Source organism: Ktedonobacter sp. SOSP1-85 (genome assembly GCF_016587415.1).
GTDB lineage: Bacteria > Chloroflexota > Ktedonobacteria > Ktedonobacterales > Ktedonobacteraceae > Ktedonobacter.
Window position 1 is genome coordinate 1,038,090 of the sequence record NZ_BNJI01000002.1, and the last position, 230,686, is coordinate 1,268,775.

At 53.3% G+C, this 230,686-nt stretch carries 208 protein-coding genes and 12 pseudogenes (1 of these 220 running past the window's edge); 118 read left to right on the plus strand and 102 right to left on the minus strand.

All coding sequences use genetic code 11. From position 1 onward, the window contains the following. On the minus strand, positions 1–1,463 hold the 5' portion of the coding sequence (locus tag KTE_RS32725) for an FAD-binding oxidoreductase (protein WP_307812048.1). Its footprint begins 16 nt before the window's first position; 1,463 of the gene's 1,479 nt are visible here — the first part of the coding sequence; it begins with the start codon at positions 1,461–1,463; its stop codon lies off the left edge, out of view. 143 nt (positions 1,464–1,606) lie between these two features. Continuing rightward, the gene (gene iscB, locus KTE_RS32730) at positions 1,607–2,968 is read right to left on the minus strand and encodes an RNA-guided endonuclease IscB (protein ID WP_236600762.1); all 1,362 of its coding nucleotides are present in this window, start codon (positions 2,966–2,968) and stop codon (positions 1,607–1,609) included. A gap of 492 nt (positions 2,969–3,460) precedes the next feature. Between iscB (KTE_RS32730) and KTE_RS32735 the strand changes: the two genes are divergently transcribed. The 5 genes and pseudogenes from KTE_RS32735 to KTE_RS32755 form a co-directional block, all read left to right on the plus strand. Then, positions 3,461–3,700 carry a hypothetical protein gene (locus KTE_RS32735; protein WP_201389045.1) on the plus strand — a complete coding sequence of 80 codons (240 nt, stop codon included), beginning with the start codon at positions 3,461–3,463 and terminating at the stop codon, positions 3,698–3,700. A 69-nt stretch (positions 3,701–3,769) separates the two neighbouring features. Further along, positions 3,770–4,717: a DUF6220 domain-containing protein gene (locus KTE_RS32740; protein ID WP_201389046.1), complete on the plus strand. Its 948-nt coding sequence runs from the start codon at positions 3,770–3,772 to the stop codon at positions 4,715–4,717. Positions 4,718–5,187: 470 nt separating this feature from the next. Beyond that, positions 5,188–5,547, plus strand: a complete 360-nt coding sequence (locus KTE_RS32745) for a hypothetical protein (RefSeq protein ID WP_201389047.1) — start codon at positions 5,188–5,190, stop codon at positions 5,545–5,547. A gap of 128 nt (positions 5,548–5,675) precedes the next feature. Further along, positions 5,676–7,364, plus strand: a complete 1,689-nt coding sequence (locus KTE_RS32750) for a serine hydrolase (RefSeq protein ID WP_201389048.1) — start codon at positions 5,676–5,678, stop codon at positions 7,362–7,364. A 155-nt stretch (positions 7,365–7,519) separates the two neighbouring features. Beyond that, positions 7,520–7,987, plus strand: a pseudogene (locus tag KTE_RS32755) (hypothetical protein); the annotation flags it as partial. Positions 7,988–8,409: 422 nt separating this feature from the next. On the opposite strand, the gene KTE_RS32760 reads toward KTE_RS32755, so the two are convergent. Beyond that, positions 8,410–9,270 (minus strand): hypothetical protein, encoded by an 861-nt coding sequence (locus KTE_RS32760; protein WP_201389049.1) that lies wholly within the window; start codon positions 9,268–9,270, stop codon positions 8,410–8,412. A 703-nt stretch (positions 9,271–9,973) separates the two neighbouring features. Between KTE_RS32760 and KTE_RS49920 the strand changes: the two are divergent. Further along, a pseudogene (locus KTE_RS49920) lies at positions 9,974–10,066 on the plus strand (IS5/IS1182 family transposase); the annotation flags it as partial. A 3-nt stretch (positions 10,067–10,069) separates the two neighbouring features. Here the strand turns inward: KTE_RS49920 and KTE_RS32765 are convergent. From KTE_RS32765 to KTE_RS32780, 4 genes and pseudogenes are all read right to left on the minus strand, one after another. Continuing rightward, positions 10,070–10,642: pseudogene (locus tag KTE_RS32765) on the minus strand (Type 1 glutamine amidotransferase-like domain-containing protein); the annotation flags it as partial. A 151-nt stretch (positions 10,643–10,793) separates the two neighbouring features. Further along, the gene (locus KTE_RS32770; protein WP_201389051.1) at positions 10,794–11,369 is read right to left on the minus strand and encodes a DinB family protein; all 576 of its coding nucleotides are present in this window, start codon (positions 11,367–11,369) and stop codon (positions 10,794–10,796) included. 694 nt (positions 11,370–12,063) lie between these two features. Continuing rightward, positions 12,064–12,645, minus strand: coding sequence for a WD40 repeat domain-containing protein (locus tag KTE_RS32775; RefSeq protein WP_236600764.1), 582 nt, complete (start codon positions 12,643–12,645; stop codon positions 12,064–12,066). Continuing rightward, positions 12,533–13,714, minus strand: a complete 1,182-nt coding sequence (locus KTE_RS32780; protein WP_201389053.1) for a serine/threonine-protein kinase — start codon at positions 13,712–13,714, stop codon at positions 12,533–12,535. The genes KTE_RS32775 and KTE_RS32780 overlap by 113 nt, the downstream gene beginning before the upstream one ends. A gap of 284 nt (positions 13,715–13,998) precedes the next feature. On the opposite strand from KTE_RS32780, the gene KTE_RS32785 reads away from it, so the two are divergent. The 4 genes from KTE_RS32785 to KTE_RS32800 all read left to right on the plus strand — a co-directional run bounded on the left by KTE_RS32785 (position 13,999) and on the right by KTE_RS32800 (position 18,949). After that, positions 13,999–14,787, plus strand: coding sequence for an IS5 family transposase (locus KTE_RS32785; RefSeq protein ID WP_201389054.1), 789 nt, complete (start codon positions 13,999–14,001; stop codon positions 14,785–14,787). 117 nt (positions 14,788–14,904) lie between these two features. Further along, positions 14,905–16,248, plus strand: a complete 1,344-nt coding sequence (locus KTE_RS32790) for a transposase (protein ID WP_201389055.1) — start codon at positions 14,905–14,907, stop codon at positions 16,246–16,248. Positions 16,249–16,671: 423 nt separating this feature from the next. Then, complete coding sequence (locus tag KTE_RS32795) at positions 16,672–17,067, plus strand: DUF6262 family protein (protein WP_201389056.1); 396 nt, start codon at positions 16,672–16,674, stop codon at positions 17,065–17,067. A 151-nt stretch (positions 17,068–17,218) separates the two neighbouring features. Further along, complete coding sequence (locus tag KTE_RS32800; protein ID WP_201389057.1) at positions 17,219–18,949, plus strand: CocE/NonD family hydrolase; 1,731 nt, start codon at positions 17,219–17,221, stop codon at positions 18,947–18,949. Between the two features lie 108 nt (positions 18,950–19,057). On the opposite strand, the gene KTE_RS32805 is transcribed toward KTE_RS32800, so the two are convergent. Then, the gene (locus tag KTE_RS32805; RefSeq protein ID WP_236600765.1) at positions 19,058–19,471 is read right to left on the minus strand and encodes a hypothetical protein; all 414 of its coding nucleotides are present in this window, start codon (positions 19,469–19,471) and stop codon (positions 19,058–19,060) included. 32 nt (positions 19,472–19,503) lie between these two features. On the opposite strand from KTE_RS32805, the gene KTE_RS32810 reads away from it, so the two are divergent. From KTE_RS32810 to KTE_RS32835, 6 genes are all read left to right on the plus strand, one after another. Next, complete coding sequence (locus KTE_RS32810) at positions 19,504–19,659, plus strand: hypothetical protein (protein ID WP_201389058.1); 156 nt, start codon at positions 19,504–19,506, stop codon at positions 19,657–19,659. A 49-nt stretch (positions 19,660–19,708) separates the two neighbouring features. Further along, positions 19,709–20,284, plus strand: coding sequence for a helix-turn-helix domain-containing protein (locus tag KTE_RS32815; protein WP_201389059.1), 576 nt, complete (start codon positions 19,709–19,711; stop codon positions 20,282–20,284). After that, positions 20,281–21,048, plus strand: coding sequence for a transposase (locus tag KTE_RS32820; RefSeq protein WP_236600766.1), 768 nt, complete (start codon positions 20,281–20,283; stop codon positions 21,046–21,048). Before KTE_RS32815 ends, KTE_RS32820 begins: the two co-directional genes overlap by 4 nt. 55 nt (positions 21,049–21,103) lie before the next feature. After that, entirely contained in the window at positions 21,104–21,622 is a 519-nt protein-coding gene (locus KTE_RS32825; RefSeq protein ID WP_201377570.1) for a helix-turn-helix domain-containing protein, read from the plus strand. After that, complete coding sequence (locus tag KTE_RS32830; protein ID WP_201386915.1) at positions 21,622–22,236, plus strand: transposase; 615 nt, start codon at positions 21,622–21,624, stop codon at positions 22,234–22,236. The genes KTE_RS32825 and KTE_RS32830 overlap by 1 nt, the downstream gene beginning before the upstream one ends. A 251-nt stretch (positions 22,237–22,487) precedes the next feature. Continuing rightward, positions 22,488–22,775: a hypothetical protein gene (locus tag KTE_RS32835; RefSeq protein WP_236600767.1), complete on the plus strand. Its 288-nt coding sequence runs from the start codon at positions 22,488–22,490 to the stop codon at positions 22,773–22,775. Between the two features lie 55 nt (positions 22,776–22,830). Here the strand turns inward: KTE_RS32835 and KTE_RS32840 are convergent, their stop codons facing one another. After that, positions 22,831–23,163 carry a hypothetical protein gene (locus KTE_RS32840; RefSeq protein ID WP_201378590.1) on the minus strand — a complete coding sequence of 111 codons (333 nt, stop codon included), beginning with the start codon at positions 23,161–23,163 and terminating at the stop codon, positions 22,831–22,833. Positions 23,164–23,505: 342 nt separating this feature from the next. Further along, positions 23,506–25,434: a serine/threonine-protein kinase gene (locus KTE_RS32845; protein ID WP_201389060.1), complete on the minus strand. Its 1,929-nt coding sequence runs from the start codon at positions 25,432–25,434 to the stop codon at positions 23,506–23,508. 133 nt (positions 25,435–25,567) lie between these two features. On the opposite strand from KTE_RS32845, the gene KTE_RS32850 reads away from it, so the two are divergent. Further along, positions 25,568–25,984: a hypothetical protein gene (locus KTE_RS32850; protein ID WP_201389061.1), complete on the plus strand. Its 417-nt coding sequence runs from the start codon at positions 25,568–25,570 to the stop codon at positions 25,982–25,984. An 80-nt stretch (positions 25,985–26,064) separates the two neighbouring features. Here KTE_RS32850 and KTE_RS32855 read toward each other — a convergent pair whose 3' ends face one another. The 3 genes from KTE_RS32855 to KTE_RS32865 all read right to left on the minus strand — a co-directional run bounded on the left by KTE_RS32855 (position 26,065) and on the right by KTE_RS32865 (position 29,558). After that, positions 26,065–27,627, minus strand: coding sequence for an MDR family MFS transporter (locus KTE_RS32855; RefSeq protein WP_201389062.1), 1,563 nt, complete (start codon positions 27,625–27,627; stop codon positions 26,065–26,067). 276 nt (positions 27,628–27,903) lie between these two features. Continuing rightward, a complete protein-coding gene (locus KTE_RS32860; RefSeq protein WP_201389063.1) occupies positions 27,904–29,043 on the minus strand; it encodes an epoxide hydrolase family protein in 1,140 nt (379 codons plus the stop codon). A 305-nt stretch (positions 29,044–29,348) separates the two neighbouring features. Continuing rightward, the gene (locus KTE_RS32865; protein ID WP_201389064.1) at positions 29,349–29,558 is read right to left on the minus strand and encodes a response regulator transcription factor; all 210 of its coding nucleotides are present in this window, start codon (positions 29,556–29,558) and stop codon (positions 29,349–29,351) included. A 46-nt stretch (positions 29,559–29,604) separates the two neighbouring features. On the opposite strand from KTE_RS32865, the gene KTE_RS32870 reads away from it, so the two are divergent. Further along, on the plus strand, positions 29,605–30,243 hold the full coding sequence (locus KTE_RS32870) for an NAD(P)-dependent oxidoreductase (RefSeq protein WP_201389065.1): 639 nt from the start codon (positions 29,605–29,607) through the stop codon (positions 30,241–30,243). Positions 30,244–30,330: 87 nt separating this feature from the next. Here the strand turns inward: KTE_RS32870 and KTE_RS32875 are convergent, their stop codons facing one another. From KTE_RS32875 to KTE_RS32885, 3 genes are all read right to left on the minus strand, one after another. Next, on the minus strand, positions 30,331–31,581 hold the full coding sequence (locus tag KTE_RS32875) for a PQQ-binding-like beta-propeller repeat protein (protein ID WP_201389067.1): 1,251 nt from the start codon (positions 31,579–31,581) through the stop codon (positions 30,331–30,333). A 431-nt stretch (positions 31,582–32,012) separates the two neighbouring features. Continuing rightward, complete coding sequence (locus KTE_RS32880) at positions 32,013–32,963, minus strand: GNAT family N-acetyltransferase (protein ID WP_201389069.1); 951 nt, start codon at positions 32,961–32,963, stop codon at positions 32,013–32,015. Between the two features lie 416 nt (positions 32,964–33,379). Beyond that, complete coding sequence (locus KTE_RS32885; RefSeq protein ID WP_201389071.1) at positions 33,380–34,312, minus strand: aminoglycoside phosphotransferase family protein; 933 nt, start codon at positions 34,310–34,312, stop codon at positions 33,380–33,382. A gap of 327 nt (positions 34,313–34,639) precedes the next feature. Between KTE_RS32885 and KTE_RS32890 the strand changes: the two genes are divergently transcribed. The 6 genes from KTE_RS32890 to KTE_RS32915 all read left to right on the plus strand — a co-directional run bounded on the left by KTE_RS32890 (position 34,640) and on the right by KTE_RS32915 (position 39,924). Next, positions 34,640–35,257 carry a TetR family transcriptional regulator gene (locus KTE_RS32890; RefSeq protein WP_236600768.1) on the plus strand — a complete coding sequence of 206 codons (618 nt, stop codon included), beginning with the start codon at positions 34,640–34,642 and terminating at the stop codon, positions 35,255–35,257. Between the two features lie 113 nt (positions 35,258–35,370). Beyond that, positions 35,371–35,997: a TetR/AcrR family transcriptional regulator gene (locus tag KTE_RS32895; RefSeq protein WP_201389074.1), complete on the plus strand. Its 627-nt coding sequence runs from the start codon at positions 35,371–35,373 to the stop codon at positions 35,995–35,997. Between the two features lie 35 nt (positions 35,998–36,032). Further along, positions 36,033–36,455: a nitroreductase family deazaflavin-dependent oxidoreductase gene (locus KTE_RS32900; protein WP_201389083.1), complete on the plus strand. Its 423-nt coding sequence runs from the start codon at positions 36,033–36,035 to the stop codon at positions 36,453–36,455. A gap of 83 nt (positions 36,456–36,538) precedes the next feature. Beyond that, positions 36,539–38,107: an NAD(P)/FAD-dependent oxidoreductase gene (locus tag KTE_RS32905; protein ID WP_201389085.1), complete on the plus strand. Its 1,569-nt coding sequence runs from the start codon at positions 36,539–36,541 to the stop codon at positions 38,105–38,107. Between the two features lie 357 nt (positions 38,108–38,464). Continuing rightward, positions 38,465–38,959, plus strand: coding sequence for a DinB family protein (locus KTE_RS32910; RefSeq protein ID WP_201389087.1), 495 nt, complete (start codon positions 38,465–38,467; stop codon positions 38,957–38,959). Between the two features lie 158 nt (positions 38,960–39,117). Then, positions 39,118–39,924 carry a MerR family transcriptional regulator gene (locus tag KTE_RS32915; RefSeq protein ID WP_201389089.1) on the plus strand — a complete coding sequence of 269 codons (807 nt, stop codon included), beginning with the start codon at positions 39,118–39,120 and terminating at the stop codon, positions 39,922–39,924. Between the two features lie 68 nt (positions 39,925–39,992). On the opposite strand, the gene KTE_RS32920 is transcribed toward KTE_RS32915, so the two are convergent. The 3 genes from KTE_RS32920 to KTE_RS32930 all read right to left on the minus strand — a co-directional run bounded on the left by KTE_RS32920 (position 39,993) and on the right by KTE_RS32930 (position 43,212). Next, positions 39,993–40,775: a hypothetical protein gene (locus KTE_RS32920; protein ID WP_201389091.1), complete on the minus strand. Its 783-nt coding sequence runs from the start codon at positions 40,773–40,775 to the stop codon at positions 39,993–39,995. Between the two features lie 165 nt (positions 40,776–40,940). Next, positions 40,941–42,092 (minus strand): epoxide hydrolase family protein, encoded by a 1,152-nt coding sequence (locus tag KTE_RS32925; RefSeq protein WP_201389093.1) that lies wholly within the window; start codon positions 42,090–42,092, stop codon positions 40,941–40,943. 232 nt (positions 42,093–42,324) lie between these two features. After that, positions 42,325–43,212 (minus strand): cyclase family protein, encoded by an 888-nt coding sequence (locus KTE_RS32930; RefSeq protein ID WP_201389095.1) that lies wholly within the window; start codon positions 43,210–43,212, stop codon positions 42,325–42,327. Positions 43,213–43,612: 400 nt separating this feature from the next. Here KTE_RS32930 and KTE_RS49925 point away from each other — a divergent pair, with 400 nt between their 5' ends. The 4 genes from KTE_RS49925 to KTE_RS32950 all read left to right on the plus strand — a co-directional run bounded on the left by KTE_RS49925 (position 43,613) and on the right by KTE_RS32950 (position 46,521). Beyond that, positions 43,613–44,059 carry a DUF3592 domain-containing protein gene (locus KTE_RS49925; RefSeq protein ID WP_201389097.1) on the plus strand — a complete coding sequence of 149 codons (447 nt, stop codon included), beginning with the start codon at positions 43,613–43,615 and terminating at the stop codon, positions 44,057–44,059. Positions 44,060–44,133: 74 nt separating this feature from the next. Further along, complete coding sequence (locus KTE_RS32940; protein ID WP_201389099.1) at positions 44,134–44,742, plus strand: GrpB family protein; 609 nt, start codon at positions 44,134–44,136, stop codon at positions 44,740–44,742. A 162-nt stretch (positions 44,743–44,904) separates the two neighbouring features. Continuing rightward, on the plus strand, positions 44,905–45,516 hold the full coding sequence (locus KTE_RS32945; RefSeq protein WP_201389101.1) for a TetR/AcrR family transcriptional regulator: 612 nt from the start codon (positions 44,905–44,907) through the stop codon (positions 45,514–45,516). Positions 45,517–45,546: 30 nt separating this feature from the next. Beyond that, positions 45,547–46,521 carry a phosphotransferase enzyme family protein gene (locus KTE_RS32950; protein ID WP_201389103.1) on the plus strand — a complete coding sequence of 325 codons (975 nt, stop codon included), beginning with the start codon at positions 45,547–45,549 and terminating at the stop codon, positions 46,519–46,521. Here KTE_RS32950 and KTE_RS32955 read toward each other — a convergent pair. The 3 genes from KTE_RS32955 to KTE_RS32965 form a co-directional block, all read right to left on the minus strand. After that, complete coding sequence (locus KTE_RS32955) at positions 46,495–47,742, minus strand: cytochrome P450 (RefSeq protein ID WP_201389105.1); 1,248 nt, start codon at positions 47,740–47,742, stop codon at positions 46,495–46,497. The two genes, KTE_RS32950 and KTE_RS32955, sit on opposite strands and share 27 nt — an antisense overlap. Further along, the gene (locus tag KTE_RS32960; protein ID WP_201389107.1) at positions 47,739–48,353 is read right to left on the minus strand and encodes a TetR/AcrR family transcriptional regulator; all 615 of its coding nucleotides are present in this window, start codon (positions 48,351–48,353) and stop codon (positions 47,739–47,741) included. Before KTE_RS32960 ends, KTE_RS32955 begins: the two co-directional genes overlap by 4 nt. 123 nt (positions 48,354–48,476) lie before the next feature. Beyond that, positions 48,477–48,944, minus strand: coding sequence for a MarR family winged helix-turn-helix transcriptional regulator (locus KTE_RS32965; RefSeq protein WP_201389109.1), 468 nt, complete (start codon positions 48,942–48,944; stop codon positions 48,477–48,479). A gap of 155 nt (positions 48,945–49,099) precedes the next feature. Between KTE_RS32965 and KTE_RS32970 the strand changes: the two genes are divergently transcribed. Beyond that, the gene (locus KTE_RS32970; protein WP_201389111.1) at positions 49,100–49,504 is read left to right on the plus strand and encodes an ester cyclase; all 405 of its coding nucleotides are present in this window, start codon (positions 49,100–49,102) and stop codon (positions 49,502–49,504) included. A gap of 58 nt (positions 49,505–49,562) precedes the next feature. On the opposite strand, the gene KTE_RS32975 is transcribed toward KTE_RS32970, so the two are convergent. Further along, complete coding sequence (locus KTE_RS32975; protein WP_201389113.1) at positions 49,563–51,371, minus strand: tetratricopeptide repeat protein; 1,809 nt, start codon at positions 51,369–51,371, stop codon at positions 49,563–49,565. A gap of 242 nt (positions 51,372–51,613) precedes the next feature. Here KTE_RS32975 and KTE_RS32980 point away from each other — a divergent pair, with 242 nt between their 5' ends. The 3 genes and pseudogenes from KTE_RS32980 to KTE_RS49930 all read left to right on the plus strand — a co-directional run. Then, positions 51,614–52,144: a DUF3592 domain-containing protein gene (locus KTE_RS32980; RefSeq protein ID WP_201389115.1), complete on the plus strand. Its 531-nt coding sequence runs from the start codon at positions 51,614–51,616 to the stop codon at positions 52,142–52,144. 230 nt (positions 52,145–52,374) lie between these two features. Continuing rightward, positions 52,375–53,256 (plus strand): R2-like ligand-binding oxidase, encoded by an 882-nt coding sequence (locus tag KTE_RS32985; protein ID WP_201389117.1) that lies wholly within the window; start codon positions 52,375–52,377, stop codon positions 53,254–53,256. A 237-nt stretch (positions 53,257–53,493) separates the two neighbouring features. After that, positions 53,494–53,979 (plus strand): annotated as a pseudogene (locus KTE_RS49930) (G1 family glutamic endopeptidase); the annotation flags it as partial. Here KTE_RS49930 and KTE_RS32990 read toward each other — a convergent pair. Next, complete coding sequence (locus tag KTE_RS32990) at positions 53,921–54,283, minus strand: helix-turn-helix domain-containing protein (protein ID WP_201389119.1); 363 nt, start codon at positions 54,281–54,283, stop codon at positions 53,921–53,923. The pseudogene KTE_RS49930 and the gene KTE_RS32990 sit on opposite strands and share 59 nt — an antisense overlap. Positions 54,284–54,582: 299 nt before the next feature. On the opposite strand from KTE_RS32990, the gene KTE_RS32995 reads away from it, so the two are divergent. The 4 genes from KTE_RS32995 (at position 54,583) to KTE_RS49330 (ending at position 59,069) form a co-directional block, all read left to right on the plus strand. Beyond that, positions 54,583–56,046, plus strand: a complete 1,464-nt coding sequence (locus KTE_RS32995) for a cytosine permease (protein ID WP_201389121.1) — start codon at positions 54,583–54,585, stop codon at positions 56,044–56,046. Between the two features lie 114 nt (positions 56,047–56,160). After that, positions 56,161–57,003: an SGNH/GDSL hydrolase family protein gene (locus KTE_RS33000; protein ID WP_201389123.1), complete on the plus strand. Its 843-nt coding sequence runs from the start codon at positions 56,161–56,163 to the stop codon at positions 57,001–57,003. Positions 57,004–57,321: 318 nt separating this feature from the next. Beyond that, positions 57,322–58,833 carry an ABC transporter substrate-binding protein gene (locus KTE_RS33005; protein WP_307812022.1) on the plus strand — a complete coding sequence of 504 codons (1,512 nt, stop codon included), beginning with the start codon at positions 57,322–57,324 and terminating at the stop codon, positions 58,831–58,833. 44 nt (positions 58,834–58,877) lie between these two features. After that, the gene (locus tag KTE_RS49330) at positions 58,878–59,069 is read left to right on the plus strand and encodes a hypothetical protein (RefSeq protein ID WP_307812023.1); all 192 of its coding nucleotides are present in this window, start codon (positions 58,878–58,880) and stop codon (positions 59,067–59,069) included. A gap of 66 nt (positions 59,070–59,135) precedes the next feature. Here KTE_RS49330 and KTE_RS33010 read toward each other — a convergent pair whose 3' ends face one another. From KTE_RS33010 to KTE_RS33020, 3 genes are all read right to left on the minus strand, one after another. Next, entirely contained in the window at positions 59,136–60,065 is a 930-nt protein-coding gene (locus tag KTE_RS33010; RefSeq protein ID WP_236600769.1) for a 3-oxoacyl-[acyl-carrier-protein] synthase III C-terminal domain-containing protein, read from the minus strand. A gap of 312 nt (positions 60,066–60,377) precedes the next feature. Next, positions 60,378–62,114 carry a thiamine pyrophosphate-binding protein gene (locus KTE_RS33015; RefSeq protein WP_201389127.1) on the minus strand — a complete coding sequence of 579 codons (1,737 nt, stop codon included), beginning with the start codon at positions 62,112–62,114 and terminating at the stop codon, positions 60,378–60,380. A gap of 80 nt (positions 62,115–62,194) precedes the next feature. Continuing rightward, a complete protein-coding gene (locus KTE_RS33020; RefSeq protein WP_201389129.1) occupies positions 62,195–63,313 on the minus strand; it encodes a hypothetical protein in 1,119 nt (372 codons plus the stop codon). A gap of 509 nt (positions 63,314–63,822) precedes the next feature. On the opposite strand from KTE_RS33020, the gene KTE_RS33025 reads away from it, so the two are divergent. Continuing rightward, the gene (locus KTE_RS33025) at positions 63,823–64,656 is read left to right on the plus strand and encodes an LLM class flavin-dependent oxidoreductase (protein ID WP_201389131.1); all 834 of its coding nucleotides are present in this window, start codon (positions 63,823–63,825) and stop codon (positions 64,654–64,656) included. A gap of 48 nt (positions 64,657–64,704) precedes the next feature. Here the strand turns inward: KTE_RS33025 and KTE_RS33030 are convergent, their stop codons facing one another. After that, on the minus strand, positions 64,705–65,691 hold the full coding sequence (locus KTE_RS33030) for a phosphotransferase enzyme family protein (protein WP_201389133.1): 987 nt from the start codon (positions 65,689–65,691) through the stop codon (positions 64,705–64,707). Between the two features lie 248 nt (positions 65,692–65,939). Between KTE_RS33030 and KTE_RS33035 the strand changes: the two genes are divergently transcribed. From KTE_RS33035 to KTE_RS33045, 3 genes and pseudogenes are all read left to right on the plus strand, one after another. Beyond that, positions 65,940–66,383, plus strand: a complete 444-nt coding sequence (locus KTE_RS33035) for a YafY family protein (protein ID WP_201389135.1) — start codon at positions 65,940–65,942, stop codon at positions 66,381–66,383. A gap of 12 nt (positions 66,384–66,395) precedes the next feature. Continuing rightward, positions 66,396–66,872 (plus strand): annotated as a pseudogene (locus KTE_RS33040) (WYL domain-containing protein); the annotation flags it as partial. 197 nt (positions 66,873–67,069) lie between these two features. After that, entirely contained in the window at positions 67,070–67,432 is a 363-nt protein-coding gene (locus KTE_RS33045; protein WP_201389139.1) for a VOC family protein, read from the plus strand. Positions 67,433–67,498: 66 nt separating this feature from the next. Here the strand turns inward: KTE_RS33045 and KTE_RS33050 are convergent, their stop codons facing one another. After that, entirely contained in the window at positions 67,499–68,260 is a 762-nt protein-coding gene (locus KTE_RS33050; RefSeq protein WP_201389141.1) for an SDR family oxidoreductase, read from the minus strand. Positions 68,261–68,406: 146 nt separating this feature from the next. Here KTE_RS33050 and KTE_RS33055 point away from each other — a divergent pair, with 146 nt between their 5' ends. Next, positions 68,407–69,246, plus strand: coding sequence for an arsinothricin resistance N-acetyltransferase ArsN1 family A (locus tag KTE_RS33055; RefSeq protein ID WP_201389150.1), 840 nt, complete (start codon positions 68,407–68,409; stop codon positions 69,244–69,246). Positions 69,247–69,362: 116 nt separating this feature from the next. Here the strand turns inward: KTE_RS33055 and KTE_RS33060 are convergent, their stop codons facing one another. From KTE_RS33060 to KTE_RS33075, 4 genes are all read right to left on the minus strand, one after another. After that, positions 69,363–70,307 (minus strand): hypothetical protein, encoded by a 945-nt coding sequence (locus KTE_RS33060; RefSeq protein WP_201389152.1) that lies wholly within the window; start codon positions 70,305–70,307, stop codon positions 69,363–69,365. Positions 70,308–70,331: 24 nt separating this feature from the next. Continuing rightward, on the minus strand, positions 70,332–70,658 hold the full coding sequence (locus KTE_RS33065) for a PadR family transcriptional regulator (RefSeq protein WP_201378513.1): 327 nt from the start codon (positions 70,656–70,658) through the stop codon (positions 70,332–70,334). 186 nt (positions 70,659–70,844) lie between these two features. Beyond that, on the minus strand, positions 70,845–72,155 hold the full coding sequence (gene iscB / locus KTE_RS33070; protein ID WP_201389154.1) for an RNA-guided endonuclease IscB: 1,311 nt from the start codon (positions 72,153–72,155) through the stop codon (positions 70,845–70,847). 299 nt (positions 72,156–72,454) lie between these two features. After that, the gene (locus KTE_RS33075; protein ID WP_201389156.1) at positions 72,455–73,066 is read right to left on the minus strand and encodes a DinB family protein; all 612 of its coding nucleotides are present in this window, start codon (positions 73,064–73,066) and stop codon (positions 72,455–72,457) included. A 118-nt stretch (positions 73,067–73,184) separates the two neighbouring features. Between KTE_RS33075 and KTE_RS33080 the strand changes: the two genes are divergently transcribed. The 5 genes from KTE_RS33080 (at position 73,185) to KTE_RS33100 (ending at position 78,606) form a co-directional block, all read left to right on the plus strand. Next, complete coding sequence (locus tag KTE_RS33080) at positions 73,185–73,742, plus strand: RNA polymerase sigma factor (protein WP_236600770.1); 558 nt, start codon at positions 73,185–73,187, stop codon at positions 73,740–73,742. A gap of 2 nt (positions 73,743–73,744) precedes the next feature. Further along, entirely contained in the window at positions 73,745–74,920 is a 1,176-nt protein-coding gene (locus tag KTE_RS33085) for a D-alanyl-D-alanine carboxypeptidase family protein (RefSeq protein WP_201389158.1), read from the plus strand. Between the two features lie 79 nt (positions 74,921–74,999). After that, positions 75,000–76,385, plus strand: coding sequence for a transglycosylase domain-containing protein (locus tag KTE_RS33090; RefSeq protein ID WP_201389160.1), 1,386 nt, complete (start codon positions 75,000–75,002; stop codon positions 76,383–76,385). 288 nt (positions 76,386–76,673) lie between these two features. Beyond that, positions 76,674–78,011, plus strand: a complete 1,338-nt coding sequence (locus tag KTE_RS33095; protein WP_201389168.1) for a glycosyltransferase 87 family protein — start codon at positions 76,674–76,676, stop codon at positions 78,009–78,011. A gap of 34 nt (positions 78,012–78,045) precedes the next feature. Further along, on the plus strand, positions 78,046–78,606 hold the full coding sequence (locus KTE_RS33100; RefSeq protein ID WP_201389170.1) for an AAA family ATPase: 561 nt from the start codon (positions 78,046–78,048) through the stop codon (positions 78,604–78,606). 85 nt (positions 78,607–78,691) lie between these two features. Here KTE_RS33100 and KTE_RS33105 read toward each other — a convergent pair whose 3' ends face one another. Together KTE_RS33105 and KTE_RS33110 are read right to left on the minus strand one after the other, a co-directional pair. Next, positions 78,692–79,492 carry an ABC transporter permease gene (locus KTE_RS33105; RefSeq protein WP_201389172.1) on the minus strand — a complete coding sequence of 267 codons (801 nt, stop codon included), beginning with the start codon at positions 79,490–79,492 and terminating at the stop codon, positions 78,692–78,694. Positions 79,493–79,499: 7 nt separating this feature from the next. Continuing rightward, positions 79,500–80,450 carry an ABC transporter ATP-binding protein gene (locus tag KTE_RS33110; protein WP_201389174.1) on the minus strand — a complete coding sequence of 317 codons (951 nt, stop codon included), beginning with the start codon at positions 80,448–80,450 and terminating at the stop codon, positions 79,500–79,502. Between the two features lie 14 nt (positions 80,451–80,464). On the opposite strand from KTE_RS33110, the gene KTE_RS33115 reads away from it, so the two are divergent. From KTE_RS33115 to KTE_RS33135, 5 genes are all read left to right on the plus strand, one after another. Beyond that, on the plus strand, positions 80,465–80,665 hold the full coding sequence (locus tag KTE_RS33115) for a hypothetical protein (protein WP_201389176.1): 201 nt from the start codon (positions 80,465–80,467) through the stop codon (positions 80,663–80,665). 69 nt (positions 80,666–80,734) lie between these two features. Next, positions 80,735–81,265, plus strand: a complete 531-nt coding sequence (locus tag KTE_RS33120; protein ID WP_201389178.1) for a GNAT family N-acetyltransferase — start codon at positions 80,735–80,737, stop codon at positions 81,263–81,265. 176 nt (positions 81,266–81,441) lie between these two features. Then, positions 81,442–82,176, plus strand: a complete 735-nt coding sequence (locus KTE_RS33125; protein ID WP_201389180.1) for a TetR/AcrR family transcriptional regulator — start codon at positions 81,442–81,444, stop codon at positions 82,174–82,176. A 2-nt stretch (positions 82,177–82,178) separates the two neighbouring features. Further along, positions 82,179–83,111 (plus strand): ABC transporter ATP-binding protein, encoded by a 933-nt coding sequence (locus KTE_RS33130; protein ID WP_201389182.1) that lies wholly within the window; start codon positions 82,179–82,181, stop codon positions 83,109–83,111. Next, positions 83,108–84,700 carry an ABC transporter permease gene (locus KTE_RS33135; protein ID WP_201389183.1) on the plus strand — a complete coding sequence of 531 codons (1,593 nt, stop codon included), beginning with the start codon at positions 83,108–83,110 and terminating at the stop codon, positions 84,698–84,700. The genes KTE_RS33130 and KTE_RS33135 overlap by 4 nt, the downstream gene beginning before the upstream one ends. Positions 84,701–84,735: 35 nt before the next feature. On the opposite strand, the gene KTE_RS33140 is transcribed toward KTE_RS33135, so the two are convergent. Beyond that, positions 84,736–85,782 (minus strand): quinone-dependent dihydroorotate dehydrogenase, encoded by a 1,047-nt coding sequence (locus KTE_RS33140; protein WP_201389185.1) that lies wholly within the window; start codon positions 85,780–85,782, stop codon positions 84,736–84,738. Between the two features lie 165 nt (positions 85,783–85,947). Between KTE_RS33140 and KTE_RS33145 the strand changes: the two genes are divergently transcribed. Together KTE_RS33145 and KTE_RS33150 are read left to right on the plus strand one after the other, a co-directional pair. Continuing rightward, the gene (locus KTE_RS33145; protein WP_201389187.1) at positions 85,948–87,246 is read left to right on the plus strand and encodes a dihydroorotase family protein; all 1,299 of its coding nucleotides are present in this window, start codon (positions 85,948–85,950) and stop codon (positions 87,244–87,246) included. Between the two features lie 239 nt (positions 87,247–87,485). Further along, positions 87,486–87,962, plus strand: coding sequence for a hypothetical protein (locus tag KTE_RS33150; RefSeq protein ID WP_201389189.1), 477 nt, complete (start codon positions 87,486–87,488; stop codon positions 87,960–87,962). Positions 87,963–88,038: 76 nt separating this feature from the next. Here the strand turns inward: KTE_RS33150 and eis are convergent, their stop codons facing one another. The 4 genes from eis to KTE_RS33170 form a co-directional block, all read right to left on the minus strand. Continuing rightward, complete coding sequence (gene eis, locus KTE_RS33155) at positions 88,039–89,205, minus strand: enhanced intracellular survival protein Eis (protein WP_201389191.1); 1,167 nt, start codon at positions 89,203–89,205, stop codon at positions 88,039–88,041. 473 nt (positions 89,206–89,678) lie between these two features. After that, a complete protein-coding gene (locus tag KTE_RS33160) occupies positions 89,679–90,284 on the minus strand; it encodes a response regulator transcription factor (protein ID WP_201389193.1) in 606 nt (201 codons plus the stop codon). A gap of 34 nt (positions 90,285–90,318) precedes the next feature. Continuing rightward, on the minus strand, positions 90,319–91,503 hold the full coding sequence (locus KTE_RS33165; protein ID WP_201389195.1) for a sensor histidine kinase: 1,185 nt from the start codon (positions 91,501–91,503) through the stop codon (positions 90,319–90,321). Positions 91,504–91,538: 35 nt separating this feature from the next. After that, positions 91,539–92,231 (minus strand): hypothetical protein, encoded by a 693-nt coding sequence (locus KTE_RS33170; RefSeq protein WP_201389196.1) that lies wholly within the window; start codon positions 92,229–92,231, stop codon positions 91,539–91,541. 375 nt (positions 92,232–92,606) lie between these two features. Between KTE_RS33170 and KTE_RS33175 the strand changes: the two genes are divergently transcribed. The 4 genes from KTE_RS33175 (at position 92,607) to KTE_RS33190 (ending at position 97,750) form a co-directional block, all read left to right on the plus strand. Beyond that, positions 92,607–94,034, plus strand: coding sequence for an APC family permease (locus KTE_RS33175; RefSeq protein WP_201389198.1), 1,428 nt, complete (start codon positions 92,607–92,609; stop codon positions 94,032–94,034). Positions 94,035–94,052: 18 nt separating this feature from the next. Then, a complete protein-coding gene (locus KTE_RS33180) occupies positions 94,053–95,012 on the plus strand; it encodes an acetamidase/formamidase family protein (protein WP_201389200.1) in 960 nt (319 codons plus the stop codon). Positions 95,013–95,152: 140 nt separating this feature from the next. Then, on the plus strand, positions 95,153–96,037 hold the full coding sequence (locus KTE_RS33185) for a DinB family protein (RefSeq protein WP_201389202.1): 885 nt from the start codon (positions 95,153–95,155) through the stop codon (positions 96,035–96,037). A gap of 225 nt (positions 96,038–96,262) precedes the next feature. Further along, positions 96,263–97,750: a carboxylesterase/lipase family protein gene (locus KTE_RS33190; RefSeq protein WP_201389204.1), complete on the plus strand. Its 1,488-nt coding sequence runs from the start codon at positions 96,263–96,265 to the stop codon at positions 97,748–97,750. A 73-nt stretch (positions 97,751–97,823) separates the two neighbouring features. Here KTE_RS33190 and KTE_RS33195 read toward each other — a convergent pair whose 3' ends face one another. From KTE_RS33195 to KTE_RS33210, 4 genes are all read right to left on the minus strand, one after another. Next, positions 97,824–98,405, minus strand: a complete 582-nt coding sequence (locus tag KTE_RS33195) for a YdeI family protein (protein WP_201389206.1) — start codon at positions 98,403–98,405, stop codon at positions 97,824–97,826. 4 nt (positions 98,406–98,409) lie between these two features. Beyond that, complete coding sequence (locus tag KTE_RS33200) at positions 98,410–98,859, minus strand: SRPBCC domain-containing protein (RefSeq protein ID WP_201389208.1); 450 nt, start codon at positions 98,857–98,859, stop codon at positions 98,410–98,412. Positions 98,860–98,982: 123 nt separating this feature from the next. Beyond that, complete coding sequence (locus tag KTE_RS33205) at positions 98,983–99,390, minus strand: VOC family protein (protein ID WP_201389210.1); 408 nt, start codon at positions 99,388–99,390, stop codon at positions 98,983–98,985. A gap of 116 nt (positions 99,391–99,506) precedes the next feature. Then, positions 99,507–101,771 carry a PAS domain S-box protein gene (locus KTE_RS33210; protein WP_201389212.1) on the minus strand — a complete coding sequence of 755 codons (2,265 nt, stop codon included), beginning with the start codon at positions 101,769–101,771 and terminating at the stop codon, positions 99,507–99,509. A gap of 297 nt (positions 101,772–102,068) precedes the next feature. Between KTE_RS33210 and KTE_RS33215 the strand changes: the two genes are divergently transcribed. After that, positions 102,069–103,031 carry a YafY family protein gene (locus KTE_RS33215; protein ID WP_201389214.1) on the plus strand — a complete coding sequence of 321 codons (963 nt, stop codon included), beginning with the start codon at positions 102,069–102,071 and terminating at the stop codon, positions 103,029–103,031. 45 nt (positions 103,032–103,076) lie between these two features. Here KTE_RS33215 and KTE_RS33220 read toward each other — a convergent pair whose 3' ends face one another. Further along, positions 103,077–104,333 (minus strand): MFS transporter, encoded by a 1,257-nt coding sequence (locus KTE_RS33220; protein WP_201389216.1) that lies wholly within the window; start codon positions 104,331–104,333, stop codon positions 103,077–103,079. Positions 104,334–104,605: 272 nt separating this feature from the next. Beyond that, entirely contained in the window at positions 104,606–105,007 is a 402-nt protein-coding gene (locus KTE_RS33225) for a hypothetical protein (protein WP_201389218.1), read from the minus strand. 113 nt (positions 105,008–105,120) lie between these two features. Here KTE_RS33225 and fxsT point away from each other — a divergent pair, with 113 nt between their 5' ends. Then, complete coding sequence (gene fxsT, locus KTE_RS33230; RefSeq protein ID WP_201389220.1) at positions 105,121–107,220, plus strand: FxSxx-COOH system tetratricopeptide repeat protein; 2,100 nt, start codon at positions 105,121–105,123, stop codon at positions 107,218–107,220. A gap of 17 nt (positions 107,221–107,237) precedes the next feature. Here the strand turns inward: fxsT and KTE_RS33235 are convergent, their stop codons facing one another. The 4 genes from KTE_RS33235 to KTE_RS33250 form a co-directional block, all read right to left on the minus strand. Continuing rightward, on the minus strand, positions 107,238–107,942 hold the full coding sequence (locus tag KTE_RS33235; protein ID WP_201389222.1) for a TMEM175 family protein: 705 nt from the start codon (positions 107,940–107,942) through the stop codon (positions 107,238–107,240). A gap of 172 nt (positions 107,943–108,114) precedes the next feature. Beyond that, positions 108,115–111,261 carry a LuxR C-terminal-related transcriptional regulator gene (locus KTE_RS33240; protein ID WP_201389224.1) on the minus strand — a complete coding sequence of 1,049 codons (3,147 nt, stop codon included), beginning with the start codon at positions 111,259–111,261 and terminating at the stop codon, positions 108,115–108,117. A gap of 109 nt (positions 111,262–111,370) precedes the next feature. Continuing rightward, positions 111,371–113,137, minus strand: a complete 1,767-nt coding sequence (locus KTE_RS33245; RefSeq protein ID WP_201389226.1) for an ABC transporter ATP-binding protein — start codon at positions 113,135–113,137, stop codon at positions 111,371–111,373. Then, positions 113,134–114,930 carry an ABC transporter ATP-binding protein gene (locus tag KTE_RS33250; RefSeq protein WP_201389227.1) on the minus strand — a complete coding sequence of 599 codons (1,797 nt, stop codon included), beginning with the start codon at positions 114,928–114,930 and terminating at the stop codon, positions 113,134–113,136. Before KTE_RS33250 ends, KTE_RS33245 begins: the two co-directional genes overlap by 4 nt. Before the next feature lie 504 nt (positions 114,931–115,434). On the opposite strand from KTE_RS33250, the pseudogene KTE_RS49935 reads away from it, so the two are divergent. Next, positions 115,435–115,617, plus strand: a pseudogene (locus KTE_RS49935) (hypothetical protein); the annotation flags it as partial. On the opposite strand, the pseudogene KTE_RS33255 reads toward KTE_RS49935, so the two are convergent. The 3 genes and pseudogenes from KTE_RS33255 to KTE_RS33265 all read right to left on the minus strand — a co-directional run. Next, positions 115,582–117,429: pseudogene (locus KTE_RS33255) on the minus strand (glycoside hydrolase family 127 protein); the annotation flags it as partial. The pseudogenes KTE_RS49935 and KTE_RS33255 sit on opposite strands and share 36 nt — an antisense overlap. A gap of 138 nt (positions 117,430–117,567) precedes the next feature. Beyond that, positions 117,568–118,026 (minus strand): hypothetical protein, encoded by a 459-nt coding sequence (locus KTE_RS33260; protein WP_201389231.1) that lies wholly within the window; start codon positions 118,024–118,026, stop codon positions 117,568–117,570. A 207-nt stretch (positions 118,027–118,233) separates the two neighbouring features. After that, positions 118,234–119,031: a hypothetical protein gene (locus KTE_RS33265; protein WP_201389233.1), complete on the minus strand. Its 798-nt coding sequence runs from the start codon at positions 119,029–119,031 to the stop codon at positions 118,234–118,236. A 616-nt stretch (positions 119,032–119,647) separates the two neighbouring features. Between KTE_RS33265 and KTE_RS33270 the strand changes: the two genes are divergently transcribed. From KTE_RS33270 to KTE_RS33290, 5 genes are all read left to right on the plus strand, one after another. Continuing rightward, positions 119,648–120,403, plus strand: coding sequence for a hypothetical protein (locus tag KTE_RS33270; protein ID WP_201389235.1), 756 nt, complete (start codon positions 119,648–119,650; stop codon positions 120,401–120,403). A 171-nt stretch (positions 120,404–120,574) separates the two neighbouring features. Next, positions 120,575–120,919, plus strand: coding sequence for an HIT family protein (locus KTE_RS33275; RefSeq protein WP_201389237.1), 345 nt, complete (start codon positions 120,575–120,577; stop codon positions 120,917–120,919). 45 nt (positions 120,920–120,964) lie between these two features. Then, positions 120,965–122,128, plus strand: coding sequence for an RNA-guided endonuclease TnpB family protein (locus KTE_RS33280; RefSeq protein ID WP_201389239.1), 1,164 nt, complete (start codon positions 120,965–120,967; stop codon positions 122,126–122,128). 113 nt (positions 122,129–122,241) lie between these two features. Then, entirely contained in the window at positions 122,242–122,439 is a 198-nt protein-coding gene (locus KTE_RS33285) for a hypothetical protein (RefSeq protein WP_201389241.1), read from the plus strand. A 187-nt stretch (positions 122,440–122,626) separates the two neighbouring features. After that, complete coding sequence (locus KTE_RS33290; RefSeq protein WP_201389243.1) at positions 122,627–123,442, plus strand: hypothetical protein; 816 nt, start codon at positions 122,627–122,629, stop codon at positions 123,440–123,442. A gap of 98 nt (positions 123,443–123,540) precedes the next feature. Here the strand turns inward: KTE_RS33290 and KTE_RS33295 are convergent, their stop codons facing one another. From KTE_RS33295 to KTE_RS33305, 3 genes and pseudogenes are all read right to left on the minus strand, one after another. Next, the gene (locus tag KTE_RS33295) at positions 123,541–124,677 is read right to left on the minus strand and encodes an AZOBR_p60025 family cell surface glycopolymer formation protein (protein ID WP_201389245.1); all 1,137 of its coding nucleotides are present in this window, start codon (positions 124,675–124,677) and stop codon (positions 123,541–123,543) included. A gap of 216 nt (positions 124,678–124,893) precedes the next feature. Then, a pseudogene (locus tag KTE_RS33300) lies at positions 124,894–126,058 on the minus strand (RNA-guided endonuclease InsQ/TnpB family protein). Between the two features lie 143 nt (positions 126,059–126,201). Beyond that, a complete protein-coding gene (locus KTE_RS33305) occupies positions 126,202–127,176 on the minus strand; it encodes a YafY family protein (RefSeq protein ID WP_201389247.1) in 975 nt (324 codons plus the stop codon). A 225-nt stretch (positions 127,177–127,401) separates the two neighbouring features. Here KTE_RS33305 and KTE_RS33310 point away from each other — a divergent pair, with 225 nt between their 5' ends. Next, on the plus strand, positions 127,402–128,511 hold the full coding sequence (locus KTE_RS33310) for a winged helix DNA-binding domain-containing protein (protein WP_201389249.1): 1,110 nt from the start codon (positions 127,402–127,404) through the stop codon (positions 128,509–128,511). 60 nt (positions 128,512–128,571) lie between these two features. On the opposite strand, the gene selD is transcribed toward KTE_RS33310, so the two are convergent. Beyond that, a complete protein-coding gene (gene selD / locus KTE_RS33315) occupies positions 128,572–129,627 on the minus strand; it encodes a selenide, water dikinase SelD (protein ID WP_201389251.1) in 1,056 nt (351 codons plus the stop codon). A 259-nt stretch (positions 129,628–129,886) separates the two neighbouring features. Between selD and KTE_RS33320 the strand changes: the two genes are divergently transcribed. After that, complete coding sequence (locus tag KTE_RS33320; RefSeq protein WP_201389253.1) at positions 129,887–130,576, plus strand: hypothetical protein; 690 nt, start codon at positions 129,887–129,889, stop codon at positions 130,574–130,576. A gap of 46 nt (positions 130,577–130,622) precedes the next feature. Here the strand turns inward: KTE_RS33320 and KTE_RS33325 are convergent, their stop codons facing one another. The 7 genes from KTE_RS33325 to KTE_RS33355 form a co-directional block, all read right to left on the minus strand. Beyond that, positions 130,623–131,063 carry a hypothetical protein gene (locus tag KTE_RS33325; RefSeq protein ID WP_201389255.1) on the minus strand — a complete coding sequence of 147 codons (441 nt, stop codon included), beginning with the start codon at positions 131,061–131,063 and terminating at the stop codon, positions 130,623–130,625. A gap of 69 nt (positions 131,064–131,132) precedes the next feature. Beyond that, positions 131,133–131,672, minus strand: coding sequence for a DUF6036 family nucleotidyltransferase (locus tag KTE_RS33330; protein WP_201378457.1), 540 nt, complete (start codon positions 131,670–131,672; stop codon positions 131,133–131,135). Positions 131,673–131,702: 30 nt separating this feature from the next. Further along, complete coding sequence (gene iscB / locus KTE_RS33335) at positions 131,703–132,983, minus strand: RNA-guided endonuclease IscB (RefSeq protein WP_201389257.1); 1,281 nt, start codon at positions 132,981–132,983, stop codon at positions 131,703–131,705. 375 nt (positions 132,984–133,358) lie between these two features. Further along, positions 133,359–134,051 (minus strand): hypothetical protein, encoded by a 693-nt coding sequence (locus KTE_RS33340; RefSeq protein WP_201389259.1) that lies wholly within the window; start codon positions 134,049–134,051, stop codon positions 133,359–133,361. Positions 134,052–134,200: 149 nt separating this feature from the next. Continuing rightward, complete coding sequence (locus KTE_RS33345; RefSeq protein WP_201389261.1) at positions 134,201–136,273, minus strand: HEAT repeat domain-containing protein; 2,073 nt, start codon at positions 136,271–136,273, stop codon at positions 134,201–134,203. Positions 136,274–136,728: 455 nt separating this feature from the next. Then, positions 136,729–138,228 (minus strand): hypothetical protein, encoded by a 1,500-nt coding sequence (locus KTE_RS33350; RefSeq protein WP_201389263.1) that lies wholly within the window; start codon positions 138,226–138,228, stop codon positions 136,729–136,731. Between the two features lie 135 nt (positions 138,229–138,363). Next, positions 138,364–139,098: a hypothetical protein gene (locus tag KTE_RS33355; protein WP_201389264.1), complete on the minus strand. Its 735-nt coding sequence runs from the start codon at positions 139,096–139,098 to the stop codon at positions 138,364–138,366. A 361-nt stretch (positions 139,099–139,459) separates the two neighbouring features. Between KTE_RS33355 and KTE_RS33360 the strand changes: the two genes are divergently transcribed. The 3 genes from KTE_RS33360 to KTE_RS33370 all read left to right on the plus strand — a co-directional run bounded on the left by KTE_RS33360 (position 139,460) and on the right by KTE_RS33370 (position 142,994). Next, the gene (locus tag KTE_RS33360; RefSeq protein ID WP_201389265.1) at positions 139,460–140,074 is read left to right on the plus strand and encodes an RNA polymerase sigma factor; all 615 of its coding nucleotides are present in this window, start codon (positions 139,460–139,462) and stop codon (positions 140,072–140,074) included. Beyond that, complete coding sequence (locus KTE_RS33365; RefSeq protein ID WP_201389266.1) at positions 140,067–141,623, plus strand: PQQ-binding-like beta-propeller repeat protein; 1,557 nt, start codon at positions 140,067–140,069, stop codon at positions 141,621–141,623. The genes KTE_RS33360 and KTE_RS33365 overlap by 8 nt, the downstream gene beginning before the upstream one ends. Before the next feature lie 150 nt (positions 141,624–141,773). After that, complete coding sequence (locus tag KTE_RS33370) at positions 141,774–142,994, plus strand: sialate O-acetylesterase (RefSeq protein WP_201389268.1); 1,221 nt, start codon at positions 141,774–141,776, stop codon at positions 142,992–142,994. Positions 142,995–143,175: 181 nt separating this feature from the next. Here the strand turns inward: KTE_RS33370 and KTE_RS33375 are convergent, their stop codons facing one another. Then, positions 143,176–143,856, minus strand: coding sequence for a hypothetical protein (locus KTE_RS33375; RefSeq protein WP_201389270.1), 681 nt, complete (start codon positions 143,854–143,856; stop codon positions 143,176–143,178). A gap of 38 nt (positions 143,857–143,894) precedes the next feature. Between KTE_RS33375 and KTE_RS33380 the strand changes: the two genes are divergently transcribed. After that, positions 143,895–144,128 (plus strand): beta-ketoacyl synthase N-terminal-like domain-containing protein, encoded by a 234-nt coding sequence (locus KTE_RS33380; protein ID WP_236600771.1) that lies wholly within the window; start codon positions 143,895–143,897, stop codon positions 144,126–144,128. A gap of 124 nt (positions 144,129–144,252) precedes the next feature. Here the strand turns inward: KTE_RS33380 and KTE_RS33385 are convergent, their stop codons facing one another. Beyond that, positions 144,253–144,828, minus strand: a complete 576-nt coding sequence (locus tag KTE_RS33385; protein ID WP_201389272.1) for a YbhB/YbcL family Raf kinase inhibitor-like protein — start codon at positions 144,826–144,828, stop codon at positions 144,253–144,255. Between the two features lie 246 nt (positions 144,829–145,074). Here KTE_RS33385 and galE point away from each other — a divergent pair, with 246 nt between their 5' ends. Beyond that, on the plus strand, positions 145,075–146,052 hold the full coding sequence (galE, locus tag KTE_RS33390) for a UDP-glucose 4-epimerase GalE (protein WP_201389274.1): 978 nt from the start codon (positions 145,075–145,077) through the stop codon (positions 146,050–146,052). Between the two features lie 204 nt (positions 146,053–146,256). Continuing rightward, positions 146,257–147,489 carry an MFS transporter gene (locus KTE_RS33395; protein ID WP_201389275.1) on the plus strand — a complete coding sequence of 411 codons (1,233 nt, stop codon included), beginning with the start codon at positions 146,257–146,259 and terminating at the stop codon, positions 147,487–147,489. 59 nt (positions 147,490–147,548) lie between these two features. Here KTE_RS33395 and KTE_RS33400 read toward each other — a convergent pair whose 3' ends face one another. The 6 genes from KTE_RS33400 to KTE_RS33425 all read right to left on the minus strand — a co-directional run bounded on the left by KTE_RS33400 (position 147,549) and on the right by KTE_RS33425 (position 152,930). Then, positions 147,549–148,535, minus strand: coding sequence for a sodium:calcium antiporter (locus tag KTE_RS33400; RefSeq protein ID WP_201389277.1), 987 nt, complete (start codon positions 148,533–148,535; stop codon positions 147,549–147,551). Then, positions 148,529–148,924 (minus strand): hypothetical protein, encoded by a 396-nt coding sequence (locus tag KTE_RS33405; protein ID WP_201389279.1) that lies wholly within the window; start codon positions 148,922–148,924, stop codon positions 148,529–148,531. The genes KTE_RS33400 and KTE_RS33405 overlap by 7 nt, the downstream gene beginning before the upstream one ends. Positions 148,925–149,106: 182 nt before the next feature. Beyond that, positions 149,107–150,402: an RNA-guided endonuclease TnpB family protein gene (locus tag KTE_RS33410; RefSeq protein ID WP_201389280.1), complete on the minus strand. Its 1,296-nt coding sequence runs from the start codon at positions 150,400–150,402 to the stop codon at positions 149,107–149,109. A 16-nt stretch (positions 150,403–150,418) separates the two neighbouring features. Beyond that, positions 150,419–150,991: an IS607 family transposase gene (locus tag KTE_RS33415; RefSeq protein ID WP_201389282.1), complete on the minus strand. Its 573-nt coding sequence runs from the start codon at positions 150,989–150,991 to the stop codon at positions 150,419–150,421. A gap of 135 nt (positions 150,992–151,126) precedes the next feature. Continuing rightward, complete coding sequence (locus tag KTE_RS33420; RefSeq protein ID WP_201389284.1) at positions 151,127–151,765, minus strand: hypothetical protein; 639 nt, start codon at positions 151,763–151,765, stop codon at positions 151,127–151,129. A gap of 241 nt (positions 151,766–152,006) precedes the next feature. Then, on the minus strand, positions 152,007–152,930 hold the full coding sequence (locus tag KTE_RS33425; protein WP_201389286.1) for a GNAT family N-acetyltransferase: 924 nt from the start codon (positions 152,928–152,930) through the stop codon (positions 152,007–152,009). A gap of 186 nt (positions 152,931–153,116) precedes the next feature. Between KTE_RS33425 and KTE_RS33430 the strand changes: the two genes are divergently transcribed. The 3 genes from KTE_RS33430 to KTE_RS33440 are packed head-to-tail and all read left to right on the plus strand — an operon-like array spanning position 153,117 to position 154,535. Further along, positions 153,117–153,674 (plus strand): hypothetical protein, encoded by a 558-nt coding sequence (locus tag KTE_RS33430; protein ID WP_201389287.1) that lies wholly within the window; start codon positions 153,117–153,119, stop codon positions 153,672–153,674. A 38-nt stretch (positions 153,675–153,712) separates the two neighbouring features. After that, positions 153,713–154,204 carry a DUF3291 domain-containing protein gene (locus KTE_RS33435; protein ID WP_201389289.1) on the plus strand — a complete coding sequence of 164 codons (492 nt, stop codon included), beginning with the start codon at positions 153,713–153,715 and terminating at the stop codon, positions 154,202–154,204. Continuing rightward, positions 154,197–154,535, plus strand: coding sequence for a GIY-YIG nuclease family protein (locus KTE_RS33440; protein WP_201373849.1), 339 nt, complete (start codon positions 154,197–154,199; stop codon positions 154,533–154,535). Before KTE_RS33435 ends, KTE_RS33440 begins: the two co-directional genes overlap by 8 nt. A 62-nt stretch (positions 154,536–154,597) precedes the next feature. Here the strand turns inward: KTE_RS33440 and KTE_RS33445 are convergent, their stop codons facing one another. The 4 genes from KTE_RS33445 to KTE_RS33460 all read right to left on the minus strand — a co-directional run bounded on the left by KTE_RS33445 (position 154,598) and on the right by KTE_RS33460 (position 157,275). Further along, positions 154,598–155,101 (minus strand): pentapeptide repeat-containing protein, encoded by a 504-nt coding sequence (locus KTE_RS33445; protein WP_201389291.1) that lies wholly within the window; start codon positions 155,099–155,101, stop codon positions 154,598–154,600. 162 nt (positions 155,102–155,263) lie between these two features. Then, a complete protein-coding gene (locus KTE_RS33450; RefSeq protein ID WP_201389293.1) occupies positions 155,264–155,989 on the minus strand; it encodes an SDR family oxidoreductase in 726 nt (241 codons plus the stop codon). A 90-nt stretch (positions 155,990–156,079) separates the two neighbouring features. After that, positions 156,080–156,661 (minus strand): TetR/AcrR family transcriptional regulator, encoded by a 582-nt coding sequence (locus KTE_RS33455; RefSeq protein ID WP_201389295.1) that lies wholly within the window; start codon positions 156,659–156,661, stop codon positions 156,080–156,082. A gap of 155 nt (positions 156,662–156,816) precedes the next feature. Then, the gene (locus KTE_RS33460) at positions 156,817–157,275 is read right to left on the minus strand and encodes an Rrf2 family transcriptional regulator (RefSeq protein WP_201389297.1); all 459 of its coding nucleotides are present in this window, start codon (positions 157,273–157,275) and stop codon (positions 156,817–156,819) included. Between the two features lie 147 nt (positions 157,276–157,422). On the opposite strand from KTE_RS33460, the gene hmpA reads away from it, so the two are divergent. Both hmpA and KTE_RS33470 read left to right on the plus strand, forming a co-directional pair. Beyond that, positions 157,423–158,664: an NO-inducible flavohemoprotein gene (hmpA, locus tag KTE_RS33465; protein ID WP_255553045.1), complete on the plus strand. Its 1,242-nt coding sequence runs from the start codon at positions 157,423–157,425 to the stop codon at positions 158,662–158,664. A gap of 163 nt (positions 158,665–158,827) precedes the next feature. Further along, positions 158,828–159,388, plus strand: coding sequence for a GNAT family N-acetyltransferase (locus KTE_RS33470; protein WP_201389302.1), 561 nt, complete (start codon positions 158,828–158,830; stop codon positions 159,386–159,388). Positions 159,389–159,766: 378 nt separating this feature from the next. Here KTE_RS33470 and KTE_RS33475 read toward each other — a convergent pair whose 3' ends face one another. The 5 genes and pseudogenes from KTE_RS33475 to ltrA (KTE_RS33495) form a co-directional block, all read right to left on the minus strand. Next, a complete protein-coding gene (locus KTE_RS33475) occupies positions 159,767–160,798 on the minus strand; it encodes a group II intron maturase-specific domain-containing protein (RefSeq protein WP_236600772.1) in 1,032 nt (343 codons plus the stop codon). Further along, positions 160,776–162,440, minus strand: a complete 1,665-nt coding sequence (locus tag KTE_RS33480) for a recombinase family protein (protein ID WP_201389304.1) — start codon at positions 162,438–162,440, stop codon at positions 160,776–160,778. The genes KTE_RS33475 and KTE_RS33480 overlap by 23 nt, the downstream gene beginning before the upstream one ends. Continuing rightward, the gene (locus tag KTE_RS33485) at positions 162,433–162,636 is read right to left on the minus strand and encodes a hypothetical protein (protein ID WP_201387584.1); all 204 of its coding nucleotides are present in this window, start codon (positions 162,634–162,636) and stop codon (positions 162,433–162,435) included. The genes KTE_RS33480 and KTE_RS33485 overlap by 8 nt, the downstream gene beginning before the upstream one ends. Before the next feature lie 159 nt (positions 162,637–162,795). After that, positions 162,796–163,506 (minus strand): annotated as a pseudogene (locus tag KTE_RS33490) (reverse transcriptase N-terminal domain-containing protein); the annotation flags it as partial. 631 nt (positions 163,507–164,137) lie between these two features. After that, a complete protein-coding gene (ltrA, locus tag KTE_RS33495) occupies positions 164,138–165,937 on the minus strand; it encodes a group II intron reverse transcriptase/maturase (protein WP_201389306.1) in 1,800 nt (599 codons plus the stop codon). Here ltrA (KTE_RS33495) and KTE_RS33500 point away from each other — a divergent pair. Further along, complete coding sequence (locus tag KTE_RS33500; RefSeq protein WP_201389308.1) at positions 165,931–166,131, plus strand: hypothetical protein; 201 nt, start codon at positions 165,931–165,933, stop codon at positions 166,129–166,131. The genes ltrA (KTE_RS33495) and KTE_RS33500 overlap by 7 nt on opposite strands. A gap of 436 nt (positions 166,132–166,567) precedes the next feature. Here the strand turns inward: KTE_RS33500 and KTE_RS33505 are convergent, their stop codons facing one another. The 3 genes and pseudogenes from KTE_RS33505 to KTE_RS33515 form a co-directional block, all read right to left on the minus strand. Beyond that, entirely contained in the window at positions 166,568–167,515 is a 948-nt protein-coding gene (locus KTE_RS33505; protein ID WP_201389310.1) for an LLM class F420-dependent oxidoreductase, read from the minus strand. Positions 167,516–167,691: 176 nt separating this feature from the next. Then, a pseudogene (locus KTE_RS33510) lies at positions 167,692–167,829 on the minus strand (DUF4158 domain-containing protein); the annotation flags it as partial. Then, positions 167,807–168,316, minus strand: coding sequence for an Lrp/AsnC family transcriptional regulator (locus tag KTE_RS33515; protein ID WP_201389312.1), 510 nt, complete (start codon positions 168,314–168,316; stop codon positions 167,807–167,809). The gene KTE_RS33515 and the pseudogene KTE_RS33510, both read right to left, overlap by 23 nt. An 85-nt stretch (positions 168,317–168,401) precedes the next feature. Here KTE_RS33515 and KTE_RS33520 point away from each other — a divergent pair, with 85 nt between their 5' ends. The 8 genes and pseudogenes from KTE_RS33520 to KTE_RS33555 all read left to right on the plus strand — a co-directional run bounded on the left by KTE_RS33520 (position 168,402) and on the right by KTE_RS33555 (position 175,211). Next, positions 168,402–169,295 carry a DMT family transporter gene (locus KTE_RS33520; protein WP_201389314.1) on the plus strand — a complete coding sequence of 298 codons (894 nt, stop codon included), beginning with the start codon at positions 168,402–168,404 and terminating at the stop codon, positions 169,293–169,295. A 240-nt stretch (positions 169,296–169,535) separates the two neighbouring features. Further along, positions 169,536–170,114: a TetR/AcrR family transcriptional regulator gene (locus KTE_RS33525; RefSeq protein WP_201389316.1), complete on the plus strand. Its 579-nt coding sequence runs from the start codon at positions 169,536–169,538 to the stop codon at positions 170,112–170,114. Between the two features lie 42 nt (positions 170,115–170,156). Further along, positions 170,157–170,498: a YrdB family protein gene (locus KTE_RS33530; RefSeq protein WP_201389317.1), complete on the plus strand. Its 342-nt coding sequence runs from the start codon at positions 170,157–170,159 to the stop codon at positions 170,496–170,498. A gap of 19 nt (positions 170,499–170,517) precedes the next feature. Further along, entirely contained in the window at positions 170,518–170,943 is a 426-nt protein-coding gene (locus KTE_RS33535; protein ID WP_201389318.1) for a DUF4260 domain-containing protein, read from the plus strand. A 62-nt stretch (positions 170,944–171,005) separates the two neighbouring features. Beyond that, the gene (locus KTE_RS33540; RefSeq protein ID WP_201389319.1) at positions 171,006–171,635 is read left to right on the plus strand and encodes an IS607 family transposase; all 630 of its coding nucleotides are present in this window, start codon (positions 171,006–171,008) and stop codon (positions 171,633–171,635) included. Beyond that, complete coding sequence (locus KTE_RS33545; RefSeq protein WP_201389320.1) at positions 171,595–172,890, plus strand: RNA-guided endonuclease TnpB family protein; 1,296 nt, start codon at positions 171,595–171,597, stop codon at positions 172,888–172,890. Before KTE_RS33540 ends, KTE_RS33545 begins: the two co-directional genes overlap by 41 nt. A 187-nt stretch (positions 172,891–173,077) precedes the next feature. After that, positions 173,078–173,566 (plus strand): annotated as a pseudogene (locus tag KTE_RS49940) (class I SAM-dependent methyltransferase); the annotation flags it as partial. An 883-nt stretch (positions 173,567–174,449) separates the two neighbouring features. Beyond that, on the plus strand, positions 174,450–175,211 hold the full coding sequence (locus KTE_RS33555; protein WP_201389322.1) for a class I SAM-dependent methyltransferase: 762 nt from the start codon (positions 174,450–174,452) through the stop codon (positions 175,209–175,211). A gap of 412 nt (positions 175,212–175,623) precedes the next feature. Here KTE_RS33555 and KTE_RS33560 read toward each other — a convergent pair whose 3' ends face one another. After that, positions 175,624–176,430, minus strand: coding sequence for an AraC family transcriptional regulator (locus KTE_RS33560; RefSeq protein WP_201389323.1), 807 nt, complete (start codon positions 176,428–176,430; stop codon positions 175,624–175,626). Positions 176,431–176,540: 110 nt separating this feature from the next. On the opposite strand from KTE_RS33560, the gene KTE_RS33565 reads away from it, so the two are divergent. Further along, a complete protein-coding gene (locus KTE_RS33565) occupies positions 176,541–177,332 on the plus strand; it encodes a phytanoyl-CoA dioxygenase family protein (RefSeq protein WP_201389324.1) in 792 nt (263 codons plus the stop codon). A gap of 101 nt (positions 177,333–177,433) precedes the next feature. After that, positions 177,434–177,916: a hypothetical protein gene (locus tag KTE_RS33570; RefSeq protein ID WP_201389326.1), complete on the plus strand. Its 483-nt coding sequence runs from the start codon at positions 177,434–177,436 to the stop codon at positions 177,914–177,916. Positions 177,917–178,056: 140 nt separating this feature from the next. Here the strand turns inward: KTE_RS33570 and KTE_RS33575 are convergent, their stop codons facing one another. After that, positions 178,057–178,611, minus strand: a complete 555-nt coding sequence (locus KTE_RS33575) for a GNAT family N-acetyltransferase (RefSeq protein WP_201389328.1) — start codon at positions 178,609–178,611, stop codon at positions 178,057–178,059. A 552-nt stretch (positions 178,612–179,163) separates the two neighbouring features. Continuing rightward, positions 179,164–179,424 (minus strand): hypothetical protein, encoded by a 261-nt coding sequence (locus tag KTE_RS33580; protein ID WP_201389330.1) that lies wholly within the window; start codon positions 179,422–179,424, stop codon positions 179,164–179,166. 568 nt (positions 179,425–179,992) lie between these two features. Between KTE_RS33580 and ppsA the strand changes: the two genes are divergently transcribed. Beyond that, positions 179,993–182,608 (plus strand): phosphoenolpyruvate synthase, encoded by a 2,616-nt coding sequence (gene ppsA, locus KTE_RS33585; protein WP_201389332.1) that lies wholly within the window; start codon positions 179,993–179,995, stop codon positions 182,606–182,608. Between the two features lie 184 nt (positions 182,609–182,792). Here ppsA and KTE_RS33590 read toward each other — a convergent pair whose 3' ends face one another. From KTE_RS33590 to KTE_RS33605, 4 genes are all read right to left on the minus strand, one after another. Continuing rightward, positions 182,793–183,770, minus strand: a complete 978-nt coding sequence (locus tag KTE_RS33590) for an alpha/beta hydrolase (RefSeq protein WP_201389335.1) — start codon at positions 183,768–183,770, stop codon at positions 182,793–182,795. 192 nt (positions 183,771–183,962) lie between these two features. After that, positions 183,963–185,129: an oxalate decarboxylase family bicupin gene (locus KTE_RS33595; RefSeq protein WP_201389337.1), complete on the minus strand. Its 1,167-nt coding sequence runs from the start codon at positions 185,127–185,129 to the stop codon at positions 183,963–183,965. Between the two features lie 453 nt (positions 185,130–185,582). Next, the gene (locus KTE_RS33600; RefSeq protein ID WP_201389339.1) at positions 185,583–186,788 is read right to left on the minus strand and encodes an aromatic acid exporter family protein; all 1,206 of its coding nucleotides are present in this window, start codon (positions 186,786–186,788) and stop codon (positions 185,583–185,585) included. A 158-nt stretch (positions 186,789–186,946) separates the two neighbouring features. Beyond that, positions 186,947–187,516 carry a GNAT family N-acetyltransferase gene (locus KTE_RS33605; RefSeq protein WP_201389341.1) on the minus strand — a complete coding sequence of 190 codons (570 nt, stop codon included), beginning with the start codon at positions 187,514–187,516 and terminating at the stop codon, positions 186,947–186,949. Between the two features lie 87 nt (positions 187,517–187,603). On the opposite strand from KTE_RS33605, the gene KTE_RS33610 reads away from it, so the two are divergent. The 4 genes from KTE_RS33610 (at position 187,604) to KTE_RS33625 (ending at position 192,545) form a co-directional block, all read left to right on the plus strand. Beyond that, positions 187,604–188,341 (plus strand): GNAT family N-acetyltransferase, encoded by a 738-nt coding sequence (locus KTE_RS33610; RefSeq protein ID WP_201389343.1) that lies wholly within the window; start codon positions 187,604–187,606, stop codon positions 188,339–188,341. Positions 188,342–189,030: 689 nt separating this feature from the next. Continuing rightward, positions 189,031–190,161 carry a peptidase S8 gene (locus KTE_RS33615; RefSeq protein ID WP_374226852.1) on the plus strand — a complete coding sequence of 377 codons (1,131 nt, stop codon included), beginning with the start codon at positions 189,031–189,033 and terminating at the stop codon, positions 190,159–190,161. Positions 190,162–190,736: 575 nt separating this feature from the next. After that, positions 190,737–191,972, plus strand: coding sequence for a hypothetical protein (locus tag KTE_RS33620; protein WP_201389347.1), 1,236 nt, complete (start codon positions 190,737–190,739; stop codon positions 191,970–191,972). A gap of 324 nt (positions 191,973–192,296) precedes the next feature. Beyond that, positions 192,297–192,545: a Clp protease N-terminal domain-containing protein gene (locus KTE_RS33625; protein ID WP_201389349.1), complete on the plus strand. Its 249-nt coding sequence runs from the start codon at positions 192,297–192,299 to the stop codon at positions 192,543–192,545. 130 nt (positions 192,546–192,675) lie between these two features. On the opposite strand, the gene KTE_RS33630 is transcribed toward KTE_RS33625, so the two are convergent. After that, a complete protein-coding gene (locus tag KTE_RS33630) occupies positions 192,676–193,554 on the minus strand; it encodes a sigma-70 family RNA polymerase sigma factor (protein WP_201391054.1) in 879 nt (292 codons plus the stop codon). A 276-nt stretch (positions 193,555–193,830) separates the two neighbouring features. Between KTE_RS33630 and KTE_RS33635 the strand changes: the two genes are divergently transcribed. The 4 genes from KTE_RS33635 to KTE_RS33650 all read left to right on the plus strand — a co-directional run bounded on the left by KTE_RS33635 (position 193,831) and on the right by KTE_RS33650 (position 197,315). Continuing rightward, on the plus strand, positions 193,831–194,460 hold the full coding sequence (locus KTE_RS33635) for an IS607 family transposase (protein ID WP_201389319.1): 630 nt from the start codon (positions 193,831–193,833) through the stop codon (positions 194,458–194,460). After that, positions 194,420–195,715: an RNA-guided endonuclease TnpB family protein gene (locus KTE_RS33640; RefSeq protein ID WP_201389351.1), complete on the plus strand. Its 1,296-nt coding sequence runs from the start codon at positions 194,420–194,422 to the stop codon at positions 195,713–195,715. The genes KTE_RS33635 and KTE_RS33640 overlap by 41 nt, the downstream gene beginning before the upstream one ends. 186 nt (positions 195,716–195,901) lie before the next feature. After that, the gene (gene tsaA / locus KTE_RS33645; protein WP_201389361.1) at positions 195,902–196,318 is read left to right on the plus strand and encodes a tRNA (N6-threonylcarbamoyladenosine(37)-N6)-methyltransferase TrmO; all 417 of its coding nucleotides are present in this window, start codon (positions 195,902–195,904) and stop codon (positions 196,316–196,318) included. 157 nt (positions 196,319–196,475) lie between these two features. Then, positions 196,476–197,315: a phytanoyl-CoA dioxygenase family protein gene (locus KTE_RS33650; RefSeq protein WP_201389364.1), complete on the plus strand. Its 840-nt coding sequence runs from the start codon at positions 196,476–196,478 to the stop codon at positions 197,313–197,315. Between the two features lie 130 nt (positions 197,316–197,445). Here KTE_RS33650 and KTE_RS33655 read toward each other — a convergent pair whose 3' ends face one another. Then, on the minus strand, positions 197,446–198,210 hold the full coding sequence (locus KTE_RS33655) for a DeoR/GlpR family DNA-binding transcription regulator (RefSeq protein WP_201389365.1): 765 nt from the start codon (positions 198,208–198,210) through the stop codon (positions 197,446–197,448). A gap of 280 nt (positions 198,211–198,490) precedes the next feature. Here KTE_RS33655 and KTE_RS33660 point away from each other — a divergent pair, with 280 nt between their 5' ends. From KTE_RS33660 to KTE_RS33695, 8 genes are all read left to right on the plus strand, one after another. Continuing rightward, positions 198,491–199,741 (plus strand): Gfo/Idh/MocA family protein, encoded by a 1,251-nt coding sequence (locus KTE_RS33660; RefSeq protein WP_201389367.1) that lies wholly within the window; start codon positions 198,491–198,493, stop codon positions 199,739–199,741. A gap of 24 nt (positions 199,742–199,765) precedes the next feature. Further along, on the plus strand, positions 199,766–200,773 hold the full coding sequence (locus KTE_RS33665) for an ROK family protein (RefSeq protein ID WP_201389369.1): 1,008 nt from the start codon (positions 199,766–199,768) through the stop codon (positions 200,771–200,773). After that, positions 200,770–201,852 carry an SIS domain-containing protein gene (locus KTE_RS33670; protein WP_201389376.1) on the plus strand — a complete coding sequence of 361 codons (1,083 nt, stop codon included), beginning with the start codon at positions 200,770–200,772 and terminating at the stop codon, positions 201,850–201,852. Before KTE_RS33665 ends, KTE_RS33670 begins: the two co-directional genes overlap by 4 nt. A 3-nt stretch (positions 201,853–201,855) precedes the next feature. After that, positions 201,856–202,797: a 1-phosphofructokinase family hexose kinase gene (locus KTE_RS33675; protein ID WP_201389378.1), complete on the plus strand. Its 942-nt coding sequence runs from the start codon at positions 201,856–201,858 to the stop codon at positions 202,795–202,797. A 37-nt stretch (positions 202,798–202,834) separates the two neighbouring features. Continuing rightward, the gene (locus KTE_RS33680) at positions 202,835–203,860 is read left to right on the plus strand and encodes a tagatose 1,6-diphosphate aldolase (protein WP_236600775.1); all 1,026 of its coding nucleotides are present in this window, start codon (positions 202,835–202,837) and stop codon (positions 203,858–203,860) included. A 152-nt stretch (positions 203,861–204,012) separates the two neighbouring features. Then, positions 204,013–205,452 carry a transposase gene (locus KTE_RS33685; protein ID WP_201389380.1) on the plus strand — a complete coding sequence of 480 codons (1,440 nt, stop codon included), beginning with the start codon at positions 204,013–204,015 and terminating at the stop codon, positions 205,450–205,452. Between the two features lie 549 nt (positions 205,453–206,001). Next, positions 206,002–206,415, plus strand: a complete 414-nt coding sequence (locus KTE_RS33690; RefSeq protein WP_201389391.1) for a MarR family winged helix-turn-helix transcriptional regulator — start codon at positions 206,002–206,004, stop codon at positions 206,413–206,415. 81 nt (positions 206,416–206,496) lie between these two features. Next, positions 206,497–207,468, plus strand: a complete 972-nt coding sequence (locus tag KTE_RS33695; protein WP_201389393.1) for a ring-cleaving dioxygenase — start codon at positions 206,497–206,499, stop codon at positions 207,466–207,468. 627 nt (positions 207,469–208,095) lie between these two features. Here KTE_RS33695 and KTE_RS33700 read toward each other — a convergent pair. The 3 genes from KTE_RS33700 to KTE_RS33710 form a co-directional block, all read right to left on the minus strand. After that, positions 208,096–208,716 (minus strand): GNAT family N-acetyltransferase, encoded by a 621-nt coding sequence (locus KTE_RS33700; protein ID WP_236600776.1) that lies wholly within the window; start codon positions 208,714–208,716, stop codon positions 208,096–208,098. Between the two features lie 150 nt (positions 208,717–208,866). Next, positions 208,867–209,064, minus strand: coding sequence for an IS3 family transposase (locus KTE_RS49945; protein ID WP_374226833.1), 198 nt, complete (start codon positions 209,062–209,064; stop codon positions 208,867–208,869). 92 nt (positions 209,065–209,156) lie between these two features. Next, positions 209,157–210,221, minus strand: coding sequence for a LacI family DNA-binding transcriptional regulator (locus KTE_RS33710; protein ID WP_201389395.1), 1,065 nt, complete (start codon positions 210,219–210,221; stop codon positions 209,157–209,159). Between the two features lie 429 nt (positions 210,222–210,650). On the opposite strand from KTE_RS33710, the gene KTE_RS33715 reads away from it, so the two are divergent. From KTE_RS33715 to KTE_RS33745, 8 genes and pseudogenes are all read left to right on the plus strand, one after another. Next, complete coding sequence (locus KTE_RS33715) at positions 210,651–212,114, plus strand: sugar ABC transporter substrate-binding protein (RefSeq protein WP_201389397.1); 1,464 nt, start codon at positions 210,651–210,653, stop codon at positions 212,112–212,114. Between the two features lie 85 nt (positions 212,115–212,199). After that, complete coding sequence (locus KTE_RS33720) at positions 212,200–213,147, plus strand: carbohydrate ABC transporter permease (RefSeq protein WP_201389399.1); 948 nt, start codon at positions 212,200–212,202, stop codon at positions 213,145–213,147. Between the two features lie 7 nt (positions 213,148–213,154). Beyond that, the gene (locus tag KTE_RS33725) at positions 213,155–214,057 is read left to right on the plus strand and encodes a carbohydrate ABC transporter permease (protein WP_201389401.1); all 903 of its coding nucleotides are present in this window, start codon (positions 213,155–213,157) and stop codon (positions 214,055–214,057) included. A gap of 23 nt (positions 214,058–214,080) precedes the next feature. Beyond that, complete coding sequence (locus tag KTE_RS33730; protein WP_201389403.1) at positions 214,081–214,404, plus strand: L-rhamnose mutarotase; 324 nt, start codon at positions 214,081–214,083, stop codon at positions 214,402–214,404. Between the two features lie 19 nt (positions 214,405–214,423). Next, on the plus strand, positions 214,424–215,863 hold the full coding sequence (locus KTE_RS33735; protein ID WP_201389405.1) for an alpha-L-fucosidase: 1,440 nt from the start codon (positions 214,424–214,426) through the stop codon (positions 215,861–215,863). 149 nt (positions 215,864–216,012) lie between these two features. Next, a complete protein-coding gene (locus KTE_RS33740) occupies positions 216,013–217,050 on the plus strand; it encodes a zinc-binding alcohol dehydrogenase family protein (RefSeq protein ID WP_201389407.1) in 1,038 nt (345 codons plus the stop codon). Then, positions 217,047–217,181, plus strand: a complete 135-nt coding sequence (locus KTE_RS49065; RefSeq protein ID WP_255553020.1) for a hypothetical protein — start codon at positions 217,047–217,049, stop codon at positions 217,179–217,181. Before KTE_RS33740 ends, KTE_RS49065 begins: the two co-directional genes overlap by 4 nt. A gap of 359 nt (positions 217,182–217,540) precedes the next feature. After that, a pseudogene (locus tag KTE_RS33745) lies at positions 217,541–218,473 on the plus strand (ISAs1 family transposase); the annotation flags it as partial. Here KTE_RS33745 and KTE_RS33750 read toward each other — a convergent pair. Both KTE_RS33750 and ltrA (KTE_RS33755) read right to left on the minus strand, forming a co-directional pair. Next, positions 218,366–220,129, minus strand: coding sequence for a recombinase family protein (locus KTE_RS33750; protein WP_236600777.1), 1,764 nt, complete (start codon positions 220,127–220,129; stop codon positions 218,366–218,368). The pseudogene KTE_RS33745 and the gene KTE_RS33750 overlap by 108 nt on opposite strands. Positions 220,130–220,482: 353 nt before the next feature. Further along, positions 220,483–222,261 carry a group II intron reverse transcriptase/maturase gene (ltrA, locus tag KTE_RS33755; RefSeq protein WP_201389410.1) on the minus strand — a complete coding sequence of 593 codons (1,779 nt, stop codon included), beginning with the start codon at positions 222,259–222,261 and terminating at the stop codon, positions 220,483–220,485. 897 nt (positions 222,262–223,158) lie between these two features. Here ltrA (KTE_RS33755) and KTE_RS33760 point away from each other — a divergent pair. The 3 genes from KTE_RS33760 to KTE_RS33765 are packed head-to-tail and all read left to right on the plus strand — an operon-like array spanning position 223,159 to position 225,152. Next, positions 223,159–223,770, plus strand: a complete 612-nt coding sequence (locus KTE_RS33760) for an IS607 family transposase (protein ID WP_201389412.1) — start codon at positions 223,159–223,161, stop codon at positions 223,768–223,770. Beyond that, a complete protein-coding gene (locus tag KTE_RS48040) occupies positions 223,736–224,059 on the plus strand; it encodes a hypothetical protein (protein WP_236600778.1) in 324 nt (107 codons plus the stop codon). Before KTE_RS33760 ends, KTE_RS48040 begins: the two co-directional genes overlap by 35 nt. Then, complete coding sequence (locus KTE_RS33765) at positions 224,052–225,152, plus strand: transposase (protein WP_236600779.1); 1,101 nt, start codon at positions 224,052–224,054, stop codon at positions 225,150–225,152. The genes KTE_RS48040 and KTE_RS33765 overlap by 8 nt, the downstream gene beginning before the upstream one ends. Positions 225,153–225,230: 78 nt before the next feature. On the opposite strand, the gene KTE_RS33770 is transcribed toward KTE_RS33765, so the two are convergent. Both KTE_RS33770 and KTE_RS33775 read right to left on the minus strand, forming a co-directional pair. Then, positions 225,231–225,923, minus strand: a complete 693-nt coding sequence (locus KTE_RS33770; protein ID WP_201389414.1) for a response regulator transcription factor — start codon at positions 225,921–225,923, stop codon at positions 225,231–225,233. Then, a complete protein-coding gene (locus tag KTE_RS33775) occupies positions 225,923–227,299 on the minus strand; it encodes a sensor histidine kinase (protein ID WP_201389416.1) in 1,377 nt (458 codons plus the stop codon). The genes KTE_RS33770 and KTE_RS33775 overlap by 1 nt, the downstream gene beginning before the upstream one ends. Before the next feature lie 307 nt (positions 227,300–227,606). Here KTE_RS33775 and KTE_RS33780 point away from each other — a divergent pair, with 307 nt between their 5' ends. Then, positions 227,607–228,869, plus strand: coding sequence for a serine hydrolase (locus KTE_RS33780; protein WP_201389418.1), 1,263 nt, complete (start codon positions 227,607–227,609; stop codon positions 228,867–228,869). Positions 228,870–229,153: 284 nt separating this feature from the next. Here KTE_RS33780 and KTE_RS33785 read toward each other — a convergent pair whose 3' ends face one another. Together KTE_RS33785 and KTE_RS33790 are read right to left on the minus strand one after the other, a co-directional pair. Next, positions 229,154–229,729, minus strand: a complete 576-nt coding sequence (locus KTE_RS33785) for a hypothetical protein (protein WP_201389420.1) — start codon at positions 229,727–229,729, stop codon at positions 229,154–229,156. A gap of 177 nt (positions 229,730–229,906) precedes the next feature. Continuing rightward, positions 229,907–230,545 (minus strand): PadR family transcriptional regulator, encoded by a 639-nt coding sequence (locus tag KTE_RS33790; protein ID WP_201389422.1) that lies wholly within the window; start codon positions 230,543–230,545, stop codon positions 229,907–229,909. Positions 230,546–230,686: the final 141 nt, after the last annotated feature.

Sequence of the window (230,686 nt, forward strand, 5' to 3'; positions counted from 1 at the left end):
TGGAACACGCGATGAAACAGATCTGATTGGAACAGCATTTCAGGATCGTACATCTGCTTGAGATGGAGAAATGTTTCAACGGCGGTATCTCCAACGCTCCTCCGATAGGGAATATCGGTGAGCAGAGAATCTTTTGCAAGATAGAATCTTCCTCCAGCTGCGATCACGAGATCCATCAATTCCAGCAACATCTTACGTAACTTTTGCGCTGTCCGAGGATCAACCTGATAATTGACCTCCAGAGAGAAGCCATCAACCTGATAGCTCAGGAGGAAGGGGTCCTGGCGATGCCGCTTTATGATGCACCAGAGTGGGATAAAGTTGTTCTCCTGCGAACGTCGTATAATTTCATTGAAAAGACGCTCTGCCAGAGCAGACGGGACAAATGCCTGAAATGTCTCCGTACCTTGAGGAAGAAGAGCCCGATAGGTTGTAAACACAGCAGGTGGATAATAAGTAGAGCGAAACAGCGATCTTTGTCGAATTACTTTTCTTCCCCAGCATTTACTCCATTTATACATTACGCCGTTCGCAGTGCGCACACTGCCCTTCACAGCTGGCCTATATATTGTGCTGATCCAGCGGGCCAATCTCCCCTTGAATTGTTCTGGTAGATGAGGCCCTGGAATCTGCAAACTGGCGTCATCATACACAGCACTATATGTGGCAGAAGTGACGATTCCCTGGCCTAGACAGCAGCCACTGGCAAAGCCATTCACCCAGGCTTCCAGGTAATCCGCCGCCTGCTCTTCCTGGAATATCCTCAAGATCTCGCCTAATGAGGCAGCTGGTTGTACACATATATCGACATATCCAGAAGGAATACGTTGCAATTGTAGCGTAACACTGGTAATGATACCTAATAAACCGGCGCTCCCTACAAAAGCGCGGAAAAGTTCAGGATGGCTAATGGGCGAAAGCGTGAGCGTCTGTCCGCTTGCCAGCAATACCGTAAGAGATAGCAAATGCTCCCCGAAAGAACCATATTTCCAGGCATTTTTTCCATGTACATTCATAGCAACACAGCCACCAATAGTAGCATCGGCCGTAGATGGAGTAACAGGCGGCCACCAGCAATCTGGCATGGCAACACGAACGATGTCGCGCAAGGTCACCCCTGGCTCAACCTGCATGATCCCTTGCTCAGGGTCCCAGGAAAGGATGCGTCGCATATCTGTTACATCGATGATCACCCCATCTGTATTCAGAGCCGCATCTGTATAGCTATGTCCTGCGCCATGTGTAATTACTGAGAGGCCATACATGCGTGCAATAGTGAGCGCTTGCATGATTTCAGCGACATCCCTCACCTTGCAGACATAACAAGGGGACCGTTTCGTCATACTCCAGCTCACGAAGGAAGCTTGCTTCCACACCAGAGCCGTATCATTAGCTTCATTTTTTGCATCTATTGTATTCATTTGCGTTGTTTCCAAAAATGCCTGTTGCCTGGCATTCAACATTATAAAGGGCAGGCCGATCCCGTCAGAGATCGACGAGGTTGGATCAGAACAACAGGGAATGGGATAGAAAGGCCCTCTGAACCTAATAGCGAGGTTGGGCTGAACTTTCCAGAAGCTCACTCTTCTGATACCTTTTTCTCTATTCACCAACCACCGCCTGCGGATGCCCCTCTTTTCAAAGATGAGGAGGAAGCAGGCGTTCCTTGTTGGGGGTTGGGGCAAGGGGCCTGTCCGTAGGCATAGCCATCGGCCCGTTGCAGCACAACACAATATTTGGCATTGATACCGTCGCGCTTTCCCACACGGAAGGAGCCTGACGCTCGCACGGCGACCCGCCCCACATGCGTGCCTTCGGTTTTGAGTGGCTTGGGCAGCTGGGGCACCTCAGCCCGCACCAGATCCCCTGTCGCAAAACCTCGGATGCGCTTGTCTCGTGTGAAATAACTCACGGGAAAGCCTGAGCCATTCACATTGGTGCGCTGGTAGCTGCCACGCCCCTGCGCCTGGATGAGCAGCATCTGGCTTCGCTCTCGCGTCACTCCCACCAGGTCGCCAACACACAGCGCATCCAGACAGTGCTCCTTCTCGACACCAAAGCGATCTCGGTTCCATCTCGTGCGCCCACCGCTCCAGGTCCCAACAGGCAACCCCAATGCTCGTAAGGCTTCCACCAGCGCGAAACGCGTCGCATTGACCGCCGCGGCGTCTTTGAGAGGGACCCTGGCTTGCTTCTGCACCTCCGCATGCCCAAACTCGACGGCGGTCTGATTGCCTTTGGCTTGATTGCAGGCATGGCAACTGAGCACCAGATTGGACACGCGATGCGATCCCCCACGAGAGCGAGGTAGCACATGATCGATCTCAAAGGGCACGTTCTGCTTGCCGCAGTACACACAGCGCCGGGCGAACTTTTCGAGCAGATAGGCCCGGATCTCCCAGCCAACAAGCTCGCCTCGTTGATAGGCAATCCCGCTGACTTCGGGATGCTGCATCAGGAGCATGTCAAACTTGACGCGCTCGACCTCGATGCGCGTCAGAGGGGTCCACGTCTGCAAACGGGTGGCCCAGGTGAGGACATTGCCAATGCGAGAGCGCAGACTGGGCGGCAACCACCCTGCTGGTCGCCTGCGGTTGGCAAAGCGCGCGGCACGATACCGCAGGTTGGCCGTTCGGCGTCGCCTGCGGTAGCCTCGCCGCTGCATGAGCGCCTGATGCACCTGCTCGCCTCGATGGGACAGGTTAGCAAGATGAAGCGCATGATGGACGTCACCTTCCTCTCGCTGCTCAACTCGCACCAGCGCCATCCCGCTGGTTTTGGACCCAGGGTCCAGTTTGAGCGCGACGGGCTGAACCTCGCTCTGCTCGCGCGTTCGATCAGTGAGACGAATGACAAAGGGAACGTGTCGATGCACCACTGCTCGCTTGCGCGCCAGCAAGAGCCGTGCCCGTTTCTCCGAGCATGGCATCAGCGGTTGATGGTGCCGATCCACGACAAACACGGACATACGAATGGATCCTTTCTGCCTCCGAAGAGGCCCCCGTAAGGGGCTGGTGACGCACCTGAGCCAGGCGTGCCCAGATGACCCCTCTCGCCACGGTTACAGAAGACTTGTTTGTTGGCGCACCGCCCGACACCCCGACGGGCTTTTAACCACCAACGGCAGAGCCTGGGACTGAGGTGGCGTCCCTGGGTGCCATGATCTTCCGAACGTAGATGCGTCCTCTCCCGGCCTGCGGGATCAGCATCTCAGGCTGGACAACGGGACCAACGTCAACCACGGGAGCAAGCCCCCGCGTTCTACGCGTGGGGTCGTTGACTCGTAATCTGCGGGAATAAACACAGTATAGAGACAAAAGATGACCAGATCATGAATTCTGCCACCCTGTTTTGTCATAGATTTGTCATAAATGCCTCATCTTATCTTCCGCTTTAGAGACCATAAGAGTTTTCGCTTGCGCTACTGTAGACTTCCAGAAGCAAGCAAGATGACAGAACGATGACAAAAAAAGGAGAGCATGTTCATCTTCCCGTCACTTCCAGGCACTATACTACGGTTGGTCATGGAGAAAGCAACATAGAACAGAACGTTCAACAACTCCTCGGCCAACTACTGAGTGCCAGCAGAGCGCTGCTCGCGCTACCACAGGCATTGGAACAGATCCTTACGAAGCTCGAAACAGGGCAGCTCGAAGTGAAACTTGTAGTGTATTTGCCACCTGACTCTTCATTTCCGTGAAGAGATTATGAAATACGACAATGCATAAAAATTGGGATATTTTCGCTTTATCAGGTAAAGGAGATTGTTATGCAAGTATCGCACAAAAAAACGCCTGTGACACACTCCCGAATGCTCCTTTTCTATCTGACACTGGCTGGACTGATCTTACTGGGTATCTTGATAGAAGGCTTTCTCATTGGAACTTCGATATTTGCGGGCATGGCCTGGGGACGAGCAACACACGGTGGACTGGGACTGCTGCTGTTGCTGCTAACGCTGCTGTTACCACTAGCGGCATTGCTGGCGCGATTGCCTGGCAAAATGACCATCTGGAGTGCGGTGCTTTTCGTGCTGACGCTGCTCCAGGTGACGCTGGCAGGTTTCGCCAGAAGCGTTCCGTTTCTGGCCGCACTGCATCCGTCTAACGCCATGCTGCTGTTTGGTCTGAACGTGATCCTGATCGTTCAAGGATGGCAAATGATAGGGAAGAAGAGTCCTGAAATGGAACAAGCACAGACAGCAAAAGCGCTTCCTGATGACGTACTCCCCCGTCATCAGGTGCCGCTGGAGATCAATCTGGCGACCGGAGGCTACCTCCTGTACACTCTTATCAGCGTGGGTGTCCTCACACTCTTTCTCCTCAATCGCAATGATGTCGTCAACGCTGTCAAAGCGCTGAACCCTGGTTTTTCGCAGGGTGAGATCGACGGGTCAGTGTTCTCGATCCAGGTGATCGTCGTAGGAGCACACCTCTTCTTTGGCACCTGCACTGCCTGCCTTGCCTTCCTGATTCGCACAGGAAAGAACTGGGTACGCATAGCAAGCAGCGTTGTAGTTGGCCTTGTGGTTCTGGAAATATGCTACGAATGGCTCTCGCCGACGGATGTCCCGGCGGTCCTGGCTCCCAATCAACGGATCTACGCTGTTTTTGTCCAGATTCTCATGATCCTGATGATTCTGTCCTGCGCCACGTTGCAATGGGTCCCTCAGGTGTCACGCGACTTCTTCTCAGCGGAGAAACGACAGGTTTCCTGATCTCGCCAAAGCGAAAAGGCTGGTATGGGCCGTGCTTTATGCCTGCCCGCTGCCCATACCAGCCTAATAGGCCTAACTGTATGGTTGAGGGCGGATAATAGCTCAATCGACTGGGTGGCGGTCTATAATAGCATCCGCTAGCCCGCTACTGGCGTACGCGTCTACTGGGGCTGCGTCCTGGCGTACGCGGCTACTCTCTTGTTAAGCGGGATGTGTTCGTGTACACTGGCAAGTAGGCGTAGGAGAAGTTTATTTGCCAGGAAAAACTGAATATGCAGACAACGAATTGGTATGCTTACCTGCTGGGCGAAGCCAGGATGTACCGTGATCCTAATATTCGAAAGCAATTTATGTATAGTTTACCTATTGGTTTGGGGATATCAGTGCTCGGGGGTTCAATCTTGTCTTTAATTTATCACGATATATTCAGGCTAGTAACATGTATTTTGACGTGCCTTCCAGTAGCCCAAGTGAACCCTTTAGTAAAATTACTACAATCTCCCTACTATGTTGTTGGGCATAAGGGACTGATTTATTTCTCGGGGCAGTATATTCTCTATACTCCCTGGGAGAATATCGACAGGGTTGAGGGGCAACATGATAAGACTCCTCCTTCTATCTGGCTTAAACAGGTGCTTATGACTATGACAGTTGAGGAGGCGGTGTACAAGCAGCAGGCCGCCATTGTGGGTGCTCCCTCTCCAAACAAACCTATCGAGATTACCGATCCCAAAGATACGCGCATGCAGATAGCTCTACCTCTCTCTCCTTCCTGGCAGAAGACAGCGCTTGGACAGGATATCCTGCGCCATGCCTCTCACCTGGCATAATGTACGCTATTTACGAATGGTCACGCTCCTACAGTAGCCGCGTACGCCAGTAGCGGGCTCTTGACAGCTTGCTACGCATTGAAGACAATAAGGGCCTGATTTGATTTAGAGATCCGGGAATGAAGGTTATGATGATATTAGAGCAGCAGGTCGAGGAGAAGATTGATGCCCTGTTTCAGACATACAATCAGGAGGATACTCCGGGTTGCGCAGTTGGCGTTCTGTGCGATGGAGAGCTGATCTTTAAGCGGGGGTATGGAGTGGCGAACCTGGAGCATGATGTGCCGATTACGCCGCGTACCGTTTTCTGCCTGGCCTCGCTGGCGAAACAGTTTACAGGGATGTGCATCGCCCTGTTGGAAGAGGCCGGGCTCCTCTCGCTTGAGGATGATATTCGCACATACTTGCCAGAGTTCCCCGATTATGGTCCGCGTATTACGCTGGCTCATCTGCTGCACCAGTATAGCGGCATTCGCGACTACTATGTGCTCGCGCTCTTCCTGGCGGGCGTCAAATTTCACGACTACTTGAGCCGGGACGAGGCGCTAGAGATTCTTCTGGCACAGCGCGAGCTGATTTTTCAGCCTGGCGAGCGCTTTCACTACTCGAATTCTAATTACTTCCTACTCTCGCTGGTGATTGAGCGTATTACGGGTCAGACCCTGGGCCAGTTTAGCCAGAAGCATATTTTTGCGCCCCTGGGCATGCAGAGTACCTGTTTCCGCGAGAATCACTCTCTACCTATCAAGCATCGCGCGACTGGCTATGGTCGCTTTCCCCTGCGCAATGAAGAGCCAGGAAGCGACCAGTTTGATATGGGTGAAGCAACCCATTTTACCTGTACCAACGAGTTAGAGCTGACTGGTGATGATGGCGTGTGGAGTTGTATCGAGGACCTGGTACTCTGGTATCAGAATCTCTCAGCTAACCGCCTGGGACAGGGCAGACCAGAGCTTATAGAACGCTATCTGACTCCTGGTAGCTTGTTTGATGGGACAAGCACGGGCTATGCCTATGGGCTATGTGTGGGGACCAGGAATGGCGCGCCTTTCATTGATCATCGGGGGTGGACCTGTGGCTATGTCGCGGTTTGTGAGTACTATGTCGAAGAGCGCCTCTCCCTTTTCATCCTCTCCAACACCTCGCGCCTGCTGCCCTGGGAGTATACCGGGCGCCTGCGGGCTATCCTGCGCGGCGAGCCTGAGCAACCATCCACACCTGTCGCAAGCGTATCGTCATATGTACTGAGCAAGACGGAGCGTGCGTGTGTGACAGGTTCCTATCATTGTCCTGAGAATGCCTATGTCTGGCAAATAGCGGATGTAGATGGCCGCCTGCGTGTTACCGTCAATGGCCTTGATGAGGTCGAGCTGTTGCCGCGTGAAAAGTACACCTTTGAGATCTCTGATGGAAGCTACCAGGTCAAAGCCATTCCCGGGAAAAGTGGTGCGCATGCTCACCTGGAGGTCTCTCGTGGCGAGCGTACCTGGACCTTTCTTCCTTTCCGCTCTTCGCCCCTGAGCGAGCCTGAGGCGCAGGCCTACGCGGGAATCTATCGTTGTGAGGAACTTGCCACTACCTATGATGTGCGCATCGAGGATGGACACGTCTGCCTGCGCAATCGCAATCGCCACCGTTGCGGCCTGGACCTCGCTTTCGAGCCTACCGTAGGTGATCTCTGCTACAAATATGATCCCTGGGTTGATGATGTAGTGATCGAGTTTCAGCGGAATCCCGAAGGTACTATTCGCGCCTTCGTCTTTCGCAGCCATAGGGGGGATGCCTGTGAGCGTCTGCGCTTTGAACGCGTAGGGTAATTACATAATAATTACTAATAATGTCAATGAGTAAATATTGTATGTATTGTCGTTCGTAGGAGAATGAGCATTTGAGTAAAACCATACCACCACAGCAGCCAGATACAAATTCCGCATTCCCCAACCCTTCCCTTTCGCCCACTAATTATCCACCTTTGCAGGGTAATGCTGTCCAGCCCGGGCAACTCGCTTTACAAGCCCTGAAAAAGGTTCCTGAAATAACGGTTTATTTCTGGATCATTAAATTGTTGACTACTGCCATGGGCGAGGTGACCTCAGACTTTCTTGTGAATCACCTGGCTCCGGAAATCGCAGTTGGCCTCGGGTTCATTGGATTTGTAGTGGCGTTGGTATTGCAGTTCGTGGTGCGCCGCTATGTACCCTGGATCTACTGGCTGGCCGCTGCCATGGTCGCCGTATTTGGCACGATGGCTGCCGATGTACTACACGTCGGGCTTGGTGTTCCGTATATCGTATCAAGCGTCCTATTTCTGGTCTCACTGGTCGTCATTTTTGCCGTCTGGTATCTAAGCGAGAAGACGCTATCCATCCATAGCATCTACACGCGCCGCCGTGAGCTATTCTACTGGGCCACGGTCATGGCGACGTTCGCGCTTGGCACTGAATGATCTAGTTGTCATATCACAGCGACAGATAAAAGAAACAATTATTGCTCTACGAAAGCTCAACAAGAATAACCCATCGAAGAGAGTTACAGGCAGAGGAACACATGCTAGCTGAAAGAGAACTTCTAGAGGCAACCTATCAGGCGATGCTTGCAGAGGGGCAAAGAAATATCAGTGGGCGCACTGGCGAAGGCTGCTCATGTGAACCGCGATTTTGCTAATGTATGGTTGAAGGATAAAGCGAAGGCCGAGTCCAGGGCCACCGATCAAGGCCACTAGGACACCGAAACCGTGGTGGACTCAGAGCCAGAGAGGAATGTTTCTTAGATCAAGATCGATTCATTAAAAGAGCACTGGTCGCCTCTCAAAATATGGTTCATCTCCACTGCTCTTCGGCAGGAGAGATGAACCATTGCATCTTACGCGCTCTTGACATCCTTGCGCGTAACGGTCACATACGCCACAAAGGTGATGATCAGGATGGTCAGAGCCAGGCTGACCCAGCCCGTACCCAGGCCAGCGCCGCCAGCGCTCGGCTCCTTGCCTGCCCAGTCGGCAAATGAGGCCCCAAGCGGCCTGGTCAGGATATAGGCCAGCCAGAAGGCCGCAATCTCATTCAGACCAAGCCGCCAGTACGCCAGGGCTGGCAGGGCGATCAAGACGACGAACAGCACACCAGAGGCGAAATAGCCTAGATGAACGGTCATCGCGGCGAGATCGCCCACAGCAGTGCCAAGCGCAAAAGTCACGACGACCGTGGCCCAGTAGAAGAGCTCGCGCCGACGTGTGTAAATGCTATGAATGGAGAGCGTCTTCTCGCTCCGATACCAGACGGCAAAAATGACGACCAGCGCGACCAGGAAGAGCGTGCTGGATACCGTATATGGAACCCCTAGCCCGACGTGCAGCACGTCAGCGGCCATCGTCCCAAAGACGGCCACCATGGCGGCGGCCAGCCAGTAGATCCAGGGTACATAGCGGCGCACCACGAACTGCAATACCAGCGCCACCACAAAGCCAATAAAGCCAAGGCCGACCGCGATCTCTGGCGCCAGGTGATTCACAAGAAAATCTGAAGTGACCTCACCCATGGCCGTGGTCAACAGCTTGATAATCCAGAAATAGACCGTGACCTCAGGAACCTTTTTCAGAAATTGTAAGGCGCGCTGCCCGGGCTGGACGGCATTGCTCTGTATGGACTGATAACCTGTGGGTGCAAGGGAGGGATTGGGGAATGCGGAATCCGTCTCCGGCTCACGTGGTGGTATAGTTTTACTCAAATGCTCATTCTCCTATTAATGATAATAGTGCTATATATATGTATTGATCATTTTTAGCATGTCATCATCTACGGTCATCATTTGGTGAGCAAAGCTATGCAGATAACCGCATCGGCAAATCAAAGGCCAGGTAAGAACCATTGAACGCTGGCAGTGATCTATCGGGGCCAGTGTAGCTTCTATTCTAACATACAGGCAGTTAAAACAGAAAATGAGCGGCGCGAGATAGGACCTGGTGGAGCTCGCTACTGGCACACTCGGCTAAACGGTGGATACATCTTTATCCGAATTGACTCACTAAAGATCTTACTTTGACAAGGTGTTTGCCTCACGAGTAATGTAACCCAAAGCGATGTCATTCTACAGAGCGGAGGGTCAGAAGTGAGGTCACACTTGAGTCATTAAAGCAAACGAGAATTGTGATGGCAAATAGCCTTCCTTACAGGTCAATATCCTTCGTCAGCTCTATGCATCCCTGCCAGATGCTCAATTCCATAGTATTCCTCACGTAGGACATAGCGCCCCTGTCGAGAATCCATCGCTGGTCAATACACTCTTAATCCGTTTCTGACAAGCGCATACTGTTTAATGTACATGCAGACAAAAAAGCTTTTGTGGTAGAGGAGCAAAAACAATGTGTTCGAATCTGACTTGACGGGCAGCGGTAGAGGCAGCATTAAACAATCCGAAACTGCCCCGGAACTTAGGGCATAAACCGTTTCCAATGGCCCTCGGAGACGACTTCGACGGTGCCGTCGATCACTTTGATGGCGGTCTGATCGTCGATCGCATACGCCGGTACTGGTATCCCGGCGGCCCATCTTTCTGCGTTGGCCATGGAATTGTCCGGCAAATACTCGGCATCCAGGTGCGGAAGCAACGTAAAGTCAACTAGCCCCAGCATTCTGTCGCTGCGGCTCTCCGTCAATTTAGGGTCGTCGTAGACTCCGATGGGGGGGGTGACCACCATACTCCCACCGCTCAGCCCCACATAGACTGCCTCGCGCCGCAGCGTTGGCAAGAGGTCCGCCAATCCCGATTGCCACATCCAATAGCACAGATAAAACACCTCACCTCCTCCAACCAGCAGGGCGTCAACCTCTTGGACCAGAGGAACCCAATTCTCTTTCTTGATACTGGGGAGAGCGGTGAGCTCCAGTACTCCCAACGACTTCCACCCCAATTCGCAAAAGGGGCTCTTGGCCACTCCGTGGATCAACTGGTAGACTCCAGCAAGACCGCCGGGGTAAGCGTACCACGCAGTGGGAATGACGAGGGCGCTGGACTCGGCAATCGGTTTGCCTAGGAGGTCGACCAGCGCGTCACGAATACTGGTGTTGGAGATGCCGCTAGAGGTGAGCAGAAATTTCATGATGCCTCCCCTTGCCGATTGAATGGGAGCCTTTCGGCTCCTCCAGTCCCTCTCTTTGACACTGAAAACGAGAGAGTGCCCAAATACGTACCCCAGGTCTTGAGTAAGTATGCTATCTTTTGGCTCATATTTTGATTCCTGTAATCAAGTGTCACACGCCCTGACGAAATCCTTCCTCAATCCAGGTAATGTGCGTGGCGGCATGGCCCGCTCTCCCGGCAAACAAGTCGCCAGCGGTCTGGTCACCAATGACAGTAGGCACCGGAGTGGCCAGCTGATCATCGGTGAACTGTTGCAGGAGGTCCAATGTTTCCTGCCGCGCCGCCAGATAATCCGCTGCCACCATCTCCAAACTGTCGTCATGGTGCTCGTTCACGTAGGTTTGATTAACGCTGGCGACAGCCATCCCCAGCCGCTCCTCCTCCTCCGGAGTCAGCGCGCTCAGATCGCCCAGGATGACCGGCATTTCCATTCCCGCCGGGTATTGAGAGCGTAATAGAACGTCTCGAGTGTCGCCAGCGAGTGTACGTCGCAGCAATCGCTGGATGTTGCGCTCGCTTTTCACCAGGTGAGCAAAATGATCCTTGGCGCGCCACGGAGCTCCTCTGGGAACTTCACTCGCCGTTGCCGGGCGCTCCAGGTCTTGCTGGCTCAGCCCTTGAAAAAACGCCATCACCTGCGTCTGCGATGCCGCAAGTGTGTCCAAAATCTCTGCGCGAGTTGGCATGATTACTCTCCTAGAAATCAGTGACTCAAGCACAGGGTTTTACGCGGCTCTTGATAACCGCTTTCCGCCCTGCTCCTTCTGCTTCATCGGATCTCGTGCTTCCCACTCGCCGCATCAGGGGGGTTCTGGTTATCTGGTTGGCTTAGCGCGTCGAGCAGCACCTCCTCGGAAGGATAACATGCGAACCCCAAAAAAACTTCTTCTTTCTTGCTCTTTTGGCCATGCAAGGCTGCCGCAGAGCATGACAAAACACGCGTCTCACAGGCAGCGTTGAGTGTGTATTTCCAGTATTCCATATCGTTTCTCTCGATGGAGAGCGGTTTCTCCAGGACGAGAGCCGATCCATTCGGCTCTGAGTTAAGGAAAGATCTCCATAGCCGCAACGTAGATACCTGCGGTACAGTTTGTAAGCAGATACCACTGAACTGGATCGATAACTGATCTTATCGGCGCAGTTTTCCATTTCCATGTCGAGTTATCGGCAGAGTTGGCACTGTTATCCCGCCAAAAACTGTGCCGATAATCCAACTGGACCGAGAAGAAAGCCATTTTTCAGGCTCATCTGCAAAACTATCCACGTTGCGGCTACGAAGCCGCTATCTTAACTCAGAGCCTACAAGAAGAGGCGCACCAATCACCCGTCTTACCAGAGCAGCGATCTTGGGTCCGCCTGGATGGAGGTCTTCCTCACCCTCTACACCATCTGCCACACCTGCACTGTCTTGTCAGCAGAGCCGGATGCTATCCGCTTCTTATCCGGGGACCACGCCACTGCATCCACAGCGTTAGAGTGCCCTTGGTACGTAAAAGCAAGGCTTCCATCGCTCGTGTTCCACACTTGCACTGTCTTGTCAGCAGAACCGGATGCTATCCACTTCCCATCCGGGGACCACGCTACTGCATCCACACTAAAAGAGTGTCCCTTGTAGGTAAAGGCATGGCTCCCATCGCTCGCATTCCACACCTGCACGGTGTCGTCAGCAGAGCCGGATGCTATCCACTTCCCATCCGGCGACCATGCCACTGCATTCACAGAGCCAAAGTGTCCCTTGTAGGTGAACACATTCCCCCCATTACTGCCATTCCACACCTGCACGGTGTTGTCCCAAGAGCCAGATGCTATCCACTTCCCATCCGGGGACCACGCTACTGCATACACTATGTCAGTGTGACCTTGGTAGGTAAAAAGCTGGCCCAGATGTTCGCGCCAAAACAGGAATCCGCCGGTCCCACCCCCAACAAGCGTCCCTGCACCTAAGATCCCGATGAGAAGCATGCTGCGGCGCGATAGAGTGGGCTTGTTTGTCATCTTTCCTGGCGTTGGAACAGCAGGCGATCTCGGTAGCACAGGTGCGGGTGGAGGAAGTGAAGCGATCAGGCTGTGTTGTGTTCGTCATGGAAGATTCCACCGGTTGTTGTGATCGAGGGACCGATCCTGTCGCTGTGAAAGGTGGGGGCAGAGTTGTACGTGTGGGCGGTGGTGGAGTCTCTACCTGTGATGAGGACTCGAACGGTCGTGGGCGTTCGGTTGGCAGCAGATCCTGACTGGCCTGCTCCAGTGCTGTAGCGAAGGCGCTGACCGAGGCAAAACGCTCCTCTGGTTGTTTCGCCAGAGCGGTCAAGACCATGTGGTCGATATCGGGCGAGAGGAGGGGAACCTTTTCCCGTAAGGACAGTGGGGGAACCGTCAAATGCTGGCCCACCAGTTCTGGAAATGATCCATGAAAGGGGCGATCTCCACTGAGCCACTCATAGACGACGATCCCTAACGCATACTGGTCACTGGCTGCACGCGGCTTCCCCTGGATCTGTTCCGGAGCCGAATAGGCCATCGTTCCCGCCATCTCCTTCGTGCTCTGGTAGCGCGAACTCTGCGCAATCAAGGCGATGCCAAAATCGCTCAGGAGAAGGTTACCATGCTCATCCAGCAGCATATTTTCCGGCTTGATATCCCGGTGAATGACTTTGCGATCATGAGCATACTGCAATGCCTCTGTCACCTGCTTCACATAGCTGACCACCATCCTTACGGGCAACTGGGTTCCTCGGGGATGACGAGTGCGCAGCGCGCCATGGTGGGCATAATCCATTACCAGATAAGGAGTCCGTCCCTCAATACCAAAATCGAGGACACGGATAATATGGGGGTGTTTGAGGCTTGCCAGCAGGCGTGCCTCCTGCTGGAATTGCATCACGTCTTCCTGCCCCACTTGGGTGTGCAACACTTTGATCGCAACAGTCGTCCCCAGGAGGGTATGTTCTCCCAAATAGACCTCCGCGAATCCACCCTCACCAAGCAAACGGGTGAGACGATAATTCCCCAGGTGCTGCCCAATTCGATCCATCCTAGATCTCCTATGCGTATTTTTTAGAGAAGAAGAGCATGAGAGAGAGAGGGGTATCTATTCTTTTGTGAAGGAGTATAGCACAACGAGGCAGTGTGCGCAGGCAGATGGGACCAGCGGAGTGTCCGTCATTTTTTTGCAGAGAGGCGAGATGGCCCTTTAGGCCCGTCAGTGGAATGTACAAGGCTAAGATTATCGCCGCAGGGAGAGCTGGTGTCGCTCATCAAAATCGCTTAGAGCTAGTTTGAAAAGGGGCAACCAGTCAGGTGAGATAGACTTGGAATATGAAAGCAAAACAAACCTATCCCACAGATCTGACGGATGCCCAATGGTATTGTATCAAAGAGTTGATTCCATCGGCGAAGCCGGGAGGGCGACCCAGAAGCTTGCAGATGCGAGCCGTGATCAACGCCATCCTCTACGTGGTCGTGACCGGATGCCAATGGCGCATGCTCCCCAAAGAGTATCCCGCCTGGCAAAGTGTGTATACCTACTTTCGTGCATTTCGTCGTGATGGAACATGGTACTGCATTCACGAGACGTTGCGTGCTCGGGTTCGTCGACGCCTTGGTCGTCACAAGCATCCAACAGCAGGATCCCTGGACAGCCAAAGCGTGAAAACGACCCAAGGGCCTGGTATCCGTGGCTATGACGCTGGCAAACACATCAACGGTCGCAAGCGCCATATCCTCGTCGATACGTTGGGCCTACTCATGGCCGTTGTGGTCACAGCGGCTTCGGTTTCCGACGCAGCGGGAGCTAAACTGCTGCTCACTCGCTTGAGTGGAGCCTGCAAAAAGCTCCGGCGCATCTGGGTCGATGGTGGCTATCGCGCTCACCTGCTCGAATGGGTGATCGTGCATTTTCACTTTCTTCTCCAGCCTGTGCTGCGCTGTGATGATCAGAAAGGATTTGTCGTTCTGCCCAGGCGCTGGGTGGTCGAACGAACCTTTGCCTGGATCACTCAGTGTCGTCGATTGAGTAAGGACTATGAAACCTTGACCCAGAGTAGCGAAGCCATGATCTACATTGCCATGACTCGCTTGATGATCCGACGCTTGGCGAAAAGGTGACCTTTTCAAACAGGCTCTTAGCTTGACTTTGTACATTTTGGGGAAAGAACGAGGCATGAAAACCTCTTGAGATAAGATAGAAGCTGACCAAAGCATCATCTTGTCAGGAGAATATTCATGCCTCTTCCCGACCCCATTATAGAAGTTTTAGCCGTCTTTCGGCCACTGTTTACGGCTCCCACTTGGAGGAAACTGATGACGTTGCTCACCGGGACCTTGTTGGCTCATGGGCGCCGAACAGTCACGGCAGCTCTGCGTGCCAGCGGCAACGACATGGCTGCCAACTGGAGCACCTTCCATCACGTGCTCAATCGAGCCCGCTGGTCTCCTCTGGCTGTGAGCCGTCAACTTCTCCTCCTCATCGTCGAAACCTTCGTGCCAGCCGGAGCTGACGTGGACCTGGTCATTGATGAAACGCTCGAACGACGCTGGGGCTGCAAGATCAGGAAACGAGGCCATTACCGCGATAGCGCGCTTTCCAGTCGAGAACGCTCGGTGAGTAGTCCTGGCTTGCGCTGGATTGTGATGGCAGTGGCCGTCACGCTGCCTTGGACGAAGCAGCGCTGGGCTCTGCCTTTTCTCTGCGTGCTGGCGACGACCCCGGAAGTGAGTGAACGACTAGGCAAGCGACACAAGACTATCGGGATGTGGGCACATCAAATGATCAGTCTGGTCCGCCACTGGCTTCCCGGCCGCTCTATCAAGCTCATGGGCGATACCGCCTACACGGTGTTGGAGTTGGGATTGCATGCACGTGCCCAACGGGTGACCCTGGTCACAACTGGCCGCTTGGATGCCGTGTTCCATGAACCGCCTCCCAAACGCACCCAGCACACCATTGGCCGTCCGAGAGTGGTAGGCCAGCGTCTTCCTTCCCTGGAGCAGGTGTTACAGAGCCCGGAGGCCGTCTGGCAGGAACTCACCCTGGACTGGTACGGCGAAGGGAAGCGCACGCTGGAGCTCTGTACCGGCACGGCTCTGTGGTATCGCTTTGGATACGATCCGCTGCCGATCCGTTGGGTCCTGACGCGTGATCCCTCGGGCAAACGCCCTCCGAAAGCCATCTTTTCCACCGACCCCAACCAGACAGCAGAGCAAATCGTGAGCGACTTTATGAAGCGCTGGAGCCTAGAAGTGACCTTTGAGGAGGGGCGCGCCCATTTGGGAATCGAGACCCAACGCCAATGGTCAGATCGAGCGATCGAGCGCTCGACTCCTTTGCTCTTTGCCCTTTACAGTCTCGCCACGCTTTTTGGGCAGGCGTTGCATCCCGATGGGCATGTCCCTGTTGCTCAAGCGGCCTGGTATCGCAAGCCAGCCGCTACCTTTCGTGACGTGCTAGCGACTGTTCGGCGATATCTGTGGGGCCATGGAACTTTTCCCACATCACCCACTGATCCTGGGGTGGTTTTAGTGCCCTGCTCTACCCTTGAGCGATTGTCGTGGGCCGCCTGTTTTTGATTGGAAATGTACAAAGTCAAGCTTAGACCTATCGCACCTTTTCCAAAAACTGTGCCGCACTTATCTCCTTTGCGGCTACGAGGCTTCTTCCTTAACATAGGGCCCATTCCTGGGTTTCACGCTGATGCGCCTGAGTTTCACCCAAATTTTCGCGGCAGTTCCTCCGAAAATAGGCTTCTAATGCTGAGATAAAGCTCGGATGCAGCTCATTTTCATTCGCTTTCATGTCGCTCCGCGACATCACGCTTTAGCCCAATTTACTAAAAAGACCCCGAAATTTGTGGGCAGTTTTTCGGGGTCTGGCTGGATTTTATCGTAGCGGTAAAAGGGTCAGTGGCAGGGTCTTATCTTGCCAAAAACAGTCCATCCGGGGGCGAACAAAACGGCTCATCTCAATGTGGATGGACCAATGGAGTGCGATGAATGACACAGGAAACGAAGCGGTGGGAACGCAATATTCAAGGATTGGAGATGAGTGCTCAGAACAAAGCAGCGGCCACTCGACAACGCGCAGAGGATGCAATTGCCTTTCTCCAGAAACAACAGCAACCAATCAACTTCAAGGCTGTTGCCGAGACAGCGGGGATTTCGACGGCCTGGCTTTATGCTCATGAAGATATCAAGGATCGTATCATCTCCTTGCGTGCCCAAAATGCTCCGAAACTTCAGATGAAGCTTCCAGTTCGCGAACGGGCTTCCGACGCTTCCAAGGACGCTATGATTGCAGCACTCCAGAAGCGGGTTTGTGAGCAATCGGAGAAAATCAAAGAACTCGAAAAGCAACTAGAAGTAGCCTACAGCTCTCTCTATCAACGCTAAGTGACAATTCCACAAGGCTCTCCATCCTCATGGAGTTGTTTGTGCGACCTTGTCAACTTTCTCTTTCTAACATACACTTTGTCGAGATTGATGAGTCAGAAGTATGTTCGTCGGGCTATGCTCTATAGAGATGAAGGAAGCACAAAAAACGATGCAGTCTCAGAATCTCTCTTCCTCTCAATATGAGGTTCATGTTGAACGCCAGGTTCCCATCCCCATGACAGATGGAACCATTCTGCGTGCTGATGTCTATCGGCCCAGCAGCCCTGGGCGCTATCCTGTTCTGATCGAACGAGTTGCTTACGAGTTAGCAGAGCGATGCCGATATGCTGGCGAATATTACGCCAGCCGTGGATATGTGGTTGTTGGACAAAATGTCCGAGGACGCTTTGCATCTGAGGGGGAGTTTATCCCGTTTCGGGATGATGGATGGAGTGACCATCGAGACGGATATGACACCATCCTCTGGGCAGGAAAACAACCCTGGTCAAATGGAGTAGTGGGTATGCTAGATGGCTCCTACTCTGGTGGGACGCAATATTTACTCACCCCGACACAACCTGACTTCCTCAAGGCACTGTTTGTGCGCGAGGGCATGTCAGATATTTACCACGACTTTGTTTTCCGAGGGGGGGCTTACCAATTAGCATTGCACAGAGGATGGGCCATCAATGCAACGCTTGCGCACTTGCGGCAAAACGTTCTTCCTGAGACGGCATTAGCACTCGCCTCATTGGAACTGGCTGCAAAAAACGTGGATGACTGGCATCGCCATCTTCCTCTTACCGCCTGTCCTCCTTTGGAAGAGCTTGTCGACTGGTATTTTGCCGATCTCGCCCACCCGGAGGATGGGCCATATTGGTGGCCGACCAGCCTCTCCCAACACTTTCACGAGGTAAATGTGCCGATCCTGCACCTGGGAGGCTGGTTTGATGTGTTTCTGGGGAGTACGCTTCGTTGCTTCCAGGGTATCCGAGCACAGGGCAAAACAGAGGAGTGCCGGTCGAATCAGCGACTTATCATTGGCCCCTGGATTCATGGTCCGAATCAAATTGGAGAGCCTGTTATCGGCGAACTCGACTTCGGACCGCAGGCCGCTTTCGATCTCTTTGACTATCGTCTTCATTGGTATGATTACTGGCTCAAACAGGTGCCGAACGGGATCATGGATGGCCCAGCAGTGCGTGTGTTCCTGATGGGCTCCAATCGATGGGTGGAAGCCGAGTCCTGGCCGCTGCCAGATACGACCTACCAGCCGATGTATCTCCAGGCTGGCCCTGGGCAAACGACTGCTTCTCTCAACAACGGACATCTTGCTTTCACTCGCCCAGCTTCGGATGAGCAAGCAGAGAGCTTCCTCTACGACCCAACGACTCCCATCGAGAGTCTGCTGACCTATCCCTTTCTCGGTCCAAAGGATCATCAGCATATCGAGGGACGCATGCTCACCTACACGTCACAACTCCTTGAGCAGGATCTGGCAGTGATTGGACCAGTGAAAGCAGTCCTCTACGGCACATCTTCAGCTCCAGATACCGATTGGGTAGTACGCCTCTGCGATGCCTGGCCAGATGGACGCTCCATGTCTGTCTGTGATGGGATTTTGCGGGCACGCTATCGGGATTCCTTGACGGAACCTACACCGATGCATCCAGGGCAAATGTATCGCTTTGAGATCGACCTCCAGGCAACTGCGCAAGTCTTTCAAGCAGGTCACCGACTCCGAGTCGAGGTAACCAGTAGTGACTTTCCCCGCTATGATCGGAATCTGAACACAGGGGAAGCGCTTGACACGGGATACCATGGGCAAATTGCCAACAACACAGTGTTCTCTGGTGGGTCAAGAGCGTCTCACATCCTCTTACCCATTTGTTCGCTGTAGCGGAAATGCTTGCCTTACCTCTCCAAAATGGGGAGGTAAGGCAGTATCGTTGTGAGTATATGAACAATGTGCGTAGTAGCATTTCAGGCGGACTTAACCAAAAGCGATCTAGATTTGAGCTGTAAAGTGGGTTGGAATGCGCGGATCAACCTCGTGGCCCACAATATGGTCTACCTGGGTCGTTCGTGGATAGCCATACTGAACATCGTCAATGAGCGTACTACTCCAAGTGACCACCATAGACCCGGCGAAGGCAAGCAACAGGGCGCACAACATCCCTAGCCCAAGAGGAAGGAGCCAGGTGCTCCCTCTTGAGGATGGTGATCGCGCTGGAGCTGACGGTCGCGAGAATTCCGGCACTTCCTCGGTTGTGGTGGTGCGCTGCGCTCGCGGTTTGGCGAACTGAGAAGCACGCGTGGTCTGGACGGCTGGCACTTTCCCTGGCGAGGACAACGGACGGTGACGCACAACAAGGCTGCGCGGGGCGAGACGATGCTCCTCTCCCTCAATGGTTACAGGCATGGTGATTCCCTCCTTATAAAAGCAGGCACAATATGGTCACAGCAGAAATAGAGGGTCCTGGATTGATGAAGGAGAGGGAGGGAGGTAACAAGGAATGGAGGGATGAAGAAAAAAAGATTATAAGAGATCATTATCTCTCTATGCCTAGTGGGTCACTTGCCAAGTACTGTGGGAATGTGAAAGAATGAAACACGAAGAAACATACAACCCAGAAAGGAGTCGTCAAAAACGATCGCCATGTCTCGTCCTGTTGCCCAACCCCTGCGTCTTTTCACCGAACGCGAACGCCAAGAACTCCAACGAGTGAGCCGCGCTCCGAGTGAAACCGTGATCCGCCATCAGCGAGCGATTGCCTTGCTGGCGGTTGCTGATGGAAGGTCCTTGACGGAAGCCGCCAAAGAGGCGGGATGGAAAGTCCATGATACCGTCACCCGTTTGATCCGCCGCTTCAATGAGCGCGGACTCGCTGCCCTGGATGATTTACCTCGGAGCGGTCATCCCCGCAGCTATGGCTCGAGAGAGCGCGCACGCATCGAGCAAGAACTACGACGGAGTCCATTGCTCAAGGAAGATGGAACAGCCACCTGGTCGCTCACCATGCTGCAACGCTCCCTGCGTGAGGCTCCTGATGGGTTGCCACAGGTAAGCACCTTCACCATTTTGCATACCATCCATGAAGCAGGCTACACCTGGCAGCAGAATCGGACCTGGTGCAAGACCGGCACCACGCTTCACAAGGGAAAGGATGGCGTGGAAGAGCGCCACGATCCCTACACACAGGAAAAAAAACGGTCATTGAGCGAGCCTATGTGACCGCCGAGCGGCTCGGACTGCAATTGTGGTGTGAAGATGAAGGTGGTCCCTACCAAAGTATCCCCTACCCTGGCTCGTCCTGGCAACCTGAAGGTCAGCCTGCATGTCGGCCCCATGAGTATCTGCGGGGCGAGACAGCCAAACTGCTCACCTTGTTTCGGCCCGCGACTGGCGAAGTCCGTGCTGAGGCAGTGGAGCACAGCACGAATGCGGTGCTGCATCCCTGGCTCAAACGCGAGCTGCAAGCCATCCTCAAACAGTGTCCTGCGGCCCCAGAGGTGGTACCACAAGGCAGGCGCTGGCAGGACTGGGATATCTATCCAGCGGCCGAGCAGCTGGATCGCTTTTTCCCACCCGTGCAGGTGTTGCTCATTTTAGACAACCTGGCAGGGCACAAGAGTTTCAGTCTGGTGCAATGGTGTGCTGAGCACGGCATCCTCTTGCTCTGGACCCCGACGGCTGGTTCCTGGCTCAATATGGCCGAGTCACTGCAACGCATCCTCCAGCGGCGGGCGCTTTCCGGTCAGCACCCTGCAGACGTCCAGACGCTCAAGCGCTGGCTCACCGAGGCAGTTGATGGCTGGAATCGACATCCCACACCGTTCATCTGGGGCGGCAAACGCCATGCCCGTCGCGACCGGGCCTATGCTCGGCGGCACCGCTTGGCTGGGTCAGGGGCGACGACGACGTATGCTGTCCCTCGGCGTATCCGTTCGGTTCGCTACTACAAGAGGGTGGCTAATACCGCAGGAGTTGGCAAGTGACCCACTAGTGCAGTAGAACGAAAGAAAGTAGGAAAGTGAACCGATATGAATAGGTATGAAAGCACCCATCTTCATCCGGCCACTCACCGAAAACGAACAAAACGAGATCCAGGCAAGATTACGTTCCTCCTCAGCCTTTGTGTTGCGTCGCTGCCAGATTCTCTTGGCAAGTGCTCGTCACGAACATGCCAGAGCCATAGCCAAGCAACTGGGTTGCGACGACCAGACCGTTCGCAATGTCATCAAAGGCTTCAACGAGCGCGGACTCGCCGTGCTCAAGCGCGAGTCCTGCCGCCCACATCACCTTCGCACAAGCATTCCCGACGACGCGTTAGAGGCGTTGCAAGACCTCTTGCACCGCAGCCCTCGCGACTTTGGGCTCAACCGCAGCCTGTGGAGCTTGCCTCTGGTTGCCAAGATCAGCTTCGAACAAGGAATCATTCCGACTGCGACCAGCGTCACGAGCGTGTGCCGTGCGCTCAAACGCTTGGGAACCAGTTGGAAACGCGCCAAGCACTGGATTACTAGTCCCGACCCACAATACCAAGTAAAAAAAACGCTCGGCAACGGTTGATTGCCTACGCGAGCCTTCAGTCCGACTGGGCCATTGGCTTCCTTGACGAGGTCTGGTGGAGTCGCTTTGCTCTTCCTCGCCTCCACGCCTGGCAAGACGCAGAGCACCCCGTCCGTCTGGTTGAGCAATCCTGGCTAAAGGATGATCCTGACCCCAAAGCACTGGCTTGTTATGGCGTCCTCTGGCAACAAGGGAGCCATGATGATCCTCTACGAGAGGAGATGTGGCTCCGTTTTGTCACGGGACGCCCAGTCAGCGATATCACCATTCAGTTTCTGGATTGGTGTTGCCAGCACTTGGCAGCACAAGGCAAACGGCATTGGCTCCTCATTTGGGACAATGCCTCCTGGCATGTGAGCAAGATGGTACGTACCTGGATCCGGGAACACAACCTCACCGTTAAGCAATCCCATCAAGGCGTTCGGATTTTGCCTTTTCAACTGCCCACCAAAAGCCCCTGGCTCAATCCGATTGAACCAAAGTGGGTCCATGGCAAGCGCAATGTGGTCGAACTTGATGGCTTGCTTTCGGCCCATCAATTAGCCAGCCGGGTCTGCGCTTACTATGGGTGCTCGTATGAACCACATTTAACTCTTTCCGAAATGGTTTCGTAATCTTGCACTAGGATGGAACTTATGGCATTGCTACCAAATAAAACCTGGGATAGCATCCTTCAGATGGCAAGACGTATCTTCAGGAATGAAGGTGAGAAGAATGAACACCGGAAGAAAGAGACTTTTCCGCGTTGGATGGTAAACTGTTCTCACTCTGACCTCGTATTTATGCGAGAGCATAATATAGAGAGAAAACTGTCATATACCAACTGGGAACCTCTGTCGGCACGGCCGTAGGTGATCTGACCGCGATGACCGCCCACTTGGGTTATTTCGCCTCGGGTGTGCTGTTTATCGTATTGATCGCTTTGCCAGCCCTGGCTTACTGGTTGCTTGGCTTGAATGAGATTGTTGCCTTCTGGCTCGCCTATATCTTGACCAGGCCGCTTGGTGCCTCATTTGCGGACTGGGCGGGCAAGGAGCCGAGCGCCGGGGGAGCTGGCCTGGGTACGGGCTGGGTCAGCCTTGCTCTGACAATCTTGATTATCGCCTTTGTCGCTTATGTGACGGTCACGCGCAAGGATGTCAGGAATAATTAATGTAATGTATGTTGTATTGCGAGCTCAGCTCGCAATACAACATACATTACATTAATTATTCCTGGTAGCGGTGCTGGCTCCAGTAGATGAAGAGCAGGGGGGCCGGGAGGGTTGAGAGGAGTAGCGCCAGGAAGATGCCAAAACTAAAGGTAATGCGTCCCAGCGAGCCGGAATAGGCATAGAGCATGCCCCAGAGCAAGATGCCCGCGGCAAGAATGCAGGTAATCAGGGGGAGAATCCAGTCGTAGAGCAGCCTTGAGAGGTCGTGTAGGCGGCGGGGAAAGACAAAGCGAATAAAGCCCATGAGCAGGAGGAAGTCCACCAGGGGGAGCGCTCCAACACTCAGGCCCAGCAGAAAAGCCACAAATTGATGAAAATCCCTCATCATAGATGTAACCGTTTTTATGCTCTATTTTATCCACGTTTTTCTTAAAAAGAAGTATACCACCTTTTGCATAGATATAAAAGAATGCTGCAAGTTACTGTCTTGACTTCTCGCGCCTGCGGCGCTCGCCTTCAGAGTAAGGAGTGTGTTGTGGGCTGGCGGAGCCAGCCCACAACACACTCCTTACTACCTCGAAAAGGGGGGGTATAAATGGGCAACTGCTCAATGCAAATTACGACACGCCCCTTACCTCGAAAAAAGGGGTGAGCGTATGGCATGGGCCAATACTCGTGCCACACGCTCATCCCTTTTACCCTTGAGGAACGCAGGTGCGAGGGACCAGCATTAATGGCAGCCCTCTGAGGGGGCGGCGCTCTTTGTCACGACGTTTGGGCTGGTGGTGGTGACGATGCCGGTGTGTTCAACGTCGAGCTTTATAAGATTGAGCAGGTTGAGCGAGATGGTTAGCTGGCGACTAAAGCTAAAGCTCTGGCTGGTTTCACCCGTGGCGAAAGTGAGCGTGGTTGTGTTATAGCTTGCTCCGTTATCTGATGAGTATTTGACGTCGACCTCGCCGCCAGGGCTGTTGTCGCTGACAGTAATCGTCGCGATATAGGTGACGGTGGCGATGCCGCCACAGGAGGTCGAGATGGTAGGGGGATCGAATGCGATATCGATTCCCTGTACCTGGAAGGGATTGGTCGTGGTTGTTCCAGTTGGGGTGGGTGTGAGCGATGCGACTGTACTGGTCGCCCTGGCTTTTGAGACGGGAGTGGGCACTCCTACTACTCCAGCACTTGTTGGACTTGGTCGAACGCCTCCAGGCGTATTGCTAGTAGCCGGACTGACTGTCGTGATTGGTGTCTGAGTACCTGGAGAACCACCAGTCACAAGGGTTGAGGTATGGTCATTGAGGACTGTGTTTAGCACGAAGGTACCCAGAAGGGCAAGCAGGATCAGAAGAATGATTACAGCCAGGAGAAACCGCCTGCGTCTCCCTTTCCGCCCTTTATTCTTATCATCGCCTGTGTTCCAGGTGGGGAGAGGGGGGTCTTGCCCATCATCATCTATATTGGCTGGTTTGAATATAGAGGCTGACCCGGATTGTTCGAGTTTGCTAGATATCTGCTTCAGTTGAATCTCGCCTGGTAGGGGTAAGGGAGCTTCCGGTGCGTCGCCGGAGCCAGTAGGTTCGCTTGTATGGAGTGAGGGTTCTGGCCAATCAACTCCTGTGATGGGTGATGATGGGGTGCCATACTCGCTTGAGGGAGTCTGGGGACTGCTTGCGATTTGGAATGAGGCGTTCTGTGAAGCGGAGTGAAACTGGGTGCGGAAAAGCTGGCTGGGTAATTCAACACTAAATTCTGAGGTAGAGTGCTCAAGCACCAGTTCGTTTGACTCAGTCGGACCATCGATGGCCTGCTGAAAGGCCTGAGCGAAGGCGACAATGTTCGGATAGCGCTCCTTGGGCTTCTTCGCCAGGCCGCGCTGAATAACAGCGCTTGCCCCGGGAGAGACCTGTGAATTAAGCTGGCTGGCATCGGGCGGTGCGGCCTGGATATGCTGGTAAAGAATGCTAACGGCATCACCTTGAAAGGGATATTGTCCCGTGAGCAGCTTATAGGTCATAATTGCCAGGGAATATTGATCACTGGCGGGGACGGCCTCCCCTCGCCACTGTTCGGGGGCCATGTAATTTGGTGTGCCACGTGCATGCTTACTTGAATTGGAGTTGCCCAGGCGCAGGCGAGCCAGGCCAAAGTCCGAGAGCAGGAGGTGAGGGACGTCAGGTTGCACATGACTATTACTGACCAGGAAGTTCGATGACTTCACGTCCTGGTGGATGACATGATGGTCATGGGCATACTGAAGAGCGTCCGCGGCCTGGCGCACGATCTGTGCAACCATCTGAGGGGGCAACAGCATCGCGCGGCGGCGCTTGCGCAGCCAGATATCGAGTGAGCCTTCGGCATGATACGGCATTACGAGATAGGTTAGCTGGGCGGTGTTCAGCGTGGTCTCTCCATAATCAAAGAGGGGTAAAATATGAGGATGATCAAGCATCGAAATAGTTCGCGCCTCACGCTGAAAGAGGCGCAACGCCTTGCTGCTTGTCTCGCTACCCTCATCCTCATCTTCTTCTGTATGAACGACCTTGACCGCGACCTGGCGCGCGAGGCGTATGTCGTCCGCGAGATAGATCTCTCCCATGCCCCCACTTCCCACCAGTCGAAGCAAACGGTAATTATGTATCTGTAATCCGTCGAGTGGCATCTCTTATCCCTGGCGGCCCTTAAAATAAATATAACTATCCAAATACCCTCTTTTTACTTTACCAAATAACAGGTATTTACGCAACGGTTAAAAGGTAAAAAAGTGAAAATAGGTAGTAATAAAGAAGGAAGACATGATGCTCGAAAAAATTAATCATGCTCAGAGTCAGGTACTGAATGGGGACCGAGAAGGTGCGCAGAGACTTTATCTTGAGATGTGGAATGAGGCGTTGCGTACTGAGGATCAGTACCAGGCATGCGTTGTTGCTCACTTTATGGCCCATGCCTGCACTGAACCAGGAGAGCAGTTGCTATGGCACCAGCGCGCCCTGAAGGCTGCCGAGGCCGTAGGAGACGAAAGCGTGCAGGGATTTTTTCCCTCACTTTACGCGAACCTGGGAGAGATTTGCCTGCGTCTCGGTGATCGTGAGCAAGCGCGCGTGTATGCAACCAGGGCACAGGGAGTCGCGCACCTCTTACAGGATGATGGATATGGGCGCATGATAGCTTCGCTGATTGAACGCGTGTTGCAAGCTACCGCGGAGAAGTGAGAGGGCACGACGCTACTAAAGTACGCGTCTACATATACCCGTAATATGTAGACGCGTACTTTAGTAGCGTCGTGCCAGGCTTATGCACTGGCCTCAGTGGTTTCCTCGGATTGCTCCGTTGCCTGATCTGGCGAGCCGGTAACGAAGGGCACATCTTTGAGGAAGAAGGTCACGAGCAGCGCGATGATCGTGAAGGTTAGCACTGCTACGAAGCCGTGTTGGAGGGCGGTGGCAAGGGAGAGCTTACCGGCCTCGGTACTCGGCAGGCTGCGCATCACATCGCTGGAGGCGGAGCTATTGACTACGGTTCCCACAATGGCGATGCCCAGCGTCGCGCCCAGTTGTCCCAGGTATCTGTTTGCCGCCGTGCCAACGCCCAGGCTACTGGCTGGCAGAACGTTCTGCGCGACCGCTGTGAGGGAGAAGAACGTCCCCGTGCCAATACCCGCCAGGATCATGAATCCGATGGCCTGCCATAGGCTGGTTGAGGGCGTCATCAGCGTGAAGAAGAAGGTACCAATTCCCATCAGCAGTGCGCCGATGATGATAACAAGCTGGTAACGCTTGAGCGCGCCGATGATGGGACCTGCCAGCATCGCGCCAACCACCATGCTTATAGAGAGGGGCGTCATCACCAGCCCACTGATGGTGGGCGAGACGGAGAGCACGCCCTGCAAGTAGAGGGGTAGGTAGAGTGAGAGGCCCATCAACACCATCATCTGGAGCATGGTCAGAAGCGCGGCGCAGCTCCAGACCTGGTTGCGGAACAGTTCCAGGGGTAGGATGGGTTCGGCGGTCTTGCGTTCAACCAGGGCAAACAGGAGAAAGAGGACTACGCCAATTCCCATTAAGCCAAGGACCTGAGGTGAGTTCCAGGCATACATTTGTGAACTGCCCCAGGTCAGTCCCAGCATCAGGCAGATGGTCGCGACTGTAGAGAGAACCGCGCCCAGGAAATCGATATGCCGTATCGCCGCCAGGCCCGTTTTCTCACTGGTGCGGACCGAGAGATGGGCTGGCAAGAAGAAGAGCAGCGCTATGACTGCGATTAAGCCCACAGGCAGGTTGATATAGAAAACCCAGCGCCAGCGGCTGCTTGTCGTCACAAAGTTTCCCATGAGTGGTCCGTGCTCAGTAAGCCAGCCGCCAAGCGTTGGACCAAAGAGATTGGAGACACCATACACGATGCCAAAGAGACTCGACCATTTGGCCCGCTCGGCTGGAGGAAAGAGATCGCCAACCACGGTCGCGACCAGGGCCATGCCAATGCCCGCGCCCAGCCCTTGGAGCGCGCGGAAGAAGATCAATTGATTCATCGTCTGTGAGGCCCCAGCCAGGAGTGAGCCTATGAGAAAGAGGACGGTCCCACCAAGCAGAAACCACTTGCGGCCAAACTGGTCGGAGAGCTTGCCTACAATTGGTACCATGCTCATCGTGGTCAGAACATAGGCGGTCACAACCCAGGTGTAGCGATCTAACCCATGCAGCTCGGCGATGATACGCGGCATGGCGGTCCCCACAACCGTCTGGTCCAGAGCCTCCAGGAAGAGAGAGAGCATCAGCGCGATCAGCACGCTAGCCAGCGCGAAACCTCGTAGGCGGACCTGGCTGGATGTCGTGTCAGTCATGGATGCAGTACTCATCGAATATTTTCTCTTTCATACTATGTCAATGTTATTGTTTATCTATTACCTAAAGTATATTCTAAAAAGAAGCCCTAATCACGTGATTTGTCAGGCTGAGGGGTCAGCGTTTTGAAGATTTCTCTGAACGCAATCCAACAAATTGTAATTGTAGGGTCCAGGCTAGCCTGGGCCCTCTCGCCAAGGGATCAATCGATCCTGGGAGGGAGAGTCCATGCCAGCACGGCCCCTACAAACGGTACATCTAACAATGTATAGGGTCCAGGCTAGCCTGGACTATTTCAAGATCTGGCGCACAAAACTCTGAAGGTCCGCGACGTAGAGTTCAGGCTCTTCCCAGGCCATGAAGTGACCGCCGCGAGGAAAATCGGTAAAGTGGGCCAGGTTGACCTGGCGCGCCGCCCACTCGCGAGGCAGTGGCGGATCATAGGGGCAATGAGCCACTGCGGCTGGAACTACTGCACTCTTACCGAGATTGCCTCCACTGGCGACGTGTGCATTGGCATAATAGGCTCCTGCCGCCGTGTTGATGGTCTCGGTGACCCAGTAGATTGTGACATTGGTTAGCAGTTCATCGGCGCTAAAGCGTGTTTTGAACTCCTCCTTGCCTTTCTCGCCACTACTGCCATAGCCGATCAGCCAGGCGGCCAGGCCGAGAGGTGAGTCGTTGAGGCCGTAAGCCAGCGTTTGTGGCTTGGTGGCCATGATCATGTTGACGCCGATGCCCTCTTCCATAAACCACTTCTGGACCCATTGAGCCATCTCCATTTCGGCAGGCGTAAGGGTTGAGAAATCGGTATTCTGATCAGGGTAGCCCACATCGGTCAGGTGAATACCGATGAGCAACTCGGGATACTTGCGCGCCAGGGCCTGGGTGATGATGGCTCCGTGATCGCCGCCAGCCGAGACGAATTTTTCATAGCCGAGCACCTGGGTCATCAGCTTCGCGAAGAGATCGGCATTGGTATCGTCGTCCACCGTAACGCGATCCGAAAAGCCTGTGCCTGGAATGGATGGCACGATCACATCAAAGGAGGCGTTGGGATCGCCGCCGAACTTTGCGGGATCGGTCAGCCGCTCAATGACCTTGTGATAGCGATAGAATGAGTCGGGAAAGCCATGGAGCAGTAGGAGCGGCGTCGGATTTGGCCCCTTGCCGCGCTCGTGGATGAAGTGGATGCCCACGCCATCAACATCGGTTTTAAATTGCGCAAAGCTATTCAGGGCCGCCTCGTGCTTGCGCCAGTCGTATTCATGCAGCCAGTGGTTGGCGAGTTCTTTCATATATTCAAGGCTGATGCCATAGGCCCAGTCGGCTTCTGTGGCAGTACTGAGCCAGCGTGTGCGGGCTAAGCGCTCGCGTAGGTCATCAAGAGTAGCCTGGGGAATGGCGATTTTGAATGGTTGCATGCTCATGCGTTCTTCGCTCCTTTTTGAATGCCTCTTGCTTCATCTCTGCTTACAAAGAGAGTATAACCTCGAAGGAGGACACAATCGACCCTCGTTTCTGGCATTTTTGTCCTACGATTGGCTTTTACACAGATCTGTACGTGCATACGCGTTTCTCCTTTGCTGGGAGTGTGATGCGTTGCTTGAAACAAATTATAGAGGTTTGCAAGCGGGGGAACATCACCCAGATGTATGATTGCGTAGGGTGATTGGCGCTGGCAGATGGGGATATCCAGTATCTCCCCAAAGACGCTGGCAGGATGGGGAGAGCTTTAGAGCAAGAGCAGCCGCCGTGCCAACGTGATGGCCTCGGTGCGGCGGTTCACACCAGGCTTGCGATAAATGTTGCTGACCTGAGTTGTGATTGTGTTGCGGGAGACAATCAATGCCTGCGCTATTTCGTTATACTTCTGTCCAGCAACTAGCAGGCACAGTACGCGTTGCTCCTGTCCCTGTACTCTTATACTGATTTGGCTACACATACAATGAAATTGTAAGCTTTTTGCAATTTCAGAAAGGTAGTATGCAATGAAAATCGCTCTATTTGGGGCTAATGGTATGATTGGCCAGCGTATCGCCCGTGAGGCGACGGAGCGCGGGCACCAGGTTACAGCTATCGTGCGCAATCCATCGAGCTTCGCTGAGTGTCTACAAAATCTATCGGTTGCTCAGGGGGACGCCAGCGATCCTGAGAGTGTCGCGAAGGTAGCGGCGGATCATGATGTCGTAGTCAGCGCGCTGGGTCCCGCGCATGGCGTGCCGCCCGAGTCCTTTATCGAGATGACGCGGACACTGATCGATGGCGTCAAGCGTGCGGGTGTGCATCGCCTGATCGCTGTAGGTGGCGCGGGCAGCCTGGAGGTCGCACCTGGCGTGCAATTGATGGATACGCCCGAGTTTCCCTCCGCCTTGCAAGGGATTGCGCGTGCGCATCGCGATGCGCTCGATATCTACCTTGGCGAGAAAGACCTGGACTGGACGAACATCAGCCCGGCAGCCCTCATCGAACCTGGACAGCGCACCGGGAAGTACCGCACTGGCAAAGATCAGCTTGTGACCAATGACAAAGGCGAGAGCCGTATCTCTGCCGAGGACTTCGCCATTGCCGTCATCGACGAAGTCGAGAAGCCGCGTTTCAGCCGCCAACGCTTCACCGTTGCGTATTAAACGCAGGGTCCATGCTTGCAAGGATTGAAATAGCCGCGGACGCCAGTAGCGAGGCCACTACTGGCGTCCGCGGCTATTTCAGGAGGCTTAGACTAAACGATTTGTGTTCTGGTTGGAACCAACGGTGCAAAGGGTCAGGGTGACCAGCGATGGGGCGCTGCTCTGCCAGGGGTGATGCCAGAGAATCTTTCCATCACGCTTGTTTATGGCGTAGAGGTTCTGTTGAAGGGAGAGGGGTGAGGGCTGCAGCGTCTCTACGACGATAAGCATGTCTTTATTGGCACTCAGGCTAAACAGGCTGGGCTGTAAGCTGTCAATGCACCAGCGATCCTTGCCTGTGGCGGTGTCAAGGGCGCAGAGCGTCTTTTTAGTCGTGCTGCCATCCCCTCGATAGCCTTTGTAGGCATATAACTCTTGCTCTGAGAGAAAGGTAAATTGCTCATAGTTGTGTTCGCGTTGCCAGCGTAGCTTACCCGTGTGTGCATCGAGCGCCATCAAGAGCATGTCCTGGTGTGGCTCTGAGGCGGGGTGAGCTTTGGGATTGTAAAGTTGATTCTGCCCATTGAGATACAGCGTATCACCAAGCGCCGTGACGGATGACGGTTGGTTGAACATTGACATGGGAAGCGTCCAGATGCTTTTCCCGGTCTCGGGCTGCAAGGCCTGCACGCTGGTGATAGGACTGCTCGTGGAGGGGTCGGAAGCAACCTGATTGATAGCCAGAACGGCCTCTCTGGTGACTATGAGCTTGAAGGTATTGCTATCGTTCGCGGTCGTATAGGCTTTCCGCCAGAGGACCTTGCCTTGAGCGGTATCAAGCGCTGTGGCGAACCTGCGCTGGCCATTCTGGCTCTGCGCGTTTATTTCTGTTTCGACAATGTATACTGCCGTGCTCGTCGTGACAAGCCCGGAGAGAAAAGCAGGACTCTTATAGCTCCAGCGTACCTGTCCATTGCTTATTTGCAGGGCCTGAACGGTAGTTTCTGTATTCTGATAGATCGTTCCCTTGCAGAACTGCATAGTATTGAAGCCTGTTTCCTCGGTTTCGCGCTGCCAGAGCAAATGGCCGTCCCGGATATCGAGTGCCAGGAGGAGGGCACTGTGCTGGCTGCTGCTAGTGATGTAGAGTACTCCATCCACAATTCTTTGCTCGCTCGATTGATACATATCTTTCACTTTGAGTGGTTCGCGTTGCCAGCGTATATGCCCGGTGCTGGTGTCAAAGGCGGTGACATGGAGCCTGGATAGGCCCTGGTTGTTATCCGCCTCTTGTGGATTCGCATCCCAGCTCACAGCGTACTGAATAGTCCCCGGTTGGGAAGAGGGCGGATGTGACATGGTACAATCTCCTGATGTTTTGTCTGGTATCTTCTGATTGGATGTTTGCTCCTGTAATGTTGGTTTCGAGCCACAGCCCGCGAAGAAGAAACAAAGAACCAGTAACAACAAGCTGCTGAGAACAATTGGATGCCTGTTTGTTTTAGAAGATATGAACGTATGACAGGACATAATGATGTCACTCCTGCAAGTAAGAAAAGTTTTATACAAGTTGTCTGTCCTTAGTGTAGTAGGAAAGTGATAAAGATAGATGGGGCATATGACCTATTTGTTCTCAATATATAGCCAACTCAATAAGTAGATTGTTGGCTTGATCCCACGGGCCCGTGGTGCTCGCCTGGGTATGAGGTGTGGTGCTCATTGGCAGCCACTGGCTGCCAATGAGCACCACACCTCATACCCCTGAGAAAATGTAGGAATGCAACCTTGTTCTATATGCTCTTTGTCATGAAATCGACCTGGGAGCGAACGTGCATACCGGCGCGATGGTAGAGGTTCCAGGCTCCCGTCTGGTTGGTGGAGTCCATGTCGAGCAGGACCTCGCGGACACCGCGACGATAGTACTCATTAAAGGCTGTAGAGAGCAGGGCGAGGGCAATGCCTCGTTTGCGCCAGGGACGGCGCACTCCGACCTGCGAGACATGTCCATTATGTTCCTGGGGATAGATGCGGCAGAGCGTGACGCCAACCACTTCTCCATCGGAGATAGCGACATAGAACATAGAAGGGTCGGCGCTAGAGTTCTTCTCAAACATACCCTCGTACCAGTCTGCATAGGGGCGATATGGCTCGCCATCGATATCGGGAAAGGTCTCAGCAACGACATTATAAATGGCTCGCTCCTCCTGGCCTGGAATAAAGGGGCGAATGATAACACCCTCGATAGGACGGGGGGCCGTAGGCGGCTCTTCAAAGAGGATACGCATACGGTAATCGCTGGATTCGACCTTGAGGCCCGCTTGCGTGAGTAGGTGAGACATATCGCGGGTAAAGCTCCACGTGTAGAAGGTGCGAGGCGTCTCCGGGTAAGCGTCGAGCAGGGTGTGTGCGCGCTCCTCAGCGAATTGTAGTAGATAGGCGCCGATAGGCTGCTGCTGATAGGAGAGGCGTATGGCTGTATTTGCGTCGAGCATAATGCCGCGTCTCGTTCGGGCCACACTGGTATAACCAATGAAGTCGCCTGTGGGCGCCGTCACCGCCAGCGTGTCGCTCTCTAAGTTGACATCACGGTCCTGCCAGAACTCCAGCACATCAATAGCTGCGCTCTCGCTAACGCCCAGCATGGCGAGTTCGATTTCAACGTTGATGGCCGCGATAGCCTCGGCATCCTGAAGTGTTGCCGGGCGCGTCACAAAGCCTGGGGGAAGGAGGATACTGGACATAAAGAAACTCCATTCTATATGCTTGCTACTCTAGAGTAGCTTTGAGGGCGTGTCTTCACCCGGCGCGAGCAGGCTTTGTCGTGAGAGGTAAGAGTCGATCTGGCGGATAACAAAAAGCCGCGAGCGTGTAGTGGAGAGGGACGCCCACGGACAAAATTAGTCAACTATGTAAATCAGGAGATGACCAACCTGAAAAAGGACATAGTGAGGCCCTGGGCGACTATGCAAGCGTTGGATGCATAGTGGTGGTGATCTTTCGCCTTAGCCATGTCTATCAATGCCCTTTGCTATCAAAAAGTTTTCAGGCCTCTATGTGCTCTGAGAAATCGAAGCACATAGAGGAATAATACCATACTATGATTGGAAATAAAACCCCGGCACGAGCACGCGAAGCGCGGACAAGACGGTGCCGAGCATCAAACTTTGAGACGAGAAAGGATTTCCGCGCATCTGAGTATTCCACGCGGCGGGTTCATGCTCAACCGATCATTCACTACTACGCCCCACCACGCGTTGAGCACGCATTGTGCCAGTCCCCAGCCACGTATGCGCGCCCGTTCCATGCCCAATTCCTCGCTCAGTTGAGCGACGCGCCGGGCCAGCATCCGCTCCAGGTCGGGCACCTCAAGGATGCGAGGCATAGGGTTATAGAACGAGGCTCCCACTTCATACCCAGGATCACCAACCACGCCCTTGGGATCGATAGCCAGCCATGCATCACCCGAACGCAAGATATTGTGGTGCTGGAGATCGCCGTGTAGCAACATGGTCTGGGGAGCCGAAGCACTTAACGTCACGAAAAGATCCATCGCCTCATCAACCAGGCGCGGCGGAAACGGACCATATCTACCAGCATAGCGTGCGCGGAGCTGCGTCAATCCTTGCCCCAATTGCTCAACCGTCGGAAAGGTATGCTCTGTGGGTGCCGGTCGCCAGAGTTGACGCATGACCCCGGCTAGAATGGATGTGGCTTGCTCATCCTGCTCCGGCACCAGTGACGCAAGCATGGTTCCCGGTTGCAAACGCTCCAGCACCATCACCTTTTGTTCCTCATCAAACTCCAGGAGACGAGCGATGCCTCGCCCATTGAAGAGACGCAACGCGGCCAGCCCATGTTCAAACTCATCGGAAAACTCGCACGTCTTCAGGATAACTGGTGTGCCATCCGCACGTACAGCCGGTGCCACGTAGTGAAAAGAGAGGTTCTCAAATGGAGGCAAGAGCTTCAGTTGCCAGCGCTCCGCGCATTCCTCTAAAAAAGATGGGAGGCGTTGAAACCAGGCGTTGGCCGCCTCTGTGCCGTACACATCGCGCATAAACTGGAGAAAATCTTCAGGCAGGGCAAACATCAAAAGGACTCCTTGTATCTAGTACATCGCATGCATCCGGCTGAGAAGAGCAGGGGCTTTTTTGTCGGAGAGAACCATGTGGAAGCGAGGTGTGCCTACGTCATATGAACCATAAAGCATATCAGGAGGACAAAATCACTGGCAAATCACACATACTGAGGTTCGCTTTGAGCTTCTCAAAAAAACTGAAGCCCCATCCTTCAAAAATCGTCATTTCAAGAAACCAACACAACGTGTATACTGTCTCCAGTTGTCATATGTGTCTATTTTGAATTGTAATGTCACTGAACAGCAAAAGTCAATAAGAGAAAAATGGAAATGAATGGCATGGCATCCTCACTACATGACGAATCACAGCAGATGAGCTTGCGTGAACGCAAGAAACGTCTGGCTCAGGCCACTATTGAGGAGGCGGCGCTCCGACTCTTTCAGCAACAGGGGTATGAGCACACCTCCGTCCAGGACATTGCTGAGGTGGTGATGATGTCACCGCGCACCTTTTTTCGCTATTTTGCGTCTAAAGAGGAGGTGCTCTTTGGGCCAATGCACGCGGCCCTGAGCGATGGTCTCCGCTTTCTGCAGCATGCTGCGCCAACAGAGTCACCGCACGCAGCACTCAGGGCGACCTTTGAATGCCTGGCCAGCCAGTATCAGCAGCAGCGTGCCAGTTTTCTGCTCCGCTATCAGGTGGCCGTGCAGACTCCCTCGATCGCTTCTGTCTATCTCTATGCCCTGATGGAAACAGAGCCAGCCATCTGTGAGGCGCTTTGCTCCCGCCTGGAATCTGTCCCAAACCGTCATGAGATTCGCTTCCTGGTGGCCATCTACATGACAGCGTTGCGTGTGGCTCTTGAGGTGTGGCTGGAGCAAGAAGCGCAGGGAGATCTGGTTTCCTTGCTTCGTGAGTACCTGGACGACTTCTCGTCGCTTTCCCACCATGCCTAGACGAAAAGATCACTCGTATCGCTCCTAATAATATAGGCCTTGGCCCTTGACTTCCACATTCTTTTGTGGCATAATCGTAACGTACCGTACGTTACGATTGCAAGGGAGCGATAATGGAGCAGAGACAGAATACACGTATTCAGAAGACACAGGAGCGGCTACGCGCCGCCGCGCACCAACTCTTTCTTCAGCAGGGCTACCAGGGAACAAGTATTGAAGGCATCCTGGCAGAGGCGGGAATCTCCTCAAAGGAGACCTTCTATCGCCACTATGCCAACAAGGAGGCGCTTTTTGTGGATGTTCTGCGTCACCTGACGATGGAGATGCCGCGTTTCTCTGAGAAGCTTGAGACTCTCCCACCTCCTCATGATCTCGCATCGCTGCGCCAGGTTCTGGCGACGCTGGCTTACGAGATACTGGCTATTATCAGCCAGCCCGGCTATCTCCCCCTGATACGCATGATTATTACGGAGATGCCGCGTTTCCCCCAGCTTGGCACGCTGTTTTTCTCGACAGTTACCCAACGAGGTATCAGTATTATTACCGCGCAACTACGAGCTGCCAAAGCGCAAGAAATTATCGCGGATGTCGATGTAGATGCCGTGGCGTACACGTTACTTGGTGGCCTGCTGACTTATGTCGTAATGCACCGTTTGCTTGCGGGTGAGGAGGCGCAGAACTCGTCATCCGACCACGCTAACGCCGTCATCGAGGTTATTATGCGTTCATTAAGGCCGTAAAAGTTAGTTATGATACTTTTCTCAAGGAGGATACCATGTTTCCTGACCGGATACGCGTGTTTAACAAATATGTCACGAATCGCGTCCTGCGTGGGCTTGCGATCCTTCCCTTTGGCCCTTTCGCGCTTCTTAGGCATGTTGGGCGTCGAAGCGGAAAGTCTTATGAGATAGTGATTATGGTCTGGCCGCTGAATGAGGGGTTCGTGATTGCCTTAACCTATGGTCCAAAGGTAGATTGGTACCGCAATGTGCAGGCCGCGGGAGGCTGTACTGTGTTCTGGCATAGAAAGCACTACACGCTTGAGAACCCGGAGACGCTTGATACCGAAACCGCCCTGACAGCCTTCCCTGGTTTTTTCAAAATGGTTTTACGCCGGGCTGGCCAGCAACATTTTATCTATATGAAGTCGGTTGCCTCTATGCCTGGTACTTCAAATGCTCCTGTTGTAAAATCATAAAGTAATACATAATCAGTAATATGATATACTCTTCTTCAAGATGTATCTGACGAGCAGTCAAATGATGCTTGGAGGCAGCGAGTATGTTCCAGGTTTTCGCGGGCAGTGGTGCTCGCAAGAAGTATGCTGACGATGAGCAGCAGCGTACAGACGTCCCGGACCAGTTGGCAGACGGCGAGGTCCGGCATGTGCATATCTGTATTCTTGGCACGGGCTTCTCCGGACTGGGCATGGCCATCCGGTTGAAGCAGAGCGGGTACAAAGATTTTGTTGTGTTGGAGAAAGCGGAGGATATTGGGGGGACGTGGCGCGACAATACCTATCCAGGCTGTGCCTGCGATATCCCTTCGCACCTATATTCCTTCTCCTTTGCTCTCAACCCAAATTGGAGCCATATGTACTCGCCCCAGCGCGAGATTCAGGCGTATTTGTGCGACTGCGCGCAGCGTTTTGGCATTCTGCCACATATCTGGTGGAACAACGAGCTTCGCGATGCCTCGTGGAGCGATGATGAGCAGCGCTGGCATATCACGACCTCGCAGCGCGAGTTTACTACCGATATCCTCATTCTCGGCAATGGTCCACTCAGCGAGCCTGCCCTCCCACATATCTCTGGCATTGAGAACTTCGAGGGTGAGATCTTCCACTCAGCAAAGTGGCGCCACGACCTGGATCTTACAGGCAAGCGCGTGGCTGTAATTGGCACTGGGGCCTCGGCCATTCAGTTTGTACCCCAGATTCAGCCGAAGGTCGCGCACCTGGTCCTCTTTCAGCGCACACCGCCCTGGATCGTTCCGCGCCTGGATCATCCCATCTCGGAGGAGAAGAAGCGTCTGTATCGCCTCCTTCCCTTCACGCAGCGCTTTGTACGCACGCGCATCTATCTGCGCCAGGAATTGACTGCCCTGGGTATGGTCTATAATCAGAAGGCGATGGAGAAGGGGATGCAGTTTGCCCGCGAGCATCTGGCGCGGCAGGTAGCCGACCCAGAACTGCGGGCGAAGCTCACGCCTCACTACGCCATGGGTTGCAAGCGTATCCTGGTCTCCGACGACTTCTATCCAGCGGTCACCCAGCCCAATGTTGAGGTTGTCACCGAGCATATCCGCGAGGTCCGAAGCCGAAGCGTGGTCACTGAGGATGGCCAGGAGCACGAGGTCGATGTCATCATCTGCGGCACCGGCTTCCATGTCACTGATGCACGTTTGCCTCAATGTGTGCGTGGGCGCGGTGGTCAGACGCTGGCTGACGCCTGGAACGAGAGTATACATGCCTATATGGGTACGGCTGTTCCTGGTTTCCCCAACCTCTTCTTGCTGATTGGCCCCAACACAGGCCTGGGCCATAACTCCATGGTCTACATGATCGAGTCACAGCTCAGCTACCTGCTCGACTGTTTCAAAACAATGGAGCGCAAGCAGGCGCAGGTCGTTGAGATCCGGCCCGAGGTCGAGTCTGCTTACAACGACGAGGTGCAGCAGCGGATGCAGAAGACGGTCTGGGCCTCCGGCTGTGTAAGCTGGTACCTGGATGCTAAAGGGCGCAACACCACGCTCTGGCCCGGCTTCACCTTTGAGTTCCGCCGCCGTACGCGCCGCTTCGACCGCCAAAACTACGACCTGCTGCCACAATATATTCCGCTTGCAACCTGAAAGATTGGGTAAATGATATGCATGGGCAACGGATCTGCGGCCCGTTGCCCATGCATATCATTTATTCTCTGAGCGCCGCAGGCGCGAAGACTCCCTCGCGCGGCTTGAAACTGAGAGGGAAACTATGCTATCCTATTAGCACGAAACGTCGTTCTTCAAATAGGAAAGGAGGGGAATTGTATGAACACCATTCACATCTCGTGGAGGTTGTACACCTTGCCTTTCATTCTGGTCATCAAACCTATTGTCTGAATGCCCCAGGTGTACCATCCTCCATTTTCACAACAAGCAGTCCACAATTGTACATGCTAATTGTGCGTAACAAACTACGCTATGAAAATGTGAGGAGAATCATAGATGATCGAGCACCCTTCTACGCTCGCACCTTTCTACCAGGGCTGGGATGTCTACCAGCAACACCTTATCAAAGCCATCGCCCCGCTCACCTCTGAGCAGCTTGCCCTGCGTGTCGCGCCTCACCTGCGTGATATAGACACGCTTGTGCGCCACATTATTGGCGCTCGTGCCCGCTGGTCCTACTATGTGTTACAAATAGGTGATGAGCAGCTTCGCACCATTGGAGAGTGGGATCGTCCCACTCAACCTGTAAGGTCTGCTGCCGAACTGGTGAGGGGTCTGGAGATAACCTGGCAGGCGCTTCAAGATGCGCTCGAACACTGGACGCCCGCCGACCTGCAAGAGATTTTGCGCGATGTTGACGAGGACACTCAAGATGAGGAAACCTTTACGCGACAGTGGGTCATCTGGCACCTGATCGAGCATGACATGCATCATGGAGGCGAAATCTCCTTCGCACTAGGCGTACATCAGATCCCCGCAATCGATCTTTAGCCTCGAAGAAAGAGACTAACCAACAAAGAAAGAGGGGGTGTTCGGGCATACTCGAACACCCCCTCTTTCTTTGTATCCATTTCCTCTTGACTCTCACCTTACTTGAGAGTGTATGCTCTGGCTGGAGGTTCTCAATAAGAAGAATGATAGCAAGGAGTATGCTCAAAATCGGCGAGTTCGCTCGCGTAGGCCAGGTGTCCATCGCGACGCTGCGCCACTACGACCAGCTTGGTCTGCTCAAGCCCTCGGCGCTGGACCTCGAGTCCAGCTATCGCTACTACTCACTGGACCAGCTTCCACGCTTAAACCGTATCCTTGCCCTCAAAGACCTGGGCTTTCCTCTGGAACAGATCGCGCAACTGCTAGAGGAGTCACTTCCCCTGGAGGTGCTATATGGCATGTTCAGGCTCAAGCAGGCCCAGACGCAGCAGATTATTGATACCGAGCAGGCCCGCCTGGCACGTATCGCCGCCCGCTTGCGCCAGATTGAACAGGAGGAGAATATGCCAGACTATGAAGTACGTTTAAAACAGGTCGATTCGCTACTTGTGGCCTCTACCCGAGGCCTCGTAGCACTTGGAAGTAACTTTGTGGAGCCACGGGCGCGCCTTCAGTCCTACCTGGAGCAGCAAGAGATAGCACATTCTGGTCCAGATATGCTGCTCTGGTACTCGCGCCATGAAGCGCGTGAGGACGGGCTATATGCGGATGTAGAGTTTTCCACGCCTTTGCGCAAGCTCCTTCCCGGCAATGAGCACATTACCGTCCACACGCTGCCCGAGCATTTGATGGCCTGCACCGTCTTCACAGGTGATGTTCTTGCCAGTGGTCAGGCCTTTGCCGTCCTTCATCGCTGGCTGGATGATAACAGCTACCGGCTCGTAGGGCCGCCGCGCCAAATCTACCTACAAGGCCTGCACCAGGATGCATCTGTCGTCGAGGTTCAATTTCCGGTTGGGAGATAGGATGAGGTGAGTGCTATGTATGTACGTGCCTCCACTGACACGGAGGCACGTACATACATAGCACCGGGCTAGCTCTCCTGGGGAGGCACCTCATCGAGTGAAGATCTGGCTGATGGGGTGGTATTATAGGAATCCTTAGTGGTGTGTGCCTCTTCCTGGGGAGCGGGTTCGGTAGGGTGTTCCTCAACAGGTGGCATGGTATAGTTGGGGGATGGCTCTACATACTGTTCCTGGGGAGGAGTCTCATCATAATAAGGTGCCGCCGCTGCCGCGGGCACGACATAGTCACGTGGCTGGCGCACAAAGATCTTGCCAATGGCCCCTCCGATAACTCCCAGCACTGCACCGATGCCCAGCCAGAGCAAAACGAGAATCACGTCGGCGATGACCAGGCCTGTGAGACCAACCTGGCGCATAGCGTTGGCCTGGATGCTCTGCATAGAGACCTGGACTCCCTGCTGGGCCAGGGCGTCCTGTGCCTGCCTGGCTGATTCTGGTGAGACCTGGGTGGGCGCGTTGGTAAGGTAGAGAATAATGATATAGATCGCCAGGCAGAGGCCAACCAGAAAGCCGCTCCATAGGCCTGAGAGTGTGCCTGTGCCCAGATGTCCTGAGCGTAGAGTACCCACGAGTCCAGCCAGCAGGGGGGGGCCAAACAGGGCGAAGAGGATTAACCAGGTCGCGACCTGCCCAAACTCGCTGGTGCCAGAGATGTTATGGAACCCGCTGATGATGCCGATGCCAAAGATAATGATGGCGCCAAGAATGGCTAACGATAAGCCGCTTGTAGGAGCGATGCCGCGTTTCCTACGCACTGGCATAAAGGATGAGGGAGCATTTGTCTGTTGCATATATGGCCCTTTCCGTGATGATATATATGTTGCCGCCTGTTTATAATCACGGATGAGCCGCACTCTTGATATACAAGCCCTCCCCACTACATGACTCCCCTGAAGTCAGTGTATACAATAGAGGGCTGGATTCGCCAGCCCTCTATTGTATACACTGACTTCATCTTATGCTTCGCGGAAGGGACGGAAGGATGCGCGTAAGTCTTCCGCCAGCAATTCTGGCTCTTCTAGCGCTGCAAAGTGACCGCCTCGTGGCATCTGTGTCCAGTGTTGAATGCGCAGGTGGCGTTCGGCGAGTTCGCGGGGAGGATTCACTCCGGGAATATCCCTGGGGAAGCGGGCGAAGGCTGCTGGCACCTCAATATGCTGTCCCGGTTGTAGCGCTGGTGTGTTCATATCTCTGTAGTAGGCAAACGAGGAATTGATGGTTTGCGTTACCCAGTAGATCATAATATTGGTGAGCAGCTCGTCTTTGCTGAAGCTGTGTTCGACATTTCCATCACAATCGCTCCACGCGCGGAACTTCTCTACAATCCAGCCTGCTAAACCTACTGGGGAATCATTTAAGCCATAGGCCAGGGTCTGGGGCTTCGTGCCCTGGATCATGCCGTACGCGCCCTCGCGGAAGAACCATCCCTGTTGAGCACCCAGATATTGCTTCTCAGCCGGGGTAAGTTCTTGCTGATCTGTATGCAGGTTGTAGAAACCGAGATCAGTAACATGGATGCCAGCGACAGCCTCCGGATGGGCGAGCGCCAGTGTCTGTGTGATCCCACTGCCAAAATCTCCACCAGCGGCCATATATTGATTATAGCCAAGAACGCTTTTCATTAAGCTAGCCCACAGCTCAGCGGTTTGAGCTTTGGTCATCCCTGACTTGCGCGGACGGTCGGAGAAGCCAAATCCTGGCAGCGAAGGAACAATCACGTCGAAAGCATCGGCGGGATCGCCCCCATGGCTTGCGGGATCGGTCAGCAGAGGAATGATCTTATGGAAGCGATAAAAGGAATCGGGCCAGCCATGCGTCAGAAGCAAGGGGATCGGGTTGGGTCCCTTGCCACGCTCATGAATGAAGTGGATGCCCAACCCATCTATTTCCGTCCGAAACTGCGCGAAGCTATTGAGTTTTGCCTCATGTGCTCGCCAATCGTATTCGTTCCGCCAGTAGTCTACCAGTTCCTTGAGATAAGCCAGATTTGTGCCATAGTCCCAGCCAGCCCCCTCCACTTCATCCGGCCAGCGCGTGCGCGCCAGGCGCTCCTGAAGGTCGTCGAGAACAGCCTGGGGGATGGCAATCTTAAATGTCTGGATGCTCATATAGGTAGTGCTCCTTCTATGCAATCACTTCTGCTTTCACATTTGCTGCTTACAAAGAGAGTATACCGCTGAACGAGGACAGAATCGACCCTTGTTTCTGCAATTTTCCCAAATGATGCTTGGTAGGGTCCATGCTGGCATGGACTCCGAGGTCCGCAGGCCGACACCCTGGAGTGGGAGAAGTCGCTTCGCTCGGGATCCAAGCTAGCTCGGATCCTACAACTGCTATTGGTTAACGTAGCCTGGCCAGTGCTCTTACTGGGAAGGTTCCGGCCCCTTTGAATTTTGGCGGAAGGGCGCTAAAGGTAAAGCCTTCATCCGGCAGCTGCTGGAGATTGCACAGGTGCTCAACGATCAGGACCTCGGCCCCCAGGAGCTGGGTATGCACGGGCCGCTCGCCGCCCCTGGTATCATCGATATTTACGGAGTCGATGCCAACCAGCTTGACCCCACACTCGATGAGATACAGCGCGGCATCTTCCGTCAGGTGGGGATGATGCTCAAAATACTGTTCTGTATTCCAGTAGTTGTCCCAGCCGGTATGCACCAGCACGGCTCGCTCTCGGAGTTCTTTGCCGCGAAAGAAGTCGGCATTGATGGCAAATGTCTCTCTATGATCGACGCGGATAACAATACCTTCCAGGTCCGCGAGCCTCTCTACACCGACTTCCGAGAGGTCCTTTCCATGCTCATAGCGGTGAAAAGGGCAATCCAGATAGGTGCCGGTGTTGGTCACCATTTCGATCTTACCAATCTGAAACTGAGTCCCGCTGGCATACTGCTTTTGGGATTCCTCGCGGCTCAAATAATCGCAGATAATGGGAGCAGGCAGACCTTTATAGGTGACCAGGCCATGTTCAATAGTATGACTTAGGTCAACCAGCCTCTCTGTCCCGGTCTGGATATTGATGGGAGTGCGTTTGTGCTGTTCTATGAGAATGGTTTTATTAAGAATCTTGACCTTTCCCGCCATGAGTAGGCGCATATCGCTAACAAGGTAGTCAGCGAGTTCCTGGTCGCTTATATCATCGCCCGCGATATCTAGGCGGAAGTCCTGTCCCTGGATGCCGCCGCCATTGGTAAACTCGATTTCGAAATCAAATTGAACACGTTTATCCATAAAGCTCTTTCCTTGCCAGGTATCTTCTACTCAGAACTACTCACCACTTCGTGGTTCGCCTGCTTTAAGGGATAATGGGAACCTAGCTGGCGAAGCCAACCGGTTCCCATTATCCCTTAACCGCTTATGAAGTTTCGTCCATGAGAGAGCCTGTGTCCTTTTTTACGAAGAGAAATATAACCATAGTTTAAGAGAGGTATGTGAGCCTGTCAATGAAAAGTTATTGATGAAAAATATCGAAAAAGATGATAACATGAACTTAAATGTTTTGTATTAAATTGTATGTCTTGTCGCCTTGCTATTGGGTGATTGTTCTGCGTGAATGATTGCGTGAGTATAGGGAGGCGGTAATAAAAAGCATGCGGCCTCCAAATTGAGCGATAGTAAGGCGGTACAAGCTATGTCTTATCCACCTGACGTTCTAACTTTCTTATCGCAGAATTGTTTATACACTATACCTCCCCTTTTTATCCTGACTGGTCTTATAATGGCGGTGAAACAGATGTGGTTTGGTAGGCACTCTGCCGCGACAGAAGGAGAGGTCATTGACTTGCGTTGGAGAATGGGTGGAAAGGGTGGAGGGGTTTATTATCCAGTCGTACGTTTTCAGTATGTAGATATGGAACAAGGTGAGGAAGAGATCATTTTTGTATCGCGCTACGGCTCCAGGCCACCATCTCACAAGGTCGGCGATCACGTACCTGTGCTTTATGATCCCATGCATCCAACGAATGCGTATATCAATACCTTTGGGGCACGCTGGCTTCTGCCATGTATCTGTGTATTTTTTGGAGGCGTGGCCGCGCTTGTGGTATGGACTCCAATGTTCTCTCTATTTTCTCGCTAGTGTTGTTCTCTGCATCTCATCGAAGAAAGAAGAAGATCTGATGCAATATACATTTGGCAGTGAAAGGGGATACTATGTCTGAAATTGATAATACATATGCTAAAGCTCCAGAGGCAGTTGGTAGAATAACTACTGAGGAACAATTGCAAGCAGTAACTGTGGGAGAAAGCAAGCCTCTGAATGGATCTGTGACAATTGCAGACTATGATCCAGCATGGCCTGAACTCTTTGAGCGCGAGGCTGAGAAGATCAGGGCTGCGCTTGGCGAGCGAATTGTGCTGCTGGAGCATGCCGGCTCGACCTCGGTGCCAGGACTGGCCGCCAAGCCAATCTTAGATATCTTGCTGGTAGTGCCGAACTCGGCGGATGAAGCCGCCTATGTTTCGGCCCTGGAGGGCGCGGGCTATGTGTTACGGATTCGCGAGCCAGAATGGCACGAGCACCGTATGCTTAAAGGGGATAATCCAGCCGTTAACCTCCATGTCTTCTCACCTGGCTGCCCAGAGGTTGAGCGTATGCTCCTCTTCCGTGATTGGATCCGTCGCAATGAGGCTGACCGACTGCTATATGAGCATACCAAGCGCGAGCTTGCGCGTAAGACCTGGAAGTATACGCAGAACTACGCCGACGCCAAAACATTGGTCGTCGAGGAAATTCTCGCCCGCGCTGTTAAAGAGGCATAGGATCTGGCAGCTAACATGTAGGTCCTTTTTACACTAAACAGGCCACTTTACACTAAACAGGCCACAAACTTTTGCGCTAAAAACTTGACTCCCTTCTCTCTTCTGTATATAATAATGACTGACTTAGTCAGTCATTATTGGAAAGAGGGAGGAGGCACTCTTATGCCTCGATCAGAGGAAGCCAAACAACGTCTGCGTGATGAGCAACGGACCCATATTCTGGAGGCTGCCAGGCGCGTCTTTGCGCGCAAGGGGCCGGCTGCAACTATGGACGATATCGCCACAGAGGCCTCGGTCAGCCATGGACTGGCCTATCGTTACTTCACGAGCAAGGATATAATTCTGCACACAATAGCTGAGCAAGCCTTTCAAGCCAACCCCTTAACGATAGTGCAGGAGCTGGATAAGACGAAGACGCCAGGAGAGCGTTTGAGGGTGTTGTTGACAGGGCTTATAGAAAGCAGGCGCCACCCCGAGTACCACCAGCTCTTAGATCGTATGCGCAACTCTGAGGCCACGCCGGAGGAGCTACGGGAGCTCGCGCATAAGCGCGCGCATGCCTTACGTGGCGTGATCAGGCAGGGCATCGTCGAGGGGCAGGCGAGCGGTGAGATCGTGGCAGGCGATCCAGATCAATTACTGAGAGCTATCTACGCGTGTCTTGATGGCCTTACCCACTGGGCTGAGTATTATCCAGAAGAATACATCGAGCACTTCCCCGCTGCGGAGATCTTCTGGCGTATGCTCAAGCCCGAGAACCCTGTAAAAGAATGACTCTCACTAGATAGAAGGGATGCGAGATATATGAGTAAGGAGCCAGGTCTTTCAGATGAGAGCCTACACCACTGTTTAGAGGAGCAGTATGCTCTCAATGCCGCCACATTTGAGCTGCTGTCGCAGGGGCTCGATGTGAACGCCAGGGTGTATCGCGTGGTGAGTGAGCAGGGAGGTGCCTATCTGCTGAAAGCCAGGCAGGGACAGTTCTACGAGCCAGCGTGCCGTGTCCCGCGTTATCTCAGGGACCAGGGAGTCACATCCGTGGTCGCTCCCCTGCCTACGAGAGAACAGGCCTTGTGGGTCACGGTCGACAAGTGGACGCTTGTGCTCTATCCCTTTATCGATGGTGATAGCAGCTGGAATCCTAGTATGGATGATACGTACTGGCGTAGCCTGGGAGCTGCATTTAAGCAAATTCACCATGTCAAGCCGCCAGCCGAGAGCTTCCAGGGGTTACGTAAAGAGGCCTTCGACCCGGTGGCGTACCGTCGTGGTATGCAGACAATTGAGGCCAGGCTAGCACAATTCGTGGGTGATAGAGCGTTTGAGCAATCTCTTTATAGGAATTTGATGGCGTATCAAGCCACGATTCATGCCGTGATGGACTCCATGGAAACGCTGGCGGACCACCTGCGGCAACAGGCCGGACCACTGGTTATCTGTCACGCGGACCTGCATACCGCCAATATTATACGCACTTCAGACGGAGAAGTATTTATCATCGATTGGGATGATATCATGCTGGCTCCCAGAGAGCGCGATTTTATTTTTGTGGGTGAAGCCCAGGCAGCCGATCCGCCCGCGCCCTTTTTTCAGGGCTATGGCGAAGTAGCGCTTGATTGGCGCGCGCTCAAGTACTATCGCCTTGAGCGCGTTATTCAGGACCTGATTGAGTGCGCGTCGCAGGTGCTTTTCAGAGCTGACCTCGACGACGAGACGAAGATCGGTGCCGCCCGGTTATTTGAGGCTATCTTGTTAGAACGAGACTGGGAGCGCCTCTAATCCGCGCAGTACAAAGCTGCCGCGCCAGCGGACCTGCTCAGGTGCGATGCTGAGCCGGAGATCAGGCATGCGCTGGATCAGGGTACTGATAGCAATTTGCCCTTCAAGCCGGGATAGGGGAGCACCGAGGCAGTAATGCACACCCTGGCCAAAGGCCAGGTGCTTATTGTTCTCGCGGGTGATGTCCAGTGTGTCGGGATCATCAAAGTAGTCTGCGTCCCGGTTGGCTGAGCCAATCGCCGCCAGGACCAGCTCCCCACGTGGAATGGTGACACCCTCAATCGTGATGTCTTCGCTGGCATAGCGCTCGGTAGCTGTTTCAACCGGACAGACAAAGCGTAGCAGCTCCTCAATGGCAGGCTTGATGAGTGTTGGCTCGTTCCGTAATTTCGCCAGCTGATCGGGATGCTCCAGTAGGGCGAGTGTTCCGCTGCCAATCAGGTTGACGGTGGTCTCATGGCCCGCGATGAGCAGGAGGATGATCATGGCTAGAACTTCATCTTCACTGAGTTGATCGCTGCCCTCCTTGGCCTGCACGAGCGCCGTGATGAGATCATCTTGAGGACGGGTACGTCGCTCTTTGATGAGCTTCTTTAAGTACGCCATAAAGCCCATGATGCTAGGAATGAGCACGAAAAGGTTGCGGTTGGTGCCTCCTGAAATGAGGGTTTTGGTCCAGCGATGGAACTTATGGTTATCTTGAACTGGCACCCCGAGGATACGCCCGATGACCGTGAGTGGCAGTGGCAGCGCGAAATCGGCGATCAAGTCCATACTGCCCTTTGGCTCTACTTTGTCCAGCAATTCATTGGCCAGGACCTGCACCTGCTCACGCATCTGTTCAACCAGGCGTGGTGTAAAGGCTTTGTGTACGAGGGCACGCAGCCTGGTATGGTCCGGGCTGTCGAGGTCGAGCATGTTGCGCTCAAGTGGCTTGAACATGGGTGGAACCCAGGGAGCCTTTTTTAGTTGCTCAGGTGTCATCGCATTGCGGCGGTCCTTGGCGAAGCGCTTATCCTTCAAGACACTGAGCACATCGTCATAGCGCGTCACCAGCCAGGCGCGCTGTTTCGTAGGGAGGGTTACCGGGAAAACTGGTGCCTCGGCGCGAAGTTGGGCATAAAAGGAAAAGGGATTGGCCTTGAATTTGGCGCTGGTAATGTCGACGGGTGCGATAGAAGTTGTGGACGCGGTTGCTGGTAGCGTTTGTTTCTTCGTCATGGCTTCTCGCTCCTTAATCCATCCATGATCATATCAGTGAGCACGTCTGGTAGCTCATCCCAGGCTGTTTCCAGGGTCGTGTCTCCCATAAGATATTCTATGATCAGGCCAAGCACCATGCCCGATATGGCGCGCATGGCGAGACGCATATTGGTTGACTTGACTATGTGTTGTTCTGCCCACTGCTGAAAGTACGTTTCGGCCATAGTAAATGTTGGCTCAATAATCTTCCGATAGTAAAGCTCTCTTAGCTCCTGATTGACCAGAATCTCCGAAATGACAACCCTGAAGATCTCGAAGTTATCTGCTTTGAGTGCTGTGAGCCTGTGGCGGAAGTAGGCCTTCGTGAAGCTGCGAAAGTCGCCCTCAGTAAATTTCGCGAAGTCTTCATTCCTCCGGTCAGATTCATTCAGCCGATCCAGGATGCCTAGCATCAGCGCGGTTTTATTCTCAAAGTAGTTATAGATGGTGCCGTCCGCGATACCAGCCTCGCGAGCGATATCCCGGATCGTTGTGGGGTGAAACCCCTTTCGGGCAAATACCTTTGTGGCCGCGTCAAGGATCTGGTTGCGACGCGCGACAATGAGCTGCTCCTGAATGGAGTCCTTCATACAATTTACCTTTGGTGAATGGATGCTCAGAGTAATGAATGAGCACTCATTCAGAGGATGCCATAAATTTCACTATCCTGTCAAGGCTTTTTGCCGCCAATATTGCGTATTACAGTTATTCCTTTACCATACCGGGCGGAACTTATGTGGCAAGATGCCTCCATTGGCTGCCATGATAAGCTGGCGCAGGTCAGCACGTAGCTCTGCCATGCGCCTGGGGCCAATAATCTCTGCCCACTGCGCCTCCAGGCGTGTGAGAAAGGCCTCTGTCTCACGGATGCAGCCCCAGCCCCGTTCTGTGAGAGTTACGATCTTGCCGCGTTTATCGGCTGGATTGGGCTGGCGCGTAACGTAGCCCCGCTTCTCCAGGTAATCGATCATTTCGCTGGCCGCCTGTTTGGTGATATCCAGAAACTCGGCCAACTCGTTACCTGTTGCGCCATACGGTGCGAGCCGCTGGAATGCAAAGCCGTGGGCAGGTCGCACATCGTCATAGCCAAGCGCGGCCATATGTCTATGTAAGTCGTCAATTACCGTCCGAGAGCCAAGCATCAGTAGAGGCGTCAGTTCGTAATTGGGTGCAAATTCCATCGTCGTCAATTCCCTTTTTATTAATCAAATATAGTCAAGCAGCTTGACTATATTTGATTGGTGTTGTATACTGCGCAAGTAGTCAAACTACTTGACTATTATACGGCAGTTTCTCTTTTCTGAGAACATTTTTACTGATAACTACAGGGGGTAAGATGTCTAATAGCACTAATAAGGATGTCATTAAACGTTTCGTCACCGAAGTCTGGAACGAAAATAAGCCTGGTGTGCTCGATGAGATCCTTGATCCAACCTATTACGATTATTCATCTGAGCCACGCAACCGTGAGGGACTTGAGCGTTTATTGGCAATTGTAAATGAGGCGTTTCCTGATCATAAGACTATTATTGAAGAAATTGTTGACGAAGGCGATACTGTCGCGGTTTGTGAGACGTTCTGCGGAACACATTCTGGACCATTTCGCGGTATACCAGCGTCAGGCAAAAAGTTTGAAGTTGGCCGTTACCGCTTCTTCAAAGTCGTCAATGGTAAGATCGTTTCGCACCGGGGCTTGCTAGACCTACCGGCGCTGTTCCGCCAGATCGGCGCAGATAAATAACATATTTTCCTGGTGAAGCACATGCGCTTCACCAGGAAAATATGCATGTTTTATTGTTCTACACTGTGTGAACGTTGGTGACATTCCCCATGTTCACGGGACAGAGGGGACCGACTTCCGCTACATAGGTTGGTTCCTGTGATACCTGGTGATAGATGAATTCGACATATTCATAGGAGCCATTGTTGGCGTACCATATCAGGTCGTAGCTACCCTGGGAAATGCCATGAAAGGCAAAGTTTCCATTGTCCTGGATATTTGTTTTCTTTGAGCCATCCCATTTGGCGAAGAGCTCGTCCTTTCCCATTCCACCCTTCAGACCTGTCGTCAGCCCGATCTGATTAAAGGGGACGTCGGTTTCGATATTGGTAAAGTGTCCCGTGATGTCCTGGGGCGCGTTCAAATCCTTTTGCGCTGACTTGCCCTCGTTGGTATCACCATATTCCTTGGCCAGGCGTTGATAGGTTGGGATAGCGCTGGAGCAGGATGAGGAGCGTTCCTGTTTTCCCATTCCCAGCAGAGCCTTTGCCATGTCGCCATGTAACTGCCCGGCTTCAGGGGCACTGGAGAATTTAGTGAGTACCTTATCGAAGGCGTTGACCGCTGACTCATAATCTTGCGTCTGTAGCTTCCCTTCTCCAATATTGTAGTAGGCTGTGGCATCGAGGGTGCTGGCCTGGGTCTGGCAGGTGTTATCGCAGTAAGGAAGCCCCAGAACTGTATCGAGACTCTTCGTTGCTCCATCGTAATCTTTGGCGTCCAGGCTCTGGCGACTCAGGCCGAGGCGCGCCGCAATATCTCCCACCTGGGCGCGATGCACTTCACCCTGGGCCGAGCTAGCGGTAAACTGTTTGATGACCGTAGCAAATTTGGTCAACGCCTCGTTATAGTGTTGTGATGTATTTAGAGCCAGGCCCCAGGAGGTATAGGTCCGGGCCAGGTCAGCACCATCAGGAGCCTGCTCGCCTCCCTGGGTATACTCATCGATAGCAGGCTGCCACTGCTGCTGATTCTCCAGGCTATGGGCCTGCGCGATGTGCAGAGAGGGCTGAATGCTGAAGGCCACGCCCGAGTAGATGAAGAGTACAACGATGATAATGGCAGAAGTTATGGCCTGGCGCACACGTGTCTTGTTGAGGATGGAACCCATCCCATCCCCCATACGAATGGCGAGGGCGATCAGCAGTAGAAGGCCCAGTAGCAGCGCCGCGCCACTGGCATGGGCTGATCCCGCGGCCCAATCGCTTCCCGTGAGGTGCAGAACCACGAAGAGGACGATTAGCAAGCCCAGGCCTCCCAGAACCCCCCAGAGTGGCAGAGGGCGAGCCAGCTTTCCTGGCTGTTTGGGTGGCTTAGGGGTTGGTGCGGGCGCAACTGGAGGATAGTTCATGCCAGAAGTGGCCGCGTAGTTTACGCCTGAGCTAACGCCTGGCTGGTTGGCATATGGGTTGTATGGATTTGTTGGGACCGTGTTTGCTTGTGAAGGATAATTTGGCCAGGAAGGCTGGCTATTGTAGGGATCATACGGCCCTGGAACGGGCTGAACCTGGGGTGTCTGTGGCGGTGGCGCTGGTTGGGGTGTTGGCCCGTAGGGCGCCTCCTGCCACGCGACCTGTGTACTTTCTCCATCGGACTCTGCGGCTGCAGGCGTTGATGATCCATATTCTTGAAAGGTTGGATGGTCTTCTATAGGGCGTTTGGGCCTGGGAGCGGTATCCTCGTCCTGATTGATTGGAAATAACGCTTCCTGCTGTTCAGGGAGAACAACGTCTTTATCGGGTGTATCGGCCTGTTTGTCGCCCGCCAGATTCTGCTCGTCTTGATGTTGCGGCTGGGGTTGCTGTTCCTCATTGTGAATGGGATCCATGCGAATTTTGCCCTCCATGCATAGCGCTTTACTTGCGCCATCAATTGAAATACCAAGAGAAATGCCAGGTGCTTGAATCTACTAAAAGAATAACATATAAGCACATCTTTTTTACAGACTTTGTGTTATGATAATAGATATGCCTTTTATTTAGCTTATGCGCAAGCAGTTATACATGTGTTTATCTCATAGGACTACCTTTAGTCGAAGATATTCGCATTGCTCCTGGAGGGAACCTGGATATGAGGCGTGCTGCCACTTTTGCCTTCGGCCTGGTCGGAGGCATCTTTCTGCTCGTTGGTTTACCATTCGCGATAATCGCGTTTTTCTTCTATACATCATCAGTGGATTTTATGCAAGGCGCTGTGACGACACAGGGCTCGATTATTGCCTGTAACATGCAATATGACTCACAGATAAATGCACAGCTTATGTCATCAACCTGTGAGCCAGTCGTGCGCTTTCGTACGCAGCAGGGAGAGGTGATACAGTTTACCTCTAATTTCTCAAGTAGTTCCATGAATGAAGGCGACGAGGTTCCTGTCAGCTATCATCCCGCGCATCCACATGATGCGCGCATCAGTTCTTTCATTGCACTCTGGCTTCTCCCGCTCATCTTTGGCGCCATCGGTGGAGTCATGGTGCTGGTGGCTATCATTCTTTTTGTGATAGCCATCGTTGTTGCTCTACGTCGACGTCGGCAGGTTGCGTACTATAACTCGCCCTATACTCCTCCTTATCCTCCTTACTCAGGAGGCGAAGCACGCTACTAACGTAGCCCACGGGCATGACTGATCCACGCAAAACCGCGCCCGAAAAGATGCGAACGGTTCTCAGGCAGCCAGTCCAGGCAACTTTAAAATAGCGCGCGTCTTGAGCCTACTTGATTTTTGTTTAGCTGAAAACTACACTTGCTATAGTGATTGATGAACCCATATGCGAAACAGTCTGAAACAGTCTGTTTTTAGCAAGAAGCAAGAAGCAAGAGAAGGAGTTGGCTCCTATGGCAACGATGCCCCGTCGAACCTATACTACGCTAAGCAGCCGTGGTTTGCGGCATGACATTCTTCCCATGCGGCTCTACCACAAGGCCAAAAAGCTGGGAACCTGGGATCCTCGCGATATTGATCTAAGCCAGGACTGCCTGGACTGGCAGCAGTTGGCGGAGGATCCCAGGACACGGCTGCGCAACTTGATTCTTAGTTTTCAGGCAGGCGAGGAGGCTGTAACCCTGGATCTCCTGCCTCTGATCATGACTGTGGCGCGCGAGGGGCGCCTGGAAGAGGAACTCTTTCTCACGACCTTTCTCTGGGAGGAGGGGAAGCACACTGAGTTCTTTCGCCGCATCCTCGACGAGGTCATGCAGGCCGAGGGTGATTTGCATGGTGTGCGCACTGCAAACAATACCCGCGACCTCTTCTCCGACGACCTGCCACGCGAGATGAACCTGTTGCTCACCGATCCCTCGCCAGTGAACCAGGCACGCGCCTCAGTGCTCTACAACATGATTGTTGAGGGTGTGCTTGCCGAGACAGGTTATTTCAGCTTCTTCCGCCTGCTTACTCAGAACAATATCATGCCTGGCTTGCAACAGGGTATCCAGTATATCAAGCGCGATGAGTCGCGGCACATCGCCTACGGGGTCTTTCTGATCTCGCGCCTGGTGGCCCAGGACAAGTCCCTCTGGCCCGTCGTCGAGGATCGCATGAACGAACTCTTTAGCGCCATCCAGAGCGATCAGCAGCAGAATGGCACTCCCGAAGCCGTGCGTGACTACGCGCGCCAACAGTTTGAGAAGCGCCTGGCTCGCATTGCTCGCGCCCGCAACCAGACCCTTGAGCAGGTCTATCAGTCCTCTGATATTGAGGAGACGCCGGTTTCCTGAGTCCGCTACTGGCGTACGCGGCTACTTGTATCCTCCTTTGTTGAGTTGTCAGGAGTGGAGGCGCAATGAACACGTTCATTGCGCCTCCACTCCTCTTCCATACCCTCTTCCCAAGCAGCCACCAGCCATAGTCTCTGTGTCTTCCCTCTTTCTCGAAAATGTCACAAAAAGGCTGCCAGTACGACTATGTAAATAGGCGGATGGAGGTGAGCGCTCACAGGTCAATTTAATCAATCCTGGTGGGAGGTTGCGCCCCGTAATGCTGAACAAGATCTGCCACTTTCACGTTTGAACACCGGCGATGAAATATATGTGTATATCTCGTCGAACGACAGTAATGATGGCTACGACTATTTCTATATAGAAAATGAGACAGTTGGTAGCTATAACTCTTACACTACATATAACAGCAGCTACTTCTCTGATAGCGCGACTGGGGAATGCATTGGTGAGCGCCCGACAGTGAATGGCAATTTTGCTGTACTGGCCAACTTTGGCACGGAAAAACTCCCTAGCTGCTATATCGGTACAAGCAGCACTATAAAAGGTATCCAGAGCTGGTCCCATGACTACTATGAAATGGAGAACACGAGTGGCAACCTTTTAGCAACAGTGGGGTCTATCACGAACACGACGGATTACCCTATCCCGAACAAGGACTTCATTACCACGATTCTCCTTCCATCCCTTCTTGCTGTGAGCGTTCGCGTTCAGCCCAGCTGAGCGCCCAATCATTGAGAGGAACAAGAAACTGCAAAAGTGTGGTACCCTCTCGCGTCAACATATAATTGGAAGCCTCATTCTGCTGAACAATCCCTGCTTCCTGTAATTCCATGAGCCGTTGGCTCAGCACACTGGGAGACATGGAGTCACAACGGCCTTGAAGCGCTCGGAAACCAAAGCTTTCTTCCCGCAATTCCCACAGAATACGAAGAGTCCACCGTCGACCAAGCAAGTCAAGCAGGGCCATGATGGGGCGACCGGTTTGCGATCCACGAACGGGTTTTCCCGGTTTTGGTGTAGCCATTCCTCATGCTCCTTGCGCTTCAATTTCCGAAGTGATATATTTTGAGTGCTACGAATTTCGTAGCACTCAAAATATATCATGTTTTTGAATAGAATAAAATGCCTCTCTGCTTGCACTTTGGGAAAGGTCGCCATCATCGCTGTTTGCGCGAGTGGTTTCATGGCCAGCCTCTTTCCAACATCACATCTCCGATGCTATTTGGGCTCATTGCTGCGTGATGCGACTCAGCTCAAAAGTGGAAAGCGAGTTCTCTTGTTTCTCAGTGAGACTATTGGCTCATAAAGAGTGAAAGGTGTTGTATGAGTAACACAGTACAGCAGCCTGAGAGCGATCAGGTCTGGTCGATTGAGGTGAATGGCATCAACCCCATTGATCAGGAGCAGCGTCATGGGAAACCCTCTGAGTTATTCTGGATCTGGTGTGCCAGTAACATTAGTATCCTAGGGATTGTCTACGGAGCAGGGTATCTGACCGGTAATGGTCTGAACCTCTGGCAAAGCCTTATCGTGGGGTTGATCGCTACGGCTGTTTCGTTTCTCTTCGTTGGTATCTTGAGTATTTCTGGTGTCCTGGGTGGAGCCCCGATGCTCACCCTTTCGCGAGCTACCTTTGGGACACGGGGCAACATCGGTCCAACGCTGGTGAGCTGGATCAGCCTGGTCGGATGGGAAACGCTCCTGGTCATTGCTTCCGCAGGAGCGCTCACGGAGTTGCTGACCATTTTTGGTATCTCCGTAAATCCTGTATGGACTGTTGTGAGCATTATCGTCCTCTCAGCCGCTGTTGTGGCCTGTGGCTACTGGGGACACGCGACCCTCGTCTGGATGCAGCGCGCCGCAACCTGGATTTTTGGCATCCTGACCATCATTATCATCGCGTTTATTGTGCCTCAGACGAATTGGGGCAGGCTGCTGAGTCAGCCTCCCGGACCATGGGATACGGGGGTGGTTACTGCTTTTGTGATTGTTATGGCTGCTACGGGCATTGGCTGGATTAACTCTGGTGCAGACTACGCACGCTACCTGCCACGTAAGAGCTCCGGGAGTGCTATCACTCTCTGGACAATGCTTGGTGGTACGTTGCCGCTCTATATACTCATGGTTGTTGGTGTACTCCTGGCCTCGTTCAAAACCGAGGCATCGACCTCTGCGGGTTCTCTAGAAACAATTCGTGAGACACTGCCAGTCTGGCTAGCTGTTCCTTACCTGTTGACAGCCGTCGGCGGCCTCCTGGCAGGAGCTGCGCTCGATATCTATTCGTCTGGTCTGAATTTGCTTGCTATGGGTATCCGTGTGAAACGCCAGTATGCTGTGCTGATCGATGGCGTTGTAATGATTGCTGGTTCCATCGCTGTAACCTTCTTTAGTACCTTTTCGAATGCGCTCTACAGCTTCCTGCTCCTGCTAGCGGCTGGTTTGACAACCTGGGCGGCGATCTTCCTGATCGATATGATCTGGCGACGTAGCTATGATCTAAAGAGCCTAAGCGATACAAGTCGTGAGAGCGCTTATTACTACACTTTCGGCTTCAATATCCCTGCTTGTGTTGCCTGGCTGATCGGTGTGGTGATAGGCCTGCTCTTTACCGCCTCGTCTTTCTTTACAGGTCCTCTGGCAAAAGGTATTTTTGCCAGCACCAGCCTGGGCTATCTGTTTGGCGCGTCAGTGAGCGCGATCCTCTATCTCGTGCTCAGGCCACTCTTCGTAGCACAAAAGATGGCTGGTGAAAACGTGCAAGAGGAACCTACTGGGATTTCTTCGTAGAATGTGTCCAGTGGAAGATAGGTCAACGACAAGCCTAGACGGCTTATGTGTCACTACCCAGGACAAAATCACTGTCAAATCACAGATTGAAGTAAATAAAGGGAGCAATTTCGTATGACCAATTCTATTTCTCAGCGCCAGATGCTTGAATATTGGATTCAACTGACTCATCCAGAGAAGGTTCTAGCTCAATTCCCTGGCATAAATGATGCCATGGTTGCCAGCATGTTTGGGATCGATGTCGCGACATATAACGAGATCCGCCAGGGTTTCCAGGCTCGTGTGCGCCAGGCGGCCGAGGAGTTACTGGCTGACGCGGACTTTGCCGCGCTTGTGGACCAGCTTCCCTTTGCTCCTGGTGCTAAGGTGGTTGGCTTTGGCTCCAGTACAACCGATGATCTGCAATCCTGGCTCGAAATCCTGCGCGCCGTCTTCGCCCTTCGACGCCCCCAGGATGGTGTTCGCTTTGTCAACGCGGGTGTCAGCGGGGATACAAGCACGCATGAGATTGCCCGTTTTAGCGCCGTGGTCAATGAACGGCCCGATTGGATTATCTGCCACATCAGCTCCAACGATGGGCGCAGACATGGTGTCTCTCCAACTAAGCCCCTGGTAAGTCCTGAAGAGACGGAGAAGAACCTGGTCATGCTGCGTCACTTCGCCGCCAGCCAGACAAGCGCGAAGTGGATCTGGATGACGCCTACCTCGCTGATCGAGGAGAAGATTGCCGCCTTCCCCTTCTTTCAGCTTGGTCAGATCATGTTCTACAACGAAGATTCCGCGCGTGTAGCCGAAGCCGTGCTCAAGCAGCCTGATCCTGCCGTCAATCTCTGGGAGCTTTTTGGCCAGCCTGCCGATTCTGAACTGGTCTCCTGGGACGGCTTGCATCCAAGTCTGAAAGGGAATAAGCGCATCCTCCGAGCTCTTGTGACTGACCTGGTCAAGCACTTCGCGTAAGTATAAGGGTGATTTCTTCCATGTTGCTCGGCATGGGAGAAATCTCTTCTATTAGAGAAAAAAAAGCCTATGCTGAACCCGGCTCATTTTACAAGGTCAGGTTCCTGGATGATTACAAATAGTTGTGCTTATAAATAATATATAGCTTACGCTTCTATGAAAATGTAATGATATATACTTCTAATGTCGTTATATTCTATGTTTTTTTGTCGCATCTACAGATTGCGAGTTTTCTTGCTTTCAGATTACAATAAAAAACATTACCCCCTGTAAAGATCCCTACAAAGGAACCTATCACCTTCGAAGGAGATGAGATACATGCACGTGAACACAGCAAACATGCGTCGTTTCCTCCCTCTTATTTTTTGTTTGCTTGCTTTGTGCCTGGCAGCCTGTGGTGGAGATTCGAACGCCACCAATACTACCACGAAGGCGGACGCAGGCAAGCAAGTATTTCACCATGCCATCAGCGGTATCAGTGATATTGCGACTTTTGATCCCGCGCTGGCTGGAGATGGACCTTCTACGTCAGCTATTAATATGACCTTTAGCGGCTTAGTTCAGCTTGACGACCGGCTCCAGGTCTATGGTCAGCTAGCTCAATCATGGGAACAATCCCCTGATGGTTTGACCTGGACATTTAAGTTGAAGCCTAACCTGACTTTTAGTGATGGTTCTCCCCTGACCTCAGAGGACGTTGTGTGGAGCATTGACCGCGCCTTTGATCCCGCCCTTAAATCCACGACGGCTCCCTTTTATCTTGGGCTTATCAAGGATGGGATTAAACGGAGCAATGGGAAGGTCGCAACATTAATTAATGATAGCTTGTTTGCTCCCGATCCGACGACGGTGAAGATTGTTATCACGCAGAAGGCTCCATATTTTCTCCAGGCCTTGACCTACACCAGCTCGTGGGTTGTTGAGAAGAAACTTATAGAGAAATATGGTAATCAAAAATTCATGAATCACCTGAATGAAGGAGGCGGAGCGGGTCCCTGGATCGTGGCCAGTTATATTCATGGCACGCAAATTACCTTCGTGCCGAATCCCCATTATGCTGGAAAGAAACCCCAGCTTGGTAAAGTCATTTTCTATTTCTATAAGGATGCTCCTACAACTTTTAAAGCTTATCAGGTAGGGCAGACGGATGATGCTCCGGTGCCAACAGCTAATATCGAGTCGGCCAAATCGTTGCCGCAAAAACAGCTCCACATCACGCCTGCGCTCACCATTTCCTACTATGCGATGAACTACCTGATCAAGCCTTTCAACAATATCAAGGTTCGCCAGGCTTTTGCCCTGTCCATCGATAAAGAGAAAATTGCGCATAATATTCGCAAAGATACTGTCTTTGCTACCAACCATATAATTCCGCAAGGGCAGCTTGGATATAACACGCAGTTGCTTGGTCCAGACGGAGTCACAAGTACCCGCGGCGATGCTCAAAAAGCCAAACAGCTTTTTGCGGAAGGGCTCAAAGAAGAGAACATGACGCCTTCATCTCTGCCAAAGCTCTCGTTTACTGTAGCCACCAATGGTTCGCCCGATGCCAAGAATGAGTTTCAAGCGGTGCAGCAGATGTGGAAAGCTGTACTAGGCGTTGATGTGACACTTAATGATCTTGACTTTAACCAGCGCAACCAGGTTATCGGCGCAGCACAGGATAATTCCAACGGTCCCATAATGTGGCAGAGTGGTTGGGGGCAGACTATCCTGATCCCCAGGACTGGCTTGATTTGTTCCTGGATAATCAGAACGGTGGCAATCAATTTAACTATGCTCATAACAAGTCTGCGAATGTATCATCGCAACAACAGACACAGGAACTGATCAAGCAGGCAGATACGACGCTTGACCAGCAGCAGCGTGTACAGTTGTACAATAAGGCAGAGCAACAACTAGTCAACGATGTTGCCTGGCTGCCCATAAGCCAGAGCAATACTCTGGTTGTGCGTAAGCCTTGCGTCATGGGTATCGTCGATAATGCTCAAGGTATTACACCTCCCGAAGACTGGGGCAATATCTATATCTCGACGAACCCACTTTGCGCCAAGGCTAATGGGTAATTAACCAGTAGCAAATGGCTTTTGCGTCATCAATTGACCAATTGATGACGCAAAAGCCATTCATGTTCACGAGCCCGTCCTTTTCAATAATAGCGCTGTTTGGTGATAACCGACGCCTAAGGCGGCTAACACAAGATACTTAGAAGAGATAGTGAGATAATGATAGGCCAGCGTAACAGGATAGGATGCCAGTGTTAGATTGCCAAATAGTTCTAGCGTGTCCGGGTATTCTCGTGGTTGAAGGCTTTCTTGCCAGTGATCCATAAGGACACGGGAGGCCTGATGTGTTATTAACGCGATATCTTGGCCCGTTAGCTTATTCCTGGATAGTAGATGTTGCACCATCTTCGGTATTCCTTCCATTGCCGAAACCTGGAAGGAATAAATGCCAACATCTTCGGTTATTTTGTATGTCGCGCGGGGTGAGTCACGAGCTTGCATTGTCATCGCGCCATATTGGTCACTGAGTGTTTGCGTCTCATAGTCAATGATCTCAAAGTCTGCCTCTGGTCCAATAACCGCGGCTCCTGCCCCATCGCCGATACTAAGTGAGTGTCCCTGCGTGTAATCCATATATTGTGTCCAATTTGAACCGCAGCAGACCAATGCATGATCGCTCCAACCCGCTGTAATCGCATTGTAGGCTTCTAGCACACCCAGCAGGAAGGTGCTAAATTCAGTATTATGCGGCACAACTAACGTTTGCTCGGGAAGTTGTAGGCCGTTGTGCACAACATAGAGGCTATTTGGCGTGTAGTATTCCGGGACTGAGGTGTATCCATAGAGCCGGTCAATCGCTTCTGGGGCGATATTGGCTTGTTTAAGCGCCAGACGAGACGCTTCAATCATGAGTGGCTCAATCCGTTCATCTTTATCCAGGTACCGCCTTTCCTTCATGCCGACGAAAAGGTCCTTCTCGGTAATTCCCTGTGCATTGGCCTGAGTAGTGATCTGTTGAAAAATGGGATCATCATTACCGCGTATGTGTGGTGGCATGCAGTAGCTGCATCCTTTGATACCTATCCGTTTCTTGCGCTTTTTTGATCTAACGTGTGGCTTTCCCTTTGCTCCCAAATCATGTCTCATAGAGAGCGTACTTTTAAGATTCTCAATAATGTTCATCTGCAACTCATTCCGGTTTATGGCATTGGCCCACTGGGGTAAGGGGTGTGGGTGGAAAACGGCATTGCTATTTTCCACCCACACCCCTTACCCCGAGACTCGCGTTGCGAGCCGAGGCAAGAACTGGAAATTCCTGATGAAACTGGCGGCTAGCATTGTCAAAGGCCTGAGACGAGAGGCCTTTAATTACACGAGCGCGCGCTCTTTTTGTTTTCCAAAGAAAGCTGTTAAGGTATCGGCGCGTTGTTGCAGGGAACGCGGCACCTCTTCAAGGTCTACCATTGCCTCAATAACGCAGGGGACTCTCGCGTCAATCGCCTGGCGGAGGCTATCTTCGAACTTGTCAAGGCTGGTGATTCTCACCGCGGAGACCCCGGCAGCATTTGCAATGCCACTCACATTTAGCGGCTTGTCGAAGATGGTCAGGTAGGATGTGCCGTTGAGCAACTTCTCCCCATTATACACCATTCCGTGCCCACCGTTATTGAGGACCACCCAGATTATCGGAATGTTGTAATCCGCTGCTGTGTGTACCTCTATCCCATGCATGCCGAAGGCCCCGTCGCCAAGCAATGCCACAACAGGCTTATCGGGCGCGGCAATTTTGCCGCCGATGGAGGCAGCCACAGCATACCCCATGGAAGCTGTATTCGTCGCAAAAAACACTGTTCCAGGCCGCCTGGCCTCGTAAAACTGTCCCGCCCAGCTCAGGCAGTTCCCGTTGTCCACGAATAGCAGTGTATTATCTGGCAGTACTTCGTTCATTTTTGCCACAAGGGCCTGGGGCTTGAGGAGGGAGGCATCACCCTGAAGCGCCTTCGCATTATAGTAGCGCGGGACCGTCTTCCGTAGCCGATCCAGAGCACTCACTGAGTCTCGGCTAGCTGGAACGAGTCCAGTAAGCGTCGCAGCAAGTACTTTGAGCACGGCTTTGGCATCGCCGACAATGCCGTGGTTAACAGGATAGATATTGCCAATAGCCAGCGGATCGAGGTCGATTTGGATGATTGTACGATGGGAGGGGGCCAGGCGCGGGTCCCAGCCATTGGTTTGAAACTCACCCAGGCTGGTGCCAATGATCAGCAGCACATCAACATCTTCCGCATAGAGGTAGGTCTCTGCCAGGGGATGCCCGCCAAAGCCGAATACCCCTAAAGAGAGCGGATGCCGTTCTGGAAAGGTGCTCTTCCCTTTGAGCGTCGTCGCTACGGGAATTTGTAGGGTTTCGGCGACTCGTTGTAGTTGAGACCACGCGCGCGAAACGCTGATACCATGTCCGGCAAATATGGCTGGTCTCTTCGCGTCCCTTAAAATTCTAGCAACCTTCTGAATAGCTGCAAGATCTCCGGTAGAGGTACTGCGCGTAAAAAAATGGGTTGTTGGCAGTCCATCATCGGATGCAGGCTGTTTGACGATATCAGCCGGAAGATTTAAATGTACTGCCCCTGGACGCCCGGTAAGTGCCGTTCGTATCATGCGGCGGGCCATATGTTGCATTTGTTGGCTGTTCTGAAGCATGAGCGATAATTTTGTTGCCGAACGGTATATATCGACAACGTCCGCAGTCCGATTGCCACTACTACTGTCTTGCAAGCCTCCTTTGCCAAAGACGCTGGTGGCTACCTGTGCGGTAAGTGCTAACACTGGGATGGAATCGCTATTGGCGCTGGCAATGCCGGTGAGGGCGTTTGTTGCCCCTGGTCCACTTGTGCCACAACAGACGCCTAGCCCGCCCCGCACGCGCGCATAGCCCTCGGCCATAAAGGCTGCGCCCTCCTCATGTTTGGCCAAAACAGGTTGGATATGTTGTCGTTCGGCGAGAGCTTCAAACAGGGGGACGAGTGGTCCCCCTGGAACACCGAAAATGTGCTTCACACCGATTTCTTCTAACGCCTGTAGCAAGACGTGGATGGCTGACGGCATCGAAGAGATCTCCTTTCACCTACAATAAACTATGAGTCCATATCTGGCATACCGCCGCGCTAGCTCATGATGCCCTTCCTCTAGGGCCTGAGTTGCGGCCAGGCGCCATGGTTACTTTGAGGTGGCGCAATCCGGCTAGCTGGCTGGTTTGGATACGCTGAAGCCTTACCAAGAGTACGCCCCTGAAGAACCGCGATCATACGATCCAGTGATGTTCGTGTGGGTTGGAGAACGGGCGTTTGCTTGTCAACGTCCGCTTGTTGGATATTATTTACGGAAAAACTTATTGCTTCTTCCAACCGTTTTAATTCTCTCTCTGCTTGCACGGCCCTCTGAAAGCGGATGAGCAAATTATTCAATGCCTGTGCAATCTGCCAGAGCACATTATCCTGCGTAAGGGGGGCACGTGCGTTGAAATTCCCATTGGCTACATAGACATGCGTTTGCAAGATTTGTTGGATGCCTGCTTCGAGGTCGCGCTTCTGGTCAGCCATTTCGTGCTCAAGTTTGGCGATCATCTCTGCCTGATTGGCGCGTGCAATGGCTTTCGTCGCACTTGTCACCCACAGGTAGGTCACGCCTGCCACAAGGAACTGAACGGCAACAGGCCTTATCCAGATAGGCGCGAACTGTGTCTGCAAAACAGCTATTAGATGAGGGTCCTTTGGGGCTTGAAACACTAAGCTCCATGAGATAAAGCCAACATTAAAGAGGCCAACTGCAAAAACGCTAGTAGGTGTGATTAAGGAGACCGCCAACAACTCACCGAAAACAAACAGCTCATACTGTTGCAGGCTTGGTTCGTCAAACGGTGTTGATGTTAATATCACGAGCATAAGTGCAAGCTCAAAAGCCACGGTCAGCAATACGCCAGCCAGAGTTGGCTTCTGGGTTTTGTTGAGTATCAAAGCAATAATGCAGAAAGGCATCATTCCCAGATCCGCAACAATGACATAGTGGTTTGGGAGTGCTAAACAGCCTGGGATAAAAGCGGTGAAACTGATCAGAAGGCAGGCAACGATGACACTGATTAAGCGCGATTTGCGTATTGCCTCTCGCTGAACGACACTTGCGGTAGCAGAGGCATCAGGAAGCGCAGTCAGGCTGTACCACCACTGAAACAAGCCCTTTGAAGGCGCATCCTGTTGTGTTTCTATAAGCTCGCCGGGAGACCATGGGTGATTTGATATCGTATTCATTTTCTCCTCCTTGTCTTGATGGGACGGTGACGGTATTAACTCGTTGACTTTTCCTGTGCTCGCGCTTGAACGCTTTGTGCCTTGGATTGCTTACCGCCTGTTACGGCAGGCTCTAGTTAAAACTTTTGCGTAAGAAGGTAATAGATAAGAATAGAGTAGAGCTTTTTTGCCCTACCTACTCAGTAGAAATAAATGTATCATATTTACATGTATTAGTCTATTTTTAATGTGAAAGATTTATTAAAAGAGTGAATAGGGGAAGAGGATAAATGAAATAGCTTTAACTTGATAAACAATGCTTAATCGTACTTTGTTTATGCTTTATGGTTGAGTTTCATGCACAAATATTACCTTTTTGTAATGGATATCTCAGTTTATTTATAGCCTATTTGGGTATTAGTGGTATTTCCTTGTTTAGAGAGGCAAAAAAGCGGAAATGTAGACAGGGGATGTCAGGAATACAGAGTATACTTCTCTCGGTATATACAAAAGTGAGAGGAGAAGCAGAAATGCATTTTGCTATCAATACACCTAATTTTGGCTTGTATGGCGATGCCAGGCTGCTGGCCGAACTGGCCTATGAGGCCGAGGAGGCTGGCTGGGATGCCTTCTTTATCTGGGACCATATAGGGGCAAGCTGGGAGGTGCCGATGGCCGATCCCTGGATCGCTTTGACGGCGATGGCTATGCGCACCCAGCGCATTAAGTTGGGGCCCATCGTGACTCCCTTGCCGCGTCGCAGGCCGTGGAAGGTGGCGCGGGAGGCGGTAACGCTCGACCAACTCTCAGGCGGGCGCTTGATCCTGGGTGTGGGCATTGGCAGCGATTTTGGCCGGGAGTTTAGCTGCTTTGGCGAGTCGAGTGAAGACCGCCTGCATGGAGAGATGCTGGACGAGAGCCTGGAGGTGCTTACAAAGCTGTGGAGCGGCGAGGCCTTTAGTTACGTGGGGAAGCATTACCAGCTTACAGAGGCACGTTTCCTGCCCCTGCCTGTGCAGCAGCCCCGCATCCCCATCTGGGTAGCAGGCGTCTGGCCCAATAAGAAACCCTTCCGCCGCGCCGCGCGCTGGGATGGTGTCAGCCCCATTGCTGAGGGACGAGAACTGACACCCGAGGATTACCAGGAGCTAACGGCTTATCTCAAAACACAGCGTCAGAGTAATGAACCCTTCGACGTGATCGCCGCTGGCCACACCACAGGCAGTGATAAAGTGCAGGATCAAGCAACCTTACAACCCTTTGCCGAGGCTGGTGTGACCTGGTGGCAGGAGGCTTTTGATTGGAACTACTCACTTGAGCAGGTCCGCACCCGTATCCGCCTGGGACCACCTACAATTGCTTGAGCATCTTCGCCGGATTCCCGCCAACAACGACGTTGGGGGAATGTTCTATTAAAAATACATTCTCGCTTTTTCTGCAATCTCTTCCGCTGAGGCATAGCGCCTCCACCACTGCTGCGAAAACGCTGTATTTTCATGCCGCTTGATAGCCTGGACGAAAGAGCCAGTGCCAAAGACCAGGGAACGAAAACGGATCGCATCTGGTAGAAAGTCGAGATCGACTGGTGTCAGGCAGTGATGAAGGCAGTAGCCTTCGATAGCGGCGCGAATAAGTGCATCTTCTGCCTGGGAAGATGTGCTCGTGATGGGGTCCCAGGGGACCTTCCCATCACAGTTTGTCAGCAAGAAACCCACATCTATACTGGGGGGTCCCATGCCGGCGCCCTCCCAATCTAGCAGCGTCGCCTGCCCAGGCGAGCTTAAAAGAACATTCGCGGGATGGCAATCGTTGTGAATCAGCGTTACGGGAAGATCGCTGCCGTAGGTGATGGATGCGAGGGCTGTGTCGAGCCATTGGTATTGTGTAAGGGCATCGTGCGGCACAGCATGCTCTATTGAGGTCAATTGCTGACGGGCGAAGGCCAGTTCGCCCGCAGGAAGCATGCCTGCTTTGGGTGGGGTATAGGTAAGCGCTGGCTTGAGAGCATGCAGCCGTCCCAGGGCCGTCCCTAGCAGCGCAAAGGACGTGGGTGAATAGTCCAGCGGCGTGCCTGTGAGATACGTTGTCATACAGAGCGTGCGATCCCCTACTGTAATGAACATCACCCCTTCAGTAGTTGGGATGACGCGCTCCGCGGGATAGCTTACCTCTTCAAAGAAGCGTAGGAGTTGCCCCAGTTCGCCAAGCATAGCCTGGTCATGTGCAGGCGCCAGGCGAAGTATCCAGCCTGTTCCGTCTGTTAGCCCTACCTGGTAGATCAATTTGCCAGTGGCGCTTGATAGTTGCTGGAGTGTGTCGACCTGAACCCGGTAATACTGGTTGACAAGCTCAAGCAGTATGGCCTGATCAAAGTTTTGCTGGCTATGTCTGTCAATCATGTGAATTAACTTTCTAGCCCTTTACCAACTTTCAAGTTCTCTGGCAAGCGTGCTTTTTCCGGCAAAAGGGAAGCCACATAGTATGTATAAATAAGGTTTTGGCATATCTCGCTCTTTCTATATTTATTAGAACACAAAGCGATTCTACCAGCAAGCGCATGATAATACACTGTCCATTTGAACGATGTGCCTAGCTTGACACCTTTTGTATACTATTGAGCACGGTGCTAAAAGGGAGACATGGAAAAATGAATCGTGTAGATCGATTAACCGCTATGCTTTTGTATTTGCAGGGAGGCAAACGGAAGGCTGGAGAGATTGCCCGGCGTTTTGAGGTATCCAGGCGTACAATCTTACGCGATATCGACGCCCTGGGTGAGATGGGCATCCCGATTGTGGCTGAAGTAGGCTCTGCTGGCGGCTACTCCCTACCGCCTGATTACTCTCTGCCCCCACTGGCCCTGACCCTGCACGAGGCTCTTCTCTTGCGCCTGGCCCTGAGCAGCCTCTCGCAGTTAGGTGATGTGCCTTTTAAGGGAGAACGTGAGTCGCTGCTGCTCAAGATCCAGACTCTGCTTCCTCGGCATGAGCGCGTAAACCTTGAGCAGTTGCAGCAAGCAGTTTCATTTGATGTGCCATCCTCACGCTCCTATCCTACGCCATTTCTCGACCGGCTGCTGAAAAGCGCCTAGGAAGAGCGCTGGGTCTCCGTGAGCTATCGCTCTGAGAAGGGTGTCTCACAACAAACACTCCTGCCATTGCACTTACGCACTACGGCGGGACTCTGGTACTGCGAGGCATATTCCTATGAGCGGCAAGAAACGCGCGTGTATCGAGTGGACCGCTTTCTAGAAGTGAAGGCAGCCATGGAATCCCCCGAGTTGGAACACCCGGCCACCCCTATTCTGCATGTTGATTCCTCCTATCCAGAGGTTCGTATCCACCTGACGGCCCGTGGTATGCTGCGGCTAGAGCATGAGCCACACCTGGGGCCGCGTCTGCAGAGAACTGAGGCAGGGGATGGATGGCTTAGCCTGCAACTGCGCCCGGAGGAGTATGATTGGCTCGTGAGTATTGTTCTGGGCCTGGGAACAGATGCCAAGGTGCTTGCGCCAGAGGAACTGCGCCTACATGTGCAACAAGTGGCGCACCAAATTGCCCATAACTACGCCGAATTGTGACATAAGGGTGTCACCATTCATTGCGTATACTTCCCTGTATAGACGACCTCGAGAGAAGTTGTAGGGTCCAAGCTTGCTTGGATTCAAACGCTAAGAGAGCAGATCTCGCGGAGACAAGGCCATGCAAGCATGGCCCCTACTTCCTTTGTGATTGTGTCACCAATGAAGAATAGATGAGATCAGGAAAGGAAAAAGTTATGGCCAATTATTCGATCGCACATATTGAAATTCCCGCGGTGGATGCTAGCGAGGCCAGCACGTTTTATAACGAGGTTTTTGGCTGGAAAATTGTCACGAACACAGCCCATAATTATGTCACGTTCCAGGCAGAGGATGGTTTGCGCGGAGGTTTTCAAGGACCCCACGAGAAGGCATATCAACCCGGTAGACTCCTGGTCTACCTCGCGACCGATGATATCGATGCTGCTCTCGCCGAGATAGAGGCGCATGGAGGCAAAACCATCGTCCCCAAGACAGTGATTCCCAATATTCTTGAATGGGCCATTTTTGCCGATCCAGCCGGCAATCAAGTCGGCCTCTCTCGCCGCTACAATAGCTAGCTGAGGGCGTGGCCCGGCCTCACGTGAAGAAATTCATGTGAAGCCGGGCCACAAGCATTGTGCCTGTTAGCGGCCGCCGCCGATCTCCAGGATGGTCCCTGTTGTGTAGGAGGCTGCCGAAGAAAGCAGCCAGAGAACACCCTCAGCTATTTCATTTGCTGTGCCTGCACGCTGCATAGGAACGGATGGACTTAATTTCTCCAGGCGATCGGGCGCGCCACTTGCGGCATGCAGGTCGGTCTCAATGAGTCCAGGAGCGACTACATTGACACGAATACCCTCATTGGCAACCTCACGTGCCAGGCCGATAGTAAAGCTATTAATAGCTCCCTTGGATGCGGCGTAATGGACCCATTCGCCAGCGCCACCCGTGCGCGCTGCGAGAGAGGAAATATTAACAATGGCTCCGCCTGTGCCACCATGGTGCAGTGACATCCTCCGAACGGCCTCTCGCGCGCACAGGATCGTCCCAACGACGTTGACCGCAAGTACCCGAGTGAGAACCTCTGCACTTACCTCTTCGAGGCGAGCAAGACCACCTGTAATCCCGGCGTTGTTTACAAGTCCCTGAAGCGGCCCCAGCTCTCGCTCAGCTCTCTCAAAGAGGCGTATGACGTCCTCTTCGCGAGCGACATCCCCTTGAACGGCAATGGCTTGACCGCCAGCGGCAACAATATGCGAAACGACCTTCTGGGCAGCGGCCTCATCGCTGGTAAAGTTCACAGCAACGGGATACCCATGGGCTCCGACGAGCCTGGCAACGGCAGCCCCCATCCCACGGCTCGCCCCCGTCACGATGATGGACCCCAACTTCTGTTCTGAAACCATAATTGTTTCGCTCTTTCTATGTATTTTTTCTTCACCTTACCATACTCTCCGTGTCAAGGCGCTCTAAGCGCCTTGACACTCTTGTTGTGTAGAAGATATACTCCGGATAATCGGAAAAATACGGAATAGTATGAACCGGAGGTCGTATGAAAACGGAGGAACTGGTTCCGACGGCGTTGGAGGCGCGGGTGTTGCGTATGTTGCGCGTGCTGGCGAACCCGGCGCGTTTTCGGATTGTCGCCCTGCTGGCTGAACGTAAAGATTGTACCTCGGCGCAGCTTGCCGAGATCCTGCCACTCGCGCAGTCCAGCCTCTTTGATCATCTCGCGCTTCTACGCGAGGCCGAAATTGTGCAGGTCAGCAGTGATGGGCCTAATCGCTATTACTGTCTGGACCCGGCAACCCTCGACTTTCTGGGGGCCTATCTCGGTGGTTTGGGCCAGAGGTCGCGCTCATGGACGGAACTGGTAAAGAAGACTCAGGAGGAGCAGCATATGGAGATTCGTGAGGCCACGCGCGAAGACGCGGCAGCTATTGCAAGTATTTATAATCAAGGTATAGAGGATCGCTCGGCGACGCTAGAGACGCAACTGCGCACGCCAGAGGAGCGGGCCGAATGGTTGAACTCGCGCACGCATCGCCATCCCGTGCTGGTCGCGGTGGATGTGGAGGGAGCAGTGGTGGGCTGGGGATCGCTGAATGCCTTTAACCCGCGACCAGCTTACGATTATGTGGTAGACTTCTCCGTCTATGTCGCGCGCGAGCAGCGGGGGCGCGGCATTGGCGACGCCCTGCTGAGCGCCCTGGAGGTACGTGCGCGCTCGCTAGGCTATCATAAGATGGTGCTGGCGGCCTTCCCAAGCAACGCGCCAGGCATGCGCTTATATGAGCGCCATGATTTCCGCAAGGTGGGCGTCTATCACGAGCAGGGGTTGCTCGATGGGCAGTGGGTCGATGTCGTCCTCATGGAGAAGCTCTTAAAATAGCCTTTTGGTGTGACGTCTCGCGCCTGCGACGCTCGCTCTGGTTATAGGAATGATGTATGCTGGCAGCCGCAGGCTGCCAGCATACATCATTCCTATAACCAGAGATAACTTTCATATCAGGCGGCGGTTTGCGTGCTTTGCCTGGCCTGGAAGGCATGAATGAGTGATTTGATGGCTATTCCGATAGTTACTACCATGACTAGTAACAGGAGAAGATGGCGTGCTGTATATGCAATTTCATCACCGGGTGCCGTAGAGATACCAACGAGCGTAGGTACGGCAGCAATTAGCAGCGTCACAAAGCTGCTCAGCATTACCACCGTAAGCCCTAGCGCAACGTAGAGCGCGTAATGTGTAATTCGGCGGCTGGGTTCCATGCGCTTAATGGTAGAGACAATGAATGCTACGCTTAATCCTATGCAGATCGCGAAATCAGTCAATATACCCCAGTTAGAGTCTAATACCGGAATACTACCTTTAAAGCCAGCTCTATAGAGTAGGAACAGAAAGGCTACAGGTATCGCCACCGTGAGGATTGGACTCACAAGGGCCAGCAGGCAAAGGAGCAGGGCGCGTAGATTTTTCCCTTTCAAAGCTCGCCAGCCGGCGGCAAAGAGTAGAGGAAGGCCGCCGAGCAGGATAAGTATGGGCAACGTGTATAAGCTAGCTGCGATAAATCTCGACAATATAGGCGAAGTAGGGTCTAAAATAGTAGATAAATCGTAAGGAAAAAGCACCCCCCGGTGATTTATAATCATGTTCGCATGAGCCTGCTCTACTAGCCAGGCTATAAAGAAGAAGATGGCCGAGGTATAGAGCGCGAGTTCGTTGGCGCGCAATTTTTGTAGCATTGTAGGAATCCTTCCTTGTATAAGAGATTGGTTAGTATAGGCATCAAAGAGATTAAGTGAGAGATCACAGATAGTTTTTAGCGATGGTGGTGAATCCTCCAGAATTTGGAGCATCTCGTCGGCATAGCGCTCGCGCCAGGAAGCAGGATAGAAACCGATCAATCTGCAGGCCCAGCGTTGATAAAGCGACGGGGTAGAAGTGTCATGCATCCTACAGTATCCTCTTCTCTATATTCAGGACGTGGCGAGCCGTTGCAGGCCAGTGCTGACAACCTGTTTCATCGTTGAGAGCTGTTCGCGCAGCACGGTTGCGCCCAATTGTGTTATACGGTAGGGGCGTCGCCGCTCCTCCAGTTCCAGAGCTTCAATCCAGCCCTGTTTCTCCAGGCGAGCAAGCGCGCCATAGAGTGTTCCCACCTCCAGGTGAGTGCCGCAGAATTGCTCAATATCCTGTATCATGGCGTACCCATGTTTAGGGCCGCTCGCCAGGCTGGACAGGATGAGGAGTGAAGGATCAGAGAAGCGTCCCAGATCCAACTTAGAGTTGCGTGTGATACGCATACTTGATTATCTCCTGCTATTGCTTCGTATTACTTACTATGTATAACTATATAGTAAAACGAAGTATCGATTTTGTCAAGGGCGATCTGCGCCAATCTCTCGTAATAAAAAAATAGGAGTGATGCCGGTTGCTGGATTTGTCCAGCAACCGGCATCACTCAGATGCGTGCAGGAAGCCCCGCGCCTTTAGGCCGGGGAGGAATGCACGCCTCCTTTCTGATAGCTGTATCCGTCCGATCGATGCAGCGGCGTAAAAAAGCGCACGTCCAGCCCTTTGATGCGTCCGGCCCTCGTGGTCAGATCAAAGGAGCCGCTCGCACGCACCAGCACCCGTCCGCTATAGACGCCCTGCTTCTTTCCCGTCGTGACATGCGCTCGAGAGATATCTCCCGTCTGGAAGCCTTGCACCTTCTTAGCCCTCTTGGGGGCCGAACAGGGAAAGCCATGGGCATTGACATTGCGCACTCGCCGACACCCGTGCCCCTGCGCACGGATCAGCAGCGGAACCACCCCGCTCATCTGCAGAAGCGTTGGCGTGGAGCGGCCCACACAGGCGGCATCGAGCCAGTGCGTCTTTGGCAGGCCTCGCAGCGAGCGATTGTACTTGGTGAGCCCTCCCGATCCCACTTCCACGGGCAGCCCCATCGCTCTCAGGCGTTCGAAAAGCGCCCAGCGCGTCGCGTTGACCGCGGCGGCATCCTTCAAGGGGGCTTTGGCCTGGGCCTGAATCTGCTTGAGGCGCTCCGGTTTCTTCTTGAGGAAGTCTTCGAGGTCTCTGTTCCCTTTGGCCTGGTTGCAGGACTCGCAGGCCAGCGTCAAGTTGCTCAGGCGGTTGGTTCCCCCTTTGGCGCGGGGCTGGATGTGATCAATCTGCAGCGGGAGGTTGCTCTTGCCGCAATAGGCACAGCGCCGCTCCCACTTCTCCAGCAGGTACTCCCTCGCCTCGTATCCCGCCAGCGTCCCTTGCTGATACTCCTTCCCCTGGATAGAGGGGGTCTCCAGCAGCTGCATGTCAAAGCGCACCAGCTCCTGGCTGATGCAGGTCACCGGCGCGCAGCGGCACAGGCGCCTGATCCAGGTCAGGATGTTGCTCAGGCGGCTCTCCAAGGAGGGTGGCAGCCACCCCTTGGGGCGACGGCGATTGTGGAAGCGGGCTTTGCGGTACCTCGTCTTGCGGGCGCGTCTCCCCCTTCGGGCTTCTCGACGGGTGTCGAGAGCTTCCTTGACCTGTTGCCCGCGATGGGTAAGCTCAGCGGCAAAGACGACCTCGCCCGAGGTATCGTGGAGCAGGGCAATGCCGGTGGTCTGGCTGCCTGGATCGATCTTGAGGCGCAAGGGCTCGGTCTGGGGCTGCTTGACCTCTTGCTTGAGGATGATGGTGAAGGGGAATCGACGCCACACGGCGGCTTTCCCCTGCTTGAGGAAGCGTCTCGCTTGACCCGGATGCACGGGATCCAGCGGCTGGTGAGAGCTATCCATGACAAACACCTTGGACATCCAGGAATCCTTTCGGATCTCTGCTTGCGCAGGTAAGGTTGGCCTCGACAAGGTTCAGCGACGGTTTGACGCGATGAGCACTGGCTTGACCCCTCTGCCTGTTTAACCCATCACCGTAGAGCAGCGGGCTGGCCTCGCACCCGCTGGTACCTAGTTTCGTCGCGAACGGAGTTCGGAGCGTGCTCCGAACTGAGTCTGCTCATGAGGGCCTGCTCAGCGGCGAACCGTCGAGCAAGCCCCGGGTTTGAAAAACCGGGGTTCATGACTCCTATTACTCTCTAAGTTCTTGAAAGGGTCAGTTACATGTTGCCATAGATTCCCGTCAGGCCATGGCTGCCAAGGGCGAGGGAAAGCTCGCCTCCGTGGTGGATCTCGTGTTCGAGAACGTGCCAGATAATCCACTGCCGTGAGAATGGAGGGAAGTTTTCACGCTCTTCTTCTCTCAAGGCTGCTGGAGGCTGGAAGACATGCTCAAGATCGGCGGGCGTCCAGCGTGCCAGGGCATCGGTAATCATATGCCAGGTGGATTCAAGCCCGGCAACCAGTTCAGTGGCCGCAAGTGGGGGCTGCTCCACTTCATCCGCGGGGTCCCAGTGAGCGATGGGGGCCAGATCGGGGCTTCCCTCGCCCATCCATACCTGGAACCACCAGACCCGGTTGGCCACTATATGCTGGGCCAGCATCCCAATCGTCCATTGATGCGACGGGGCGGGTAATGCCAGTTGTTCGGATGAAAGCGGCGCGATGATTTCGACGAGGTTGCGCTGGTAGGTTTGCCAGCCCTTGTAGAACGTAATAAGTGGGAGTGCTTGTTCCTTCAATATGTATATGCTCCTTGCTTCTAGTGTTGTGCTGCCATAGGTGGTGACCTGGTAATCATAGCATGCAGGAGGGCCTAAAACTTCTTCCATCTTGCTCTTTCTCCTCTGAGGAGTGCTCACAGGGAGCGCCACAAGTGTGGAAGAGCTAAAAAAGCAGAGATGTGTTAACATTTTTGCTAGCAGAGCGATTTATAAAGCAGAAAAAGCAATGCTGAGGGAACACATGCGCCAGTTTCAAGCGGAGGTAGGTTTTGAGGATTCACCACTTGCACTCCTATATGATCGTTACGCGCCCATCATATTGATGTATATCGCGCGCTATATTTCTTCCAGGGAGGACGCCGATGACCTGTTACTGGACGTATTTGTCGCGGCGCTGGAGAATCAGGTCTGGCTGACCTGGAGCGAGGGGGAGCAGCTTGCCTGGCTTCGCCGCATCGCTTACAACAAAGCTATTGATTATTATCGACGTAGCGCCCGTCATCCATCCGTGGCTCTGGAGCAGATAATTGTGACGCACTTTAGCGATGATGAGCGCTCACCAGAGCAGGTCGCGCTGCGCAACGAGGCGCATGCGGTGCTGCGTGCACACCTCTCGAATCTCTCCGACCTGCAACAGGAGATCGTGCGTCTGCGCTTCGGGCATGGTTTACGCACAAAAGAGATCGCCCAGCGCCTGAATAAAAGCGACGAGGTTATCCGAGTGACACTCTCACGCGCCCTCAATCTCTTACGTAAGCTCTATCGCCGGCAGGAGGGAGTATAGTTATGGATCATCACGATGAAAAGTTTGCTCCTGAAACCGTCGATGAGCAGATTGAGTTGCACCTGCAACAGCTACCTATAGCCTCGCATACCTCACTAGATACGCGGATGCTCAAGGATTTGCAGCAAATAGCTGAGCAGGATGTCCAGCGAATCGCGCAGGTGAGAGCGCGTCTTGCCAGGTATGCTGTGGAGAATGGAGAGAAGCGTAAGCCTATAGACCTTCGAGAATATCAGGCGGAAACAGCTTCCTCCCTCCATTCAGGTTCTCAGCCTCGCAAACGAAAAGCGCCGGGTGCCAGGCGCCGCCTGGTGACAGTTTTAACTGGCCTGGTCGCTGTGCTGCTCCTCGCGAGCATGCTCACAGTTTTCGCGCGCATCAAACCACAGCAGGAGCAGACTCAACAGAAGATCCATCAAACAGCCACAGTAATCGCGAAGCCTGTTTTGCATGGGAGTAGCGCCTTTCTCCTGGATGCGGATAAGGGTACAGTTCTGGTAGATGTGAATGGTCATGCACGTGTGTCAGCGGCTCATTTCACTAAATATATGGTCGCCATAACCGCGCTTGAGAATGCCGATCCCAATCGAATGATTACCATAGACCAGGCGAGCCTGGACGCAGTCCCAAAGGGATTGCGTATGGCGCAGTTAGTCGCAAGTGACCAGATCCCACTGCATGATCTGTTAAATGGACTACTCCTTCCGTCAGGTAATGATGCTGCTAGCGTGATTGCATACGCAGTGGGAGGCAATCCGCAAAACTTTGTCGCTATGATGAACGAAGAGGTGCGTCAGCTACATCTCAATGACACTCATTTTAGCAGTCCCTATGCTATCAGTAGCTCGGACAACTACACCAGTGCCGCCGACCTCGCTAGCATGATGCGTTACGGTATGCAATTGGGCGTCTTTAACACAGCCATCTCCGCGAAAAGTTATGACCTGCAAGCAATGCTATATAACCATCACTATGACTGGGTGAACGTCAATCTAGCACTCGCAAGCGAGCCAGGTGTGACTATTCTCGAGGCTGGCCAGGACAAGGAGAATGGTTATCATGCTATTTTCTCCGTCCAAAGCAATGGGCATCTACTCATTGGTTCCGAGCTTAATGCGCCATCATCTGAGGCGCTGAACGCGGATATCTCAAAACTACTTCATTCCGTCAAACTATAATAACGAACTGTGGGGTTCATGTTGGCATGGACCCTTACAAACTAGATTACTATTTTGAAACTAGGAGAATTATGTCATTATGCCTAAGAAACATTTAAAGTATGCATTTCATGGGCTATTAATTAGCTTACTACTTAGCCTTTTGAGCGCTTGTGCAAACAACAGTAGTGCTGGCCAGGATCAGTCGCAAAATGGGCCGATTCAGTTCTATGATATTCATAATCAGCTTATATGCCAGTTGCATGGTCAGAATTCGCAACTTGATTGCTTGCGACATAAAGACCTCTCGTTAGCGTATTTTATCGATACTGCGGTCAGCGAGCTGGCCAGCGATCTGCACGTAGATGTGGACCATTTGCCCATGACTGCGCTTCATGTCGCGACCACACTGGATCTCGCACTGGAGCAGCAGACATACCAGAAGGCACGGCAGTATATCGCGACGATGTCCGCTACCCGCAACATGCATAACGCCTCGGTCGTTGTCCTTGATCCGCATAGTGGCGGTATCCGCGCGCTGGTTGGCAATATAGATACGAGCTATGGGGGAAATCAGGCTAATTTAACAGCTCAGCCATTTATGGCGAGTTCAACCTTCAAACCTTTTATCTACGCGACGGCCTTCGAGCAGGGTATCAGCCCGGGCGAGGTGGTGTATGATGGCCCCTTTTCTGTAGCTACAGGAAACTCAAATGCCGGCGCCTACTCACCTTCTAATTACGACCAAAAATTTCATGGGCATATGTCTTATCGAACCGCCTTACAGACCGAACTGAACATTCCATCGCTCAAATTGTCTGTCAAGCTTGGACTTCAGACAGTGAGGAAGAAAGTACAGGCATTAGGGATAAAAAATGTGGGAGAGCCTTATTATTCCTGGGCTGTGGGGGCAGTTTCGCTGAACTTATTGGATGAAACATCAGCTTACGCTACAATGGCGAATAACGGTATACACATGGATCCACACGCGATTGTAAAGGCTACCTCCTCTGATGGTCACGTGCTCTATCAAGCTTCTACGCAAGGAACGCGTGCCTTGAGCCCTGAAGCCGCTTTTATGATCACGGATGCCCTGAGTGGTACAGCCAGTCAGACCTCGGAATTTGGTATATGTAATCCGCTTGAACTGTATTCTACAAGTCACACACAATGCCAGGCTGGTAATGCTGGCACTGTGCGACCTGCTGCGGTGATGGCTGGCCTGCCCGTAAACTTTCAGGACACCTCGGCTATTGGCTTTACTCCTGACCTGGTCGTGGGTGCCTGGGCAGGTAATAGCAACCATTTACTGATGGGTCCCGATATTAATGACATGGATGGGGCCGCGCAGATCTGGCATGATACGATGCTACTGGCGGAGGGGAATACCCCTGTGAAGGCTTTCCCCGCTCCTCCCGCCGATGTCGTGAAAAAGACGGTCAACTATCCCACACTGACGACCACTGACTGGTATCAGATTCATTAGACTTACTTGACGCAAAAGTACGCATTTATATATAATAGTATTAGATATGCCATGTCATTTATGTAAATGCGTACTTTTGTAGCGTCGTCTCCACCTGGACACTACAATTTGCTGATTTCTGGCTACAGAGTAGTTTATCATGCGGTATTTTTTTTGTTTAAGCGTTAGTGTATATGGATTGGTCTATTTATGGGTTGCTGACCAGGCATAGGTGCGGATAGCAGGCTCTATGTTCTAACCAGCTAATAAAGCGTCGCGGGCGCTAAAAAAGTATATGAAGGAAAATGGATGAAACGTATTGTGCGGCATCTCGCGACCTATTACTTGATCTATATCGCCTGTATTATACATCTGCTGTTCTATATCTCTGTGAGCAAGACAGGCTGGTTCAATCTCTTTTTCAGCGGGGCCGCGCTGCATGAGGGGGCCAAGGGCATTGACTTCTACCAGGTCCCGCGTGGGGCCTGGGCCTTCTGGCATGGCGGCTCGCTGACGGGCGAGCCGCTCTGGAATGGTTCGCAGTATGCGAAGGCGGAGTTCTCACAGAATAATGTCTATCACCCATTCTTTACCATTATTGTTGGTACCTTTCTGATGCAGTTTGATCCCGCCTCTGCGCCCTATATCTGGCTCTGGAGTAAGCTGGTCATTACGGTACTGGTCACAGGCTATTTCATCTGGAGTTTTCGTGAGAGTAAGCACCTGGGCTTTGCCGTCTTGATGCTGCTCGCCAACTTTAGCGTCTACCTGGAGCTGGCGGCCTGGCAGTTCCATTTTGTGCTCAATGTCTTTCTCTTGCTCTTCCTGATCAATCTCGTAAAGAATAGGGACGTGGTCTGGCGTGGTATTTGGTACTGGCTGAGTCTGATTGTGAAGCCAATTGGCTTCCTCTTTATTCCATTTTTGTTTGCGAAGGGGAGATGGCGCACCATCGTGGTTGGCGCTCTCTGCTTTGGCCTGACAACCTGGATCTTATCTGGCATTGGAGGCTATTATATCGATAACCTCAAGGCGACGCTCTTTGGCCCAGGGGGCGCGGGACCTAACCAGATCATCACCTTGAATGCCCTGCTGCGGCATACCTCATTTACTCACTGGCCTGACATTGTCTATAAAATTATCCAGTATAGTATGCTGGTTATAACTATTTTCTGGGCCGCATTTCGTCGTGTGCATAGGAGCAAAGTTATCTTCCTGGTGATAGTCTATTATCTCTTCTTCTACGAGATGACCTTTGAATATCACTGGAGCACGCTGGCCTATGTACTTCCCATTTGCGTCGTCTGCTGCCCCGAGTTCCAGACGCGCTGGGCGAAGGCCTGCATGCTCCTGGTCTGCCTGCCAGGCTGTTTTGCGCTCCTCAACGTCCTGCACATCGATGTTACCAACCAGGGCTACTGGGGGCTTATCCCAGGCGAGCGGGCCTGGCAGTTCATGGTTCTCAGCAAGCTCATCCCGGTCTTCCTGCTCTGCATCTGTGTGCTGATTCCCGACATCAAGCCCATCTTCCGCCAGACGCGTGCCTTCTGGTCCGCCGTGCGCCGCGTCAACGAGCACCTCCAGGTCTTCGGCGCCGCAGAGGACGCAGAGGAAGAGGAGGCGAAGGAGATCCACCTCGCGTTATAGATTATGTTAAACTGAGGCGGAGATAAACTTAAATATGCAGAAACCATGGTTGATTATCGTTAATGGCCCGCCGGGAGCGGGCAAGACCACGCTGGCAAAGCGGCTGGCGACCGATCTAAAACTTCCCGTCATTCATCGTGATGAGGTGGCGGAGAAGATATTTGACGCGCTGGATAGCCAGATTCATGGTCGCCCGCCTATGATTGGACTGGCCAGCTTTCAAATGATGTACTATTTCGCAGGCCAGGTCCTGGCGGCAGGCCAGTCCTTGATTATAGAAGGTTTCTTCCGTCATACAGAGCTAGCGACCAGCGAGTTTTTACATCTGAAGCAAGAGCATGATTTTGCCCCCTTACAGATTCAGTGTAAAGCGGATGGGGACGTGCTACTGGAGCGTTTTCTAGCTCGTATTGGCACGCCGGAGCGGCATCCCTATCACCGTGATGTAGCCTTTGCCGAAAACAACCGGGACATATTCATGCAGGGGCGCCTGGCCGACCTCGCCCTTGGCGGCCCTGTGATCGACCTCGACACCACCAATGTGCGCGACTACGATTATGACAGCTTGCTCCAGGAGATTCGTAGCCGCGACTGAGAATATGCGGCAGATAGTGGCGTGTCTCGACCTCGTTCTGCTTGAATTTTCTCTCTGTTCTCACCTGGTTTTTTCTGAGGAGAGTTTAGCCAAAAGAATGCCGTTCCTCGGTACGATAAGCCAGGATCGCCAGCACGAAGAATATCACGCTATAGAGGGCGAGCAGCCACACTGCGTCGCCGATTGACCCGGTTTGCACTCCAACTGCATTCCAGGCAAGCTGGGCCAGTCGATAGAAGGGCGAGTAGGGGGCGATGTTTTGCAAGATATCGGGAAGTTGTGCGAGCGGGACGAAAACCCCCGAGGCAAATGCCAGGATGAAAAACGATAGGTTAATGATGGGGGTCGCCCCTGTAGGATTGACCACATTGCCGATGGCAAAGCCTAGTGCGATAAAAGGCAACACTCCCAGGAGCAGGGAGGCGATCAGGGTGATCCACGAGATGGCGCTGAGTTGCACGCCGCCGACCACAAAGGCAAAGCCGCTGAGGGCGAGCAGCATTACCAGGGCCGACAGCAATGCTGTCACCATTTTAGCCAGGAGGTAGATCGAGGCAGGCAAGGGTGTGGCTCGCATCAGGACATTCACGCGTTGCCCACGCTCATTAGCAATGCTCACGCCAAAGGAATAGAGCATGACGCTGATGATACAGTAGGTGCCAACAGCGGCAAGTGCATAGACATGCCTTCTGACGCCATCCTCCAGACTGTTCGCTTTGCCCAACCCTCCCAGAAGGCTGTAGAGAACGAGAGGTAGCACCAGGCCCGGTACAAGAAAACTGGGGGTGCGCCACAGGCGCAGCACTTCTGCCTGCACTTGGTGCCAGAGCATCACCCCCAAAGGGGCGAGTCGTGTGCGAATAGATGATGACGTGTGTGTTGACATGCGTTATTCAGGCTCCTTCTTGCTCTGATTGGTCCTTGGTGAGATGGAAGAAGGCTTCTTCCAGGCTCGCCCCCGTGATCGTTAGATTCGTAATCTCCACCGGCTGGGTGAACAAAGCACGCAGCACGGTTTCCAATTTCGGCGTCAGCAAGCTGACATGATGTTCTCCCAATTCAAGTTGTTGCACCGGGAGTTGGGCAAAGAACTCAGGCTGAAGCGGCTCGCTCATATTGAAAGTGACGCGGTTGTTGGTCACCAGGGCTTTCAGTGCTGCCGGTGAAGCATCGGCACGCACCTGACCATGATCGATGAGGACGATCCGTTCGGCCAGGGCATCCGCTTCTTCCAGGTAGTGTGTGGTCAGCAGGATGGTTTTCCCCTGCTGCACAAAAGCGCGAATCTGTTCCCAGAAACGGTGGCGGGCCTCTACATCGAGTCCAGCGGTGGGCTCATCCAGGAAAAGGACATCGGGATCGCCACAGATGGCCAGCGCGAAATAGAGTCGCTGGCGCTGCCCACCAGACAACGTTCCGACTGAAGCCGCTGCTTTCTTCTTCAGACTTGCCATCTCAAGCACCTGGGTGAGGGGCAAGGAATGTGGGTAATAGCTGCGAAAGAGCGTGATGGTCTCGCTTACCGTGAGGTTGAGCGGCACACCAGATTCCTGCAACATGATGCCACAGCGACTCCGCACTCGGCGATCACGTGGATCGTGGCCAAGCAAGCGAACCTGGCCGTGGGATGGACGACGCAGGCCCAGCATCAGGCTGATGGCGGTGGTCTTTCCCGCGCCGTTTGGACCAAGCAGCGCCACTACCTGGCCCTGGGGAATGGCGAAGCTCACTTGTTGCAGAGCCTGTACAACCCCGAAGGACTTTGAGGCGTTTTGCAGTTCGATGGCTGGAATCTGGGACACCGCTTCCATTGCCTTCGCTGTATCAGTGGGCGAAGCGATCATTGTGCGCACCTCCTGTGATCTCAGAGTTATTCATCGCTCTCGTTCTCTTGTACTTTGTGCCGCATTTTGAACAGGACGCGCAAGAAGACGAAGGCAAGAAGGGCGAGAAGGATGATTGTCAGGGGTTGCGCCTTCCCGGCAGCAACCATGCGATACACCAGATAAGCTGCGAGGGCAAGGATAATCCCAAGCGTGAGAAGAGGTGGCAAGCGTAATAGCTGGCATCAGGCTGTAAGCGGGTATGAGAAGCTTTCCTAACCTACAAAAGAAGGTGGTATTTTAGCATGACTCCGTTTGCTGGTTCTTCTATTGCGGTGGTTCGTCCAGAGGAGGCATTGCCTGAGCTGATAGCGCTGTTGCGAGACACTGTGGATTCAGGTGCCTCTGTAGGCTTTATCCCACCCTTGGGCGAGGACGAGGCGCGCCAGTACTGGCAGGGGGTCTTCCGCAATATGGCGCAGGGTACGCATATTTTGCTCGTTGCGCGTGAAGATGGGCGCGTTGTTGGTAGTGTGCAGTTGGAACTGGCAACAAAAGCCAACGCTCTACATCGAGCCGAGGTGCAGAAGCTCTTCGTCTTGCAGAGCCAGCGCCGTCGCGGCACGGGGCGCGCTCTTATGCAGGCAATCGAACAGGTGGCACGCGAGCATAAGCGTACGCTGCTCGTGCTGGATACGCGTGAGGGCGATGTCGCCGAGAAGCTCTATCGTAAGCTTGGCTATCAAGAGGTCGGCGTTATTCCCGCCTATGCCCTGAACGCGAACGGCGAACTGGACGGAACCATCATCTTCTATAAAACGCTCCTGCTCGCGTAAGGCTTGAAATTTTCAAGGCAGAATAAAAGGTCGGGTTATCTGGAAGCAGCACTTCCAGATAACCTGACCTTTTATTCTGTCCTTGACTTTTAGCCTCCAAAGATATACGCTATGACCAGATAAGCATGATGACTAAATTTGATGGTTTGGTCATGAAATAAAAGAGGAGATAGAGATTGCCGAGTTTAGATGAGAAGGAGCAGGAGAGAGGCGAGGAACGTTCACGACGCCATGCGCGTGCGGATCGTATTCTGGATGCCGCGAAGGAACTGTTACAACGCTGGGGATACAAAAAGACGACAATTGACGATATCGCGAAACAGGCCAATGTGGCGAAGGGAACAATCTATCTGCACTGGAAGACACGTGAGGTACTCTTTGAGGCGCTGCTGGTACGTGAGTGGCTGTCCGTCCTCGCGGATCTCCGGCAGCGACTCGCAAGCGATCCTACCGGTGTGATGCTCAGTTCCCTGACCAGGCACCTGGTTTTGATTGCCGTCGACAATTCATTGTTTCGGGCCGTGCTGCTACGTGATACTGAGACGCTGGGTGACTTGATCCACTCCGGCGCGGGACAAAATCTCGTACAGATCCGCCTGGGAACATCTATGCCATACCTGGAACTGTTATACGATAATGGTCTGTTGCGTAGCGACATCGATATGGAGACGCAGATTAAGATGATCTCGGCTATCAATATCGGTTTCTTTGTCGCAGACAGGTTCTTGCCGCCTGGTTCTCGCCTGGCGCCTGAAGAGCTAGCGGAGGCGCTCGCGTTAACGCTGCACCGCACCTTCGAACCGGAAGAGCCGCCTGCTCCCGAGGCCCTTGATAAAGCAATGCAAATCTTTAATCAATTACTGGACCAATTTGCCAACGCCATCGCGCGCCAATATAAGGAGATAGAATAGCCATGACAATTGCGATTGAAGTCGCTGGCCTGGTCAAAGCGTTTGGCCAGACGCGCGCGCTGGATGGACTTAATTTGTCCGTGCGTGCTGGTGAGGTGCATGGCTTCCTGGGTCCCAACGGAGCCGGAAAAACCACGACCTTGCGTATACTGCTCGGTCTGTTACGTGCCAATGCTGGCTCTGTTCGGCTGCTCGATGGGGACCCGTGGGAGGATGCTATCAAGCTGCACCGCCGTCTCGCCTATGTGCCCGGCGATGTCACTCTCTGGCCCAACTTCTCTGGCGGCGAGGTGATTGACCTGCTTGGTCGCTTGCGAGGCGGCCTTAACCCGCAACGTCGTGCGGAACTGTTGGAGCGATTTGAGCTTGATCCAAGGAAGAAAGCCCGTACCTACTCGAAAGGGAACCGGCAGAAGGTTGCCCTGGTCGCGGCGCTGGCTTCCGATGTGGAGCTTCTCATTTTGGATGAGCCAACCTCCGGTCTCGACCCACTCATGGAGGCTGTGTTCCGTGATTGCATCGCGGAGGAGCGTCGGAAGGGGCGTACCGTATTGCTCTCCAGTCATATTCTCGACGAGGTGGAAGCACTCTGCGACCGGGTTAGCATCATTCGCAATGGTCGGACGGTGGAGAGTGGGACGCTGGCCGAACTACGCCACCTCACACGAACCTCGCTCAGGGCTGAACTGGCAAAGGTACCATCCGGGTTGGCCGAGTTGCCCGGCGTGCATGATTTGCGGGTCGAGGGGAGCCAGGTGCATTGCGAGGTAGATACCGCTGAGCTGAACAGTGTGCTGCACTACCTTACGTCGCTTGGTCTGCGAAGCCTGGTAAGCCAGCCACCGACTTTGGAGGAATTGTTCTTGAGGCATTACCAGGCACAGGAATCGGCGGATAATGGTTCGCGTAGCAGGTCCATGGAGATATCCAAATGAAGACATTTGTTGGCACCGGCTCACTGATTCGCTTGATCTTGCGGCGGGATCGGCTCATACTCCTTATCTGGATGGTGGCATTGGCTGCTCTTACGGTCGGCGTCGCGGCGGCCTTGCCCAAAACATATCCCACTGTTGAGGCACGCCAGGCATTTGCCAATGAGACAACAAACAATCCAACGGAGATCATAATGATCGGACCCGTGTTTGACTCATCCATTGGTGGGATTACAGCCTGGCGGACACGAGGCTGGGGCTTACTTGGTTTTGGCCTGGCAAGCCTGCTCACGGTTATTCGCCATACCCGCACAGAAGAGGAATCTGGCCGACGTGAACTGCTGGGTTCGACCGTGGTTGGTCGGCATGCGGCGTTATCGGCCAGCCTGATCGTGACGCTTGCCGCTAACCTGGTGGCGGCTGCTCTTATCGCCTGTGGGTTGCTTGGCCTGGGTCTTCCGCCCGCCGGATCTATAGCGCTAGGCTTATCGTTCGCCGCCGCCGGGTGGATTTTCGCCGCAATCGCAGGCGTAGCGGCTCAGTTGACGACAAGCGCCGGAAGTGCCAGGGGCATCGCGGGCGCCTTTCTGGCTCTGCTCTATGTATTGCGCGCCTTGGGTGATGTGCGCGGAGCCTCCTGGTTGGTATGGGTGTCGCCGTTCAGTTGGGCTGAAAATGTTCATCCCTTCGCTCACGAATCCTGGGGCTTCTTCGTACCTATGCTTGGCCTTGCCATCATACTCATTGTTGTGGCCTATACACTTGCCTCACGACGCGACCTTGGCGCTGGCTTGCTGCCATCACGGCTCGCCTCTGCTACGGCCTCACCAGGCTTGCGTAACTCACCTGCTCTGGCCTGGCGACTACACCGAGGGACGCTGCTTATCTGGGTTATCGCCTTTGCAGGGTTTGGTGCGGCTCTAGGTGGTGTCGCTCAGAGCGCGACAGAGCAGTTGAACGCCAGTAGCCAGCTTAACGCGCTGATTGCCAATGTAGGCACTAACGCGCGCCCGGTCGATGGCTTCTTCGCCTTGATCATCTATCTCCTGACCCAGGCTCTCTCAGTATATGCAATCCAAACCACGCTCCGGCTGCGCTCTGAAGAGATGGCGACGCATGCTGATCTTGTCCTGGCGACCCCAGTTAGTCGTGTACAGTGGGTGACCAGTCATCTGCTTCTGGCGCTTGCTGGTCCAGCGGTTGTATTGGGCGCGCTTGGCCTGGCGATGGGCCTTGTATATGGATTGAGCACGGGCGACGTAGCTTATGAGCTCCCGCGCCTCCTGCTTGCTACGCTCGTACGACTGCCCTCAATCTGGGTGCTAGTCGGGATTACGGTGGCGTTATACGGTTTCTGGCCTCGTGTGGCAGGGTTCCTGAGTTGGGTTATACTGGCGGGTTTCCTGGTCCTGGAACTACCTGTTGAACTGCATCTAGCAAACTCACTCATATTGATCATCTCACCGTTTGTCTACGCCCCCCGTCTGCCAGCCGCGCAACTGAGCATCGCGCCCCTCGTTGGTCTGATCGGTGTAGCCGCGATACTCACCGTTGCCGGGCTGTTCGGATTCCAGCGCCGGGATCTTGACTAAATGGCCCGACGCGTGCTTTAACAGCGTCAGACAGCCTATTTCGCGTCCAGGGACTTGTTGAGTTGTTTGACGATGCCTGGTCCTTCGTAGATGAAGCTGGTATAGATCTGGATCAGGCTGGCGCCTGCGTCAAACATGCGCCTGGCGTCGTCTGGACCGAAGATGCCGCCGACGCCGATGACAGGAATCTTACCTTCTAGCGCCAGGCAGAGGTAGCGCACGATCTCCAGGGATCGTGTGTGCAGGGGGCGCCCGCTCAGGCCACCTGCCTCGCTGGTGCTGCGGGTCAGGCCCTCGCGTGAGAGCGTGGTGTTGGTGGCGATGATGCCGCGAATGCCACGCGCCAGGCAGACTTCAATGACGTCGTCGATCTGCTCCTGGGTGAGGTCGGGCGCGATCTTGACCAGGACTGGCTTGGGCGTTGTGCCCTTCTCTGCGGCGATGCTCTGTGTTTCCTGGACGACGGCGTGGAGCAGGCGATCCAGTGGCTCTTTATCCTGGAGCTTGCGCAGGCCGGGCGTGTTGGGTGAACTGACGTTGACGGTGAAGAAGTTGGAGAAGTCGTGCAGCTTGTGAAGGGAGTAGAGATAGTCTTCGATGGCCTCTTCTTGAGGCGTAACCTTAGATTTGCCGATGCTCCAGCCAATGGGAATCGAGGGGCGAGGAAGTCGGGAGAGGCGTTGCGCAACGGCGTCGGCGCCATCATTGGGAAAACCCATGCGGTTGATGAGTGCGTCGTTCTCTGAGAAGCGGAAGATGCGTGGCCGCTCATTGCCGGGCTGGGCATAACGCGTCACAGTGCCGGCCTCGATAAAGCCAAAGCCCATCGCGGCCAGCGCTGGAAGCGCAATCCCATTCTTGTCAAAGCCGCCCGCCAGGCCAACCGGGTTGGGAAAGTGTACGCCAAAGACATCGCGTGCCAGGCCGTGTGAGTTGTACGCGTTGGCTACTTCGATAGTCTTGAGCAGGGCCGGATAGTGAGAGATCCAGGCCAGGCGATTCATCAACCAGTGGTGCGCGTCCTCCGGGTCACCAGCGGATAAGCGATACATAACAGGGCGAATAAGGGCTTTATATAGCATGGACTTCTATCTCTCCAAACTCATCAAGCAATAGAACAGCGTTTCAAGTATAATGGTAATTCAAGAAATGGGCAATAGGAGGTGAGTGTATGGGTTCTGTTTGCTGGCCTCCGGCCAGCAAACAGAACCCATACACTTGACTCAGGTATAGAAGGAGAGATGGATATGTTGTTTCGTCATGGGCTTGTGGCCTCGACATATGCGCCGACGCGGCTCGATATTCGTGTGCAGAATGAAAGTATTGTCCAGATTGCGCCCGAACTTACGCCTGAGCCGGGCGAGGACGTGATTGACGCCGAAGGTCTGCTTGTTCTGCCTGGTTTTATCGATACGCATGTGCATTTTCGCGATCCCGGCGCGACCCACAAGGAAGACTTTTATACGGGTACACTGGCTGCGCTGGCGGGTGGCGTGACGACTATTCTGGATATGCCCAATACCCAACCGCCAACCGATAGTCTGCCGCATCTGACCGAGAAGGCAGCTATTGCCGGCACCAAGGCCGTGGTCGATTATGGTTTCTACCTGGGCGCGACCGATACCAATATTGAAGAGGCCGCCACCATCGCACGCGAGGTCGCGGCCATGAAGCTCTATATGGGTTCCTCCACTGGCTCGCTGCTGGTGACCGAGTTTTCTCCCATCTACCGCCATTTCTCGACCTTTCCCCTGGAGAAACCCATTGTCGTCCATGCTGAGGACGAGCAATCGCTCAAGTATTTTGGTGCGCTGGGTCTGCAAGACCATAATCAGGCGCGCCCCCCTGTCAGCGCGCAGATTGCCCTGGGGCGGGCCATCGCTATCGCCGAGAAGACCGGGCGGCGTCTCCACGTTGCGCATACCACCACCCAGCGTGAGATGGAACTGATTCACGAGGCCAAGCAGAAGGGGGTACGCGTCACCTGCGAGGTCACACCCCTACACCTCTTCTTAAACGAGGAGGACCAGCATCGCCTGGGCAACTTTGGCAAGGTCAACCCGCCTTTGAGAAGCAAAAGCGATCAGGCGGCGCTCTGGCGCTACTTCGATATCATCGATACTATTGGTACCGATCACGCTCCCCATACTCGTGAAGAGAAGGAGCAGCCGTACAGCAAGGCACCATCGGGTATGACGGGTGTGCAGACCATGCTTCCCCTGCTGCTCAATGCTGTAAGCCAGGGCAAAGTCAGCCTGGAGGCCGTGATCGAGCGCTGCGTCGTTAATCCGGCGGAGATCTTTGGTCTCAAGACCAAGGGCGCGTTACAGGTGGGGAAGGATGCCGATATTGTCCTGATCAATCCCGAGGAGGAGTATGTTATCAGCAACGAGCAGATCCTCTCGCGCTGCGGCTGGACTCCCTTCGCCGGAACACGTATCAAAGGCAAGGTCCAGCGCGTCTTCGTGCGTGGCACCCTGGCCTATGACCAGGGGAGAGTGCTTGCCCAGCCTGGCAGTGGCAAACCAGTCGCTTATCAGGGATAGATGGGGGAGTGGGGTAAGATATGTGGGTGGAAAACGGCTTTGCCGTTTTCCACCCACATATCTTATCTTCCTGCTTTGCTCCTTGACACACATCATTTCATGGTATATATTTACCTCGCAACAAGGTCACCCCCTAAAGGGGTGGCCTGTTTTGTTTGGAAAAGACGGAAAAGAAGGCACGCCTGTTGTCAAAACAGGCGTGCCTTCTTGCTGTCACAAAAAAGCAAAGGAGCGTTTTGATGACCTCTAACCATGTTTCTATCGACACTCTGCCAACGGAAGAGGCCGCGAACTGGCTACAATCACACCTCACAACCTGGACGGCGTATGCCTGCACCCTGGCGCAACAGGGAACGCTCAGCCCGGAAGATGCGGCGCGCCTCTTTATGCAGCCAGTGCCGCTCGCGGCTGGAGAGCGAGCAGACGCGCAGTTACTTGAGCGCCAGGCAAGGCAGAGCGCCACAGTCATGGCCTTGATGCATGGTGCCAGCAATGTCTCTCTGGAACGTGAAGGCGATAGCTGGCTGTTAAAGGCCACTTTGAGTGTGCTACGCGAGCACCTGAAAGCCTGGCACGTAGAACTGGCCTTTTTTGCCCGCTGGCTAGGTGAGCAGGCGCGCCTCGTGGGCCTGACGAAGGGCATCGATTATACCACCTGGCTTGAGGGCGACGTGTTGCACATGCGCTTGAGCTTGCTGGAGCCTGAACAGGCTTAAAAATCGGGTTTGTCTGTAGGGTGCTACTTGCGTACGCACCTACTGCAAAATGTAGGTGCGTACGCAAGTAGCACGCTTAATATTTGCTATACAAGTAAGGGAGCTGTGGCGGGAACATGGCAAGCATACGCGCTTGTAGTTCAGGCGAGGGATCGCCCCATTCGCGTAGGGTGAAAGTCTCGGGATCGTGCGTACCATAGACCAGGGCGGTGAGGCCCTGGATGGTGAGCTGGCAGTCAGCCTGAGTGATGGTGGTGACTTGCAGTGTGCCATCGACGCACGCGAAATGGTAGGTGTCGTTGTTCCAGGGGCAGATGGGATCGCTGATATGGGCGCTAAACTCTCCTCCTCCACAACGCATTCCGCCGATGTCTGTCACCGTGATGATACGTGCCATGGGGGCCTCTTCTGCCTGGATTGTAGGGCGCAGGTCGGGAAGCCAGGTCTCGGGAAGCTCTGCGGATGGCAGGTGAAGCTTGATATGCTTCACCTGGTCGATATGGCGGGCGAACCAGGCGAGTAGCAAGTATTTGCCGGGGCTATCGTCGTAGAAGAAGCAGGGAATCTCCATCTCCCTATTTTCCTCTTCACCTGTAATAGTGTAGAGCATCATCGCATGTAGCTCGCTATCAATGATTGCGGTTGCTTGCCAGGAGGTATGTCCATAGCTCTTTGCGGAGGGATCGAGGGCCATGCCGTGTGTTTGCTGGTGCTGATGAGCCAAGTAAGCTTTTTGTGTACCGAATCTATCGCTATCTGAGGTGAGCTCTACATGTCCCTTGAGCTCTTTGCGCAGGAGTGGCGCGAAGGCCTCAACGGGGATGAGTACCGTGCGTGGTTGGGGGAACGTCGTATAGCCAAGGCGGTCGTAGAAGGACTCGCGGAAAGGATAGAGATTAGAGAAGGGAATGCCCGCCTCGTGCATATGGCGCATAAGCTCACTGAGTATCTGTCGCGAGTATCCGGCGCGCCTTGCCGCTGGATGGGTCGCCACACCCCACACAGCAGCGTTCGGGTAGAGCTTGCCATGCACGTTTTGTATCATAGTGGAGTAGGACGCACAGGCAAAAGGCTTTTCATCACCGAAGAGACCCAGGATCATAGCGCTTTTCATATAATCAGGGTTTGACCATTCCTCTAGCGAAGGAAGAGGTGGTGTGGCCCTGAAGGCGTAGCTCATAAGGTCGCGAGAAACAGTGAAGCGCTCATCCCCGGTGAGCTGGCGGATAGTGATCTGGCTCAAGGTCTGTCTCCTTTATCGCTTATAGCTTTTATTCCAGCGTGCGACCTGCACGTGAGTAACTCTGGTTTCTATCCAGGGAGCATCACGTTGCAAATGACCCCCTGCGCTGCCTACGTAGCGAATAATCTCCGCTGTTCGGCAGACAGCTTCATCCCATTGGCCGCCAAAGCCCAAGGGACCAAGGGGAGCAACTTCATAAATATGCCAGCTCTCCCTCATAGCAGCTTCGCGTTTAGTGTAGTGAGGTGTGGTATGGCTGTTAAGAAAGATAAAACCATCCCCAACCCAGGAATGTTTGCAGAAATGCCCATTGAGAATAGTGCCTACTGGAAGGCGCCTGGCGTGCAATGATACCAGCGTACTTTCCTGATTTGATTGTATTTCATATTTCCCTCCTTTACGACGCCAATGGCGTTAAGGAGGATGTCTATATGGAAGGTGCAATATTAGATTTTTTCTATGCTAGGATGTTACTATAGCCAACCCTTCTGCTCGGCCATGCGTGCGGCTTCGATGCGGTTGCGTACACCTAATTTCTGAATGGCAACCGAGAGGTAGTTGCGTACAGTGCCTTCGGAGAGAAAAAGTTTAGCTGCGATCTGGGCGATGCTCGCACCCTCGGTTGCGGCGGCGAGCACGGCGCGCTCTCGCTCTGTAAGCGGATTGCTTCCCTCGCTGAGAGCGGAGAGGGCCAGGGTTGGATCGACGATGCGCTCACCGGCCATGGCGCGACGAACGGCTGTAGCGAGTTGAGCAGAAGGGGCATCTTTGAGCAGGAAACCTACGACGCCACTCTGCATGGCCTGGCGTAGATAACCAGGACGCCCAAAGGTTGTGAGAATGAGTATGCGACAGGAGGGCAATTGTGCATGTAGAGAGGCGGCAGCGGTAAGTCCATCACATCCAGGCATCTCAATATCGAGTAACGCAATATCGGGTTTACTCTCAAGGGCTTTAGGAAGCACTTCATCGCCAGAGCCCACTTCCGCTACAATCTCGATATCACCTTCTAGCGTGAGCAGGGCTGCGAGCGCACCACGTACCATGGCCTGGTCTTCTGCTAACAGTACGCGAATCATAGTCGGAATTCTCCTCGTTATTCTTATAGCCATATCAAGATATAGGTAGAGAAACTGTGAGGCAGAAGCCGCCTTTGAGGTCTGCTCTAGCTTCGCATGTTCCACCCAGGGTTGCTACGCGCTCAGTGATGCCATGCAGCCCATTTCCCTTTGTCGTGCTACTTGCCACAGGGCCGTCGTTAGTAAGTACAAGGTGGATCTTGTGAGGATGCTGGGAAATGCTTAGGGTACAGTGCTGAGCCCGGCTATGTTTGATAATGTTGGTGACTCCCTCACGTATCACCCAGCCCAGGGCGGCTTCAATGGTGGCTGGCAGTGTATGAATAATTTTCTCGTCACCCTCATAGTTATAGACGATGCCTGCTGCGGCTAAGATCTCCTGTGTCGCCTGGATCTCGCTGGCAAGGGTAGGCTGGCGATAACTGGTAACGGCCTCGCGAACCTCTTGCAGCGTCGTCCGTGCAACCTGCTCGATATCCCTGACTTCGGTCGCGGCTCGCTCCGGTGCCATTACTAGCAGGCGCCCTGCCAACTCGCTTTTAAGGGCGATGAGCGAGAGACTATGGCCTAGCAGGTCATGTAGATCGCGAGCTATGCGTAGCCGCTCGTTCATTACGGCCAGGTGTGCGATCTCTTCTCGCGCCTGGCGTAGCTCCCGGCGGATAGTCAAGGACCAGACAATGGCCTTCACGACATAGCCGACTGCAATGACAAATACGACTGACCTACCAATGCCTATCCAGGAGAAATGCACCAGCCAGCCAGTTCCTATATTTAAAAGGACGAGTAGGATCAGTATCAGCGTGGTTTGCCGCGTCTGGAAGCGCCCTCCGACATAGGAAGCTGTGAAGATGAAGAAGTCGAGCCAGTCGCTGGGATCTCCATGCGAGATAAGCGGAAGCGCGAAGCTTAAGGTTGCCATGCCTGCAAGGGGTAGCCAGCTCCGAACATGACTGCCAGGTGTTAAACGTATCTGTCCTGTGAGGCGTTGAGCGTTCACCAGTGTCTCCCTGAGGTAGAGCGTGAAGAAGAGTGCCACGCCGAGGAAGCTGATAAGCAGGATCGGTAGCGGCGGATGAGCCAGGCAGAGACCTATGATGCCAGGGCTGAAGAAAGGCAGCCAGATCACCCAGATCAACCATAAGAGATAAGGAGAAGGGCCAGGGGCCTTCTCCATCAAATCTATCTCTGTGTCTTGAGCTTTTTGTGTATCTAGCAAACTTCGGAAGCCTCCTTGCCGCTTGATGCTTAGCTTTATTTTACACTATCTGCAGGAGAGAGCGCGTGCTCTTTCCTGGCTCCCCTGTCCATACGGAAGAGTAGCGTGATAGCGGCGGCGATAGTCCATATATTCTGGATCATCAGGATAATGATCACTATGAGCAGGAAGGCGGTATTGAAGAGTCCCAGGGCGCCCAGAACCTGGAAGAGGATACCCAGGCCGATGGCCAGGTAACTAAAGGCGCGTGGGAGCAGGCGTGTGTTCCACAGCGCCAGGCCCTGCACCAGGAAGAGCGAAGGTGCCAATAGAAAGACGTGGATAAAGGTATTTGTCAGGTCAAAGCAGGTTTGCGCTGCCTGGAGATGACCGTTGTCTCCAGCCATAACGGCCCCAATCTCGAAGGTTACCTCCGCGAGCGAGAGGGCCATGATGACGCCAGCCGTCAGGAGAGTCATACGCCCAAAGAAGCGTTGTGACGCACCAGCCAGGTGAATAATGGCCAGGCTAAAGATGACGCTGAGCAGTGAACCAATTGCTTGTAGCCAGGCATCAAAGAGAATGGTGCTGTGGTATTGAATGCCAAAGGACTGTAGCTGGGCAATTGTGGCGTTGGTGGCAGGCAGGGGCATAAAGGTCCACGGGGCGGCAAAGTAGGTCGTCAGAGCGATGGTTCCCAGCATACCACAGAGTGAAACCAGAATGTAGGTTGAGCGATGTGTGATCATGATAAGTGCCTCCTTGCTGTATAAAGCGCATAGATGTTTGTTATGAGTATGTTGGATTGCCAAAGTGTTGTGTGAGGTCTGAAGGCTTTATGCTTCAGGTATCCTCGACAGTTCTAAGTGTAGCTGGCCTCGGCTGTTTCCAGTAGTGAAGGGTGTCATTAGCTCCTTATGACATTTGTCATAAGCGCCAGGTAGCAAATCTCGCAACTTTGCTTTCAAAAGTGCATTTTGTTGAAACTGTACAAATCAAAAAGATATAATTATCCCTATAGCCTGATCGCCTCCTAGAGGCAAGCGTATGCAAACGTGTAAACCGCCCAAACTCGCCTATGTACATCGTGTGCATTTATTCATGAGAAGGAGCGTGAGTCATTTATGGAAACTGCTTCTGCCAAACCCTCGGCGCCGCAAGAGTTGCGGGCAAACACAATCGGTCTTCCAGGTGTTTTATTTCAATCCATTACCACTATGGCGCCCGCCTCGGCCGTTTCGTTCAGCCTGGGAGCTGCTATCGCCTTTACGGGAGGCGCCTTGCCCCTGGCGGTCATCATTGCGCTGGTGGTCTGTTGCCTGATTGCCCTGAGCATTGGTTCCCTGGCCAAACACTTGCCCTCGGCTGGAGGCTATTTCACCTATGTGGGGCAATCGCTTGGTTTACAGGCAGGCTGGCTGACGGGCTGGCTGTTTAACCTGGCCTATCTCTTGATTGTGCCTTTTCAGCTCCTGGTGCTGGGGCCGGTCGCGGATTCCTTCGTGAGTGGCCTCTTTCACGTCTCGTTGGGCTGGCCGTTCTGGACCGTGGCCTTTGCGCTTCTCATTTTCGCGCTGACGATATTTGGCATCAAAATTTCTGCCGATACAGGTATCGTGCTGGGCGTCATTGAAATTGTCGTCTTTGTCGCGCTCTCTATCTGGTTGATTGCTACTTCGCCGAACAATACATTGGCAGTCTTCAATCCAGGTTCCAGTCTGTTACCTGGTCTCAATGGCTGGCAGGGCGTGTTCTTTGGCATGATCTTCGTGCTCCTGGCCTTTGCGGGCTTTGAGTCATCGGCTCCACTGGCGGAGGAGGCGCGTAATCCGCGCCGCACAGTTCCACGCGCCATCCTTCTGTCTGCGCTCTGTATTGGCATCTTCTATGTCTTCTGCTCTTATGCAGGTGTTGTAGGCTGGGGACCGGCGCAGATTGCCAAGTATTCGGCGGACGCCGATCCCTGGGGCACAATGGCTAAGAATGCCTGGGGTGGCTTCAGTTTTATTGTTATTCTCGCTATTCTCAATAGTGCATTGGCGAATGCGAATGCAGGCGTGACAGCATCATCTCGCATGTTGTACGCCATGGGGCGTACCGGGGCGCTACCAAAAGTTCTGGCACGCCTCAACAACACGCGCACTCCATATGTAGCGATCATTTTCGCGATGGTGATCGCCCTCGTCTTCTCGCTACTGCCGGGCTTCATTTATGGTACAACCACGGCGTTCGCCCTGCTGGGCACCATCCTGACCCTGCCTATCATTCTAGTGTATATGGCTACCTGCGTCTCGGTGCCTTTCTTCTATCGCAGGCGTTATCCAGAGGAGTTCAACATTCTGCGCCACGTGATTGTGCCGCTTATTCCCTTTATCATCCTCTTGTTTGTCTTGTACTTCCAGTTTGTGCCCCTGCCAGCGGCGCCGCTGAATCTGGCTGGCCCCATCGTGGCGGTATGGCTGGTGGTTGGGATTATCGCCGTAGCTGTGCTGACGAGGCGCGCTCCTCACTTGCTGAAGGAGAGTGATAGCGCTGTTGTCGAAGTTGAATAGGAAGGACGGTTACGCATTATGACAACGGATTCCGGAAAAAAGACGAGGCGTACGATTCACCAGCACCAGTGGCACCAGGCCTGGGATAACAGCATTCCTCCGCTAGCCACTATTCAGTCGGGCGAAGAGGTCTTCTTCGACCTGCTGGATGCTTCCAATGGCGAAATAAAGCCGGATAGCACGGTTGATACCCTGCGGACGCTGGATTTCTCGCGTGTGGACCAGGTCAGTGGACCCATCTATGTTGAAGGGGCCGAGCCCGGCGATACGCTCGAAGTCGAGATGCTCGATTTGCAGCCAGCTAGTTGGGGATGGACCGCGAATATTCCGGGCTTTGGCCTGCTCGCCGACGAGTTCCCTGAGCCAGCACTCAAGATCTGGGACTTGAGTGCTGGAGCGGATGGTTGGGGCGAGTTCGCGCCTGGTATTCGCATTCCCTTGAGTCCCTTCTGTGGCGAGATCGGCCTGGCTCCCGCTGAGCCTGGAGCCTTCTCGACCATTCCGCCCTATCATCATGGTGGCAATATGGATACCAAGCATCTTACGAAGGGTGCGCATCTCTATCTGCCCGTGCAGGTTCCCGGCGCGCTTTTCTCGATTGGCGATGGGCATGCCGCCCAGGGCGATGGCGAGGTCTGCGGTACCGCTATCGAAACGCCGATGCGGGCGACCGTTCGCCTCACGGTGCATAAAGACAAAAAGGTCCAGCAGCCACATTTTCTGACCGCTGGTCCTTTGACGCCACGCACGAATACCGATAGATATTATGCTACTGATGGCATCGCTCCCGATCTACTGGAGGCCACACGCAGCGCCGTGCGCCATATGATTGAGCATCTACATACCACCTATGGGCTATCGCGGGTGGAGGCCTATATGCTTTGTAGCGTAGCCGTTGATCTCAAGCTCTGCGAAGTAGTCGATATGCCTAACTTTCTCGTGGGAGCCTTCCTTCCCCTGAGTATTTTTAGCAAGTAAGCACTAAATCAATAAAAGAAAGCATCTCCACACCTGACGCTGGTGATGTTTTCTTTTTTCTGTTAGGGCCAAGGAATGGCATGCACCTCTAAAACCTCAGAAACTCAGTTTGACTGGATAGCAAAAAGGAGCATGATATTATGCAACAAGAGGCCAGGGCGACGCCTCTTCCGTCGTGGGCATTATATGTGAAGGATCTTGAGGCGAGCCGTGCATTCTATATAGGCCAACTTGGTTTTAAGAAGACTGCCACAGTGCTACCAGGGACGCTGGCGGAGGTGGCCGACTTTGACAATGATCCTATGCTGCTGGTTGGCCCCGAGGCGGGCGATGTAATGCCTTATCTAGCGAGCACACACTCCATTATTAAACCTGGCCAGGTCTTAACCTTCTATTGCCAGGATCTGGATACCCAGCGCGCAACCTGGACCGAGCGCGGCCTAGCAGATGTTCAAGAAGCCAGAACGCCCCTTAATGATCCTGCGCTGCTTGTGCTCGACCTGGATGGACATGCGTTGCTCTTTATTGTGCCACGCCAGCGCTCGAATGAGGAGATTATTGCGCTCTATGCCCAGGGGTCGCAACGCTTGAGGGAGGCACTGGCAGGCTTAGATGAACAGGGGCTGGAGCTAGCGAAGGCTCCAGGCGAGTGGAGTATTCGCCAACTGGTGCATCATATCTCGGACGGGGATGATCTCTGGATGCGTGCCGTCAAGGCCGCGCTGGCACGCTCCGGTTGCCAGTATAATCACGACTGGTATACAACAGACAACGCCAGCGCCGAATTGCTCGATTATGCCGGGCGTGCAATTGAGCCTGCCTTGTTGTTGTATAACGCCAATCACGAGCATATTCTGCAACTGGTGCGGCATCTACCAGATGCCCTGGAGCGCTATGTCATGTTCACCTGGCCCGGCCAGGAGGCGCGACGTTTTGCTGTAAACGATATTCTCTACAGCCAGGCCGTGCATACAGCCGTTCACTGTAAAGAGATCCAGGAGATTCGGCGCCTGCACCAGCGGTAGCGCTTCTTATCTACACTCCCACTACCAAGCTGTAGAGGGCTGGCTTCTCATGCTTGCCACGGGAAGCTGGTCTTTTTGCCTGTTTGTTTCTTGAAAAGAGAAATACGCATGTGTTACACTTGATGCACAAACAAGCAGCAAAATATTTCTGCTTTTAAGAGTATGCCCTTGCTGGTTTATAAGCAGGTGGGTCGAGGAAGACCTGCCAATACACAGGAGGTGTCTATGAACACAGTTGTCAGGACACGTCAGGGAGCGGTGCGTGGGAGCCTGGTAGATGGCGTGTTCGCCTTCAAGGGAATTCCTTATGCGGCTGCACCCTTTGGCTCGCGTAGATTTTTGCCACCTCAGCCGGCTCCGGCCTGGGATGGTATTCGCGATGCGTTTACCTATGGCCCTACCGTACCTAAACCACCTTATTTTCCACCTTTCGATGTCCTCCTTCCTGAGCCAGTAATCGCTGGCGAAGAGTGTCTGAATCTGAATATCTGGACGCCTGACACAGGAGACGCCAGTCTGCCAGTCATGGTCTGGATTCACGGCGGAGCCTTTAGAAATGGGACGGGCGCGATTCCGACCTATGATGGAAGTCGCTTCGCGCGCGATGGCGTGGTGTGCGTGACGTTGAACTATCGCCTCGGAATCGATGGATTTCTCTATTTGGGCGATGGGAACGCCAATCGTGGCCTGCTTGACCAGGTCGCCGCGCTTGAATGGGTGCACGATAATATAGCAGCCTTTGGCGGTGATCCTGGTAATGTAACGATCTTTGGTGAATCTGCGGGTGGCATGAGCGTTACTTCGCTGCTCTCCATGCCGCGCGCTGAGGGACTTTTTCGCCGGGCTATCGCGCAGAGCGGCGCGGGCCACCATGCGCATACACCTGAGACCGCGCGACTGGTGACACATCATCTCTCTGAACTACTCCAGGTCGAAGCTACTCCCGACGCCCTGGCGGCTATTCCGCTTGAGCGCCTGGTCGCGGCTCAGGTAGAGTTAGCGAATGATGTTATTAAGCGCCCTGATCCTGCGCTCTGGGGCGAGGTGCTTGTCAACCTGATGCCATTTGAGCCGACCATTGATGGTGATGTCCTGCCCCAGTTGCCGATCAAGCATATTTTTGCCGGGGCTGGTAAGGGTGTTGAGGTGTTGGTGGGGACGAATAGCGAAGAGTATCGCTTCTTCACCGTCCCTCCCGGCCTGGTCGATGCCGTCACCGATCAATACCTATCCACGATCATCGCAGCGTATGGACTTCCCTTAGAGGAGACGCTGGCAACCTATCGCGTCTTGCTGCCGGAGGGGAGCCGTGGCGATATCTTGACCGCCATCATGACGGACCAGGTCTTCCGTATTCCGGCTATACGCCTGGCCGAAGCCGTCGCGGAACGTGGAGACGCGGCCTATATGTATGAGTTTACCTGGCGCTCACGCCAGTTTGATGATCGCCTGGGCGCGTCCCATACCCTGGAGATCCCTTTTGTCTTCGATAATCTGCATATGCCGGAATATTATAACCTCCTGGGCGACAATCCTCCGCAGGAGCTAGCCGACGAGATGCATGCCTCCTGGGTGACTTTCGCCAAATATGGTGATCCAGGTTGGCCGCGCTACGACCTGAAGCGGCGTGCCACCATGAACTTCAATACTCTCTCAGAGGTCATCGACGATCCTCACCAGGCCGAGCGCGTTTTGTGGGAAGGGAGGCGCTAAATGGCTTGTTTGCTAAATCTGCGGTGCCTCCCAGATCTCCCAGGCGACTGGCTGCCTCGTTTTGTTTCAAGTGCTATGGGTGGATTTTTTCCTGTTTAGAGAGCATTTCTATAAACTTCTGGATGCGGGCTGAGCGGGTCTCAGCCTTCTTCGCTGTTTGAATACTATAGAGGATGGCATAGCGGTTCCTACTATCCAGAGTAGCAAAGAACTCCTTAGCCTGTGGGTGCTGGTCCAGCTCGCTTTGGAAGTCGTCAGGGATACCTATTTTGCTCTGTGACTCGTAGGCCTGTTCCCAGCGTCCATCAGATTTCGCCCGCTCTATCTGTTTCTGTCCCGCTGGCTGCATTCTGCCCTCCGCGATGAGGGCTATTGCCTTCTCGCGATTGACCTGCGACCACATGCTCCGGGCTCCTCGCGGTGTAAATTTTTGCAGCCAGTATTGCTTATCCAATGAGGCCTTCTGTCCATCGATCCAACCGTAGCAGAGGGCTACATCCAGAGCCTCTGCATACGAAATAGATGGGATGCCGCTCTCCTTCTTTGCGAGCTTAAGCCAGAGACCCTTTGCCTCGTCATGGTTTTCGTGTAGCCATGATTCCCAGTCCTGTTGTGTAGTGAACCCAATGGTGGGCAAATTTTCTGTACTTGCCATAAGGCTATCCCTCGATGAGCCGCTTCAGGGCAGTCAGTACGTTGTTCTCGCTCTCCTCACCTACCCCATTGTCACCCTCTTCAGACGATTCCTGTGGCGGCATCTCTCTGGGATCATCCTGAATGATAGTGAGTGTTGTCTGGTCGCTGGTGTCTTCTAGCAGGTAGGTCATGGTAAAGTAGTTCTCTGGCTTATCCTCCAGGCCCGGGTGAGGAAAGAAGAGAGTGTACTTGACCAGCTCTTGTGGCTTAACTTCCAGGATCGTGCCTTTTTGCTCAAAGACTGCGCCCTCCCACTCATTGCGGAAGACGATGGGGCTACCTACCTGCCAATTGGTAATGAGGTCGGAGCCGTACTGCCATTGCTTTACCAGCTCTGGCTTCGTGATTGCGTCCCATACGCTGGCGGCTGATGCGTTTATGGTGATTTTTGAGATGCTTGTGCGATTGCTCATATTTTCTCCTTGGTAGTGTTATGGTAGCAGTGAACGGTGGTTGGCCTACGCTGCTCAAGCATGTGTTTATATAATAGACCGCTAATATGTAAACACATGCTTGAGCAGCGCCAGGCGGGGCTGTTATGCCGTTGGTAGTTCAGAGGCCTGGAGAGGGCTGTATAGCTCGACGAGGTTTCCATCGGGGTCGCTGATATGGGCTGTGCGGGCGCGCCATTCGGGGCGGTCATGTGGCCCAGAGACTTCGATGGCGCCGCGTTTGATGAGGTCGGCGTAGGTGGTATCTACATCGTCCACACCAAAGGTCAGTACCGTTTGGCGACCCGTGGGAGCGGCAGTAGGAGTGGCTTCGCCCAGGGCTGAGGCGAAGCCGTCACGCTGGTAGAGTTCTATCCCGGTGCTGCCAGTCTCAAAATAGGCGTAGCCCATTGATTCATCGCTATAGGTCATGTTTAATCCCAGTAGGTCATGCCAGAAGCGAACCGAGGTCGCAAAATCATTAACCAGTAGACGCATAGAGGCGAATTTCATCAGAGGCTCCTTTTCCTGCTTTTAAAGATACAATCTTTGTTTCTCACGTTTCTTGATCTGCATAGGTAGCATATCACTAGTAGAGGAGAGATTTGGTCCTAAATTCACGCAAATTTTTATTCATTTCCGTTGGCGAGGGGGAGGCTAAACCAGAAGGTCGAGCCTTTGCCAGGGGTGCTTTCAACATCCACCTCTCCGTGGTGTTGTTCTATGAGGGTTTGACAAATATATAGGCCCAGGCCCAGGCCTTTCCCTGAGCCGCTTTGCACTGGCACCTCCTTGACCTGGTGGAAGCAGCGCCAGACCTTCTCCTGAGCTTCTTTTGAGAGGCCCGGCCCGTGATCTCGCACCCAGACGCGGGCCATATTCTCCTGAACGGCTAACCCGATGTGTACCGACTGATCTGAGCTCGAATAGCGGATGGCATTCGTCACATAGTTCGTTATCACCTGGCCGATGCGGTTCTGGTCAATTAGGACGTTGACCGGCGTGTCTTCTGGCAATTCAAGTAGGAGTTGGCGCTCAGGAGCTACTAAGCGGAGGTCTTCGACGGTCTCGCGTATGATGGGGATCAGGTCGCAGCGCTGTAATGAGAGCTTTAAGGTGCCAGATGTAATACGTGAGACATCCAATAAGTCGTTAATCAAGTGGGTTTGGATATCGACTTGCCGGACGCCATTCGCCAGGTTTTTCTGCATACCCTCAAAGAATGAGACCATCTCTGGAGAGAGATTATCTGTCTTGTTGATAAAGCGCCTGAGGCGTCGTCCGATTAGTTGGAGCGTTCCTCGGAGGGCGGCCAGGGGTGTCCTGAGCTCATGACCAGTTATGCCCAGGAAGAGATCTTTTTGTTTTTCCACCTCCTTGCGCGAGGTCTGATCCAGGACGAAACACAGAAATAATGGGGGTGAGTCTTCCCGACGGAAGAGCGCACGCCCAATGAGCACCGGCACGCGCTTACCACCTTTGGTGATATATTCTTTTTCATATGGTTGGGCAACTCCCGTCCTCAGTGCCTCCTCTATTGCCTCAGTGTCTCTTGCGCGAGCCTGGGGAGTAGTGATGATATCCCACTTCATCTGACCAGCCGCCAGGTCTTCTTGCGTGTAGCCAAGAAGCGAGAGGAAGGCCTCGTTGGCTTCGAGAATGTTGCCTTCCCTATCCGTTGTTATTATACCAATGATATTGGATTCCATAAGGCGGTGAAAGCGGGCTTCGCTCTCCCTTAGGGCCTCTTCTATCTGTTTCCGTTCGCTGATATCGTGAAAGTATATTGCCAGGCCATCGGGTTTTGGATACACACGCGTCTCGACCCAACGCTGGAAGGCGGGATGGAATGCTTCAAAATGTGTTGCTTGCTGTGTTGCCATCGCTGTGCGGTAATGGTCTTCAAATATTGTGCCGAGGAGCATAGGTACAACCTCCCACATATCCTTGCCCAATACCCCTTCGCGTTTCTTACCCAAATACGTTTCCATGCGCTGATTTAAATAGGAATAGCGCCACTGTGAGTCGAGGCAGAGAAAGGCATCGGTGATACTTTCGAGAATGGTGGTCACCTCGTCTTTGGCTTCCTGAAGTTCTTCTTCTGTGTGTTTTAGCTCAGTAATGTCGAGCGAGGCACCGACAATGTGTCCCGGTTTTCCTGTTTCATCACAGATGACTTGTGCCCGGTCTGTAAGCCAGTGTACGCTTCCATCAGGCCAGATCGTGCGATAGTCCTTATTATATTCCTGTTTCTCGGCCATGGCCTGTGTGTTGTTTTGGTGAACGTGCTCACGGTCATCAGGGTGTAACGCTTCCATGAAGCGCGCATGACTGATGCGGACCTCTGGTGATAAACCGAAGAGGGCTTTTTCCTGATCCGTCCACACTAGCTCACCAGTCTCAAGGTTCCAATCCCACATGCCTACGCCAGAGGCCTTCAAGGCGAACTGCACCTGTGCCTCGCTCATCTGTTCCATCTGCATCTGCCTGGTAAGGTTATTGCCACAGGCCAGAACTTCGTTGACTGTGCCGGAAGCTTCGCGTACAGGGATAAAGCGCAGGTGTACCAGATGGTATGAGTCATCGTAGCCACGGATATGGCATACCAGTTCGCTCGTATGTCCAGAGTTGATAGCCTGGTGTAGCGCGTCTTCTCCTTGCGGCCGATCCATGGGATGAACAGCATCAAGCCACCCTCGACCAGGATATGCAAATTCCTGCTGGTCAGGAAGTGTTTGCCAGCTAGAACTAATGGCTTGTATCTCTCCTGCTGGCGTTAAAATCCAGAAGACATCGAACATCTCTTGCGTAAGTGCAGAAAGTCGCGATGATGCGGTCAGGCCAAGAGTCCAGGTATTGCTATCTTCTTGAAACAGGGGGTGTTCTGGATGCATGAGTTTCCTTCTTTTTTGCCTCTCTCTTACTGGTATAGTACCAGCCTCCAAGCGGTAAAGGCTGCCTTTGTATAAGTTTTCGCGCCTGCGTCGCTTAAGGGTAAGGGGTGTGTGCATGGAAAACGGCTATGACCGTTTTCCATGCACACACCCCTTATATCAAAGAGGCTCGCTACGTGAGCCGAGGAGAATGGGAAGTTTATGCAGGGCAAGGGAAAATATTGTACTTTATCAGTGGCAGAGGATAAAATACATTTCTAATGAGAGATACAAAGAATACATAAGCGAGGGAGTGCAATGTACCATCCGACGACGCGCCTGCTGACGATTCTGGAGCTGCTGCAAACGCACTCGCAGATGAGTGGAGAGGAGATGGCGCGTCGCCTGGAGGTAGAGCCGCGCACCGTGCGGCGCTATATCCAGATGCTTCAGGAGATGGGTATGCCCGTTGAGGGGGCGCGTGGTCCCGGTGGTGGCTACCGCTTGCGTCCTGGTTTCAAGCTGCCGCCGCTGCTTTTCACGGAAGAGGAGGCGACGGTACTGGTCCTGGCACTGCTGGGAGCCCCCTGGCTGGAGGTCAGCCTGCCTTCTGTGGCTCTTGAGGGGGCACTCGCCAAGGTGTATCGCGTCCTGCCGCTGCGTGGGCGCGAGCGCTTGCAGGCTATTTCTTCGCATATGATCCTCTCGCCCCAGCAGCGGGATGAACGCCCCGATGCCGAATTGTTGGTCAATGTCAGTGAGGCGGTGCAGACGCGGCGCCGGATCTCAATAGCATATCGCTCGCACCATAACGTGGAGACCCAGCGCGATATCGAACCCTATGGCGTGGTGGGCTGGAAGGGCCACTGGTATGTTTTTGGCTATTGTTGCCTGCGCCAGGCCCCGCGCCTTTTTCGCCTGGATCGCGTTGATAGTGTGCGCTTTCTGGAAGAGACATTCACACGTGACGAGGACTTCGATTGCCAGGCGTATGTTATAAAGCACCTGGGTAGCATCCCCAATAGGTGGCAGATCGAGGTTGAGTTCCAGGTGCCGCTCTACGAGGTACGACATAAGGTCCCTTCTTCGCATGGCGAGTTGAGCGCTACTGCCACTGGAACGCTCCTCAAGACGCATCATGTGCATCTGCCCGCCTTCGCGCGCTACCTCGTCAACCTGGACCTCCCCTTTGTGGTCCGGCAACCGCCCGAGTTACGTGTGGCCCTACGCGAACTGGCCGAACAAATAATGCGGATCGCCCAGGTGGACGATCCGGTGTAAGAGGTGACACGACATATATTGTACCATTATATGTAGACGCGCACTTTAGTAGCGTCGTGCTGCGCGCAGAGCTGGAAGTGCCAGAACAACGGAGAGGATAGCCAGTCCAATGATCAGCGCGCCGCTCCAGTAGGGCGTGGCGTGTCCGAACTGGGCGTAGAGCACGCCACCAAGGATCGGACCCAGAATCAGGGCCAGGGATTGCATCGACTGGCTCGCGCCACCCACCAGGCCCTGCTGTTTGGGTCCTACAGCGCGCGAGGTCAACCCACGCAATGCATTCTCAACCAGGCCACCCGAACCTGAGAAGAGGATTACGCCCGCGATCAATAGAATTGGTGAGGCGATCAGGGCAATTGATCCAAGCAGGAGGTAGCTGATCGCGACTAGTACCAGCGCGCCGATGCCCACTTTGATGTCGCCAAAGATGTCGATGAGTTTGCCTACCAGCACGCCCTGTACCAGGATATCCACCACTCCCACCAGTGTCGAGACGAGGCCCGCGTCCGTCGCGTTCCAGCCCAGGCTATCGCGCATCAGGATGGTCAGGTTGGCCTGTAAGATCGCGAAGGGGAAGGCGTAGAAGAAGCCAGCCAGGAGCAGCCAGCGCAGATTTGCCATATTGAATACAGTGCCTAGTTGGGCGAGAGGATTGAGGTCGCGCAGGCGCATAGTGGTCAAGCGATGCTCTTTATCCAGGCTCTCAGGCAGGAAGAAGAAGCCCCAGGCCAGGTTGAGCAGCGTCACTCCTGCCGCAACGAGGAAGGGCATGCTATAGCTGATATTTGCCAGCAGGCCGCCGATGGCCGGGCCGACAATAAAGCCTACGCCCGAGATCCCGCCGAAGATGCCGAAGTATTTGCCACGCTCTTCAGGCTCAGTGATATCCGCGACATAGGCGAAGAGGACGCTAAAGTTGCCCCCGGTCAGACCATCAATAATGCGGCCCAGGAAGAGCATCCAGAGCGCGCCCCCCAATCCAAAGAGCAGGTAGCCGATGGCTGAGCCAAGCAGACAGATGAAGATGACGGGCCGCCTGCCATAGCGGTCGCTCAACAGGCCCAGGCCGGGGGCCGCGATCATCTGGCAGATGCCATAGATGGAGAGTAGCCAGCCCACGACGACGGCCAGGTCGTTCGGGTTGCCCAGGTACTGACGGGTCATAAATGGGACCACAGGACCAATAATCGTGAAGCCCATGGTATTCAGGAAAGCCACCACCGCGAGGAAGAAGATAATCTTCCGCTTAGATGTTTTCTTTGTGCGCTCCGGCGGTAGGGTAGAGACCTCTGATGTGCTCATATCTGTGCTCCAATCGAGTAGTGCTTTGATAACTGCCCCTACTATAAGCTTCAGATGGATGAGCCAGCATCGCACATATGCATGATCCTATGGATGATTGAAGGGATGAAGTCTGTTGGAGCATGCTCAAACGATCCTCAGTTTTTGCCTCGCATAGTGTATGATGCTGGCGTGACTCAGTCACGCCAGCATCATACACTATGCGAGGCACCGTACGTGCTGGGAGTGAGGCGGGACAAATCATTCCCGTATGTAATGGTCGATGAGCCTGGTTATGCTCCGGAACTGTGTGCAACTGTTGCGTGCTGAACCCGGGTGAGCGCCGTTCTGACATAGGCAACAAGAAAGAGGATACCGAGAAGCACGTCCACACCTCCAATAAGCATACTTGGCGGAGATCGATGGAGAAAGACGAGCAGGAGAAATGCTATCCCGGAGGCCTTCTCTAAGACTGCCAGCAGCATGATTGGCCGATAGCGCGCTGGATCGCGTGCTATTACCAGGAAGAGTAATTGAAATACCAGCGCCACACACGCAAAACCATAGTAATACTCAGGGTGGGTGATGGCTGGTGGCTGCGTGGCATTAATAACCCCTTCTGTTAGAAAGAGGGGCGCAACCACCACAATACCGTAAATTCCTGCGATCAGGAATACCATTTTTGCAAATTTCATTGGTTTGTTCGTTCCTTTGTGTTTGAATGACCAATAAGCTCTAGGGATATAATAGGACAGGCGATGCACGAATCAATTGTGCAATTGAGGGCAAGCGAGTGGAGCGAGGAGATATGCAGAAGAGAGAACCGCTTGAAGCGACCACCTTTGGTGAACTGCTAAAATTACTTCGTAAGCGGCAGGGGTTGAGCCAGCAGCATCTTGCGGCCCGCCTTGGTGTGCATCGTAATACCATTGGCACCTGGGAACGTGGCGACTTTCTGCCAGATAGCAAGGGTATGGTTCTGGAACTGGCTCGCCAACTTCAGCTTGATATTCAGGAGACACGTCAACTTCTGGAGGCCAGCTTGACAGCCCTCGCCGCTTACTGGTATGTGCCCTATCCGCGCAACCCTTTCTTTACTGGGCGCGAGGAACTATTACAAGCTCTGCATGCTCGGCTCACAGAGACAGTCGGTGCCAGTTGCTACGCCTTGAGCGGCCTGGGAGGCGTTGGCAAGACACAAACAGCTCTTGAATATGCCTACCTTCATGCTGAGGAATATAGCGCAGTTTTCTGGTGCAATGCGAGCACGCGCGATACGCTTCTTATTAGTTTTCAGGCCATAACACGCGCTTTACAAATCTCTCCAGGGCTGAGGCTAGAGGATGAAATTATTTCTTCAGTTCTGCACTGGCTCACCAATCACTCTGGCTGGCTGCTTATCTTTGATAATGTAGAAGAGCTTGCCCTCCTTCAAGAATTTCTGCCTCCGGCACGCTCGGGTGCCATACTCCTTACCACGCGCCTTACAGCTCTTCAAGGGTTGGGACATATTGTGCCATTACAGCCATTTACAGTGGCGGAGGGGCGTGCATTTCTAGTTGGACGTCTGGGGCAGGATGAGTTGTCTCCAGCTTTTCCTGGGGAGCAAGAGCGTGATATACACTCTTTCGAGGCGGATGAGCTTGTGGAGGTGTTGGGTGGTCTGCCTCTGGCTCTTGACCAGGCTGCGATATATATTGAAGAGACGCAATGTCGGCCTGGCGAGTTTCTGCACCTGCTGGAGGCACATCCAGTCGACTTGCTGCAACAACAAGCAGACATTTCTGGGTATTCCCTCTCTGTGTTCAAAACCTTTCAGGTCTCTATTGAAAGAATACAAGGCAGGCAGACAGGTGCCGTGGAACTGCTCACACTCTGCGCGTTTCTGGCAGGTGAGAGTATTCCCGAGGAGATGATAAGTCAGGGCGCGTCATTTCTTGATCCAGATTTGCGTTCACTGCTTTCAGAGCCTTTGCAACGCAATGTGGCCCTGAGGGAACTGCTGGCCTATTCCTTAATTGGTCGTAGTGCGCGCGAAAAATTGCTCACCATGCATCGCCTGGTGCAAATGGTGGTGCGAGAAAGCTTACCTCAGGAGGAGCGACAGTGGTGGATATTGATGGTTGCACGTATGCTCGAAGCGCTCTTTCCACTCGATCTGTTGCATGAGGATTACTGGCAGCAGTGTGAGTGGCTTCTACCTCACGTTTATACTGCTCTGTCCCATGCTGAGCAATGGAATATGATAGCGCATCCCATCGCCATCCTGAGCGCGAAAGTCGCGGGGTATCTCCTTGCGCGCACACACTATGAGGAGGCGGAGTCCTTTGGAGTGCGGGCGCGGAACATGTTAGAGAAACTTGATGAGCTATCTCATCCCGATATGATCTATATTTTGAGCATCCTGGCAACGCTGTCTAGCGCGCAGGGACGCTATAGGCAGACTCAACAACTCCTGCAACAGGCCATCCAGGTGAACGAGCGCCAGCAGGAGCATCGCTACCAATCCTATGTGGCGTATTGCCTCAGCAAGCTTAGTGCGCTGTATGCCGAGCAGAGTCGCAAAGAAGAGGCGGAGGCACTCTTCCAGCAGGCATTACATAGTAGCCAGCTTCTGCTGGCAAAGGAGGCGGAGCATTCCTTGCTAGCCGCCTCTTTTAGCGAACTGGCTCAACTTTGCGTAAAGTGGGGTCAACTTCAGCAAGCGGAAGAACTCTTCCAACAGGCCATTCAGCTCTGCGAGCAGTCACTTACTGGTGCACAATCTCCTTACCTTGCCATCAGCCTTACCAACCTGGCCTCGCTCTATTTTAAGCAGGGGCGCTACGAAGAAGCTCAGGCACTTTCGCAGCGCTTCATTAGCCTGGAGCGGCAAGGATTACAGGCAAGGCACCCCTATTTATACTGAGCTAAAAGGTTGGCATATTATTCGCCGGAAACTGATGTTTTGCTCTCGGGTTTTGTTGGTGCCATTGTGTGATGGCGCGTGAGGCGCTTCTCGATCCTGTCACTGATGACATGAGCGATTCTGGCGACGATAGGGAGCAGGAACCAGCTATAGAACACTGCGTTTGCATCAATGTTTGGGATGGTTAGCAGGATGAGGGAGAGGCAGAAATAGATGGGCATGATCAGAATACGAATGCAGCGTGTAATAATTTCATGCTGGCTGATTGCTGCATCAATTAATCTGTGTTTCCACGAGGCATAGGCCCAGAGCAAGAATGACGAGAGGCCACAGCCCACCAGGACGAGGGTGTAAAATATGACAACTTCAGCCGAGTTCTCAGTGGTTACCAGAACATTAAAGGAGGCGGGGAAGAAGACGACAAAGGCCAGAAATAAGAATGTGAGTGTAGTAAAGGGTCCATCCTGGCGCTTGATATATGTCATGAGTTGGCGATGGCTCACCCAATAACCAGCCACAGTAATGAAGGTGATCAGATAGAAGATGCTCTTCGTCAGGAGATTGCCCAGTTCCTCATCTAGTGTTACGCCTTCAGGCAGCTTGATATCAAGTACAAGCAAGGTCATGGCAATGGCAAATATGCCATCGCAGAGCATAATCAAGCGGTCAAAGCCGAGGGATTTCTCCTCAAAAATCATCCTTGAGAGAGAATATTGTCTCATTTTCATTTAGTTACTCCATAAGTAGCGGGATATATATATCTGTCTGCTTGTTATGTACCTCAGGTATTTCATGGTAAGGCTTAATATCATAATTGTCAATCTTAATACCAGGTAGGTGTTGTTGCATAGTTTGCGGGCTTCGCCCGCAAACTATGCAACAACACCTACCTGGTTAAACGAGACCAAGTTGCCGGGCGATGTTGCTGGCTTCGACGCGGTTGGTGACGTTGAGCTTGCGATAGATGCTCTGAAGCTGTGTACGAATGGTGTTGACAGAGACGACAAGCTCGCGGGCGATATCGGCGTTGCTGTTGCCAGAGGCCAGCAGGCGCAGGACGCGCTCTTCCTGTGGACTGAGGGGTTCGAGCAGGAGTGAGGCATTGGGGGCGCTCGGCTGTGCTGGCGTTGGGCTGGCTGAGGCGAAGGCGTTGAGCAGGTGTAGGGTATAGTTGCGTAGGGTTTTGTTTGTAAGTTGAGGGAGGATGCTGCGCAGGAGCAGGGCCATCTCTTCGCCCTCGTCGAGGAAGAGACGTGTGTGCTTCTCGCTGTGCGTGGCCTCCAGGAGAGCCTGAAGTTGTGCTCGTGCTTGTGTCTGTGTTCCCTGCTGCGCGTAGGCCAGGATCATGACGACCTGGGCTTCGAGCAGAAGGGCGATGTGATCAGTTCGTTGAGCTTCTGCACAGATGTGTTTGAGTCGCTCCAGGGCGACAGGGATATTCCCCTGAGTGAGCAGGTAGCGTATTTTGAGGATGTGTTCACGCTGGCGCTTGAGGAGTGGCAGGGCCTCCTCGCTCTGCTCTACATTGCTAAACCAGCGCTCTACAGCAGCTAGATTGCCATGTGCAAGCTGAAGCCGTGCCAGGCAGGCCTGTACCTCGCGATAGAGTTGATAGCTTAAAGGCGTGTGAGGTGTGGATGTGCGTACCAGCCAGGCTGTCAGCCGTTGTTGTGCTTGCTCGCCCTGTCCCTGGGCTTGCTCAATCAAGGCCAGGAGGATGATGGCTTGTGCCTGTACTTCTTCAATTTGAATTTGTTCCGCCTTCTCCAGGGCTTCATGCGTCATCTTTTCTGCCTGCTCCAGGTCGTTCCACTGATAGTAGATTTGGGCGAGTCCATACAGGCTGCGCGCAATATCGTCGCGATCCTCTTGTGCTCGGGCCTCGCTAAGCATCTGGCGAAACTGTTCGGCGGTGTGATGCAGTGTTCCCTGTTCACAGCCCACCCAGGCCAGCATTCCGCGTGTGGCGCGTGCGTAGAGGAAATTGCCCTGCTGTTCGTTAAGTGCCAGGGCTTCAAGGAGGACTCGGCGTGCTGCCCTCAGGTCGCCAGCCAGAATCTCTCCCGTTCCTACGACGGTCAGGGCGAGATTGCGCCAGGTGCGGTCCTGCTGTGGGAGCCAGGCCAGGGCTTGCCTGGCCCAGGTCACAGCCTGGAGAATATTACCTTCCTGGCGTGTCAGTAGTGCGCGAAAAGCAAAGATCTCGGCTAGCTTCTCTGTGTTATTGGCGTCGCGCCAGCGCTCTTCTGCCAGCAGCAATAAATGATCTATCTGTTCTCTGCCAGGGTGAAGTTGTGGCTCTTCCATCAAGAGGAAGAGATGGGTCATAGCATAGTGTACACAGAGGTCGGGATGGCGTGCCAGGTCTTTTTCAGGCAGGCGTCTAAACCAGCGATGCAGTGTGTATATTTCCTGAGTGGCCAGGGCTTGAGTATGTAACTTCTCCTTGAGAAAGCATTCAAGCAGGTCGAGCGCGCGCATGAAATTGGCGGCATCGAGTGCCGTCTCAATCGCCTCTGCATAGAGATTATGTGCTTCGTACCAGGTACTGGCGCGGGCTAAGAGCCTGTGCAGATGTGGCTCGCCCAGGCGCTTATGTGCTTCCTGGCGCATGGTGTCGGCGAAGAGTGAATGGTAGCGTGTCCATCCTCCCGATCCATGAAGGGGAATCAAGAAGAGGTCGCTGGCGCGCAGGTTCTGGAGCATCTCTGTGCTGTTCTCGCGCTCGCGGATAACATCACACAGTTCGGCATTGACGAGCGGGAGTATGCATGATTCTAAGAGAAACTCCTGCTGTTCAAGCGTGAGCGTGTGGAGCACCTCTTCAAAGAGATAAGCACGTACGCTCCAATGACTACGCGTAAAGGTTTGCAGGATCTGTTCTACTTCGCGCCTATTGTTGGCTCCTGTAATGGACATAGCTAGCAGACGCAATCCTGTGCCCCAACCCTCAAGATGTTCGTGAACCTGGCGTACCTCTTTGGGGGTGAGCGAAAAGGGCAGCACACGCTCAAAGAAGACGCGTGTCTCTTCCAATGAGAAGGCCAGGTGAGGAGGGTAGATATCAAATAGCTCGTTGCGTGCGCGCAGGCGTGTTATCGAGAAGGGAGGATCGCCACGAATGAGCATATAGAGATGCAGCGAGGTTGGTAGATGATCCAGGAAGAAACTCAGCGTTTCGATTACCTGGGGCGTGTGTAGCACGTGGCAATCATCCAGGGTGAGCACTGCGGGATGTTCAAGCTGGCTAAGCTCGTTAAGCAGGGTTGTGAGCATCATATGCAATGGCTTAAAGGGAGGCAGGCGATGGGCGCGCAGGATCTCCAGTGCCTCCTTGCCACAGCCTGGATATGCGGCCTGGCAGGCGGCGATGATATAGCGCCAGAAGCGGATCACGTCGTTATCGCCCTCGTCCAGGGTGAGACTGGCGACGCGGGGAAATTTTTCCTGCGTGCCGCGTTCGGCGACCCACTGGCTGACTGCTGTCGTCTTGCCGTAGCCTGCTGGTCCCGCGACGATGGTCAGTTTATACTCCAGGCCTTTGTCTAGCAAGCTCCAGAGTTGTTCGCGAGGGAGAAGCGAGCTCTGAAGACGGGGCAGCTGGAGCTTGGGCATCAAGAGTGGCTCAAACTGTGGCGGTGGGACGACGCTACTGAAGTACGCGTCTACATATAAAGGTGCGGGCGATATCGTACCTCTATATGTAGACGTATGTCCCGTGCCCTTCGGAGTATTCAGCAGCGTCGCGACCTCCTCAAGGCGCTCCAGGCTGAGCTGCTGGCTCCGCCCTACGTAACGCTTGACCATGCCTGTCTCCTGGCGCTGGTAGGCATACCAGTAGCCTTCACCTGACCGGCGGCGCTCCTTGAGCAGATTGAGCTGACCATTACGCCCATGAAAGGCAAAGGCCGTATGCTCCCCAAGCCATTGTAGCCATTCCTCACCTTGCAGGGAAGGAACTGTTTCACCTGCTGGTCCAGTAAAAGAGTAGGCATTCAGCTCAGCTAGCCATTTGATAGCATACTGTGCGCGCCTGGGCATAGGTGTGTATTGCTCCCTCTATGTGCTCCCCAACAATATCTAAGGATGATTGTATATGGTTGGGGAGCAAAAAACAAGTGCTCCCCTTCTATGGCTTGTAAGCGATGACTTACTCGCTATACACCTCCCCCAGCCAGAGCTGGCGCATCTCTTCGCTATGGGTAAGCAGGTATTCCAGGTTTCCCTGCGCTTCAATGCGCCCCTCTTTGAGGACGATGATATGGTCGGCTCGCCTCAGCGCGGCTTCGCGGTGTGAGACCACGAGGCAGGTATGTTGTTCCTGAGCGAAGATGCGCTGCCAGAGCAGGCGTTCAGTCTCAACGTCCAGGGCACTGGAGAGATCGTCGAAGACCAGTAGTTCGGGTTCGCGCGCGAACATGCGCGCCGCCGCGCTCCGCTGTACCTGGCCGCCTGAGAGTTTGACGCCCCGGGGGCCAATGATGGTCTCCAGGCCGGAAACCAGGGTCTCAATGTCGCGCTCCATGACCGCGGTGTGGACGGCCTGCCGTACCTGGCCCTCGTCCAGGGCCAGACCAAGCGTGATATTCTCGCGCAAGGTTGTGCTGAAGAGCGCGGGCGTCTGGGGTGTGTAGGCGCTGCGCGGTGGTACAAAGAAACTCGTGGGATGGGTCACCAGATCCCCATTCCAGCGAATAGCTCCCTGCGTCTTCGGCAGTAAGCCAAGCAGCGTGCGGAGTAGCGTTGTCTTTCCAGAGCCAACACGCCCGGTAATCACCACAAATTGCCCTCGGTCAATGCGCAGGCCGACCTCGCTGATACCACGTTGGGCGTCGGGATAATGATAGCTGAGATCGCTCACCTCTAGGGTTTCCAGGCGCTCCTCGGCTCCCTGGCGTAGCACTGGAATAGCTGGTAGGGGACCACGACGGTAGATTGGTCCAGGCCTTACCAGGGCATTTGGTTCTGCCCCGAGCATGAGGTCGTTCAAGCGTTTGTGCGCGACCCGCACCTGTCTGTAGGCCGCGATGCGCTCGATAAGCTCACCGCTGAAGCGGGCGATGTTGGCCATATAGGCGACAAAGAGCGTAAAATCACCGATAGTAAAGCGGCTTGCGCGCAACGCACTGCCCGCCAGGAGGAGCACCAGGCCAATGCCGATACTCGAAATGCCGGTATCGAAGAGGCCCAGGAAGGCATTGCTAAAAAGATTCTCCTGGAGCGCGGCCCGCCTGCGGCGCTGGTTGAGGCGCTGAAAATGTCCGATCACGCTCTCGGTCGCGCCCGCGACCTGGACGGCTTGAACAGAGCCAAACATCTCCACCAGGTGGCTACTGACCGCGCTCCCGGCCTCGCGGGTAGCGGTGCGATAACGCTCGATGCGCCTGCCAAAGGTATTGACCAGTACATTGCCCAGGAGCAGGGGGATGACGGCTACAATCGTCAACTGGAGGTTGAGATGGGCCATGATGAGCAGCGCAGTCACGGTTTCAACGGCCATGCCAAAGACAAAGGCGCACATTACCAGGAAGCGGCCCAGGTCTCCCGGGTCCCGCTGGAGGCGGTTGATGATGTCTCCGTTGGGATAAGGGAGGCCGACTGCCGCAGGCTGGCGTAGCAGATGCTCCAGCAGGTTCTTGCGCAGAAGGGCCTCGACGTTGAAGATGGGAAAGCGCTCGCTTACCATCGTTATGATAAGGCAGGTCATGCGTGCCAGTACCAGGCCCAGCAAGAGCGCGAGCAAGCCCCAGAAGTCGGCATCGAGCCGCATGCCATGCGTCAAACCATCCACAATCTGCTGAATTATGAGGGCCGGCGCCAGTGGCAGGAGGCGGCGCGGAAACTGGAGCAGGATGTCCCCCAGGTAACTCCAGCGTGTGAATTTGATGAGGCGCCATAGAAATTGTCTCGTTTTCATGCCAGTAGTTCCTCCGGGTGAGTCATCTGTAGTAGCCGGGCATAGCGCGAGGCGGGATCTCCCGCCAGGTCGGCACGCGCGCCATACTCTACTATCTGACCGGCCTCCAGAACCATGATGCGCTCAACGCGCTCCACTGTTGAGAGGCGATGGGCGATAATAAGCGCGGTACGCCCACGCAGTAAGCGCTCGGTTGCCTGGGTGATGAGCCGCTCGGTCGCGGGATCCAGGCGCGAGGTGGCCTCGTCCAGAATAATTAGTTGGGGATCCTTGAGAAAGACGCGGATACAGGCCAGGAGCTGAGCTTCGCCAGCCGAGAGGCCCGCGCCGTTGCTTGCAAGTGGTGTATCAAGCCCATTTGGCAAGCGGGTATACCAATCGTATAGGCCTAATTGTGTGATGGCTGCGAGGATACGCTCGTCGTCGATCCGCTCATCGAAGAAGGTCAGGTTCTCGCGCAATGTGGCACGGAAGAGCTGCACCTCCTGAGTGACGAGTCCTACACGTTGGCGCAGGTCCTCTAGCCTTGCCTGGCGCAGATTCTGTCCTCCCAGGCAAACGCTGCCAACCACTGGATCATAGAAGCGCGTCAGCAGCCGTGTGAGCGAGGTCTTGCCGCTACCACTACGCCCGATCAGGCCTACGACCATCCCGGCTGGCACCTCAAATGAGATGGCGCGCAGTACTGGTTGGGCTGACTCATAGTGAAAGGTGACCTCTTCAAAGGCAATGTCCAGGGCGCCGGTAGGGAAGCTTACGCCGGGACCATCTGGAACCTGGCTGGCGGTATGATAGATTTCGTTGATGCGCTCAATGCTGGCTGTAACCTCCTGAAGGGCGCTAAACTGTTCTGTTAATTCAAAGGTATAGTCGAGCATGAGCGAGTTGTAGCTCAGGAGGAGCACAAGCGTTCCAAGCGTGATTGTGCCATGCACGAAGAGGTAGACACTGATGATGAGCACAACAATCATGCTCACCACCTCGATTGCTAGCCCGGAGATCTCAAAACTGGTCCAGTAGAAGGTGCGCTTGAGCTCAGCGGTGTTCTCCTGGCGCTGCAATTGTACATAGCGCCGCAGAATATAGGGCGCCGCTCCGCTGGAGGCGATATCCTCCAGGCTAGCAAGCAGCTCTCCCCAGAAGCCGCTTAAGGCTGCCTCCGCCTGCTGGTGTTTCTTATAGTATGGAATAGCAAATTTCTGGATGCGTACATAGGCAAAGATACTGATAACAAGGTAGGCGCCCATGACGATGCTCAACCACGCGTTCTCCCGTGCCATAAGGACCAGGATACCCAGGACGAGCAGGGCATTGCCCAGCACAAGAACCATAAAGCGCGAGAAGAAGTTCGCCAGCGCGTCAACATTGCCATCGACGCGCTCGATAAGCTCGCCCGGTGTATAGCGGCTGTGGAAGGCGCGATCCAGGTTCAGGCAGTGGCGTGTGAGATCCTCGCGCAGCCAGTTGGTGGCGCGCCAGCCGACATCCTCGCAAAAGTAGGCCGCGAGGGCGGAGACGAGGCGACCGCCTATCGCCACGCCCAGGTAGAGCAGGGCTGTAAGCGTGAGTACCTGCTGCGTGGCGCCGTGTTGAAAGGTGTCGATAAAGACGCGGATGATCTGGGGTCCCAGCAATTGCATGGCGATGCTAGCGAAGAGCAGGAGCGCCATCACGGCGACTCTCAGACGCTGTGGCCCGAGATACGTTCGCAAGAGTGTAAGGTACTGGCGCGATGTGATGCGTGGCGGTGAGTTGCGTGCCTTGAGCGACAGTAAAAACTGCCAGAGCTTCATTGGTTGTCCTCCATAAAGGAATACAAGACGCAGACAAGGACAACCGCTGAGGGCAAAAACGCGCAAGGCGCTCCGGGTTCAGGAAGTGAAGATGAAGGTGTGGAGTTGGTGAGGCCGACATGGCCCATACCATAATATGTAGGCGCGTGCGCTTGCCCCCGAATGGGGGTTAGCAGCGCAACCACTCATCATCACCGGTCGTACTCGCTGCGTACGCCGGTGAGAAGCGCGATCAGTCGCTAATGAGATGGGGTTGACCGCGAAGAATGTGAACAGGCGCATGCAGGCAAAAGGGGCAGAGTGATCCCCTGGGCCAGTAGCATGCCATTGCCGCAATGAAGTCCCCCATTTCGTGGTAAGAACTTAATGCAACTGTTCAACATTTTTACTTCTCCAAACACTAATACATGATGTATAACGCAAGTGTATATGCAAAAATATAATATTGTCAAGTGGTTATTTCGGGAATTATCAGCGTATATTGACCGAAAGTAGCCGCGTACGCCAGTAGCGGGCCCGCTACTGGCGTACGCGGCTACTGTGGTAGGCCTGCTAGCGGCTATTGGGATGGGCCTTGATATGCTCATCCAGGGGGAGCCAGACTTGCATGGGGCCAGCTTCGCGGTTGGCCCAGGCGTAGTAGGGGATGGCGGTGAGCTGGACCGGGCGATAGCGTTGTTGCTTGCCCTGGTTATGGGGGCGATAGAGTTGTCCCTGCCAGCCTTCTGAGACCTGCTCGTAGGCCTGGGTATGTAGGGTCACGATCCCGCCCAGGAGCTGATCTTGCTTTTTGGATTTCCACTGAGTCTGGCCTGGAAGGACAATATCCCATACATCGACGGAGCCGTGATCGGCTTGCTCAAGGCAGTAGACCAGGGGGCCGCGAACGATGGCGACGCGGCCACGGTTGCTGGTAACATGGGGATGGCTCTCCAGGAGGCGAACTTCCAGGGGCAGGACTATTGTGATCTCATCGCCTGGCTGCCAGGTACGTTTGAGCTGGACATAAGTTCCTGGCTTGACGGCAAGCCCCTCGACAGGCTGCTGGTTGACCTGGATCTGGGCGCCTGTCGCCCAGGAGGGTATGCGCACAAAGAGGGCAAAGGTCTGAGGCTCCTGCATCTGGAGCTTGACGCCAATCTCTTCATCCCAGGGATAGTTCGTTTGCTGTTCGACGGTAATGGTCTCTCCGCTGGTCAGGGGAATCTGAGCGGTGTTGCTGGCGTAGAGATGCAACCAGATGCCCTCCTCCGAGGTGCTGTAGAAATAGCCGGGGAGCGAGGCGAGCAGGCGCGCGATATTGGGGGGGCAACAGGCCGTGTCAAACCAGGGCTGGCGGCGGTGTTTGCCACGGTCCGCGAGGGGATTCTGGTAAAAGTAGAGTTTCCCATCGAGCGAGCTACCCGCGATGACGCCATTGTAGAGTGTCTGTTCGATCACATCGGTGAAGCGCGCCTCGGGCCTGGCCTGGAGGAGGCGCCAGTTCCACATGACGCTGGCGATGGCGGCGCAGGTCTCCGTGTAGGCCCGTTCATTGGGGAGCTCATAGTTCTCACCGAATGCCTCACCCTCCCAGCGTGATCCCACGCCGCCTGTCACATACGTCTTGCGTTCCGTGAGATTCTGCCAGAGGGCCTCTTGCACGTGGTCAAGGGCCGCTTCCCCTGTCTCAAGATAGGCGTCGGTTACCCCTGCGTAGAGGTAGAGGGCGCGCACGGCGTGTCCCACGACTTCCTGCTGCTCGCGTACCGGTAGATGATCCTGGCAATAGGGGGAGCCTTTGAGGACAGGCGGCTTCTGACCACGCTGGTCGATGAAGAACTGCGCCTGTTGCAGGTAACGTGGCTCGCCCGTCTCGCGGGCCAGCTCGACCAGGGCCAGCTCAATTTCGGGATGCCCACAGGTTCCCGGGCGTCCCTGGGGACCAAAGACCGAGGCGATATTATCGGCCACGCGAGTCGCCACATCGAGCAGGCTGGTCTTGCCAGTTGCCCGGTGGTGCGCGACCGCAGCCTGGAGAAGATGGCCCGCGCAGTAGAGTTCATGCAGATCCGTGAGATTGCTCCAGCGCTCGGCCTGGCGCTCAAAGGTAAAGTAGGTGTTTAGATAGCCGTCATCATCCTGAGCTGAGGCGATAAGCGCGATCACCTCGTCAAGCTGCTGCTCTAAGCGTGCATCGAGAGTCTGAGCGAGCGTCCAGGAGGCCGCCTCCACCCATTTGTAGACATCGGAGTCGTTGTAAAATATACCCCTGAATGGAATCGAGTTATCTCCAGCCGCCCGGCGAAAATTATCGAGTCGCCCGGTACGCGCGGATAGTTCGTATTGCTGTGGAAGCGTCACGGTCTGATTAATATCACGGCGTGGCTGCCAGAACGTATCCGTAAGCCGTACGTTGCTCAGGCTAACCGGGTGTAATCTGGCCTGTGGACTGCGCCGAGTATCGACAACAAAAGCGGTATCCTGTTGCTGTGGGTTGGAATGACGGCTAAAAGTCATTGTGGGCAAGAGCCTTTCTGGTTATGAGATCCACCAAGTAGGTGCCAACGCTGCTAGAGCACGCGTTTACATACCATGATACGACATTCTCTGTCCCATCATATATAGACGTGTGCTCTAGCTGCGTCGTGCTACTCTTTACTGTTGCATGGGTGGCAATTGCTCAGGATATTGAGCCTCGGGGGCTTCGTGTGGCTGAGGCTGAGCTGAATTCTGCGAAGGATAGTAGTATTGTTGCCCGCCTTCCTGATAGTTTTCTGGTGGAGCCTGGTAGCCCTGGTCATATGGCTGGTAGTAGGGTTGCTGCTCTGCTGACTCGGCGGGTGCCTGGTTGAATTGTTGGGGAGGCATGTATGGCTGTTGATAGTTCATGCCTCTATTGCGACTGGACATGAAGAGGCCCGCCCCGATCAACAGGAGGACGAGCACGCCCAGGCCGAAGAGTATTGTCGAGAGGTGGTGTGTAAAGTAGACGACGGCGATGATGATAAACACGATGCCGAGCCAGCCACCCCTGGACCGTCTATAGCTTCGCCTGTAGGCGCGCCTGGCGTTCCTGGCCGCTCTCCGCGCGTCTCTTGGATCTCCATATTGCATGAATGTGCCTGCTTTCCTCTATGATGGGTTGGGCTTCAACGCTTGACCCTAGAATTCTATGATTTTGATACCTTTATTACCAGGAATACGAATGTCTCGCGCTTTGGTTGTGTATGGGGGCGTCACTTTCGCGCCTGCGGCGCAGGTTTTGTTGGTGTAGTGCGTAGTGGCAGCCGCAGGCTGCCACTACGCACTACACCAAGCCTCTTATACCTTGCGAGCGACGATAAAGAAGGTGTGGAAGGGAATGTCGAGCATGCCATCACGTTCAAAGATGCGCTGAATTTCAACGAGCTTATCAAAGTAGGCGTTGATGGAGAAATTGGGTACCTCCCAGGGAATGGCCTTGAGATAGTAGACAAAGGCGCCCAGGTCGAGAAAACGCGTGATATGAAAGTGCTCATGCTGCTCTATAATCTGCCAGCCGTGTGCACGCAACTCATGTGTGGCATACTCCAGGTTCCAGGCGGGTTTGTGGGGTGTGCCCTCGTAGGAGAGCAGTTCCTTCTGGCGTCCGAGTAACTCATGGATGAGCACATTGGCCTGATCGCCAACCTGCTGCGTGATGAAGCGCTGACCCGGTTTTAAGACGCGCAACACCTCGCGTGGATCGTAGCTCCCATGGCGATTGATAATAAGCTCCAGCATATTGTCGGCGAAGGGCAGTGTTTCGTCATCCACGGCATAGACGGTGGCCCCCAGGGGATCAAGGAGCCGATGGGCCATGGCGAGATTTGGTGCGTAGCCCTCCGTGGCATAGGCATGTGGTATAGGATATTGCTTGAGCAGCTCGGCGAACTTCTCGCCACCACCGGTACGCATGTCGAGAATGGATTGTGTCTGCTGCATGGCGGTTTGTACAGCCCTGATATAGTCCCACGCCTTAGGTTGGGTCGATACATCTACCCTTCTGCCATCCAGGTACGACCAGTCCCAGTAGTCGAAGTGGTGGTTGTATTCGGAGACGAGGTAATCATAAAGGGCCTGGGTGTCGCTGTCTCGCATGCTGATTTCTCCTTGCAATTTGCAATGTTAATGTTGACAAAAAAGACCGTGGACATCTTGCCCACGGTCTTGCTGAGAGACACAAGCCGGCCCCAAAAACGCAGAAGGCCGTGGGCAACTTTTTTCGCCCACGGCCTATGTCTACCTGACTGCTACGCGCTTTTGCTTCTCAACAACAAAGCATGGCTAAAAAAAGGCAGAGTGCGGCCATGGGCGGGAAGCTGGTTACCCTGTGTGGTTGTACCATGGATACCTGGCGTCTGCGCAGGTATTTCGCCGCTGAAGGCCATCTGTAAAAACTACCTTTCTTGAGAACAACCCCTCTCCTTGCTATATATAGAGAAGAGCATATAGAGCTTAACATGCTAAATATATTACTGTCAATGCGAAAAGATAGCTAGCGTGGCTATTTCTTGACATTCTTTTATCCCTACCCCTATACTATCTATAGGTAATGATCTAAAAAGTATTTTAGTAATTACTGTTTTTCCCTCGAGATTTGATTGTTATTCAGGTTCTCCTCTTATTAATCTCCTGGGATGCTAGAATGTTTGTGTGCAGGGGGAATTTGCATAATATTTAATTATTGGCTTGTAGCGAATAAAGGAGTGTTCGTATGCCTTCGTCAATGTATAGACAAAAGCTGTATTTCGCTTATACTCCCTGGCATCGGCGGCGCTTTATATGTAGCCTCTTCTTTGTCTGCCTCATGGTGGTATTGGCTGCCTGCTCTGGCGGTCCCACAACCAGTTCGGATTCAGGAACGCAGCCCACTTCTCAGGCGCTCACGCCTACGCCGCATAAAGGGCCAGCGGCCGGAACGATACTCTACAAGGCTGATTGGACGCGTGGTATTGCGGGCTGGGAGGGGGCCACGGGTTGGCAGGTCCAGCATGGAGAGCTTTATTCTAAAAGTGATGAGGATGATGTGCTTACCATGCCCTTTGTTTCCCCTACAACTATGTATGCTGTAGAGGTTCACATTCAGGTTATGCATTATAACGCGCCCAACGGTGGTAGCTTCAGTTTCTTTGCGCCGCATAATGGGGCAATTGATGGCTATAATGCCGGGGCGAGTAATCTGCTCTCCAAGTTGCCGACCATTGGGGGCCTTCATCCCCAACTCCAAGCTATGATTGATCCGCCTGCCAACGCGATACAGAGCCAGCCTCCCTTTGATTATGATCCGCGCATGGAGCCACATGTCTACAGGCTGGAGATTCGCGATAACATCTTAGAGTTTTTCGCCGATGGCGTAAAGGCCTTTACTGTGGGCAGCGCATCCTCGCCCAATCTCTCTCAAGGACCACTGCATATCAAGTCACATGGCATCACCCTGCGTGTCAGCAGCCTGACAATCACCGCTTTATAGGCTTCTTTTCCGGGCTGGACTCATCAGCTCGCAAGCTCGCCACGGGTAAGGGGATGTTGGTGTGAGCAGCGGCAAGGCCGCTGCTCACACCAACATCCCCTTACCCGTGAGCGCCGCAGACACAAGGGATGATATACTCAGGGAGAACTATTTGAGGAAAGAGGCTCTTCTATGGAGTGTTTAAGCTGTCTCAGCCTGAGTGGTGAGCGTAGTATTTCGCCTGGACCCATTGTCTATGAGGGAACTTACTGGGTGGTCGATCATGCCTATCCTACTATCCACCTTGGTTGGCTGGTAATCCTGCCCAGGCGCCACGTGGAGGCGCTGCATGAGCTGTCTCGGGAGGAATTTTTGGAGTTGGCTGAGATCCAATATAGGTTGGCCCAGACCATGCACCTGGATAGTTGTGTGCAGAAAGAATCTCCAACAGTTTACCAAAAGGTAGGAGAACGCCATCAGATGATGGCACCAAGCAGACATTTCTTTGCCATTGACACAGGAGAATACATGTTCTAATATAGAGGTATAACGTGTTTTGGTGTAGTGCAAAGGGAAATACCAATGATTCGAGCCCATAAGATCAGACTTCATCCCACTCCGGAGCAAGCCATCTCCTTTGCTAAAACCGCCGGAACCGCACGATTTGTCTGGAACTGGGCACTGGCCGAGTGGAATCGGCAGTATGAGGCCGGAGAGAAACCCACGGCCCTCACACTCAAGAAGCAGTTCAATGCGATCAGGCGCGAGCAGTTCCCCTGGACCTGGGAGGTCACCAAAAACGCTTCAGACCAACCGTTTCTTGATTTGGGCAAGGCGTTTACCGCGTTCTTTGAGGGCCGTGCACGCCGCCCCAAGTTCAAGAGCAAAAAGCGAAGCAAGCCGAGCTTCTATCTCGCCAATGATCAGTTTGAACTGGGTGATCACCGCATGTGGGTCCCCAAGCTCGGCTGGGTGAATATGGCCGAGAAGCTCCGGTTTGAGGGCCGCGTCAAAGGGGCACGGATCACCAAGACAGCCGAGTGGTGGTTTGTCTCCATTCAGGTGCAAATGCCAGATGAGATTGCGGCGAAGAAACAGGCGGCTGTCGGCATCGATGTGGGACTCAACCGCCTGGCGACCCTGAGTACGGGAGAGGGAATCGAGAACCAAGCGTTCCTCAAAACCGCCTTGGGGAAACTGCGTCGGGCGAACAAGCGCCTGCATCGTCGGAAACTGGGCTCAAAAAACCGGGAGAAAGCGCGTAGGCAGGTGGCACGGCTGCACTACCGGATTACCTGCCTGCGCGATGATGTGCTCCACAAGCTGACCACGCGACTCGCCACCTGTTACGGGATCATTGGCATTGAGGATCTCCACCTCAAAGGGTTGCTGAAAAATCGCACGCTGGCTCGGTCATTTTCGGATGCGGCGTTAGGCAAATTGCTCTCTCTGCTGAGCAGCAAAATGGAGCAGCGAGGCGGGCAGGTCATCAAAGTGGACCGCTTCTTTCCATCGAGTAAAAGCTGCCATGGTTGCGATTGGAAGTGGGAAACCATGCAGTTGTCGGACCGTGTGTTTCTCTGCCAGAACCCCTCCTGTGCGTATCACCTTTTCCCACAGGACCGGGACCAGAATGCCGCGTTATGCATTCTTGCTGAAGCCTTACGCTTGATCGGGCTGATTGATCAAGCCGTCTCCGGTACTGGCTCGGACGAAGACGTTAACTTGGCTGTGGACGCGGGGTAAGACCAAAAACGTACCGGTTACGTTGAGGCACCTACGGATGAAGCAGCAACAACGAAAGCTGTGGGAGAGCTATGCTTGCATACCTTTTCCTACAGTAATCGGAGCAGTATCTGATGTGCTTCGCGGAGGGCAAGGGCTTTCCTCATGTGCATATCCACATGGTTCCCAAGCCGGCTGATCTCCCCGACGAGCACAAGGGGCCGCGCATCTTCGAGCGCCTGAAGGCTGACGAAGAGCATCCTATCATTCCTGCGGATGAGCTGATTGCCTTCTGCGAGGAGTTTACGCGTAAGCTAAGCGCCATTAAGTAGCTTTATCTGGAGAAGAGGATAGGTTTTGGCTTCTATTACCTTCCTGGGCACGAGCGATTCGCGAGGCGTGCCCAGACTTCTGTGTGAATGCGAGGTCTGCACGCAGCGCCGGTCGGGAGATGGCTTCAATACGCTTCTATGCTTCGCTTCTCTTCATCAGTAGACTACGTAGTAGGAGGATATGCTGATGAAGAAAATCCCTCAAATTACTATCGCGTTCTGGATCATGAAGATTTGCGCAACCACTCTGGGCGAAACGGGTGGTGATCTTTTATCTATGACCATGCATGTCGGCTATGCCATTAGTTCTTTGCTTTTCATTGGGCTGTTTGTCATCACTCTGACGACGCAACTTCTCTCGAAAAAATATCACCCCTTCCTTTACTGGAGCGTTATCCTTTCAACCAGTATCGCTGGTACTACTATGTCAGATTATATGGACCGCACTTTAGGGCTGGGCTACGCGAAAGGCTCCCTCCTACTCTGCACTCTTTTGCTAGCTATCTTTGTAATCTGGCGCTTCAGTAAGGCTTCTTTCTCGGTGAACAAGATCACCACGGTGAAGGTTGAAATCCTCTTTTGGACGGCAATCCTCTTTTCAAACACCCTGGGGACCGCGCTGGGTGATTTCCTGGCAGACGATTCCCATCTCGGATTTGGGGGAGGCGTGCTGCTCATTACAGGTCTACTCGCGCTGATAGTTTGCGCAGCTTTTTTCACCAGGATCTCCAAAACCCTCTTGTTCTGGATGGCATTTGTGCTCACGCGTCCATTCGGTGCGACAATGGGTGACCTTCTTACAAAGTCACATGCACAAGGCGGGCTGGGATTTGGCACTATTGGCTCATCTTTGATCCTTGCGGCGATCCTTTTTGTATTCATCCTCATTACATCTCGTCCGGAAATTTCTCGCGAATCGGGTGTACAAGCTGGCTTGTTGAAACAAAATTGGCGAATGTTCACCAAGCGGTTTCGGCTCACAACGGGATTGAATAAAAAATGATAGAAGATGTGATAGTTTTTCTCGCTATAGTATGTCCCAGTATGTATATATGGTGTGGCAATGCTTGTGGCACTGCCACACATCATGTGATAAATATTCTACCCGATAAAGACGGGCCAGCGCAGGAGCGTGCCGGCTATATATACCAGGCAGGTGAGGGTGTAGAAGTGTGTGGACCAGAGAAGGAGCTTGTTCTTGCTATAGGCGGCGTACATGACGCCAGCCAGGATCAAGCCTAGACTGATACGGCTGCAGGAGATCAGCTCGATATAGGAATAATGCGAGAGGAAGACGATGGATAGAAGATTGATGATCCATGCGAGCAACAGGGGGGACCAGCGCCGCTTCCAGATCTCCCAGCCCGCCAGTAGGCAATTAGCTAGCGTGGGGAGGAACATCAGCAGGAGTAGGAGCCAGAATTTGCGTGGGGCATTGGCAAAATAAGTAATTCCTGCGAAGGGAAGGCGTTCAAAGGAGGGGGCAAAGCCCAGGCCACTCTTGCCGAAAATCAGTACAATGGCTGCAAGCCAGAGCAGGAGCGGTAAGCCTCCCAGCAGTGTCATAGGGATAAGATCGCGCCAGCGGCGCTGGAGGAGAAAGGCCACGCCATAGACCAGTGGAAAGAGTATCGCGGTTTCGCGGGTCAGGGCCGCCAATCCCATACAGAGCGCTCCTAGCCAGACGCGTTTCCCCTGGGTAAAGAAGATGCCCAGGCAGAGCAGAAAGACCATGAAGGGTTCTGCTGTATCGAACGTGAAGGCCGCGAGCTGGCCGAAATAAAGTCCTAGTGCCAGGCTGAACCAGGGCGAGACCTGGCGTTTCTGCAAGATATGAGCTACAATCGCCACACTGGCGACAATCGCTATCCCATTGGAAAGCAGCATAACATAGGGGACCAGGGCCGCGTTCCCCAGACTGAAGGCGAAGACGAACAGGGGATAGAGGATGCGTTGATAGCGATAGGGAGCATTATCCATGAACTGGTAGGCATGCCAGGGGTCATGGGCGAGCTGGTAGTAAAATTGACCATCGTAGCCCCAGGTGCCGCTGGCTTTATGTTCATTCCAGACAGTGCCCAGGTGGACAAAATCTAGAGCTGTATAGCCGCGTATAACGACCAGCAGGCCTACACATAAGATATAGAGGGCAGCGATGATGAACGCAGGCCACCAGGCTGCCAGCATTTCTGAGCGCCCCGAGACCTTTGACACCCTATGTATCGGTGATGTTAGCATTACAAGACTCCCAACCACCCTAAGTAAAATTCATGCATTGGCACATGTATATTGAAAGCATGCGCTAATCGCCAATTATAGCCCCTTCTATGGAGAAAACAAAGAGTGCTCTACTGCTCCGATTTTCCTATGCAAACGTATGCAAGCACACGTTCGCACCGAATTTCGTTGTTCCTGTTTCATCCGTAGGTGCCTCCGGGCCGAAGCCCTTTGGTCTTACCCCGCGTCCGCAGGCAAGTTTGCGTCTTCGTCCGAGCCAGTACCGGAGACGGCTTGATCAATGAGCCCGATCAAGCGAAGGGCTTCCCGTAACACATTCTGACCTGCGTTGTGATCTCGATCCTGCGGAAACTGATCATACGGGCAAGCAGGATTCTGACACACAAAGATGCGATCCTTGAGCCTCATCGCTTCCCACGTCCAACCGCAGCAATGACAGGTCTTGACTTCCAGGAAAGAAACGGCCCACCTTGATCACCTGTCCCCCACGTTGCGCCGCTTTTGCCTCGAGCAGACGTCTGAGGGTGCCCAGCGAGGCATCGGCGAACGAGCGAGCGAGACGGCGATTCCTGAGCAGTCCCTTGAGGTGCAGATCTTCCACTCCGATGATCCCGTAACTGTCGACCAGCCTGGTGGTGAGCTTCTGAAGGACATCCTGGCGCAGGCAGGTGATGCGATAATGCAGACGGGCGACCTGTCGGCGCGCTTTCTCCCGATTCGCGGATCCCAGTTTTCGGCGATGCAGCCGTTTGTTGGCCTGACGCAATTTCTTGAGAGCGGTTTTGAGGAAGGCTTGGTTTTCGACTTTCTCTCCTGTACTCAAAGTGGCCAGGCGGTTGAGCCCCACATCGATCCCCACGGCGGCTGGTTTGTCCACCGGGATGGGATCAGGGATCTCGACCTGGATGGAAACAAACCACCAATCTGCTGTTTTGGTGATGCGTGCCCCTTTCACGCGGCCCACAAACCGCAGCTTCTCAGCCAGATTGACCCATCCGAGCTTGGGGATCCACATGCGATGATCCCCCAACGCGAATTGATCGTTGGCAAGGTAAAAGGAGGGTTTGCTTGTTTTCTTGCTCTTGAACGTGGGGCGTTTGGCTTTCCCTTCAAAAAACGCGGTGTAGGCTTTTCCCAGATCGAGAAAGGGCTGATCTGAGGCGTTCTTCGTCACCTCCCATGTCCAGGGGAATTGCACCCGCCGAATCTCGTTGAATTGTTTCTTGAGTTTCAAGGCGGTGGGTTTTTCTCCGGCCTCATATTGGCGGTTCCATTCGGCCAGCGCCCAATTCCACACAAAGCGAGCAACGCCTGCGGCACGAGCAAAATAGTTGGCCTGCTCAGGTGTGGGATGCAGTCTGATCTTATGGGCGCGAATCATGCGGTTCTGCTCTTTCTCTTACCTCATATTTTCTTCAGTATAGGACAAACGTTCTCATCTGTCAAGAAGCTCGAAAGCGTGGCGTCTTGCCCACTATTGATCTCTGTTTCCCACTTTTTGGGAAACAGTTGCATCCTCTTTCCCTAACCATTGACCTGTGTGGCAAGCGGGGCACTTGCGATCTGAAGTATCTGCTCCCCTAGTTTCCGCAGGGCCTCGCGGAGTTCCGGTGGTTGGTGGACGACGAAGGGGATGTTGAGAGACATAAGGTAACGGGCCTGGCTATCAATGTTGTCGTATTCGGCCTGGAACAGGACTCCATTGGCTGTGGGCGTGAGCGTGCCATAAGAGGCTGGAATCTTCTGCTGCATGGCATAGAGCGTTGCCTGAAACTCGACTTCAATGCGCCAGCGAGCCGATCCCTGGGTATACTTTTTCGCCATGTAGGCGCGACAATCAAAGTCCCCCTCGCGCTCAAATGTTTCTTCCAGGGCCGCTACTTGCTGAATACGATCCAGGCGAAACGTGCGGATATCTTGCCGCAGGCAGCAGTAGCCGATCAGGTACCAGTGTCCGTCCCAGCCTATCATACCGTATGGCTCGACCTTGCGGTTCGTTGTTTGGTCGCGATGAGAGCGATAACCCAGCGTGATTCGCCGCTGTTGGGCGATGGCCTCGCTTATATTGATTAAGAGTGAGACATCGGGTTGTGCATCCTTTTGGGGTGAGAAGAAGAAGAGGTGAGAGGCAACGGCGTTCAGGCGGTCCCGCGCCCGGAAAGGGAGCACGCGCGAGACCTTCGCCAGCGCGCCCTCCACGGCTGCCGACGATTGCCCAATCTCCAGCCACGACGTGCCCAGCAGACCAAGCATGATGGCCGTAGCTTCTTCCTCTGTAAAGATTAAAGGCGGCAGTTTGAAGCCGGGGCGAAGACGGTAGCCTCCATGGCGTCCAATGTTGGCCTCGACGGGAATGCCAGCATCCTGGAGGGTGGTGATATAGCGCCTAACCGTGCGCACATCCACCTCCAGGCGTGTAGCAAGCTCGGGACCAGTAATAAAGGGTTTAGATTGAAGTAGTTCAAGAACAGTGAGAACTCGGCTGGTCGGATGATACATGCTGTGTGTGACTCCTCGCGTGGTTCCGCTACTGGCGTACGCGGCTACTTGTCCAGGCTCTACAGTAGCCGCGTACGCCAGTAGCGGGCTACTCAGGCACGCCACGCCCTCCTATCCTAATCTAAAAATCTCTTAAAGGAGGGCTGGTTCCGTCCTTCTTCCATAGTAAGATGTGGGTAAGAGAGAAGTCAAGGAAATAGAGGATGAAAGAGAGCCGTAGGCACGATGGCTGAGCGTATGTTGACCCTGCGCGAGTTGAATCGCGCCACCCTGGCACGCCAATTCTTGTTGGAGCGGACAACGCAGTCTCATCTGGACGTCATTACAAGCCTCATTGCTATGCAGGCCCAGGTCGCCAACGCTTCATACATTGGTCTCTGGGCGCGTTTGCATTCATTCCAACGTGAGTCATTAACCCAGCTCCTTGAAAGCAGGCAGCTCGTAAGGGGATCATCGCTTCGTGGCACCTTACATCTCATGACGGCGGAGGATTATATCCTGGTCCATCCTCTCATCCAGTCCGCATTGAGTCGTAATCTTCCCCTCTTTATAAAGAGGGCGCAGGGCTTTGATCTGGAGAGATTTACGGATATGATGCAAGCATATGTACGCGAGCAGCCACGGACGGGGCTTGAGTTGCGTATGAAGATGGAGGAGTTTTATCCTGGGATGGGGACCCAGCAATTAGCTGATGCCATAAGAATACATATGGCGCTCATCCAGCCCATTCCCGCGGGGACCTGGGGTTTTACTGGTAGACCTGCTCATACCGAGGCGGCTTCCTGGCTTGGGCGCTCAATAGTTGGCTCAGAAGGGGATATGCAGAGGCTTGTCTTGAGGTACCTGGCGGCGTTCGGTCCGGCAAGTGTGCAGGATATGCAGACCTGGTCCGCGCTTACCAGGCTCCAACCCATTTTCGACAGCCTGCGGCCAGAACTGCTCACCTTCAGGGATGAGCAAGGGCGGGAGCTCTTTGATCTGCCTGATGCGCCTCGACCACACGCGGATACCTCTGCGCCTGCGCGCTTCCTCCCCGACTTTGATAACCTGCTGTTCTCGCACGCTGACCGTCGCCGGGTCATCTCCGACGAGCATCGTTCTTCTATCTATATTGGCAATAGCCGATGCACGGCGTTCCTGATAGATGGCTTTGTGCGGGGACGGTGGCGGCTTGAGCGCCGGACAGCATCCACCGCGCTCGTGATTGAACCAGTACGTGAACCACTTTTACCCTCAGAGCAAGAGGCGTTGTATAGTGAGGGAGCAAGCCTCATGCGCTGGATCTTGGATGGTGTGGAGGCATTTGATATACAATTTGGCTCTGTTGTGGGATAGCCTGCTACTGGTGTGCTGGGGCCTGGACAAGTACCGCGTACGCCAGTAGCAGGCTTCTAGCTATTCGACCGAGAGTATGACTTGTTCGAGATCGCTGACGAGATCGGTTACTTCGCCGATGCGGCGGAAGGGGACCTCTTTCTGTTGTGAGAGTGTTTCCCATAGGGCGGGATCGATGGCGGCGAAGAGGCCACCGGAGGTCTGAGGATCAAAGAGAATGGCCTGGGCGTACTGATCGATGTGCTCACCGATGTGGACATGCGAACCAACTGAGCGCACGTTGCGGGCCGTGCCACCGGGTATGCAGCCTGCCTCGGCATAGTGGCGAACATTGGGCAGCAGGGGAAGCGCGGCGTAATCGAAACGCATGCAGGTCTTGCTCTGCGTCGCCATCTCCCAGGCGTGTCCCACCAGGCTAAAGCCGGTGATGTCCGTTGTAGCGTGTACGGCTGGACCAGCCTCGACCAGTAGCTCGCTGGCACGTTTATTGAGCGTGGTCATGGATGTGACCGCGGCGGCCATGTCGTCCTCGTGGACCAGGCCGCGTTTCTGGGCGGTAGTTATCAGGCCAGTGCCTAGGGGTTTGCTGAGAATGAGAATGTCGCCGGGTTTGGCGCCGCCTTTTGTGAGTATACGTTTGGGATGAACGATACCCGTGACAGCGAGGCCATATTTCGGCTCTTCATCGGAGATTGAGTGTCCACCCGCGATGGCTCCGCCTGCTCGCTCGACCGCCTCCATTCCTCCACGCAGCACCTCGCTGAGAATGCTGGTATCCAGAGACTCGGGCCAGGCCACCAGGTTGATGGCCATAAGCACCTGTCCACCCATGGCATAGACGTCGCTAAGGGCGTTGGTGGCCGCGATAGCGCCAAAGGTATAGGGGTCATCCACCACAGGCGGGAAGAAATCGGCGGTGCTGATAATGGCCTGTTGCTCGCTGACCTGGTAGACGGCGGCATCGTCAATCGCGCCCAGGCCGATGAGCAACTGTTCTGGCACGACGCGCTGGCGCAGCGGCTTCACGACCTGGGCCAGCATATCCGCGCCGATTTTGGCGGCGCACCCCGCGCAACTGGCAAGCTCTGTGAGCCGGACCGGCTGTTGTATGCTCATATAGAAATTTTTCCTCTCCAGGAAAATAGCATGAAACAGTGTTAGCTATAGAGAAACAAAAGTCTACCCTTAGTAAATCACAAAGAGAGAAGTAGCCTCAATAGAAAGCGGATAATCTCCTCCTTCTCGTCTTTATCCCTCCCCGCAGAATAGATGATGTGGAAATGTATTTGAAATGATAATCACAACTTTAAAGTGAGCTTAGACGTACATGTATAAAATATATCTGGAAATGAGAATGTAAAAATAGGAGGAATCTATGAATCCACCTGGCAAACCATCTTCACTCAAACGCTTCTTTATCACGCTAGGCATTGTGCTTCTTGGGACTCCATTGTTTACCTTCCTGGTTGCTGAACTCTTCGCGTTTAATCCTACAGCAGTTGTTTTGCTTGTAATGTTTTACCTTATCGGGGTAGTACTCTGGCTTGGCATCAGTGCCAGGCGTGTAGGCGCAATTTATATTATGTTGCATATAATTGTGGGTATACTCGGGTTGGGTCTTGCTCTAGCTCTTTCTGTAATGTCTCCTTATAATGGTCCATCCGTAGCGATTACCGTTCTGGTTATCTCGATTCTCTTCAATGTCATATTAGCTTGCCTCGCCCCGTTCATTTTTTCATTGCGCGAGCGTGTGGCGTTCTTCCATGTGTCGCAGCAGCCTCAACAGCCACAGCCCGCTCCTCAGCAGCAGGGGCAGCAAGTGGTCTATCAACAGATTGTGTATGTGCCTTATGATCCCAACTCGCCTGACGCACCAAAAATTCCTGCTATCCCACAGATGCCTCCTATCCCGGCTCAACCGCAGAATAATTATCAGGAGGGATATCGCCCTGCCCAGCCACAGCCCAAAGAAGAGTACAATCACTATCAAGAGGGATCGCGCACATATACATATCCAACTGGCACAACTCAGAGCCAGGTGAGCACACAATACCCTGAAGCGTAAAGAAGCGTAATTCGCTGTGTTTGGGGAAACGGGTAAGAGCCAACTGCTATGCGGTCTGGCGCGAGGCTACCTGGGCCGCGACCTCGAATTTGTTGGCGAAGACGCGGGGGCTGCAATAGACATTGCGCCGGGCGAAGGGTTCGGGTGCCTCTTGTTTGAGGCGTGCCTGCACATGGGGTTTGCGCGCGCCCAGGCCAGTAAACCAGGGATCAGACAGGTTATATGCGGGAGCGTGGACCCAGTCGGGAACAGTGATGTCGGCCTGTAAGCAGAGGAACTCGACGGCGGCGGCACAAAAAGCCGCCCACTGGTGATGCTCCGGGTCGGCCTCAGCTGACTGCTCTATAGCTTCCTGCACCAGCTCTGAGCGACGCTCCACGGCATAGCAATACCAGTAGTTGAGGAAATCGCCCAGGGCATTCCATGGACGCTCACCTTGAACGATCTGACGGTAGGTTGTCTGCATGCTTTGTATTTCAGCCCACATTGTCGAAGCTCCTCCTGTCTTCGTATCTATTATAACATGGATCGAAGGAATTTTTGCCTATTTTGAAGATTACGCAAATAAATCATCAAATGTAGCTTGAAGATTACATTCCTTCTGCCACTCGGGTGTTGCATAGCGATCTACTAGCGTTTGTGCTTGCGCACGCGTTTCGACGCCAAGCTGCTCGCAGAGAGCTTCGATATCGTCTTCGTCGCGTGCGCGTCCTGCCAGCAGTTTCAGTGCCAGAATATACTCGGCTTTTGGCACATAGATTTGCAAGTTGGTATAGGCACGCCAGAGGGTGATGGGCCCCATCTCAGGTGTGAAGGAGGCCACGATATCATTCATCCAGTCGCGCGTCAGCTGGTAGCGTTTCGCTACGGCATTGATAGCTGAGCGAAACGCCTTTGTTTCTTGATTGGGATTCATGGTATCGGGAAAATCGAGCGGAACCACGTCGATATCCTTGGTCGAGGCCCGATTTTGTACAAAGAACATCATATAGACTCCCCCCACCACCGCCAGGCGCACGGGCTTGCGCACCTTTGCGCGCTTCTCCAGCTCCTCGTCCAGCGCCTGCAAATAACGCTCAATCTCGCTGCCTTCCACTATAAAATAGTGCCATGCTCCTCCCCATGGCTAAATAGCATGGCACACTCCTTTCTGTTGGTACGCGTAGCCATCGGATCGTTGTACACAACGCATATATTTGGGGTGAATATCGACCTTTCCCATTCGAAACGAAGGCCGATGGCGAATAGCTATCCTTCCTTCAAATGTTCCCTTGGGCGTCATGACTTTGACTATATCGCCCGTTTGATATCCAAGAAACGTCTTTTTGCGTTGTTTATGTTGTTTGGGGAACCCATACTTATCTGTGGAGCACATTTGCCTGTTCCCATGGCCTGCGGCTGCAATGAGCAAAGGGACTACCCCTTTATGTACAATAACATCAGGCGTACTCTTACCCACACAGGCAGCATCCAGCCAGTGGGTTTTCGGCAAGCCTCTTGTGGTACGGTTATACTTGGTCAACCCGCCACTGCCACACTCGACAGGCAAGCCGAAGGTTTTCAGCCGTTCAAGTAATGCCCATCGCGTGCTATTCACAGCGCTGGCATCCTTGAGGGGCTTCTTTACCTGAGCGAGAATACGTTTCAAAACATCAGGCTTCTTTTTTAAGAACGCTTCGATCTCCTGCGTGCCTTTGGTGATATTGCATGGCTCACAAGCCAGCGTCAGATTGCTTATCCTGTTAGTGCCACCGTTGGCGCGAGGGTGGATGTGCTCCACTTGCAGGGGAACATTCTTTTTTCCACAATAGGCGCAGGTCCTTTCCCACTTGTCGAGCAAGTATTCCCTGACTTCGTAGCCTTGGAGTGTGCCTTGTTGGTATTCCACGCCTGTTATATCGGGATGCTCCAGCAGTTGCAGATCAAACTTGACCAACTCCTGGCTGAGAGCAGCTATGGGGGCGTAGCGGCAGAGGCGAGCCACCCACGTCAGAATATTGGCAAGGCGACTTTCTAGTGAGGGCGGCAACCATCCCTTCTTCCTTTTTCTATTCTGAAATCTTGGTTTACGATAGCGAGTTTTGCGCTGTCTGCGGCCGCGACGAACAGCACGACGGCTATCCAGGCTGTCTTTAATCGCGTGTCCTCGATGCGAGAGTTCAGCCGCAAAAACAACGTTTCCGTTGGCATCATTGACCAGGGCAATGCCCGTTGTGTTGCTGCCAGGATCAAGCTTGAGGCGCAAAGGCTGCACTTCAGGTTGCTCGACTACTCGTTTGAGAATGATCGTGAACGGGTAACGTCTATGCATGGCTGCTTGGCCCTGTGTGAGCAAGAGCCTCGCCCGTGCTGGATGCACGGGATTCAATGGTTTGTAATAGCTATCAATCACAAAAACATTGCTCAAATTGAGCCTCCTGTTTCCAGGGTAATGGTTGCCTCGACAAAGATAGAGGGCGGTACTTTTCTCCGAGCACTGCATAGACCCCGCTTTGCTGTTTAACCCAGAGATTCTAGGGCTACAGGCTGGCACGCACCCGTAGGTAGGAACTTCAACACTTCACCTCTATCGTAGCTTGATAACTCCGAAGAGTCCTTGCTAAGTCTGGACAAGTCCAGGCTTGCTTTCACAAGCCCCTGCCTTTAGGCATGGGGTACCTGACGTCGCTCGCATCCTTTCCATTAGCCTGTCCTGCCAGGGCCGTGCCTGGCTATGTCAGGGGATGGATCATATTCCCGTGTCTCTTGTTGCAACAAGTATCGCATACGGTAGCGAGATTTTTCAATAAAGCCGGGCATTATGCTTCTGGTCCCTCTTTTTTGTTTTGTGTCGTCGCGGTAGTTGTTCTACCGAGAACATAACCTGCAATGGCGGCGAGAATAGTCGAATCTCTTTTCCTTCCAGAGAGCCCAGGACTCCAAGCACCAGGAGTGTGAAAATGATGACGATAACAGTACTAAGCTCCAGAAGGAAGGTCCATCCTCCTCCGAGCAAGGAAATATCCATTGCCTGGGGAACTATCTGTCCTGCTCGCTTGATGGCTTCGGCTTCTGCCTGTTTTGATAAATCCGCGTAGCGTTTCCTCTCTTCTTGCTCCCAACTTCGACACCTCCCAAGAATATCGAGTCGTTTCTTCTCTTCATCTTCATCCTCTTTGCTTAAAGACGCGCGTTGATCTCCAAATCTATCTTCATAGGACACCCATTTTCCATCTTCCCATAACTGCCCAATATTGCCAAATTCTGGGGGAGGGGGGAAATTGGGATCGAGTAGTCCAGCCGTTGCCCGGTCACGCAACTGTCGCAACAGAGACTGCATTTCCTGGCGCTTGACGCTATCGAGAAGGAATGTGCGCATATAAGCCGAGGTCTGGAGGCGGCTACCGAAGAAGAACACCATCCAGATACAGGTCAGGCAGGCGATGACCATGACAACGGCTAGAATCGCGGATTGAATGGAGAGTGTTGCGGGCATAACCAATCCCCTTCCCTGCAATGTCCCATAACTAACATCTTGCGCTTGACCCCTCGCGCCTGCGGCGCTCGCCTACTGGTGGTGTGCCCTGGCAGCCTGCGGCTGCCAGGGCACACCACCAGTAGGTAAACGTGTCGGGCGTCAATAAATTACGCCTGAATCTCCAGTTGTAGAGGATTATGCTTGTCCAGAGCCTGTGCCGCTGTCATGCGCACCTTTGGATGAGGCCAGTCTAGCAACTCGATCAGTTTGCTTACCAGCAAAGGACCTGGATTGGGTATGTTGCCAATGACTCTGGCTATATAAGCCTGTTGGATCGAGCCAATCAGTTCACCTGCTCCTTGTCCCAGTAAGATATTGCTGGCCTCTTCCACCACTTCGCCAAATACCTCGGGATGAGTTTGTTGCAGATATTTGATAGCAAATTGGTAGGCGTTACTGTCTCCAATTTGAGCTTTAATTAGGTGGGATGGAACACGCTTTTCTGCATGCATTAAAGCGTTAAATGCGGATTCGCGAACTGTGAAAGTCTCATCTGCTAGAGATGTGACGAAAGCCTCTATTGGTTCAGTTACATCCCACTGGATTAATGTCTGGATGGCAGCATCTCGAATGCTGTAATTAGAATCCTGGAGGAGAGAGAAAAGCGTTTCGACTATGAATGGCTCCTTGTGTTCACGTATTTGTATGGATTGAATGGCGATTAGACGTACTTGATCACTTGTATCCTGTAGGGCTTGTTTTAGCGATTCAATTGATAAACGATAACATTGGGAACGCATTGCAGAAAGCCCTGCTTGTTGCACTATTCTTTCCGGGTCCTTGAGGGCATCCAGAAGTATATCGAGTGGTGCCTGTTCATCTAGTCTCCCTAATATCTCAATTGCAGCGGTGCGAACCTCTCGATTCTCGTTGTGTGTTGCTGCTATTAACCATTTTATTGGTAGGCGTGTATTTAGTTGTTCCATCACAGCAACGAGCGCAATGCCTTCTGTACAGTCAAGGAGTGGAAAGAGGAGATCAGAAGAAATTTCAGCGTTGTGCGTGAGTAGCACATACCTGGCCGTTCGCCGTACTTTCTCATCTGTATCGCGAAGTTTATTGATAATAGTCTCTACTGAAAAGTGTTCCCAATGGCGTCCTAATCCTAACTCGTAGAGCGCTTCTCTGCGCATAGCAGCGTCTTTATGTTCTAAAAGCTCTAGTAACAGTTTGACAGGAGTTCTCTCCTTTAAGCTACCTAATAGTTTAATAGCTTGAAGGCGTACTGATTCTTGGCTGCTGCTGAGCGCATTGATTAATGTTTCAATAGGTATGTGTCCATATAACTCGCCTAAAGCTGTCATCGCGCTGTCAACATAGCCCTGGTAGGGGCTGCCGGTATCCTGTAAGAGAAATTGGAGCAAGGCAGGTACTGTCTGTATATCTCTGCGCTTACCTAAGTAGAGTGCGGCTGATTGCCTGACTCTTTCATCAGGGTCTTGTAAGGCTGTAATGAATAAGCCAAGCGGTATATTGTCTTGCGTGCGTAATGTGCAAAGTACACTTCTGCGTATGCGAGGGCTTGGATCATTGATTAAAGCTGTGATTGGCTCTATGAGTAGTTCTCGCCCCTGTCTTCCCTGTGCAGTAAGCTGTTCCAGAGCTGTATAGCGCACATCTACATTATCATCTTGAAGCGACTGGAGAAGTAATTCAAGAGGGGCTTTATCTCCCAGAACTCCAAGCATTTCAAGCGCAATCATACGAGCTGTCGGAGTGCCCAGTTGCAAATTTTTTGTGGTTGCCCCTATAAACCAGATTACTTTTTGGGTCGACCAGTGTTGGGCTTGCATTGCCAGAAGACGTTGTGCCTGAGCACGGAAAGTGCTATTAGGCGAGCATGAGGCGCGAAAGACAGGCTTGGTAGGCGCCTCTTGCCCTTGCGTTTCGAGAATGGCGAGGGCGACTTGATAGATGATAAGAAGAGGCCTTTGCAGAGTCTCTAGCCATTGCTCGTCTGTGATCCAGGGCTTGAGAGCCCCTACGGTCTCCGTTGCGGTTCCGTGGACATCTTCGCGCTTATCCAGGAGGGCATTGAGAATGGGTTTGAGCGGGGCCTTGTCCTGAAACGCAATGGCCTGACGTAGCGCAGCGATTTTGATGTTGGCATTATGGTGGGAGAGTTGAGACACAAGTTGCTGAAGAGCCTGGGGATCATCGAGCGCGTCGATATTTGTCATGTATGATGCAGCGAGAAGTAAAGCATGTGCTGCGCATGCTGTGAATTAGTAGGGGGCATGTCGTCCCTTGGTATTGCTTTTCTGAGTATAACGTGAGCGTCTCCTGCTTGTCAAGCTCACAAAGGCAGTATTCGCTGGTTGCTTATTTGAGGAATTAGCGCCAACATTTATTCTTTGGTAGGGGGGTATGTCAGAGTTGGCAAGCATATTTCCACTAACCCTGACATATTTTTATCTAATGGCCTCACGTACGGCTGGAGAGAGATCAGTGCGAAGCTCTATCAAGCGACGCAGGGTCGCTTCAGATAATGAGGTTTTTACGCCTGATTGGAGCCTGAGCGACGATCAGGCGCACCTTCAATGCACACACCAATATTGAGAGCGTCTAAAGCGTGAAGTAAAGAGGTGTAGAAGAAGTGGTAGGTGCATGCACCTACCACTTCTTCTACACCTCTTTAATACCTCCCGTCGTCGTAGCCCTGGGGTGGAGGGATGATGCTACTGGGAGAGGAGGGCATATTGTGATCGCGGAGAGCCTCGCAACAGAGGGCAAGGCTCATCAGGTAATCGTCGTGGCCATCAGACTCGTCCACATACATATTCATGAGTCCCTCGGCGGGTACCTCGTAGCGCGCGTGGCGTAATTGATGCCAGCACTGCTGGTAGGTGGCGTTGGGTGCGCCCTCCTGGCGATAGATGCTGACGCGGCCTGCGTTTATAAGGCCAAGGAGATGGTAGGTAAGCTGGGACTTGCTGGCGCGAGTGAAATGGAAGGAGCGAATGCGTTCAGGGCCCAGGCGCGTGCTGAGCAGGGAGGCCAATCCTTCACCCAGACCTGTTTTATCGACAACAGTGCGCCGCACATTCCACTCCTGGAGGATGCGCGAGACCGCAGCATACTGGTCGGTATATTTCATTCCGGTCCAGTCGTAGTGTCGCACAATACGTAGCTCGGGCAGGCCGAGATCGTTAATAGTGACGCGTCCAATCGTCAGGATGGTGCTATCGTGCTTACCAGCTGGCTGACCAGGGCGCGCATGCTGCTCACCAGCTATATCGAGTCCGGCGACATAAAAGCCCTCGGCTGGATCTGGAGTAGCCTCCCAGGTGTGCTGGCCTCGCAAGAGCGAAACTTGCAGGTCGTTGAGCAGGTACCCTGAACCGAGAATGGGCAGCAGGCGATACTGGGTACGAATGCTGATATGATCCTCACCAAGACGCTTGATCTCGCTCTCAACGTAGCGCTTGTAATGGTCATTGATAGCCGCCAGTGTACGCCAATCATAGGCGAAGTGGCGCTGGCGACCATCCTGGCGCTCAAGCTCCAGGTTATGGGCGCGCATGCGTGCCAGGAGCGTCTCTTCAGACCAGGCGGTTCCGTAGAGAACGGTTGTGGCATTAGTCGTGCTGGCCATAGGTCTGAGATCGGTATCATACTTGTTTGGATCAATGCTTTGCGCCTCATCGATCTCCAGCAGGAGGGAGGCGGTCGCGCCGACGATGCTGGCACCTGGCCCGGCGGAGAAGAACATCACGCGTGGCCCCGTCTGATAGGGAACCTGTTCGCGCCTGGGAGCCATGCCTATTGTATAGCCAAAGTGTTTCCATACGCGATTACGCATAAATGGGTTATCGAGCAGAGAGAGCAGGCGTTGGCGACTATTGATAGTCTGGGGTTTATAAGTGGGGGCAGCCTTGACGATACTGCCCTCTTGCATACAGAAGAGCAGGTAAGCCTCAAGGGTGGCACTGAGCTGATTCTTGCCCATCTGGCGGGCAAACATGACGGTGAAGGTATCGCCTCGCCCTTCGAGTACGCTCCCTAAGATGGCGTCGCCTACAAGTTCCTGATAGGGGTAGAGTGGTTTGCCCAGGACCTCCCGGGCAAACCAGCCCAGTCCAGGCCGCTCCGGCCAGGGAGGTAATATCAGATGTTGCTGTTGGCGTTTAGACATATAGCCCCTCTTCATCCCCATCACATCGCACAGATCAATGGCACCTGTGCCAGTTTTTCAGCTACATCATCACGCCTAGATTCTGTTACTCTACTCTAGTATACCTGATAGAATTGTGTTGGATGCACTACTTATTTATTGTTCGGGTAGGTTCCGTGGGCCCTGGTAGGGGCGCATATCCGTGGAGGCGCTAAACTCCTGATAGCTATTGCCATATGCATGTGGAGCGCTTGACATGGTAACTAAGGGCGTTGGTGTTAGATCTGGCACCCGCTCCACTGGTTGGGCTGCTCGTTTCACTGAGAACTTGCGTTTATCAGAGATCAAGATCCAGATGGAAAAGGCGAGGAGCGCACCACCTAATGCCACAATAGGAAGTCCAAGGATCCAATGACTATCGAAATAATTATCAGGATGATCCTGGTGCTCCTGCGTCTCATAGACGATTTTCTGGCCACTGGCATTGACCTGGGCAATGTAGGTAAGCTTGTAGCCCTCGCCTGTATGTCCATCGACATTGACATTCTCCAGCGCATCACTACGATAGATCATGTCCTCAAGCCGGGCGCTACTATCAAACTGTACAAACTGCTTGAAGTCGCCGGTCTGAGCAATGTAATAAATAGTGTTGTGGCAATCTTCACAGTGCAAATAATAACGGCCTTCCTCAGCGTCAAGTACAATATGATAGGTTCCAGCAGGCGCATGATCATACGAGACCGCGTGTGATTGTAGGCCATAGATAATGCCCGCGATCAAAACCAGCGAGCTACCAGTAATACGTCCCGAGTAGGTGTTGATAAATAGCATAAGCAAACGCGCCAGCGAGTACCCTCCCTGAGCGCCAAATGCCATCCTGCGCATAGACATTGCTAATTCCCCCTGCATTATATAGGTATTCTGTCAATAAAGAGCTAAAGGGCCTATTTTGCGGGTTCAGCAATAAAAGCTCCGCAATAACAGTAACGTATTTACCTGTTTTTAGTCACTATTGCATTCTTCTTTTTGTCATATGCTTTTCTGGTAATTTGACTTATACATGAATTATCCTGTATATACCTGTATCAAACTGTTTTAAAACCGCTGTTGCTAAATATTTAGCTTCTGGAAAAGCTGTAACAAAACGACTTGCTACATTGACTATCTCATGTATCTGAAAATCCTGGAGAAGCAGTATTGGAGAAATGGATTGTGAAATATTGTGATATCTCGTGGAGAGAAGAGACAGGCTATGCAGCAACCAGCAGATAAGTCTGCCCTGGCTCTGCACGCGTTCTTGCAGGAGAATATGGAGCCACTCCTGGGCATTATACGCTCGTATGTCGCACGCGCTGGCCTGGCAAAGGGCGAGACACTACAGAACGTCGCATCCGAGGTTTTGAACGAGGCCACGTTGGAGGCCCTGGCCCACATTGATGTCTTTCATACTGTGCGCCAACCTCGGGCCTGGTTTCTAGGTATTGCCGCTAACGTTATTAAACGACGGCGTGCCTCCCTGTTCAAGCAAAGCCAGCGCGAACTCTTATTCAGTAGCTCACTTTTTGCTGAGGAACCTGGCGGCGAGAGCGATTTTTTTGATCAACTGAGCAGCCTGGCCCATCCAGGTCCTGAACAAGAGGTAGAGACGCGCACACAGGTTGCTGAACTACTTGCGCTGGCTTTACCCGAGGATCGACGGGTGCTACGCCTGGCCTTTTTACAGGACCTGGACACATCGAGTTTGGCCCTGGCGCTTAATGTTTCTCCAGGTTCCGCGCGCGTTCGCCTACATCGAGCGCTGAATCGTCTGCGGTCGGCCTGGCGTGCACGAGATCAGCAAGGGAAGGAGAGAGGGTACCATGCTTAAGCACGATAGGCAGCAACGCCTGGCATATGAAAAGACGCTCTATCGCTATAGTACGGCGCTTGAGCGTGGAGATTTTGATACGATTATCACGATCCTGCATGAAGCAGAAGACGATCCTTATCTTGAGCATTTAATTTTTGAGATGCATCAAGATGACTATCAAAAGGAGGAACCTACAATGAGCCACGTATCTTCTAAGCAACCACCGGCAACCGAAGAAACACCGCCCCCTGACCTTAATCGTAGCTTGCGCTCTCAGCCAGAGCAGGCACCGCGAACTCGTAAACGCTGGCTAACCACTCTGCGGGGGATTGCTGCTGTTGCCATTGTTGCCATCTTAATCGGCAGCGCGCTCCTCATTTTCTCGGCGATAAACGCGTCTCATAACCTTGCCAAGAATCAACAAACATCCACCGGATCTTCTAATAAAACACTACACAATATTGTGGTTGACGCAGAACTTACCCTTGCTGGTTCTACAGCAGGAAGGGAAGTTCTTACAGCAAGGGATGCCTCTACAGGGGTAAAACTCTGGTCCTATACGGTGCCAAAAGGATTAGATGGTAAGGTCTTTGACACCAAGGGCAAGAAGGGGTTAGTCCACAGTGATAGTGCCAACCCCAACCTGGTCGTTCAGGATCACGTTGTTTACTTCGCCGGTAATAAGCAAGTCCTGGCACTGCATGCGTTGGATGGAACCCTTATCTGGCAGACAGATTTAGGGACAATGGACCAGCATGTTGTTATTGGGGACTTTTTGCCATCGCTTGTAGTAGAGCAGGGACGCGTCTATGCTAGTGGGTACTCACAAGGAAACCTTTATACGCTGGACGCAAAAACGGGTAAGATCATCTGGCATTATGACGCATCTCAACCTGCGCTACTTAGCGTGAACAAAGGGGTTGCCTATGTAACTGCCAATGAGCATTATATTAAAGCCCTGGACGGGAATGATGGGCACACACTCTGGACGAAAGATGTTCAAACTATGCCAATTAGCGCTACGGTAGCGAATAATGTCTTCTATGTCCAGGTTATGCATTCTTTAGTTGACGATCCTAAGGGTTCCCACAAAGATCAGAGACCACTCATTGCCCTGAATGCTACTACTGGCACGCAATTGTGGTCAGTCATGTCGCAAGCTGGCAATCCTACAGACCTTGTTGTACAGAATATGCTGGTGCTTTTCGATGGCAGCCACTTCTGTGGATACCACACCAGCGATGGTACACATGCCTGGTGTACGACCGGGCCACAAAACACAGTCTCGGGTGTCCACATCGCGAGTAACAATGGAAGCATCTATGGCATTTTCAACCTTGACGGAGGCAGGCAAAGAGTACAAGCCATTAATCCACAGAATGGTAAGATATACTGGTCCAAAGACGTCGATGGTGTTGTATCAAATGCTCCATTGATTCTCCCTTTCGGCGACAGCCTGGTACTTCCGCTAAGCAGGTCTGTGCTTGATCAGGCTACTGGCAAGGAACTCTGGCACTTTGACGCGGTAAAAAATGTCCTTGTTATCGCGGGTGGGGTAGGTATGTAGAGCAAAAAAGGGAATAAGGGCATATGATAATGGGCTGGCAGAGCCAGCCCATTATCATATGCCCTTGAGAAATTCTGGCTGTATGCGGGCTGAAAAATGATATAGTAAAGCTGACTACTATTTTTTCAGTTGAAAGGGCACACAGCGCCGATGATCTACACAACCTTGCAGAGCTACCAGGTATTGCAGCGAGATTCTGACAATCAGGCTCGCGTAAAGCAGGCAGATGGGCAGATAGTGGAGTTGCCCGTTGGGGGACCATATACGGTGGGGGACGCACATGATATTTTGGTGGGGGATATCTGGGTCCTGGCCGGGCAGAGCAATATGGAGGGTATTGGCGATCTGGTAGATGTCGAATCACCTTCTCCATTTGTGCATTCTTTTCAGTCACGCGAGGAGTGGGCCATCGCGGAAGAGCCGTTGCACTGGCTTGGTGAGTCGCCGCGTATTGTGCATCATCAGCTCTGGGGGTTCGACAAGGTACCAGATAAAATACCGCCCCGCGATCCCCAGAAGACCAAGGGGGCGGGCCTGGGCCTGACCTTCGCGAAGGAGCGCTATATCCGTGCCGGAGTGCCCATCGGACTGATTCCAAGCGCGCACGGCGGAACCTCCATGGAGCAGTGGGACCCGGCCAAACGTGACGTGGGCGATGCCTCTCTGTATGGTGCTTTGCTCAAACGTGTGGAGAAGGTGGGTGGCAAGATCGCGGGCGTGCTCTGGTATCAGGGGGAGAGTGATGCCTATCCCGAAGCGACCGAACGGTATCATCAACGTATGCACACCCTTGTGACAGCCTTGCGTGCTGATCTCCAGGCCCCGGATCTCCCATTTTACTATGTGCAGATTGGTCGATTCATTCGCTCGATTGCGGATCCGGACGCCGATGTGTGCTGGAGTGGGATGCGCGAGGCGCAGCGTACATGGCAGGATATGCTTCCCCATACCGCGATGGTAGCGGCAATCGACCTCGAACTGAACGACTGGATCCATGTCGGCACGCAAGGCTTGAAACGACTTGGTAGACGCCTCGCTGATTGTGTGGATGGCTTACGTTCGCCTGATATCTCCTCTGTCGTGCTCGAAAGAGAGCGGGCGCTCATTCGCATCACGTACCGTTATGTGCGTGGGGGTCTGCACGCGCATGGGCTGCCCGGAGGCTTCTCGTTGCGCGATCAACAGGGAGTTGCCATCCCAGCCATTTATAAAACGACCATGGAGGGAAACGTTGTCACGTTGCATCTTACGGAGGAGCCTCTATCTGAAGGTGCGGCTCTTTGGTATGGCTGGGGTGCCGACCCCTATTGCAATATTACCGATGGCGCAGACATGGCTATTCCCGCCTTTGGCCCATGGCTACTCGCTTGAGCTTAAGCGAATATTTTGTGAATAGAGTGATATTTCGACTCCATTTTTGATAGCATAGGGGACGCTGTTCGCTTGCGTCCTCTATGCTCCAATGTCCAGGAAATGCCTTCTTTGTATATGCCTCCTCTTCTGCGCCTCGCATATTGCCAGCGCAAGTCGCCGGCCACAAGTGCTTGGTGGGTCATTCCAAAGAGAGGTAGCGCTGGATTTCCTTCAAATTTTCCTGCCCCGTCCCCTCAACGCTTGTGCAGCCTAATCTGATGAATTCCAGAAAAAAGGCTTTATGTCTGCTCGTCAGGGGTATAGGCCATATGTCAAAATGATGCGTGCGATACCTATCGGTGACGATTCCACGCGCTGTTATGCCATCACGAGCCTCCTGAGGCTTCAGCATTAAAGAATTTAACTCAAAAGGCTGGATTTCTTGCATTTTTTGCTCAAAGTGTTGAAGAGCTTCTACTGGGACTGGTGCCATTTGAACGTTTCTTAAATATACTGACTCTTCATTGGTAAATGATGGAAGCACACTTTTTCCTCTCAAAGCTTCTATTTGCATATTCCTTAAATATATGATCGCTTCATCCGATAGTATTGGAAATTCTTGCATTTCCCTGATCGCAGATAAAATTTCAAAGTATCTTTTCAATTCCCAGATGTGAGCGAGGTTGCCGAAGGTCAAGAGCGCATCGGTATCACCAGGTGTGATGTGCAATGAGAGAAAGCAATGTCGATGGAAAGTAGGCTGAAAAATGGCGTGATAGATCAGTTCTTCCTGAAGATTCTCTGATGCTGGACAATAGCCATATGTAGTCAATATGTATTCCCAGAGAGTATTTGTTTCTTCCAATCTATTTTCTTTCAAGCTTGCCTCATTCTTCTGGGAGAGGAAACACAACCAGGATGACGGCAGGATACCATGATGTGCTCTGGAGATTGGATGGGTTGATGGCCCTCCACGAACAGTTCGACGTTCTGCATGAAAAAGGGCCAACGCGTGTCAGTCCTTTCCTGGTGCCCATGATGATGATCAACATGGCTCCAGGGATGGTTTCGCTATTGACCGGTGCGCGGGGACCAGCATGGGCTGCTGTTTCCGCCTGCGCAACCGGTGGGAATGCACTTGGCCAAGCCTGAGAGACCATTCGCCGTGGGGCGGCCAAGGTGATGTTGGCGGGAGGCGCTGAACATGCTGAATTGGAGAGGTTTTCACCCATCACTCACATGTTGCCAGGCTTATCAACCCGTCTTTCATCACTTTTTACCCTCTCTTATACGTTCCTACTAATTCGGCTGTTGCAAGCACGTGGCCTTTCAATTTCGCCAATACGTCCTCTTTTTTCATGCCTTCCGGTAACGCTAACCGTGTATCGAGGGCAAAGAGCCGAAAGACATAGTGGTGCGTGCCAGAAGGTGGACATGGTCCTTTATAGCCACGTGTGCCAAAATCGTTGACGCCCTCAGTACCTCCGGAAGGAGCCTCCTGTTCCAGGATGTGCTGAGTTGAGGGAGGAAGATCATAGATGAGCCAATGCGTAAACACTTTCGTCGGTGCATCCGGGTCTTCAACCACCAGGGCGAGACTTTGTGCTTCCCTTGGCACCTGGGCAATGGTAAGGGGTAGATGGTGATTAGCTCCATCACAGGTATACTGAGACGGAATCGGTTGACCAGGTTCAAAGGCAGGACTGGTGAGCTTCATAGGAGCCTCCTTTTTTCCTGTTGCCAGGCTTGGGGCGGCAAACGTCGTCGTGCAGGTACTCACGATGAATAGCACCCCCAGGATACTACTAAGGAATAGGATATACACTTGTTTCCAGGCGGCAGAAGTGTTCATGACGATCTTTTCCTCCCGACGGTCCTCCTCCATCCATGCTGATATCCGTCTTTTCGCTGATTTGGACATGGGTGCAGAAACGTACGAACTCCTCTGTAGAACCAACTTCCATTCTGCCTACACGCTCTCGACCAATAGAAAGATGCAGCTTCCGTGATGTCGAAGAAATCATGAACAAAATCTACAGATGCTTTCTATCTGTTGTATGATTACAGGGAAATATATACCTAGTATGGAGGTTCTAGCTTGAAGTTTCTTGTTACCGGCGGGGCCGGATATATTGGTAGTGTCATGACCAAGCAACTGGTGGAGGCTGGGCATGAGGTCACTGTGCTGGATAACTTCACCAAGGGTCACCACCAGGCAGTGCTGCCCCAGGTCAAACTGGTGGAGGGCGAGTTGCTCAATGCCCAGCGACTCAAAGAGGTTTTCAAGGATGGCTTCAATGGCGTGCTGCATTTCGCGGCCCTCTCGCTGGTGGGCGAGTCGGTGACGCAGCCAGAGCGCTATTATCGCAATAACGTCGTAGGTACACTCAACCTGCTCGACGCCATGCGCGAGGTGGGCGTGAAGCGCCTGGTCTTCTCATCAACGGCGGCTGTCTATGGCGCACCGGAGGAAACTCCCATCCTGGAGACCGCGCAACCCCGGCCAACCAATCCCTATGGCGGCTCCAAGCTGGCTGTGGACCAGATGATAGGCTTTGAGGCCGCGGCACATGGCCTGGCTGCTGTCAGCCTGCGTTATTTCAATGTTGCCGGCGCCAGTGGCGAGTTGGGCGAGGTGCATAATCCTGAGACGCACCTGATCCCGCTCGTGCTCCAGGCCGCTGCGGGTACACGCGAAGCAGTCCAGATCTATGGCACGGACTATCCAACCCCTGACGGTACGGCAATTCGCGACTATATCCATGTCGAGGACCTGGCACGAGCGCATATCCTGGCCCTTACTCATGCTCAACCAGGGAAACATGAAATCTACAACCTGGGCAACGGCAAGGGCTTTTCGGTCCGCGAGGTCATCGAGACCGCGCGCCAGGTGACGGGCAAACCCATCAAGGCTATAGAGACTGATCGGCGCGCGGGCGATCCTCCTGTGCTGGTTGCCTCCAGCGAGAAGGCCCAGCGCGATCTCGGTTGGAAGCCACAAAAGCCCGAACTGGCGAGCATGATCGCCGATGCCTGGAATTGGCTCCAGGCCCATCCTCAGGGCTATCACGATTAATATATGCTATTGGTCTGTTTGCGGGTATTCGTTCGCAACCAGATCAATGGCGTATAACGCGTAAGTGGGAAACAAATTCATTATGGACCGTATTCACGTACAACCACATCCAATATAAGTCCTGCTGGCTCGACAGGCCGCGCGCGCACCTCCTGTACACACCTTCTCTGATGATGGGTGTTTTTTAGACAGGAGGATATCTACATGTCTTTTTTTAGGCGCTTCGTGCCTGGGCGCTCGCTGCTCTCTATGCCAACACTTCGCTGGCTGGTTATCTCGCGCTTCTTCAGTAATCTGTTCTTCTACTCGACCACGCTGGTCCTCTTTCAACAGCAGCGGGGGCTTAATTTTACCGAGATGTTTCTGATGGAGGCGATTCTCTCGGCCAGCATCTGGCTAGCGGACGTTCCAACCAGCATCTGGTCTGAGCGCATTGGCTATGCCAGGATGATTCTGCTTGGGCGCGCTATTGGCCTGGTGGGGATGCTGGTCTTCGTGCTCGCACATGGATTCTGGCTCTTTGCCTGTGCTGAAGTGCTGGGTGGTGTGGCTTTTGCCTGTGTTTCCGGTTGCGAAAGTGCCCTGGTTTACGCTGCTTTACCTGCTCATGAGAGCAGCAGGCAAGGCGGAGAGGCTTTCGCACTGCTCGCCAGCGCGTCGAGCGCGGGATTCTTTCTAGGCCTGCTGACGGGTAGCTTTCTGGGTGCTGCCAGCCCCTTGCTTGCGGTTATGGCGAGTCTCGTACCCTCCCTGTTCGCGTTCCTTGCGGCATTTCGTATATGGCGCTATGCCCCAGCCTCTAGAGCTACGAAGAACAGTGAGCAAGTGCAAGTCAGGCAGGTGTTACAACGTGCCTGGAAGACCGTGCGTTCTCAACCTGTCCTCGCGCTCTTGAGCCTGTGGGGGTCAGCGAATTTCGCGCTGACAAATGCAGTTTTCTGGTATAATCAACCCTACTTTCAACGAGCAGGTATTCCAGTTGCCCTATTTGGGCCGCTGACAGCCACCGCGCTTGGCTTGCAGTTGCTCATTCTCCTACGCCTGGCAGCTATACACAAGCTACTGGGTACACGTCTCTTGCTGGCCTGTTCCTGCTTCTTCCCTGGGCTCTGCTACCTGCTCTTACCATGGGTGACTCATAGCTGGTTATTTACCCTCCTGTTAATCGCGGGCGTGATCGTCTTTTCCGCCTGGCAGGAGCCTGTGATAGCACAAGAGGTGAATCGGCGTATCGCAGACACAAGCAGGGCGACCACGCTCTCCGCGCTCTCCCTGGTTGGCTCACTGGGGAAAAGTACCCTGGACCCGCTTATAGGGCGCCTGGGAGATCGCGGGCTGGCGTGGGTAGGCACTGGCCTGGGAGGGGCGTTACTTCTCTTGAGTATTGTCGCCCTGCTGCTTCCTCTTCGATCCCAGAGGCAAGAGCATGGACAGTAAAGGTCGCAATGGCCAGGAGATGCCTGTCTAGCTATATGTCCCAATTACTTTTCTTCCCATTAGCTTACCTGGTGGCCGGTGAGCACCATCGCCAGGATAAAGCCAGCATAGAGTACGAGCAGGAAGGCTCCTGTCAAGCGCCCCAGGCGTCCATGCCAGATGAAGCCGAGCAGCAGCAGATGGGCCAGGATCATAGCGGGCAGCGAGATCATCAATTGATGGAGATCTACTGGGAGTGGACGCACCAGGGCTGCCAGGCCAAGGGTAACTAGCAGGTTATAGGCGAACGATCCTAGCACACCACCCACCAGGACCTCCGCTTGCCTCTTACGTGCCGCCGCGATCCCCAAAGCGATCATCTCGCTCGCGGTCGCCAGGGAGACAAGCGTGGCTCCAATAACGTGCTGGCTCAGACCAACAACCTGTGTCAGGGCTTCCGCGCCCCACACGATAGCTGGTCCTCCCAGAGCCATTCCCAGCAAGCCACCACCAACGAGTCCTAGCGGTCGCCAGAGCTTCTGTCTGGGTGCTTGTTGATTGTCGTCGTCATCGTCGTCATCGTCGTCGTCATCTTCAAGTTTCTGAAAGCGTTCGATAGCCTGGCGATCTACCCGGAGCAGTAGCCATGTGTAGCCAACAAAGACGACGAGGAGCAGCAGGCCAGCCAGGCGCGATATATTTCCCAGAAAAAGCAGACCGATTGGTAGCAGCGAGATAAGGGTGGCAATGACGGCCTGGCGACGCAGTTCGCGTCCAAGAACAATGGGAAAGAGGATCGCCGAGAGGCCAAGCGCGATAGTAATCATCGTGAAATTATTACCGAGGATATTACCCAGCGCGAGCGAGGCATTCCCCTGCCCTGAAGCAATGGCCGCGGTGAGCATCTCCTCTGGCTCCAGTCCTGCCAGGATAATACCCACGACAAAGAGGCTGATGCCAGCCCGGCGTGCCACATCGCCAACGCCGTCCATAAACCAATCCGCGCCTTTCATAAGGGCAAGCGTTCCTATCCCCAGTAGCAGGAGCGCCAATACACCAGTCAACACGCCGTGTTCTCCTCTTCGATCAACTGCTTGCGCAAAGCCATGCGCAGGTCATGGAGCGCCTGAAGCGTTAGCACGCGTTTCAAGTCTTGCGTTCCTGCTATATATTCTGTACTGAGTACAACCATATAATTAAAATAATCTTGCAGTCTATAGACCGTCACATCAATAGTCCAATCACCAGCCAGTTCTCCATAAATCAGGTGCGTATCTATGTTCTCGTGGTATCTTCCCAACTCCAGGTATGCTAACAAGCGCCGCGCCATCTCATAGCTCTCTTTGTGTATATAAAGGTAATCATCGAGCAATCGCAGCCCCTGTTGCTCCTGGCTATATTGGCCTTGAAAGTAGAGGCGTGCTGGCTGCCCCAGTATTCCATCGCTCACCATCATACCTTCTGCTACCTTTCTCATACTCAAACGTGTGCAAGACACGCCCGAGCGGTCAGTTCTTCCTGCTTCATCGTCGATAGCCAGCGCACGGGAACCTTTGGATCAGCCCTCCCGTTTCGGTCTCACATCAACTCCCCAGGCATTTTACGTCCGGCAGTAGCCACTCTCCAGGACGGCCAGCGTTACGCGTGAAGCTGGCGAAGCTGTTGTGTTGCGAACCAGGCCAGGTTCAACGCGGCATTGAGGTCCCGATCGATGACCAGCCCACAGGCCAAGCACTCATAGGTGCGGTGTTTGAGCGGCATCCTCTTCTTGACCTGTCCACAGCACGAACAGCGTTTGGTCGAGGGAAACCAGCGCGAGGCGATGAAGAGATTGCCCCCGGCGTTGGCCACTTTGGTCTTGAGGAACTGCAACAACTGCCCCATCGCGGCATCGGCTACGGCACGCGAGAGCTTCCGGTTGGCCATCATCCCCAGGATGTTGAGGTCTTCGATGCCGATGGCCCCACAGGTTCGCGCCAGTTCGGTCGTGAACTTGTGTTGGACATCCCGCCGGGTGTTGGCGATCTGCTGATGTTTGCGCGCGACCTTGAGCCGTTGTTTTTCATACTTCCTGCTGAACACGGTTCGCTTGGTTTGAGGGTCTTTCGTCTTCTGTTTCTTTGACAGCTTCCGTTGCAGCTTGCCGAGCTTCTTGAGATGGAGCGCGAACGGCCTTTGGTTCTCAAGCCGTCGTCCATCGCTCACCACAGCAGCTTGCTTCAAGCCCACATCCACCCCCACCACTGCTTCGGGGGTTTTGAGGCGCTCCCGTGTGATCTCTACCTGGATGGAGATGTACCAGTGGCCCGCTTCGCAGCTGACGGTCCCCCCCAGGATCTTGACGCGTTCGCACGCGACGTGCTTGCGCCTGTTGCGTTTCTTCGTGGGAGTGGTGGCTGCCCCCTTTTCGACGAAGCGCAGTTTTTCTGCCAGGTTCACCGTCCCCAGTTTGCGTAGGAGCTTGCCCCGGTCCTTCTTCGTTTGGCGTTGATCGAGGATGAAGCGGCCAAGCCCGGGGATCGAGATCCAATGGCTTCCCAAGGTGAATTTATCGTTGGAGAGATAGAACGATTCGTGCGACTTCCCCTTTTTCTTGTACTGGGGGTAGTTCGCTCTGCCTGCAAAGAAGTTGTCATACGCTTTCTTGAGGTCGTCGAAGGCTCCCTCCACCACACATTTCGTGACGTCATAGGTCCAGGGGTACTCGTGTTCTCGAATCCGGTTGAATTGCTTCTTGAGTGCGAGGGCATGCGGCGGTTTGAGCACGCGCTGCTCCTCGGGAACGGTTTCCTGCTCAGCTTTATACGCCTGATACTGCTTTTCCCACTGCTCGCGCCCCCAATTGTAGAGAAAGCGCCTCGTGCCACAGGCTCGTTTGAGATACTCCACCTGTTCAGGGGTGGGATTCATCCGGATCTTGTGTGCGGTTTTCATCCTTGAGCGCCTTTTCTCACGCGTTGCGGTAATTCCGCAGGCCATGCAATCTCGATGAAAAACAGTGGAGAATGCTCATCACATCCTGGACACGCTCTTGTTGTGGAGAGAGCGTCTCGGTGTTCATCACGACCAATTCTGTGTGGTGGATCTCGCACAGATGTTTGATCAGAGCAAAGCCAAAGCGCGCCAGCCGATCCTGGTGCGCAACGAGCACACGCTCCACTTCTCCTGCCACAATGGCATCCACCAGAGCCAGAAACCGTTTGCGCTCAACATTGAGACCCCCACCGATCTCCAGAATCCAGTCATCCACCACCAGCTGCTTGGAGGCCGCGTAGTTCGAGAGCGCTCCTCGTTGGTTCTGCAAGTCCGGTTGTTGAGCAGGACTGGACACCCGACAATAGGCGATCGTTCGGCGAGCGGCTGGCGGCTTCGGAAGGTTGAGTGCCGTGGCCAGATCGGCCTCATTGTAGTAGCGGCGCCCGGAAAGCGTTCGTTTGGCTTTGAGCCTGCCTTCTCGGTCCCAGCGCTGCAACGTTTTCACGCTGACACCCACCTGCTTGGCAAATTGTGCGACTGAGTACATATAATGATATTAGTTCACTTTCGTGCACTTTGTCAATACCTAGTACATATCTCCTTATAGTGTGTAAAGGTCTGGGCTTCGTGAACATTATAGCCTATAGTGGTATATAGGGGCATGGAGCCGGGAATGTGACGCCTATGAAGGAAGCGTAACCTCCACTTGCCGCTGTTTATTGAAGCGCAGCATGCGCATTCCCTCACGGAATCCGTACACGCTGTAGATCCAGGTCGCGATGGCAGCTCCAAGGCCACATACAAGCCACTGCATGTCAATAGTCATTCCACCTGATGTTATAGGTGTTGCGGGGACGGCAAACAGCGCCACAAGTGCGACCAGGCAGGTCCATGAGGCGAGCCAGTAGTCGATGCGCCTGTTGAAGATGCGCGCGAAGGGGTAGAAATGCAAACCCACAATCAAGACAATAATGGGGATGAGGATCTCAGCATGACCGCTTATATTGCAAATCGCTGATGCAATACCAATGAAAACGCCCTCCAGCCCAAAGATGATGCCATACCACTTGCCCATATTTCGGCCTTGTGCCTGCTGCTCAGCCGTCGCGACGGGAAACCGACGCGCCAAGACGAGCAGGTAGATCCCCGCGATAAGTTGTATGATGCCGGTGAGCCACACGAGTGGCGAGAGAAAGGCATTTCCCCAGCCATTCAAGGCTGATATAGCCAGCGAGGCCCAGGCGGTGCTGAAGAAAGCCATTAACAATACACCAGAGGCGGCTCCCATCATGGCGGCCCTGGGAATAGAGTGATCCTGCACGAAAGGTTTCTCCTTCTGCAAATGCACAGCAATTTTTGTTCTGTTTATCCTATCACATTTTTCCTATTTGATGTCTGAGCCTGTTTACTTTCCCTTCGTACCGTAGGCACGAAGAGGTATGGTGTATGGGAGCGAAAAGATCAGCAGGTGCCAGTCTAAACAGATTGAGCTGGAAGCGCTGATCTATATCTCCTCTGGAAAGGTGAGATGCAAGTCAGCGCTCAAACCGGTGCGCGCACGGCTACAAAGATTTGAAGTAGGAGAGCCATGTCTCAAACGTTTGAAATCCCACCGACTCGTACAAACGCACTGCACCTGTGGGATTAGCTGCATCGACACTAATGTATGCCTTGATTATCCCAAGAGCATGCAGTGTACGCAAATTTTGGAGGAGGAGTGCACGACCAAGTCCAAGACTTCGGTGTAATGGGTGGGTTCCGAGGCTATCGATAAAGCCAACAACCTCATCAATTCCTTCGCGTTTCATGGGCTCAATGCTAGCAGTGCAAAAGCTGGCCAGGGTGCTGTCAGGGGCTACCGCCAGAAGATCGATCTCAGGCCGATAGTTAGGATCAAGCTTCTCCGCACGCAATTCCTCACTGGTAATTGGGAGGGAGTTCCAGTGTTCTCGAAATGCCACATTATGCAAATCAGTAAAACCCTCGACATCTGCCAATGTCGCGGTGCGAATCGTGTAGCCACTGGGTACTTCTGGAGCAGGTGGAGTCTCATGTAGCGCCCGTTTCATGGTGAAAAAATAGCGTTCACGAGTAAAGTTGTTCGCTTCCAGAAACTGAAAACGAGCGGGATGATCCGCACGCGACGCGGTAAACAGACGAGATGCACGATCCGCACGCTGCTGCCGGGTCTCCTGCTCCGCCCACTGTAAAGCACTCGCCTCTATACCCTGACCCATGGCCGTTTGCCGAAGGTAATACCAGTAACGGCCTTCCGTCAGGCTCTCTGTCTCATTAAAGTGGAGCCGCGCAAACCCTTGTATGTTGCCAGCATCATCAAGCCATACCTGGAATCGTTCGGTGGCCTGATTTTTTTGGAGCGCGTGGCGATGAAGATCGAGATCAACCGTATCTGCAGTTTCACAAATACGGAGGAATTCATCAATACGAACAAAATCATCCGGCAACGTAACCAAGCGAGAAATCATCTACAATGCTTCCTTTATCTTCACCATTTATTCTTGTTTATTGATGAGGTGTGAGGAAACTGTATCACACGAAGAAGGAGAAAGGCAAACCATTGGCGCGTGAGAAGCTGAAGTGGCGAATCGTTGACAACTAACGTTAGTTGCGTTATGATCCAGGGGAGATGATGTAATGAAGCGAGGAAGTTTATGGCTCTTTTTACTGATGCCCTTGTGCAAGAGATCGCGGCCCTGGTCCGCCAGCGTTATCGGGAACTGGGGATGGCGTTGGGTGAGCCGGAGTTGCCTGCGGGTCAGAGGCGGCTGGATGAGGGAAGTTCCCTGTGGCAGGAGCTAGATCTGTTGATACGCATTGCTAATGGAGAGCATGCGCGTATGCGCGCGACCAGGGATGATATCCAGCGCGCCGAGGTGGCGCTGGGTCACCTCCTGGATCTCCTGTTGGGAAACGCACTGCGCTCCAAAACTAGCTTTCCTGCTGGCTTCTGGCAGACAGATATAGGTATCCTGGTCTCGCGTGTGCGCTGGTGGATCTCGGTCGATGACCTGATTACGATCAGTAACGCGGCTGCACTGGCCTTTGGCGAGAATACCCAGGCGAACCGGATGCGTATTGGGCGGGCGATTGAGAGTGGCTTGCTGGAGTGGATTCCCGATCCCTCCGTGGCCAATCCCCAGCAAAATAAGCGCGTGCTTCGCACCCAGGTGGAGCGCCTGGGTGCTCAACGCCGACTTTTAGAAGAATAAACAGATCGTTGCTTCTAGAAAGGAAAGCCAAACAATTTATGTATCATATTGCCCAGGTCAATATGGCCTACGCCCTCGCGCTGTTGGGCGATCCAGGTCTGGCCGCTTTTGCCGCTCAACTAGACCAAATCTACGCGCTTGCCGAGGCCAGTCCGGGCTTTATCTGGCGCTTAAAGGCCGAGGACATTTCTTCATCTTCGCATGATCTGCCCACAGATGAGCGGCTCTTTGCAACTATATCGGTCTGGTCCTCCATCGAGGCACTCAGGGCCTTTACCTATCAGGGGAAACACGCGCAGGTGATGCGTCGCCGGCGAGAATGGTTTGTCCCCTTGAAGGGAGCCTACATCGCCCTATGGTGGGTACCAGCAGGACACACACCTGACCTGGCCGAGGTAAAAGAGCGCATGGATTATCTACGCCTGCATGGTCCAACACTCTTTGCCTTCTCCTTTAGCCAAAACTTTCCAGTTCCCGCCACGGAAGGCGACAAGGCCGAAAGCGTTGGAAGGGCGAGCATCAATGAATAAACGAAAAGCTCTTATCAATGAATACAAAGAACGCAAGCGCCGTGGTTGTGTCTATCTGATTACGAATACCACCACAGGGCAGTATATCATAGGCTATAGCGCGAATATAGAGAGCGAGCAGAACAAGTTTCAATTTGGGCAGATGACGGGCGTCGCCTTCCATCCCAAACTTCGCCAGAACTGGGCGGAGTTACGCGCTCACGCCTTTACATTCAAGATATTGGAAGAGCTGGAACAAAAGCCCGGCCAGAGCCATGAAGCCTTTATGGACGATTTGCAAGCGCTTGAACAGCTCTATCGTGCTACCCTTGACCCTGCACAGGAATATTGACATTCATTCTTCTATCAAACCGGTGCGCGTCCATCTACCCAGGGTAGCGGCAATGTAGAGCATCATATCGTCTTTTGCTCTTTGAAATAGGCATTGATGAAGCGCGCGTGCTCAGCATGCGCTTTGCTGAAATCTACATCATGCAGGTTAGCATTGCTGAAATCGACACTGTGAAGCACGGTATTGGTGAGTTCGGCTCCAAGGAGCTGTGCCTCCTGTAGATCGGCCTCGGTCAGGTCGGCATTGGTCAAAAGGGCGAAGCGGAGATCGACACCAAATAAATTAGCCTGGCGAAAGGAGGTTGCATTGCAATCGGCCTGGCCAAGATTCGCACCTTCCAGGTCGGCTCCGTTGAAGTCAGCGGCGTTGAGGAGAGATTCCATGAGATTGGCCCCACGCAGGTTGGCCCCTTTTACGTGTGCTCGACTCATATTGATACGCGCCAGTTGCGCTCCCTGGAGATCCACTCCTTCGAGGTCGGGCTCGATCTCAGGGTGGTTCTGTCTCCATTGATTCCAGTCCTCAATGCCCTTTTTCAGCAGGGCAAGATGAGTGAGATTGGCCATGCGCTTATTCTCCTACGAACAAGTATTGTTTCGCTCTACATATTAACTTCACCTCGGCTCGCAAGCTCGCCTCGGGTTAGGAAGGAGTGGTGTGCCTCGCGGTAGTTACCGCGAGGCACACCACTCCTTCTTACCATAGGATATCACGCCTGGAGCGTCTTATTACAGACGGCTGTCCCATTGCTGCTGTATCTGATGATAGAAGGCTGCTGGATCAGCAGCCAGCGCGGTCTTGATCTCATGGCTCGGCTTGTCGGCAAGGACTTCCTCACGGTCAGCGAGAATGCCTTCAATAGTCGCCTGAGCGATGTCTTGAGGTCGAGACTTGGGGCCAGGGAAGGAGGAGGCCATCTCGGTATCGATAAAGCCAGCGTGGACGCCGGTGACCAACGTTCCCTGTGCTCGCAACTCGATACGGATGCTATTCGTGATAGACCAGGCAGCCGCCTTAGATGCGCTGTAGGAGCCAAGAACGGGATTCGAGAACCAGCTCACAACGGAAAGCATATTGACGAGAGCTCCTCCTCCATTCTGTTTAAGGATTGGGGCGAACGCCCGACTTATGGCCAATGTTCCCAGATAGTTCGTCTCTATCTCCTGGCGCGCTTCATCTATCGACGTAGGCGCGGCATGAGAGTTTACATACGCAGCACCAGCATTGTTGATCAGGATGTTGACATCCTGGTAAGCTTGCGCGGCTGCCTCGATATCCTCCTTGCTGGTAACGTCGAGCTTGATTGGCTGGATACGGGGATCATCTGCCTCTATGAGTCTCCTGGCGCCAACATACACTTTACGTGCTCCCGCGTCGAGTAAGGCCTGGACAAAGGCTTTCCCCAACCCTCGATTACCACCGGTCACCAGAGCGATTGAACCTTCGATTTGCATAGCCGTTTTCCTTTCGTAACTAATCACACTATATCGATCTAACTTACTCTCATGTTGGAATAATTATTCCAACATGAGAGCAAAAAAAATTTAGTCAAAGACAGACAGAGTTGTGCGCGCGATATTCTGGAGCACCTCACGCTCAACGTTAGCGCGTGCGAGCACACGAATGCTGATCAGGGCACCGAGCAGAAAATGGGCGAATTGATGTGGATCATATGTCCAGGCAAGTTCGCCTGCCGCCTGTGCTTTGATGAGAAGGCGGTAGAAGGCCTCTTCCATAACTTTGTAGGCGGCCTGCACACGCGTGCGCACATCGGGATCATGAGGGGCCAATTCGACACTGGCGTTGACCAGGAAGCAGCCACGATGTTTGGGATCATTGAGCAACATATCGATATATGTTTGAAAAATGCTCGCCAGAACCTCGCGCAACGGTCCAGATTGCTGGCGAAAGTCCTCGATTTGTCCCTGGTTTCGGGCGCAATAGCGATCCAGCGCAGCCAGGTATAATGAGTGTTTATCGCCAAACGTATCGTAAAGGCTTCCACGCCCGATACCCGTGTGCGCCACCAGGTCCTCGACCGATGAGCCTTCATATCCCCGCTCCCAGAACAGGTCCATTGCCTGTTGCAGTACCTGCTCCGGTTGAAATGCTTTCTTGCCTGCCATAGTCCTGTCTCTGCTTCCTCCTTCTCTTAGTGGTAAGTATAAACCATGTTGGAATGAAAAGTCAAGGATGTGATGAATCTTCGCGCTTATGGCTCTCACAGGCAGGGAAGGTCGAGGCGTGGGTCGGGCGAATCCGATCCGCACCTCGGCTTTTCCTACAAGCTTTGTGGTTCCTTCCGCGTGATCGTAATAAGTTGCTGATAGAGGGCCTTATTACTGGTCAGGTCGGCCAGGGTGTATTTGTCGAGGACGCTGAGAAAAGCGGCGAGCGCCTCCTGTAAGGCGGTGCGGAGGTTGCAGACAGGCGTGATGACGCAGCAATTGTGCTCGCTATCAAAGCATTCCACCAGAAAAAAATCTTCCTCTGTCTGGCGTACCACCTCGCCGATGCGGATATCAGCAGGCTTGCGCGCCAGCCGCATGCCACCGTTACGTCCTCGGATTGTTTCAATATAGCCGAGCTTGCCCAGCTTATGCACGATCTTCATCAGGTGGTTGCTAGAGATGGCGTAGGTATCGGCGATGTCCTGAATGTTTGCTAGCTGGGTATCAGGGTAGGCCGCCAGGTAGAGCAAGACACGGAGAGCGTAATCAGTGTGATAGGTCAGGCGCATGCAGCATCTCCTTCCACCGAGATAAGGACCATAATGGGGTAATCGTCAGTGTATTATACTCTTCGTTACCCTTTATTACTATCCTTGCCAATTGCCGATATAAAGATGTATATTATGTACATCTTTAATTAAGCAAGCAAAGGAAGTATACAATCTATGACGCAAACTGCCACCTTGAGTGAGAACGATATCGCTATCGCTAAATCGCTGGTTCCGGCTCTGAAAGAGCATGGCAAGGAAATTACCACGATCTTTTATGCCACCCTGTTTCGAGATTATCCTGAGCTACTAAATATATTCAATCATAATAATCAGCGCGCAGGGCTGCAACAGGAGGCGCTCGCGACAGCGGTCTATGAGGCTGTTGCCAACCTGGATCACCTGGAAAATATCTTGCCGGTCGTGAAGCACATCGCGCATAAACACTGTAGCCTGGGCGTGCAGCCAGAACACTATCCCATTGTTGGCGAGTACCTGACTATGGCGGTGCAGCAGGTGTTAGGAGAGCAGGCCACACCCGAGATTCTCTCGATCTGGAAGCGGGCCTATAATGTCATTGCCGATGCCTTCATCCAGCTTGAGCAGGAGATCTATCGCCAGGGAACAGAGCAGCCAGGCGGCTGGAGCGGCTTCAAGCGCTTTGTGGTCAAGCGCAAAGAGCAGGAAGGCGAGGGTCTGATCGCGCTCTATCTAGAGCCAGAGGATGGCGAGGCCTTGCCTGCCTATGAGCCTGGACAATATGTATGCGTGCGCGCACAGATAGGTAAATTCCACCACCTGCGTCAGTATAGTTTGACTGAGGCGCCCGGAAAAAAACACTTCCGCATTGGTGTCAAGCGCGAGGGACAGGAAGGAAGCCATGCGGGGAAGGTCTCCAGCTACCTGCATGAGCAGGCTTCCCAGGGCGATGTGCTTGAACTGAGCTGTCCAGGCGGCGTTTTTACTTTAGACCATACCTCATCTCGGCCTGTTGTCTTGCTAGGCGCGGGCATTGGCATTACGCCGCTCCTCTCTATGCTCTATACGCTACGCGAGCGACAGCCTGAGCGCACAGTAGTACTTGGCTACGCGGTACGCAATGGAGAATACCACGCCTTTGCTGATGAAATCGCCTACCTGGTGCGCGACAACGAACAGGTAAGCGCGACCATCTTCTATGAGCAGCCAGCCGTAGAGGATGAGCAGGTCGGGCGTTTTGATCGCGCCGGTCGTATAGACGCGGCCTGGTTGCAGGAGCAGGTATCCCTGGACGCCGAGGTCTACCTCTGTGGTCCCCGTGGCTTTATGCAAGGCATCCTTACCACACTACTCAAACAGGGACTCAAGCCAGAGCAACTCCACTACGAGATCTTTGGCCCCGCCCTGGCCTTCACCGTCCCCCAGGAGTAGTTAACGCTATACGCATGTTGTGTTTTAGGTCCCTGGTTACTGTGGCTACGGCCTGGCAGCCGTAGCCACAGTAACCAGGGCAAGCGCCGCAGGCGCGAGCAGCACCCACCTCCAATGTGCGATACTAAAGCACATCAGCAATAGAAAGAGGCGCACATTAGAGATGAGCACAATCACCGAGAAGACAATCCACCTGAAGGATGGCCGGGTGGCGACTATTCGTTCGGCAACCCCGAGAGATGCCGCAAAGATTTTAACACTGGTTCATGCCAACCTTGAGGAGGGCGAGTTCGTGCTGAGCACTCCGGAAGATTTCCGCATGACGCAGGAGATGGAGGAGGCCTGGATTCAAAACAATCTCGATGATCCCTGCAAACTCGTCATTATTGCCGAGTGCGAGGGCGAAGTACTTGGTATGCTTAACTTCGCCAATGGCGCACGCAAGCGCATCGCGCACCAGGGCGAATTCAGCATGAGTGTGGCCAAAACTGTGCGCGATCAAGGGATCGGCCGCGCCCTGCTCTCGACGCTGCTCACCTGGGCCAGGGAACAGCCCACAATCGAGAAGGTCGAGTTGCAAGTCTTCGCGAATAACGCACGCGCCATTGCTCTTTATACCTCTCTTGGCTTCAAGGAAGAGGGACGCTTGAGTGGCCGCATCAAGATGGCCCCTGGTGTCTATATCGATACTATCGAAATGGGACAATGGGTAAAGGAGCGATAAGGCTCCTCCTGTCAGGCGCTCCAGCGCTGGCGATAATCGGCGACAAACTGGGCCAGGGGTGTGGCGGGACGCTCCAAAAGTTCTTCCAATATGTTGATTGCCAAATAAGTATTTCGACAAACATCTGTATGCAGAGTCATTAAGAGGGAAAACGTAGCGAGGCCATCTCGCCCGTTTTCCTTGTAAGCTGGTGTAAAAAGTGGTATGCAGACTATTCGAATTTACACTGCCTGAGCGCAACTGGGAAATCGGCACTCCTTAGAGAGGCGATGCCGCTCCTGATGGGGCCTCGTATGGTCGGCGGCGGGATCACTCCCGCCACCGCCAATCCAGAACCGTGCATGCGAATTTCCCCGCACACGGCTCCTCAGTGTATGGTCAACTGTGATTGACACCAGCCGCCTTGTGTTGCGCGATTCTCGCTACATCCTCGGCGGTTTTCTCATCATGGCAGTGGCGATGGTAAACCCATTTGTTGCTGATATCATCTTTTCCACCAAGTGCGGTTGGGGTGATATGATCCGTTTCTAGGACATCGCCGTCTCGAAAGTAGAGTCCGCATCTGGGACATTGTCCTTTTTGAAGGGCGAGGAGTTTTGCTCTTTCGCTTTTCATAAGCGGGTGTTGCTTGAGTCGCTGTGACCAGTAGATGTGGTTCCCATCGTACGGACTCGCCGACCCTCTGACTTTTGCGTAGTCTTGGCTATGCGTTTCTGTATGATATCGGACGTATACAGCTTTGGGGTTCCCATCTTTATCTCGGATGTAGGTGCCGAACCGTTGGGATCCGTCAATGGGAATGCTGTATTTGTCTTTGACCCATCTTTTGCTCTTCCCTAAATGCCTTGCTTGTTCCCATCGTGCGAGTTGGCGAAAGGTGTTGTGGTCGCAGGCATGAAATGCCTTGCTGCACACTACCCACTTGTAGTAGTTCGCCCAGCCTCGGATGACGGGGTTGATCGCGCTAATGACCGCCTTTTGAGGGGCAGATTTTCGTTTTCGTATCAGCAGTTTCATTTGGAGCGTGTGGCGTTTGATGGCTTCTCTACTCGGGGTGATGAAGGTTTTGAACCCAAGGGGTTTTCCTTGCGTGTTTTTTCCGGTATGGGTTTTTCCCATTGGAAATTGACGTACGGAGAAGCCTAAAAAGTCAAAACCTACGTTCCCCTCATATGAAGTTAACGTATGGGTGACTCTTGTTTTCTTCGGGCTCAACCAGAGTCCCATGCCTTTTAAGTGTTTCATTACTGCTTTTGTTGCTCTCTCTAATATTTCTTTGTCGGCGTGTAAAATGACGAAATCATCTGCATATCGAATTAAGATTGGTTGCCCTTTCTGTTTCGAACAGACATTTGCTGCCACTTTTTCTATGCCGTGCAAAGCGATATTAGCTAGTAGCGGCGACAGCACTCCTCCCGCAATAGTGCAAACATGGCGAGTGGTGGTCCGAGGGAGAAGGAGGAGTCTGAGGTCCAACGCGAAAGATCACGTGGACCTGCTCCTCATCAATCTCCACCCGTTTGACAAGCGTTCGAATAAGCTCCCGACGTGTTAGCCAATCAGCGTCATGCAGTCCCTCTCTCACCTTCGCAGCAAAGGTTTCCAGCCGTCCAAGGATGAGCCGAAGCTCCTGCTCCAGGCTGGCCTCATCTTGGATCTGTCGAATATGCTCTTGCACCTGCGCGAGCCGTTCTCGCATCCGTTTGATCCGAGGTTCAAACTCTGCCTTCTCGATGGTGCCCTCCGCATAACTGTCAATCAAGCGAGCAATCCCCTGCCGCAGCCTTCCCTGACTTGCCAGGAACCCTCTCAGTTCTGGGGATGGCTCCTGCTCCGAAGTCTGCAGCCGCTGCCGATACTCCTGCTCTAAGCGCGTTGGATCCTCTAGCAAGGCACACACCTCATTCCAGACGGCCTCTTCGAGCAGATCCGTCCGGACTTGCTTGTTCCAGCAGAGCCGGACGCCGCCGAAGCGATAGGCATCGGCTCCAATGCAGCGGTAGTAGGCATAGGCCCGTGGATGACCTTTTCTGGCACTGGGACTGATCGCTTTGCCATAGAAAGCATACCCACACTGACCGCAGACCAGCAAGCCCTGCAGCAGATAGCGTGCGCCTCGTTTCCCGAGACGTGCCCGCTGTTGATTTTCGCCCAGTTGTTCTTGCACAGCCTCGAAGAGTGCTTCATCAACGAGGGCTGGAACAGGAATGCTCATCCAGTCTTCGCGAGGGACATCCTGGGTGGAAACGGCTCGCCGCGGCTGCAGAGGACGTCCTCGTTGCGCACGGAGTCGTGGCCGCAGTGGTTCCAAGCGCGTTTTGCCGAAGGCGGCTACCCCTTTGTACGCCGGGTTGTGCAGCATATCGCGGACCGTGGCCCGATCCCAGACCGTTTTGCCCGTTCGGGTGCGCTCTTTGGCCGCTGTGAGCCGCCGGCAGACCTCCCCGATGGAGCAGCGATCGCGTCCCACCCAGGTGAAGACCTGACGAACCACGCGGGCCTCCTCCAGGAGGATGTCAAAGCGTGCCTCTCCCGCCCCATCGTGTTTGCTGACATAGCGATAGCCGTAAGGAGCCCCACTCAAGACACTCACGGTTCCCACGTGCGCTGCATGCCGTTTCCCCCGACGGCTGCGTTCCATGATTTTCGCGCGTTCATATTCGGAAATCATGCCCTGGACTTGCAGTAAGAGCTGATCTTCAGGCGTTTGCCCCACTTCTCGATTGAGAAAGACCACCTCGACGCCGGCGCGCAACAATTCTTCAAGCAGAAGGACTTGATGAGCGTAGTTGCGGGCGAGCCGATCAGGACAATGAACAAAGATACGGTCGAGACCTCCCGCAGCCGCCACATCACGCAGTCGCTCTAACGCGGGGCGAATGAGCGTCGCTCCGCTGTAGCCATCGTCGATGAACTCATGCTCAGGAGGAAGTGGCAGACCTAACTCGGCCACGCGAGCGCGCAGTTCGCGCACCTGGCTCTCAATCGTCTTGGCATCACTCTGTTGTTCTGAAGAGACACGGGCGTAGATGCCCACTTGCACTTCATCCATGACAGCTTCCTTTCTCCGACACTCGTCGGCTCTGGAAAACCTGTTCAGTGATGGCTCGCTGAGCAGGAAGGTGCCGTCGAACGAGAGGCACAAGACAGCGATAGGCGTGGTGCAGAACAGTGTGCTCAAGGCGGTTTGGCTCAAACATGACCTGCACCTCCAATACGATGGCAGTTTTGTGAGATCGCTTGGTCATGGCATCCTCCTTGATCTCGCGTCTGTACACCTTCAGCCCAACGCCCACTCCCATGCAGTGGGGCTCCGTGAAAACCATCTCCATAGCTCGCCTGAAGGTGGTTACGCGGGATCGCTACTTGATACACGAACCCCAGAACCAGTTTTGCAACATTGGGGGTGGCGTGAGTGGGCCGCCCTGCGGCGTTCCTGTTTCCGTTGGGGTGAAGTCCACCCCTTCTAGTACTCCTGCCTTCAGCCATCCTCTCATGAGGTGCCGAAGCTGCGGGTATGTTTTGAGCTTTTGGAGTAACGCTTTTTGGTCGATGGTGTCGAAACAACCTTTGATATCGGCGTCCAGCACAAATTTGGATTTGAAGCGGATACCGTTAAAGATTGCTCCTATGGCATCGTGACATGAGCGCCCTGGTCGGAAACCGTAGCTGTTTTCCTCAAACACCGCTTCCCAAGCCGGTTCTAGGGCCAGTTTTACCAGAGTTTGCTGTGCCCTCTCGACCAGGATGGGAATACCTAGCGGCCTGCGTTCGTCTTTCTTCCCTGGTTTGGGTATCCAGATGCGGCGTACCGGTTTGGCTTTTTGACGGTGCTGGTTTTTCGGGTGAATGGCTTGAGCCATGAGAAGTCTTTGTTTGGGATTGACAGATTTTCTCCCGTCAATGCCCGCTGTTTTCTTCCCCTGGTTGTCTTGTGTCACCCGTCGTACCGCAAGGAGTCGTGCGGCTTCCGATTTCATCAGCAACTTTTGCAACTTCTCTACTTTTCTCGTTTCGCCACGCTGACTGGCTCGATAGATGCGCTTCTGAAGACGGAAGACGTGCTGCTCTAGTTTCTTCCAGGGCAGGTTCTTCCAAGTCCCGCTCGCTTCGTCAATTTCTTGATGAGGCGGCGTATTCCTATCTGTTCTTCTACTCACTCTCTATCCTCCATACAGCAGGGTCTACGTTAGCCTATCCTGGGGCTTTTCCCCAGGCATTTGCTTTTTAGACCATCGTTCTCCGTCAAGCATTGGATGGATTCCTACTTGTCCGATCGACCACGGGCAAGAGCTATGACGGGGTTCCCCCGTTCCGATCCATTGTCGTTGGGCTGTTGTAGATGGGTACTATCCACCGTGCGTATTTCGGTAGGATGGGGCTCATGGAAGAGGAGCCTCACTTTTCCTTTGAACGTAAAAAACTCAAAGGTTCACGCAGATACCATTTGGTCAAGCCACTTAGTCCGTCTAAGCTTGTAGATACTCACGATGGGTCAGTCATACCTTCAATTCATTCCCCGGTTGGAGAACATTTCATCATGACAGCACGCTTCAGACTTCTACCGCCTCGGACTGGCGGTTTTCTTTGTCTCACATCCCGCTTCGTGGATTGAGGTCCAGTCGCTACCACGGGGATGCAGCTTTCTGACGCCTACACGCCAGGGAAGGGATTGCACCTTCCACCAATAGATCAGTTATCAGATGTTATTCTCTGTTAGCCATCCCCCGTATTGATGCGGTTGTTACCCTAAGCATGAGGATCACTCCTCATGCTCGGCTCCAGAACCGGACGTGACACGTTAGCGTCATCCGGCTCCTCGATCATATGGTCCTTGTCATGGACACTTGTCGCGGCGCGTCGAGCGTGCCGTTGGTCATGGCAATGCCGATGAAGAGCAAATTTGTTGCTCAACTCTTCCCCTCCACCTTCGCTTTTTGGCGTAATATGGTCGATTTCTATTTGATCTTCATCTTTGAAAAGAAGTCCACACCAGCGACATTTTCCCTGTTGCTTCTGAAGTAATTTCCCCATCGTTCCACTCAGCATTGGGTGTCGTTTGAGTCGAGTACTCCAATACAGGAAGTCGCCATCATATGGGCTTGCCGTTCCCCGCACCTTGGTATGACGTTGGATCGGCCGGGCGTTGTGCTTTGTGAGCACATGCTCCTGCTGGTCCCTGAAGACCCAGCTTGCGCCAGGTTCCATGTTCCAGTATTTTCTGATGATCCATTGCCTGCTCTTGGTCGGGTGGCGGCGGTAGGCCCATCTCCTCAATTGCTGATAGACCAGATGGTCACAGAAGGAGAATGTTTTTGCTGCGACTACTGTTCGATGATAGTTGGCCCATCCTCGAATGATCGGGTTGAGCGTCAGGATGAGGTCTTGCTGCGAAGCTGACCGTAATTTCCTGATCTTTTTGCCAATCTCCTGCATATGGGTTTTGATTGCTCCCTTGCTCGGCGAAATGATGGTTTTGAAACCAAGTGGTTTGCCCCAGGTGTTTTTCCCCGTGTGCGTTTTGCCCGTTGGAAATTGCCGGATGGCGAACCCCAAGAACTCGAACCCGACCGTCCCTTGATAGGGCTTCAAAGTGTGAGTTATTTTGGTTTTGCTTGGTTTCAATTCCAGTCCCATGTCGGCTAACCACGTTTCCAGGACTGTTTGCGCTCTTTTTACCCCTTCCTCCATTGCATGAAAAACCACCAGGTCATCCGCATATCGGATGAATTGCGGTTTTTCCTCTTTCGCGCGGAAGGCTTCCATGACGGTTGTCTCCATGCCGTGGAGCGCCACATTCATGAGGAGCGGCGAAATCGTACCCCCTTGAGGGGTACCGCTTTTCGTTGCCTCAAAGACTCCTGTGTCGATGGCTCCTGCTTCAAGCCATGCTTGAATAGCGCGTTTCATGGCCGGATAGGTGTTGAGCTTTTTCAGTAAGGCTTGATGGTTAATGTTGTCGAAGGCTCCTTTCAGATCGGCATCCAGAACATATTTGTCCTTTTGCTTGATCGCGCTAAAGATAGCCTCGATTGCATCATGGCAAGAGCGCCCAGGGCGGAACCCGTAGGAGTTGGGTTCGAAGTGGGCTTCCCATTCTGGCTCCAGGGCGAGTTTGGCGAGATGTTGCCGCGCCCTTTCTTCCATGACGGGAATGCCCAGAGGACGCTTCTCGGCCTTTCCAGGTTTCGGTATCCACACTCGGCGTACCGGTGGGGATGTCGCTTGCCAGTTTTTCGGGTGGATGTGGTTTGCCATGGCAAGGCGTCCAGCTGGTTTGACGGATTTTACTCCGTCGATGCCTGCGGTCTTCTTGCCCTGGTTGTCCTGTGTCACCCGACGAACGGCGAGCAGCCTGGCTGCTTGGGATTTCATCAGCAATTTTTGGAGTTTGTGGACTGCTCTGGTGTTGCCACGTTGACTTGCTCGGAAGATGCGCTTTTGGATGCGAAAACAATGCTGCTCTAGCTTACGCCAGGGGATCTTGTTCCAAGCCTCACTCTCAGGATCAAGCGGTGGCTTGACCTGGGGTGCTTTCCTTTTTGCCATCCGACTGGTACCTCTTCCTTCCATATCATCGTGCCGACGTCGGCCTATCCTGGGCATTACCCCAGGCATTTGCTTTTTCGGCAATCCTGCTCCCATCTCGCTTGCGGTCTGGACACCTGCTTACCGGATCGACCACCGATGAGAGCGAAGATGAGAGTTATCCCGTTCCAACGTCCTGTTTTGCGCTGCTTTAGACCTGTACTATCCACCGGGCTTGTCATGAGTGAGCATGAAAACAGCCGAAATGTTTCATGCACTGCGATGGGGTTCATCGCGGCCAGTACCGTTTTGGTCAAGCCTGTTATCCTCCGTAGGCTTGGTCCCGTTAACGATGGTTCAGGCGTACATTTGTCTCCTGGTCATAGCAACTAGCTAGAAGAGCCTCGGATGAGGCTTCCGCTTCTCTTCCGTATTCTCCCTCGCTTCGCTTGATTGATGTCCAGTCGCACCAGCGGAGGGATGCTGTCCGCGCTCACCTCGCGGGTAGGGAATTGTGCCCTACATCAGAGCGTCAGTTATCGGGTCACACTCGGCTAAACGGGTCACACCTTCCATCCATATCTTGTAAATTGGTCCCCCTTTTGTCTTACAGAGTATGCAATGAAATCTAAGCCTGTTCGTTTCACTTGTTCAGGCGAAGAACTCTCTGGCGAAGCGGCGAAGAGCCTCCAGATTGGTTCCATCTAGAAAACGCAGCACCAGCTCCTGCACGCCTGCTGCTTCATAGGCGGCCAGCCGTTGGCGAATCGTCTCAGGGCTGCCAATCAGAGCAGTATTGACTCTGTCCCCAAGTCTAGCTTTGCGTTCAGGGGAAAGCAAAGCTCTCGCCTGCTCATCACTGTCAGCCATGAGGCACAATGTGGTTGATGTGCGATGAATGCTCTCGTAATCACGCCCAACCGTCTCGCAATGCTCTTTGAGTACGGCAAGCTTCTGTTTCATAGTGGCAGGGTTATCGCCCACGTTACAGGCATCACCATATTGTGCCACCAGTTTGAGCGTGACTTTCTCGCCGCTACCACCAATCAGCAGGGGAATATGCGGCTTTTGCACACCTTTGGGCTGATTGATAGCTCCACGTACCTGGTAATATTTCCCCTCAAAAGCGGCTTCCTCCTGAGTCCACATAGCTCGAATAACCTGTACAGCCTCTCGCAAGTGCCGCAGGCGCTCAGGGGCCTCGGGATAGTCATATCCATAAGCGCGATACTCATGCTCAAACCAGCCTGCCCCGATACCAAAGTTGAGCCGCCCATGCGAGAGCACATCAACGGTACTGGCCATTTTCGCGAGCAACGCAGGGTTACGATAGCCATTGCAAGTGACCAACTGGCCGATGCGTATACGCGTCGTGTCGCGGGCAAGGGCTGCGGTGGTAGTCCAGCATTCAAACGTGAACTCTTGTGATGGCCGTGGGATGGTATGAAAGTGATCAACAAGCCAGGCGGAAGCGAAGCCAATCTCCTCAGCTGTTTGAGCAACACACGTCATCATTTCGTAGGCTTCTATAGGGTCCTTGATCCCTGCCAGATCCATGTTCCAACCCTGAGGAACAAGCAAACCAAATTGCAGTGCCATGCGGTGTCCGTTCCTTCCTTTGTAGAGAGTTCCCCTGCGTTATAGTATCAGGGAAGGGGACAAAAATACAGAGCAATGTTAAGGCAGCACAGCTGTGCTGCCTTAACATTTGAAGAAAAAGTGGCGATGTACTTTTCTAGGGTTGCATCAGGAGTTTAACGCAATCAATATCCGTTCTTGAGGGCAAATCCTAAGCGGTTATGATCTCCACGACGCTGGGCAATGAGGGCACGATCCTCATCATCCAGGTGAAAATAGCGGGCAAGTTGTTCGGGGGATGGTTCCCCAACTTTACTCAAGCAATGTATCTTCAGGAAGTGGTGGGGGACGCAGAGGAACAATAGTAGACTGGATAATGGTCGTCGTTGTTGAGCCATAGAAAAGGAAACTATCGAGAAGACGATCAAGCTGATCAATAGCAGGTATGTGAACTTTGAGAATGAAGCAATCCTCACCGGTGACGCGGTGACATTCAACGACTTCAGGAGTCTGTCGCGCCAGTTCCGCAATCTTGGGAAGTTGCCCAGCATTCGGACGGATACGAACATACGCAGCAATTGGAAGCCCAAGTGCCGCAGGATTCAGTTCCAAGCGATAGCCTTGAATTACTCCCGTTTCTTCCAACCTGCGGACTCGCTCGGTGACGGCAGGAGAAGACATACCGACTCGGCGACCGAGTTCGGACATAGTCAACCGAGGATCGCGCTGGAGTTCTTCCAACACACGGAGATTGACCGCGTCAATCTCCTCACGGAACCCAATGTAAGTAAAAGGGCGTTTTTTCTTTAAATCTTCAGCCATATGCTCCGTATCTCCTCAAATATGCCATGTATTTTTGCTTCTTTCCATTGTACCATTACGAGAAACAACAATGAGAGGAAACACCATGATTTCTACGAAAAAAATAGGGATGATGGAAAAAGTTCCACCACATGTTTTCTTTCTGGTAAGTGCCCTCTTCCACTACCTGGGACCTGCCTTTGCAGTCCTCCTTTTTGCTCATGTTTCTGTCCTTGGAGTCGCATGGCTTCGTATTGCGAGTGCCGCCATTGTTTTTGCTGCATGGCGTCGCCCATGGCGTCTGTTTATGAGCACATCATGGGCAACACGACATATTTTGATTGCGCTGGGAGTTGTGCTCGGTCTGATGAATGCATGCTTCTATCTAGCGATTGCCCGTATTCCATTGAGCACAGTTGGAGCCATCGAGTTTCTTGGTCCCATTACCCTGGCTGCGCTAGGCGCACGAACTCCACGTAACATCAGTGCATTGCTTTTAGCCGCTGCAGGGGGATGGCTTTTGACTGATGCACGCTTTAGCGGTTCCCCTTTAGGATTCATCTTCGCCTTTGCCAATTGTCTCCTTTTCATTCTTTACATCGCGCTTGGACACCGCATCGCCGAAGATGGCGGTGCTGCTGGAATTGATCGACTGGGAGCAGCAATGCTCATTGCACTCCTGGCTGTCAGTCCACTTGGACTCATGGATGCCTTGCCAGTGTTTCCACAGCCACTGCTCCTTCTTGCCGGTATTGGCGTAGGCGTTTGTTCTTCGGTCATCCCCTACGTCTGCGATCAGTTGGCAATGGCTCGATTACCAAGAGCGACCTATGCCCTCTTGCTCTCCCTACTCCCAGCCTCTGCCACCATTATTGGTGTTGTTATCCTGCATCAACTTCCAAAGCTAATAGAGATTGTGGGAATCCTCTTCGTTGTGGTTGCCGTCATCCTCCACAAGGAAGCAGATGTACAGCCTAAAAAGCACGCGAAGAGTGTGTAAGTGTGAAATGAGGGAAGAAGTGGAGGGGTCTTAACGAGCCTCAACGGATAAACAGGATCTCAAGAACTAGAAACCAGAGCCCCCTTTAAAGGTAAGCTTGCGAGCCGAGGCAGACTCCAAAGGAGAATTGGAGACCCTGTAGATACCAACTTTCCTCTTGACAATCTAATGACATTAGACTAATATATAAACATATTAAATAAATATCTACGTACGAAAGATAGAGAGAGTGTGATATCCATGGCACCGAGAGCGGGTCTAGAGTATGACGCGATTGTGAAGGCCGCGGCAGAGCTGGCAGATGAGCATGGACTACACATGGTGACGATGGCGATGCTGGCCGCACACCTGGGTGTGCGCACACCAACGCTCTATCACTATTTCTCTGGCCTCGCAGGCTTGCAGCGGGCCCTGGCACTGTTGGGCTTACAAGAAATGACAGAGCAACTGGGGCAGGCGGTGATGGGGAAGGCGGGGGATGATGCAGTGGTCGCGCTCGCCCATACCCTGCGTGACTTTGGCAGGACGCGTCCTGGCCTCTATGAAGCGACCGCTCGTGCCCCAGAATCAGGCGATGCCGAGTGGCAGGAAGCAGGTCGCAAGGTAGTAGAGATCGCCTTGCGAGCGCTGGGAGCCTACACGCTGAGCCAGGAGGATGCTCTACACACGGTCCGTATGGTGCGCAGTCTCGTCCATGGTTGCGTTACTTTGGAGACCGCAGGCGGCTTTGGTCTCCCTCTGGATGTAGACGAAACGTTTAAACGTTTGCTTGATCTACTTTTACACGATCTGCATACACGTCAGGGTAGTGGAAAATAAAGCTTGTAAACCAGGCAAAAGAATGTGAAAGGACTCATCTACATGTTAGCACTTATAAAGAATATCAATCTGGGACTTGCATTTTTCTTAGAACTCGCTCTTCTGGCTTCATTTGGCTATTGGGGCTTCACGACAAACTGGGGAACGATCGCCAGGTTTGGGCTTGGGCTGGGTATCCCTGTGCTTGTGGCGATCATCTGGGGCTGTTTTGAGGCCCCAAGGGCGAACTGGCCGCTGCCCGAACCCTGGCACCTGCTGCTCAAACTGGCTCTCTTCGGCCTGGGAGTTGTCGCGCTCTTCGTTGCCGGGCGTCGTGAACTCAGCATTACTTTCGCCGTAATCTTTATCATCAATACTATTCTGGCCTATGTCTGGGCGCAGTAATGAAGAAAGGGAGATACTCATGGAAGAGACGCTAAATGTACAAACGCAAGAAAATGGCCAGCAGGGAAAAACGAGAGCCAACTCTCTGGATCTCTTGAGCCCGCGGCTGCTCCTGCATCTTGAGGGCGCGATCGTGCTGCTGGCTTCGCTTGTGCTCTACACGCTCCATGGAGGCAACTGGTGGCTGTTTGGCTTGCTGCTGCTCACTCCTGATCTCTCGGCCCTGGGCTACCTGGCGGGGAGCAAGGTGGGCGCGCGCTGCTATAATCTTGTGCATACCTATCTGTTACCGGGAGTGCTGACAGCGTATGGCCTGCTCGGTGGCAAAGAACTTGCCTTTCTGCTGGCGCTGATCTGGTTCGCCCATATCGGCCTGGATCGCGCCCTCGGCTTTGGCCTCAAGTACATGACTGAATTTAAAGATACGCACCTGGCCCATGTATAGCTATGAAGGGAGTGGTGTATTAGGTCTTGACAATATGTGCAAAAGTGTATTAAACTACTCCTATGTACTCAGTCGCACAGTTTGCCAAACAGATAGGTGTCTCGGTCAAAACATTGCAACGTTGGGATCGGGAAGGCCGTCTCACCGCGAAACGAACCGTTTCCGGGCGTCGCTACTATGACGAGGCCGATCTGGCCACCGCACTGAATCTACCACAACGATCGGCAGCACGTCGCATAGTGGCCTATTGCCGGGTATCGAGTCCTGCTCAACGACCCGATTTACAGAACCAACGAGTTGCCTTAGAGCGCTACGCGGTCTCCAGGCACCTGATGGTGGATGAGTGGATCATGGAGATCGGCGGCGGCCTCAATTTTGAGCGCAAACGGTTTCTCCGGCTCATCGATGCCATTGTCGAGGGAGAGATTTCGTGCCTGCTCATTGCCCATCAGGATCGGCTGGCTCGCTTTGGCTTTGACCTGCTCAAGCATCTGTGCGAGACGCACCACACGGAAGTCGTGGTGATGAACACTGAAACGCTCTCGCCCGAACAAGAGGTAGTCCAGGATTTGATGAGTATTGTCCACTGTTTCAGTTCGCGTTTGTACGGTCTGAGGAATTACCGCAAAACCTTAGAGAAAGCCCTTCAGGATGAATACCGCACACCGCATTCGGATGAATCCCACCCCTGAACAGGCAGAGTACCTCAAACGCGCTTGTGGGACCAGAAGATTCGTTTACAACTGGGGCCGCGAGCAGTGGGAAAAGCAGTATCAGGCCTACAAACACGAACAGGAAATGACGCCGGAGCAGGAGCGCAAGCTGAAACCTCCGACGGCACTGGCGCTGAAAAAACAGTTCAATGCGATTCGACATGAAATCTATCCCTGGACCGGTGATGTCACCAAGTGTGTAGTAGAAGGAGCTTTTGATGGCCTTGGCAGAGCGTATGCAAATTTCTTTGCAGGAAGAGCGGAATATCCGAAATATAAGAAAAAAGGAAAATCACACGAGTCGTTTTCTCTCTCCAATGATAAATTCACCATGGGCAGCCACTGGATCTCGATTCCTGGCTTAGGACGCTTCATCCTCGATCAGCGCCAGATCACCAAAGGGAGAGGAAAGCTGTTACGCTCGTTGGGAACCGTCAATCTGGCCGAGAAGCTACGCTTTGTCGAGCAGGGGAGCGTGAGGACTCCCGCAAAGAAGCGGAACCAGCGCAAGCAGGTCATCTGTGAAGCAGTGAAGATTTTGGGGGCCACCGTCTCTTGTGAGGCGGGGCACTGGTACGTGAGCATCCAAGTAGAGATCCAGAAACAGCGTCCTCTCACTCCCACGCCTGTGGTGGGGGTCGATGTGGGCTTAAAGCAAGCGGCTGTGGTGAGCGATAAACGACGGCTTGAGAACCAAAGGCCGTTGGCACTCCATCTCAAGAAACTCGGCAACCTGCAACGCAAGCTCAGCAAAAAGCAGAAGACGAAAGATCCGGAAACCGGACGAACCACCTTCGGCAAAAACTATGAGAAGCAACGGCGCAAGGTAGCACGCAAGCATCAGCAGATTGCGAACATCCGTCGGGATATCCAGCACAAGTTCACCACCGAACTGGCGCGGACCTGTGGGGTCATCGGCATCGAAGACCTCAACATCCTGGGGATGATGGCGAACCGGAAGCTGTCACGTGCCGTGGCCGATGCCGCGATGGGGCAACTGTTGCAGTTTCTCAAAACAAAAGTGGCGAACGCTGGGGGAGATCTTTTCATCGCCTCGCGCTGGTTTCCTTCGACCAAACGGTGTTCGTGTTGTGGGCAGGTCAAAAAGCGCATGCCGCTCAAACACCGCACGTATGAGTGCCTGGCCTGTGGATTGGTCCTCGACCGCGACCTCAATGCGGCATATAATCTGGCCTGGTTTGCAACAGACATGCTTCGCCAACTTCATGCATAAAGTTGGCCGTCCTGGGTAGTGGCTACGACCGACGACGTAAAAGCGCCTGTGGAGCCAATGTGAGACCGAAACGGGAGGGCTGATCCAAAGGTTCCCGTGCCAAGGCAACTGGCTGTGAAGCAGGAACAACTGACCGCTCAGGCGTGTCTTGTACACGTTTGAGTATGAGAAAGGTAGCAGAAAGAGCATGAGTGATACGAGTGAGATCTGGACCGGGGAAGCCGCGCTCTATGATCAGGTACGCCCCAGCCCGCCACCAGTGCTGGTTGATATCCTTACACAGTTAATCAACACCCCTCAGCCCGCCCTGGTGGTAGACCTGGGTAGCGGCACCGGCCTCTCGACTATGATGTGGGGTGAGCGCGCACAGCGCGTGATTGGCATTGAGCCCAACGCCGATATGCGGAACCAGGCCATACACAATGCCGCAAAACATCCTCATGTTAAGCACATTGCGTTCCAGGAGGGGGTCTCTCAGCAAACTGGTCTGCCCGACGGCAGCGTCGACATCGTGACCTGCTCTCAATCTTTTCACTGGATGGAGCCAACCTCGACCCTGGCGGAGGTTGCGCGTATCCTGCGCCCCGGTGGCCTCTTCGCCGTCTATGATTACTCCTGGCCGCCCGCGCTTGGTTGGGAAGTTGAGCAGACGTATCAAGAGGTCGATGCGCTCTTCGATGCCCTCTTGCGTGAGCGCGAACTGGAGCAGAATCTCCAGCGCTGGCCCAAGGAGAAGCATCTGGAGCGCATGCGCGCGAGCGGCCACTTCCGCTTCACACGCGAGCTCCTGCTTCATCACATCGAGTATGGCAATGCCGAGCGCTTTATGGGCATGGTTATGACCAATAGGTACAGCCATGAGTTCAAGTTGAACACAATCACTGAAGAGGAGATCGGCCTGACGCGACTCAGGGAGGCCGCGCAACGCTATATCGGTTCCGAGGCCCTTCCCTGGTACTTCAGCTACAAAGTCAGACTCGGGATTAAATAGAAAATACTATAAAATCCAGATCCTGGCGTGCGCATAACTGACGTCGGTAGGCTTCACCTGGCTCTCGGCGTAGAGACGTATATCGCCGCCATCGACTATGAGTAAGATCCATCCTGGCCTATGAAAAATGCGTAGTAAGAAGGATCAAGCGTATTAGGGAAGATCGAAGAATTAACTATCCCATCCAGCACGATACGTTAGCCCTCATCTCCCAGCACAGCTTCTTTTTATCTTAAATGGTATTGGATGCCCCTGTATAGGACACCTAGTCACATGAGTATTGACGCCCGTGGGCAGTCGAAATGAGCAAAAACACCAGGAGGTCAACTGTCTGAGTCGGCTTTATAAGCCCAAAGAAGCTTTCGTTTTTTGCTCAAATTGAGTGACCACCCTTGTCAACACTCATATGACGGAGTGTCCTCGTACAGATTGAGTAATCGCACCACTCAATAATATGTAGATATGTCTGGGAGGAGAAGTACTAGATGATGACGCAGATAAGCAAATATGCTTTAATTCCTACATTACCTAGATGTTGTCAAAAAGAAAAGTGAAAGAGCGTATGAAAATGTCTTCATCCGTGGCCTCTCAACAGTTGGCGCAGCGTCGAGGGGATTATGGTTTTGATGCACCCTACGTCCCCATCATTTTCCTCTGTGTAGGGCTGGCTGTGATTGTGCTGGGTCTGCTAGCATTTTGGCTCTGGCAAAGTCCCCTGTGGGGAATCATTTGTCTGCTCTATGGTGTGTATATGCTGCTCTCAGGCGCCAGTTATATCTACACGACGCGTCGTGGCAAGTTCCAGGTGTGGGCGGAACTATTCGTGGGGCTGAATTTGCGCGGGGATGAGCAAATCCTCGATATGGGTTGCGGGCGAGGTGCTGTACTCCTGATGGCAGCACATTTTCTCAACGAGGGCAAGGCCACAGGCGTCGATATCTGGAGCACGAGCGATCAATCAGGGAATGCACGTGAGGTCACACTGAAGAATGCGGAACGAGAGGGCGTTGCCAAGAAGGTTGAGTTGTATACTGCCGATATGCGTGAACTCCCCTTTGCCAATGGGACATTTGACCTTGTGATGTCCAGTCTTGCCATCCATAATATTTCACAGCGCGAAGGACGAGACAAAACTCTGGAGGAGGCTGTACGGGTACTCAAGCCAGGCGGGAGATTGATTATCGCTGATATTCGTGTGACGAAGCGTTACGCTGAACATTTGCGCAAGCTGGGTATGACCGATGTAAGCCATCAATTGCTGGACTGGCGCTTCTGGTATGGCGCGCCTTGGGTGATGACGAATCTGGTAAAAGCGAACAAACCATTGTAATTGTCGCAAGATGTGCATAGGAGGGAGATCGAAGAATTACCTATTCCAGCCAGTATACGGGATATTCACGAACCATTTTTCCAGGGAGGACAATCGCTGAAGGTGGGTTTCCACCACCTCCATGGCCTCCTTGGTCAGTTTCACATCGGTCTAGTAGGTAGTTGTTACCAATGCGACCACTGGATGTTTCCCTTTCCAGGTCATGGTTCTGGCAAACTGGGCAAGAAGGTGAGCCGTGTGGCACCTCGGCGCTACAAATACGGCATTGCATAGATGTTCTGTTCCTCAGTTATCTCAAATAAAAACTCATCTATGTATTATCCCATATTGCTGGTTGCTTGAATAGAAGAAAAGGCCGAAAAGTACTTTTTCTCTATTATTCCACTTTATATATGGTGATGCTCAGTTTTTCTTATGGCCAGGGGAACCGAGGATTCCCTGCAATGTGTTGGCTCTCACGATAGATAGTTGGAGTGACGCCCACCAGATCGTGAAACTGCCGTGAGAAATAGTAGACATCGCTGTAGCTCAATTGCTGAGCAATGCGCTTCATAGGCAGATTTGTCTCTATCAGCAGTGTTTTGGCCCTGGCAACTCGGCATTGGAGGACATACGCATGAATCGCGGTACCAGTTGCCTGGCGGAACCGACGACGGAGGCTGCTCACGCTCATATTATAGCTTTGTGCCAGGTGTTCATAGTCAGGTGCAAAGTCTGGGTCTCCATGCGTGAAGAGATCGAGGATTTCCTGTATCCAGGGAGGTTGTACCATGCATTGCGCGCGCTCCTCCGCCAGGTCAATCAATAATCCCTCCAGTAAATGGATGGCTCGGCGCATGCCCCAGTGGTCGGTACGCTTAATCTCAGCCAGCAATCGATCAAAGATAGCACGATAATCTTTGCCTGGCTCGGCTGGCTGTGGGCTGGTGGGAAAGAGTCCTTCGGTCATCCACTGCTGCACCAGGGGACCACGAAAGGCGATGTGGCGGTGTTCCCAACTGGCATAGCTTGGGGCACGGTGAAAGCGGATGTACGGCCCCGGATAGGCGGGCCAGAACCAGGCCCCTTCTATGCTATAGTGTTGATCATCGTAGAACAGTTCTACTCCCCCCGTCGCCATAAATTGGATTGTGTAGTAGCCGTCCAGGTGTTTAGCCACTTTGTGCGTGGCTTGTAATACCATACTGCCCGTCAGTATTTGTAATTCCGCATCCTTCATGATGATCAGATCCTACAAAACTTTGCCACAAACTCCATTTAATCTCCTCTTCTCCTCTAGTATACTCAAAAAAGATCGATGATTTGAATGTCTGGAGGAGAGAAAACATCATGTCAACCATGTTATCTTATGAACAATGGCAGCGCTATGAGCGTGATGGTTATCTATTTTTGGGGCAGGTGCTGAGCGATGACGAGTTAGAGACCTTACAGCGACGTATTGACGACATTATGTTGGGAAAAGCCGATATTGATTATGCGCATTTAATGATGCAGCTAGATAGCCCCGATGGGCAGTACAAAAACGCAGGCGTACAGTCAAAGGGCTTTAAGGGCGCGACGCTGGCCTATCGTAAGATTCAGGACCTGGAGCATGACCCACTCTTTATGGAGTACATGCAGCGTCCGCTGTTTCGGGAGATTTGCCAGAGGGTGTATGGGGATCAGGTCCCGGTGTCAGCCTTTCGAGCCATGTTTATGAACAAGCCTGCTCACCAGGGAACGCTCTTGCCCTGGCACCAGGATCGCTGGTCCTACCTGGATCGAGACCCTATGATCACTATTTGGACGGCGCTTGATCCTGCCACTATCACCAATGGCTGTGTTGAGATCATTCCCGGCAGCCACACCTGGGGCCTGCTCAACCCGGAGAATACCTCGGGCCATCTTACTGAGGAGCAGGCCGAGGAGGCAACCGTTTCCGGCAAGGGAATCTATCTCGAGCTGAAAGCAGGTGAAGCAGTCCTGCTACACAACTGGCTGCTGCATCGCTCGGATACCAACGCGACCGATATCGCGCGCCGTGCATTTAGCGTCTGCTATATGGACGCGCGTACCCAGGCCAGCACTGGTGAACGCTATACATTGATTTTTGAAGGCAAGAAGGACCTGCAAGGGGCATAGTAAGCTGCCTACTAAGCTGCTATACATGCGTCCCCCCAAATTCGGCTCATCAGCACTTTTGATATTGCTGCGAAACCCCGCTACATCTCATAATAGAGCCGTTGAAAGGCAGAAGAGCGCGTGGAAACAGGAACCTCTCCCTTTACCGCAATCGAGAAGCTTTCCAGCTCTTCCAGGAGCACAGCACCCACCTACGTAGAGAATGCGAACAGGCACAGGAGAAGCGACAGGCTGCTCGTCGAGGCAAGCCACGAAAAACGGGAAAAGGTCAGGTTGCTGTTCATGCGGTCAAAGTGTCACCGCGCGACCCGCTGCTCGACTACAAGCGCCCGCGCCTGGTTGAGCTCTTGCACGAGGCTCGCGCTGAGCGTGACGAAGCCAAACGGCAACTCCGAACGGAGAGGGTTGAGGTTGAGCAGCGGGCGCAGGCAGAACGAGCCGAACTCGAACAGCGCTATCACAAATTGCTGCAAGAGCATATGCACTGCGGCGTCACGATTGCAAAGCTCGAAGCGCAAGTCGCTGAATATCTGGCGTTTATGGAGCGCTTCCGATCTGCGTTGCAACGAGAAGAGCACGGCTAAAAATATCTCGACAATCCGCGATGTGGCTCTGGTGCTTCCGTCAAACACAAAGGAGCACTGCTCCAGCCAAACCCACAAGATTGTGTGCGTTGAAGCAGTGCGTCCTTCTCACATGCGTCACATCTCGCTGCCGAAAGTCATCATTCGGGAAGTGTGAAGATGGTTGGATAGCGCTCGTAGAATTCGGATTTCAGGATACCGTAGAGATGCAAATCCTGGCGCTTGCCATTCTGCAGCGTATGCTGGCGCAAGATCCCCTCTTTCTGAAAACCGGTACGTTCCATCAGGCGCTGTGAGCGGGTATTAAAGCCGTAGACTTCGGAGTAGACTCGCTCAAGTCCCTGAACCGTAAAGGCATAGTCGAGCAGAAGACGCAAGGCGGTACTTCCGATGCCGCGGCCCCAGAGTTCTTTCGGGCCGATGATGATACTGATGGCTGCGCGTTTCTCGTAATGATCGATCTCAGCCAATTGGAGAACACCAACGAACTGACTTTCGTAGTCAATGGCGAAGTACTTCATCTCTCCTTTGGGCTCGTTGATGCGCTGCTCGAACTTCTGCTTGAAGGCTGTGCGGGCGAGCAGGGGTATCCAACCAGCCAGCATAGCGAGTTCCATGTTGTATTCCCATGTATACCAGGTATCAAGATCGGTCGTTTCAAGAGGGCGAAGCGTGACGCTATTGAGCGTAAACATCTGTATTCTCCTTCCAATGTTGAGAGAAATGAGAGGGAAAACGAGAATGGTACAGTAATGCACGGTTGTGATATCGGGCACGAAGGCATTCCACTTGGGGAAGGAGACACGGTGCAGAGACACACAGGCCGTGGATGATCCATTCATCGTCACCCCCGGCCAAACAATACAAGCAAATGATGCTAGTGATGCAAAGCTGCCCTAAAAAAGGGCACAGTACGACCGTGGGCGACGGGCAACGCTCCGGGCCCAAATTTTCCTAATCGATGACCACACCAGAGCATGCGGTGCAGTCGGTTAGTACACTTGATCGTACACATGATGTTCTTGTCTCCAGAGAAAAGGCACACCTGTTGCGCCTCTGAAAGGGGCGTGCTTATCTTATGCCAAAAAGAGAAACCCGTCAATATGAATGATGTGACGCGGAGCGGTCTCGGTATCATTGACCAATGTACTTTGTTGATTGATGAATGTTTAAAACAGACACGTCACAAGTTTCTATTCTGCTCACACAAGGAAAACGGATCGCAACTAAAAGAAATGGCTCGAATATCATCCCCGCGTTGTCAGTTTACGCTCGTGGCGACATAGGCCCTCAATTTGAGGCAGCCTATCGATTGCCCCTCCCGAAACACGCCCCCATTTGCCATTGGCTACACCTTTGAAGGCAACCCCCATGACTACCTGCCCAATGTGGTGGGAACGTTGGCCAATGGGAAGATGTTCATCGCCGAGGCAGGGATGGAGGACGACAAACGAAGTGATCGCAACCTTGCCAAAGCAGAGGCCGCACGAAAGCTCGCGTGTTTCCAAAAGGCATCTTCTGGATTGGGACAGAGCGGACGTTGACCCGTGCGCATCACTACAATACCTTGCATACTGGAATGGAATGTTGGAAAGAAAAGCACCTGGCAAGTTGGAATGATGCCGAACTGCAAAGCGCGAGGAGAGGAAGGAGGGTGAAGTGTCATCGGGCTCATGTCCGAGAGAGCAAGCAACGGCATGGTTTCCGAAGCTCGAAAACGAGCCAGTGCTTTTCCACTTTTATTGTATCACCTCCTGTCTACTCGCACACTGCCTTTTTGGACGATTTTTTTTTGCGTTCCTTCCCGTATACTCAGGCGGAAGCGACGCCACCTCTGGCACACTTGCAGTGAAAGGTCTCCTTTGAGCAAAGATACCTCTTGTGTGTGTGCTGAAATCAGCACCTGCTTCATCAGGCGTGTGCCAGACCCTCGTCGTGTGCGAGAAAGGGGGCCCTTACGTGCCGTCACCGCTTAATGGGGCTGTACCAGGCTAGTACAATACTCTGGTAAATCGTTTTAGCCCGCAGGATGTCATCAAAATTATCAAAGAAGAAATTGCCAAAGGAGATAAAAATATGAGTTCATATGTGCTTGGTTTTCAGGACATTGACAAAACAAAACTCATACTTGTTGGGGGTAAAGGCGCGAACCTGGGGGAACTCTCCAAGATTGAAGGAATACGCGTACCAGATGGCTTTTGTATTTCTACTGAAGTCTTTAAAAGAATCATTGGGGAAACGTCGTCGATTCACGAATTACTTGATCAGTTATCGCTTCTCAAGGTGGAAGACCGGGATACAATCGGTGAACTGAGTGGTGAGATTCGCAGGGTCATCGAAGGGATAGCCATCCCTCAAGACATTCAGGAAGAGATCGCCCGCTTCCTCTCCAGGCTTGATGAAAAAAAAGCCTATGCAGTACGATCCAGCGCCACTGCAGAGGATTTACCGACGGCTTCCTTTGCAGGCCAGCAGGATACGTATTTGAACATTATCGGAAAGGAAGCAATCCTCAAGCATATCAGCAAGTGCTGGGCATCGCTATTTACCGAGAGGGCAGTAATTTACCGCCTTCAAAACGGCTTCGACCACCGTAAAGTCCACCTGTCTGTGGTTATTCAGAAGATGGTCTTCCCGCAGGCGGCAGGAATTTTGTTTACTGCCGATCCCGTCACTTCTAATAGGAAAGTTTTATCCATTGATGCCAGCTTCGGACTTGGTGAGGCTTTGGTCTCCGGCCTGGTGAATGCTGATAGCTATAAAGTGCGTAACGGCAAGGTTATCAATAAGAAGATATCCACCAAGAAGCTAGCTATTTATGCCTTAAAAGATGGCGGTACGAAAGAACAGGAGATTGAGCCTGAGAGGCAGAATAGGCAAGCGCTGACGGATGAGCAGATTTTGCAGCTTGAGCGCATAGGTAGAAAGATCGAAGAACATTTCGGTTGCCCCCAGGACATCGAATGGTGTTTGGTTGATGATACATTTTACATTGTCCAGAGTCGGCCGATCACTACTTTGTTCCCCATCCCTGAAGCAAATGATCAGGAAAATCACGTGTATGTATCTGTTGGTCACGGACAAATGATGACCGACCCCATGAAACCATTAGGATTGTCTTTTTTCCTGTTAACAGCCGCTAGACCCATGTTTAAAGCTGGTGGAAGGTTGTTTGTTGATGTTACACCTCTGCTGGCTTCACCAGCTAGCAGAGAAAGTATATTAGATGTTATGGGAAAAGGCGATCCGCTCATAAAAGATGCATTGATGACCATCATAGAACGGGGAGATTTTATACAGTCGTTACCAGATGATAAGCAAGAAAAGACTCCCGGTAAAAGCAATCAAGGTCCGTCGCTTGCGGATTTTCAAACACTAAACGAATACGATCCGGCAATCGTTTCTGATTTGATCAAGCGTAATGAAACATCAATGGAAGAGCTAAAACAAAACATCCAAACGAAATCAGGATCAGATGTATTTGATTTTATCCTGGAAAATATTCAGCAAGTGAAGAAGAGTTTATCTGATCAGCAAAGTTTCGGTGTGATTATGACTGCTATGAATGCATCATCATGGATCAATGAAAAAATGAAGGAGTGGTTAGGTGAAAAAAACGTAGCAGACACACTTTCTCAATCTGTACCAAACAATATCACTTCGGAAATGGGCTTGGCGCTATTGGATGTCGCAGATGTAATTCGTCCTTATCCGGAAGTAATCAATTACTTACAGTATGTAAAAGATGATACCTTTTTGGATGAACTGGTTCAGTTTGTTGGTGGACAGGAAACTCAAGACGCTCTCTCTGCTTATCTCGACAAATACGGAATGCGATGTGCTGGGGAAATCGATATTACGAGACCTCGTTGGAGCGAGAAACCAACTGCACTTGTTCCCCTGATACTGAGTAATATCAAAAACTTTGAACCGGGTGAAAGCAAGCGGAGATTTGAGCAAGGGCGACAGGAGGCGTTGAAAAAAGAACAAGAGTTATTAGATCGATTGAAGCAATTACCGGACGGTGAACAAAAAGTCGAAGAAACACAACGAATGATTAGCCTGGTTCGGAATCTCGCCGGTTACCGTGAATATCCAAAATACGGCATAGTTAATCGCTATTTCGTTTATAAGCAGGCTTTACTGAAAGAAGCCGAACAACTCGTACAAGCCAACGTTCTTCATGAAAAAGAAGATATCTACTATCTCACTTTTGAAGAACTTCGCGAAGTCGTACGCACACAGAAACTGGATTACCAGATCATCAGCAAACGAAAAGGCGAGTACCAATTCTATGAAAAACTGACTCCCCCACGTGTTATCACGTCTGATGGTGAAATCATTACAGGTGAGTACAAACGAGAAAATCTCCCAGCCGAAGCAATTGTAGGCCTCCCTGTTTCTTCCGGAGTGATAGAGGGACGGGCACGTGTCATCTTAAAGATGGAAGATGCTGATTTAGAAGATGGAGATATATTAGTCACCTCCTTTACTGACCCGAGCTGGACACCATTATTTGTATCCATAAAAGGCCTGGTCACCGAAGTTGGTGGACTGATGACTCATGGAGCAGTTATCGCACGTGAATATGGCTTACCAGCAGTTGTCGGAGTGGAAAGTGCTACCAAACTGATAAAAGATGGGCAACGAATTCGCGTGCATGGAACAGAAGGCTATGTAGAAATCTTCTAATGGGGAAGATGTTGTTTTCCTGGCATTGATTGGTCCAAAGCGTTTGTTTTCATAAAGCTATTTTAGCATAGTATTCAGCTCTGTCCTCAAGTTGACAATACTTGCAGGAGAGTAGGCTCCTGGATGACCAGCCGTGGCCTGGAACTCTGGGGCCATGGCTGGTGTTGCTTCCTCGTCATGATGCTTATCGTGCGAAGACTTTGCGAAGTGTGGCGTTCACCTGAGCAATAGCTGCGCGTGGAGGAGGGGTCTGTGTAATCGGGTTGAGTAGCACGAAGTCGTGGATGGCACCCAGATACCGGGTTGCCGCGACTGGCACGCCCGCTGCGATCAGCTTGTGGGCATAGGCTTCGCCCTCATCGCGCAAGACATCATTCTCGTCGGTAATGATTAGTGCTGGCGGCAGTCCTCTGAGTTGATCGATTGGCGCCCGTAACGGTGTGACTGTAGGTTGGTTCCGCTCTAATTCTGGCGCGTAGCTGTCCCAGAACCACTTCATGGACTCACGTGTGAGCCAGTACCCATCGGCTCCAAACTCTCGATACGATTTCGTCTCGAAGTTGGCATCCGTCACCGGGTAAAAGAGAACCTGGAAACTGATCTTTGGGCCACCGCGTTCCTTGGCAAGCAAGGTGACGACGGCGACCATATTTCCCCCAACACTGTCGCCAGCCACCACTAGGCGCGACGGATCAACGCCAATCGAGGCACCATTTTCAGCAACCCACTTCGTCGCGGCGTATGCCTGCTCAATCGCGACAGGATATTTGGCCTCAGGCGAACGAGCATAGTCAACGAACACGACGGTTGCCTGCGCTCCATTGGCTATCTCACGCACGAGGCGATCGTGCGTTTCTTTATCGCCAAGAATCCATCCGCCCCCGTGGAAGTACATGACACCTGGAAGGACACCGCTCTTTCCTTGTGGTCGCACAATACGAAGCGAAATTTCGCCAGTCGGTCCGCCACTAATGGTGCGATCCTCACTATCAGCTGGAAGCTTGGTGACGTTGACAGACCTTTGAAGGTTGACGAGGACGAGACGAGCATCGGCAGGCGACAGCGTGGAGAGAGGAGGCCCATCTTGGGCCTCAAGCCCTTTGAGGAAGTCAAGGATGCCAGGGTCGAGTTGCATGACACGGCGATCTGCTACAGTACCCATTTTTTTGCTCCTTTTCTGGTATTTCTTCTCCTCCCTGAACAGGTCTCAAGCCATCATGGCAGAACATGTGACGATATCGGCCCTTCGCGTATCTTTCTGACCAAAAGATACATTGAGCGGTAGAAGTAGCGCCTATATCGTGCTTTTGTGGAACACTCTCTTTCGAGTTTACGCCCTCTATATCTGTGCGCCTCAAATGACCACTGGTTGCTTCTGCTTATGCAGCGCATCCATGACCGTCTGGTTGAGATGCAGATGATCCTGCACCAGGGCAGGGGTGGTCAACGCCATCCACTGGTTCAGCGACACGTCAGCAAAACGATTACTCTTGAACATCTCCAGGAAGCGCAGCGGCGTTTCGCCCGTATTCTCAATATAGTGCCCCATGGCAAATGGAACATAGCCCACGTCCCCAGCGTGGTAGTCGAATGTGCGAGCCTTGCCCCCGGACGCAAACACAGTCATACGTCCCTGGCCTTCGATGTAATACTGCCATTCATCATTATTCGGGTGCCAGTGCAACTCCCGTAACCCGCCCGGTTCAACTTCCACCAGGGCCGCAGCAATCGTCGTTGAGGCGGGAAAGTTGGTCGAGTCAACGATGCGTACCATCCCACCCCTGCTGCGAATCGGCTCCTGCTCCATCAACCGATAGACGAAGCTCTGTGGCACGGTGCCGTTGGGGGCAGAGACCTGATCGGCAGATAACTCGCCAGGTACATCACTCTGAAAGATATAGCGCTCATGCGCTGGGATGCTGGCAAAATTGCTTTCTGCCACACCGAAGTTCTTTGCCAGGATCTCTTTGGGTGTGTGTGCGAACCAGTCGGTGATCAGGAAGGTCTCATTCTCGGAGAAGCTGCCGTTATCGAACACTAACAGGAATTCGCAGCCCTCCTTAAGACCCTGGATCGAGTGCGGAATGCCGGCAGGAAAGAACCAGAGGTCTCCTTCGCTGACATCCTTGATGAAGTTGTGCCCATCCTGATCCACCGCCGTCAGGCGGGCGCGACCATTGAGCATGAGAGCCCATTCGGATTCCTTGTGCCAATGCAACTCTCGCACGCCACCTGCAGTCAAGCGCATATTCACGCCTGCCATCGTGGTCGAGACGGGCAATTCCCGCACCGTCACCTCGCGCGCCCAGCCTCCCTCAGAGAGCCGATTATGCGCATTGGAAAACGAGAACTTCAGATTAGGAATCGTGCCAGCGTCGGTACGAGGCGGAGTCAGCAAATCAGGGTTCTGGAGGTCTAGCAAGACATTGCGCGGACCCGGATCGGTTGCGCCAAGTCCGTCTGCCATAGGTTGAGGCACCTCACTGGTCTCTAAGGCGAGGTTCAGTGGTCGTTTCTTCATAATCCTTGTCCTCTTGCGGCTCTACGGCTAGTAGTGGAATTTCATTGAGTGTGTGCTGCTGCTCGAGCACGAAAGTCAGATACCAGAGGCCAGGCACAGAATGCCTGCTCTGGTGCCTGAATAGTGCCAGGTCTCTCACCTGCATGTACTTCCACTATACCAGCCCACCCAAAGCGATTCGCTGGATGCCCCTCATTTTGAACTCTTTCGATTCACGCAAAGTGATACTGTTGGCAAACCCTCAAAGGAGGGTGGGGAAGCCAGGTGCAAGAGATATCGCGAGCGTGACCAGAAGGAGGCTTGTTGTTGGGAACCATTATCTCATCCACCGATGCAGTTGCGGCCTTTAGCGTGTTGGAGGTCAGAAACCTTCAACTGAAGGAAAAACTCTTGCCACTCCTCGAACTCCAAAACAGCACCACTTCTACTCCAATGCATTCTCAACTTCTACAATTACCCTGCCTGGAGTTGGCGGACTGCTATCAGCATGTCCTCCAGTTCGTCGAGCATACGGCGCAGATCCATAAGCAGAGAGCTGCGCACGACCGCGCGGTAAGAGGCCCGCGTGGTTGCCTGAGGTATATTTCGTGCCGGGATTAGCAGTTCTTCCTTTTCCTCCAGGAGCGCGTCTTCTTCTTCCTTGAGGCGCTCCTGGGTCTGCGCCAGTTGGGCAAAAGCCTCCTCTTCGCTATGGTGAGGATACTCCCAGGTAGCACTCTGGCTTTGTGCCTGCTGCGTTATTACATAAACACGTTCAGCCACAAACTCCAACATCTCGCCCATGATCCGCAGTATTTCGGCATAGCGCCTGGCCCAGCAGTGCAGGCTACTCAGCTCATTCCATGCCTGGCCTGTCTCCTGCACCGTCCAGGCGATACGCTCCATCTGGCGTGTCACTTTCTCCAACGCCTCCAGCAGATATGGTTGACTCTCTGTCACATCCTGAAGCGCTCGCCCCCAGGGATTCAAGCGTAAATTCTCTTTGCCTAGAGCCAATTCGCGCTCGGAGCAGCGCACCTTGCGTTCAACGGCATGCATATGCTCATAGATAGCAGCCTGGTGCGAGCATGCAACGGTGCCCCCGACCGTATCGGCCAGGGTGGGCAAGGTTTGTGCTACCTCCTCCAGCAAGTTTACCAGGGTGCGCTGTGCTTTTTGCGCATAGATGGGAGGAGAGAGGAAGAGGCTTAGTACGGTTCCAATCACGCCCCCGATCAACGCTCCCAGTAAGCGTAGCGACGGATAGCTCTCCTCACCCACGCCAACAACTAGGCCCAGGAGCGCGCTGATGGGAATTTGTGTCGCCAGGTAGGCTCCTTTTTGCTTGAATAAGAGGCCAGAGAGGGCCGCGGCAAAGACGGTCAGGAGAATAGTCAAGGCGGAGAGGCCCAGGAGATGTACAATGATCACTGATAGAGCTATCCCAATAAAGACGCCCAGGACACGCTCGATACTCTTGCGTATCGTCTGCCAACTTGTCGCCTGCAAGACAATGACGGCAGAGACCGCCGCCAGCGCTGCCGCCTCTTTTCCAGCAATCAGATACGCAACCTGCCAGGCAAGCGCCGCAGAGAGTGCACATTTTAGACCAAATAAGGTTATAGCGAGGGCTTTACGCCACCTGAGATTGTGGCGAAGCGTCCAGGCAAGTGTTCGCATATCTTCTTCTCTAAGGGATGCGCTAGAGAGACCTTGGCATCTATAGCATTCATTGTACCACCGCTCCAAACCGCTTCAAATCGCGTATAAAGCCAATCAAGACGCTTTAACTACCTATGTAGACGCATCATCGCCAGGAAGGATGTACACCCTCAGGTTTACAGAGTCTCCTCTACTGGGTGGGCGAGCAGCCATTCGTCTCTGAGAATGGCGTAAAGATACTCATCGCACCAGTGGCCCTTGAACCAGGCATTTTGAATAAAGTGCCCCTCGCGGCGCATGCCAAGACGTTCCATCAGGGCATAGGAGGCGTGATTCTCGCAGTCGGCAATGGCGATAACGCGATGGAGGTGAAAGGCCTGGAAGGCGTAGTTGAGCCAGCAGGTGACCGCCTCAGTGGCATAGCCTTTCCCGTGATAGGCGCGAGCCAGGGTATACCCAATCTCGGCCTGTCGCTTATCGTGGGCGTTGACCTTGAAGAAACAATCACCTATTAACGTTTCCGTCTCCTTGAGTTCAATTGCGATCTGGAACCCCTCGCCAGGTTCGCCAGGTTGCGCCACCCTCTGTTCTATGATAAAGGCCCAGGCCTCAGCCTCGCTTATTCCCTCCCACCCCTGATATCTGGCGATCTCGGGATCATTGCGATAGGCCATGAAAAGTGGCAGGTCTGACTCTGTAAAACGTCGTAGGAGCAAACGTTCTGTCTCCAGCACAGTGAATGGCATGTATTCTCTCTCCTTGGGATGGAAATAACATAGAAAATAGCGTACACTCCAACTATATTAAAAACTATCTATATGGAGTATGTCTAGATGTTTGAAAGACGTATTGAAGAGGCTGGACTCAATAGCTGGCCTGCCCTTCAGCAACTATTTTTTGATGGCTGGATCATACGCTTTGCCCAGGGATATACCAAACGTGCAAATTCGGTGACGCCGCTCTATCCCTCGCTGCTCACGGCTCAGGAAAAAATCGCTTATTGCGAGCGCCTGTATACGGAGCAACAGCTTCCGACTATTTTTCGCCTTCCCTCATTCTCAACGGAAAGTCAGCAACTAGATCAAATGTTAGCTGAGCGAGGATACCAGTATCTTGATCGCACATTTGTCTGGTCTACCCAGTTGTCTCTTGATGGAGACGCCAATAAACCGGCGCTACACGCGCTTTCTCTCGAAACGTGGCTACCAATCTATCTTCAATGGAGTGAGCGCTATGTCGAGTTACAGCATCTGCACCGTGAATTGCTGGAGCATATCGCGTCTCCGCTCATCTACGCGGCACTCTACCAGCAAGGCGTCCCCGTCGCCTGCGGCCTGGGCGTGCTAGAGCATGAGGCCCTGGGACTCTTTGATATCGTGACCGATCCAGGACAGCGCAGGCAGGGCTATGGGACACAACTCATCAAAGGGATGCTCGCCTGGGGCAGAGAACAGGGGGCTGGCCATGCCTATCTGCAAGTGGTAGGTGACAATCTGGCGGCTCAGCGGATGTACGCCAAACTAGGTTTCCAGGAAGCCTATCAGTACTGGTACCGGGCACAAGGGCGATGAGAGCCTGACTGCATGCGCCAGCTATTTTCGCTGGTAGAGTCCATGCCAGTAAGGACCCCATATGCCCACCTGGCTCTGACTCCAGGGGTATGGAGTGTGGTGTGGAAATGGCCTCAGTCATCTCCACACCATACTCTATATTGTTATGAAGCCTCACAGGTACTAAGAACACCCTTGAAGAGAAGCTGCGTATCGGAATGCGTCAAGGCGTATTACTGTGCCTGAAGTTCGGAAAGCTTATAACATCTTTTTGCATTTGTTAAAAATGATAAATAGAATGTACAAGAAATATGCTGACAAAGTATTGACTTTTGTTTATGTATGGTTATACTTTCTTGAAAGACATAAAATTATCCCAAAATCGTTTCTAGGATTTTGGGGTTTTTATGCCCTTTTATAGGAGAGAGAATAAATGGTGCCAGACAGAGAAGTCACCTCGCGACCTCCCTGTCCCGTTTCTTCTACATCTACTTATTTAATTTTGCTTTGCCTCTTTATGCGAAAACCAACCCCCATCCGGGGATAAACGCTCAGGTTTTCGAGAGGTAGTGCCCACTCTTTATGCGAAAATTGCTCACCCCACATGGGCGTTTTCACCTACGCAGATAGATGGGCATCAATGAAAGGAAGGAAGGCTCCTTTTGAAAAGGCTTATTAGTCTCTTCGGCCTCGCATCTCTTCTCTCCTTTATGCTGCTTGGCTTTGGGAACACGCCGGTATTTGCCCAGCAGCACACAAATGGGCTTCAGGCCCATCATATTTGTAGCGCGAGTGCAGTGGGCTTTGTCCATTGTAACGCCATCCAGATCGACCGCAACGCCAAAGGTGTAACGCCTAATGCTAGCAGTCCTTCGGGCTACAATCCGGCCGACCTGCAATCCGCGTACAACCTGCCTTCGGCGAGCGCGGGTAACGGGCAGACCGTCGCTATCGTCGATGCCTACGATGATCCCAACGCCGAGTCCAATCTGGGTACCTATCGTGCCCAGTTCGGCCTTCCTGCCTGCACTACCGCCAATGGCTGCTTCAAAAAAGTTGACCAGAACGGTGGCACAAAGTATCCACGTGGCAATAGCGGTTGGGCCGAGGAGATCGCCCTCGACCTGGATATGGTTAGCGCCATCTGCCCCAACTGTCACATCCTGTTGGTTGAGGCCAGCACTGCGTCCTTCACAAACCTGGGCACAGCCGTTAACACAGCTGTAAAGTTAGGTGCGACGGTCGTCAGCAACAGCTATGGTGGCAGCGAGTCCAGCAGCGAGTCCACCTATGCCTCGAACTACAATCATCCCGGTGTAGTGATTACTGCCAGCTCTGGCGACAGTGGCTATGGCGTACAATCACCTGCGGCCTACAACACCGTCGTTGCCGTGGGCGGTACCTCGCTCAGCAAGAGCAGCAACAGTCGTGGCTGGTCTGAGACAGCCTGGAATGGCGCGGGCAGCGGATGCAGTGCCTACGAGGCCAAGCCAAGCTGGCAGGCGGACAATGGCTGCTCCAAGCGCAGCGTCGCCGATGTATCGGCGGTTGCCGATCCAAACACTGGTGTCTCGGTCTATGATACCTACGGTCAGGGTACTGGCTGGATGGTCTTCGGCGGCACGAGCGTTGCTTCCCCTGTTATCGCCAGCGTTTATGCCCTGGCCGGCAATGGCAGTAGTATCAACGCGGCCTCTTCGCTCTACACTCACACTGGCAACCTGAACGATGTCACCAGCGGCAGCAACGGAAGCTGCGGCGGGACGTATCTCTGTACAGCTGGTACGGGCTATGATGGCCCCACCGGCCTGGGTACACCGAACGGCACTGGAGCCTTCTAGTTTTGCAATAGATCCAAACAATTATATTCTCTCTCCTACCGCTCTGGTTGCGAGGTAGCCGAGGATCAGTAAATAATAAGCTGTGAGGAGCGGGTCATGGGCGACCCGCCCCTCGCGTGTTGTCACGCCACTTATCAAGGCAAGATGATGTGCCGCCTCTGCATGGCTGGAGCTCCACCTTAGCCTTCCTACTTGATCGTATGCTTTTTAGCGAGGAGGATGGATAGGTACTAAACCAGATGAAGAAAATATCTGTATAAAGCCATAACCAAATTAGCAAAAAAAGCAACTATATAATATGACCCCATTTTAGGGTAACGCGCTTGTTCCGGGCTAAACCATGACACGCTTATCATTAATGCATGCGCATACATAGTTTTGATCAGAGGTTGATCAGACTTAATGGGAAGTACAGGCGGCAGCTAGAAAGCGCGCTAGTAACTAGAGAGAGGAGGGGAAAGCAGCCCAAAGAGAAACAACAGTTCTCTTTGAAGCATCGGAATACTCCAGGCTTCAAAGTAGGCTCCGAACATTGTTGGATACAGTGTTCACAAAATTTAGGAAGGATTCTCTTCATGAAGAGGACATTACGTCTGTTTAAGACCGTTGCTGCGGCTCTTGTTTTACTGAGTCTCGTCCTGGCTGTGTTCTATTTCCATGGAGGCACGAATGTCGCTCGCGCGACGACCGATGATGATGGCATTGGCACGCCTCAGTTTAAGAGCGATCAGAGTGCGTCTAATTTCTCAGCGAATGCCAATACCATTCCTTACTGGGGCTCCACCTTCACCGATCCGACCAATGGGGTTACCTATCCTTTCACCATGGTAGGCACGAATCCCACGAAAGGCGACGTTACTACGACGATCCCAACGGTGATTATTCCTTTCCGCTTTACTTTTGTGCAGTCAGCCGATCCCAATAACACTGTCCTTGATGGCTCGGTAAAATCCACACTCACTGCTCAGTCTCCCATGTTTCAGAAGGCTGATATCGGTGCCGCCGCTAATGCCACGGCAAGTGCGCCTCCAACCTTTCCTGGTGTCGCACCAGCCAACGCTCGCCCTGTCAGTGAGCCCAGCGATGTGACAGAGGCCAGCGACGCGATCTACCGCGCGCAGTGGGGGAAATCAGGCTCTAACTATCATGTCCTTCTCGGTCAGCCGACCATTCTCCCAACCGTCTCTTACAGTGTGCCTAGCAATCAGGGCTTTATTGAGATTGGTAGCCGCTCGCATGCTCACATCGGGTTGATGGATTACCACTGGTTCTCCAACCGCCTGAATGAGACTATGCGCAACCTGCACATCAGTCCTAATGTCCTGCCCATTTTCCTCGTCTACAATACGTTCCTCTATGAGACCACACCCAGCAACTGCTGTGTGCTTGGCTATCATGGGGCGACCACTTCGGCCAATGGCAATGGTCAGCAGCAGGTAAACACTTATATGTTTGCTTCCTATAGTGACCCCGGCATCTTCGGCGCTAACCCCGGCGATTCGTTCTCCTACATCCAGGACATTCATGGCCTGAGCCACGAGGTCCAGGAGTGGATGGATGATCCCTTCGTGAATAACAGCATTAATCCCTGGGTAACGCCAACCGCTCCTCAGTACGGTTGTACCAGCGACTTGGAGACCGGTGATCCGGTAGTTGGCTATGGCTTTACCGTACATATGCCTAATGGAGTAGATTATCATCCCGAGGACGAGGTACATTACTCCTGGTTCGCACGCGAGAAACCATCGCGTGCTGCTCAAGGATACTTCACCTACCTGAATAACTACTCTGATGTCGCGCACGGCTGCTAACTGATGAGCATCTGAAGCGACTTAACAGGAAGGCCAGGCTCTCTTGGATAGAGAGCCTGGCCTTCCTTGCTGTTTGGGTCTACCTCTTCAGCGAGCAAGCCAATATCATTGGCGTAGGAGCGTACTCATGATCTCTCACCCGGAGAATGGATTGCTTAGATTGCGTACTTTTTGTGACCAGGGCGCTGTTTATCAGTCTTTCTTATAGCTTTTATAGCAAGATTTTTTCCATCCTCGATTACTGGTCAGTGTTAATCTCTTCATCCTCTTCTTCTACCTCTTCCTCCAAAGGGGGAGGCAGCCGTAGCTGAGGGCCAGCTTGGTATGACACAGCAAGGCAAAGCCAGTCTCGAACTGGCAGTCCAGGAGGCGCGTTCACTTGGGCATCACTATCTAGGTACCGAGCACTTGTTGCTGGGTATACTGCGCGAGGAGATAGAGGATCTCGCCAGCCAGGTCTTGCTTATTGCATCAGGCGTCACTCTTGACAAGGCGCGCGAACAGGTGAAACAACTCCTTGCAAGCGAGAAACCAACAAGAGCATCATCCATAGACCCTGAGAAGAAAGCGTGATGTAGCCAGAACCAAGCCCGACGCTACATCACATGGCTGCAACCCATCGTCGGCTGCGCATTATATGTAGACGCGTACTTTATAGTAGCGTCAGGCTATACATAGTTGCAAGCCAACGATGGCTTGCTTGCTAGTCGTCCAGGGCCGCCAGGTCGAGTTGGCGTAGGCGTTCGGGGTCGGAGATAACCTCGATTTCGGTGATCTTTCCGTGTGCAAGTGTGAGGCTGAGTACGAGTTGCAGGTGCCCACGCGGTGCTACGACAACGCCCACAGCTCCATTTACGAGTGCTGGTTGCGCCTCTCTGGCCCGACCAGAGAACTGCTTGGCCACGGCGGCTGCGCCACGAATCTCCTTTGGTGTACCCAGAGGCACTTGTGCTGGCTCGAGGCGGAACACGACGTCCGGGTCAAGCATTGTGAGAAGAGCGTCGAAGTTACCAGTGCGCGATGCCGCGAGGAAGGCGCTAACAACTTCTCGCTGGTGCGTGAGGTTAGCATCTAGCGTTGACGTGCCTCCACGTACCCGGCGGCGAGCGCGGCTGGCGAGTTGCCTGGCTGTAGTAGGAGAGCGGCCCACGATGGGCGCAATCTCGTCGAAAGACACAGCAAATAGATCGTGCAGCACAAACGCGAGGCGCTCGGCGGGACTTAAGGTATTGAGGACCACGAGCAGCGCGAGACCAACTGAGTCGGCCAGGAGCACTTCTTGTTCGGGATCGATGCCATCCTCGCGGTTCATATCGGGTGTGTAATCGTCCAGGGGGTCCTCGCGCCGCGATTTGCGCGAGCGTAGCATATCGAGACAAACCCGCGCCACGACTGTTGTCAGCCAACCACCCAGGTTCTCGACCTCACTTGTGTCGGAGCGACTGAGACGGAGCCAGGACTCCTGCACGGCGTCGTCCGCCTCGCTCAAAGACCCAAGCATCCGATAGGCTACTGCCCGGAGGTGGCTCCGAGAGGCCTCAAACTGTTCTGCCAGCCATTGATGTTCATTATCGTTATGGATCAAGTTGCACTCCTTAGCTTTATTATCACTTTATTATCTTATGTAATTAACTTCATATGTCTATACTATGTGTTACTGCTCGCGCCTGCGGCGCTCACTCTACCCAACCCGGAAATATATTTGTGGTGTTGGTCACAATCCTCTCGTGTGTTCCGTCAAAGTAATGACGGAACACACGAGAGGATTGTGACAGAATTTGGTTTTTACTACCAGTGCAACGAAGGAGTGGTGTATTAGGTCTTGACAATATGTGCAAAAGTGTATTAAACTACTCCTATGTACTCAGTCGCACAGTTTGCCAAACAGATAGGTGTCTCGGTCAAAACATTGCAACGTTGGGATCGGGAAGGCCGTCTCACCGCGAAACGAACCGTTTCCGGGCGTCGCTACTATGACGAGGCCGATCTGGCCACCGCACTGAATCTACCACAACGATCGGCAGCACGTCGCATAGTGGCCTATTGCCGGGTATCGAGTCCTGCTCAACGACCCGATTTACAGAACCAACGAGTTGCCTTAGAGCGCTACGCGGTCTCCAGGCACCTGATGGTGGATGAGTGGATCATGGAGATCGGCGGCGGCCTCAATTTTGAGCGCAAACGGTTTCTCCGGCTCATCGATGCCATTGTCGAGGGAGAGATTTCGTGCCTGCTCATTGCCCATCAGGATCGGCTGGCTCGCTTTGGCTTTGACCTGCTCAAGCATCTGTGCGAGACGCACCACACGGAAGTCGTGGTGATGAACACTGAAACGCTCTCGCCCGAACAAGAGGTAGTCCAGGATTTGATGAGTATTGTCCACTGTTTCAGTTCGCGTTTGTACGGTCTGAGGAATTACCGCAAAACCTTAGAGAAAGCCCTTCAGGATGAATACCGCACACCGCATTCGGATGAATCCCACCCCTGAACAGGCAGAGTACCTCAAACGCGCTTGTGGGACCAGAAGATTCGTTTACAACTGGGGCCGCGAGCAGTGGGAAAAGCAGTATCAGGCCTACAAACACGAACAGGAAATGACGCCGGAGCAGGAGCGCAAGCTGAAACCTCCGACGGCACTGGCGCTGAAAAAACAGTTCAATGCGATTCGACATGAAACCTATCCCTGGACCGGTGATGTCACCAAGTGTGTGGTAGAAGGAGCTTTTGATGGCCTTGGCAGAGCGTATGCAAATTTCTTTGCAGGAAGAGCGGAATATCCGAAATATAAGAAAAAAGGAAAATCACACGAGTCGTTTTCTCTCTCCAATGATAAATTCACCATGGGCAGCCACTGGATCTCGATTCCTGGCTTAGGACGCTTCATCCTCGATCAGCGCCAGATCACCAAAGGGAGAGGAAAGCTGTTACGCTCGTTGGGAACCGTCAATCTGGCCGAGAAGCTACGCTTTGTCGAGCAGGGGAGCGTGAGGACTCCCGCAAAGAAGCGGAACCAGCGCAAGCAGGTCATCTGTGAAGCAGTGAAGATTTTGGGGGCCACCGTCTCTTGTGAGGCGGGGCACTGGTACGTGAGCATCCAAGTAGAGATCCAGAAACAGCGTCCTCTCACTCCCACGCCTGTGGTGGGGGTCGATGTGGGCTTAAAGCAAGCGGCTGTGGTGAGCGATAAACGACGGCTTGAGAACCAAAGGCCGTTGGCACTCCATCTCAAGAAACTCGGCAACCTGCAACGCAAGCTCAGCAAAAAGCAGAAGACGAAAGATCCGGAAACCGGACGAACCACCTTCGGCAAAAACTATGAGAAGCAACGGCGCAAGGTAGCACGCAAGCATCAGCAGATTGCGAACATCCGTCGGGATATCCAGCACAAGTTCACCACCGAACTGGCGCGGACCTGTGGGGTCATCGGCATCGAAGACCTCAACATCCTGGGGATGATGGCGAACCGGAAGCTGTCACGTGCCGTGGCCGATGCCGCGATGGGGCAACTGTTGCAGTTTCTCAAAACAAAAGTGGCGAACGCTGGGGGAGATCTTTTCATCGCCTCGCGCTGGTTTCCTTCGACCAAACGGTGTTCGTGTTGTGGGCAGGTCAAAAAGCGCATGCCGCTCAAACACCGCACGTATGAGTGCCTGACCTGTGGATTGGTCCTCGACCGCGACCTCAATGCGGCATGTAATCTGGCCTGGTTTGCAACAGACATGCTTCGCCAACTTCATGCATAAAGTTGGCCGTCCTGGGTAGTGGCTACGACCGACGACGTAAAAGCGCCTGTGGAGCCAATGTGAGACCGAAACGGGAGGGCTGATCCAAAGGTTCCCGTGCCAAGGCAACTGGCTGTGAAGCAGGAACAACTGACCGCTCAGGCGTGTCTTGTACACGTTTGAGTATGAGAAAGGTAGCAGGATAATATGTCAGATATTGATTATACACTTGCTCCGGTTGGCTTTATTCATTCGCCACTTACGAATCGTGAGGGGGCGCCGAAGCAGGGCTATGAGGGGGCGCCCAACGTCTGGCTTGAGATAAACGAAAAGTTTGCAGAGGGGCTTGACGGACTTGTTGTGGGTGATAACGTTATCTTGATTACCTGGTTTCACCAGTCACACCGCGATGTCTTGCAGGTTCATCCTCGTGGGGATATGCAGAATCCCCTGACCGGAGTCTTTGCGACGCGCTCACCCGATAGACCAAATCCGCTTGGCCTGCATCGGGTGAGAGTCCTGGCCATCGATGGCAGGAGATTACACGTGGGGCCGCTAGAGGCGATTGATGGAACCCCCGTCGTAGATATCAAGCCCGTGCTCTCTCAAGCAAGTGACGCATAAAGCCCCTATATAGAAGGAGCGGACTTATACCAGTGCATGCAGGTTGGGTAATTGTAGACACCTTCTGGTCACTCTCAGATATAGTCATTTCGCATCTTCCAGGGTATGCTTATGTACAAGGAATGAGCATGAAGAAGATGAAAGGAAGCTTATCTCTATGTTGAGCGAGAGTATGCGCGCGTTCTTCGACGAAAATGGCTATGTAGTGGCGAGAGCACTGTTCGATTCACAAGAGGTGGATAGGTTACGCGAGCACTATATGGAGCTGCGCGCACAGGGAGCCCATCCCGGCGATATGGTTGGCGTCGACACGGCGAGCAGCGATCCTTTGAAGCGCTTCCCACGCATGATTCACATGCACCACTGGGATGAGACCAGCCTGAGCTGGCTCCTGGAGCCGCGTTTAAACGAAGTGTTGACGGGTTTACTGGAGCGTGAGCCATATGCCGTCCAGACCATGCTCTACTTTAAACCCGCTGGAGCGCGTGGGCAAGCGCTGCACCAGGATCAATACTTCCTGCGCGCCCGGCCCGGCACCTGCATGGCGGCCTGGTTGGCGCTGGACGACTGCGACGAGGCCAATGGCTGTATGCAGGTCATTCCCGGTAGCCATACCTGGCCCTTGCTGTGTACCACGCAGGCGGACACCAAAAATAGCTTTACCGATGTCACGGTGCCGCTCCCGGAGGGCCAGGAAGTTCAGCCCATCGTCATGCAGGCGGGGGATGTCCTTTTCTTTAATGGAACTCTGGTGCATGGCAGCTATCCCAATACGAGCAGCGACCGTTTCCGCCGTTCGTTAATCGGACACTATATCTCGGGCGAGGCGGAGCAGGCCTCGCAATTTATGAAACCCATCCTGCGTATGGACGGCAGCGAGGTCGACCTGGAGGCGAGTCTCCCAGGTGGACCCTGTGGTGTCTGGGTCGAGGAAGATGGCAAACCCGTCATCGAATTGAGCGGCCTGGAGATCAATACTGTTTTCTGCAGCGAATAACACAGCGAGGGGTCCAGCCGGACATATCACCGGTCGGACCCCTCGCTTTTTTGGCCCAATTTGCGAATTGCAACTATACAGCTTAGTTGCAATTCGAGGTAAAGGCCCAGGATGTACCGATTGTCTGATTTTAGGCCTGAATCACTTGAATGCCTAACGCACGTAGCTCCTCAAGCATATCTAACGGCGTTTGCTCATCGGTGATAATCTTTTGCACTGCGGTCAAGGGCGCAACAATGCTGGTAGCGACCTTCCCAAACTTTGTATGGTCAGCTACTAAGATCACTTCACGCGCGCATTGCACAATGACGCGGTCGGTCATGGTTTCTAGAGGATTCATGTTGGTCAGGCCATCATGCAGGCTAATGGCACGCATGGAGATGATAGCTTTATCAGCTCGCAGATCCTTCAACGTTTGCTCAACGATATGGCCAATCATCGAGAACTCTGAATGGCGTACGACACCACCCGTAACGATCAGCGTAATATTTTCATTTCCCGCCAGTTGATAGGCAACGTTGAGAGCGTTGGTGATTACAGTCAGGTTCTTCTTGCCCTCCAGGGCACGTGCAACCTCGAGTGTGGTCGTACCTGACCCCAGGAAGATGGTCTCGCCATCCTTAATCAAGGAAGCAGCGGCGCGTCCGATACGCTGCTTCTCCTCGCGGTTTTCAATACTTCGCTGTACCACTGGCGGTTCGGCCAGTGCCACCTCCACGATACTGACTCCACCATGCTCACGTCGCACACGCCCCATCGACTCCAACTTTTTTAAATCTCGTCGGATGGTTGGCTCACTCACCCCCAGGCGCTCGCTTAACTCGGTTACCCGCACATGTTGTTGCTCTTGAACAATGTGTAGTATCTGCTCGAGCCTCTCTATAGTTAGTTGCACGTCTTTCTTCTCCACAGGGCGCTTTCCTGACCCTGACGCGTTTTGAGGAACGAGGAATAGCGAAAATAACCGGATATGATCATCTTTGATTGAAAGTATAGAGATTCACCCCTACTCCTGTCAAGAATACAAACGAAATCTGCTTTTTATCCCATTTTTCACCTTGACAAAGGATGGACTCAATGCTATATTCGAAAAATAACGATCAAATATTGATCATATCCCATATGTTTCAATCATATTTTATTTGCAACGTATCGTGCTGGAAAGGATTTATGAGATGCCTCCTGTTACATTGCTGATTATTGGTGCTGGTAATCGAGGAAAGGTCTATGCTCGCTATGCCCTGGCACATCCCGATCAGGTGCGAGTTATCGGCGTGGCTGAGCCACGAGAGTTTTTTCGCACGCGCATGGTGCAGGCGCATGATATCGCGCCAGAGAACGGTGTTACGGATTGGCAAGAATTGGCGTCTCGGCCCAAATTCGCTGATGCGGTGATAATCACGACTCCCGATGCTCAACATCGAGATCCGGCCGTTGCCTTTGCGAACCAGGGATATGATATTTTGCTGGAGAAGCCCATGGCTCCTGATCCAGAGAGTTGCCAGCAGATTGTAGATGCGATCTCAGCCAATAAGAGTATCTTTGCGGTTTGCCATGTTCTGCGCTACACAACCTATACTCGGCGTCTCAAGGAGTTAGTCACTTCGGGCCTGATCGGTGATATTGTCAGTGTTCAGCACCTGGAGCCGGTGGGTTACTGGCACTATGCTCACTCATTTGTGCGTGGTAACTGGCGTAACGAAGCCGAGTCGTCTTTTATGCTGCTCGCTAAATCCTGCCATGATATCGATTGGCTGCGCTATATTGTAGGGAGCCGCTGCGTCCAGGTTTCCTCCTATGGTTCCCTGCTACACTTCCGCAAGGAGAATAAACCCGCGGCAGCAGGGGATGCTATGCGCTGTCTCGATTGTGCCTATGAGCCCGGATGTCCCTATTCCGCGAAGCGTTTCTATAACGGACGGCTGCGCGAAGGGAAGTCTGGCTGGCCACTTGATGTGATCACAACCGATATTTCCGTAGCAGGTGTCGAGGCCGCTCTACGCAATGGCCCCTATGGTCGTTGCGTTTACGAATGCGACAACGACGTCGTTGATCACCAGGTTGTGAATCTGGAGTATGAGAATGGTGCAACCGCGTCGTTTACCATGATCGCTACAACAGAGTCTAGGGAGCGTGAGACCACCATCTTTGGCACGCGTGGCGAACTGCGTGGCGATAGCAAGCACATTGTCCACCATGATTTCCTGACCGAGCAGACGACCACATATGAGGGCGAGCACTTGGCGGGTGATAATGGACATGGTGGCGGTGACTATGGAGCGATAAAGAGCTTTGTGGAGGCAGTTGCCCGGCGTGACCCCAGCCTCATTCTCTCTGGCCCCGAAGAGTCACTGGAGACCCATCTCACCGTCTTTGCCGCCGAGCAGGCACGGCGCGAGAAGCGCAGTATCCAGCTAACATACTAGCCCTGGCGAGAAAGAGGGATGTATATGCAACATGAAGAGGCCGCGCTTGTCGTCGGCGTCGATGTCGGTGGTACGAAGATTGCCGCCGGGATAGTGAATGCACAGGGGCAAGTTTCTGGCCGCGTCAAGCTTCCGACTGATACCAGGAGCGTGGAGCATACGCTCCAGAGCATTGCTTCTGGTATTAGAAGTACCATCCAGGCTACGCAGGGATCTTCGCAACGCATCAAGGCCATTGGCCTGGGTATTCCGGGTATGATTGATCCGCTGCAGGGCGTCTGTCAGCTTTCAGTCAATCTTGGCTGGCGGGATGTGGCGGTGAAGACCTGGCTCGAACAGGAATTGCAGCTTCCTTGCTTCATCGAGAATGATGTGAGTGTCGCGGCCCTGGGAGAGAGCTTTTACGGTGTTGGCAAGGGGCTGGAGACTGTTGTCTATCTTAGCCTGGGGACTGGAATTGCCGCCCGCACGATCATTCATGGACAGCTCTTTCGCGGTACCCATGGCATGGCGGGAGAGATAGGCCACGTGGTTTTTGACCCTGCTGGCCCCCTTTGTCGCTGTGGAGCCAGGGGATGCCTGGAGGCATTGGCGGCGGGTCCAGCCCTGGCTCGCAGGGCCGAGGACGAGCTTCAACAAGGGAAGGTGTCTCTTTTAGCCGGATTTTTGCAAGCATCAGCGGGGACAGGACTGCGGGCTGAACATGTCTTCGCGGCGGCAACCAGGGGTGATGCGCTCGCGGAACAGATCTTACATGAGGCCGGGCAACACCTGGCATATAGTATCTACCTGCTGACAATGAACTTTGATCCGCAGAGAGTTATTCTCGGTGGAGGACTGGCTGTGGAGGGAAGCCCACTGATCGAGGCTATGCGTGTGGGACTCACCCATTGGATGCAACAGGCCCCTGTTTTCCGTGAAATGCTCAGTCAGGAGGCGGTTTGCCTGGCCAGCTTACAGGGTGACGCCGGTATCGCTGGCGCGGCCGCCCTGGCTATAGCTGAATCAAAAACAAGGAGTCTTCTATCATGAACACTACAGAACAGTTGGTTCCAGATCACTACGAGATGCACACACTGCGTGAAATTTTGACCCAGTCACTTGCCTGGCAGGCGGCCCTGGATGTGGTCGCAGCGAAACAGGAGGCCATTCAGGTCCTCTGGAAATCGAAGGATTATACTGACATAGTCGTCACAGGATGCGGCTCAACGCACTATCTCTCACAGGCTGTCGCGCCTCTGCTTCAACGCCAGCTAGGCATACGAGCACGTCCTGTACCTGCCTCAGAGCTATTGCTCTTTCCCGAAACCGTCATCGCACCCGATAGCCGTCCACTTCTATTTACCATCTCACGCTCTGGTCAGACCACAGAGACCATTCGCGCGACCAGGATGTTTAAGCAGCGCTATGGTGGACCAGTCATCACCATTGGCTGTTATCCTGAAGCAGAGCTGGTGGCCCTGAGCGACCTGGCGCTGGTGATTCCAGAAGGGCAAGAGCAAAGTGTTGTACAAACGCGTTCCTTTAGCGCCATGCTGCTAGCCGCTCAGGCCGCGATTGCCCTGGCTCATAACGCTCACTTTCAGGCGATGCGCAGCTTGCCAGAACTGGGGAAACGCTTGATTGATGCTTATCACGATCTGGCCAAACAGCTTGGGAGCGATGCACGCTTTGAGCGTTTTTACTTCCTGGGTTCGGGCCTACAGTATGGCCTGGCCTCTGAGCTCAATCTCAAGATGAAGGAGATGTCGCTCTCTGTCTCTGAGGCATTCCACTTCATGGAGTTCCGTCATGGTCCCATGTCGATGGTCAACGAGCATACACTAGTGGTGGGCCTGCTCTCGGATACAGCCAACGCCCATGAACTAGCAGTCCTACGTGAGATGCGCGCCCTGGGTGGTACAACACTGGTGCTCTCTGAAGACCTCGTTCCTACAGCAGCCGCTGACTTTCAGATCAACTTCCGCTCGGGCTTGGCGGAGAACAACCGCGCGGTCCTGTATCTGCCACTGTTACAGCTTCTCGGCTACTACCGGGCCAGGATCAATGGTCAACATCCTGATCATCCCCATAACCTGACGGCGGTCATTGTGCTTGACGCGGAGAAGTAAGAGATGATTGTGACCGTTGTGCCTAATCCTGCGCTTGATAAGACGGTTGTCTTACCCGATTTCAAGTTGGGTAACATTCACCGTGCCGGAGAAGTCATCATCCAGGCAGGTGGAAAAGGCTTTAATGTTGCCAGGGCACTACGCACCTTAGGAGTTCAGGGGCTGGTCATAGGTCCAGCGGGGGGCTATGCCGGGAAACACTTGCTGGCCCTGGCTCGCCAGGAGGGGCTTGAGATTGATATGCAGGAGGTGAACGCCGAGTTGCGTACGTGCCTGACTATTGTTGATCCCGCGGCAGACTACCAACTGACCGAGATCTATGAGCAGGGGGCGTCACTGAGCAGGGCTGAATGGGAGGCCGTGGTACACAGGGTCGCGAGCGCGCTCCCGCGAGCGACCTCCCTGGTAATAAGTGGCAGTTTCCCGCCAGGCGTGCCGGAGGATGCCCTCCTCATGCTTCTCCAACAGGCTAGGACTGCTTCAGTGCCTGTCCTGCTAGATACGCATGGCGCACAGCTTCGCGCTGCCCTGGCATATCGCCCCGCTCTGCTTAAGCTGAACCAGTTCGAAGCCGGGGAACTGCTTGGTTATCCGCTTACTGATCCCTTCCAGGCGGTGGTAGGGACCGCCGAGCTACAGAGACGAGGCGCGCAGGAGGTCATTATCTCACTCGGGAAAACTGGCGTTGTGGGCTGTACAGCCGAGGGTCAGCGCTTTGGTTGGATAGCTCCTACTGTATCTGCCCTCTCCTCAACAGGAAGCGGCGATTGTCTCCTGGCGGGTATCGCTGCCGGGCTCATCCGTGGCCAGGGATTAATCCAATCAGCCCGCCTGGGGGTCGCAGCAGGAGCCGCAAATACCCTGCAAATAGGGGCTGGTCTCCTGAATCTTGATGATATCGAGACGCTGTTACCAGGTATCCAGGTCCTATCACTGACCAGCTAGCAAACATCTCCGCTCATGTATAGAAAGAAGATATGCAGTGGGAAAGATACAGATGAGTCGCGGAAAATTTGAGCATCTACAAGCCTGTACCAATGCGGATGGCATCATAGCCGCCGTCGCCATGGACCAGCGTAACTCACTCAAGAAGAGTATGGAGAAACTGGTTGAGGGAAGTGGCACACCAGAGGCGATTACGACCTTTAAGCGCAAGGTCTCGCAGGTTTTGACGCGCTATGCAAGCGCCATCCTGCTTGACCCTGAATATGGCCTACCTGCCTTGCAAGAGCGTGTACAGGGCCGGGGAGCGCTCCTCTCCTATGAAGTCACGGGCTATGATCCCCTGGTAGTAGGGCGTTTGCCGCGTCTCCTTCCGAACTGGAGCGCGCGTCGGCTCATTGAAGTGGGGACCGACGCGGTCAAAATTCTCCTCTACTATAACCCTGCCGACGTGGGATGGATAAATGAGATCAAACAGGCTTTTGTCGAACGCGTAGGCGATGAATGCAGGGCGCTTGATATCCCCTTCTTCCTTGAGCCACTGGCCTATGATAATATGCATCCTGAGCAAAGTTTTGAGTTTGCTTGTTTAAAGCCCGGCTATGTCCGCTCGATCATTGAAGAGTTTTCACGGCCACGTTACGGTGTTGATATGTTGAAGGTCGAGATCCCGATCAACAGCGCCTATTTAGCTGGCAGCCACGGCTTCAAAGGCAATCAAGTCGCCTATGATTGGCAGGAGGCCAGAGAGCATTTCCAGGCCCTCGCAGCAATCAGCAGCCTTCCATTTATCTTCTTGAGTGGAGGTGTGGATGATGTCATTTTTCGCGAGCAGCTAGAACTGGCAGCCGAGGCTAGTATTCCTTTCAGCGGTGTCCTTTGCGGTCGTGCAACCTGGAAAGGCGGCATCCCAGTCTTCGTCAACAACGGTGAAGCAGCGCTGGAAGAGTGGTTGCAGGAACAAGGCGTACAGAATGTGCAGACCCTCAACGCAGTGCTGAGCCAGTGTGCCAGGCCCTGGCATACCATTTACGGCGGCCTGGAAGCTATCCAAGTCACCGATTAAGGGTTTAGACAGTTGTCAAAAAGCTATAACTATCATGTCGTTCTGCAACTATCTATAGCCGCTTCAAAGAAGCCCAAAACAGTTGCAAGTATATGCTTTTCCTGTTATACTTCTCCTCATGAGGACAAATGTTCGTAAGAGGAGGAGGAGTGATGCGTACCAACCGTACCCACCAGCCCCTGACCTATGATGTGCGGTTGCCTGACGAAGCCCAGGCAGATGCGCTTCGCCTCCTTGATGCAAGTAAGGCCGTCGTCAATGCGGCACTGACGATCCTCTGGCCCTGCCTCGACGCGTTTGGGGATGAGCGTGAAGGGCCTGCCTGGAAGCAGGTTGGCAAGTACATCGCAAGCCCGTTGCCGCATGGTGATCGTCAATGGCGCTGCGAGAGCGAGGTCGTCGGGCGCTTGCTGCGGGCGCAGGCCGAGCGCAAAAAAGTCTTTACCCTCGTCGCCCCCATTCTCTCCGATGGCTTCATTCGCCCCAAAACGGAGAGGCGCCCAGCAGGCAAAAAACGTCCAGCCATCAAAGAAGCCATTACGGCCTTGCAGCAGAGCCTCGATGAGGATGAAACCAGCTTTGTCACCCTACAAAATGTGGTCGAGCAAGCCTGCAATTTTTGCTTGCAGCATGATCGTTTCCCCACTTCCTATGAAGAATTGCAACCCATCCCCTTGTTACATGTTGGTCTGCTGACCTATGCAGGAGACGATGGTGGCACAAAAGGCCAGACCTATCGGCTGGCTCTTGACGCAGATGCAGGGGTGGCTCGGTTTCGCTTCCGCTCCCCTGACGAGATGGGGGTGTGGTGCTGGCGCAAAGAGGAGACCCTCATTGCGTTCCCTGTTTGCCTCAAAGAGCGTCTTTCCGACGGAAAGCTCATGGCTCCCACGCTGCGCGAAGAGCGCCGAGCCGATGGTGAGCGCTTTGCCGTGCTCGACTTCATCATCGAGGTCGAAAAAACAGCCTTGCCCACCTGGGAACAGGTTGAATGCGTCTTAGGCGTGGACTGGGGTGTGCATACCCTCTTGACGGCGACTGCCATCAATGAACACAGTGAGCAAGTTGGCAGGCCATTCTTCCTGGACATTGGCGGCTTTGATGGCAAACAAGCCCGCACGCGGCGCCAGATTGATGAACTCAAGAAGAAGGTCGCGGCCTGTGAGCAGGAACGAGATGCCTTGCCAGAAGCCCATCCCAAACGCGCCTGGTACCAGGAGCGCCTCGAACTCTCTCGGCGCGAGATCGAGCGCTGCTGGGGCAAATATGAGCGGCGCAATCGAGCGGTGGCGCATCTGGCAAGTAACGTCTTGCTGCTGTTGTGTCAGATCCATGGCTGCTCGCTGCTCTCGATGGAATCGTTGAAAACCCTCAAAACCACCGGGCGAGGGAAAGGTGTCCGGGGGCGCTGGCGCCACTATCGCAATAACTCGACCGTCCGCGGGGACATCTGGAGGATCCTTCGTTATAAATGTCATCTTCTGGGCGTGCGGTTCCGTACAGCGCAACCACGAGGAACCAGTCATACCTGCCCCGCTGCGGGATCACGGCAAAAACGTATCGTTCCCCCAGTGATCGTCGTGAAGCGGTGAAGTGGGGGCGGTGGATGGCTTGTGAGGCCTGTCAGTATAACGGAGATCGGGATTATTGTGCGTCGGTCAACATTGCGAGACTGGGCGTGGCATATCTGGCTCACATGAAACACGTAGGCAAGGCGAGGTCTTGCTCCATCTCTGACCCCAGGGTCAAGCCCGTTTCGTATACCGGAATGGGTTCGGCGTTGCTGTTGCCGCCGACGGGAGAGACACCCGCCCGCACCTTGCGGGGAAAGATCTGTTACTATCCTGGCTGGGTGGCTTCTGCCTTCCTTCAATCGTCACAGCCCAAAGCTGTTTTCCTTCGATTGTGTGGATAGTTGGGCCTTGTTCAAGATAGTTCTAGATTTTAGCAACGGTCAGATACCCCCCTGTCCGAGAAGCACGGGGACTCATCCCAGCTTTTGGTGAAGAGGAGCAAAATCCATACTGATCCCTCGATAGTTCTTGTTCTTATGCAAAAACAAAATCTACACCTCTCTTGTGCTTGACATCTTTGGAGTTTAGTGCTAAACTATCCATAAGCAAAAGAGAGGAGGGAACGAGATGCCTGGTTCAGCGGTGCTTACCTGGTTGCGCCTGTTCCGCGTTTTTCAGCGGATAGATCGTGCGCAGACGGTGCATCTACGCTCCTGGAATTTGAACGTTGCCCAATTCGATGTTCTGGCACGTGTGGGTGCACGTAAAGGAATAACGCAACAGGAGCTGGCCGATAGCCTGCTCGTAACCAAGGGCAATATCTCCCTCCTGCTCAATCGCATGGAAGAAATGGGCTTGCTTAAGCGTTATCAGGAACGACGCAGCAACACGCTATTCCTCACCGCCAAGGGCCAGGAGCTCTATGATCGCGTGGTCCCCGCACACGAGGAGTTGATTGCGCGCTTGATGGGCGGTGTGAGTCCATCTGAACTGAGACAGCTTCAGCACCTCCTGCGTAAACTGGAGTATACGCTCCGTTAAAAATTTTTATGCCTAGGGTTTAGCACTAAACCCTTTAGATAGAGATAGAGAAGTTCACCAAAGCAAGAAGGGAAATACGTTATGCAACTTGGTGGTTTGCATCATATCACGGCCATTACTGGCAATGCGTCGCTCAATGTCGCCTTTTATACGGACATCTTAGGCATGCGTCTCGTTAAAAAGACCGTCAATCAGGATGATGTTAGCGCCTATCACCTTTTCTACGGAGATGAAACTGGCAAACCTGGCTTCGACCTGACATTCTTTGACTGGCCCGCGGCTGGTCCCAACCACGAGGGTGCGGGCACGGTTGCTACCATCGCGCTCGGTGTCAATAGCCGCGAGGCGCTTGACTGGTGGGTACAGCGCTTTGACAGCTTTAAGATTTCTCATGAGGGCATCCAGGTTCGCAATGAACGCACGGTATTGCCTTTCCAGGATCCCGAGGGGCAACGTTTAGAGCTGGTGGATGCCCAGGGACAACTCCAGAGCACCTACTGGAAGCAGAGCCCCATCCCTGCTGAGATGGCCATTCAGGGCTTTTATGCCGTGACCCTGATCGAGCGTGACCTGGAGCCAACGGCTTCCTTCCTCACCGAGACGCTGGGCTTCCGCCAGGGCGAGAACTACCAGTCCGAGGAGGGCAACACGGTCTATGTCTTTGAGATGGGACCCGGTGGCGCCGGTGCTGAAGTACACCTTGACGTGCGTCAAGGTACTCGTGGCGGACGACCCGGTATCGGCGGTGTGCATCATGTAGCATTCCGCACGCCAGACGACGAGGAACAAGAGCAGTGGTTTCAAACCATTAGCAAGCACACCCGTAACATCTCATCGATTATTGACCGTTTCTACTTCCACTCGATCTACTTCCGCGAGCCAGGCGGCGTGCTCTTTGAGATCGCGACTGATGGCCCAGGCTTTGCGACCGATGAGGACCTGGAGCACCTGGGTGAGCAGCTCGCGCTTCCTCCCTTCCTGGAGCCACACCGTCAGGAGATCGAGGAGAACCTTCGCCCCATCGTCCCCTTTAAGCTCGCCTCCGTTCGCTAAATAGCTTAGGAGTATGGGATGAGGGTGAAAATACTGTAGAAGTTGATTTTGCACTGGAGTGAGAGTGGTGCAGTTTGTGGGCAGCGTTGTGACACACCTGGCTTAGTCTTGGCAATCCCTCCCAAATCTGCTCCCTTTCCCCCATCTCCTGCTGTAACTGAGGGAATATCTCCTCCTTCCCAGCCTGCATCTCAGAAGATATCCCCCTCTTCGACTTCTGTGCCTACAGCGACGCTGCCCGGTTCCTCTCGTCCTTCTGCTACTCATCCCAGGACAGGAGGGGCCAAGCGGGATACCTCGCAAAGTGAACAGCATTTTTCGCCTCAAACCAAAGTCGAGGCAAGCGGAGAATATTGCATCTGTGGAACCCGTCTCGTGCAATCAAAAGGGTGTGGCCGATCCAGGCACTATTGTTCTGATCGCTGTCGTGTACGTGCGTACCGCCAGCGAGAGAAAAAAAGGATATCTTGTGCCACGCAGCATCGCAATTTGTAAATCCCAACAGTATTCTGGCGAAAATCCCATAATTATCCTGGTGAACAAGTTGTTCAGGGTAGCTTACCCGACCTGGGACAATTATTGGAAAAGCGGCCAGAAGAGTGTTGGGATTCACACGAGTGCATTGCGTCACCGAAGTTCGCAGATGTAGGACATGGCTGGCTTACCGTTAAGCGTGAGCTCACCGACGGCGACGAATCCGTTGTGTTCAAGCACCTTGCGCGAGGCCGGATTGCCCAGCGTGACTCTCGCGCGCAGCCTGGTAAGTCCGTAGTCTGTGACGGCGAGCTCACGCACCTTGCGCACCGCCGCTGTGGCCAGTCCCTGCCCCGCGGCCTTCTGCGCGATCCGGTACCCGAGTTCCGCCGACCCGTCTGCCACTTTGAACAGGTTCACCCGCCCCACTACCTCGCCGCCCTCGACCACCAGCAGGTGGAAGTAATCTGTCCCGGCTGCCTGCCACTCGAGCAGTTGCGCAAGCCGCGTGTCGAACTCAGTAAAGAACTCGTCCCCCCGATCCGGTATCACCGCCGCGAAGTAGGCCCGATTCTCCCGCTCGAACGCAAGCAGGGCAGGCGCGTGGTCGAGGCGGACCAACTGAAGGTCTGGCATGGGGAGTTGGAGACGCGGTGTCGATTCCGGCCCGGTTCCCCTGTCCTCCTTCGATTCCGTGTGCGCGGGTTTCCCGCCCACGGCCTGCCTCCCGAGAAAGGAACATTCATCGGCCTTTGGCGCGTCTCGTTCTTCCATGTGTTTCTCCCTTTGCTCAATGATGAATTGATAGAACTGCCCGTTGAGTACTAGGCATACTTGTTATTGTCCCAGTTTGAATGATCACCTAAAGTGAAAAGTCAACTTTTTGATCTTTACCCGAAAAAGTGAAGTCCCCAAAGAGGAGAGTTAGCTCATCGAGAGTTCGTACCTGAGGGGACTCAGATAGTGGAGCGTGGAATGTCTTCGAACTCGATTATAAAACGTTTCGATGTAATCAAAGGTCACGCCCCTAGCTTGTGCTGGTAGTGTTGCAAAAAAATTAAAACTCAGCAAATTGAAGCGCACTCGAACATCTCTCACCAGGAAAAGATGCAGAACACGCACCTTTTCTCGGCGGCAATGATTCTTGTGCCGTCATTGCCCGCTCCATTTTCTCAGCTCAAATTTTTTTGCAATACTACCTGACGAAACCTATTTCAGGTGAGGTCAGTGAGTATGTCACGCACCGGGCGTGCTTGCGAGGAAGCACGCACCAGAAGTTGATGTTGTAGGATAATTTCTTGCCTGGAGAGGTTGGGTTGCCGTAGATTTTGCAGCAAGCGAAGGGCCGCCGTTCTCCCCAATTCATAGGCAGGCTGGGTGACCGTTGTGATGGAGATCAGATCAGGAATAGCCCAGCGCACCTCGTCGAAGCCTACAATGGCGATATCTGCTGGCACACGTTTCTGGCTGGCATAGAGAGCACGTAAAGCTCCCACGGTGATACGATTGTTTGCTGTCAGGACGGCTTCTAGCGGAGGATCTACTTGCAGCAAACGTTGTATCCCACGCTCACCAGTCTCTTCTCTAAATGGCCCCCGGTACTTCAGTGAATCATCATACACGATACCCGCTTCCTGCAATGCCTGATGATAGCCAAGTATACGTTCATTGGCGGTCGTAACGGATCGTGGGCCAGTAATGATGCCAATGCGGCGATATCCGTTGCCTATCAGATGAGCTGTAGCCTCTTTGGCTGCCAAAGCGTTGTTGACGAGAACGGCATCAATGGAGGAATCATGCACACGCCTATCTACTGTCACAATAGGGATATTGCGTCCCTGGAGTATGGTGAGTGCGTCCAATCGCTCTCTTGAAGGCACAATGATCGCACCGGCGACTGACTCGGCTGCCAGAATCTTGATATATTGCGCCTCTTTCTGAGGATCTTCAGTGGTATTACAAATGACAAGGAGATAACCATTTTCCTGGGAGACCTCCTCAACACCGCGCATAAGGTCCATAAAAAAGGGGTTCTGAATATCGGAGACGAGCAAGCCTAAAAGCGCTGAACGGCTACCGGCCAATGCGCGAGCGGCCCTATTCGGTTCATACTTGAGCGCCTCTATGGCAGTGTGTACCCGCGCTGCGAGTTGAGGATCAACGGTATTGGAGCCGTTGAGGACCCGGGAAACGGTTGCCATCGATACACCTGCCTGTTTTGCGACTTCGCGGATTGTGACAGGTTTGTGCGATTGTGGGTCATGTTTTGTATCTGCCATAAGTGTCAGCGACTCCTCCCCAAGTATCTGTATGTCGTGTTGTTGTGCTTTGTCGAGCTGCAGTATTGCTTCTGGCCCTGCACGTGGAAAGTAAGCGCTCTCTAGAAATATCTTCTTCGGAAAGAAATCCCTCATATTGTTGATAGGGATATCATAGCGTATTTCCGACATTTATGCAAGTTTACTGAAGCTTTTACGGCAGAACAGTTGAAAGCTTGACAAATCCATGAGTGTAGTTTACTCTTGTTGAGAAAGCGTTTTCTCGTAATGGCCATCTCCAACAATGGTGACATATTCCCTGAAGGCAGGGAAGTGGTTTTCTATAAGGGCGTAGTAGCTGTCCCGGGCCATCGTTCATAAGTTGATGGTGTAGGGAGAAGTATGACACCAGAGGGCCAATGGCTGGCCTTTTCATGGAGGAAACAACAGATGGACCAACAAAGGAGTGTGGAGGCCTGGATGCGCGAACTGGAGCAAAAGTTCGCGGAACGTGGCTATAGTCGGCGCGATTTCGTCAAAGTTGCTGGCGCGCTTGGCCTCTCAGGCGTGCTCGTTGCATGCGGTGATGTCAGGCCACAAACCCAGCAGGGAAAGCAGGCGGGCAACACCAATTCCATTTACTCTATCCATGATGCCGATGGACTTCAGTGGCCTAAGACGACGGTCCCTGAACCCACTTCCCCGGTACAATTGAGTGTTTCTCATGCCTGGGATGCTACCTTCATGGCTCGTCAACAGCAGTTCGATCAACTCTTCACCAAACGCCACCCGAATATTACGATCAATGCCGAGAATACCCCCTGGAATAACTACCTGCAGAAGTACCTGGCTCAGGCAGCAGGAGGGACCTTGCCTGATATCATGTACACCCACTATAGCTGGATTCAGCAGTTCATCACCCAGGGTATTCCTCTCTCGCTCAACACCTACATCGCGAAGCAGCCCGACTTTAATATGGCTGACTTCACCAAACCATCGATGGGTTTCTACAAGCACAAAGGGCAATTGTACGCCGTCGCCTATGACTGCGGTCCCGTTGTGCTCTTCTACAACAAAGACCTATTTGATAAAGCAGGGATGAAGTATCCAGATGCCAGTTGGACTCTTGACACCCTCAAGCAAGCTGCTATCAAGCTCACGAGTGGTGACTCCCACAACAGAATCTATGGCCTGGCCTCCCTGCCCACCCCGGCTTCTGCTAACATCGCACCTCCCTTCCTGTTCCCCTTTGGCGCTCGGTATGTCAATGAGGATCAAACAAAGTCTCTCATCGATCAGCCTGAAGCGATTGAGGCCATGCAGTGGTGGATGGAAATCCAACTCAAGCATAATGCTGCACCCGGTCTGGCTGAACAACAGGCAATGCAGCAGCAACAAACCGACGAGTTTACTGCTGGTCGAGCCGCCATGGCCTACAATGGCTCCTGGATCACCCCTGGCCTGCGCCAAAATGCCAGCTTCAAATGGGATATCGCACCCTGTCCAAAGGGACCGAAAGCGCAATCAACCTCTGCCGAGGGCAGCGGATACCTGATCAGTAAGAGCGGCCAGCATAATGATGCGGCCTGGATCTATCTGAACGAGTATCTCTCTTCAGTAGGGCAACAGTTTATGTGGGGTATGACGGGACGAGGCAGTCCCGCACGCTCTTCGGCCTGGGATTCCTATCTCAAATCCTCCTTCGCGCCTTCAGGGGCGAAAAATATCCTTGATGCCCTCAATAACTACGGGTCGAACGAAGTGCTCTACCTGCCTGCCACGCCAAAGGTCGTGAATGCCGCACAGCCAATCTGGGACCGCGTCGTGAATGGACAATTAGGCGTTGCCGATGGGTTGAAGCAGGTGAAGCAGCAGATCGACCCCTTACTGGCACAAAATGCTGGCTTGCGCTAACAATTCCTGACATACAGATGAGCGGCTGTTGTTCTATCAGTTCACTCATCTGTATGGATATGCAAAGTAAAGGGGAGAACAGATTATGCAACTCTTTATGAGGCGCACCAGGCAAGCAGCGAGCCATGCGCGTAGGAGGAAGCTTAGCAAGGTGGAGTTGCGTGAAGAGAGGCAGTTTTATCTCTTCATTTTGCCATGGATCATTGGCTTCATCCTTTTTGGAGGCGGTCCTATTATCGCCTCGGGCGTGATTAGCCTTACGAACTGGTCACTGCTCTCGAATCCACAGTGGATTGGCCTGCAGAACTATGTGCAGTTGTTTCAGGACCCGCTGTTCTACCTGACGCTCAGAAATACCTTGTACTTCGGTATCGGGAGCGTCTTGCTCACCGTTGTTGTATCCTTTGCCCTGGCCCTGCTCTTAAATCAGAAGGTGAAGGGGATTTCGGTTTTTCGTACCGTATTCTATCTGCCTTCGGTCGTTTCTGGAATTGCAACTGCTCTGTTGTGGATCAACATCCTGCACCCTGATTTCGGGATGGTCAACTACCTGCTAGGCCTGTTTGGTATTCAGGGGCCTGGATGGCTCTACTCTGAAGACTGGACGATTCCTGCTTTGATCATTATGAGTGCCTGGGGTGCTGGCAATACCATGGTCATCTACCTGGCAGGTTTACAGAGCATTCCATCCTATATGTATGAGGCGGCTTCGATTGATGGGGCGGGTCACTGGTCAAAATTCTGGAATGTGACGGTCCCTATGATGTCACCAGTCATCTTCTTCAACCTGGTGACTGGCTTCATTACATCGTTGCAAGCCTTTGTGCTGATCCTGGTGATGACCAATGGAGGGCCTGCTAATGCCTCGCTGGTCTATGGACTCTACATCTATCGCCAGGCATTTCAGTACTTCAATATGGGCTATGCCTCGGCACTCGCGTGGATTCTCTTTGTCTTGATCATTATCATTACCTTCATTCAGTTTGCTCTGGCTGGGCGCTGGGTCTATTATGAAGGGGGAGTACGAAAGTAGGTAGCTTATGAAAGTCAGCATCTCACGCCCGACCCCTTCGGCAGAGGTTCTGTCGGAGCAGGGGAAACAGGCCCAGCCGACTAGATCCCGTGGTCACGTGCGTCGTTTGTCGATCTACATCGTACTGGTTGTCTGCTCACTGGCCTTTCTCTCGCCATTCCTGTGGATGATCTCGACGTCACTCAAGCCTTCGCAGGAGGTCTTTGTTTTTCCACCCCGGCTTCTCCCCTCGAGTGTGCAATGGCACAACTACTTTGATGGGTGGATGGCATTACCCTTCACGCGCTTTTTAACGAATACGGTCCTGGTAACGGTGGCTGCGATCATCGGCAATCTGGTATCATGCGCGCTTCCAGCGTATGCTTTTGCTCGCCTACGCGCGCGCGGAAGTCGGTTCGCATTTATGCTCATGCTCGCTACCATGATGATCCCGATAGAGGTCACGATTGTTCCCATTTTCCTCTTGTACAGTAAGGTTCACCTGATCAACACACTGTGGACGTTGATCATACCTCCCTGGCTTGGGTATCCTTTCTCGATTTTCCTGCTGCGGCAATCGTTCCTCAGCCTGCCACGAGAGATGGACGAGGCGGCACGCATCGAGGGTGCTACGCATTTCCAGATCCTGACGAAGATTATTCTGCCGCTATCTAAGCCAGCCCTGGGGGCGGTGGCGATCATTGCCTTTGTCGGAAACTGGAATAACCTCTTAGCGCCGTTGATCTACTTGCGTTCGACCGATAACTATACACTGGCAATTGGTCTCAATCTGTTCTACGGTCAATCCCTGACGGCCTATAACCAGTTGATGGCGGTTTCGGTGCTTTCCATTCTACCAATTGTGATTACTTTCTTTTTCGCTCAGAGATACTTTATTCGTGGCGTAGCATTGACTGGCATGGATCGCTAGTCGCTTAGAAGGAGATATAATTGATGCGCCGTTATGGGCAAGTCATTCGAGTAAAGTCTGATCGTATAGCAGACTACGAGTGCATGCATGCGTCGGTCTGGCCCGAGGTGTTAGCGACCATTCATGCCTGCAACATGCGTAACTATACCATTTTCCGCTACAAAACATGGCTCTTTGCCTACTTTGAGTATGTAGGGGATGATTTTCCTGCGGACATGAAGAAAATGGCAGAGGATCCCATGACACAGAAATGGTGGTCTCTTACCGATCCCATGCAAGAGCCTGTAGAGGAGAGTGGGGGGGAGAGTTGGTGGGCCAGTATGAAGGACGTGTTTCATATAGACTAGTGAGAAGAGGAGAGCGCCTATGTATCGCACTGAAGCAACCAAAGCCATTCAGCAGGGCATCAACGTCGGTCCATTCGCCGCTAACTGGGAATCGCTCAAGGGATATAGCATCCCTTCCTGGTATGAAGATGCCAAGTTTGGTATTTTTATTCATTGGGGTGCCTATGCCGTTCCCGGCTTTGGGAATGAATGGTATCCGCGGAACATGTATCTGCAAGATTCGCCCGAGTTCAAGCATCACCTGGAGACATACGGTTCACAGAAACAATCTGGCTACAAGGACCTCATTGCTCAGTTTAGCGCGGATAAGTTTGATCCTGACGCCTGGGCGAATCTGTTCAGGCAGGCCGGGGCACAGTTTGTCGTTCCTGTGGCTGAGCATCACGATGGTTTCGCGCTCTATGATTGCAGTTTCTCCGAATGGAATGCGACCAGGATGGGGCCAAGGCGTGACATCATTGGAGAACTGGCCGAGGCTGTACGTAAACAGTGGCTGGTCTTTGGCCTCTCCAGTCATCGCGCTGAACACTGGTGGTTCTTCAATGGTGGCATGGCCTTTGACTCCGATGTGCAAGACCCTCGCTCTATTGGCTTGTATGGTCCAGCCCAACCCGAAACACTCCCTCCAAATGAGGAATTCCTTGATGACTGGCTGGCTCGAACGTGTGAGCTTGTGGATAAATATCAACCACAGATCGTCTGGTTTGACTGGTGGATTGAGCAGCCGGCGTTTAGCCCATACTTACAGCAATTCGCGGCCTATTACTACAATCAAGCAGCACAGTGGCGGCGAGGCGTCGCTATCAACTATAAGCACCAGGCATTTCCCGAAGAGGCTGCTGTGTTTGATATTGAGCGGGGGCAACTCTCTGATATCCGCCCCCGCTTCTGGCAGACGGATACCTCGCTTTCCAAGAACTCCTGGGGCTACGTCAAGAATCAGGAATATAAAACAGTTGAAGCCGTTATTGGTGACCTGGTCGATATTGTGAGCAAGAATGGGGCCTTGCTCCTCAACATTGGCCCGCGCCCCGATGGAACGATCCCTGAGGCAGAGGAAGCGATGTTGCTAGAGATTGGACGCTGGTTGAACGTGAATGGTGAGGCGATCTATGGCACACGCCCCTGGAAGATCTTTGGCGAGGGACCAACTCGCATCGAGGATGGAAGCTTTACGGACACGCACCGGGCTAGCTTTACCAGCCAGGATATTCGTTTTACGATTCGTGGCGAATTGCTGTATGCGACCGTTCTAGCCTGGCCGGAAAATGGTCGTGTGACCATCAAGTCGCTGGCAACTGGCAGCAATGTGTTCGGTCAGCAGATCGAGAAAGTAGCATTGCTGGGGCAGAAAGAGGAGGTCCAGTGGAGGCATGATACAGATGGGTTGACCATTGAGATGTCCTCTACAAAGCCCTGTGAACACGCCTTTGTGCTCAAGATCTCTCCAAAGAAATGATATGAGGGACGGGGATGCAAGGGGCGGTAGCCCCTTGACTGGTTTCCGGGGCTGTGCCCTGGCTTCTTCCTTCCCCGCCCGCGTAGCGGGCAAGCATTCACATGAAGTATGGCAGACTACACACTTGAAGGAGCCACAAAAAAGAGACTATGAAAGCTATTCTTTTAGAGAAACCCGGTCAATTCCGTCTTCTTGAGCAAGAAGCACCGTCAGCCCCCGGCCCCGGTACTGCCCTTGTGCGGGTTCGCCATGTAGGCATCTGTGGAACGGACCTGCATGCCTTTCGGGGAGAGCAACCGTTCTTTACCTATCCGCGTATCCTTGGCCATGAATTGAGCGTAGAGGTGATCGCGACTGAGTCTGCAGATCCGTCGCTGGCGGTTGGTACGCTTTGCGCAGTTGAACCGTATTTCGATTGCGGAACTTGCCCTGCCTGCGTGCGCGGTAAACCAAACTGTTGTCTCAATCTCAAGGTGTTTGGAGTGCATATCGATGGAGGTATGCGCGAATTTGTGCATATTCCAATCTCAAAACTCCACCCATCGACCAGCCTTTCTTCGGAACAACTCGCCCTCGTTGAACCCCTGGCAATAGGTGCGCATGCGGTGAGTCGCGCTCAACTGGCCCCACATGAGCGCGTGCTTGTCGTAGGAGCGGGACCAATTGGTCTGGCAGTCACGCAGTTCGCGCTGCTTGCCGGTGCTCAGGTGACGGTTATGGATATAAGCGAGCCAAGGCTAGCATTTTGTCAACGACTATGGCCTCACATCGCCTGCCTGCATGCTCATGGTGATGCATTGGCTCTTCTGCAACACGAGGTTGGGGATGATCTCCCGCCGGTAGTCTTCGATGCCACTGGAAATCCACACTCTATGCATGCTGCGTTTTCCTATGTTGGTTACGCGGGACGCCTGATCTTTGTGGGTCTCTTTCAGGGGGATGTCAGCTTTCATGATCCTGATTTTCACCGCCGCGAACTCACGTTGCTGAGCAGTCGCAATGCGAACTCCACGGACTTTCGTCGTGTAATCGATCATCTTGAGAGTGGACGTATAGATATTGCCCCCTGGATCACGCATCGAACTACGTCAGATACGGCCCTGGAAGCCTTTCTCCATTGGTTTGATAGTAAGAGTAACTTGCTTAAAGGAGTAATAGCGTTTGCGCCAACAGGAGAGACTCTATGACACGGATAACCTTGCTCCCTCGGCGCCAATTGGGAAGGACAGGGCTGCGGGTGACCCCTCTTTGTGTGGGGGGCGCGGCTCTGGGCGATGTGCAGATCAGGCACCATGGAGGTGAGGCCATCAGTACATAGGAGAAGCCGATCTCCAGCGAGGAGCGACAGCGTCTGGACAACAGGGAGAACCTCGTCTTCCAGGTATTGTCAACTTGGGAAAGTAGCTGAGCAATGTGTTAGAATAGCTTCATGAAAACAACCCCCACTGTTCTAAGCTATAAAGGCTTTCGATTCCCACCTGATGTAGATTGTGTTTTGCACTGGAGTCGTGTTGACTTTGCACTTGCAAAGCATGGAAGGTATTGGGGAACGTTCACTCGATGAATCAGGGCTGTTGCAAAGTCGGGAATAACATGGCAAAAAGAGGAATAAAACAGAACCTTTCGAGCTTTAGGAATGGTTGAGACATCCAATTCCTCGCAACGAAAGGCCTGTTCATGACTATTACAACACGTTCCAGTCGGCTTGCTCTTCCCAATAAGGCACTCCTCTTCGATGTAGAAGTTCTCTATGGAGAGTTACAACGCGTCAAAGATCATCGAGATCGGCGCGGCGTGCGCTACTCCTTGGCAGACATTCTGCTGATAGGCCTGCTAGCAAAGCTAGCAGGGCAGACCAGTAGCCGGGCGATCGCCGACTGGGCTCAGTTGCGCCATCGAGAATTGAGCCACTTGTTTGGCTTGAGGCACCAGAGGATGCCTCACTACAGCACCTGGAGTCGTATCTTAGCGGCGGCAGTTGATCCAGACGAAGTCGAGCAGGTTATTGGTCACTTCTTTGCACATCAGGTTTCTCGCAGGCTGGCCCCAGGCGAAAGGCATCTGTGCTTAGACGGCAAAACCTTACGAGGCACGATTCCTCTTGGAAGCACACAAGGCGTCCATCTGCTTGCGGCCTACCTCCCCAAAGAGGGAGTTGTCCTGGCACAAGTCCAGGTCAGCACCTCGGGAAGTGAGGTCAGTGCGGCTCCTCTGCTGCTGGCAACTCTCGATTTGCGTGGAACGCTCGTCAGTGGAGATGCCATTTTTGCTTCTCGCAAGCTGAGTCTGAAGATCTTGCAAGCCAAAGGAGACTATCTCTGGATGATCAAGGAAAATCAAAAGCAGATGTATCAGGATCTGCAAACCCTCTTTGAGCCACCATCCGTGCGTCCTGGCTGGTCAGCTCCTCCCACCGATTTTCGCTCAGCCTCCTCAGTCAACAAAGGGCATGGGCGGCGAGAAAGACGGCAGATCACCGTGAGTAGCGAGCTTTCTCATTACTCAGAGTGGCCTGGTCTCTCGCAGGTCTTCAAGCTCGAACGACAACGAATCAACGCGCTGGGGAAGGTGGAGCAAGAGGTTCAGTATGGAATCACAAGTTTGCCGACCTCGGTGGCGACCCCCAAACGCCTCCTGGCACTTGTTCGAGAGCATTGGGGCATTGAAATAGTCTAATCGCAAATGACAAAAACGTATGGTCACACTTTTAGATGAGGTTGGGATCACATAACGGATCTCAACCTCATCGCCGGTGACGACAACGCGGTCAATTAACAGTTCGATGAGTTGGCGTTTTTGTTCAAAAGTCGCCTCATTGATACCTTGTTGAACGCGCTGGCAGAACGCTTCAATCGATTGGACCATCCCGGCAAGTTGATCATGCTGCCCCACATTTGCTTCCAGCTGCCGCTTTTGTTCTGCGATTACAGACAAGCGTTGTTCCAATTCCAGCCTGCGCCTCTTGTATTCTTCGAGTTGCAGGACATTCGCCAGATAGGCGTCTGTTAAACGTTCCATCTGCTGTTCCAGGCTCACCCGCGCTTTCCGCAGATTCTCTCGTCGTGCTTGCAATTCTTGAGGCAGCCACAGCCCGCCTTGAGCACGGTAGAGTGCAGTCGCAATGGTGTCCGAGTGGGTCAGCATCTCATACACATCCTGCCAGACGAGTTCATCGAGCTGTTCAACGGGGATCGAACGAGCTGGACATTTCTCATCGCGACGAGAAATGATCCCATGACTCTTGCCGTGACACACGTAGTATGCGTAGCCTCCTCGGCTGCTTCGACCAACGCAGCCGAGCCGACAGGTGCCACAGCTGACCAGAGCGCGAAGCAAGTAGGGATAGGCGGTATTGTTGCGCCGGGCAAATTGCTGATTGCGGGCAAGTTTTGCCTGGACCAGATCAAACTGCTCCTGACTGATGATCGCTGGAACCTGCGTGACGGCGGTCCACTCCTCCTGAGTCGTTTGGGTATGGCCTCCGCGACCTCGTCCAATGGGAACCAGTGCTGAGTGACGCCCACGTGCTTCAGTGGGGCGACTGCGCCCAATGTAAACGGTTCCCGTGTAGACAGGATTGGTGAAAATCCCTCGAATGGTTGCCTGGTTCCACCGCGTTTTCCCACCAGGGCTAGAGATGCCCAGATCTATGAGGTGTTGGGTCACGGACTTTAAGCTTCTTCCCTCTTGGAGATAGATCGTGAACAGCTCTGCCACGACAGCTGCTTCTGCTGGTTCAAGGCGGACCCCTGCCGGATCACGAGGATGAGCCGGATCAACGCGATAGCCATAAGGAGCATGAGTCCAGGGAAGGAGTCCACCTGCCAGATACTTCTGACGTCGACCACGTCTCATCCGCTCTGCGATCAGGCTGCGTTCATACTCGGAAACAGCTCCGCGGATTTGAAGCAGGAGTTGATCATGGGGATCATGGCTCATGGGTCGATCAACGAACTCCACCTGACACCCACCGTGCTCAAATTCTTCAATGAGTAACATCTGATGAACGTAATTGCGAGCAAGTCGATCAGGGGCAGTGATGACCACCCGATCAAACATCGAGCGGCTTACCTGTTCTCGCAGTCGATCAAGGCCTGGTCGACGCAGCTTTGCCCCGCTGTAGCCGTCATCACGAAAAATGTGTTCCTTTTGCCATGACCATCCTTGAGCTTCATGATACTTCCGTAAGCTGTCGAGTTGTTGTTCGATGGTCTGTGTTTGTGCTTGTCGTTGCGTCGAAACGCGAACGTAGACTGCGATCTTCATCGTGATTCTCCTGTTGTCTCGGCTCCTGGACGCAATGGGGCAATGATGCTGCACTTCCCTGGAGAAGCTGTTGGTAGGCCCGATCCCACCTCTGCGGGGCGCCAGGAACCTCAATGGTCGAGCGCCGAATCTTCCATTGTCGTTCGTTCATGGCTTTCTACCTTTAGGCAACCGAGAACGCAGGTTGCCTCTCAAGGAGAGTATCTCTCACGTGGGAAGCCTCCTCGTGCTGACTTCTGGGGCAGATATCTTATTCGACTCAGGCAAAATTGTCGGGTAGCCGGAAGGCCTCACAGCTCTCCGGCCCCCTCAGAACCGTGCTTGCGCCTCTCAACGCACACGGCTCAAGCGCATCACGAACAACACGGCTCTTTTTCCTCTTTGCGCTTTGCTCGGGAAGCAGTTTTGCGTTCTTCTGCTAAGAATCCTTGCTTGTTGCATTCCTGGCAGTCATTTACTGCTTGTTTCGATGCGGCATGAATATGCTGATGACAGAGGAGATGAACCAGAACAAGATTACTGTAGCTATTCTTTCCACCCTGAGCACGGGCATGGAGATGGTGAACCTGAAGTTCTTCCTCATTGAAAAGGGATTCTCCACACTGCGGGCATTGACCATGCTGCCTCTTCGCGAGTTTCTGCTTGGAAAATGTCAGGTCTTTGGCTTTCGCGGCCTGCCGTTCCATCCAGTAGCTCTTGAGGCTGGGATCGTCCGGTGAGGCTGTTCCTTTGACCAGCGTATGGCGTTCAATCGGAAACCAGCTGAATTTGAGCAGATAGGCTCCTGTTTGTTTGTCTCCAAACACCCATGAGTCCTTTCTTTCCAGATGCAGTTGGCCCCAATATCGTTGGTGTCGCCAGCTCTGAGCTTTCCGGGGATGGGCGTGCCTGGTGTAGTGGTCCTCTTTCTGATACATCCATTTATCCAGGCTACTAAAGGTTTCTTTTGCTACAGCAATGCGAAAGTAGTTCGCCCAGCCTCGGATCACGGGATTGAGTTTTCCCACGACCGCCTGGACGTTGGTCCCCTGGGCTTTTTCCCAAAGACTTTTGAGTTTCTTTCGCACCTGTTGAACTGATTCTTTGCTGGGTTTGATGAGGAGTTTCCATCCCGTTCGCGAGGTATGCGGCGTTGGATACAGGCGAACGTTGAAGCCAAGGAAGTCAAATCCTTCGGTCAGGTGAACAATTCGTGTCTTTTCTTCGGAGAGAGTCAAGCCACGTTCCTTCAACCAGTCTGTCAGGATGCCCTGCGCACGCTCGGCATCTTTCCTGGTTTCACAGAAACAGACGAAATCATCGGCATATCTTACTACTGCTCGTTTCCCGATGAGCTCTCCGCGACAGTTGTACTTGATGTTGAGGGCTGTTTCCATCCCATGAAGCGCGACGTTAAGCAGCAGGGGGGAAACAACACCGCCTTGAGGTGTACCTTGCTCCGTTGCATGGAGGACCTCTTTTTCAATATATCCTGCTTTCAGCCATTGCTTTATCAGTTCCTTTCCAGGGACCGGGCCAATGGTTTTCAGGAGATATTCGTGGGAGATTGCGTCAAATGCCCCTTTTATATCAGCATCAAGTATCCACTTCTTGGTTTTATTGGGTCGAGCCAGTCCGTAGATCTTTTCAAGAGCATCGTGACAGCTTCGACCTGGGCGAAACCCATAGCTCGCGCCCTCAAACTTGGCTTCCCAAGCTGGTTCAAGGGCGTTTTTGACCATTGCCTGAAGGCAGCGATCCATCACCACGGGTATCCCTAATGGCCTAGACGTGTTATTCGCCTTTGGGATGTAGATCCGCCGTGTTGGTTTTGCTTTCCAACAGGAGTACTGTGCGAGCAGATCGACCATTCTCCCTCTGGCTGCTGGTGTTTTGATGACCAGCTTGTCTACCCCAGGAGTGTTTTTCCCCGCGTTCATCTGCGTAACTCGCCGGACACTTATCAGCCGGTTCGAGTAGCTTTTCAGCATGAGTTTTTGGAGCGAGCGGGCCTTCTTCAGGTTTCCCTCTTGTGTTGCCCGAAAGATACGTTGCCTCAGGTTACGAACAGCCCGATTGGCTTTGCGCCAGTCAATAGCGTTCCAGTCGGTCTGCTTCTCGGTTCCGTTTGCTAAGCGTGTGTCTGCTTGCATCTAACTTTTCCCTTGATGAGTTCCTTCGCACCGTTCTTTGGGTGATGTACCAGGATCACGTCAGCCGCCTTTCGGCGTGGGTATCTTCGTTGTCGACCCTATCTGCCCAGTTATGCATTCCTGTTGCCTTTCGGCGAGCAGCCTTCGCTTCTTGATCCTTCCTGTTCCCATTAAGGCGTTCGGCGTCCCTTGCGGTTGGCTTACTCAAGAGCGTGATGGGCTCTTGAGACCTTATTGGGGTTTCCACGTTCTGTACAGTTGAGATGCGATCGGGGTGGGCGTCTCCTATACTGCGGGGAGTGGGTGTCCTCAAAGCCGTTTGACAGCACGGCTCTCCAATATTCCCATCATCACCGTATCAACCACTTTCGATGACCTCACATAACGCAGCCTCATCAGAGATTCATTCGCATTCGCCCGTCCGGTCTTCCCCTAGCCCGGTTACTTCTTGTGGTTGAAGTTTCCTTAGGCATTCTCCCTCGCTTTCCACCTCACTGTTACCAGTGACGCAGAGAGGGGTGGAGACTGGCATGGACACCTGCCTGGAGACTTTCGTCTCACTCATTCCGTACAACTTCGTGTCGCACTGTCATTTGTGATTGTACCATTGAGAATGGCTTACATTATCGCCGAGACCAGACCTTTCAAGAAGATCATTCTCAGCTGCGAATGGGCCATGCCCCTCATGTGCTCGCTTTACTCAACAACACGGCCATTGGCTTGATGGCTCGTCGGGGCGAAACCAATCTGCCCCATGCACAACGAACGTTTAGCTATCAGTTCGACAAAGCGTTGGCACACATGGCCGCATGAGAGCGACTGATGAACTTTGCAACAGCCCTGCTCGATGAATAGACAGCTATAGACAAATGTGGTCATGTATGCTATAATCATGAGATGAAGTTGATCGTTTATGCGAAACAACAAGGCATTAGCTACCGAACCGCCTGGAGGTGGTACAAGGCAGGCAAGATCGCCGGGCACCAAATGGATACGGGCACTATTCTGGTGACAGAATCAGTGCCCGTGAAAGAACGGCCTGCCCTTCCCAAAGTGGCGGTGTACACACGGGTGTCCTCAGCCGAAAACACGTCAAACCTGGACAGCCAGGCGGAACGGTTGGTAGCCTACTGTACGGCGCGAGGCTATCAGGTGAGCAAGGTGGTCAAAGAAATCGGTTCTGGGGTCAATGACAATCGGCCCAAGTTTCTGGCGTTGCTGGCTGATCCAAGCATCAGGCGCATCGTGATTGAACACAAGGATCGTGGCACGCGCTTTGGCTTTCGCTACATCGAAACGTTGCTCAAAACCTATGGGCGCGAGATTGAAGTGGTCAATCAAGCAGAGAGTGGCACCGAAGATTTGCTGGCTGACCTCACCAGCATCATTTATTCGTTCTGCGCTCGATTGTATGGGCAACGCCGGGCAAAGCGCAAAACGGAAAAAATTGTGCAAGAATTGGAGCAGGGAAGCTATGAAGAAGCGCAAGAAGCCCCCCAAGAAGGGTGAGCCGCGTACCATCACGCGTGCAATCACCCATATTGGATTAGAACGGGCAAATCCAGGCAAACTCGCTGCCCTGGACGAACTGGCCGAGGTCTATCTTGCGTTGATGCAGCAGTATGTGACTCTGTTTTGCGATGAGGAACTCCCCAACGGCTTTCGCGCTCCTTGCTTTCCGACCGCTCTCTCTGAGCGATGGCAGCGCGTCGCGATCCAACAGGCGGCAGGCATCGCCCGCGTCCTGGCGGACCAATCGCGCCAACGCCTATCAAGCGTATCTGGACGCGTTGGCTGAGTATCAGAAACAACGGGAAGAAGGCACGCTCAAAGCAGAAGCAAAGGAACCGCAATGGCGGGAGTGGAACATTCCGACGTTGCGCCAACCCTGCATTCAAGCCAATGTCAATGTGGTCCAATTGGAAGCAGCCACCGATTCGACCGTGGATTACTGGCTCAAGGTTTCGACCCTGACGTTCAGAAAGCAGCTCCTCATTCCGGTTGTGCTTGCTAACTACCACAAAATACAGCTCACTGATCCTCACACGGGCAAGCGTCGGAAGATCAATAGGAGTGTGGCCCTTAATAAACGAGCGGGGGCGTGGTGGTTGACCCTGACCTATGACGAAGAAATCCTGCCAGAGACCACGAACGAAGCGCCGGTCATTGGCATTGACGTCGGTATCGCCAATTTCATCACCACCTCCGATGGCGAACAGTACGGCTCGTTCAATGGGCGGATGAAAGAACGGAATCGGCAGGATCGCGAAAAACGACGGCGCAAGGCGAAACTGCGAGCCTGCTTGAAAAAGAATGGCGTCCCCAAGGAGAAACTCCCCTCCACCACCAGTCGCACAGGACAGAGGCTCATCCGGCATATCAAGCAATCGATCAATCGAACCGTCAACCTCTGTTTTGAAGAACACGAAGGATGTCAGTTTGCCTACGAACAATTATCAGTGCCCTCGATGCGCTTCAAAGCCCGCGCCATGAACGCGTACCTGCGTGCCTCCAACCTCGCGCATATTCCAGCGCAACTTGAGTGGAATGCCACCAAACGCAGTGTCACCGCCACAAAGGTTAAGAGCGGCTATTCGTCGCAAGAGTGCCACGTGTGCCACTACGTAGACCGCAAAAATCGCCCCAATCAGCAGACGTTCTGTTGCCGGGTTTGCGGTCACACGACCCACGCAGACACCAACGCCGCGCAGAATATTGCGTCGCGGCTTGGCGACCGGGAGTTGCGTGCCTGCCAGGACCGGCACCAAATCAAAGCACTGCTCCTCTTGCGGCATGAGCAGTGGAAGCAAGAATTCCGGTTCCTCGTAGTGGAACCGCCCGTCCAGTTGGATCTTTGGGCGTGCTCAGAGATGTCAACGGACGTAGGTTAAGGCGAGTTGTGTAGGCAGGGAATACCTGTCCATACAATGAGCAACTATCTCCCACGGCTTTCGTTTTCTCTGCTGAGATTAGAAAGAATGAGGAGGAATGAGACCATGCTGAAGAGCATGGGCAACTGCCTGAGCACGGGAGTCCACGTTGAGCTTCATATAAATAGTGCTCAAATGAGCACGCACCGTGCGTTCGGCGACTCCCAGTCGCAGGGCAATCTCTTTATTGCGTTCTCCTTGCACAAGACCTGTCAGCACCTCCACCTCACGCTCCGTCAGATCTGTTTCTTTGCGGGAAGATGGGATCGCCGAGAGAGAAGGTGAAGAGACACCATGAGATGCATACGAAAGAATACGACTCATAATCTCTGGCTGGACCGTCATCTCGTTGCGCGCTGCGGCATGAATGGCCCGAAACAGGGTTGCTCGATCCGTCTCTTTGAGCAAGTACCCGCAGGCCCCCATTTGTAAGCCTCGTATCATGAGATCATCTTCGTTATAGGTCGTCAAAATCAAAACGGCAATATGCGGCCAGTCGGCACGAATACGTTTGATGGTTTCCAATCCATCCATGCCCGGCATCCGTAAATCCATCAGGACCACATCGGGTTGTTCTCTGCCCACCACCTGGAGGGCGGCGGCACCATCTCCTGCATCACCAACCAGGACAAACCCCTCATCGGCCTCTTCCAACATAAAACGTAGCCCCTCACGCACAATGAGGTGGTCATCAACGACGACAATCCGAATGGTTGGGTGTTCTTCTCTCATCAGAGAACCTCTCCTCTCGTCTGCGTGGGAAGGTGCAAGCGAAGAATTGTTCCTTGCCCTGGAGCACTCTCAATCGTCAGGTGGCCTCCACAAAGATGAGCACGCTCACGCAACCCCAGAAGGCCATAGTGACCTTGTAGCGTGGCGAGGGCAGCGCTCTCAAAGCCTCTCCCGTCATCACCTATTTCAATGATCAGGAAGTCCTCTTGGAACTGAGCGCAAATGTGCACCTGTTGTGCCTGGGAATGACGGGCGGCATTGGTTAGTCCTTCCGTGATGGCACGCAGCACATGCTCACAGAGAGCACAAGGTGTCTGTGCAAGCGCTGCAATGTCAGCGACGCACGCGATGGATGTGCTCTCTCTAAAACGATCGATCTCTTTGTGTAGCGCCTGGAGTAGATCTTGAGGGCCGAGCGCATTGGCACGCAGATCATCGATGGCGGTACGGGCCTCCGCCAGGGTTGCCCGTGCGCGAGACATGGCCTGCTGGGCCAGTTCGCGAGCGCGCTCATGCCGCTTTTTCTCCAGATGTTGATCGATACGCTCCAATTGCAATGTCAGCCCCACCAAATCCTGTGCCAGCGTATCGTGTAACTCGCGCGCCAGGCGCTGCCGCTCGTTCACCAGGGTCAGTTCTTCCATGCGCATCGCAAAGGCAGCCAGTTGGAGATGAGCCGCTTCCAACCGACTGCGAGCATGGGCCTGTTGAATCAAAAGCAGAATCCACCCGATAAGAAAGACCACCAGGAGCAAAACGGACTCAAGCGTCATCCAGATGGTCATTTGCAGTATCTGGATGATGGCCGTTGCAAGAAAGAGGGCAAGAAAGCAGGCAACAATGATCACGATGTGCCTGATCTGTTTGAGCACATTCAGAGCTTCAATGACCAGAACCAAATAGAACCCAAGTGTGATGATCAGGTCGGACCATATGAGGCTCATGGTAAAAACACATACGGCCTGGAAGAGAAAATAGAGCCAGGACCAGCGCTGCGGGAATCTGTCTGAAAGGCACAGATAGTGAAGCAGGAAATGCAAGACCATCAACAGCAAAAAGATCACATTCAGAGGAGCAGAGAGATGCCCAAAATGTGGCGACGGGAGTGGACCTGATGACGGTGGGAGTAATGTACGTTGTGAAGAAGGGATAGAACTGGTCATGATAATGGCAAAACTACTGAACGGAAGCTTGATCTGGTCTTCTAGAAGGATCCGCGCACACCCCCAGAAGGAAACAGCGCCCACCCACAAGAGGAGGAACCAGAGCAGAGAACGCCGATCCGATTCAGATGCAGAGAGATCCTTCAGAGAAAGATTCCCAGTGGATGTTCTCTGTTGCTCGCTCTTGCCTCGTCTGTGCTTCTCTGTGTCCATAGCGCCCCCCAAGACGTATCTGCGGTTAAAAGTCATGGCTCTAGTATATCACCCTCCGCTCGCTGTTTCATTGTCCTTTTCTCCACCTGCTGCATGCCTCTTTCGCCATGGCGGAACAGACAGGGACAAAGAGACCTGTCTGGAAAGGCTGGACAAGATTGGCGCAAGAGACGATGTGGGCACCAGTAAGCACCGCTATACTTGGGGTCAGGTAGCAAGCGTGCGGACCACGCGCCTGCATTGCTACCTCATGTGATGAATCACCTCTCAGAAGATGGGAGATAAAAAAGAAAGAGAGAAGAATCTCTTGAACGCGAAGCCTTCGTTTTTTCATACACCTATAACTCGTCGTCGGGTCGTGCAGACGGCAGGTGTCGCATCTTTGCTGGCGGCGGGTGGCCTGCTGGCCTTTCAGGGCTACCGGTCCGCTTTTGCTGCTCACGCTGCTGACTCATCCATTCCTGCGACGCTTGCTCCAGGAGGAGAGCTGGATCAGTATGTCAAGCAACTGGCAGAACAGGATCAGTTTTCTGGCACGTTCCTCGTCGCCCAAGGAGACAAACCGGTGCTGTTGCAAGCCTATGGGATGGCAAATAAAGAACGACACATTCCCAATGGCCCTCAGACCCTCTATGCGACCGCCTCAATGGCCAAGTCATTCACTGCCACTGCCATTACACAACTGGCCCAACAACAGAAGCTCACCTTTACCGATCCCATTGGCAAGTATCTGCAAGGTTTCCCTGCTGACATTGCCGATTCGGTCACCATCCATCAGTTATTGACCCATACCTCCGGGATGGGGGATTTTCACCTGGTCCCCGATTACAAAGCCAAGTTTCTCATCTGGCAGAGCGCCGCTGAAACCCTGAATGGTCTGCTGGAGATCATCAAGCAGCAGCCGTTACAGTTCACTCCTGGAACGGCCTTTTCCTACAGCAATTCGGGCTATGTGACTCTGGGTACAATTGTCGCACAAGTATCAGGGATGGACTATTATGACTATATCCACCAGCACATCTTCGCGGCAGCTGGCATGAGCAAAAGCCGCTTTTACACCAAGCCACAGCGAGAGCGGATGCAGGATATTGCGCATCCTTATAATAGCGAGCGCGTAGATATCAGTGAGCAACAAGGCTTCATTGGAGAACCCGCAGGCGACGCCTATACGACCGTAGAGGATATGTTGCGCTATAGTCAGGCACTGCAAACACACCAGTTGCTCAATCCCTCATTCACGGATCTGCTCATGACAGGCAAGGTTGCAGTCCCGCCGCCTCCCGCCCCAAATGGACCAGCTCCCACGGCAGCTTCCGGACAGCAACCCCAGGGGACTCCTCCGCCGCTGCCGCAGCGAAGTGTCATGCAGGCCTATGGTCTACTTGACACCCTGGTCATCAATGGCAACAAACGCATCGTCTGGCATAGTGGAGGTTCTGAGGGCGCTTCCACCGTCTTCGAGATGTTTCTGACACAGGGCTACAATCTTGTCATCCTGAGCAATTATGGGGCGCAAGATTCGTTTATGAATCTTGTAATGAAGGCTGAGGGGCTCATTCTCCAAGGGTAGATGGACCTCTCCATCTCTGTTGTTGAGGGATGCCCAGAATATCGACCCAAATTGATCATGTGATCTCTCCTGATATTGCCGAATGCTCTTCTGTCACAGAAACGTTTCTCTCTGCGCTTGAGAAACAAGAGGCGAACTGGCTGATCGATAGGTGCAGATATTCTGGGCATCCTTCTCGGAGAAATTGTCTGTTGAGTCAAGAGGAAAGGTCAGAAAAAGCGCCAGTGGCTCGTCCGTTCGCAGCAAACGAACGGTTTTGAGACACCTCATCAGGAGAACACTACTCAACCTGGTCCGATGATCAGATTCTGCTGTGCGGGGAGAAGCACAACGTTGAGACCTTCCGCGTGGGCAACAAACTGGCGCAGATCAAACGAGGGTAGATGGTAGGTCGCGCTGAGCTCTGCAGAGCTGGCATGGAAGCGCTCAAGCAGTTCGGATGGAAATGGCATGGAAGCGTACGACCGCGCTGTGAACAGGCCAAAATGCTCATTGGCAGCGTAACTGGCACGCAAGACAATCGCCTCGACCTGGAGCACCTGAGCGACAATACGTCCCCAGAGGCACATGGCCTCGTAGAGAAGAGCATCGGGCTGCTCCGCGCGAATAGACTCCAGGACCTGGGGAAGGACACGGCGACTTTCCTCCGCCATCTTTAAGGGCATAGGGCCCGGCCCGAAACCTCCCAGGAAAGACTCATAGGGACGGAAGATGGCTCCCGTTGCCTCAATGATTGCGCGAAATTCTTCAGTCAGGTAGTAGATGACCTGCTCGCCACATTGGACAAGTTCTTGCACGATAGGTAGTGTTGGGTTCACATGTCCAGTGGCTGGGACATTCAAAAAGATATATTTTTTCATAGAGTATCCTCCATCTATTCGTGTTTGATGTCGTTGCACGAGAGAGGACCGCTTGCATCAGCATGCTAGAATCAGAAGCAGGCGGTTTCTGCTCAGGAGCATGGTGACCAGGTTTTCCAGGCTCAGGCACCATTGCTCCGTCCACAACAGTTTCTTTCCCCTTGCGCCACTTTTTTCTCAGTCAGGAAGCATCTCTCCTTTCTCGCCATCAACGGGATTGATGTGTGTTTCTGCCTCATCTTGATAGGTCACGCGTTCACGAATCTCTTTTGCCCAGGCGATCTCTCCCTGCCACTGGTCTGCTTGATGTCGCATCAATCTCTCTGCAATGGCACGGAAATGCGGGCTGAACTTGCGCATCTGAGCAGGATCTGAGACTACCTGGAGGAGATCACGCCTTTCTGAGTGGAGATAGAGCACCAGTGTCTCACAGTAGGTGATGTAATGGTTCAAGAGATGGAGACGTTCATCAGGTTGGAGAAAGTCCAGATACAGCACTTTCAAACGAAACAGACGTTGGTAGTCTCCTGGGTTAGAGATGGTATCTATCATCAATTGGTGAAAGCGTATCCGCCCTGCCGGGGTAATCTCGTAGGTCGTCCGTGTCTGCTGGCGACCACGTTGTCTCGTTGTGGCCTCTTGTCCCTCATCAAGCTTTTTGATGAATCCCGATTGCTCAAGCTTTGTGAGCAGAGGATACAGGGTGCCGAGACTGATTTTGGCCCAGGGGCCAATCATGTCACTGGCAATTTTGGCTATTTGATAACCATGCTCAGGAGCACACATGAGCTGGGCAAGAATGAGCAATTCATACATGAGCGAGCCCTCTCCTTCTCAGACAAGCCAGGTACTGAGCTTTTGTCTACACTACTTCTATTAGATATATCTAATAGAAGTAGTGTAGACAAAAGAGGTGACGTCAAGGGGACGCTGAGGCAGGGACTCGTTTGGTTCCAC

Excerpts from the sequence above, each read along its gene's own strand:
- iscB (WP_236600762.1), bottom strand. The coding sequence starts at position 2,968 with ATGTCCGTGTTTGTCGTGGATCGGCACCATCAACCGCTGATGCCATGC.
- KTE_RS32735 (WP_201389045.1), top strand. The coding sequence starts at position 3,461 with ATGACAAAAAAAGGAGAGCATGTTCATCTTCCCGTCACTTCCAGGCAC.
- KTE_RS32740 (WP_201389046.1), top strand. The coding sequence starts at position 3,770 with ATGCAAGTATCGCACAAAAAAACGCCTGTGACACACTCCCGAATGCTC.
- KTE_RS32750 (WP_201389048.1), top strand. The coding sequence starts at position 5,676 with ATGATGATATTAGAGCAGCAGGTCGAGGAGAAGATTGATGCCCTGTTT.
- KTE_RS32770 (WP_201389051.1), bottom strand. The coding sequence starts at position 11,369 with ATGCCAACTCGCGCAGAGATTTTGGACACACTTGCGGCATCGCAGACG.
- KTE_RS32775 (WP_236600764.1), bottom strand. The coding sequence starts at position 12,645 with ATGCTTCTCATCGGGATCTTAGGTGCAGGGACGCTTGTTGGGGGTGGG.
- KTE_RS32780 (WP_201389053.1), bottom strand. The coding sequence starts at position 13,714 with ATGGATCGAATTGGGCAGCACCTGGGGAATTATCGTCTCACCCGTTTG.
- KTE_RS32785 (WP_201389054.1), top strand. The coding sequence starts at position 13,999 with ATGAAAGCAAAACAAACCTATCCCACAGATCTGACGGATGCCCAATGG.
- KTE_RS32790 (WP_201389055.1), top strand. The coding sequence starts at position 14,905 with ATGCCTCTTCCCGACCCCATTATAGAAGTTTTAGCCGTCTTTCGGCCA.
- KTE_RS32795 (WP_201389056.1), top strand. The coding sequence starts at position 16,672 with ATGACACAGGAAACGAAGCGGTGGGAACGCAATATTCAAGGATTGGAG.
- KTE_RS32800 (WP_201389057.1), top strand. The coding sequence starts at position 17,219 with ATGCAGTCTCAGAATCTCTCTTCCTCTCAATATGAGGTTCATGTTGAA.
- KTE_RS32805 (WP_236600765.1), bottom strand. The coding sequence starts at position 19,471 with ATGCCTGTAACCATTGAGGGAGAGGAGCATCGTCTCGCCCCGCGCAGC.
- KTE_RS32810 (WP_201389058.1), top strand. The coding sequence starts at position 19,504 with ATGGTCACAGCAGAAATAGAGGGTCCTGGATTGATGAAGGAGAGGGAG.
- KTE_RS32815 (WP_201389059.1), top strand. The coding sequence starts at position 19,709 with ATGTCTCGTCCTGTTGCCCAACCCCTGCGTCTTTTCACCGAACGCGAA.
- KTE_RS32825 (WP_201377570.1), top strand. The coding sequence starts at position 21,104 with ATGAAAGCACCCATCTTCATCCGGCCACTCACCGAAAACGAACAAAAC.
- KTE_RS32835 (WP_236600767.1), top strand. The coding sequence starts at position 22,488 with ATGACCGCCCACTTGGGTTATTTCGCCTCGGGTGTGCTGTTTATCGTA.
- KTE_RS32840 (WP_201378590.1), bottom strand. The coding sequence starts at position 23,163 with ATGATGAGGGATTTTCATCAATTTGTGGCTTTTCTGCTGGGCCTGAGT.
- KTE_RS32845 (WP_201389060.1), bottom strand. The coding sequence starts at position 25,434 with ATGCCACTCGACGGATTACAGATACATAATTACCGTTTGCTTCGACTG.
- KTE_RS32850 (WP_201389061.1), top strand. The coding sequence starts at position 25,568 with ATGATGCTCGAAAAAATTAATCATGCTCAGAGTCAGGTACTGAATGGG.
- KTE_RS32855 (WP_201389062.1), bottom strand. The coding sequence starts at position 27,627 with ATGAGTACTGCATCCATGACTGACACGACATCCAGCCAGGTCCGCCTA.
- KTE_RS32860 (WP_201389063.1), bottom strand. The coding sequence starts at position 29,043 with ATGAGCATGCAACCATTCAAAATCGCCATTCCCCAGGCTACTCTTGAT.
- KTE_RS32865 (WP_201389064.1), bottom strand. The coding sequence starts at position 29,558 with ATGTGTAGCCAAATCAGTATAAGAGTACAGGGACAGGAGCAACGCGTA.
- KTE_RS32870 (WP_201389065.1), top strand. The coding sequence starts at position 29,605 with ATGAAAATCGCTCTATTTGGGGCTAATGGTATGATTGGCCAGCGTATC.
- KTE_RS32875 (WP_201389067.1), bottom strand. The coding sequence starts at position 31,581 with ATGTCACATCCGCCCTCTTCCCAACCGGGGACTATTCAGTACGCTGTG.
- KTE_RS32880 (WP_201389069.1), bottom strand. The coding sequence starts at position 32,963 with ATGTCCAGTATCCTCCTTCCCCCAGGCTTTGTGACGCGCCCGGCAACA.
- KTE_RS32885 (WP_201389071.1), bottom strand. The coding sequence starts at position 34,312 with ATGTTTGCCCTGCCTGAAGATTTTCTCCAGTTTATGCGCGATGTGTAC.
- KTE_RS32890 (WP_236600768.1), top strand. The coding sequence starts at position 34,640 with ATGGCATCCTCACTACATGACGAATCACAGCAGATGAGCTTGCGTGAA.
- KTE_RS32895 (WP_201389074.1), top strand. The coding sequence starts at position 35,371 with ATGGAGCAGAGACAGAATACACGTATTCAGAAGACACAGGAGCGGCTA.
- KTE_RS32900 (WP_201389083.1), top strand. The coding sequence starts at position 36,033 with ATGTTTCCTGACCGGATACGCGTGTTTAACAAATATGTCACGAATCGC.
- KTE_RS32905 (WP_201389085.1), top strand. The coding sequence starts at position 36,539 with ATGTTCCAGGTTTTCGCGGGCAGTGGTGCTCGCAAGAAGTATGCTGAC.
- KTE_RS32910 (WP_201389087.1), top strand. The coding sequence starts at position 38,465 with ATGATCGAGCACCCTTCTACGCTCGCACCTTTCTACCAGGGCTGGGAT.
- KTE_RS32915 (WP_201389089.1), top strand. The coding sequence starts at position 39,118 with ATGCTCAAAATCGGCGAGTTCGCTCGCGTAGGCCAGGTGTCCATCGCG.
- KTE_RS32920 (WP_201389091.1), bottom strand. The coding sequence starts at position 40,775 with ATGCAACAGACAAATGCTCCCTCATCCTTTATGCCAGTGCGTAGGAAA.
- KTE_RS32925 (WP_201389093.1), bottom strand. The coding sequence starts at position 42,092 with ATGAGCATCCAGACATTTAAGATTGCCATCCCCCAGGCTGTTCTCGAC.
- KTE_RS32930 (WP_201389095.1), bottom strand. The coding sequence starts at position 43,212 with ATGGATAAACGTGTTCAATTTGATTTCGAAATCGAGTTTACCAATGGC.
- KTE_RS49925 (WP_201389097.1), top strand. The coding sequence starts at position 43,613 with ATGTCTTATCCACCTGACGTTCTAACTTTCTTATCGCAGAATTGTTTA.
- KTE_RS32940 (WP_201389099.1), top strand. The coding sequence starts at position 44,134 with ATGTCTGAAATTGATAATACATATGCTAAAGCTCCAGAGGCAGTTGGT.
- KTE_RS32945 (WP_201389101.1), top strand. The coding sequence starts at position 44,905 with ATGCCTCGATCAGAGGAAGCCAAACAACGTCTGCGTGATGAGCAACGG.
- KTE_RS32950 (WP_201389103.1), top strand. The coding sequence starts at position 45,547 with ATGAGTAAGGAGCCAGGTCTTTCAGATGAGAGCCTACACCACTGTTTA.
- KTE_RS32955 (WP_201389105.1), bottom strand. The coding sequence starts at position 47,742 with ATGACGAAGAAACAAACGCTACCAGCAACCGCGTCCACAACTTCTATC.
- KTE_RS32960 (WP_201389107.1), bottom strand. The coding sequence starts at position 48,353 with ATGAAGGACTCCATTCAGGAGCAGCTCATTGTCGCGCGTCGCAACCAG.
- KTE_RS32965 (WP_201389109.1), bottom strand. The coding sequence starts at position 48,944 with ATGGAATTTGCACCCAATTACGAACTGACGCCTCTACTGATGCTTGGC.
- KTE_RS32970 (WP_201389111.1), top strand. The coding sequence starts at position 49,100 with ATGTCTAATAGCACTAATAAGGATGTCATTAAACGTTTCGTCACCGAA.
- KTE_RS32975 (WP_201389113.1), bottom strand. The coding sequence starts at position 51,371 with ATGGATCCCATTCACAATGAGGAACAGCAACCCCAGCCGCAACATCAA.
- KTE_RS32980 (WP_201389115.1), top strand. The coding sequence starts at position 51,614 with ATGAGGCGTGCTGCCACTTTTGCCTTCGGCCTGGTCGGAGGCATCTTT.
- KTE_RS32985 (WP_201389117.1), top strand. The coding sequence starts at position 52,375 with ATGGCAACGATGCCCCGTCGAACCTATACTACGCTAAGCAGCCGTGGT.
- KTE_RS32990 (WP_201389119.1), bottom strand. The coding sequence starts at position 54,283 with ATGGCTACACCAAAACCGGGAAAACCCGTTCGTGGATCGCAAACCGGT.
- KTE_RS32995 (WP_201389121.1), top strand. The coding sequence starts at position 54,583 with ATGAGTAACACAGTACAGCAGCCTGAGAGCGATCAGGTCTGGTCGATT.
- KTE_RS33000 (WP_201389123.1), top strand. The coding sequence starts at position 56,161 with ATGACCAATTCTATTTCTCAGCGCCAGATGCTTGAATATTGGATTCAA.
- KTE_RS33005 (WP_307812022.1), top strand. The coding sequence starts at position 57,322 with ATGCACGTGAACACAGCAAACATGCGTCGTTTCCTCCCTCTTATTTTT.
- KTE_RS33010 (WP_236600769.1), bottom strand. The coding sequence starts at position 60,065 with ATGCCACCACACATACGCGGTAATGATGATCCCATTTTTCAACAGATC.
- KTE_RS33015 (WP_201389127.1), bottom strand. The coding sequence starts at position 62,114 with ATGCCGTCAGCCATCCACGTCTTGCTACAGGCGTTAGAAGAAATCGGT.
- KTE_RS33020 (WP_201389129.1), bottom strand. The coding sequence starts at position 63,313 with ATGAATACGATATCAAATCACCCATGGTCTCCCGGCGAGCTTATAGAA.
- KTE_RS33025 (WP_201389131.1), top strand. The coding sequence starts at position 63,823 with ATGCATTTTGCTATCAATACACCTAATTTTGGCTTGTATGGCGATGCC.
- KTE_RS33030 (WP_201389133.1), bottom strand. The coding sequence starts at position 65,691 with ATGATTGACAGACATAGCCAGCAAAACTTTGATCAGGCCATACTGCTT.
- KTE_RS33035 (WP_201389135.1), top strand. The coding sequence starts at position 65,940 with ATGAATCGTGTAGATCGATTAACCGCTATGCTTTTGTATTTGCAGGGA.
- KTE_RS33045 (WP_201389139.1), top strand. The coding sequence starts at position 67,070 with ATGGCCAATTATTCGATCGCACATATTGAAATTCCCGCGGTGGATGCT.
- KTE_RS33050 (WP_201389141.1), bottom strand. The coding sequence starts at position 68,260 with ATGGTTTCAGAACAGAAGTTGGGGTCCATCATCGTGACGGGGGCGAGC.
- KTE_RS33055 (WP_201389150.1), top strand. The coding sequence starts at position 68,407 with ATGAAAACGGAGGAACTGGTTCCGACGGCGTTGGAGGCGCGGGTGTTG.
- KTE_RS33060 (WP_201389152.1), bottom strand. The coding sequence starts at position 70,307 with ATGCATGACACTTCTACCCCGTCGCTTTATCAACGCTGGGCCTGCAGA.
- KTE_RS33065 (WP_201378513.1), bottom strand. The coding sequence starts at position 70,658 with ATGCGTATCACACGCAACTCTAAGTTGGATCTGGGACGCTTCTCTGAT.
- iscB (WP_201389154.1), bottom strand. The coding sequence starts at position 72,155 with ATGTCCAAGGTGTTTGTCATGGATAGCTCTCACCAGCCGCTGGATCCC.
- KTE_RS33075 (WP_201389156.1), bottom strand. The coding sequence starts at position 73,066 with ATGGAAGAAGTTTTAGGCCCTCCTGCATGCTATGATTACCAGGTCACC.
- KTE_RS33080 (WP_236600770.1), top strand. The coding sequence starts at position 73,185 with ATGCTGAGGGAACACATGCGCCAGTTTCAAGCGGAGGTAGGTTTTGAG.
- KTE_RS33085 (WP_201389158.1), top strand. The coding sequence starts at position 73,745 with ATGGATCATCACGATGAAAAGTTTGCTCCTGAAACCGTCGATGAGCAG.
- KTE_RS33090 (WP_201389160.1), top strand. The coding sequence starts at position 75,000 with ATGCCTAAGAAACATTTAAAGTATGCATTTCATGGGCTATTAATTAGC.
- KTE_RS33095 (WP_201389168.1), top strand. The coding sequence starts at position 76,674 with ATGAAACGTATTGTGCGGCATCTCGCGACCTATTACTTGATCTATATC.
- KTE_RS33100 (WP_201389170.1), top strand. The coding sequence starts at position 78,046 with ATGCAGAAACCATGGTTGATTATCGTTAATGGCCCGCCGGGAGCGGGC.
- KTE_RS33105 (WP_201389172.1), bottom strand. The coding sequence starts at position 79,492 with ATGTCAACACACACGTCATCATCTATTCGCACACGACTCGCCCCTTTG.
- KTE_RS33110 (WP_201389174.1), bottom strand. The coding sequence starts at position 80,450 with ATGATCGCTTCGCCCACTGATACAGCGAAGGCAATGGAAGCGGTGTCC.
- KTE_RS33120 (WP_201389178.1), top strand. The coding sequence starts at position 80,735 with ATGACTCCGTTTGCTGGTTCTTCTATTGCGGTGGTTCGTCCAGAGGAG.
- KTE_RS33130 (WP_201389182.1), top strand. The coding sequence starts at position 82,179 with ATGACAATTGCGATTGAAGTCGCTGGCCTGGTCAAAGCGTTTGGCCAG.
- KTE_RS33135 (WP_201389183.1), top strand. The coding sequence starts at position 83,108 with ATGAAGACATTTGTTGGCACCGGCTCACTGATTCGCTTGATCTTGCGG.
- KTE_RS33140 (WP_201389185.1), bottom strand. The coding sequence starts at position 85,782 with ATGCTATATAAAGCCCTTATTCGCCCTGTTATGTATCGCTTATCCGCT.
- KTE_RS33145 (WP_201389187.1), top strand. The coding sequence starts at position 85,948 with ATGTTGTTTCGTCATGGGCTTGTGGCCTCGACATATGCGCCGACGCGG.
- KTE_RS33150 (WP_201389189.1), top strand. The coding sequence starts at position 87,486 with ATGACCTCTAACCATGTTTCTATCGACACTCTGCCAACGGAAGAGGCC.
- KTE_RS33160 (WP_201389193.1), bottom strand. The coding sequence starts at position 90,284 with ATGATTCGCGTACTGTTAGCAGAAGACCAGGCCATGGTACGTGGTGCG.
- KTE_RS33170 (WP_201389196.1), bottom strand. The coding sequence starts at position 92,231 with ATGATCACACATCGCTCAACCTACATTCTGGTTTCACTCTGTGGTATG.
- KTE_RS33175 (WP_201389198.1), top strand. The coding sequence starts at position 92,607 with ATGGAAACTGCTTCTGCCAAACCCTCGGCGCCGCAAGAGTTGCGGGCA.
- KTE_RS33180 (WP_201389200.1), top strand. The coding sequence starts at position 94,053 with ATGACAACGGATTCCGGAAAAAAGACGAGGCGTACGATTCACCAGCAC.
- KTE_RS33185 (WP_201389202.1), top strand. The coding sequence starts at position 95,153 with ATGCAACAAGAGGCCAGGGCGACGCCTCTTCCGTCGTGGGCATTATAT.
- KTE_RS33190 (WP_201389204.1), top strand. The coding sequence starts at position 96,263 with ATGAACACAGTTGTCAGGACACGTCAGGGAGCGGTGCGTGGGAGCCTG.
- KTE_RS33195 (WP_201389206.1), bottom strand. The coding sequence starts at position 98,405 with ATGGCAAGTACAGAAAATTTGCCCACCATTGGGTTCACTACACAACAG.
- KTE_RS33200 (WP_201389208.1), bottom strand. The coding sequence starts at position 98,859 with ATGAGCAATCGCACAAGCATCTCAAAAATCACCATAAACGCATCAGCC.
- KTE_RS33205 (WP_201389210.1), bottom strand. The coding sequence starts at position 99,390 with ATGAAATTCGCCTCTATGCGTCTACTGGTTAATGATTTTGCGACCTCG.
- KTE_RS33210 (WP_201389212.1), bottom strand. The coding sequence starts at position 101,771 with ATGCATCCAGAACACCCCCTGTTTCAAGAAGATAGCAATACCTGGACT.
- KTE_RS33215 (WP_201389214.1), top strand. The coding sequence starts at position 102,069 with ATGTACCATCCGACGACGCGCCTGCTGACGATTCTGGAGCTGCTGCAA.
- KTE_RS33220 (WP_201389216.1), bottom strand. The coding sequence starts at position 104,333 with ATGAGCACATCAGAGGTCTCTACCCTACCGCCGGAGCGCACAAAGAAA.
- KTE_RS33225 (WP_201389218.1), bottom strand. The coding sequence starts at position 105,007 with ATGAAATTTGCAAAAATGGTATTCCTGATCGCAGGAATTTACGGTATT.
- fxsT (WP_201389220.1), top strand. The coding sequence starts at position 105,121 with ATGCAGAAGAGAGAACCGCTTGAAGCGACCACCTTTGGTGAACTGCTA.
- KTE_RS33235 (WP_201389222.1), bottom strand. The coding sequence starts at position 107,942 with ATGAGACAATATTCTCTCTCAAGGATGATTTTTGAGGAGAAATCCCTC.
- KTE_RS33240 (WP_201389224.1), bottom strand. The coding sequence starts at position 111,261 with ATGCCCAGGCGCGCACAGTATGCTATCAAATGGCTAGCTGAGCTGAAT.
- KTE_RS33245 (WP_201389226.1), bottom strand. The coding sequence starts at position 113,137 with ATGAAAACGAGACAATTTCTATGGCGCCTCATCAAATTCACACGCTGG.
- KTE_RS33250 (WP_201389227.1), bottom strand. The coding sequence starts at position 114,930 with ATGAAGCTCTGGCAGTTTTTACTGTCGCTCAAGGCACGCAACTCACCG.
- KTE_RS33260 (WP_201389231.1), bottom strand. The coding sequence starts at position 118,026 with ATGCAATATGGAGATCCAAGAGACGCGCGGAGAGCGGCCAGGAACGCC.
- KTE_RS33265 (WP_201389233.1), bottom strand. The coding sequence starts at position 119,031 with ATGCGAGACAGCGACACCCAGGCCCTTTATGATTACCTCGTCTCCGAA.
- KTE_RS33270 (WP_201389235.1), top strand. The coding sequence starts at position 119,648 with ATGCCTTCGTCAATGTATAGACAAAAGCTGTATTTCGCTTATACTCCC.
- KTE_RS33275 (WP_201389237.1), top strand. The coding sequence starts at position 120,575 with ATGGAGTGTTTAAGCTGTCTCAGCCTGAGTGGTGAGCGTAGTATTTCG.
- KTE_RS33280 (WP_201389239.1), top strand. The coding sequence starts at position 120,965 with ATGATTCGAGCCCATAAGATCAGACTTCATCCCACTCCGGAGCAAGCC.
- KTE_RS33285 (WP_201389241.1), top strand. The coding sequence starts at position 122,242 with ATGTGCTTCGCGGAGGGCAAGGGCTTTCCTCATGTGCATATCCACATG.
- KTE_RS33290 (WP_201389243.1), top strand. The coding sequence starts at position 122,627 with ATGAAGAAAATCCCTCAAATTACTATCGCGTTCTGGATCATGAAGATT.
- KTE_RS33295 (WP_201389245.1), bottom strand. The coding sequence starts at position 124,677 with ATGCTAACATCACCGATACATAGGGTGTCAAAGGTCTCGGGGCGCTCA.
- KTE_RS33305 (WP_201389247.1), bottom strand. The coding sequence starts at position 127,176 with ATGTATCATCCGACCAGCCGAGTTCTCACTGTTCTTGAACTACTTCAA.
- KTE_RS33310 (WP_201389249.1), top strand. The coding sequence starts at position 127,402 with ATGGCTGAGCGTATGTTGACCCTGCGCGAGTTGAATCGCGCCACCCTG.
- selD (WP_201389251.1), bottom strand. The coding sequence starts at position 129,627 with ATGAGCATACAACAGCCGGTCCGGCTCACAGAGCTTGCCAGTTGCGCG.
- KTE_RS33320 (WP_201389253.1), top strand. The coding sequence starts at position 129,887 with ATGAATCCACCTGGCAAACCATCTTCACTCAAACGCTTCTTTATCACG.
- KTE_RS33325 (WP_201389255.1), bottom strand. The coding sequence starts at position 131,063 with ATGTGGGCTGAAATACAAAGCATGCAGACAACCTACCGTCAGATCGTT.
- KTE_RS33340 (WP_201389259.1), bottom strand. The coding sequence starts at position 134,051 with ATGCCCGCAACACTCTCCATTCAATCCGCGATTCTAGCCGTTGTCATG.
- KTE_RS33345 (WP_201389261.1), bottom strand. The coding sequence starts at position 136,273 with ATGACAAATATCGACGCGCTCGATGATCCCCAGGCTCTTCAGCAACTT.
- KTE_RS33350 (WP_201389263.1), bottom strand. The coding sequence starts at position 138,228 with ATGTCTAAACGCCAACAGCAACATCTGATATTACCTCCCTGGCCGGAG.
- KTE_RS33355 (WP_201389264.1), bottom strand. The coding sequence starts at position 139,098 with ATGTCTATGCGCAGGATGGCATTTGGCGCTCAGGGAGGGTACTCGCTG.
- KTE_RS33360 (WP_201389265.1), top strand. The coding sequence starts at position 139,460 with ATGCAGCAACCAGCAGATAAGTCTGCCCTGGCTCTGCACGCGTTCTTG.
- KTE_RS33365 (WP_201389266.1), top strand. The coding sequence starts at position 140,067 with ATGCTTAAGCACGATAGGCAGCAACGCCTGGCATATGAAAAGACGCTC.
- KTE_RS33370 (WP_201389268.1), top strand. The coding sequence starts at position 141,774 with ATGATCTACACAACCTTGCAGAGCTACCAGGTATTGCAGCGAGATTCT.
- KTE_RS33380 (WP_236600771.1), top strand. The coding sequence starts at position 143,895 with ATGACGGCAGGATACCATGATGTGCTCTGGAGATTGGATGGGTTGATG.
- KTE_RS33385 (WP_201389272.1), bottom strand. The coding sequence starts at position 144,828 with ATGAACACTTCTGCCGCCTGGAAACAAGTGTATATCCTATTCCTTAGT.
- KTE_RS33395 (WP_201389275.1), top strand. The coding sequence starts at position 146,257 with ATGTCTTTTTTTAGGCGCTTCGTGCCTGGGCGCTCGCTGCTCTCTATG.
- KTE_RS33405 (WP_201389279.1), bottom strand. The coding sequence starts at position 148,924 with ATGATGGTGAGCGATGGAATACTGGGGCAGCCAGCACGCCTCTACTTT.
- KTE_RS33410 (WP_201389280.1), bottom strand. The coding sequence starts at position 150,402 with ATGAAAACCGCACACAAGATCCGGATGAATCCCACCCCTGAACAGGTG.
- KTE_RS33415 (WP_201389282.1), bottom strand. The coding sequence starts at position 150,991 with ATGTACTCAGTCGCACAATTTGCCAAGCAGGTGGGTGTCAGCGTGAAA.
- KTE_RS33425 (WP_201389286.1), bottom strand. The coding sequence starts at position 152,930 with ATGATTTCTCGCTTGGTTACGTTGCCGGATGATTTTGTTCGTATTGAT.
- KTE_RS33430 (WP_201389287.1), top strand. The coding sequence starts at position 153,117 with ATGGCTCTTTTTACTGATGCCCTTGTGCAAGAGATCGCGGCCCTGGTC.
- KTE_RS33435 (WP_201389289.1), top strand. The coding sequence starts at position 153,713 with ATGTATCATATTGCCCAGGTCAATATGGCCTACGCCCTCGCGCTGTTG.
- KTE_RS33440 (WP_201373849.1), top strand. The coding sequence starts at position 154,197 with ATGAATAAACGAAAAGCTCTTATCAATGAATACAAAGAACGCAAGCGC.
- KTE_RS33445 (WP_201389291.1), bottom strand. The coding sequence starts at position 155,101 with ATGGCCAATCTCACTCATCTTGCCCTGCTGAAAAAGGGCATTGAGGAC.
- KTE_RS33450 (WP_201389293.1), bottom strand. The coding sequence starts at position 155,989 with ATGCAAATCGAAGGTTCAATCGCTCTGGTGACCGGTGGTAATCGAGGG.
- KTE_RS33455 (WP_201389295.1), bottom strand. The coding sequence starts at position 156,661 with ATGGCAGGCAAGAAAGCATTTCAACCGGAGCAGGTACTGCAACAGGCA.
- KTE_RS33460 (WP_201389297.1), bottom strand. The coding sequence starts at position 157,275 with ATGCGCCTGACCTATCACACTGATTACGCTCTCCGTGTCTTGCTCTAC.
- KTE_RS33470 (WP_201389302.1), top strand. The coding sequence starts at position 158,828 with ATGAGCACAATCACCGAGAAGACAATCCACCTGAAGGATGGCCGGGTG.
- KTE_RS33480 (WP_201389304.1), bottom strand. The coding sequence starts at position 162,440 with ATGGATGAAGTGCAAGTGGGCATCTACGCCCGTGTCTCTTCAGAACAA.
- KTE_RS33485 (WP_201387584.1), bottom strand. The coding sequence starts at position 162,636 with ATGACCAAGCGATCTCACAAAACTGCCATCGTATTGGAGGTGCAGGTC.
- ltrA (WP_201389306.1), bottom strand. The coding sequence starts at position 165,937 with ATGGCAAAAAGGAAAGCACCCCAGGTCAAGCCACCGCTTGATCCTGAG.
- KTE_RS33505 (WP_201389310.1), bottom strand. The coding sequence starts at position 167,515 with ATGGCACTGCAATTTGGTTTGCTTGTTCCTCAGGGTTGGAACATGGAT.
- KTE_RS33515 (WP_201389312.1), bottom strand. The coding sequence starts at position 168,316 with ATGGCTGAAGATTTAAAGAAAAAACGCCCTTTTACTTACATTGGGTTC.
- KTE_RS33520 (WP_201389314.1), top strand. The coding sequence starts at position 168,402 with ATGATTTCTACGAAAAAAATAGGGATGATGGAAAAAGTTCCACCACAT.
- KTE_RS33525 (WP_201389316.1), top strand. The coding sequence starts at position 169,536 with ATGGCACCGAGAGCGGGTCTAGAGTATGACGCGATTGTGAAGGCCGCG.
- KTE_RS33530 (WP_201389317.1), top strand. The coding sequence starts at position 170,157 with ATGTTAGCACTTATAAAGAATATCAATCTGGGACTTGCATTTTTCTTA.
- KTE_RS33535 (WP_201389318.1), top strand. The coding sequence starts at position 170,518 with ATGGAAGAGACGCTAAATGTACAAACGCAAGAAAATGGCCAGCAGGGA.
- KTE_RS33540 (WP_201389319.1), top strand. The coding sequence starts at position 171,006 with ATGTACTCAGTCGCACAGTTTGCCAAACAGATAGGTGTCTCGGTCAAA.
- KTE_RS33545 (WP_201389320.1), top strand. The coding sequence starts at position 171,595 with ATGAATACCGCACACCGCATTCGGATGAATCCCACCCCTGAACAGGCA.
- KTE_RS33555 (WP_201389322.1), top strand. The coding sequence starts at position 174,450 with ATGTCTTCATCCGTGGCCTCTCAACAGTTGGCGCAGCGTCGAGGGGAT.
- KTE_RS33560 (WP_201389323.1), bottom strand. The coding sequence starts at position 176,430 with ATGAAGGATGCGGAATTACAAATACTGACGGGCAGTATGGTATTACAA.
- KTE_RS33565 (WP_201389324.1), top strand. The coding sequence starts at position 176,541 with ATGTCAACCATGTTATCTTATGAACAATGGCAGCGCTATGAGCGTGAT.
- KTE_RS33575 (WP_201389328.1), bottom strand. The coding sequence starts at position 178,611 with ATGTTTACGCTCAATAGCGTCACGCTTCGCCCTCTTGAAACGACCGAT.
- ppsA (WP_201389332.1), top strand. The coding sequence starts at position 179,993 with ATGAGTTCATATGTGCTTGGTTTTCAGGACATTGACAAAACAAAACTC.
- KTE_RS33590 (WP_201389335.1), bottom strand. The coding sequence starts at position 183,770 with ATGGGTACTGTAGCAGATCGCCGTGTCATGCAACTCGACCCTGGCATC.
- KTE_RS33595 (WP_201389337.1), bottom strand. The coding sequence starts at position 185,129 with ATGAAGAAACGACCACTGAACCTCGCCTTAGAGACCAGTGAGGTGCCT.
- KTE_RS33600 (WP_201389339.1), bottom strand. The coding sequence starts at position 186,788 with ATGCGAACACTTGCCTGGACGCTTCGCCACAATCTCAGGTGGCGTAAA.
- KTE_RS33605 (WP_201389341.1), bottom strand. The coding sequence starts at position 187,516 with ATGCCATTCACTGTGCTGGAGACAGAACGTTTGCTCCTACGACGTTTT.
- KTE_RS33610 (WP_201389343.1), top strand. The coding sequence starts at position 187,604 with ATGTTTGAAAGACGTATTGAAGAGGCTGGACTCAATAGCTGGCCTGCC.
- KTE_RS33615 (WP_374226852.1), top strand. The coding sequence starts at position 189,031 with ATGCTGCTTGGCTTTGGGAACACGCCGGTATTTGCCCAGCAGCACACA.
- KTE_RS33620 (WP_201389347.1), top strand. The coding sequence starts at position 190,737 with ATGAAGAGGACATTACGTCTGTTTAAGACCGTTGCTGCGGCTCTTGTT.
- KTE_RS33625 (WP_201389349.1), top strand. The coding sequence starts at position 192,297 with ATGACACAGCAAGGCAAAGCCAGTCTCGAACTGGCAGTCCAGGAGGCG.
- KTE_RS33635 (WP_201389319.1), top strand. The coding sequence starts at position 193,831 with ATGTACTCAGTCGCACAGTTTGCCAAACAGATAGGTGTCTCGGTCAAA.
- KTE_RS33640 (WP_201389351.1), top strand. The coding sequence starts at position 194,420 with ATGAATACCGCACACCGCATTCGGATGAATCCCACCCCTGAACAGGCA.
- tsaA (WP_201389361.1), top strand. The coding sequence starts at position 195,902 with ATGTCAGATATTGATTATACACTTGCTCCGGTTGGCTTTATTCATTCG.
- KTE_RS33650 (WP_201389364.1), top strand. The coding sequence starts at position 196,476 with ATGTTGAGCGAGAGTATGCGCGCGTTCTTCGACGAAAATGGCTATGTA.
- KTE_RS33660 (WP_201389367.1), top strand. The coding sequence starts at position 198,491 with ATGCCTCCTGTTACATTGCTGATTATTGGTGCTGGTAATCGAGGAAAG.
- KTE_RS33665 (WP_201389369.1), top strand. The coding sequence starts at position 199,766 with ATGCAACATGAAGAGGCCGCGCTTGTCGTCGGCGTCGATGTCGGTGGT.
- KTE_RS33670 (WP_201389376.1), top strand. The coding sequence starts at position 200,770 with ATGAACACTACAGAACAGTTGGTTCCAGATCACTACGAGATGCACACA.
- KTE_RS33675 (WP_201389378.1), top strand. The coding sequence starts at position 201,856 with ATGATTGTGACCGTTGTGCCTAATCCTGCGCTTGATAAGACGGTTGTC.
- KTE_RS33685 (WP_201389380.1), top strand. The coding sequence starts at position 204,013 with ATGCGTACCAACCGTACCCACCAGCCCCTGACCTATGATGTGCGGTTG.
- KTE_RS33690 (WP_201389391.1), top strand. The coding sequence starts at position 206,002 with ATGCCTGGTTCAGCGGTGCTTACCTGGTTGCGCCTGTTCCGCGTTTTT.
- KTE_RS33695 (WP_201389393.1), top strand. The coding sequence starts at position 206,497 with ATGCAACTTGGTGGTTTGCATCATATCACGGCCATTACTGGCAATGCG.
- KTE_RS33700 (WP_236600776.1), bottom strand. The coding sequence starts at position 208,716 with ATGGAAGAACGAGACGCGCCAAAGGCCGATGAATGTTCCTTTCTCGGG.
- KTE_RS33710 (WP_201389395.1), bottom strand. The coding sequence starts at position 210,221 with ATGGCAGATACAAAACATGACCCACAATCGCACAAACCTGTCACAATC.
- KTE_RS33715 (WP_201389397.1), top strand. The coding sequence starts at position 210,651 with ATGGACCAACAAAGGAGTGTGGAGGCCTGGATGCGCGAACTGGAGCAA.
- KTE_RS33720 (WP_201389399.1), top strand. The coding sequence starts at position 212,200 with ATGCAACTCTTTATGAGGCGCACCAGGCAAGCAGCGAGCCATGCGCGT.
- KTE_RS33725 (WP_201389401.1), top strand. The coding sequence starts at position 213,155 with ATGAAAGTCAGCATCTCACGCCCGACCCCTTCGGCAGAGGTTCTGTCG.
- KTE_RS33730 (WP_201389403.1), top strand. The coding sequence starts at position 214,081 with ATGCGCCGTTATGGGCAAGTCATTCGAGTAAAGTCTGATCGTATAGCA.
- KTE_RS33735 (WP_201389405.1), top strand. The coding sequence starts at position 214,424 with ATGTATCGCACTGAAGCAACCAAAGCCATTCAGCAGGGCATCAACGTC.
- KTE_RS33740 (WP_201389407.1), top strand. The coding sequence starts at position 216,013 with ATGAAAGCTATTCTTTTAGAGAAACCCGGTCAATTCCGTCTTCTTGAG.
- KTE_RS49065 (WP_255553020.1), top strand. The coding sequence starts at position 217,047 with ATGACACGGATAACCTTGCTCCCTCGGCGCCAATTGGGAAGGACAGGG.
- KTE_RS33750 (WP_236600777.1), bottom strand. The coding sequence starts at position 220,129 with ATGAAGATCGCAGTCTACGTTCGCGTTTCGACGCAACGACAAGCACAA.
- ltrA (WP_201389410.1), bottom strand. The coding sequence starts at position 222,261 with ATGCAAGCAGACACACGCTTAGCAAACGGAACCGAGAAGCAGACCGAC.
- KTE_RS33760 (WP_201389412.1), top strand. The coding sequence starts at position 223,159 with ATGAAGTTGATCGTTTATGCGAAACAACAAGGCATTAGCTACCGAACC.
- KTE_RS48040 (WP_236600778.1), top strand. The coding sequence starts at position 223,736 with ATGAAGAAGCGCAAGAAGCCCCCCAAGAAGGGTGAGCCGCGTACCATC.
- KTE_RS33770 (WP_201389414.1), bottom strand. The coding sequence starts at position 225,923 with ATGAGAGAAGAACACCCAACCATTCGGATTGTCGTCGTTGATGACCAC.
- KTE_RS33775 (WP_201389416.1), bottom strand. The coding sequence starts at position 227,299 with ATGGACACAGAGAAGCACAGACGAGGCAAGAGCGAGCAACAGAGAACA.
- KTE_RS33785 (WP_201389420.1), bottom strand. The coding sequence starts at position 229,729 with ATGAAAAAATATATCTTTTTGAATGTCCCAGCCACTGGACATGTGAAC.
- KTE_RS33790 (WP_201389422.1), bottom strand. The coding sequence starts at position 230,545 with ATGTATGAATTGCTCATTCTTGCCCAGCTCATGTGTGCTCCTGAGCAT.